The organism is Paraglaciecola algarum, from assembly GCF_021532655.1.
In the GTDB taxonomy this organism is placed as follows: Bacteria; Pseudomonadota; Gammaproteobacteria; order Enterobacterales; family Alteromonadaceae; genus Paraglaciecola; species Paraglaciecola algarum.
Map to the genome: position 1 here is coordinate 403,701 of NZ_JAKGAS010000001.1, position 230,686 is coordinate 634,386.

Consider the following 230,686-nt stretch of genomic DNA (forward strand, 5'->3'; position numbering starts at 1 on the left):
GTAAATATATTTTTCAAAAGCACCTTAAAATAGTGACAAAAGGACTGTGTGAGGGATGAAAATAGTTAATGGCTATAAAATTGTATATGACTTGCTGTTTTTATTGATGAGCTCCTGGGCTAAAATGGATAAATGGGTTGGTGCAAATACCCCGAAAATTGACTTTCTCTTTACCGCATATAATTAGAATACAAATGGTGCTGATATGATGCTTGCAGACAAATTTTTATCTAAAGATTTCTTTTTTCTTGAGTTGAACGCGTGGCACAAAACCTACTTCACTCGGTTAATATCCTGTTGGCTTATTTTTCTGGGCTTTATGACATTTTATTGTTACAGCTATATTTTGCTGACCAATAACAATCATTACCAGTCTTTGTGGCAAGCCTTTCAATGTGTTTTGAAAGATTGGTTAGTATGGATTGCGGTTTCGCCCTTGTTGCTAAGTGCTGCCAAGCAAAATGTGTCTTGCCGAAACGGACAAGTATCTGCGCTAAGTTTATTGCTTGTGTGTGTTTCGTTAGCTGGGGTTTATCGTATTGTCATTGAACTATGGGTGAGCGGCTACAGTGCAATTACTACTTTCTATATTTATTTTCCTCGATACATTATTGCGTCGGTTTTAACTCTAGTCACTTGCTCTTACTATATTTATAAAGTGAATGCCGAACAAAAACTCAAACAGTATCAAATAGAAATAAGTCAATTTAAAAATATAGTAGTTAAACCTAAGCAAACATTTTTGGTCGATAAAGGCACAGCTAAAGTGGTTATTGAAGAAGACGATATTGTGTGTGTTATAGCCAATGGCAATTATTTAGAAATCCAAACTAGCTGTGAAAATTACTTATTTCGTAAAACGATGAAAGAGATGGAGGCGTTATTAACTCCAGATAAGTTTATCCGCATACATAGATCTCATATGGTTAGATTATCTGAAATACATAGTATTTGTCGTACAAAATTAGAAGCTAGGCTGTATAACCACAAAATTCTGAGAGTAGGAAAAAAATATTTGTTGGCACTGCCTCATTTCAAAGGTTGAATTGTTATAAATTAAAAAACGTAAGCTGGTTACCAAAATGCTAGTTGCAAACTTAATGTAAATTATTGTACAAATCGTTAACAAACCATTTGAATTTTGCTAGATTCACACTTGGGTTTAAATATATTTTTTTATATATAAATTTAATTGGCCTGCTACTTTGAATCGATTGGTTGGTGGCTGGTTTTTAAAGGGATCAATCTTTTGTTTGATAAACTACGTCCATATTCAATTTTACTAACCTGCTTTTTTGCGATTGTGGGTATATTGAGTATTTTTATTGTTGCGCAAGTCTACCCTTTGCAAGGAGTTGAAGGTCAAGGACTGAGCCGCTTTTTTGGGCGCTTCCATCCCTTAGCGTTGCATTTCCCAGTTACCTGTTTGGTATTAGTGGGGGTATTTGAATTATTAGCCCTAATCAAACCTATTGCCTATTTAAAACGTTTAGTTGGGCCTTTATTATTTTTCTCGGCTTTAACCTCAGTCGTCACAGTTGTTTTAGGACTGTTATTAGCTGCCAATGAAGGCCATCAGGGAGCTTTAGTTGAACGACACAGAATGTTTGGTATGTCTGTGGCGGTGTTGTCATGTGTGGCATTTGTGTTGTATGTCTTTGCACAAAAACACCTGACTAAAATAGTCGAAAATACTTACCGACTGTGTTTAATTACAGCAATTGGTTTAATGAGTTTTGCTGCTCACGATGGTGGGGCAATGGTGCATGGTCCAAAATATTTAGCTGAGCATTCTCCGCAAATATTGGTGCCTATTTTAACCAACCATTTGCCAAAAAATAATGCGTCTAACAAGACGATATCTGAAAATAATAAATCTGAGAATACCTATATTTCTGAGGCGACTTTAGGCCACTTTGACTCTGATGTGGGGAAATTTATTGAAAGCTATTGTTTGCGCTGTCATGGCGAGGGTAAACAAGAAGCTAATCTTAGATTAGATCAAATCGATCCGGCATTTTTAACGTTTAATAGCCAGCATGTTTGGCAAAGAGTGTTAGGGGCTTTGGGCTCTCACAATATGCCGCCCGAAGATGCTAAACAGCCGTCAGATCGTCAACGTATGTTGGCTATTGACTGGATACATACTGCGTTAGAAGAACATGCTCATGCTAGACGGGCCGATATGGCTAATGCGCCACTTAGGCGTTTGAATAAGCGGGAGTTAAATAATACTTATCAAGATTTGTTTAAAGTCGATGCGGACTTTGTCAGTGTGCTGCCTAGTGATCCTAAATCAGAACATGGTTATGACAATGATGCAGAATTACTTATGGTGTCTATGTCTGATTTAAAGGCTTATCACGGTATTGCTCGCCAAGCGGTACAAAGGTATGTGCAGTTTGGTTTACCTAGCAACAAAACCGACAAATATTTTGTTGAAATGGAAGATGTCTATCACTTTGCTCGCAGTGAAAGTCATACATTATCTTATCAACGAGCGGCACAGCCTTTGTCGGAAGAACAATTACAAGCCATCAAGTTATCACGGCAAACTCAAAGGCCCATTTACCGTGATCGCCCATATGGTCCGTTACCTTATGGCGATGTTCCTCAAGGTGAATCGAGCGCTGGTGAGGGGAGGGGCTTTGCTCGTTTACACGAACAGTTTATGTTATTGCAAACTTACCAAACTGAAGGTGAAGTGGTAGTGAAAGTCCACGCTGCCAGAGAAGCAGGGCAAGAAGGTGATAATAGTATTCCAAGATTAAGACTAGAAGCCGGCTGGCAAAATGCCCAAAGTTTGCGAGTTAAAAATGTAGGTGAATATGATATTACCGCCCCGCTGGATAAGCCTCAGGAAGTTGAATTTCGTTTTAGGTTAGAAGACATAATTGAGCCTAAGATGGCCAGAGGACATTGGGACAAGGATAACCGCTGGATATTATTGGTGCTGTCAAATGTAGCTCGTCATGAAAAGGGCATATTTGCGGCTTCAATTTATGGTCAGTCTGATCTGACATTACCTTCAGCTGACAAATTTAATAAAGTATTAATTGATCAAACTATTCAGGCAGAAAAACAACAAGTCAAAGGTTTAGCTGCTTGGCAGGAAAGTGGCGTGCCTACATTACGATTAGATGCTTTAGAAGCTGAAGTTATCCCTGTTAAAAGTGAACAAGATAGCCCGTTTATTATTCAATACCCAGGCGCCAATGCCAGCCTAGAACTAAAAAAACGCAGGTTGAAAAAAATCTTGTCTGAGTTTTTACCTGAAGTTTTTAGACGTGAACATATAGCTGAGTCTGAATATAAGGTGTATTTGGATCTGTTTGAAAAGCTTAGTCAAAGTGGCCAGTCATTTCCAGATGCGGTGCGTGAAACCATAGCCGCAGCACTTATTTCACCGTCGTTCTTGTATATTGGATATAGCCAGAATGAGCAAATGGCAAATTTAGACCCACAAGCTTATGGTAATCAATATTTAGCCTCAAGATTATCTTATTACCTGTGGTCATCTATGCCGGATAAAACCCTTAGGAAATTAGCTGAAGATAACGAGCTATCCGATCCTGCAATATTAGCGGCGCAGGTTGACCGCATGTTAGTTGATCCTAAAGCTCAACGTTTTACTCAGGTTTTTGCCAAGCAATGGTTACAATTGGCAAAGCTTAAGGACATCAGAATTTCAAAACAACACTATCCGGAATTTGGCTTGGATTTAGCTCAGTTGATGTCTGCAGAGAGTGTGTTGACCTTTCAAGATAATTTCCAGCAAAAACGAGATGCTAGAGAGTTGTATTTTTCCGAATATATGATGATTAATCAACAATTGGCTAGACTATATCAAGTGCCAAATGTGTTCAGTGGCGACATTAAACGGGTGCACACTGGGGCCTCTACTAATCGAATGGGCTTATTAACCCAGGCAAGTGTGTTAGCTATGAATTCAGATGGTGAAGATTCTCATCCGATTAAAAGGGGAGTATGGATGTTGGAACGGTTATTGAATGATCCACCACCTCCGCCACCGCCTTCTGTCCCCGAATTAGATACCAATAATCCAGAGTTGGCAGGTTTGTCATTAAAACAAAAAATCGAACAACATCGTGACTTAAGTGGTTGCTCTGGCTGTCACGAAAAAATCGACCCTTGGGGCTTATTAATGGAAAATTATGATGCAACGGGTATGTGGCGTACAAAAGTGAATGCTTATGAAAAAATTGAATTAGAAAAGAAGCAAAGAAGAGCCAAGAAGAAAAAGTATGAACTGACACTGATTGATACTCAATACGAGCTAAACTTAATTAATACAGTGCCAGTTGATGCCAGTTCTGTGTTGCCTGACGGTAGCCAAGTTAAGTCTTTAGCTGAATTTTCTGAATACTTGAAAACGAATCGTCAAACTCAGCTTATGCAAGCAATCGTGCATCATATGATGGTTTATGCGTTAGGTAGAGAATTGGATATTTTAGACGAACAAGAGTCTGAATTGATTTATTCTGCTTTTAGGTCGTCTGGATACAAGTTATCTGAACTGACTAAGGCAATCGTGCAAAGTGATGGTTTTACCAATAGAGCGCAATACGTTAACAAAGAGGTGCATTAAGATGTCTAACAAAGTGGTTAATTTTAATCGACGTACATTTTTGAAATCTGCGACTTCGTCTCTTTTGTTACCGGCTTTGCCATCGATAGCCACAAGTGCAGTGAATGCCAGTTCTAATGGCATTGGGCTGGCTGAAAAGGGGCAAGTTAAACGATTATGTTGTTTGTTTTTTGGTATGGGCGTGTCTTTACCGCCAAAAGATCATGTTGCACATAAAGATTGGCAATGGTTTCCCCATGAGTACGGAAAAGACTATAGCTTTTCAAAATCGAATATTGCACTGGAGCCGTTTAAACAGCAGCTTAGCTTTTTATCTGGTTTGTCGCATCCCCGTACAAGAGACATATTTGCTCATTCGACAGGGGGCTATTTTTTGAGTGGGGCCGATCCTTTAACACCTGCAGGTAATTCAATATCTGCGGACCAACTGCATGCTATGTATGCAGGCTCGCAAACTCGTTATCCCTATATCACTATGGGCTCTGAAGGTGGATTGGGAGATTTTCGTCGTCCCAATACTATGTCATATGCAGGTAGTGGTCAGCCAATTCCTTCTATCGGTTCGCCAAGAGAGGTGTTTAATGAATTATTTGGTGTACCAAGTGGTGATAAAGAATCGATTAGACAAGCTTTTGGTCGAGACCGTTCTATTTTAGATGCCATTTTGCCTGATCTTAAACGTTTGAATCACGCTATTTCAAATGACGATAAATCAAAATTAGAACAGTATGTATCTGCGGTTCGCTCCTTAGAAACTAGAGTAGAAAAAGCTGAAGAATGGCTGGATGTACCTAAGCCACACGTGGATGAAAAGCAATTTATTTTAGATGTTGATCCAATCCAAGATGGGCCTACCCAATTTATTGATAGCATGTATCAATTGATCCATACCGCCTTTTTAACTGACAGTACTCGCACTGTGGCTTATCAAAAAGTAAAAGAGTCTCCAGGGGGACTGGCCAATCGTTTTCCAGAAGCTATAGGCTTGCCTAATCATCATGATATGTCTCACGGTTTTAATAAAGAGGGGGGGTATGAAAATTGGGGAACCTATGACGCTTATCTTACTGAACGTTTTGCCGGATTTTTAAAACAAATGGCCGAAACAGCTGACCCATACGCCGAAGGCTCTTTGTTAGACAACACAATAGTCTTGTACGGCTCAACTACTAGCACAGTGCACAACCCCAGAAATTATCCTTTGATTGTGGCTGGTGGTCGTAATTTGGGGCTATCCCATGGCGCGCACCATCACTTTGCCGAAAGTATTCCTATGAGTAATTTATTGTTAACCCTATTACAGCAGTTAGGCACGCCCGTAGATTCATTTTCAGATAGTACTGGAACCTTGTCACATATCTTAGCTTAAAGACTAATATTAGCCTTAGAAGAAATATTAGCTTAGTGTAAACAGGCGTATTTAAAATGTTTGACAATAAACAATTGACAAAATTAGTGATTCATAACAGGATCTGTTTACATAAATGCAATGAATTTAACATCTACTATGTCGGTTATTGGTTATTTAGTATCGAGAAACTCAAGGTTTCTAGTTTTATTTCTAACTCTGTGGTTTGGCGTTAGTAGCTTTTCTGTTTGGGCTAAACAGGAAGTCAAACACCTAACTTGGGCTCATGTTTATGAAACGTCGGAACCTTTGCATAAATGGGCCGTGTGGGCCGCAGAAGAAATTAATAAACGAACAGAAGGACGTTACACTATAGATGTGTTTCCAGTCTCAATCATGGGTAAAGAGGCTGAACTTAATCAAAGTTTAAGTTTAGGTACTATCGATATTATTTATACAGGCACTAGTTTTGCCGCACAAAATTACCCTCCAATAGCTTTACCAGATTTACCTTATGTGTTTCGCGACTATCAACATTGGCAAAAATTTAATGACAGTGATTTGTTTATCGAGTTGGCCGAAGGGTACAAGCTAGCCTCAAGAGGTAATCGCATAGTCGGTAACAACTATTATGGGCAAAGGCATGTAACGTCTAACAAGCCAATAAAGTCACCCAAGGACATGCTTGATTTAAAACTGCGTGTGCCAAATGCATCAATTTTTAAAATGTTCCCTTTAGCGGTTGGCGCCAACCCCAGTCCGATAGCATTTTCAGAGGTTTACTTAGCTTTACAACAGGGTGTAGTCGATGCGCAAGAAAATCCATTGCCTACCATCAAAGCTAAGAAGTTTTATGAGGTGCAAGAATACATAAGTTTAACTGGCCATCTGCAAGGAGCAGTCATTTCAGTAGCCAGTGATAGATTATGGAACATGTTATCTGATACTGACAAAGTGATTTTTAGCCAAGTATTTAAACAAGCCGCGGCTAAAGTGTCTGCTGATACCCGTCAATCAGAGAAAGATTTGATTTCATGGTTTGAAGAGCAAGGTGTAACCGTGTTAACCGTTGATAGAAGTGCATTTCGTGAAAAAGTGCTACCGACTCACGTAGAAGCAAAACAAAGATTAGGAGCCGATTTGTATGACCGATTACAAAACATCAGATAATGCAGGTAATACAGATGAGGTAGATGCCTTAAACTTTGATATAGAAGATGATGAGCCTTTTGCTTATGCTGATTTTCGCTTTGAAGATTGGGTGGCTTTTGTGTTGTTCTGGTTATTGGCCATTACTTTGTTTTCACAATTTTTGAGTCGGTATGTGTTTTCTTCTCCTTTAGGTTGGACAGAAGAGCTGGCGCGTTATCAATTAGTCGCTTTAGGTTTTATTGGCGCATGTATGGGCGTACGAAAGAACACACATATTTTTGTTAGCCTGTTTCATCGCTGGATGCCACAAAGCTTGTCGACCAATATTTATCGTTTCATCGCTTTATGTAATTTAGTTTTTTTGTGCACTTTAGCCTATTTTGCATGGCAAATAATTCCTCTATTAGAAATTCACAAAATGGCCTCATTAGATGTGTCTGTGAGTGTTTTATATAGCGTCGTGTTTGGCGGATTATTGTTAATGATATTTCGTGGGGTACAACATTTAATCAGTGTGTTGACTTCCACACCTTTTACTCATTCTGCTAGTGATGATAGCACTCAAAACTCTTTAGATTAGGCTGAATCAATTTATGGTTATTGCAATTTTATTGGTGTCTTTGTTTGTCATGATTATGCTGGGATTCCCAGTGGCTTTTGCTTTGGCTGGATCGGCATTATTGGCAATTTTTTATGATGGACAAGTACCTGAATTAATAGTGTTACATCGCATGATAGGTGGCATGGATAGTTTTCCGTTACTCTCCATCCCATTTTTTGTGTTGGCTGGTGGGTTGATGAATTCAGCGGGTATCACCACCCGTATCTTTAACTTTGCTAACGCCATGGTTGGCTGGATGCGTGGTGGTTTAGGCCATGTAAATATTAGTGCTTCTATTATGTTTGCCGGTATGTCTGGTGCTGCGGTTGCTGATGCTGGTGGCTTAGGTGCTATTGAAGTGAAAGCCATGCGTAACAAAGGATACGACGCGGGTTTTGCAGTGGGTATTACCGCTGCCTCTTCAACTATAGGCCCTATCATTCCACCTAGTTTACCTATGATTATTTACGGTGTGATGGCAGGAGCTTCAATTGGCCAATTGTTTGCGGCTGGGTTTGTGCCAGGTTTATTGATGGCCATTGCTTTGATGGTGATGGTGGCTTATTACTCTAAAAAACGTAATTACCCCAAAGACGCGGGCTTTAGTCCAATACGTTTAGGTAGAACATTTAAATCGGCATTTTTATCTTTAATGACGCCAGTGATCATTATTGGTGGGATTTTATTTGGGGTGTTTACTGCCACTGAAGCCGCGATCGCAGCGGCTGTATATTCGTTATTTTTGGGAACCGTTGTTTATCGTTCACTCAGTCTAAAAAAACTGGTTAAAGTCAGTATGGAAACCATAGAAACTACCAGCATTATTTTGATGATCATTGCCGGTGCAGCAATATTCTCTTGGGTGTTAACCAGTCAACATGTGACTGAAGATTTTACTAGGTGGATGTTAACTATTACTGACAACAAAACCTTATTGTTATTAATGATCACCTTTATTTTATTCGTTGTTGGGTGTTTTATGGAAACCATAGCCGCGATCACAATTCTAACCCCTGTGCTTTTGCCAATTGCTGTGAGTTTAGGCATTGATCCAGTTCATTTTGGTGTCGTCATGGTGCTTAATTTAATGATTGGGTTATTAACCCCGCCAGTAGGTATGGTGTTGTACGTGCTGTCACGTGTCACTAAAGTGCCATTTGAAGAGTGCGCAAAAGCAACTATTCCTTTCGTTATTCCACTGGTAATTGTGTTGTTATTAGTCACCTTTATCCCTCAGTTGTCCATGTGGTTACCCCAGCTTATTTACGGTTAAAGGTGTGTTGTTAGATTAGTTGGTAAATTGGCCTATTTTGCTAAATAGGCCAGATGATTGAATTTGTTACAACTTTAAGATATTGAGACATACGGTAAACCTTTTATCCTAGTTTATATCTGCTATGGTAAGTTTTGTGTTCTTGTTACTTAGTTAATTCAAAGGGCTAACATCCCTTGTATTTAAGAACTTTGCAACAGGCACAAAACTAGTGTTGTAGAAAAATTGTATAAAGGATAAAGGGAAATAAAATGAAAACTAATAAAACACTCCTAGCGAGCGCTATTGCCGTGTTCTTTTCAGGACTCGCGAGCACACACTCTGCATTGGCTCAAGATGCCGCACAAGAAGAATATGTAGAAAAAATTGCCGTTTTAGGCACGCGTGGTACACCACGAACAGTCACCGATTCCCCTGTTGCAGTTGATGTATTCTCAGGTGAAGAATTTACCGCTAATGGTAACACTGCAGACATTACTGATAATTTAAAAGCTTTGGTTCCATCATTTACCGCCACACCCGCAACAGGTGATGGTAGCGCATTTATTCGTCCTACTTCTCTTCGAGGTATGGCACCAGATCAAACTCTGGTTTTAGTGAACGGCAAGCGCCGTCACCGATCAGCACTTGTACAGTTTTTTGCACCCGCAGCTGGCAATGGTGCCCATGGTGTGGATATTGGCATGATCCCAAGTATTGCCTTAAAAAACGTGGAAGTATTGCGTGATGGAGCAGCTGCACAGTATGGTTCCGATGCGATTGCCGGGGTGATGAATTTCCAATTAAAAGATGACAGTGAAGGTGGTAGTGTTGTTGCGCAATTTGGTGAATTTTATGAAGGTGAACAAAGTTGGATAATTGGTGCAAATGCTGGTTTTGAATTGGGTCGTGATGGATTCTTGAATGTCAGCTTTGAAACTAACGATAACGAAGCGTTGTCACGAGGTATTCAGCGTGCCGATGCTCAAGCGTTAGTGGACGCTGGTGTTCCTGGCGTTGGGGCTGATTCACCATTTGGTGATGCGCCATTTGTGCAATCTTGGGGACGTCCTGAAACAAGTGGGACACGTGTGGCTATAAACTCTGGCTATGATTTAGGCAAAGCTGGTGAGTTATATTTGCATGGTGGGTACGCCGATACAGACGGGCGGTATCGCTTTTTCTACCGAGGACCAGATCATAGTACTCTGGCAAATGTTAATAATTTGCCGGCTGGTTATACTCCATATCTAGACGGGGCTCAGAAAGACACCAGTTTGGTGGGCGGTTTTAAAGGTGAAACTGGTAATGAGTTGATGTACAACTTCAGTGTTGGTTTTGGTAAAAACGAATTAGACTACTTTTTATATAACACTGTAAATGCAGACCTTGTATCTAACGGTAGTGCTGGTCAAAGAGATTTTGACATGGGTGGGTATATTCAAGAAGAGCTAAATTTTAATGCTGATTTTGGTATGCCACTGGCTGCCAACATGTATCTTGGTTTTGGAGCTGAATGGCGTGAAGAAAGTTTCACTACTATAGCGGGCGAGCCCAATGCCTATTTTGGTTCTGGTACTAGTGGTTTAGCTGCAGCGACCCCAATACAAGAAGGGGTATTAGATAGAGATAATATCGCTGTATATGCTGATCTTGAGTATGACATGTCTGACGATTTATTTTTGCAAGGTGCACTTCGCTACGAAGACTTTTCAGACTTTGGCGGCACTATTAATGGTAAATTAGCAGCACGTTATAATATTTCAGATGACTTAGTTTTACGAGGCGCTTTATCTACTGGTTTTCATGCACCTACACCGGGTCAGACTAATATCACAACCGTAACGACTACCTTTACTGGCAATACTCAAATTGATGAAGGATTATTACGTGTATCTAATCCTACTGCGATCGAATACGGAGCAAAACCACTTAAAGAAGAAGAGTCAACCAGTGTGAGTCTGGGACTGACTTATAGTGGTTTTGACAAAGGTAATTTGGCGATTGATTATTATCAAACAGCAGTCGACGATAGAATTTATCGTACAGGTAATATTCAAACTGATAGTGGCCAAATTTCTTTTTATACTAATGCTTTAGATGTAGAACATAAAGGTATAGATGTGGTGTATACGACCTCATTTGATTGGAATGTTGCCGAGACCAAATTTACCTTTGCCTATAATTACAATACGATTGAAGTAACAGGCCAGTCTTTGGTAAATGGTGTTAAACCTGTTGGTGACGATATTATTGAAGATATCGAAAATAACTATCCTGAAAATCGTTTTGTAGCCACTACTGTCACTGATATAGCGGATGATTATCAGTTTATGTTACGTGCCAATTTCTATGGTGAGCATTATGATGAGCGGGGTAGGATTGGTGATACTACTTCACCAACAGCTAAAATTAATTCTGTATATTATATAGATATGGAGCTGAATTATTTCGCTACAAATGATTTGACATTGACCTTAGGAGCTTCAAATATATTTGATAAGTATATTGATGAAATTGGTGAACCCAATGCAAACCGTTTAAGTGTTGGCCTACAGTATCCGCGTAGAACACCAGCAAATTATGAAGGTGGTTCGTATTATTTAAGAGCTAAATATCAGTTCTAAATGATAAAACACGCATTTAAAGGGAAGACATGGTCTTCCCTTTTTTTGCTTGATAATACCAATTACAGTAAATAATTAATCACTCAGCGAGAGTTTAAAAGCGCTTAAACAAGGCGCATGATTGACAGCTCTTTATTAAAAGACAGCTAGTGCTCTTTCAAAGTTACGGAATGCTTTGTAAGCGCTTTTAAAACTGGCCTGAAAGGAGTGCCCCAGCGGGTTTTGCTTTTTGTTCTCACTATTTGAAAGGGGACAACCATTACTGCATAGTGACGCCTCAATCAAAATCCGCTGGATTTACTCTGAGTGGTCATTTATTTACTGTAATTGGCATAACCTTTTAAAAATTTAAATCCAACGTCTAACTTTGCTTTTGTAATCTATATATTCTTGCCCAAATAATTGTTCGATCATTCTTTCTTCAGGTTTTATTTGAAATTGGTTGATATAGGCAACAAACAACAGAATACAAGGTAAGCCGTAAATATTTTGAATATATAAAACAACAGCAATCAATAGACAGGCCATGCCTAAATACATGGGATTGCGGGTGACCTTAAATACTCCAGATTGCACCAGATTAGAGGCTTTTTCGGGAGTAGTGGGGTTGACTGTAGTCTGAGCTTTTCTGAATTGCCACACACCTGCTGCGATAATTACTAAGCCTAAAATGAATGATAGGATCCAATAAAGTGGTGAAATTACCAAGTCACTAATTAATTCAGGTAGAAACTGAGTGAGGTACGCCAAAAACATCACTATCAATAAAACCAAAACAGGAGGAATCTTAAGTTCAAGTTTATGCATGCTCCCTTATCCTTCCGTCTGTTTTAGTCTGAATTTAACTTTTAGGTTCTAGTGATATCCACATAGATTTTAAGTTTTTGACCAGGCTGTAAATATTTTTTTAATTTACTTTGATTCCACTTTTGTAAATCTTTTACTTTTACCTTAAATTTTCCAGCGATACGGGCTAAAGAGTCGCCGTTTCTTACTGTGTAAGTCAAGGAGCGCATGATGGCATCTTGATTCGCTGCGCTTGTGCTTAGGGCTTTACTGTTAGTTTGGTTTAACCAAATTACCAGCTCTTTGCCAGGTCTTAGGGTGTCGGTTGGGGCCATACCATTCCATTTAGCTAAACTACGCAAGTTGACCTTATACTCACGACTTATATCCCAAAAGGTATCACCACTTTTAACTTTATGAGTGAGTTTGGATGATCCACTCTTTTGTGACTGTACCTTAGCTAATCGCTGTTCCTGAGAGAGAGAGTAGGCGTCTAACGATTTAAGTGCCACAGGCACAATTAGATAATCATTCACGCGGATCATATTGCCTTTTAATTTATTTACTTGGCTGATGACATCAGTACTTGTATGGTATTTTTTAGCCAGTTTTATTAGGCTGTCACCACTTTTTACTTTATGTCTTACCCAATTCAAACGTTGTTTATCGTCGGTTTTAGCTAGTTCTGTTTCAAACCTATCTACTTTATCGATTGGAATGAGCAGTTTGTGGGGGCCATTAGGGTCCGTTGCCCATCGATTGTAGCCTGGATTGAGTGCATGTAATTCTTTAACCGATAGTTGGGCCATTTGTGCAGCTAAGGCTAAGTCAATTTGTGAGCCAATTTCTACTTCTTGGGTGAAGGGAATATTGTCTATAAGTGGCCAAGCAAAATTATATTTGTCGCTATTTGCCAGAATATCGACTAATGCTAATAACTTAGGTACATAAGCTTCGGTTTCACGTGGCAAATCTAACGACCAGAAGTCTGTTTGTTTACCTGACTTCTTATTTTTTCTAACTGCTCTAAGAACACGACCTTCACCACTATTATACGCAGCTAAGGCGTGATACCAGTTGCCGTCGAACATTTTCAATAAATAATTGAGGTAATTAATCGCGCCTTGGGTTGATGCCATTACGTCTCGGCGGCCGTCATACCACCAAGTTTGTTTCATACCAAAGCGAGTGCCAGTCGATGGAATAAACTGCCACATGCCCGCAGCTCGACCATGAGAGTAGGCAAAGGGATCAAAAGCACTTTCTACTATGGGTAAAAGTGCTAAGTCTAATGGCATATTTTGTTGTTCTAATTGTTCAATTATTAAATATAAAAACGGCTTGGCCCGCTTAGCTACGCGCTGCATATATTCCGGATGTTTTAAATACCAGTTACGCTGAGCTGCAATACGTTTGTTATCGGTAAATTTAAATTGAAGTTGGCTTTGTACTCGAGCCCATAAATCTTTAATCTGCTCTTCTTCTGCAGCTTCAGCTACTTTGTCTGGCACAGTAACCGTCACTTCAATGGGCTCAACAGGGTGAGATATAGGGAAGGTACCTTGGTTAACTGTATCGCAGGTTAACTCTTGCTCTGCATGTAACTCGGACTCTGAGCAGCTCGCGTCAGGAGATTCATCTACAAGTTTATTTGATTCAACAGTTTCAGCTTGTGTCACTGACTGGGTGGTTTCACAGGCTGAAATAAAGCCTGCCAATACTAGGATAGCTAAAGAATGAATACGCAACGTTTTACCCTTGAAATTTTTATTATATTTAATTTGTTATACGGCGCAGTTTACCAAGTAATCCGTGCTCTTATTATTTTGTTGATTACAGCTACATTCTACGGATTAAAAATTATCTTTCCACTTTCTTAGTGCTGTAAATACTTCTTGTTCAGAATTTAACTCTTGATTGGTATTTAGTTCAACACCTTGGATCACTTCTGTTTGATTACAACGTAAAAAAGGATTAACTGCTAATTCATTAGCCAAGCTTGATGGTAAGGTAGCTTGATTTTGTTGCCTTTGGTTTTCTGCCCATTGTTTGTAATTAGCCAAAGCCTGATTATTTGGCTCTACAGCCTGGGCGAAAGCAATATTGGCTAAGGTATATTCATGGGTGCAATATACTTTAGTCTGGGCTGGTAAATGACTTAACTTGCTTAACGAGCGGTACATTTGTTGTGGTGAACCTTCAAACAATCTGCCGCAGCCTGCTGAAAATAAGGTATCTCCACAGAATAAACCAATATCGCCATAGTAGGCTATATGGTCTAGGGTATGGCCAGGTATTTCTAAAACTTTGAGTTGTAAATTTAATGCCTCTATTAAGATACTGTCGTCTTCAGCTAAGGTTTGGGTAACCTGTTCAATGTTATGGCTGTTAGGCCCGTAGATAGGAAGATCTGGTTGCAATCTTAACAAAGAATCAAGGCCATCAGTATGATCCCAATGATGGTGGGTGACTAATACGCCACTTAGTGTTAGCTTCTGTGATTGACAATATTCGAGTACAGGTCCCGCGTCGCCGGGATCCACTACCACGCAAAACGCTTGATTATGTATACACCAAATATAATTGTCGTTGAATGCGGGTATGGCGGTCACGTTTAAAGACATGATAATCTTCCTAATTGTTGTAGCTTGTAGCGTTCACATGAAATTTTAACAATATTAGATTACCATATCATCTATGAAATCAGCCTTAAGCAAAAATTCTTTTACTCCCCCTCAGTCATGGCAGGACTTGCCACTTGGCGAAGACGTGCGAAGATTAATCGAAATCGAATTGTCAGAGGTAAGCCGTAAGTTCTTTGGTTACCACTTAGTCCGTTTAGGCCAATTGAGTAGTCAATTGAAATTAGAAAATTGTCCGATTAATCATAAGATTAACCTTACACCACAGGAGCAAATTGGCAGTGGATTGGTGGCTAAGTCAACGGAATTACCCATAGCAGAAAACAGTGTTGATACCTTTGTATTAGCTCACGAGTTGGACTTTTCTCACGACCCTCACCAAGTGTTAAGAGAAGTGGATCGCACAATTATGCCCAATGGAAACTTAGTATTAACCGGTTTTAATCCTTTTAGTTTATGTGGCATGTTTAAATATTTACCTTTTAATAAAGGTAATGTTTTACATGATGCTAGATTTTTTTCCTGTACGCGGGTCAAAGATTGGCTGCATTTGTTAGGTTTTGAAGTGGTAGAAATTAAACATTTATTATTTAATGAATTATTCAGTCGAAGGCGCATACATGCACCAAATAAATGGAATACTTGGAGTATCAAACATTTAGGCTATTTTTCGAGTGTGTATGTGATCATCGCTAAAAAACGTGAAATCCCCTTGTCTATAATTAAACCCAAATGGAAACAGAGTAAACCTAAGTTTTCAACTGTTAACGCCAGTGCTAGAACGGGCGCGATGCAAAACCGTCAATAAATATAGCTAATAATAAACGCCAATAAAAAAGCTAACCATAAGGTTAGCCTTTGTATTTATCTTAAAGCTGAGATCGTTCGTTTTACTTAACTTTCATACCCGGTTGTGCGCCTTCTTCGGGATTCAGTATCCATAGTTCTTCGCCACCTGGGCCGGCAGCTAACACCATGCCTTCTGACATGCCAAAGCGCATTTTACGTGGTGCTAAATTAGCTACCATTACGGTTAATTTGCCTTCTAGATCTTCAGGTTGATATGCGGATTTAATGCCTGCAAACACTTGGCGAGTTTCGCCGCCTAAATCCAGCTCTAAGCGTAAAAGTTTGTCTGCTTTTTCAACATGTTCAGCTTTGGCTATTTTGGCGATACGTAAATCAATTTTTGCAAAATCTTCATAAGCTATGGTTTCAGCGATTGGATCTTTTGCCAACGGACTGTTTGGATCTAAAGTAACGGTAGGCTCTAAGTTTTCTTTTGAATCTTCTACCATAGCCTTGACTTTATCCATATCTACACGTTGCATTAGTGCTTTAAATTTATTAATTGCATGATCGGTTAAAACAGATTGAGAACTTTCCCATGTTAATTGGTCATTCAAAAATACTTCAGATTGCTCAGTTAGAGTTGGGACCACAGGTTTTAAATAGGTCACCAAAATGCGGAACAAGTTAATACCTAACGAACATACGTCATGGGTAAACTGTTGTTTGGTTTCATCTTTAATGCTCACCCAAGGCGCGTTGGCATCTATAAATTGATTCGCTTTGTCGGCTAGAGCCATGATTTCACGAATAGCTCGACTAAATTGACGTTTTTCATAGGCGTCAGCAATACTCGTTTCAGCATTTTTAAATTCAGCTACTAGTTCAGGTTCAAGTACATTATTCGACAACTTACCGTCAAAACGTTTGGTGATAAAACTGGCACAGCGACTGGCAATATTTACCACTTTACCCACTAAGTCAGAGTTTACCTTTTGGGCAAAATCTTCGAAGTTAAGGTCGATATCGGTTACGGCATCGCTAGACTTAGAGGCAAAGTAATAACGTAAGTATTCTGGGTTCAAGTGGTCTAAATAGGTACGTCCTTTAATAAAGGTGCCCTTAGATTTAGACATCTTAGCGCCATTTACCGTGACAAAACCGTGCACATTCACGCCTGTTGGTTTTCTAAAACCTGCACCTTCTAACATGGCAGGCCAGAATAAACAGTGAAAATAAGTAATGTCTTTGCCAATAAAGTGATAAAGCTCAGCGTCAGAGTCTTTATTCCAAAACTCATCAAAGTTTAAACCTTGGGTTTTATCACATAGGTTTTTGAAGCTAGCCATGTAACCCACTGGCGCATCTACCCACACATAAAAGAATTTTCCTGGCGCGTTAGGGATTTCAAAACCAAAGTATGGCGCATCTCGACTGATGTCCCATTGCTGCATGCCTTCTTCAAACCATTCTTTAAGTTTATTGGCTATTTCTGGCTGAATAGCGCCACTTTGTAGCCATTCTTCTAACATATTTTGAAATTGGGGTAAGTCGAAGAAGTAATGTTCTGAATCACGTAAAACCGGTTCTGCACCTGATACCACTGACTTAGGGTTTTTTAATTCGGTTGGGTCATAAGTGGCACTACACACATCACAACTGTCGCCATTTTGATCTTCTGCACCACATTTAGGGCAAGTGCCTTTCACAAAGCGATCAGGCAAAAACATGTTTTTTTCTGGATCATATAATTGGCTGATAGTGCGCTGACTAATGAAACCAGCATCATTCAAACGATTGTAAACCAGCTCACATAACTCTTTATTTTCGTCAGAATGAGTGATGTGGTAGTTGTCGTACTGTACATTAAAGTCAATCAAGTCTTGGTTATGTTCAGCCCGGGTGTCTTCCACCATTTTTTCTGGTGATATACCTAACTGCTGAGCCTTTAACATCACAGGTGTGCCATGAGCATCGTCGGCGCAAACGCTATAACATTGATGCCCACGCATGCGTTGAAAACGTGTCCAAATATCTGTTTGGATATGCTCTAAAAGGTGGCCTAAATGGATTGAGCCATTGGCATAGGGAAGGGCACTGGTAACAAGAATTTTGCGAGTTTGTTCGGGCATGGCGTCTTATGTTTAGTTGAGTATTAAAAAAGGGCGCAAATAGTAGCGAAAATCGCCCTAGATTGCATTACGAAATTACCCTTAACTGGCCAAAATTAACGGTAATACGAGTAAATAGGGCGAAGTAAGGTAGTTTATCGAGTAACTTGATAAATATCTTGTGTTTGTACTATCGACAATTTGTTCAACAAACTGCAAAATAGCGCAACTTTGAAGGTCTGATGATCTTTACACTACTATAAAACCAATGAGCAAATTTATGCGCCTATGTGACAAAGACATTTACCAATATATCCAAGACGGTAAAATTAAAATATCACCACAACCAGAATATCAAGAAATTAGTGGTGTGACCGTTGATATGCGACTTGGTAATAAGTTTAGAGTATTTGAAAGCCATAGTGCACCTTATATTGATTTAAGTGGGCCCAAAGCAGAAGTGCAAGCAGCACTGAATGATGTAATGGGGGACGAAATAGAAATTGCTGATAATAAATCATTTTTTTTACACCCTGGCGAATTGGCCTTGGCCGTCACCCTAGAATCAGTTACTTTACCCGCTAATATTGTAGGCTGGTTAGATGGCCGTTCTTCGTTGGCTAGATTAGGATTAATGGTGCATGTTACCGCTCATCGAATAGATCCGGGTTGGTCAGGTAATATTGTTTTAGAATTTTTTAATAGCGGTAAGTTGCCTTTAGCACTTAAGCCGGGTATGAAAATTGGTGCGATTAGTTTTGAAGTATTATCGGATTTTGCTGAAAAACCTTACAACTCACGTATTGATGCTAAATATAAAAATCAAGAAGGGGCAATTGCCAGTCGTATTAGTGCGGATGATAAAAGTTAACCCCTCTTAAACTTACTTTTCAAGTTTAACTTGATTAATAGTGCCAGCCAACATGTCTGGTACTAGCAAGCGTTTATTTTCTTCATCTAAATAAAAATCAGCGGCTGATTGTAAACCTTGTAAGAGGACTTTTGGCGCTAAGGTGTCTTTATGTAGCTGCCAGACTTTGCCTTGTGTCCAGCTAGATAAATAATAATGCCCATTATTACCTTGTTCTATTGCATCTGCTCCGCGAAAAGTTTGGCTTAATATAGTTAACCCTGCTTGGTTGTGTGTAAACACTTTACCCAAAAAAAATCCACTAATGAGGATGTCTCCATTATTGGCTAATCCTACTCCGTTTGGATTGAGTAAGTCTTTCGATGCAGCCACTGCCTCTGTGACTTTACCTTTTAAATCAATATGATACACCCGTCCTTTGGTGGGGATTTTTTTCGCCTCATCACTATTTAACGGCCACAAGGAACCTGTATCATCTCGCATATAGCTCACAGCGCCCATTTCAGTTACATACATGCCCGTATTACCAGCATTGGGACTAATGTCGTTTAAATATAAGGTTTGCAGAGGAAACGCTGGTGAGTCGGCAAATATTAAAGCTTTACCATTATTATCAATCTTCCACACCTTAGTTACATCAGTGACATACAAATGGTTATTGATAAAAGCTAAACCTTTAGGTTCGTCAAAACCGCTGGCAAATGTGCTGATCTCGCCATGTTCTCCTAACCTAACAATAACGCCATCTTTAGGCACTTTTTTATTCATGACACTAACAAAATAATCGCCATCAAAACCTTTAGTAATACTTTCTGGACGTTCGCCAATATCAACTGGGAAAGTAATGTGAGCAATCGTATTATTTGCGAAAAATAGAATGACCAAGGTCAATAAATACTGAGCTAATTTTGCAGTAAACATAGGCATATTTCGTTTCGTTATTAAATCAATAAGAAAGAAATAATCTTGTCGTATTTTTATGTTAAATAAAAGTAATTAATTTTTGAATGTTAACCTAAGTTGGCTAGGGGTTAGTCCTGTCCAGCGTTTAACCGAACGTCTAAAGTTTGATATGTCGTTAAAGTGCATTAAATTGGCACTTTGTTCATTACTCAGTTGTTGAATTTGCAATAAAAACAAAGCCTGTTGTTTACCTAATTCATCTTGTAGCTGCTGAAAACTGACACCATGTTGCTTCAACTTACGTTTGAAAGTAGCAGGACTCATATCAAATAAATCAGCTATGTGTTGCAACCCCATATTATGCTGCGCAGTTAAATGTCTGCGTACTGCTTCTAAAAAGCCTTGTTTAGGCATAGGTAGGTGTTTAGCTTGCTTGATGGCGTGCCATTTTAAATTTTCACTAGAATGTTGGTTTGGAGTAGACAAGCATTTTTTATCAAAACTGATACTCAACATAGGTTGTGAAAAGTTTAGTCTGTGGCCTAAATGTACTTCATATTCTTGAATGTATTTGGGCCGTGCAAATGGAAAGTCGAATTGAAAAGGGATCCGTTGGCCGAATATTAATTTAGTGGCAGAAACTAAGGCTGAGAAATATAGCTCACATAAAAATTGCAGCTGATTTTTACAGCCTACTGTGTCTGTGATTAGCAAATAATGACGATGTGCTGTGGTATAGGCGTTTGCGCTAAAAAATGGGCAGATTTGGCTGCGCAATACAGCTAATACATTCAGCATGTCTGACAGATTTCGACTATGCATTAAGGCATTAGATATTGCACCATAGTTACTGGGGAAAAGCCGATTACCTAACAAAAATGCACTATCATTGCCGGGTGTTAAATCTTGAGCATTGTTAAGTAATTTGAGTAATTGTTGACTGCTTAACTTTTTATCTGAAATTAAATCTTGACTAAATATGCCTGTACCACGCAGTAGTTTGTCTTTATTTACTTGTCGGGAGTGTGAAAAATCTAGCACACTGGCAGCCAGTTGATGGGCTGGTATGCTCTTATCATCTATACAAAAATAGCTCGGCTTGTTTGTGAAAGTCCGGATTGCTGTGAAAGTGCTAAGAGTCGAGAGTGTCATGACGTTTGACCTTGTTTAAACAACTCTAGGCGCCGGCTCACTCTTTGTAGAATATTTTCAGTTACATCTCCAAACTTAGCTGACTCAACAGCAAAGGTGAGTTGATGGTAAACAGGATCAGCGCTTAATTCAGGTTTAAAGGCTATATTGGCTATGGCTCGTTTAATTTGCGAGGCAATCTTTTGCGCCACCTCTAAGTCAGTGTCAGGAAACAATAAAATGAATCTGTCACCAGCGTAACGACAAGCTAAATCAGTGGCACGCAGATTCATCAAAATTAAATCGGATATTTCACGCAGTAAATTATCACCTAACTCGTGACCAAAACGACGGTTAAACAGATCGAAATTATTAATATCTAACATCACCACTGAAAAATCGGGTTGCGCTTTATTCTGCAGCTCCGTGTCTATCTGATTACGCATATATTCTGCGTCGTATAAGGTGGTAATAAAGTCTACTTGCTGATGCTGTCGAAAATTAGACTCTCGTTTTTGTAATTGTTTATTCAAAATAAGTTGTTCTTGGTGCCATTGATACAAGGCGTAACTCATGATCAACATGCCCAAGCCAGCGGGTATCGATTCAATCATACTTAACCAACTAACCGCTTCTTGGTAGTAAATAAATTCGTCAACTAAATCCAAATTCGCAGTAAACAAAATACAGCTTAAACCTATGATTAAAGCGCTGGTCACTTTGCCAGGAGGCCGACTAACCAAAATAAAAAAGATCCATAATAACGAGAGTAAAGCAATGCTGCCTTCTCCTATGATATCCAACCAGGATATATCTGCTAAGGGTTTAGCATTGCCTAAACCTATGCCTAAAGTAATAGACAGGGTTAACGAAGCGCAGGCGATTGAAAACAATTTTTGATGCTTAGCTAATAAAGAAATATTCATTTGTTACTCAAAAATTCAGTGCTTGATTCTATGCTGACATAGTAAATAGAAATTGCACGGGTCATATTGGCTCAAGAAAGTGACAGTATGATGAAAATTAGTTAACAAAATTTGGCCTCCAATTATTGGTATGCCGTTAAACCAATACTTTGTAGGGAGGTCAAATTAGCTCAATCAGTCTAATTTTTGCCGCTTAAATGTCCAATTTAAACAGATCGCCCGTCACAAACTTAATGCCTGTCATAAAACTGTCACCGCCACTGTCTAGTTTGTCGAGCCAACACATACCTAGTTTGGAAATAGAGGCTTTACAATGAAAATGATAAAAACCAGTTTAGCGTTAGCATGTCTAGCGGCATTCACAAGTCAGTCGGTATTAGCTGATGAGGGCAGTATTCACGGGGCACTGATTGACAATAGTCAAACTAGCTTTGTAGAAGGGGCCGAAATCACTATTAAAGAATTAGCACAAACTACGGTTTCTCGTCGTGACGGTAGTTTTCGTTTTGTTAACTTACCTGAAGGCAGTTACACCTTAGTGGTTAAGTATTTGGGTGTACCTACAATTGAAGTACCCGTTGCAGTTAAAGATGGCCAAATAGAACAACAAAAAATCACCTTACCTAGCGCAAACAAAGAAATAGATAACGTAGTGGTTTATGGAATGCGCCAAGGGCAAGCCAGCGCCATTAACCAACAAAGAATGGCAGACAGTTTAAAATCAATAGTATCAGCTGATGCAATTGGTCAATTTCCAGATCATAACGCAGCTGAGGCCTTACAAAGATTACCTGGCTTATCTATCGAGCGTGATCAAGGCGAAGGCCGTTTTGTCGGTATTCGTGGTATTGATCCAAACTTAAACAATGTCACTATTAATGGTGTGAATGTGCCTTCGCCTGAAGCGGGCGTGCGTTCAGTGGCTTTAGATGTGATCCCATCAGAGCTAATCCAAGGCTTAGAAGTGTCTAAATCTGTTACTTCAGATATGGATGCTGACGCTATTGGTGGTTCAATTGAAGTGAAAAGCCTAAGTGCTTTTGATCGCGAAGGCACGACAGCTAGTCTTAATGTGCAAGCCAGCCAAAATCAATTGCGTGCTAAAACCAGTCCTAAAGTTTCGGCAAGTGGAACTCACGTATTTAACGACGTATTGGGTGTAGCAGGTGCTTTGTCTTATGCCAAACGAGATTTTGGTTCAGACAATATCGAAGCCAATGGCGATGACGAAATAGAGCAACGTTATTACAGTATTTCTCGTGAAAGAATTGGTGCGGCGGTAAACTTTGACTACCGTCCTGATTTTAACAATCAATATTACTTACGTACCTTGTACAGTAGCTTTGCAGATGATGAATATCGCATGGCCAATACTTTTGTATTCGATGGCGAAGATTCTGAAATAGAGCGTGGCAGTAAAGATCGTGAAGAAACCCAAACTATTTTCTCTGTAACAGCGGGTGCTGAGCATCAAAGAGATGAATGGTTAATTGAATATCAACTAGGTTATTCACAAGCAGACGAAGATGAGCCAGAAGCCCTTTATTACACCTTTGTGGGTGAAGAAATGGCTATCGATTCAGATATGCAAGGCCAAATTCCACACATTACGCAAGACGCTGCTGTGATGGATTTAAGTAACTATGAATTAGATGAGGTAAGTTTTGAGGCTAACCTTGCTAAAGACACTGAAACCATGGCAAAAGTGGATTTCACTCGTGCTTGGGACATGCAAGGCAATACCTTTGAATTTAAGTTTGGTGCCAAATACCGTACTCGCGAAAAATCAGCTACCGCCAATATCTTTATCTATGACGGTGATTTTGATGATATTGATCCGGCAATGTTTGGCACCAGCCAACCTGATTGGGGAATTGCTGATTTTGGCCCTGGCTTAGACAGAGCCGGCATGCGTAATTACTTTAAACAAAACCGTTCGAGTTTAGAGTTAGCTGAATTAGATTCTGAAGTAGAATCTAATGGCGCCTCGTTTGTGAATAACGAAGATATTTTTGCTGCATACGCCATGGGGCGTTTGGTGTGGCAAGACTTAACCCTAGTCGCGGGTTTACGTTTTGAAGATACAGATTTTAGTACCTCTGGCATGCGTGTTGAGTTGATTGAAGATGAGCAGCTTGATCTAGAAGAAGTAGTGAATACACCTTGGGAAGTGGCAAAAAGTTACGACCATATTTTACCTAGTATCAATGTGCGTTATGAATTTAGTGACAAGTTAATCGGTCGTGCGGCATTTACTCAAACTATTTCTCGTCCTAAGTTTGAAGACTCAGCGGCTTTCCAAATTATTGAATCTAAAACAGAAGAAGACGACGGCGAGTTTGTTACCGAGCGTGAAGCTGAAGTGGGTAACCCAGAGCTTAAACCTTTTGAATCAGATAACTACGACCTAACGTTAGAGTACTACCCAGGTAACATAGGTGTGCTTTCAGCGGGTTATTTCCATAAAAACATCGACAACTTTGTGATTTTTGCCGATGTGTCTGATTTACCTCAGTGGGACGGTTTTGAAGAAGTCATGCAACCTATTAACGGTGAGTCAGCCAGTGTGAGTGGTGTTGAATTGTCTTGGGTGAAAGCCTTTGATAATGGCTTGTTGTTATCAACTAACGGTACTTTCTCAAGCTCAGATGCGGTGACCTTATTTGACGGTGAGCGTTACGAAACTTCATTACCTAATCAATCAGATAAAATTGGCAATGTGACACTTGGTTATGAAAGTAACTTATTAAGTTTACGCTTAACTATGACTTACAAAAGTGAAAACTTGGAAGAGATTGATGGTGATTTAATTCGTATGGAAGACGCGCACCAACAAGTTGATTTTACTAGTAAGTACTTCATCAATCAGGATATGCACCTATATTTTAATGCAGTGAATATCACTGATGAAGCTTTCTATCACTACTTTGACCAGCGTAATAATAATGCTCAATACGAAAAGTACGGGCGTACTTTTGAAATTGGCTTTAGCTGGATCTTGTAGAGCCTAAAACTAAAGGCATTAAATGAAAACGAGCATTCAAATCTTGAATGCTCATTTTATTTTTAGGTGTAATAGATAAAAGTAAAACTGGCCTTTGTGATTGGTTTTTTAAGGTCAGTTAGTTGGAGAAGTAATGTTAATTCGTGGTTTTATGTTATTGGTTTTGTCTGTATTTACCCTGCACTTAGGGGCAAAACAGCTACATGATGAGAAGTATTATCAAACACACCAAGTGCAAAATTTAGCTGTTCCAGATGATAGTTTACATTTTTTAGTGTTAGGTGATTGGGGCAGAAATGGCCATTATCAGCAGGTACCAGTGGCTGACATGATGGATGTGGTCATGTACCAAATGGACGGTGAATTTATCACCACTACAGGTGATAACTTTTATTCTAAAGGGGTAGCATCTGTGGATGACCCGTACTGGCAGACCTCGTTCGAGCAGGTTTATCATGGGCCAAATTTATTTAAAGACTGGTATCCCACTTTAGGAAATCATGATTATGCCGGAAATTGGCAAGCCCAAATAGATTATACCCAGCGCAGTCGTCGCTGGGTGTTTCCTGCACCTTATTATGCAAAAACATTTGCAGCTGGGGATAATTCACAAGTATTGATCTTGTTTATCGACAGCAACCCGCTAAATCCAGAATATAAAACTCGGGCTAAATATGCTTCTACCCAAACCCAAGACAGTGAAAAACAATTGCGTTGGATGAAGGAAAAATTAGCTAATTCAACCGCTAAATGGAATATCGTGATTGGCCATCATCCTTTGTATTCCAGTGGTAAACGTTATGGAAAAACAAGCGGTATCCAGCAGGTGTTAGAGCCAATTTTTGAAAAGCATAAAATAGATGCCTACTTTGCCGGCCATGAACATGACTTACAGCATAATCGAGCACAAGGTAAAACAGTCGAACATTTTGTGTCGGGAGCAGGATCTGAATTACGTCCAGTTGGGCAACGAGAATTTACCCAATTTGCTAAAAGTGAAGCGGGTTTTTTAACTGTGTCGGTTAACGACAATAATCTGTTAGTACAGTTTATCAGTGCAGTTGGTCAACGTATTTATCATTACAATATTCACAAGGATTAATCATGAAGTCACTTTATTTAGGTTTGATTGGCCTTGGCTTGTTAGCGGGTTGTCAAACCGTTCCAGCACAATTAGATACAAGTGGTGCGTTAAGTCTTAGCACTCAAGTTGCGTCATTAGACGCTGCTAGCAAGAATAATATAACTGGCAAATCTGCCACCCCAGTTATGTATAACAAGCAAACGTATTGGTTGTTAACTAGTGAGAGCCAAGGTGTGGTATTAACCGATGCTAATGGCAAAGTGCTCAGTTTATTTGCTGGCAATATGGAAGCTCTTGATTGGCGTGACAATATTCAAATTGGTGATAAAAGTTACGGCATGATCACTACACTTGATAATGACTCAGGTCAAATTTTAGTATTAGGCTTAGATTGGCAAAACAAACAACTGTCTTTATTAAAAACCTTAGCCAAAACCGATGCGCAAGTAGAAGCGGTATGTTGGTATAAAATGCCTCAAGGGCACTTGTCTGTATTTATCGCCAATACTTTAGGCTCTATTGAGCAGCGTATTCTTGTTGATGGCAAACGTCATAGTTTAGTTGATCAAAAGGTTCACGACTTTATTGGCGCCCCCGAAACCAAAGCCTGTGCAGTGGATGACACTAGCGCAAGCTTGTATGTGGTTGAAGCCAACATAGGTGTATGGCGTTACTCCGCTGATCCCGAGTCAGAGCTTTATCGTGATTTGGTTTCAGCCACTAAACCTTTTGGGTCTATTGACGGTGAAGTGACAGATGTTGAGGTGTTAACCAATGGCGATCTATTAATCAGTGCCCCTGAGCAACAAGGACTTTGGCTTGTTGATATCAGTCGTTTTAATAAAAATCGCATTAATAAAAGTAGCTTTAATAAAAGTGAGCAGGCTTATGCTACTTATATTCAGTTAAAAGGATCTGAAAAGCCTGAAACAGTCAGTGCGCTACAACAAGGTTCTAGTTTATTGTTAGGTTTATATGACGATGAAACTGAGCAATATTTTACGGCCGAGGTAACATTAGACTTACCCGTAAGACTAGCTAAGCAGGATCCTATTGAAAGTATCACGGCATTTTCCCAGACTGATCCCGTATCTGCTTTTGGTGATGCCGCAGACGACCCAGCCATTTGGGTAAACTCAGCCAATCCACAACAAAGCCGCGTGTTAGGCACCAACAAAAAACAAGGTATGTTGCTATATGATCTGCAAGGTAATTTGTTGCAACAGGTGAATATCGGCCGGGTTAACAATGTTGACTTACGTTATGGATTTTCTTTGGGGAGTAACACCTTTGATATCGCCGCTGCCAGTAATCGCACCACTAAGAGCATTAGTTTGTTTGCAATCCAGCCAGACGGCGGTGAGATTACATTTATATCAGATATTCCCACTGATTTAGGTGATGTGTATGGTTTATGTATGTATCAACAACAAGATAAATATTATGTGTTTATTAATGATACAGACGGACGCTATCAGCAGTACTTGTTAGTACCTGACAATAATCAAATTAACGGTAGGTTAGTTAGAGAGTTTCAAGTGCCAAGTCAACCAGAAGGTTGTGTAGCGGATGATTTGAATCAACAACTTTATTTTGGTGAAGAGTCCACAGGTATTTGGCAAGTAACAGCTGAGCCTGTTGATCAAGAAGCTAATTTAATTGCGATTACCTCAGACACCTTTGTGGCCGATGTAGAAGGCATGGGAATTTATCATATGGACGGTAAGCGTTATTTAGTGGCTTCAAGCCAAGGAAATAACAGTTTTGGGGTGTTTGCCCTTGATCAAGACAACCAATATTTAGGTAGCTTCAGAATTGATATGGATCTACAAAATAGAGTGGATGGGGTATCTGAAACCGACGGCTTAGAGATCACCCAAAGAAGCTTAGGAGCAGTGCTACCAGACGGTTTACTTGTGGTACAAGACGGTCGAAACCGTTTAACCGATGCGCCACAAAACTTTAAATTAGTTGATGGCACTTTGGTTAAACAACTAATAAAAGGCTGGTTAAAAGAATCGTTACAAGAGTAGTTAAAAGAGCAGGTATAAAATAGTTATAAGAAAATAACACTTGGTTGGAAATTAAATGTGATGAATTAGCACTAGGTCCTTAGCTTAAGTGCTAATTCTACGTATTTAGATTTATAGCTTGGCTACTAGAAAACCGCGCTAATTGTACAATCTCTAATCAGTTAGTTAGCTGCAATCATATTATCAATTGCAAAGCCTTAAAAAATAAGTAAACTCCCCAGCTCAAGTCGGTGTGTAGCGCAGCTTGGTAGCGCACTTCGCTGGGGGCGAAGGGGTCGTAGGTTCGAATCCTATCACACCGACCATTTATCTATTATCTCCTGTCTATATTTTCAATCTCATCACTTCAGATTAAGCGCTACTTGGTAGCGGCAGTTTTGGCTGGGGGCAAAGGGGTCATAGGTTCGAATCCTATCACACCGACCATTTATCTATTCTTCCTCGATATTCTTTAAAGTTAAATCCAGCATCATATTCTAATTGAACCGAAGACATGAGCGCGAAGCGGTCACGTCGTATTCACAATATTGTCTGGAACAATATTATTCAATACATCCATGTATTTCACGTGCTTAGCAAGCCCCTATGGGGTTCTGATTTGTTCCAACAAATCTTGGTGAGCGTGCGAAGCGCGGCCCGTAGGGAGGAGTACAGGATGTACGGAATAAATCCTATCACACCGACCATTTAATTATTATCTCCTGTCTATATTTTCAATCTCATCACTTAAGATTAAGCGCTACTTAGTAGCGGTATATTTGGCTGTGGGCGACGGGCCGTAGGCTTGGATCCTATCGCATCGACTAAATTTAAAGGCCTTCAGAGCCGAGTGTTAATTTCTTACTATCCTTTTCATAAATGTGTCCCCACTTATGTGTCCAGTTTTTGTGAAATGATGCTCTCCAATGGTTATCGGTAATTTTGATCGTTTCAAAGTATATCAAGCCTTTATGGTACATCTAATAAGTGTCATTCCTTTGCCTATAGTAAGTATGAAACTAGCAGCTTTTGATTTTGGAAAAGAATAAGTTAGGAAGTCCCACAGTATTCTAACCAACACGTTTAGCTGGTGGGACGTATCATGCCCAATTATGCAGAGTGTAAAGAGCCGCTAAAAATTAATGGGGCTGGTGTGAGGTTTGATGCTCTAGGAGGTGAAACTTCAATTATTAATGCCCATATTCTAAGCCTTACAGCAGAGATGAGAGTTTTGTTGTTTTTGCTTTTATTTACGGGGGGCCCATGCTTTTCTAGGCTTAGACTCTTTTTTTGACAGAGATAAATACTTTCTGCCGAAATAAACAACTGTAGGAAATATTATTGCTCCACATAACCACTGCCAGTTGTTTCCTAAAAAGTTACTGATACGAGCAATAAGCCCTTCGGTTATTTTTATATCGTAAGTATCTTTGTTCAAAACCCTCGGTGTTTCGAATCCGTCAACTTTAAGAAGTGCGTAAATTAAAGCGGTAACCTGTTCGTCGCCTCCTTTTAAAGGGGTCATGTTCCAACTCCAAGTAGTGGTATTGGTTCCTGATACAAATTGAACAGGATCCTCAATTGTTTCAATTTTGAAGTGTAAATCTTTGGCCTTGAGCTCCACTTTCATTCTATTCGAGAGTGTTATTTTTTTGACTAAAGGATTTTCGTTATTACTAAACTTTTCTTCGATTATGCTAGTTTGGTATGGGGTAAGAGTATAAATGGGCGTTATAGGTTTTCTAATTTCAATCTCCAAGGGAATTTTCAGCTGTCCTAGCCCAGAACTAACTGCCGTTAATATTTTATCCACTTCAAGAAGAGCATGTTTGGGGGAGAAAGTAGGTGATTCTATTAGTTTGATAGTTTGTAGCTTTTTATTCTGGTTTTCCTCAATTAATTTAGATAACTCGTTTGCTTTGCTTAATGTTTGTTCTGCTTGTCGCTCAAGTCGGCGAGCTTGTCCTGAAAACGCTTTAGCTTCTTCTCGCAGTACGTAACATTTTCCAGAATTGCATATTGGCTGGATACTACATAACTTTCCTATGGGGCATCGCCCAACCATTAGCCTTGACGCCTCCCTATCCTTTGAACGTGCAATAGCCTTTTTATCAAGTGCTTTTTTTGATAAGTCTGAAACCTTATTTTCTAGCTGTTGATACGTTTTGTGGTCATTTTCTAGACTATCATCCAACAATTTTAATTTTGCTTGAACGTCAGTAAGTTCCTTTTCATAAAGAATATTTAATAGTTCAGGCAAGCTGAAATCAGAATTAGAAGCTGTGTTATTCAGTGAATTGTTATCCGTTTTGGCGGACACTAAGTGCGATGTAAAGGCCAGTACAAGCAAAGCGTAAATAAATGGGCGTAGATATTTACTCCAAAAGCGTAAAAATAACGTAAAAGGCAAGGTCGCGCGCTTTAAAGTTAGTGATTTCATATTGAGCTCAAAATTTCAATCCATGAATGAAAATGAGTATACGACCATTAAATGAGTTGTGCAAAAAACAGACTGTTTTAATCGGGGGAGGTATGAAATCTTATTCACTTGATAGAGTCTGATAACTATTTTAGATCTTAAGTCTTATTACAGCCGATTGTTTTATAACCACTTTACAACCGGTTATTAACCTTAATGCGCATGGCGGGTTATGGTTTTAGTCTTTTTAAGTCATTTACATTTACACTAACAATTGTTACATGTATGATAACCGATAACCTGATTAGGTGGTCTGGCCTTAATAAATAATTGAAGGTCAGGCAATGAGTAAGGACCATTCTTGGCTGACATGAGTGAGAAAAAATTTAGCATCGCAATGTTTGGCGAATACGTGGGTATCGAGCATATTCAACTCCATAAATATGCAATTATCCATCGAAAGATTAATCTAGTAGTAGGAGCGATAGACCAATGAAATTTGCTTTTGCCTTAAAGACTGTTTGTGTCTTGGGGATTTTCACCTGGCTAAGTGCTTGCAGTGATGACGAGAGCCAAGTGACTAATATTCGATTGGCACATACCCTGGATGTTCAACATCCAGTGCATATGGCATTAGAGCATATGAACAGCGAACTTTTACGTATCTCAAATGGTAAAATGGCGTTGCGGATTTTTCCTTCTGGACAACTAGGTTCAGAACGAGAAATTATTGAGTTACTGCAAATTGGTAGCTTAGGTATGACTAAAGTATCAGCTAGTTCACTCGAAGCCTTTGTACCGCAAATGAAAGTGTTTAGCCTGCCTTATTTATTTCAAGATCAAACCCATTTTTGGAACACCCTGCAAGGTGAAATAGGCCAACGTTTGTTAGATGCTGGTAGCCAGTATCGAGTGAAAGGGCTGGGATATTTTGATGCGGGCAGTCGCAGCTTTTACACCACGAAACAAAAAGTAGAAAAACCTCAAGACTTAAACGGATTAAAAATTCGTGTGATGAATAGCCAATCAGCGGTGGAAATGGTTAATACCATAGGTGGTGCTGCGACTCCTGTGAGTTTTGGTGAATTATATACGGCTTTGCAACAGGGCATTGTTGCTGGGGCTGAAAACAATCCGCCTAGTTTCTATTACTCAAAACATTATGAGGTGAGTCAGTACTACATTTTAGACGAACATACCTCTATTCCAGATGTGATTATTATTGGTACGCATATGTGGAATAACCTGTCTGATCAAGAACAAGCCTGGTTAACCCAAGCAATGCATTTAGCCACTGAGTACCAAAAACAGCTTTGGGCTGAATCCACTCAGATGTCTTTAGAAAAAGTAAAAGAGGCTGGTGTGACAGTGTTAAAAGCGGATAAAAGTTTATTTCAAAACAGCGTTCAACCCATTTTTGATGAACTTAAAGGTAGCGATTTAGAACCTTTGATCAACGAAATAAAAGCATTGGGGCAGGCTAATGAATAATTTGGTTTCTAGTATTAATGGTATCGACAAAGTCCTAAGAGTAGCTTTAGCTATCATGATGGCACTCTTGGTGATTGACGTAACTTGGCAAGTATTAACGCGCTTTATTTTACCGCAGCCCAGTTCATTTACTGAAGAAGTCGCCAGGTTTTTACTGATTTGGATAAGCCTGATCGGCGGTGCATACGCCTATAAATTACATAGCCATTTAGGATTTGATCTATTTGTTAGAAATCTAAGCATGCCTAATGCAGTGTTTATGTTTCGGTTGTGTTGTGTCTTAGTTGCCATATTTGCCATTTGGGTGTTAATTATTGGTGGTGGTAATTTGGTCTTTCTTACTTGGTTGTTAGGGCAACATTCCCCAGTTTTAAACGTGCCTATGGCAGGAGTCTATCTAGCCATTCCGCTCAGTGGTTGTTTATTTTTGCTATACAGCACGTTTTTCTTTTTAAATGCTAAGAATGTGGTCACAGCCTCCAAAGAAGACGCATTAGAGTTGGAGAATGACCATGACTAGTTTGATTTTGTTCGGCATATTCGCGCTATTATTGTTGATTAACCTGCCAATCGCATTGGCTATAATATTTGCTACTTTAGTGACTATGTTAGCCACTATAGATACCTTGCCTGCATTAACTACCATAGCGCAACGCTTAGTGGCCGGTATCGATAGTTTTGCACTGCTGGCTATCCCTTATTTCATTTTGTCTGGTTATTTGATGGGGCAGGGCGGTATTGCCGCTAGACTCATTAATTTTGCTAAAGTACTAGTGGGTAGATTACCCGGTGGTTTAGCCTTTGTGAACGTGATTTCTTGTGCCTTGTTTGGCTCAATTTCTGGCTCAGCGGTGGCTGCTACATCTGCCATTGGTGGATTTATGATCCCAGCCATGAAAAAAGAAGGCTACGACAAACCGTTTAGCACTGCAGTGACTGTTACGGCTGCCACTACGGGCATGCTTATCCCACCTAGTAATATTTTGATCATTTACTCTTTAGCTAGCGGTGGTGTATCTATTGCTGCGTTATTTATTGCTGGTTACTTGCCTGGTATTTTAGTCACATTGTTATTGATAATAGCGAGTGCTTTGTATGTAAAACGCAAGGGCATTAAGCCTATTTCAAGTGATCAAATTGATCCTTTTATCCCCGCATTTATTGGGGCTATTCCTAGCTTATTGCTTATTGTATTGATTATTGGCGGCATTATTGGAGGTTTTTTTACGCCAACAGAAGCTGGGGCCATTGCGGTACTTTATTCGTTAGCCTTGTCTGTTGGAATTTATCGTGAAATATCCTTGAAAGACTTGTATCCAATTTTGCTTAAATCGGTGAATACTACCGCAATTGTCATGTTATTAATTGGGGCTTCATCTGCCATGTCTTGGCTGATGTCTTATGAGTCGATTCCTCAAACCATAAGTCAAACCTTACTGACGTTATCAGAAAATCCGTTGATTATCCTGCTAATAATCAACTTAACCTTGTTGGTGATTGGTACCTTTATGGATATGACGCCAGCGGTACTTATTTTTACTCCTATTTTTTTGCCGGTGGCTGAAATGTTAGGCATATCGCCATTACATTTTGGGATCATGATGATTCTAAACTTATCAATTGGCTTATGTACGCCACCAGTAGGTAGTGTGTTATTTGTAGGATGTAGTATTGGCAAGGTCAATATTAGCCAAGTGATTAAACCAATTTTACCTTTGTATGGCGCAATGGTGTTGGCTTTGATTTTAGTCACTGCGTTTCCTGCAATCAGCGAGTTTTTACCTCAACTGTTAGGCTTAATTTAATCCTTTGGTTAACAGGTTGAGTGTATTTTTTTAATTTTTACTAAATGTGGAAAAGAACAATGCAAGATTATTTAACGAAACAATTTGGTTTAGAAAACAAAGTAGCGATAGTCACAGGCGCAAGTCGCGGACTAGGTCAAGCTATGGCTATCGCACTAGGTGAAGCTGGCGCTAAAGTTGTGGCGGTAGGTTCACGAATTGAAAGTGTTACGGCCACCATTGAAATACTCAAGAGCAAAAATGTTGAGTGTTTAGCTTTAGGTTGTGATCAAGGTAAAGGTGATGAAATCAATGCCGTTGTAGAAACGGTTATTAGTACTTACGGCCAAATTGATATTTTAATTAACAATGCAGGCACGATTAAACGTTCACCCGCCCATGAGTTTTCTGATGAAGATTGGAACGAAGTGATTAACGTTAATCTTAATGGTGTATTTAAATTTTGTCGTGAAGCTGGCAAACATATGCTTAAACAGGGCTCAGGAAAAATCATTAATGTTGCCTCATTATTGAGTTTTTCGGGTGGTATTACTGTGCCGGCCTATGCGGCTAGTAAAGGTGGCGTAGCGCAAATTACTAAAGCGTTAGCTAACGAATGGGCTAACTCTAATATTCAAGTGAATGCTATCGCACCAGGCTACTTCGAAACCGATAATACTGAAAACTTACGTAAAGATTCAGCACGCTTCAAAAGTATCAGCGACCGTATTCCCGCTGGCGTTTGGGGTAAACCTGAAGATCTAGCCGGTGCTGCAGTCTTTTTATCAAGCAAAGCATCTAGTTATATGAATGGTCACGTGATGTTAGTCGATGGCGGCTGGATGGCGCGCTAGCGTTTAATTAATTTATTTAGGAGTGATGTATGGATTTCATGTTTTCGGCTGATATCAGAAGTTATAAAAATATGCGTAATGATGAATTACGTGAAGCCTTTGTTACCGCACCATTGTTTAGTGCGGGTGAAATTAATTTAACCTACACTGACGTTGATCGTGGTGTGGTTGGCGGGATTGTACCTACCCAAGCGTCAATCAAGTTACCGACCCATAAAGAGCTAGCTGCAGACTATTTTTGTCAGCGCCGTGAAGCAGGTGTTATCAATATTGGTGGAGCAGGGAAAATTACCGTTGATGGCGAAACCTTTGATATGTCTAAGAAGGACAGTTTATATATAGCCAAAGAAAGCAAAGAAGTGGAGTTTTTCTCAACTGACGCCGCTGATCCTGCAAAGTTTTACCTTGTGTCTTATCCTGCCCATAGAGTAACAAAAACAGTACATGTGCCTAAAAGTGCAGCCCACACTATTGAATTAGGCTCTCAAGCTACGTCTAACGAAAGAACTATCTTTCAGTCAATTCGACCAGGTATTGTGGATAGTTGCCAGCTAGTGATGGGGATTACTGAGCTAAAAGAAGGCAGCGTTTGGAATACTAAACCTCCACATACCCATTTTAGACGTACTGAAATATATATGTATTTTGATTTGCCAGAAGATGAAAAAGTGTTTCATTTAATGGGGGAGCCAGCTGAAGTGCGTACTTTACCGCTAGATAAAGAAGTGGCAATAGCGTCTCCAAGTTGGTCGATTCATAGTGGTGTAGGCACCACAAACTATACGTTTGTATGGGCTATGGGTGGTGAGAACCAAGAGTTTGATGATATGGACCATTTAAAAATATCTGAGTTACGTTAGTCAGATATTGACAGTTATTAAGACAAATTAATTGGCAAAGGCAAGAATGTTTTCATTCACTAATAATAATTCGCCTTTGAATATCCTCTGTCCCTACCAACAAAGGAGAGAGCTCACATACTAATAAGATGAGCATCAATTAACTCAAATCTTGCCATTCGGCATAAATAATTTTGTAGCCAAGTGTTAGTCGTACTTGGCTTTTTTGTTTTCTTTACAAAGTTGAGCAGATATCAGCCGTTACTCGGAACTCATCCAATGATTTTTGATTAAAGGCGTTGATAATGTATGAAGAAATCTACACAGAAATATTCGAGTTAAAATACTATTGGAGCTAGCTTAAATAGTGTTTTAGAAACTTAATTTTATTTAATATTTAACCTGAGTTCTGGATAAGGAGTATCGTTTAAACTTAATTTAACGATATAATTCAATTGCTTAATGCAACCCATCCAACTCTCCGCACTTAAAGGGTCACTCGGTGACGAAATTTTTCGTGTTTTCTCGTCAATACTAACGCGGATTGTCGTACGTAATAACGTGTTATTGCTAGACAATCCAACGCAGCTAGGCACAAAAAGAGCGTTATCGGGAGGTTCGGCTTATCCAGTATTCATATATGGTCTCCTCCCGTATTGCAAGGTTTTCCATTTCGATAACAGGGACAGGATTGCTGTCATATATACGGTCTTTCACTAGCTTTTTGGAGCTATGACCTCGATGTATTTCGCGCATATCGTCCTAATCAGGTTATCGGTATGTGACTACCGCTGAACTCTACAGGTTTTCAATATGCCGGTTTGACCTGTTATGTCATCTTAATGTAAACCAACGCAATTCGTGGTGAGTGTTACTTTTTACTTACTTCTAGCGTTAACTTTTTAGTGGCCGATATTCACTTTCCTTCACTGATATAGCCCAAGCCATTCTTGCCATTTTATTAGCGTAAGCTATACACGCTCGATTATGTCCTCTGGTGTGCACCAAATGGTTTATCCAATTACTGAGGGTATCCTCTTTCTTTTTAGCTCTTGATACGACAGCTTTTGCTCCTTGAACCAGTAAGCATCGTAAATAGCTATTTCCGCGTTTACTAATACCTAATAATACCTGTTTCCCACCACTACTATGTTGTTTGGGGACCAAGCCCAGCGATGCCGAGACATCCCGCCCTTTGCGATAACCGGCACCATTACCCACTTCATTAAAATATGCACTGGCAACCATTGGGCCTATACCAGGAATGGTTTGCAGGCGTTGGCAAACGTCATTCTCTTTCACGCGTGTGGCTATCATTTGGTTAAACGTTTCAATATTCGCGTCCAGCTCATTCAATTGATGTTTTAGATGGGTCAGTAATTGTTTAAATGACTCACTGAGCTGATGGGTTTCATCACTTAACCATATGGGAATACGTTTGCGCAGTGTGTTAACGCCCTGATTAATACACATCCCGTATTCACTCACTAATCCTCTAATTTGGTTACACAGCGATGTGCGCTGCCTGACGGCTAATTCTCTCGCTTTATGTAGCGCTTGATTGTCTTGCTGCTCAATTGTATTCACACTCACATGGCTAACGTGATGTTGACGAACAGCGGTCGCAATCGATAGGGCATCGTTATAGTCATTTTTATTGCCTACTAAAAAGGCCTTTACATGTTGAGGCGCAATGAGCTTAACGGTATGCCCGCACATCTCAATCTCTCTTGCCCAATAATGGGCAGTGACACATGCCTCTAGCGCCACAGTACAACTGGGTATCGTCCGAAAAAAAGCCAACACATCCACTCGTTTAAGCATTTTCTTGCGGACTAATTTACCTTGCTCGCTACAGCACGTTACGTGAAATACTCTTTTTGCTATATCTAGCCCGATTGTCGTAATATTCATATTGGTCTTCTCCCGTTTGATTGTTTGGTTCAATTCAATCATGGCACATAGCTAACGCTTAGATGCCGAATTAGGGAGGAGACCATCACATCAGGTTATTTAGTAAGCTAATTCTACATCACTCAATATATACAAGTGTGCATAGTATTGATTATTGGTATTTGGAAGATAATAAAGTGTATTAACAAGGGGGATCTAATGGTAAAAATTGGTACAACCGAGTGGACTCGAACCACCGACCCCCACCATGTCAAGGTGGTGCTCTAACCAGCTGAGCTACGGTTGTATATTTATATTACTTATACTGACTCTTTCAAACACGGAATCTGAAAGCGGCGCGTATAATAACTACGCCTTTATAGCTCTGCAAGCTCTTTTTGTTAAAAGTGATTTGAGTGTGCATTAAACAATCAAAATGATGACTCAAGAGGCAGAACCTGGCTGTAAGTTACATTTTTTATACAAGTTTTGCCAAAATTTTATATGTTGGGTGAAAGCGAGTTGGTATTGCTCAAACCCTAAGATATTATGTTGATGAACATAATTTTTAAAGCTTTCAGATAGAAAAGGATGTGCTGCTAATGCGTTGAATTGAGTTTGCAGTTTATATTGGGCTTGGTTGATTTGACTGGCAATGGGTTGGATATCTTTAATGAAATAGCCTTGTAATATATTACTTAGATATTCAATTTTTGTTTTATCGTTAGGTTTTGTACAGTTCAAACTTGATGTGATCTGAGTTAACCATTCGGTGGTTTGCTCTAACTCATGGGCCAGCAACTTTTGACTTAGCCAGAGTTTGGCCGGCAGTGCGTAGACTTGCATTTGTTGCAGGCTAAACTCAAGGTTTTTACTTTCAGGATTATTACTGTCGATATTCAATAAATAATCTAACGCAAATATTGTTGCGCTTATGTCAGTTTGATTGGTCGCGCTAATATAATGTTGATTCGAACTAAACGCATATTTTGTTTCTGTACTTTTTTGAATTAAATCGGCCCACACATAGGGTAAGTTTTGGGTTTTGGTATCATGCCAGCTCTGCAGTTTTTGGCGTAAACTTTGATCTTCAGTTATATGTATACATTTGCTTAATTCATCTAATAGCTTTCTTTCATAAACATATCGAGTTGATGGTGTTTGGACTCGACCTAAGCTGGTGTTTCTTTGTGCAATAAGTGTTTGCAGTTGACAATGTTTTAGTTGATATAACTCAAATAATTTTATTTTTGTTTCATTAATGGGCTGAGCCAAGTCAATCAGTGAAGGGTAGGGCGGTAAACTAGTAGGATTAACCTCAGGATGTTCAACCTTTAAAACATTTTGTAAACGTGCTTGATAATTAGCAATTAAGTCAGGTAATGGTTTATGACTATTACACCCAGATAGTGTTATTAGTAAATAAACATAAAGCAGGCGTTTGCAGTCAATCATGGGTATTAGGCTTTTGTTTGTGATGAAATACTACGCCCTCCATCCACAGCTATGATTTGGCCTGATACATAATTAGCAGAAATTAAATACTCAATTGCTTGAGCTATGTCTGCTTGACTCCCCAAACGACCTGCTGGAATATGTTTTAAGATTTCTTGTTTATCTATATCACTCATTTCTTGTTCTGGCCAAAGTATTGCGCCGGGGGCTACGCCATTCACTCTAACTTCCGGTGCCAGTTCTAAGGCTAACGATTGTGTCATAGCGACTAAAGCGGATTTAGCCATGCAATATAAGGTGTGTTGTTGTAAAGGTTTAGCGGCGTGAATGTCGACCATGTTAATAATCGCACCGTTATTTTTTGCTAGTTCAGTAGAGCAAAGTTGAGATAAAAATAATGGCCCTTGCATGTTACTACCCACTAAACTGGACCAATCTTTTTCAGTGATAGTGCCAATAGGGGTAGGATAAAAGGATGAAGCGTTGTTGATTAATATATCTAACTTGCCAAATGAATCTATGGCTTGTTGGCCAATACGTTCTATTGAGGATATGTCTGATAAATCACCTTGTACTAATCGCGCAGATTTTGCTCTTTTTTGGTTGAGTTGCTTACATAAGTTTTCAGCTTCTAAACGGGAGTGATTGCAATGAATTACTACGTTTGAGCCTAAGTTATGTAGATGTTGAGCTGTGTAGGCTCCAATGCGTTTAGCACTGCCAGTAATGAAGGTAACTTTATTTTGCATAATAAAAAATTTGAAAAACTTTGGCTAAGGATATAACCGAAGTAATCGAAAACCCAGTAAATTTAACTTTTTGTGATTAACTATCTAAATTTTTAAGTATAGATTTGGCACTATCCAAATAATACCCTTCAAAAAGTAGTGCATGATTTAACGTATGGTAAAGCTGGTAAATGGGTTTACGGTATTGATAGTTAGACTCTAGAGGCCAAATTTCATTATACCCTTGATAAAATTCGTTGGGGAAACGACCAAACAATTCACTCATAGCAATATCGGTCTCTCTATCACCAAAATAAAATGCGGGGTCAAATATCACAGCCTGGTCTTTGTAAAATCCGGTATTACCCTGCCACAAGTCGCCATGTAACATGGACGCTTGTGGATTATGGCCAACCAATAATGTATGTACTGACTCTACGGCTTTATCTATGTCAGCTAGTTTATGACCATTATCAGCTAATAATTGTAATAAAAACCCAATGCGCTGTTCGGCAAAAAACTGGCTCCAATTTTTTTGCCATTTATTATTCTGTGAGGTTTTTCCGATAAAGTTATCTTCTTGCCAACCATACATATTCTGTTTGTTTTGTTGATGCATTTTAGCCAACAGTTGGCCAAATACCTGCCAGTTTTCACTGTTTCCTGGTTGCATGTGAATATATTCCAATACTAAAAAACTATGATCAGATACGACCCCATCAGTGATGACTTTCGATATTTTAAATAGCTCAGTGTCGTTAAGATGTTTTAATCCTTCAATTTCAGCTTGGAAGTTTGTATGGCGGATCTTTTCATTCACTTTGACAAAGAATCGACGTTTGCCATCTGAAACACGAAATGTTTGATGACTATCACCTTCGGGTATTTCGCGCACATCATCACAGATGAATTCTTGTTGAATGTTTTGGCTAATTTGTTCACTAATAAAATGCCACATAGTAATATCCTATAAAGACAAGACTCATTAATTATGATGTAAATAATCAACTTGTATGGTTGATTTAGTAATGTAGTCATGGTTTTTTATATTAATACGTAATTAACCAGATGGATCAGCGTTGCATACCTAAAGCATATCTCTGTATAATGCGCGCCATCTGATAAATTTTAGTTTTATCTACACATACAGACACCCGTTTTGGGTGTTTTTTAATTTTTACTCTAATGGTTTTTATTTAAATATCTTGTTTTGATTTTATGCAAAGACTAACAGTTAAAAAACATTCGCATGTGGCGCTTGGTAGGTGTCACCACTGCATTAAGGATTATTTATGCCCGTAATTACGCTTCCCGATGGCAGTCAACGCCAATTTACCCACCCCGTATCTGTATTAGATGTCGCTAACGATATAGGCCCTGGTTTAGCCAAAGCCACCATAGCTGGTAAAGTCGATGGTGTTCGCGTTGACGCCTGTGACATGATTGAACAAGATGCCAAGTTACAAATTATTACGGCTAAAGATGAAGATGGCTTAGAAATCATACGTCACTCTTGCGCTCACCTAATTGGTCACGCAATTAAACAATTGTATCCCAATGCTAAAATGGCCATTGGTCCTACAATCGATAACGGTTTTTATTACGACATCGATATGGAAGAGCCGCTACATGAAGATGATTTAGCTAAAATCGAAAAGCGCATGCTTGAGTTAGCTAAAACTAATTATCAGGTAGTCAAAAAAGTAGTGAGTTGGCAAGAAGCCCGCGATGCGTTTGAAGCCCGCGGCGAAACTTACAAAATGCAAATCCTTGATGAAAATATCGAAAAAGATGACAAACCAGGTTTGTATCATCATGAAGAATATGTCGACATGTGTCGTGGCCCTCATGTTCCAAACATGAAATTCTGTCAGCACTTTAAATTAATGAAAGTAGCTGGCGCTTATTGGCGTGGCGATAGTGACAACAAAATGTTGCAACGTGTTTATGGCACAGCATGGCCAGACAAGAAACAATTAAAGGCCTATTTAAACAGATTAGAAGAAGCCGAAAAACGTGACCACCGTAAAATTGGTAAAGCCCTCGATTTATTCCATTGGCAAGAAGAAGCGCCAGGCATGGTGTTTTGGCACAATGATGGTTGGAGTATTTACACTGAATTAGAAAAATTTGTGCGTGGTAAATTGCGCGAATACGATTACCAAGAAGTAAAAGCACCATTGATGATGGACAGAACCCTATGGGAAAAGTCAGGGCATTGGGATAAGTACGCTGAAAACATGTTTACTACTACCTCAGAAAAACGTGAGTATGCAGTTAAACCTATGAACTGCCCAGGTCATGTACAAATCTTTAATCAGGGTCTTAAATCATACCGTGATTTACCATTACGCATGGCTGAGTTTGGATGTTGTCACCGTAACGAACCCTCTGGCGCGCTTCATGGCTTAATGCGTGTACGTGGATTTACTCAAGATGATGCCCATATTTTCTGTACTGAAGAACAAATTCTACAAGAAGTAGGCGGCTGTATTGATTCGGTATACGAGATTTACAAAATCTTTGGTTTTGAAGCTATTTCTGTGAAGTTATCGACTCGCCCTGAAAAACGTGTGGGTAGTGACGAAATGTGGGACAAAGCCGAAAAAGAACTGGCTGAAGCTTTAACCTCTAAAGGTATCGAATTCCAGTACCTTCCAGGCGAAGGCGCATTTTACGGCCCTAAGATTGAATTTACCTTACATGACTGTTTAGACAGAGCTTGGCAGTGCGGAACGGTTCAACTTGATTTCTCAATGCCAGGTCGTTTAGGTTCAACTTATGTTGCTGAAGATGGTGAGCGTAAAGTTCCGGTAATGATCCATAGAGCTATTTTAGGCTCACTTGAGCGTTTTATTGGTATTTTAATTGAAGAGTATTCTGGATTTTTCCCACTTTGGTTGGCACCCACTCAAGCCGTAATCTTGAATATTACTGATAAACAGGCCGATTATTCGCAAAAAGTGCTAGAAAAGTTAAAAGAAAGTGGTATTAGAGCAAAGTTAGACTTGAGAAATGAGAAGATAGGCTTTAAAATCCGCGAGCACACGCTTAGGCGTGTCCCATATTTGCTTGTTGTTGGCGATAAAGAGATGGAAAGTGGTGAAATCGCAGTACGTTCGCGTAAAGGTGATGACCTAGGTAAAATGTCCATTGAGGCGTTTATCGAAAAAGCCATGTTAGAAGTTGACAACAAACATATCTGATTAATTTTGCGGAGGAACAACATATTAAAAGCGCTAACATGAAGGCTAAAGATTCGAATAAAGCTCGGATCAACGAAGAAATTACATTAAATGAAGTACGTTTAGTTGGTAAAGATGGTGAACCGTTAGGCGTAGTGTCTATCACTGAAGCCATGGATGCAGCAGAACAAGCAAATTTAGACTTGGTTGAAATTAGCCCTAATGCTGAGCCGCCAGTATGTAAAGTAATGGATTACGGTAAGTTCTTGTTCGAAAAGAGCAAGACACTTAAAGAGCAAAAGAAAAAACAGAAACAAATTCAGGTCAAGGAGATTAAATTTCGCCCTGGCACTGATGAAGGCGATTACCAGGTAAAACTGCGCAACCTGCGTCGCTTTTTAGAAGCGGGTGACAAGGCTAAAGTAACGATCCGTTTTCGCGGACGTGAAATGGCTCACCAAGAGATTGGCATTGAACAACTAAAACGTGTTCGCACGGATTTAGAAGACATTGCCAACTGCGAATCTTTCCCTAATAGGGTAGAGGGTCGTCAGATGATCATGGTGCTTGCCCCAATCAAGAAGTAGTTAAGGTTTACAAGTAGGTCGGACTCTGCCCCCGTTCTCACCTTGCTGCTAAATATGAAACTTAGACTTAGCGTTTCTGCAAAACAAAAAGTCTTATTAACAATGCGGAGTTTTAGCAATGCCTAAAATGAAATCCCACAGCGGAGCTGCGAAGCGTTTTAAGAAAACTGCTTCTGGTCGCTTTAAAAGTAAACAGTCTCACTTACGTCACATTTTGACTAAGAAGAGTTCTAAACGTAAACGTCACTTACGTGGCAAAAAACTAGCACATGTGGCTGACACTGCGTTGATCCAACGCATGTTACCTTACGTTTAAGACAGGAGACTAAGAAATGGCAAGAGTAAAACGTGGTGTTGTTGCACGTGCCCGTCACAAGAAGGTACTAAAGCAAGCCAAAGGTTATTATGGAGCTCGTAGTCGAGTTTATCGCGTTGCTGTACAAGCAGTAACAAAAGCTGGTCAATATGCATATCGTGACCGTCGTCAACGTAAACGTCAATTCCGTCAATTATGGATTGCGCGTATAAACGCTGCCGCTCGTCAAAATGGCATGTCTTACAGCCGTTTCATCAATGGTTTGAAAAAAGCCTCTGTTGAAATCGATCGTAAGATCTTAGCCGACATAGCGGTACATGACAAAAACGCATTTAGCGCATTAGTAGATGCTGCTAAAGGTGCTTTAGCTTAATTTTTTTTAATAAATAGTTTTAAGTTCTTTCACAGAAACGGCGAGTCAGGATGGCTCGCCGTTTTTTTATGTCTCAATTTTGATTATTTATTGTAATTGGTATAATTGGTACAAAGCGCTAGGGCGCTTCACCTTGGCTCACAGTTAATTTAGAAAAGCTCACTTTGGTATAGTCGCCATTTTTTACATCTGTTGACCAATCACCCGTTCCACCACAGCCTGTTCCCCAAAATGGATGAGTTGTACCTGCATTACATTGGTTGTATGCACCCGCTTTAAAATAGTGCCAATCGCCAGCATAACCTTTGGCAAAATCTTTCGTATCGACTTTTCCATAGGGATCAACATTATCGGCTAAGTTGACACTGTATTTTATGGTTTTGTGCCCATCAGCTGTAAAGGTTAAATGCATGGTATTTTGATACACATTCACTGAATAACTAAATGACTCACCCAAGGCGATACCTTGTTTGACTGGGTCTGCTGAGTTTTCCCAAGTATTTCCCCAAACAGGGTAGGCGATATCCATTCTATTAGGATCGTCTTTAGGTAAGTTTCTTTCATAGTTCCAAAAAACAGATCCTGTTTGATGGCCGGGGAACTTTTTGTAATAAATTTTTAGGGGTTCATTACCATATCCCAACCCATTTGCCGGAGCGCTATCTTTTCCTGCGTGGATTTGACCTACTACTACACTGTAAGAAGGGTATTTTTCAGGGTTTCCAGAAGTTGAAACTTGCTCAACTTTTAAAGTGGCTTCCATCTTGCCGCCAATTAAGCCAAATTCATTGGCTTTTGGGTGTGCACTCACAGCAAAGTTATTTTTTGGTGATTTAGTTTTAATATTTGTATTGGCACCACGCAGCATATGGCGTAATTCACTGCGGGTGTTTTTGGAGTTGGCGGTAGTGATGGCTACATTGGGTGATGCAAATACCATGTGGTTTTGAGCGTCAAGGTAAAAGTAATTAGGATGAGCAAAGGTTTGCATATCTTTTACTTTTATCTCATCAACCTTACCGTCATTATTTTTATCAAGTGGTAACGTTATTTTCCATTGATTTAGGTCAAATACTTGTGCTGGATATTCGGTATGTTTTACCGAGTTCGTAACTTTAGCTGAAGTGTTTGAACAAGCCATTACCGACATAGTTAAGGCCAGTGAAATACATGCTGTCAGGTGGTTGTTTTTAAAATTTTTGTAGGATACTTTCATAATTATTGATTACTTCTTTTTTAGATTTATTGCCTAATCAATTTTAACAAAAGCGTAAATGAATTGGTATATCTTGGTTAGACCAAAGTGTATTACCAATATTTGTTTTTGCTCTAATTTACAACTTAGCTATAAAGCCCGTTAAAATTTTTGAAATTAACTAAAAAACCTTTAGATATCCGTACTTTCCGCTATTTTGACCTAGCTTGTTCGCCTAGCTTTCGTGTAGAATCTCTGGTTCTTAAAAATGCCTAATCATGCACGCTTTTTTATGTCATGGTTAGCAATTCAAAATTTACATGTAATTCGAGGAAACTATGGATCTTGATGCCATAATTAAAGAAGCTGAAACACAAATCAACGTGGCGCAAGATGCCAACACGCTTGATGCTGTTCGTGTTGAGTTTATGGGCAAAAAAGGCCGCATGACTGAACTGCTTAAGGGCTTGGGAAAGCTTTCAAATGAGGAGCGTCCTGCTGCAGGTCAAAAAATCAATTTAGCCAAGCAACAAATTCAAAAGCTGATTCAAGCTAGAGGCGACTTGTTACGTACTCAAGAATTAAACCAAAAGTTAGCTGGCGAAAAAATTGATGTTAGTTTACCTGGCCGAGGGTTAGAGCGCGGTGGGTTACATCCAGTAACGCGCACAATTAATAGAATTGAAAGTTTCTTCAGTGAGTTAGGCTTTACCGCTAAAACCGGTCCTGAAGTAGAAGATGGTTTTCATAACTTTGATGCCTTAAACATCCCTGCTAATCATCCGGCTCGAGCTGATCACGATACCTTTTATTTTAACCCTGATGTAATGTTACGTACTCAAACATCAGGTGTACAAATCAGAACCATGGAAGTGGAACAGCCGCCACTACGTATTATTTCTCCTGGCCGCGTTTATCGTAATGATTATGATCAAACTCATACACCTATGTTTCATCAGGTAGAGGGGTTGATGGTGGACAAAAATGTTAGTTTTTCTGAGCTAAAAGGCATTTTGCATGATTTCTTGAACAACTTTTTTGAGCAGGATTTACAAGTTCGTTTTAGACCTTCTTATTTCCCGTTTACCGAGCCGTCAGCAGAGGTTGATGTAATGGGTAAAAATGGTAAATGGTTAGAAGTATTAGGTTGTGGCATGGTGCACCCTAATGTTCTAAAAGCAGTTAATATCGATCCTGAAGAATACACAGGTTTTGCTTTCGGTATGGGAGTCGAACGTTTGACTATGTTGCGTTACGAAGTGAATGACTTACGTTCGTTCTTCGAGAATGACCTTCGTTTCCTTAAGCAATTTAAATAAGTCGAGCCAATAATATGAAATTTAGTGAAAAGTGGTTAAGAGAGTGGGTTAGTCCTAGCATCTCAACTGATGAATTATCAGAGCAATTAAGTATGGCCGGCCTTGAAGTTGACGGTATAGAGACGGTAGCTGGCGAGTTTAGTGGAGTCGTAGTAGGTGAAGTGGTTGAATGTGGCCAACATCCAGATGCAGACAAATTACAAGTTACCAAAATTAACGTAGGTGACGACGAGTTACTGGATATTGTATGTGGCGCAAAAAATTGCCGTAAAGGTCTCAAAGTTGCGGTAGCTAAAGTAGGTGCAGTATTACCTGGCAATTTTAAAATTAAAAAGGCCAAGTTACGTGGCCAGCCATCTTTTGGCATGTTGTGTAGCTTTTCTGAATTAGGTATAGATGTAGAATCAGATGGTATTTTAGAGTTGCCAGCAGATGCGTCAATTGGCCAAGATATTCGTGAATTCTTGCAACTTGAAGATGTAACAATTGAAGTGGACTTAACCCCCAACCGTGCTGATTGTTTAGGCATAAAAGGTTTAGCCCGTGAAGTAGGTGTATTGAATCAAGCAAATGTTTCTGAGCCAGAAATCACAGCTGTTGAATCTACTATATCTGACAGTCGTAATATTCAATTATTAGATCCTGAGTTATGCCCCCGCTATTTAGGCCGTGTGATAAAAGGCATTAACCTAAATGCTGTTACTCCTATATGGATGGCGGAGAAATTAAGGCGTTCAGGTGTACGTAGTATTGATCCTGTGGTGGATGTTACTAATTTCGTTTTATTAGAGTTAGGGCATCCAATGCACGCTTTTGATAATGACAAATTATCGGGTGATGTCATTGTTAGGCTGGCTAAACAAGATGAAAAATTAACCTTGTTAGACGGCAATGAAGTGACTTTGAAAGACAACACTCTAGTGATTGCTGATAAAGACAAAGCTCTGGCCATGGCAGGGGTTTTTGGTGGTTTAGATTCAGGTGTCACTGAAAACTCTAAAGATATCTTTTTAGAAAGTGCATTTTTTGCTCCAGATGCCATCAAAGGCAAAGCCCGCCAATACGGTTTACACACAGACGCTTCACATAGGTATGAGCGTGGTGTTGATCCTCAGTTACAACGCACAGCAATGGAGCGTGCTACAAACTTGTTACTTGAAATTGTAGGTGGTGAAGCAGGCCCAGTGGTTGAGGCAGTAGAAGAGTCTCACTTGCCTAAAGTGCAAGAGGTGACATTGCGTCATAGCCGTTTAACTAAAGTGTTAGGTGTAGAAATATTCGAAGATACAATCTCAGATATTATTCAACGATTAGGCTTTGATATGAGTCTGAATGATGGCGTATGGCAGGTGTCTGTGCCCGCTTACCGTTTTGATATTAGTATTGAAGAAGACTTAATTGAAGAAGTTGCTCGGGTGTATGGTTATAACCAAATTCCTAATGTGGCCCCGGTCTCTTCACTTAAAATGTCTAAAGGTCAAGAACAAGAAGTTGATTTAAAACAGCTAAAAAATGTGTTGGTTGAAGCTGAATATCAAGAAGCTATTACCTATTCATTTGTTGATCCAAAAATTCAGAGCTTATTATATCCTGAAATAAACGGCTTGGTATTGCCTCATCCCATTTCCTCAGAAATGTCAGTGATGCGTGTGAGTTTGTGGACGGGCTTATTACAAGCGGTTTCTTATAACCAAAAACGTCAACAATCCCGTGTACGCTTGTTTGAATCTGGTTTACGTTTTATGCCTGATGCCAATGAAAAAACAGGAGTGAGACAAGAATTAGTATTAAGTGGGGTGGTATCGGGAAATTTAGCTGACGAAAGTTGGAATACTGAAACCAGAGCCATTGACTTTTTTGACGTCAAAAGTGATGTTGAGAATATTTTAGACAGCGCTGGCGTGACTGGGTATCAATTTGTCGCTGAGCAACATTCTGCATTACATCCAGGTCAAAGTGCAGCGATTTATCAAAATGATAAGCTGTTAGGTTTCTTAGGTGCTATTCATCCCCAGTTTGAAAAAGCCTTAGGCTTAAATGGCCGAGCATTTGCCTTTGAGCTAGATTTTACTGCCTTAGGAGTGAAAAAGTTACCTAAACTAGAAGAAATTTCAAAATTTCCTGCAAATCGACGTGACATTGCTATCGTTGTAGACGATGATAAAGTGGTTGGCGAAATTTTGACTTGTATAGAAAAATTTGGCGCAAATCAATTAGTTGGCCTAAACTTGTTCGACGTATATAAAGGTAAGGGAATTGCTGAAGGTAAGAAAAGCTTAGCAATATCACTTATTTTGCAGGATAAGACCAAAACGTTGGAAGAAAGTGACATACAAGCAACTGTTGATGGAATTGTAGCTGAGTTATCAGAAAAATTTGAAGCATCTTTGAGGGATTGACTAAATGGCATTAACCAAAGCCGAAATGGCGGAACACTTATTTGAGAAACTGGGTCTTAACAAGCGAGATGCGAAAGATCTTGTAGAGACTTTTTTTGAAGAGATACGTGAAGCTTTAGAATCAGGAGAGCAAGTAAAGCTGTCTGGTTTTGGTAATTTTGACCTAAGACAAAAAAGTGAACGTCCAGGAAGAAACCCTAAAACAGGTGAAGATATCCCTATTAAGGCTCGTAAAGTAGTGACCTTTAGACCAGGTCAAAAACTAAAGAGTAGGGTAGAAAACTCTAAACCATCGGAATAAATCTATTTTCTTGTTTCGCAAAATTTAGATACAAAAAACCGGCAATGTAAATTAGCCGGTTTTTTTATGCTTGTCGTTTTTCTTATATAACAGCTAGCTTATAAAACAAATAGACTATAAAACAGACACCAGAGCTTTAGCTAAAGTATCAACATTAGCTTTACTGATACCCGCTATGTTCACACGACTAGAGCCAACAAAATAAACACTGTGTTGGTCACGCACTGCTTGTACTTGTTCTGGCGTGATACATAAGAACGAAAACATACCTTTTTGCTTCTTAACAAACTCAAAGTCTTTGCTTGAGCCATATTCATTCATTTTAGCTACCAATAAACCGCGTAAGTCTTGCATGCGTACACGCATGTCTTCAACTTCTGTTTTCCACTCGGCACATAGGGTTTCATCATTAAGAATAATGTCAACTAATGCTCCACCGTATGAAGGAGGCATTGAATAGATACCACGAGCGATAGATTGAATTTGAGACTGAATTGCTTTACGAGTTTCTGAGTTCGGTGTCACCATAACAGCAATACCGACTCTTTCACGATATAAGCCAAAGTTCTTAGAGCACGACGCGGCAATCACAACCTCTGGTAGGTTGTTCACTAAAAGCCTCATACCATAAGCATCTTCTTCTAAACCATCACCAAAGCCTTGGTAAGCCACGTCCACGAAAGGAATGAACCCCGTTTGTTGTGCGGTTTCTAGTACCACTTGCCATTGCTCATTAGTTAAGTCTGCGCCAGTAGGGTTATGGCAGCATCCGTGTAGTAATACTACATCACCTTTTTTAACTTGTTTTAGGCTGTCGATCATGGCGTCAAATTTGATGCTGGCGCTGTCTTTATCAAAATACGGATAGGTTTCAATGTTTAAGCCGGCATTACCAATCAATGGAATATGATTTGCCCAAGTAGGATCACTTACCCAAACTGTTAATGTATCGTCACAACGCTTAATCAGCTCAGCTAAAATTCTCAAAGCTCCACAACCACCTGGCGCTTGCACGGCTGCAATTCTATCGGCTAGTAATACTGGGTTAGCTTTGCCCAACATCAATTGCAACATGCCATCGATATACCCTTGTACACCTTGAGGTGTGATATAGGTTTTTGAGTCTTCTTTACCTAACAGAATGGTTTGTGCCTTAGCAACTGAATTTAAGATCGGAGTGCGACCTTGTTCATCTTTATAGACACCTACACCTAAATCTATTTTGTTAGGGTTTGTATCCGCTTTAAAAGCGGTAGATAAACCTAAAATAGGGTCGGCAGGAAGTTGCGGAAGTACTTCAAACATGATGTTCCTTAGTGGTAATTAATAATAGAAGAAGTTTGGCGGTATTATGTCACTAACTGCAAAATATTCGAGTTAATTTCGCACTAATTTATATTGAAATGAAAGTTTTGTTTGGAGGTGCAAACAGCCTGACTATTGTAGGTTCGTTCTTGCCAGTTAACCTTATGATTTTTATCGATAGTTAACACAGTTGACGAGCGAGTTCCGTAGTCGTCACCTTGAATAAAGATTGAAGACAAGTGTCTTTCTAATTCTATGGGCACACCGGTTTTAGGTAGGTGGGGATCGTCAGCTTTGGTGTTGTCGAGTAATAGCTCAAATAGCGTATTTGCATCAATGGGGAAGTCTGAACGGCAATATTCTTCTAGTTGAGATACGCCTTTTTGAATTTTGGGCCAGGGACTATTTAAATTGGCATTGGATAACCCATACACACCTGTATCTAACGCTTGAAGTGTATCAAGGTGATTATTGTAAACAGAAAGTTTATTCCACTGGCCAAACAATAAGTTGTAACCATTATACTGATGTTTAGTTTGAGCTAATGTTTGGGCGTAATCTACATTAGGGGTTTCAAGGTATTGACTAACCAATGTGCCTCGAGTAATGGCTTGATTATTCACTTTTTCAGGGTTGCGAATGTTAGTTAAAGCTGCGATAAACCCGTCTTGATTAATCCCCATCCAAGAGCCCCCAGCGACTAAATCTTTGCCAGCTAACACTTGTTCTGTTTTAGGCCAAAAATGCGACTCTGCCGTTTGGCGATTAAAAAACTCATCACGATTAGCCGCAATAATTAATGGATAATCTTTATGTTGATTGACGGCAACAAATAAAATACACATTTTCTAAAGCTTAAGTTAGTTGTTTTTCAAGTTATCTACTCGATCAAATAACTTTTGAGATTTATCGACAAAATCTTCAGAGCCTATTGTGCCAGTAATGTTATAAATAGGCGCCAACAGTATGGGGTTGTACTTAGGGCGACTATTGAATTCGTCATCTTTTAAGAATCCTAAGGTCAAAATAGGTGCCAGCACTAAGATGGATATGGCCGCAGTAATGTAATTTCTGCGTTTATCTGGCTGGTGAAAGGCAATAAACAGACTTAACCAAATAAAACTAATCACGATTACTGCAAACACCAATAACTCTAACCAGCTAAACCAACCATCGGGTTGAATATTAAAAATAATGACCTTTTGTAATAAGTTTAAGGCGAATATCAGTAAACTGGTCAATAGAGTCAGGTTTATTTGATTAATCAAATGACTTTCTTTTTTGACCACTTTAGCCAAAGTGGCAATCCCTAAAGGCCAAATTAACATCATGCCCAATTGACCTAATTCTGAAGGCAAGGCATTGATTAACTTAAACTCTTCAACACTATTAAGGTATTGTGAAAATAGTAAATAGGCTAAACAAGCAAAAACTAATGAAAATGCCAAAGAAAGCTTATTTAACCAACTTAGGTTTTCTTCCAATTCACTAAGAGGCATAGCAATAGGCAAAGGCACTTTAGTGTCAATTATTCTAATCCGAGTGCGACCAATTTTAATGATGTCGTTTGATACTAGGTTAGCTTGTTTAACGTATTTCCCGTTAACTTTGATACCATTAGTTGATTGACAGTCATTCACCATCAATTGTCCTGATTCAGGATCAATGGCCACTAACATATGGCTAGGACATATGTATGGATCATCTAGTCTCAAATCATTATTAAAATCTCGACCTACACATACATAATCCTGCTCAAATTTAAAATGTTTAAGGGGAATGTTTTTACGGGATAAAAGTTCTAAAACTATTGCCATTCAATTGAATCCATAAATTTTTGCGTAAATGCTGAAGCTGATTCTCTGCCGACACCGGCTAAGGTAAAGTGACTGATTAAGCCTTTGTCTTGGTGATCTAAGGTAGCTGCTACAAAAAGCACATCATAAAGTTGTTGATAGTCTTTATAAGCTCTTAAGCAAAATACGGTTTTACTAGTTACGCCATGAATATTGGTGACTTTATCTTCTTGGCAACGATAGTTCGTGACATCTATTTTACCAGCTTTGTTGCCAGCTCCTGCACCTGTAATGCTATCGGTATAAAAAGAATAAAATCTATGTTGGCTCAAATCTTTGCCTTCTAACCACTCAAATTCAAGCTCAACACCTCCAGTGGTTAAACCTGAATGTAAGAAAATTTGTTCGTCTAAGCGACAACGATTTTCAACTGACAAATATAACACGTCTGTGTCGTTTGCATTTGAGTCGCCCCAGCATGAAACAAACTCTGTGATTTGAGCCGGAACGGAAGCTTGTCCTAAATTAGCTGTTTTCCAAGGCTGGCTTTTAAGACGTGAAAACAACCTCTGTTGATTGACCATAAGTTGGGTATGTATTCTGACTTTCAGTTGGTCATTGGCTAGAGGAGCAGCGTCTTTGTTTTCTATTAGCTCATTAACCTTAGCTAGCGGGATCAAAAAGCCTATTTGATTACCGGCAGTGGCTACATTCACTCCCATGACTTGGCCTAACTCATTAACCACAGGGCCGCCACTCATGCCTGGGTTGATTGAACCGGTGAAGTGAATACGTTGATAAAAACTGTTCTTTTTAAGCCCATTGAATGTACCCGGTACGACTATCATACCTAAGTCGTGGGGGTTTCCTAAGGAGTATATATTGCTTCCTTGGCTGGGAAGTTCGGGGGCAATGGGAAAGGCTTCTTCTGCGTCAGATAAATTGACTTTTCTCACTAAAGCTAAATCATTAATAACATCTAAATCTACTAACTTTAGAGGACCTTCTTCGCCTAAATGATCCATATAAACAATTTTAAATTTCTCAGGATAATAAATGTATTCAGATACCACGTGATAATTGGTCACTATATTGCCAGCTTTATCAACTTGAAAGCCTGAACCAATAGAGGACTTATTACCGGATTCAAGATCAATAATTTTAATTTGATACAGTGCGGTTTGATATTGACCAAACAAACTTTGGGCAGTTTGTTGACTATGGGAAAAAGTGCAAATAATAGACAACAGAAATATGAAAATTCTCAATATGTATATTCCATTCAATTAACCAAAAAATAATGATAAAAGTATAAAGCTTAATGTCGCTTAACTAACATTTGCTTTAACTTTTCACCTAACGATTATTTGCCTAGTGTAAATTGGCTTGCGGCATAATGAAATGCTTGAAAGGACAATAAAGCTTATTCTTTACAAGTAAATTTTAAAATAAACCCCATTTGTAATTAAACGGTTATTAACTTGTTTTAAATTGGTAAAAGTCACAAGGGCTTAAAAATAAAACCAGCAATCGAGTAGTTTAATTATATGAAAAAACAGATTGAGTTTGGCCTAGGTTTTAATTTAAGGAATAATACAGCCCCTAAATAGACGTATCATTAAATAAGTGCTTTAGGTCTTTTTTTGTTATAAATACACGATAAATAAAAGAAGTTCCCCTTGCGGAGTTAAAGATTGAAAAATAAAGGTTTTACCACACAACTAGTACATGCTGATCGCTTACTCAATTTACCTGAAAACGGTGCTGTGCACCAAGCCACGAATAACTCTGTGTTGTTTGAATTTAAAGACGCGCAAGGCATAGTTGATGTTTTCCAAGGTAAAAAAGCTGGCCATGTGTATGGGCGCTCTTCAACCGGATCTGCAGCAGCATTGCAAAATATTTTAAATCACCTAGAAGGTGGAGTAGGGGCGATTACCTTTGCCACAGGTATGGCTGCTATTACTTCGACCATGCTTAGTTTATTCAAAGCAGGTGATCATATTATTGTGAGTCACTTTTTGTTTGGTAACACCCGAAGTTTTGCCGAAACCATGCAAACTCTTGGTATTGAACTTAGCTTTGTAGACGTCACTGATGTCAGGAATATAGAACAGGCCTATCAAAAGAATACCAAAGCTGTATACCTAGAAACAATAGCTAACCCTGTTACGCAAGTGGCTGATTTACCCTGTATTGGTCGTTATTGTCAGGAAAAAGGCTTGCTGTTTATCGTTGACAGTACTATGACGCCACCCAATATGTTTGATGCTAAATCAGTCTTGGCCTCAATTACTATCAGCTCTTTAACCAAATACGTATCTGGACACGGCAATGTGTTAGGTGGGGCAGTGGTGGATACTGGATTATTTGATTGGTCCAAGTTTGACAATATTCTAGATATTTATCGCGGAGCGGACACCACATTGTGGGGATTAACCCAAATGCGTAAACGGGGTTTACGTGACATGGGGGCTACACTTTCACCTCAGTCTTGTCATGAAATTTCAATTGGGTTAGAAACCTTAGTACTGCGTACAGACAAAACTTGTGATAACGCATTACGTATAGCCTCATATTTACATAATCATCCAAAAGTGACGGCCGTATATTACCCTGGATTGGCTGATCACCCTCAACATTTTCTAGCTAGAGAATATTTCAAAGGGTATGGCGGCATTTTAAGTTTTGATTTGATAGATGAGATTGATCCCATCGCATTTTTAAATGCACTCGAGCTAGTGATTTGCGCCACTCATCTTGGTGACACACGAACGCTTGCCTTGCCAGTGGCTTCCACTATCTATTTTGAATCCAGTCAACAAGAGCGTGATGAAATGGGTATTAACGACAATATGATCAGAATGTCTGTGGGTATTGAAGATAGTGATGATTTAGTAGCTGATTTTGAACAAGCGTTTGGGAAGTTTTGATTTTTTAAAAGCATTCACTTCGTTCACCGCAATCCATTGCGGGTTTTCACCCAGCGTCCCTTCTGGGCGATGCACTTCTTTTCAACAGCTAAAAGAAGTGCACAAGAAAAGCCGCCCACCAACAAAGCTTCTATTCCAAATAACTTATATTCATTAGGCCGAATTGAGATGTTCCCGACATCGTAATTCTCAATTGGCTATCCATGCCAATTGTCCAAATGAATATTGGCGTTATTCGGGAAGCTTTGGATGTGGAAGTAAAATCAAAAGCACGGCTTCGCCAATATGGAATAAAAAATCACTTTCTTTTAGGTTAAACTATCTGTAGGTTATTGTTTAAATTAAAATTTATTAAAAAAGTGTTATGAATTTCGGTATTAGATTAAAATGTGATGCGAGGAATTCGCGGTAATACACTGTTATGTTCATAGAGGAAGCAATGAACCAGAGTCAAATCAATCAAGTTAAGGGACATTTAGAAGAGTTCACATCAATTGACCTAGCCGATTTAATTGCGAATAGTTTAGGTGAGAGTCCTGATCTCATGAGCATTAATATTGGGGAATATACAGCCAAGGAATACTTTTCTGTTGTAAATAAAGTTTTTAGGCAACTCTCAGAAGAAATAGATAGTTCATACGCAAAAACACTCCCTTTTCAATATAACTTTCATAATGAATATGGTTCAGGAAATTTACATCAAGATCTAGCTAATCTTCTTAACCAAATAAAAACAAATAATTTTAGAGCAAGTATCCCTCAACTTAATAAGCTTGCGCATTATCAAGCTGTAAACGGTTTTTGGGAAAAATCCAAAAGAAAATACTTTAGGTCTAGCGAATCTAATGTAAAGGATGATCAGGAGAGAATTAATTTAGTTACAAAACACATGCTTAAGGTTTCGGAGAGATTAACGAGGCTTATAGAAGAAATAAATGAAGAAAAAGAAGGTGTTAATTTATTTTTGAAATCCAAAAATAGTGAGCTAAGTGAAATAGAAGCTTTATTAAATGCCTCTAGACAACACTCAAATGAAATTAACGATTTATATACTAAGTCTTCAACTGTTGAAGAAAGAATAACTTCAACTCTTGAAAACTCTGAAGACAAGAAAAATGATATTGAAACTATAGAGAGTGAATCAAGGAAGCTTCTAATGGAGCTAAAGTCATTACTTAAAGACAATAATGAAAATACTAAATCTAACAATGAAACCTATTCAAAATTAGTCCGAGCCTTTGAAGAAAAACTTAGTTATGTAGAAGAAAAAAAGGAATATTTTGAAGAAAGAAATTCCTATCTAGATGACTTAATAGAAAGAGAAGTAGGGGCTTCATTATTTGAAACTTTTAAACAACGGAAGAAAGAGTTAATTACATCTATTGGATTTTGGAAGTGGACCGTACCAATAACCGCTGTTGCAACTATAGCTTGGATATTTTTTCTTTTTGGAAATGGAGATTTAAGTGATTTGGCTTGGCAAGTAATTGTTGTTAATTCATTAAAGGCTTTACCTGCTATTGGTATATTGTTGTTTGCTATTTCACAATACGTGAAAGAGAGGAATTTTCAAGAAGAGTACGCTTTTAAATCAGCAGTAGCCTTAACAATAAACTCATATGCGGACCAGTTAAATGAAACCACAAATAAAGATAAAATGATAATGGATTCGGTCACTCAGATATACAAGAGTCCTATTCATCAGAAGACCGCAATCAAAGATCAAAATGCTATTACGGCATCAGCAAAAGAGCTAGTTGAAACAGCAAAATCAATAGTGCCGCAAAAATGAACCTAACATTCAATTCAGAAGGATATAAAAACAGTTGGTTTTGGTGATGCGTCGCTAATTTTAACCAACTAATTTTTGTCTCTTATTGAGGCGTTGAATTACCTCCTATAATATTCATCTCACTTAGTGGAACCGCGATGCTTTTGATTTTGTCCCACATCCAAAACTTCCCGAATGACGCCAATATTAATTGGGGCAATTGGCAGGATGCCAATTGAGCTTTGCCTTGTCGGGAACAAATCAAAGCGACCTAATTAATATCAGTCATTCGGAGAAGAAGTTTTGTTGGTGGGCGGCATTTTTCTGGTTACTCTTTTTATGCTGTTGTAAAAAGAGTTACTAGCTCGAAGGGATTCGAGTTAAAAACGTCATGGATGACGGTGAGCTTTGCGAATGCCCTGTGCGCGCAGCGCATATCTTAGTTCGCGTAGCGAATGCTATTAAGCTATTTCATAGCTTGTTTCTATTTCCACTTTCCCGGATAACATCAACATCACTGAGCAGTATTTTTCTGCAGATAATTGCACTGCTCTTGCTAGGTGTTTTTCGCTTATGTTGTTGCCGGTTACTTTGTAATGGGCATGGATTTTGGTAAATACTCGCGGGGCATCTTCTGCTCTTTGGGCGTTAAGTTCACATACACAATCGGTAACGTCTTGACGGGATTTCTTGAGAATTTCCACTACGTCAATAGATGAACAGGCGCCAGCAGATAATAAAACTGATTCCATTGGGCTAATTTGACTGCCATTGCCATCCATTACCATTGATTGGCCTGTGTCGGTTTCGCAGTTAAATATCATGTCTTGTTGCCAAGTAACTGTTGCTTGCATGTTTACCTCTTTGTTGTAACTTTTTTAACCGTAAAAGCCATAACCTTTGGCCATAAATACGGCTAATAAAGGAATGAGTACTAAACAAGCCAGTTCAGCCCGAATAATATTGATGACGCGTTTAGGTATGGTTATCAATGATTCTTCAGGGCGACTCGCCTTATTGATGGACTTGTTTATAAAAACCGTTGGGTAAATAGACAATAACCCCATCACTACAAACAAGGTAACCTTAGTATGAAACACGCCGTTCTTTGTATAAAACTCAGTAGGTTTTCCTACCCAAAACCAAAGTGTTAACCCAGCCGCTAAAACAACCAAGGCACTTACACCATAGACCATGTCTATGCGTGCAATTTTTTTCATTTGCTCAATACTCACTTGCCCCACTAGTAACATGTGTTCGGCTACTAGTGTGCCAGCTAATACAATTATGCCGATAAAATGCAGGTATCTAACCAAAATATCTTCCATGATTTATGTACTCCTAATCTGATTTTTTAACAAGCGTCACTTTAGTTTTATCTAACAATATACGTTTTTGTCGGTATAACGAACCCAGTGCTTTTTTATATGCATTTTTACTGACGTTAAAACGTTTGGATATTTCATCGGCTGAACTTTTGTCGGTTAGCGTTGATAAGCCATCGTGGGCAATTAAGTCTTCGATAATCTGCTCTTCTAGCGTGTTACGGGCGGTTGGATCATGAAACTGAAAACATAAATTAATTTTACCATCTTCACGAATAGACTTTATAAAGCCCTTCATTGAATGGCCTATTTTAATCGGTTTGAACACTTCGTCTCTAAATAGTAAACCTAAGTGTGAACCATTAATAATGGCTTTATAACCCATATCTGTTTTAGCGCAAATCAGTAGCTCTACTTCTTGCCTTGGCTCAAAGGTGCCACCTTCGTCACTGGATTCTTCGTATAAGAAGTCACTTAAACGAGTGGACGCGGCTAACCTACCCGTTTCTTCGTCACAAAATACATAAACGACATATGAAAGTCCTTCGGACATTGGATAGGTTTGTTCACTAAAAGGTACAAGCAAATCTTTTTCTAATCCCCAGTCCATAAATACGCCTACTTTAGACACACTGACTACTTTTAGGTAGGCACAATGATCAACTAATACTTTAGGACGTTTGGTGGTGGCGATAATACGGTCATCGCTGTCGTGGTATATAAAAGCGTTAACTTGGTCGCCTAATTTGCAGCCCAAAGGGGCTGATTTGGTAGGCAGTAATATTTCACCTTTGTCTTTGCCGTCTAGATAAAAACCAAAAGGCACTTCATTAACCACTTCTAAAGAGTGGAACATTCCAACTTGTAACATAGTTCGGTCGATAATCTTTTATTGGATAATTATTTCTATTGTAACTGATAACGTTAAATAGCAATAAGCCAATAAACATATTTTACTAAGATAGTTTTCATTTCCATGGTTTTTTCATGGCATAATTAGTTTATTAAAATTTCTATGTAATTGTATGTTTTATGAGTGTTTATAGATGAGAGCCAACTCCGATATTGTATTTTTAAACGGCGACTATTTACCAATGAACGAGGCAAAAATCTCGCCTATGGATCGCGGCTTTTTGTTTGGTGATGGTATTTATGAAATGGTGCCGTCTTACGGTGGTCAGTTAGTCGGGCTAGGATTACATATTAAGCGTATGCAAAATGGTCTAAAAGCGATTGGTATTCAACTTGATATGGGGTTAAGTGAGTGGAGAGATATTGCTCTAAATTTGACTAAAAAAAATGGCAGCGGTAATTTAGGCGTGTATTTACACGTAAGCAGAGGTGCTGATGTAAAAAGGTTTCATGCTTTTCCGGAAAATATTCAACCAACTGTATTTGCTTTTGCTTTTGAAATTCCGGCCGCGCCCGTTGCCGATAAAACCCTGACTAAACAATTCAAAGTAAACAGTGCACTTGATAAACGCTGGAAACACTGTGATATAAAATCTACCTCTTTGTTAGGCAATGTGATGCATTTCCAACATAGCCAAGATTCAGGCGTGAATGAAACTATATTATTTAATGCGCAAAATGAATTAACTGAAGCCAGTGCCTGTAATGTATTTGTGGTGAAAGGTACACATATTGTTACCCCCCCTTTAGATAAACAATTATTACCAGGTATCACCCGTTTTATGGTGTTAGATATTTTGAGGCAAGAGCCAAGTTTAAGCATTGAAGAGCGCGTGGTGACTATGGCCGAAGTACAAAATGCTGATGAAATTTGGTTAACTAGTTCGAGTAAAGAGATTGTGCCTGTGATTGAATTAGATGGCGAATCTGTAGGTGATGGCAAAGTAGGGGATATCTGGCAACTCGCTCAAACCTTGTACAGTAAGAATAAGTTCAGTTATTAATATTATGTCAAGACCAGCAAAAATAACTGTCGATTTAACGGCTATTCAATATAACTATCAGTTGGCTCAAGCATTAGCGCAATTATCAGCGCCATCATTAGCGAAAAGTCCGAAAACCCTAGCGGTAGTGAAAGCGGATGCTTATGGACATGGTTCAGTAGAGGTGGCTAAAGCACTAACAGCGCAAGTGGAAATGTTTGCTGTGTCTTGTTTAGAAGAAGCTATACACCTTCGAAATGCGGGTGTTCAGAATAAAATTTTACTGTTAGCCGGCTTTTTTGAAGTAGCTGATATTGACCTTGGCATCCAACAAAATTGTGAATTTGTGCTTCATAATCATGTTCAAATTCAAACTTTGTTAGACACTAGTTTAGATAATCCGATAACAGTTTGGTTAAAAATAGATACAGGTATGCATAGATTGGGAGTGTCTATCGATACTGTGCAAGAAGTATTTGCACAGCTTAGCGCCTCAAAAAATATCGAAAATATTCGATTACTTAGTCATTTTTCTAACGCCGATGATTTAACCTCTGATTATACTGCGGCTCAAGTCGCTGATTTTAACGCCTGTGTTTCCAGTCTTATACAACAACAAGCTAAAGCCAAACATTGTGAGTTGAGTTTAGCTAATTCCGCTGGAGTATTAGCTTGGCCGGATAGTCGTTTAGATTGGAACCGTCCAGGTATCATGTTGTATGGTTTAACCCCTTTTATCACTTCGCATCCTGAAGCTGATAAATTGATCCCCGCTATGACTTTTACCTCACAGATCATAGCCTTACGAAATGTACTAATTGGTGAGTCAGTAGGGTATGGCAACACTTGGATAGCGCAGCGAGATTCAGTGATTGCAACTATTGCCGTGGGATACGGTGATGGATACCCTAGAACTGCAAAATCAGGCACACCTGTGCTGGTGAATGGTCAAAGAGTGAGCCTAGTTGGGCGTGTGTCCATGGACTTAATTTGTGTGGATGTAACTGATTTAGCTGAGGTTGAGATTGGTGCTCCGGTAGAGCTATGGGGTAAACACTTGTCAGCTAATGAAGTGGCTAAATGGGCGGATACCATAGGTTACGAGCTAGTCACTCGTATGCCAAATCGAGCGAAAAAAGAATTCATCAAGTGTAAATAAAGCAATTTTTAACACCTAGTGAAACTAAATAGAAATTAAAATCCAATTGTACTTTTCAGTACCTTTAATCTTGTTACTATTAACTACACTTAAAAATTAAATTGGAGAACAGCTATCATGGAAAATAAAGTTACGGGAAGTTGTTTATGCGGAGCTGTCAAAAGTACAGTGACTGGGCCTTTTGCACGTTTTTATCAGTGTTATTGTGATCGTTGTCAGAAAAAGACTGGCTCAGCGTTTGCGTCATTAATTTTTACTGCACCCGATAAAATAGAATGGCAATCAGGTAAGGAGCTAATTCAAAGGTTTGATTTACCTCATGCAGTACGATTTAGTAACTGTTTTTGTACAACTTGTGGCTCTCAGGTGCCTTATGAAAGTAGAGATGGTACAGCTTTGGTCATTCCAGCCGGATATTTAGATGGCGACCCTGAGATCCGCCCACAAGCGAATATTTTTTGTGAAGAAAAACCTTGTTGGTTTGAAGAAGGGCAACAAGCGCAGAAGTTTAATCAGTATCCTGAGTAAACTAATGGCAACTGGCAATTACAAATGCATGTACTTTTAAATAAAAGGTACATGTAAATTTTATGAAATCAGAAGCTCTCCTGATCCAATTTAGGCACTTTCTTAGCAAACTCTTGTTTCCATTTATCTCCAGCCAGTTTTAGTATCTCATCATCAACGGATTGACCATCGGCCATTTCTGCGGCTAGTTTTTGGATGAGTTTATTTCTTTCTAACAACAAATTATCGACTTTAGTAAATAGGTCTGCGGCTTCTGGATATCGTTCTTTGATTGGTGTTATATCTTCTATCTTGTAATAAGCCTGTTGAATTTCTTGGTTAAATAACTTGCGCTTCGCTTGGAAAATTAAAAAGTTTCTGGCTAAGTCTGACTGTATGTATTGAATATCTTGTATTGGTAATTCAGCTGCCTCTGCCACTTCTACAGCTTTGAATATCCATTTATCAATATCATCTTGGTTATTAATCGCTACAGCTTGTTGTATGCCAGCTAAAAAATCTGTGGCCGTTAAAATATCATGCCTAGAAATAACTGGTGCGTGGAGATGTTTCGTAGCGGGTTGCATTGGTTGGTTAGCGTGCTGAGCAAACCAGACAAGACTAATTAATGCAATAACAACGACTAAAGATAATAGTACTTTCATTCTAAATTTCTTAAGATTATTTTTGCCCAGAAGGGTATCTAGGCCAACATCAGTCGTCAATCATCCCCTACAAAAATTTTGTTTAGCTTTCAGTTATTTAATCGTTGAACATTTAATCTGAGAAATATTGGTTTTATATCTTATTTAGCCTTGCATTAATCCCCCATATCCGTACAATACGGCGGCCTTTTATCTGGCTATTTGTGTCAGAATTTAAGGTAAATTAAGTTAACGTTAACGCTACAACGAGTTTGAGGCATTTATGGTTACTATTCGTTTACAGCGTGGTGGCGCTAAAAAGCGTCCATTTTATCAAGTAGTAGTTGCAGACAGTCGTCGTTCACGCGATGGCCGTTTTATTGAAAATATTGGTTTTTTCAATCCAACAGCACAAGGTCAAGAAGAGCGTCTTCGCTTAGATCTAGACCGTGTTGAGCATTGGGTTGGCGTAGGCGCAAGCTTATCTGACCGTGTTTCTACCTTGGTAAAAGATGCACAAAAAGCAGCTGCTTAATTGCAGATGTTTAAAGGGTATGTAAAAGAGGTTAAGAAATGAGTCTTGTGTCTGACACATTAGTGATTGGCAAAATCGGTGCACCTTATGGTGTAAAAGGTTGGGTTAAGATCACCTCGTATACCCATGATTTAGACGGCGTGTTTGCTTACACTCCTTGGCTATTGGGTCAAGTGCAAGAAAGCAAAGAGTATGTCGTAGACCAGTGGCGAACCCACAATAAAGGTTTAGTTGCCAAACTGGTTGGGGTTGAAAATAGAGACGATGCTGAAAGTATCAAAAATCTCGAAATTTCAATTAAAGCAGAGATGTTACCCCAATTAGATGACAACGATGTTTATTGGCGTGAGTTGGTCGGCATGCAAGTGGTAACTGATAAAGGTTATAACTTGGGTGTAATTAAAGAGTTATTCGAAACTGGCGCTAATGACGTTATGTTAGTCAAAGCCAATTTGAATGACGCTTTTGGTCAAAAAGAACGCATGGTTCCTTATTTGTTAGATCAAGTGATCAAACAAATAGACCGGCAGGCGAAAACGGTCACAGTAGATTGGGATCCTGCATTTTAATGCAAGAACCTAGTCAGGAACCGAATCGTTGGTTTGGTGTAGTAAGTTTGTTTCCAGAAATGTTTCAAACTTTTACCCAGCAGGGAGTGACAGGGCGAGCCGTTAAAAACGGGTTGTTACAAGTAGAGTGTTTTAATCCAAGAGACTTTACTCATGACAAACATCGTACTGTAGATGACCGGCCATACGGTGGTGGACCTGGTATGCTGATGATGGTTCAGCCATTAACAGACGCTATTCTGGCTGCAAAAAATGCAGCAGGAAGAAAAACAAAAGTGATTTACCTTTCTCCCCAAGGGAAGAAGCTGGATCAAGCTGGTGTAAAACAACTTTCTGAAAATGAAGGTTTGATTTTAGTTGCTGGTCGATACGAGGGTATCGACGAACGGGTAATACAAACACAAGTTGACGAGGAATGGTCAATTGGTGATTACGTGTTAAGTGGCGGCGAATTACCAGCAATGATCTTAATGGATGCTGTTTCAAGGTTTGTACCCGGCGTATTAGGGCATGAACAATCGGCAGAGCAAGACTCCTTTAGTCATGGTTTGTTAGATTGTCCGCACTATACTCGGCCAGAAAACTTGAACGGTGAGCTTGTTCCTAAGGTGTTGTTAAGTGGTGATCACCAAAAAATCAGGCAGTGGCGTTTACAACAGTCGTTAGGTAGAACCTGGCAACGACGCCCTGAATTATTAAACGATCTAGCTCTGACTGAGGAGCAGCAAGTGTTATTAGATTTATATCTAAAAGACTTGCCGCAGCATGATGACAGTTAATCTAGGATGAGAGGATATGATGAGAAAAGTCAATCAAGATATCATCAAAAAAATTGAAGAAGCGCAGCTAAAAACTGACGTTCCAGCATTCGGTGCTGGTGACACAGTGGTTGTGCAAGTACGCGTTAAAGAAGGCGAAAAAGAACGTCTTCAGGCATACGAAGGCGTAGTTATTGCTAAACGTAACCGTGGCCTACACTCTGCTTTTACAGTTCGTAAGATTTCTAACGGCGAAGGTGTTGAGCGTATATTCCAAACACACAGCCCGGCAATCAGTTCTATTGAAGTGAAACGTCGTGGTGCAGTTCGTCGTGCTAAACTTTATTACTTGCGTGAACGCTCTGGTCGTTCTGCACGTATTAAAGAGAAGCTAGGTTAATTTAAATTTTTGCGTTACCGTTGACTTAATAAGAAAACCCGCCATCTGGCGGGTTTTTGCTATCTAGGGCATTCTTTTTTCAGTAAGAGCTAACCTCAGTACTGGATAAGAAATGTCGTAACAATTAAATATACTTTGTATATTTAATAATTTAACTACAAGTTCAATTGCTTAGGACAACAAAGTAAGGGCAAGAGCAGAAATTTTTGTTCCTATAAAGGCGCTCTGAATGTTGTCTAGTCATTCTAAACCCATTTAGAGCAACGCCTATAGGGACAAAAAAGAGCCATCTTGCAGGCGTTGCTTATCCAGAACTGAGGTTAGTTATATCAATTAATTGTCTTGGCTATTCACTAACGCTTGATGAGCGTCAACCAACTTTTTTGTGTATTGGTCATTTGGCCAATTAAAAATAACGTCAGTTTTACCTGATTCAACCACTTGACCTTGCTTCATGACAATGACTTTATCTGAAATGTGGCGCACGATACCAAGATTATGGGAGATAAATATAAACCCTAATCCTAACTCCCTTTGCAGACGCATTAATAAATTAACTGTTTGTGAACGTACTGATGGATCAAGGGCGGCAAAAGGTTCATCGGCAACAATTATTTTAGGATTTAATATTAATGCCCGAGCTAACGCCACTCTTTGCCTTTGCCCATCGGATAACATGTGGCGATAGAAAAACTTATGATCATTCATTAAACCAACTTGCTTCAAAGTCTCTTCGATTTTAAGGTTTCTTTCTTGTGAGGTTAAACTTGTATTAAGCCGCAAAGGTTCTTCTAAAATTGCGCCTAGAGTTAACCCAGGATTCAGAGATTCATTACTATTTTGAAAGATCATCCGAATATCGTGACATTTTTGACTCAATGATGATTTACTCAGATCATGGCCACTTAATAATATATGGCCTGAGGAGGGTTGCTCTAAACCAATTAATAGTTTAGCTAATAATGATTTTCCTGAACCATTCTCGCCCACTATGGCTAAAGTTTCTCCAGCCTTTAAGTTGAAGTTTACTGGTCCTAAGTTAAAAACAGTGTCGCTTTTTTTTATAAAGTTTTTTACTTTCTCTTGGAAGCACAGGTCTTTAACATTGATTAAATCCACTATTTTCCCTCCCAATGTAATGGAAAGTGGCAACTATAATAATGGTTATGTATTTTGCGCACTGCAGGCGTAGTGACGCACTCTTTCCTTGCTCTTGGACACCTTGGGCCAAATCGACAGCCGATTGGCAGATGATGAAGGGTAGGGATAGTACCTGGTAAAGAACTTAACTTTGATTTAGGTGGCAGGTCTTTACGAAAACTAGGTGCGCTATCAAGTAGTGCTTGGGTATAAGGGTGGAACGCTCTCTTTCTTAACTTTTTGAGTTCGCCAGTTTCAACGGTTTGTCCGCAATAAAGTACTGTCATAAAATGGGCCATACTAGAAATGGCTAGTAGATCATGGCTCACAAACAAAATGCTGGTATTACGTACTTGGTTTACGCGACTAAGTAATTTTAAAATTTGAGTTTTAGCGTTAACTTCCATTCCTCTGGTAGGATCATCGGCAATAATTAACTTTGGCCCAGAGGCTAGTGCCATAGCAATCATAAACTTTTGTAATACATCGTTGGATATCTGGTGGGGAAAGCTAGATAAACATAATTCATGGTTTTTAATGCCCACTCTATGCAGTAAATCTACCGCCATTTTATGTTTCTGTTGTTTCTTTTTCCAAAACCAGGATTTTCTAATTTTTCCAATATCTAGGACTTCTTTGAGTTGCTTTCCTAAAGGCAGAATTGGATCGAGTGAACCGATTGGATTTTGAAAAATAACTGAGATGTCATTACGAATTAACTTTCTTCTGGATAAGGCCGACATAGCTAACATATCTTGTCCTAACCAAGTCATACGGTCTGCGGTGATACGCCAACGTTTGTTTGGTAAGGCGCCCACTATCGCTTTAACGATTAAACTTTTACCTGAGCCAGATTCACCTACCAAGGCGTGGATCTCACCTTCGTGGATAACTAAGTTTATTTTATCTAAGGTTTTGACCCATTCACCAGATAACTCTATTTCTAAAGTAAGGTTTTTTATGTCTAGCAGAACCATTAGTGAAGTAGCCTATTTCTTAGTGCAGAGCGCAACCCATCACCCACTAAGTTAATAGAAATCATCATTAAAAATATGGTGCCTCCAGGTATGGCTATGGTCCAAGGGGCGATATAGGCAACTTCTATACCTTCAGATAACATAGTACCAAGCTCAGGCATGGGGCTTTGTGCCCCTAGGTTTAAGAAACCTAATGCACTGATATCTAACACAGATATAGATAAGGCTAAGGTAGCCTGGACCACTAACGCCTCTCCCATATTAGGAATAATTGAGCGAAAGAATATTTGGATATTGTTAGCGCCATCGAGCTTTGCAGCAAGTACATATTCTTTTTTCATTTCTCGGCTGACAAATTCTCTGGTTTGATGAACAAATTGTGGGATCAATGCCAGCATTATGGCCCACATACTATTGACTAATCCTATGCCTAAGATGGCAATAATAATAATCGCTATAAGCAAAGTAGGTATAGCCTTGATTGAATCTAATACATGGTTTACAAAACTAGAACGAAAACCTTCACTCATACCGGCCACAGCGCCTAACCCCACACCAATTAACATGGCGAGTATGACCAAGATAACGCTGATACCAAAGGTCATTCTGCAGCCATAAATTACCCGCGACAAAATATCTCTGCCCAGAGCATCGGTACCTAAAAGGTGGCTAATACCACCATTGCTATACCAAGCTGGAGGGATCAATAAATCTCCGGCTGATTGTAACGTCGGGTCAAAAGGCGCCAAAATGGGACAAAATACAGTAATCACTACAAAAAATAACAAACAATACAAACCTACTACAGCAATGTGGTTCTGCTTAAACTCAAGCCAAGTAAAGTGAAGTGGTGAAGGATGATATTCCTCTTGATATAAACTAAATCGCTGCACGCTTAAGCCTTCTGCGTTTGGGATCCATTAGACGAATCGTTAGGTCAATTGACATAGTGAAAATGACCACAAGTGCTGATACAGCCAACATGCCCGCTCTAATTGCAGGGTAGTCCTGGTGGTAAATTGCTTGGATTAGCCAATTACCTATGCCCGGCCAGGAAAATATTGTTTCCACTATCATGGCGTTGGTTAATAAGGTAGTGAATTGCATGGCTAATAGTGGAAATATAGGCATAAGTGCATTGCGAATACCATGGCGAAACAAGACTTGTCTTGTAGATAAACCTCGAGCGAAGGCGGCCTGTATAAATTCAGTGTTCATGGTTTCGATAACCGAGCGTCTAGTGATACGTATAATTAAAGTAGTGGTAACTAAAGCTATGGATAGTGTAGGTAAAATTGAATGGCGAATGACATTATTGACAGCAGCTTGTTTATCTTCAATCTCAGATAAAAATATGTCTAACATAATAAAGCCGGTTACTTTGGGGATTTCATAAAACAAACTAATTCTGCCTGATAAAGGAAACCAGCCTAACTGTAATGAAAAAATCAAAATAACTAACAAAGCTAACCAAAATACCGGTATGGAGTACCCTAAAACGCTAACAGATAATAAGGAGTAATCGGTAAATTTGTGATGTTTCATAGCTGCCAAGAATCCCAGTGGAATACCTACTAATACAGATAAAAACAAAGCATATGAACTTAATTCAATACTGGCAGGTAGAACATTGGTTATTTCATCATATAAAGGCAAACCTGAGTTAAAACTTTTACCCCAGTTACCTTCAAATAGTGCGCTCATATAGTGCCAATATTGCACTAACATGCTTTCACCGGAGCGATACTTAAACTCGGAATTTTCTAATTGAGATATGTCAGCTAAGCGCACACCCGTTAGGTTTTCAATAGGGTGACCTGGAAATAAATAAGCTAGAAAAAAAGAAAAAAGGCTTAAAATGACTAAGGTAATCAACATTAAGTTAAAGTATCTAACAAATACATTACTCATTAGTGTTTTTTCACCCCACCAAATTTAATACCGCCGTAGGGGTTTATCACCAATCCTTTAATAGGTTTACGGTATGCTTGATATTGGGATGCATGAGCGATGGGCAGAATGGGCATTTTTTCAGCTAAATATTCGTTGGCTTTACTGTAAAAGTAAATTCGCTCATTAATATCATCAAATTGTAGGGCTTGGTTTATTATTTGATCATATTCCTTAGAGCACCACATGGCTCTATTAGTGCCAGATTTTATTGAATCACAAGACAATAGTGGACGATAAAAATTATCAGGATCGCCATTATCAGCAGACCAACCTATCAATACAGAATCGTGCAAACCTTGAGTGAGAAAATTTCTAAATGTGGACCAATCATAACTGACAATATTCACATTAATACCCACTTGCAGAAGATAGGACTGCATCAACTCAGCCATTTTTAAGGCGTTAGGATTGTAAGGTCGTTCAACAGGCATAGCCCATATTGTCATACTAAAGCCTTCTTCAATACCTTGCTCTCGTAAGAGTTTTTTAGCAGCAATTGGATTATAACTGACCGTTTTAATGTCAGACTGATAAGCCCAAGATGTTGGAGGGACTAAATTCCGCGCCGGTATCGCACTATCAAAATAAATGGCCTCTATTAATGCATTTCTATCAATGGCCATAGACAAAGCTTTGCGCACTTTAGGATTGTTGAACGGAGGCTTTGATGTATTGAAAGCCCAAAAACCCACATTTAAGCCAGGTTTTTCGTTGAGTACTAAAGATTGTTGTTGGCGAATAACTTCTACTTCACTGTGTGCGGGCAGGGCAATTACATCACATTCTGAGGTTAATAATTTAGCCAGTCTTAAAGAACTTGAAGGTGTAATATCAAAAATTAGCTTGTTAGTTAATTCAATTTCTCTCCAGTACTCTTGATGCTTGCTATAACGAATATAACGATCGGGGTAAAAGTCCATCAATTTATATGGACCTGTACCTACTGGTTGATGATCAATTAGTTCCATTTGATTTCTGGCCACTAGTTTTTCAGCGTATTCTGCTGACATTATTATGGCGAAGTCTGTGGCCAAATTAGCTAAAAACGAACTTTCTCTTTTATGTAGGGTGATCTCGACTCGGTAACCATTTAACCGTTTAATGTCTTTGATTAATCTGGCCAGCCCTAAACTATCAGTATAGGGGTATTGTCCCCCAGATATATCGTGATAAGGATGTGTGGGTATACGCCAGCGATTAAAACTAAATAATACATCGTCAGCGTTAAATGTCCGTGTAGGAGTAAAGGTACTTATACTGTGAAAGTTAACTGTTTTTCTGAGTTGAAATGTATAGGTTTTACCATCGTCACTAATTAACCAACTGGTTGCAAGGGCAGGAGCAATATCTCCTGATACCGGATCAAAATCCAACAGACGATCATATATTTGGTGAGAAGAGGCATCGACTGTGGTGCCTGACGTATCTAGTTGAGGGTTAAAGTTACTAGGGCTGCCCTCTGAACAATAGATAATACCATCTTTCTCATTTTCTGAATGAATGAGTTTTTCGCAACTCATAGCTGCGCCACATACAAGGATTAATATGAAAGTTTTGCTTGATCGTATGATTACATTTAGATACTGCCAATAATTTTTCACTGTATACGGCTAATCCACATTTTCATTGGTTTGCTCTAATAGATTGTATTTCTTTAAATACCCCCGTAGCTGATGATATGTCAAACCGAGCTTTTCGGCTGTCTTTTTTTGATTAAATTGACTATCTGCTAAGGCTTGCTTAATTAAATTAACCTCATAGTTCTGCGACAGCTCCTTTAAATCAACTGGAAACTCAATTCCAGGTTTAGACATTGCCTCTATATTAACTGGTGCTACACCATTAACTGGCGCAGGCGCACTTGGCTCTATCCTAGATGCAATATTAGCAGTAACACCCGTAGACACGGGATCTAACGAACTTATTCTATCTTGAGTTTTGATACGGCCGGTAGGACGATAGATTGACTCAAAAGGATCCAAAATTATTTGATGCACAGGGAGATTAGGATTGTTACTGCGATAAACGGCTCTTTCAATCACGTTTTTAAGTTCACGTATGTTACCTGGCCAATGGTATTCCAATAGAGTTCGACGTGCCTTTTCGGTAAAGCCACTAAATAACTCCATTTCCAACTCACGAGCCATGTTAATGGCAAATTGTTCGGCTAACATCATGATGTCTTCTTTACGCTCGCGAAGTGGCGGTAAAGTAATGACGTCAAAAGCTAATCTATCTAACAAATCGGCGCGAAATTCACCTGATTCAGCTAATGAAGGTAAATCTTCATTGGTAGCTGCCACAATTCGCACATCAACTTTTACACTACGAGAGCCTCCCACTCGCTCAAATTCTCCGTATTCAATGACTCTAAGTAGCTTTTCTTGGATCATGCCTGATGTGTTGGCTAATTCATCTAAAAACAGTGTACCGTTATTCGCAGTTTCGAATCGACCTTCTCTGCGTTTAGATGCACCGGTAAAAGCACCTGCTTCATATCCAAATAATTCACTTTCTAACAAGCTTTCATTTAAGGCGGCACAATTGAGTTTTAAATAAGTTTGTTCCCAACGTTTAGAAAGAAAGTGTAAACGTGCCGCCACTAGCTCTTTACCTGTGCCTCGTTCACCAATAATCAAAACAGGTTTATTCAGCGGAGCAATTTGAGAAATTTGCTCTAACACTTCCAAAAAATTATTAGACTGGCCTAATAAATTATCTTGTTGTTGAAAACGGCTCATCAATATCCTTAAAAATTGGTCTAAACGACTAACATCTAGTCTAGTTACTAATTATTGTAGATCTCAGTTTAGTTTGTGTAAATTAATATTTCTTTAAAATCAGTCATTTAGTAAAAATTAATTTTTGGCCTAGTAATTGAATACAATAAAACCAAGTAAGCAATTAGGTTAAGTAATCGTATTTGACCAATATTTTATAAAAGAGGTAAAAACTATGGGTATCTTCTCTCGTTTCACAGACATAGTGAACTCAAACATTAACGCCATTTTAGATAAGGCTGAAGATCCAGAAAAAATGGTTAGGCTAATTATTCAAGAAATGGAGGATACACTGGTTGAAGTGCGCTCTGCATCGGCGAAAACTATTGCCACCAAAAAAGATATTTCTTCACAGATTACAAAAATGCAAAACGAAGCTAATGACTGGAAAGCGAAAGCAGAGTTGGCTATTAGTAAAGATAGAGAAGATTTGGCGCGAGCTGCTTTACAAGAGAAGAAAAAATGTGATGAACATTCAGCTAATTTAAATTCAGAACTTAAAGTAGTGGATGACCAAATTAGTAAATTGCAGAACGAAGTAGGGCAGTTGCAAGATAAATTAGCTGATGCTAAAGCTCGTCAAAAGGCCATTATTTTAAGACAGAAAACAGTTAGTTCTCGACTAGAGGTTAAAAGAACTTTAGACAGCGGTAAAGTGGATGCTGCAATGGGCCGATTTGAGCAGTACGAGCGTAAGATTGATGATCTTGAATCGCAAGTGGATGCTTATGACTTAGGTAAAAAGACCTTAGCAGATGAATTTGCTGAGCTTGAATCTGATGACGAAATTGATGATGAATTGGCTGCACTTAAGAAAAAAATGCAAGCTAAATCAACTAAAAAATAATCTGGCCAGCTAATTGAAGACTGTAATAAGGAGATAAATTGTGGAAGATGTAGTTGGAATAATCGTTGCTCCTATCATTATATTTATGATTTTTGTGGCGCCAATTTGGTTGATTTTGCATTATCGAAGTAAGAAGCAAATGAGTCAGGGATTGACTGAGGATGAATATACCACATTGCAAGATTTGGCTAATAGAGCAGATAAAATGGCAGACCGAATTCATACCTTAGAATCGATATTGGATGCTGAGGCACCACAATGGAGAAATAAGGTATGAATACACGCAAAACATTGTACCGAGACCCCGCTAAAGCAAAAATTGCTGGGGTCTGTGCGGGTATCGCCGAATATTTCGGTATTGAAATTTGGTTAGTGCGAATATTAGTGGTTTCTGGTTTCTTTTTATTAGCCGGGCCATTTATGTTTTTTGGTTATATTGCTGCTTGGTTTATTTTAGAAAAGAAACCCAGAAATATGGGGGCTCAGGCCAATGTTCATGCATCTTCTACTCAGAGCAATCACAATAAACAGGCGGGCAAAGGATGGTATAATGTGGTTGAAGAGGATGACGAAAAAGTAGTCGTTAAATCTAGAGTATGGCAAGCAGGAGAGCCACCTAAACAGGCGTTTGCAGATATTAAACAGCAATTCGAAAAAAATGAAAAACGTTTAAGAAATGTTGAAACCTATGTCACTTCTTCAGAGTTTCAATTACATCAAGAAATAAATCGTTTATAACTGAAATAATTGTCTACAAACTTTCGTAGGGTTAAGTTAATTTTTAACCCTAATTTCATTTGTTAAATATAGTATTGAAAGGCGTTGAAAGGTGTTATGCCAAATTCTTTTTTTAAACATCCGCAATTTTTACGCACCAAACAACACATAAAACAAACGGCTGAACGTTTAATCGATCAGCATGTTAGTTTGGCTGTGACTGGTCTAAGTGGTAGTGGTAAAACTGCCTTTATAACCTCCTTAGTGAACCAATTAATTGAAGCCAATGAACAAGCGCATTTACCGTTTTTTTCAGTTTTATCTGAGTCTCGCTTGATCGGTGTAAAAAGAGACATTCAGCCGGATCTAACTTTTAACCGTTTTGCATATGAAGATGCTATGGCTAATTTGCGCCTAGAAAATGCACTATGGCCTGATTCGACTCGGGGAATTTCTCAAGTTCGATTAAAAATAAAGTTTAAAAGAGCAAAAGGCTTAAGCCAATATATAACTGAAGATACCACCTTAACTCTTGATATTACCGACTACCCAGGTGAATGGTTACTCGATCTGCCTTTGTTAAATATGAATTATTTACAGTGGAATAATCAGTGTGCTCAGGAGTTACTTGATCCAAAGCGTAGGGATTTAGCGGCTGAATTTATGTTAGCGGCATCAGTCATAGACTATGCAGAAAAAGCGGATGAATTAGTGCTCAAGAATGTGGCAAGTTTATACAAAAACTATTTGGTAGCCTGTCAAAATCAAGGTTACCAACTACTCCAGCCAGGTCGATTTATTTTACCTGGAGAGCTAGCCGATGCACCAGTATTACAATTTTTTCCTATTCCAAGTGCGATCATCAATCAGCAAAATTTAGATATTCAACAGCCTGTTGCGGAGAGTTATGCAGATGTATTAGCTTCTAGGTTTAACCATTACACCACAGATGTTATAAAACCTTTTTATCAAAATCATTTTAAACGTTTTGACCGCCAAGTAATTTTGGTTGATTGTTTATCTGCATTAAACCGTGGATACGACAGCTTTCATGATCTACAAAAAGCCCTAGATTGGTTAATGGGCAGTTTTGAGTACGGCTCATCCAATATATTGAGCAGATTGTTTAAACCTAAAATAGATAAATTGGTATTTGCTGCTAGTAAGGCGGATCACATTACGCCAGACCAGCAAGTTAATTTGGTAAAATTATTAGACTCCATGTTACATCAGGCCAGAAAGCAACTTCAGTTTGATGGCGTAACCACAGAGTCGACGGCTATTGCCGCTATTCGCGCATCGCAGTCGGGTTTAAGCCAGATTGATGGTGAAGAAATCCCTGTTTTAAAAGGAAGTGATAACCTTGGTCAAACAATTACCTTATATCCAGGAGAAGTGCCGACCTCTTGTCCTCCTAGGGATTTTTGGAGCAAACAAGGTTTTGAATACCCTAAATTTTCGCCACCCAAATTGCAGGGCGCGCACAGTCTCCCTCACATAAGAATGGATCAACTATTGGACTTTCTAATAGGGGATAAAATGTCATGACTAAGCCAGTAATTAATTCAGCAGAAGATGACGATAAGAACAACGAAGAATTACAATTAAAATCTGCAAAATTTCTATCGCAGAACCTAGAAGAAGATACTGAAACCTATATAAAACCTAGGATCCAGAATATGGAATTTACTTCTGCTGATACTGAGCATACTCCTGAAATTAGTCAGAATATCGAGCTAGCGGAGCCTGAGTTAGATTTGCCTAAAAAATCTAATCGAAAGTGGTTTTTGATTTTGGCGATTGTAGTCTTGTTAGCTAGTACAGTGGAGTTGGCTTTATTTGTTGTCACTATGGTGCAACAAAGTGATTGGTTGGCAGGTATTTGGTTAACTATTTTTATTGGGTTTAGCTTATTTATTATTCGGCTTGTATGGCAAGAATTTCGTGGTTTAAAACGCCTAAAACAACAAATGCATAGCAGAGACGCATCGCAGCAAATTTATAACTCAACAGCGATAGGTTTAGCTGAAGAACATTGCTTGAATATGGCAAAAGGTTTGCCTCAACGTTATCAAAAATTAGTCACAAACTGGCATGTAAAATTAGAAGCTAACTATACGGATAATGAAGTTTTGTGTTTGTACGAACAACAAGTCTTGGTGCCAATCGACAAGTTAGCCATAAAAACCGTCACCCAAAATGCATCAGCCGCTGGCGTTATGATTGCAGCCAGCCCATTTGCTTTGCTGGATATGCTAATAGTGTTTTGGCGTAATATTCGGATGATAAATCAAGTCAGTCAAATATATGGGGTTAATTTAGGATATTGGGGGCGTATTCAACTGATTAAAAATATCTTTAGTAACATGATTTATGCGGGGGCTGCTGAAATTTTGTCAGAGGCTGGGAATTATGCCCTAGGGGCAGGGATTACCGGGAAATTATCTTCCAGTCTCGCTCAAGGCCTAGGTGCAAGTGTGCTTACTACTAGAGTGGGTTTAAAAGCTATTGCAGAAAATCGCCCTATGCCATGCCTTTCGGTAGCGAAACCTAGTTTAAACGTCATTACTAAACAGTTATTTACTGATCTAAAAAATAAAATATCTTAATCTCTCTTAATACCATATATGGACCTTCTCCGATTGCAAGACACCACTTTGATTAATTAACAAGATTCATTGCTGCCATATATTCGGCTTTTTATAAGCGTATCAATACGCTATAGCCTTGATGGTTGTTCGCATCTTACTATCTCATCAATCCGGCGGCCTCGAAGGACCTTGGTATTATCTGACTGGAGTAAGACGGTTATGAACCGTTAATCATCAGGTTGTTGTCTTTTGCAATTTGTCGATAGGTTTTCCTCTTGTGTAAACTCTTCTTAACTGACTGCTTTATTCACATTACCTGGCATGTAGTCTTGTTGATAATGCAACATGGCCCATGCCATTCTGACCATTTTATTAGCTAATGCCACACAGGCTTTATTGAAGCTCATACGGGTTAAGCATTCCCGACACCAACAACTCAGACTGTCATCTTTATCACCAATATGTCTCAATGCGGCCCGAGCGCCATTAATGAACTGGGTGCGTAAATAGGTATTTCCTCGTTTGCTAATACCCAATAATCTCGGGTTATCGCCTGTTGTATGTTGTTTGGGAACTAAACCATACCATGCAGCTAAATGCCAGCCACTACGAAATTCCTGTCATTGTCCTATGCCTGCATATAACGCACTGGCAATGAGTGGCCCGATACCTGTCATGCTCATTAAACGTTTGCACGTAGGCTCATTTCGACTTATTTGTTGAAGCTGTTTATCTAGGGCGGCAAGTCGACTTTGTTGCTCCTTAAACTCTTCAAGTAATAAACGAAATTGACTACGAGCCATGGCACTTAACCCATTATTTTCATTGTCTACTATTTCGGGAAGTTCACTCACCGCCTTACTGATACCTTTTGGGATGATTATCCCGTATTCAGCCAACAAGCCGCGAATTTGATTGCTCACTGCTGTTCGCTGACCGATTAATCTTTCTTTCACTCGGTGTATCATTTGAATGTCTTATTGGCTTTGCGACTTCAAAGACACAAAGCGCATTTCTTCTCGTTGAGCGGCTTCTGCTATCGCTTGTGTATCGTTGTAGTCATGTTTATTACCTTTTCTATACATCACCACATATTGCGGTGCTATCGCTTTACATGTATGCCCAAAAGCCGAAATAGCTCGTCGGCAATAATGCGTGGCACCACAGGATTCCATAACAACTGTCGCAGGTGGCAATTTAGATAGGTGTTCCACCACTTGGGCACGCTTTAATTTTTTCTTTTTTAACACGCGCCCTTTATCATTCATGAATACTAAATGAAAAACAGACTTGGCAGTATCTAATCCAATTGTTATTTTACTCATGTGACCCTCTCTTACTTTGATAGTTAATTACAATTCTATCTTGGCACATTACGATGCCGTTGTGGGTGGAGAGGGTCCATACCATTAATTACAGTAAATAATTATTCAAACAGCGAGAGTTTAAAAGAGCTTAAACAAGGCGCATGACTGAAGGAATAGTGGTGTTCTTTCAAAGTCATGGAACGCAGTTAAGCTCTTTTAAAACTCGCCTGAAAGGAGTTCCCCAGCGGGTTTTGCGCCTATTTTTTTAAAAAGAGCTGGTTCTCGCTATTTGAAAGGAAACAATCATTACCGCACAGCGACGCTTTAATCAAAATCCGCTGGATGCATTCTGAGTGACTACATATCAAAATGGACTGGTATAAGCCTTGTTTTCATGGTTTCAACTGTAATAAAATCTTTACAGATTCGGGGACAAGGTTAACTAATGAGATTGGAAGTCAGTTGTAAAGATAGATTGGGTATTACCCAAGATGTGTTAGACATCTTGCTCGAGTATGAAATTGATTTAAGGGGTATTGAAATCGATGAAGCAGGAAAAATATTTTTAAACTTTCCAAATATAGAGTTCGAAGAGTTCCAACATTTAATGCCTAAACTGCGTTTACTGAATGGCATTGAAGACGTTAAAACCACGCCATTTATGCCTACTGAAAGAGAGCAGTATCAGTTGCAGGCTTTATTAAAAACGCTACCTGAACCGGTTTTCTCAGTGGATGCAAAAGGTAAAATAATTTTGGTCAATGACCAAGTGCTATCTAACTTATCCGTAGTTAAAGAAGATTTAATTGGCTCAGACATAACTGAAGTACTAAAAGGTTTTAATATTCTCAAATGGTTAGAAACAAAACCTTCTGAATCCAATGCGCAACGTGTTCGATTTTTAGAGCAAGATTATTTATTAGATATGTTACCAGTTAAGGTACCCAACTCAGACGGAACAGATGTTTTTGCAGGTGCGGTATTTTTACTCAAATCAGAATTTCGATTAGGTCAACAGTTGTCTGTGTTTCAGCAAACTATTGCTGACAGTTTTGTGTCTATACAAACTAATAGTAAAGCTATGAAACAGCTAGTCAAGGACGCTAAACGTATGGCTGAATTGGATAATCCAATATTAATATTTGGCGAAACGGGCAGTGGTAAAAGAGCAATAGCCAATGCTTGCCAGAAAGCCAGTAGACGACAGGGCAAAGTGTATTTATCACTGAACTGTATTGGATTAAGTGAGGAACAAGCACAAACGGCATTATTCGGCTCGTCCAATGTGTCTGACAATACGGGACTTTTACAAGGGGCGAGAAATGGCACCATATTGCTTGAAGAAGTAGGGGAGTTGCCAATAAGGACGCAAGCTAAACTCTTGAGGATTATTACAAGTGAGCAGAGCTTTAACATACGAATACTGGCCACCACACAAAAAGACTTAGGATTATTGATGGAACAAGGTTTGTTTAGACAGGACCTTTTTTATTATCTATCTGAATTAAGTTTAGTACTCCCACCATTAAGAGAACGAAAGGCAGATATTCCACCGTTAATGGATAAGTTTATCCAGCAATATTGTTTTCAATTGGGTCGTAAACCACCACAGATGACGAAAAGTTGTATTGAATACCTACAGACTTATCCCTGGCCAGGAAACGTAAAGCAGTGTAAGCATGCTTTATATAAAGCATTAACTTTATTGGAAGGCGATGAGTTAACCAAAGTTGATTTCAAATTACCCACATCAGTACAAACCAATAGTGTTATTGCTGATGAGTTTGAGGGAAGTTTAGATGAAGAAGTTAAACGTTTTGAAAAAGATATCTTGATGCGTTTATACCCGATTTACCCAAGTTCTAGACAATTAGCTAAAAAGTTAGGCCTTAGTCATACTGCTATTGCCAATAAACTCAGGGATTATGGAATTAATAAAAAATCACCGTAAGCTAACTCAATAGATAATTTGATTATGCCAAGTATTATCAGCTAAATGTTTTTAATCGGTAATTCAGTGGTGTTTTTCACCTGTTTTAATGCAAAAGTTGAGCTTAAGTGATCAACTAAGGGTAAGTTGGTTAATTTTGTTTTTAGAATAAATTCATATTCTTCTATGCTTTCTACGATGACTTTGAGTAAATAATCTTTGTCGCCACTTGTTGTATGGCACTCAACAATTTCATCTATGTTTTGTACGGCCTTTTCAAAGTCGTTCAATGATTCACCATCATGGTTTTTTAATGAAACATAAATAAAAACGGATACACCTAAGTTCAGTTTTTTATTATCGAGTAGGGTGACTTTTTGTAAAATTACTTTTTCTGCTTCTAGGCGTTTTACTCTGCGCCAGCATGGGGTATGGGAAAGTCCTATTTTTTGACTGAGTTCAGCCATAGAGACAGTGGCATCTTTTTGCATTACTCGTAATATTTCACGATCAAATTTGTCGAGCTTCATAAGCTGTTACTAAAAACTAAAATTTATTAATAGGCTAAGCATGCTGATTTTTGTTACTTATTACAATAATTTTAGTGGTTTTATCCTAAAGAAAAGATTTTTTGTCACTTTTTTGTCACTATAGTGTTGCTAGGCGTTATATTTCTTACTTGTTAGTGAACAAGATAAACAGTTTATGTTGTGCTGGCTTTTCATTATTGATAATTATTTATCGTTTAAATTTTAAACATTGTTTAATTGATATGAATAGAATGAAAATACTTCATTTGGTTCAAAAACAAAAATGACCTAATTAATTTTTAAATTCAGTTGCATAAATTCGCTGGTTTATTCATAATGCCGGCGCTTCAAAAAGACTCGTAATGAGGATTTATGGAGATTTTCTATGGTGGCCTTTCGGTCCCCTCGCAATGATACTTTGTGAACCCGGTCAGGCCTGGAAGGGAGCAGCCGCAGCAAAAGACTCATGTGCCGAGGTGCGGCTGGAGGGACACCACCAATACTATTTTAATCCGTTTTCGATTTTTCTTCTTTTGAATTATTTTCTAGAAAACTTATTCCTTGGTTTACCGCATTTATAGCGTTCATTTGCATTTGTTGACGCTCACTGGCGGGTAAGTAAAATGACATATCCACTTCAAACCTTATGTATCTAGGTGGTATTTGGTTTAGAGCCAAACAACATAAGTCAGCTAAATAATCTTCGCTTTTAGTTTTGTTTAAACCTAAGCTTTCGATACGCTCCAAGACTAAATGTTCATAATAGTTATGAATATCGTCATCTAACTTCATGATGTTTCTCCTAAAAATATTTAGTGTGTAAAGTGACTTGTTTAAATTAATTATTAAACCACATTAAAGGTTATTTCTTTATTTAAAACAAACAAATTATTTAATTGAAATTCAAAGCTACTTACCTTCTATTTGTTATATCTCATAATTTTTTCGTTTAAATATTTAACCAAAGTATCTCAACTGGTTGACCTAATGGTCTTGTTACGTATATTATCTGGTCGGAGGTTCACTACCTCATACATTAAAAATCGTTCAAACGATTAATAAATACACATTATTGTGGTCCAGGGAGACATACATGTTTACATTTAAAAAGAGCGTTGCGGCGATTGCTATTGCTGCTTCTCTAGGTCTTGCTATGCCAGCTATTGCTGGTAACAACGACGGTGCATTATCTGGTCAGGTATTAGTTGGTAATACTACGCCTGTAGCAAATGCTACTATTACTATTGTTGATAAAAACACTGGCTTTACTCGTACAATCACATCTGATGCTAGCGGTAGTTACCGTTTCAGCAAGTTACCAGTTGGACAATATCAAGTTACTGTTACTGGTGATGGATATGAAACAAGCTCGGTGAGTAATATTTCTATTCGCATCGGTTCTAATAATGCTGACATTCCAATGGTTACTTCTGGCATGGAGCGTATTGAAGTAACTGGGTCTAATTTAGTGGTTATGGATGTCACGTCTTCTGAGTCTTCATTAAATATTGGTGAAGTCGAATTAGATCGGATTCCTGTTCCTAGAAGTGTGACCTCAGTTGCACTATTAGCACCAGGCACAACTCAAGGTGACTCTAGATTTGGTCCTGAAGGCTCTAACGGTAACTTTGCATCATTTGGTGGCGCTTCAATTGCTGAAAATGCTATGTATATTAACGGTTTAAACGTAACTAACTTCCGTAATGGTGTTGGTTTTTCAAGTGTACCATTTGAGTTTTATAAAGAGTTTCAAGTTAAAACAGGTGGTTATTCTGCAGAATTTGGCCGTTCAACTGGTGGTGTAATTAATGCTGTTACCAAAAGTGGTTCAAACGAATTTAAATTTGGTGGTAACTTGTATTATTCGCCAGACTCATTAAGAAAAGATTCGCCTGACTCTCTTGAAGCGACTGGCGACCCGTTTGTTATCAATAATCAAGACAAGAGAGATAACATAGATGGGAATATCTATGCATCGGGTGCTATTTTAGAAGACACTTTGTTTTTCTACGCTATTTACAACCCTAAATCATACAAAGGTGAAGATGTTGTAAGTCGTGGTGATGGTTTCAGAGACCGTACACAAGAAGATTCGTTTTGGGGCGCTAAAATCGATTGGCACATTAATGATGATCACCTGCTTGAATATTTAACGTTTTCTGATTCTAATGATGTAGTTGATAAAAACTATTCGTATAATAATGCTACGAATACAAAAGGTAATTTAATCTCAACGGCAACTACCAGTTCTGGTGGTGATAACTTCTCGTTAAAATATACTGGCTATATTACTGATGATCTAACTGTTTCTGCCCTTTACGGTGAAAACAAATACGATATTATAAGTTTGGCAGATAACCAAGCCGATTGTAATATGGTATTAGATTTGCGCGACGAAAATAGCTTAGGATATGACATCGGTTGTGGGTCTTTGAACGACTATTTAGTTGAAGTTGGCGAAGATACTCGTGAAGCTATGCGTGTTGATATTGAATACGTTTGGGGTGACCATGTCATTAGAGCTGGTTTTGATTCAGAAACTAATACATCGTTCGGTCAAGAAAAGTATTCTGGTACGGGTGACGGTGCATATTGGCTTCTTTATGATGGCGCTCCTGGTACATCTTTGGCTCCTGGTGTAACCGTTCCTGAGGGGGTAACTGAATGGACTCGAGATCGTGTTAGAACAGTTGGCGGTGAATTTGAAACAGAAGCGTCAGCGATATATATTGAAGATGTTTGGACAGTTAACGACAAATTAACCTTACAACTAGGTTTACGTAATGAAACATTTGACAACAGAAACTCTGAAGGCAAAACGTTCGTTAAAATTGATAATATGATTGCACCGCGCATTGGTTTTAGTTATGACATTAATGGTGATGGAGAATCTAAGATCTTTGCTAATATAGGTCGTTACTTCTTACCTGTTGCAAACAACACAAACGTACGTTTATCTGGAAATGAAAGTGATGTTCGTAATTACTATGTGTTAGAGGGGATGGAGCAACTGGACTATAAAGGGAGCAGTTATTACTACCCAATTCTTGGTCAAAACTTCGGTCAAACAATTAATGCAGCCGGTGTTGTTCCCGATACTACTGTAATAGTAGATCAAGATTTAGATCCTATGTATCAAGATGAGTTCATGGTTGGTTATCAGGCAGTATTTAACGATAACTGGACTTGGGGTGTTAGAGCTATTCGTAGAGAGTTGGCTGGTGCGATTGATGATATGTTGATTGACCATTACACACAAGAAAAGTACGGATGTGACCATATCGACCATAACTATGTGTTAGGTAACCCTGGTGCAGACATGACAGTTAATATTGATACTGATTGTGATGGTGTTGGAAATGGTGTTATTACTATTCCTGGTGCTGATTTGGGATACCCAGAAGCACAACGTTTCTATAACTCTGTTGTTTTAACTTTAGACAGAAGTTGGGATGACGTTTGGATGATGTCTGCTTCTTATACTTGGTCACATTCTTACGGTAATACTGAAGGTCTTGTTAAGTCTGACAATGGACAAGACGACGCTGGTATCACAACGGACTTCGACTTTGTCGAATTGACTGACGGCGCATATGGCAACTTAGCCAACGATAGACGCCATATGGTCAAAGTATTTGGTGCTTATTCAGTTACAGAAAACTTATCACTAAGTGCTAGTTTAAGAATTGAATCAGGTCGTCCTCGAAATGCATTTGGTATAGGTTATCCTGGCCAAGGTCAATTAGACTATGGACAATCATATTATGTATGTAGTGCAAACTGTGACCAAGGGACAGACGCTGAATTTACCTTTATGCCACGTGGTTCGTTTGGCTCAACAGATTGGTCTAATACATTAGATCTTGGTGCAGCGTACAATATGGAAGTTGCAGGAATGGATGTTCAATTGAGAGCAGATATTTTTAACGTTCTTGAAGGTGCTAGTGTTCGCTATTACGAAGAAGACGTTGAAACTAGCTTAGGCGATCAAGATCCGACATTTGGACTTGCTAGTAGCTGGCAGACTCCTAGGTATGTTCAATTAAGTTTATCTTTTGACTACTAAGTTGTAATAATTAAGTAAATTAAAAGCCTCCTTTTGGAGGCTTTTTTGTTATTTTCAGAATAAATCTCCTGTTATTTGTGCCACAATTAATTGTTTGAAGATAAAGACTTGTTTGCTGTTTGTTCATAAACAAATCAAATTTGAATAAACTTTATATCTTTCTTAAAAAGCAACAAATAAATTAACTAATTCTTAACTTTGAAGACTAGTTCTACCTTGACAATTTACGTTAATCCATGTGAATATTCTTCAGTCTTAGTGTTAAATTTTATTACTAAGCTCCTTAAACAAAACAGAGTTTAAAGTCCCTTGCATACTTATTAATCAGTAGTGCGAGGATTCATAATAAAAAATTGGTTGGGAATTATGTCCAAAATGAGCAAGAGAAACCTTATTGCTTCTGCCGTCCTTAGTGCCGTAGCGCTTGGTAGCAGCACCGTTGTCTCTGCAGATCCGTTAAATGAGCTTCATAAAGAAGAAGCTAAAATTCACACGGCTGCAGCGAAATCCCAAGAAAAGATAAACAAACTTTATGAGCAGTCTCAAGAGTTGTTTGTTGAGTACCGTGGTGTTGTCGACGAAACAGAAACATTGAAAGTGTATAACGATTACGTAGCAACCTTAGTTGCAGATCAACAACGTGGTATTGATTCACTTCAACGTCAAATAGATGGAATTGAAGGCGTTAAGCGCGGTATTGTTCCTTTGATGTTCAGAATGATTGATAGTTTAGAGAAGTTTATCGATCTTGATATTCCTATCAACCTTGAAGAACGTAAAGAGCGTGTAGAACGTCTTAGAGATGTGATGGGTAACTCAAATGTTACTACTTCTGAACAATTCCGTCAGGTTATTGAAGCCTATCAAGTAGAAAACCAATATGGTCGTTCTATTAGATCGTATCAAGGTAAGTTAGATTATCAAGGTACTGAAGTAACTGTTGATTTCTTCAACTTAGGTCGTACTGCGTTATTAGCCTTATCTCTAGACCAAAAGAATGCTTGGGCTTGGGATAATGAGGCGAGAACTTGGGCTCCACTAGGTGATGAGTACTTAAGTTCAGTTATTATTGCTGTACGTATGGCAAGTGGAACACTTACGCCAAATCTTCTTAAATTACCAATTACAGCTGCGGAGTAATATTGATGAAAACTGTATTTAAATCTATATTCGCAGCTGCATCTATTGCTTTAGTTGCATCGTCTGCTCAAGCTGCAAATTCATTAGAAGATCTACTTAATGAAGTGAAGAAAAACCGTGTTTCAGAAGCACGTATTAACCAACAACGTGAAGCAGAGTTTCAATCAGCTCGTGCTGACAAACAAGCTTTGTTACGTAAAGCGCAAGCTGCTCTGAAAGCTGAAAAAGCGCGTGGTGACAGGCTACAGAAGCAATTCGCAGATAATGAAGTAACCCTAGCTGAGAAAGAAGTTGAATTAACTCAAGCAACCGGTACGTTAGGTGAAATGTTTGGTGTTGTTCGTCAAGCATCTGCTGAAGCTTATGGTCAAATCTCTACTTCAATTGTAAGTGCTCAGTATCCAGGACGAGGCGCTTTCTTAAAGCGTATGTCTGAAGAAGCGAAAGGCCTTCCAAACATCAAAGAACTTGAAGACTTGTGGTTTGCTTTACAAACTGAAATGACTGAATCAGGTCAAGTTGCTCGCTTCACTACTGAGGTGGTTAATTTAGACGGCGGTTCACAACAGCAAGAAGTAGTACGTGTTGGTACGTTCAACTTAGTTGGTGAGCAAGGTTATTTGGTATATGACGATCAAAATGAAATGGTTCAGCCTTTAGGCCGCCAACCAGATAGTCACTTGTTGTCTTCAGCTCAAGCGATGCATGGAGCTACGTCTGGGTTAGTTGCATTTTATGCTGACCCGTCAAGTGGTGCTATTCTTGGATTGTTGAAAGAAAAAGCAACTATGTCTGAGCGTTATCATGCCGGTGGTATTGTTGGTTATGTGATAACTGTAATGTTGGGCATAGGTTTATTAATTGGTTTGTATAAAATCATTACTTTGACCATTGTAAGTGGCAAAATCAGTTCACAAGTTAAAAATATCGATAATCCTTCAAGTGCTAACCCACTAGGACGTATTCTTAACGTTTATAAAGAAAACAAATCAGCTGATGTTGAAACTTTAGAACTGAAACTTGATGAAGCAATTTTGCGTGAGTTACCGAGAATCGATAGTGGTATTAACATTATCAAGATATTCGCAGCAATCGCTCCGTTACTAGGTCTACTAGGTACGGTATTAGGTATGATTTTGACTTTCCAACAAATTACTTTGTTCGGTACAGGTGACCCTAAATTAATGGCGGGTAGTATCTCAATGGCCTTGGTAACAACGGCTCAAGGTATTATTGCTGCGCTACCATTATTATTGACGCATAGTATTGTGTCTGGTCGTAGTAAGTCTATTGTGCACATTCTTGATGAGCAAACTGCAGGCATTGTAGCTACTCACGCAGAGTCGGAGAAAGCTTAAGATGTTATACCTGATAGAACTATGGGAGTCTGTCAGGGACTTTATCGCTGCCGGTGGCGACGTATTATACGTTGTCGCCTTAGCGCTCTTCCTTATGTGGGTTTGCATGATTGAGCGTTATTGGTATTTAGCTTCGGTTTTCCCAAAGTTGAGAGATGAAATTATCTCAAATTGGGATGCTCGTAGTGATACTACTTCATGGTATGCGCATAGAATCCGTGACACATGGATTTCGCAAGCTTCAGATGGCCTTAGTGCAAGAATGTTATTAATTAAAACTCTTGTTGCTATGTGTCCTCTAATTGGTCTTTTAGGCACAGTTACCGGTATGATCGGTGTGTTCGAGACTATGGCGACTCAGGGTACAAGTAACCCTCGTCTAATGGCCGCAGGCATTTCTATGGCAACTATCCCCACTATGGCTGGAATGGTTGCTGCTTTATCTGGTGTTTTCTTTAGTTCTCGTTTGGAATCTAAAGTTAAGATGGCTAGAGAAAAGCTCATAGATAGTCTGCCCCATCATTAAAGAGAGGATCTTATGGGTCGAAAAGTTAGAGTAGAGGAAGATGCAGAAATTGATATGACACCTATGCTAGACATAGTGTTTATCATGCTTATCTTCTTCATCGTAACGACTGTTTTTGTAAAGGAAGCGGGCGTTAATGTAAATAAACCTAATGGTACGTTGGCTGTTATGCCCAAAAATGCCAATATTTTCATCGCTGTTACAGAAGATGGAGATGTTTGGATGGATAAAAGGGTAATAGATGTTGATAGTGTTCGAGCTAACCTTGAGCGCTTGATGGCAGAGCAACCGTCTGATGTTATAATTATTCAAGCTGACAAAGAAGCCGAACACGGTATCGTTGTTGAAGTGATGGATCAAATTAAAGCAGCGGGTATAGATCGTATCTCAATTGCAACGGCAGGTAGTTAATATGGGTCGATTAATTGTTTCTATATTACTAGGTGCTGTAATTGCGTTTGGCTTGTTTGTCATTATGGCTAAGCTAATTGAAAACTCAGGTAGACCAGCTGAAAAAGTGGCTCCAACTCCTGTGATTGATATTGTGATGAATACTCCAGACGATGCTACTCAAGTTCGTCAACGTGTACCACCACCGCCGCCACCGCCGCCCAAGCAGCCTCCTAAGGTTCAACCTGTTGAGCCGGATGTAGCTGATGCAAATACTGATGGTTTAAGTTTCAATATGCCAACAGTCTCTGTAGGTGGTGCGTCAATAGATATAGGTAGTGTAGGTGCGATGCGTGATGGTGAAGCGACACCTATCGTACGTATCGAACCTAAATATCCAGTCCAAGCTGCACGTGATGGTAAAGAGGGATGGGTAAAACTGTCTTTTACTATCAATGAAGTAGGTGGCGTTGAAGATGTTGAGGTAATTGAAGCTGATCCTAAGCGTGTGTTCGACCGAGAGGCAAGACGTGCGTTAAGTAAGTGGAAATACAAGCCAAAAATCGAAGACGGTAAACCAATGAAACAGTTTGGTCTTACAGTACAACTAGACTTTAAGTTGGATCAATCATGATGAATAAATATATTAAACATTTATGTGCGGTTTCAGCCTTTACTGTAGCGTTTACAGTCCCAAGTCAAGCTTCTGCACAAGCTCAATCTAAAAAAGCCGCGCCCAATGCGCCTATTGCTTGTCCTGGTTATGTTCGTGGTAAAACCAATATACCAGGCCAAAAAACAGGTAAAAAGGTAGGGGCCGCTTTAGATGCTTATAACAATGAAACTTTGACTGAAGATGCTCGTTCTGAAGAAGCACTTAGGATACTGAAGGAAATTGACACTGACGAGCCATTTGACCGAGCATTTACTGATAACTTTATTGGTAAATTGCTTGCGGGTTCTGGTAAAGGAAAAGAGTCACTTGAGTATTTTGAAAAAGCGGTTAATTCAAAACAGTTAAATGATTCAGAGCAAGTTGTTGGTATCAAGTTAATTGCCGATTTAAACCTTCAAGAAGGTGAATATAAAGAAGCACTTAAGTGGTATAAAGAGTGGTTAACGGTAACGTGTAAAGAAAGTTATGATGTTTATTTCAGAATGGCTAATGCATATTATCAAACGCAACAATATGCCGAGATTATTGATCCAATCAACAAGGCAATTGCTTCTGCCGAAAAACCTAATAAGACTGCGTACGCCTTAAAAATGACTTCTTATTACAATCGTAAGATGTATAAAGAAACCATTGCTGTTCAAGAGGAAGCAGTTAGGATTTTTCCAGACGACAAAAATTTGTGGACACAGTTAGGCATGTTTTACATGTTAGTTGAAAACCATCAAAAAGCCTTGTCTACGTTTGAATTAGCTTACAACCAAGGTTTTATTACTAAACCTGCTGAAATTAAAGCCCTCAGCCAGCTTTACACTATGAATGATGTTCCGATTAAAGCGGCAACAGTTCTTGAAAAGCATGTAAAGTCTGGGTTTGTTAAGAAAGATGAAAGAATACTGACAGCTATTGCTTCATCATATCAGCAAGCTAAAGAGTTCAAAGAATCTGCTGACTATTATGGGCAAGCAGCTGATTTGGCTTCTGATCCTGGGTTGTATTTTAAGCAAGGTAATATGTTGTATATAGCTGAGCGTCCAAATGAAGCGCTTAAAGCTTTGCAAAAAGCACTTGATGAAGGCGCTGATAATAAAGGAAGGATCCATATGGTTATGATGGAAGCTAACTTTTATCAAGGTCGTTACAAACAAGCTTATGAACATATTCAAGAAGCTAAGAAAGATAAATCAACTAGGCGTAACGCCAGAAGTTGGGAATCTTTTATTAAAGAAAAAGCCAAAAACAATGGCGTTACACTTTAATATATAAAGTTAAACTAAAAAGCTCCCACTGGGAGCTTTTTTTATTATGGTTACCATCAAATTAATTTAACCCTCATATTAAAACTCTTTCGTTAATTAACAATGAAGTAAAACCTTAATGCAATTCTTTTTAACAGTGTTTGTCAGTGCCTTTTTGATATTTCAAATACAGCCAATAGTTTCAAAAACTATATTACCCCTGTTTGGCGGGGGAGCGGGAGTGTGGACTACTTGTTTGTTTTTTTTCCAGTTATTTTTATTAGTGGGCTATTTCTATGCTTACTTGTTAGCAAAGTTAATAAAAATAAAGTGGCAAGCGTTGGTCCATTTAGTGCTGTGTATTTTCAGTCTTGCTGTTTTGCCTTTTGATTTAACATCTCTAAATTTGTTGGATGCTAGGCCTGAGTTAAAAATTCTATCTTTATTGGTAGTGGGGGTCGGTTTGCCTTTTGCTGTATTGTCGGCAAGCAGTCCATTGTTACAATCCTGGTTTACTTTTACTAAAAATACAGCAAATCCTTATTTATTATATGCAATTTCTAATTTGGGGTCGTTTTTAGCTTTGATCTTGTACCCAAGTTTTATAGAACCTTTTATTTCCCTTCGCTTACAAACTGTTCTTTGGTCAATAGGTTTTTGTATTTTTGTATTTTTAATTATTTATATTGGTTTTACATTAATAAACAAAGAGATAAAAAATCAGATTATTAAAGAATGTCCTGAGGCAGCAGTTAATACCGGTTTTTCAGTAAAAGTATTGTGGCTGTTGTTTTCTGGATTAGGCGTAATATTTTTAGTTTCTACAACGAGCGCTATGTCGCAAAATATACCGCCAGTACCATTTTTGTGGTTAGTTCCATTAGCCATTTATTTATTAACTTATGTTTTGGCCTTTAGTAGTAATAAATTTTATAAAAGAAATGTCTGGTTAATTGTATATGGCTTCGCTGCATTTATTGGTTTGTTCGTTTATTTTATTGGTGGCCAATTTGATATCGCCACTCAAATACTCATTTATTTATTCATCTTGTTTACTGCTAGCATGGTATGTCACGGTGAATTAAGTCAATTAAAACCCAATACTAAAGACGCTACTTTGTTTTACTTACTTATTTCTTTAGGTGGGGTCTTTGGTAGTTTTTTGGTGTCTTTTATTGCGCCACAGATTTTTGACGAATTCTTAGAGTTCCCAATTGCCATCCTTAGTATATTCATACTGGTAGGGGCGTCAGTTTTGATGAAAATAGAAACCCGAAAAACGGTTAGTGCACAGACCAGTAGTAAAGGGATATCGCAAACAAGCCTAGTTGCCGGGTGTTGTGGGTTTTTGGCCCTCATTTGGTTAATTGTATTTTTCAGTATGAATACTATGTATCAGCAGTTTGACCTTGATAAAACACGCAACTTTTATGGCATTTTAAGTGTAAAAGATATTAAACAAGGGCAGGTGAATGAAAGGCGTTTGGTAGATGGGTCAACAGCACACGGAGCCCAGTCCCTTGATCCCAGCAATAACAGTTTACCTTTAAGTTATTATCGACCTAATACCGGAGTTGAACGTGTATTGAGTCATTTGTCTCAGCAAACACCAATAAACGTGGGGATTATAGGATTAGGTGTAGGAGCATTGGCGGGTTATGGTAGAGAACAAGATGAGTATACATTTTACGAACTTAATCCAGCTGTTATTGATTTTGCTGATAAGTACTTTAGTTTTCTTAGTCAGTCCAAAGCGAATGTCCAAATAAAAGTGGGAGACGCTAGAATAAGTTTGCAACAAGAAGCTGATGCACATACATTAAATCAGTTTGATGCCTTGGTTGTTGATGCGTTTTCAGGGGATGTTATCCCCACTCACTTATTAACTCGGGAGGCATTTCAGTTATATAACCAACATATCGCAGTGGACGGCTCGATTATTCTGCATATATCTAACCGGCATTTATCCTTATTACCAGTGATCCTAAGTCATGCCAAACATTTATCGATGGATGTTTTGTTTTTTTCTACCTCAGGCGGGCTAACGGAGCATGATACTGAATGGGTTGTATTGACTAATAAGGCGTCGATTTTAGAAGATAGTACAATGCAATACGCCAAGCTTAACCCTGATTTATTTGATACTGATTTGGTTGACTGGACAGACGATTATTCGAGTTTATTGCCGATACTAAAAATATTCGAGTAATAGTTTTAAGTCAGTTTTAAGTTTTTGTTCGATTTGTTTTTTCCCTGACAGGTTAGACTGCTTGGCTAAGTATTGGTAATCGCGATTTTGTAGAATGAGCTCTGTTAGAAAAGACTGAGTTTGCTCAGGTAAAGATTGCACCTTTTTCAAGTTGTTGATTAGCAAATCTTTAATGTTTCGCATGCAGCTTGATAAGGGGCGATTGCCGAAACAAAATTGGTGAATGATTTCAAGGTTTGATGGGTTTATGTTTTTATCTACTGTCTGCATATCCTTTTGGGTGCTGATTGACCCTAATAGTTGAATTAAAACTAAAGGATCGAGTGCCTGTAAATTTTTATCCATTTGAAACAGTAAATCTTCACAAAATTGGTTTTGGATAGCCTTTTGTAATTCATTTGCATTGTGATTTAAGGGGAGGGCATAAATGCAGTTATGTTCACCGCTCGACACCTCTATTTTACTACTTAATTTCAACGAGCTAAATCCAGATTTTTGCCAAAAATTTAACAGTGGCATGTTTAAGCCAAATGCAGTCGATACAAAATCAACATGCTGTTTTTTTGCTTGTTGTTTGATAAATTCAATTAATTGGCTGCCCAATCCTTCACTTTGAAACCTTGGGTTTATCGCTATACGGGTTATACGCCACTGTTTTGACGCTGCAAAGGAGGGGATGTTGTAACTTGAAGAAATGTTTTGAGCAACAAGGTGGCCTTTTACTCTGCGCTTACAAGAAGAAATATCTGCCCCTAGGAGCTCTAACGATTCTCCACCTTCTATAATAATTTGTGCTGTGCCTAAAATCTCACCATTTTGTTCGATCACAAAACATTCTACCTCTGGGCAGTCTAATATTCTTTGTAAGTCGTCGGGGCTGGTCTGATAATGAGCATTTAATAACAGCGAAAAAATATGCGCTAACGTTTCAGTAGAGCTAATAAGCTGCTGTTTAGATATTCGTTTGCAATTTATATCAGCATGCTGAATCAATGAGTTGCTTAGTTTTAATTCATTATCTTGGATCTTATATAGTAATGCATTAAACCAAAATTGTTCCAAAGGGTCGTCTTGGTACCAACGGATTGGCTCTGACAAAAGTAGTTCAGAGTATGCAGGTTTTATTTGTGTAAGTATCTTCTTAAAGCGTAAATCAAAGCCTCGACCACTACCTTCATACCCGTGGATTGTGGTGCTAAATACAATTCTAGAAAAACGCTGAGTGATCTCAGTTAAGTTCTTGACCGGAATGGCTGCAGCTTCATCAATAAAAATAACGTCAGCTGGCGGCTCATCGATAATCAATATATCTATTGGTACAAATTTAATACAACTATCTTGATATTTAAGCTGGTTTTTAATTTTTATGCATGTAGGTAACAGGCGTTTTATGTGTTTAAACACCTGACTCACTGTGTCTATGTGAGGTGCAGAAATGATTATTTGTCTTGTACCCTGTTGCATAAGCTCAGCCGCTGCTATTCCCAGTGCAGATGATTTTCCTCGGCCTCTATCAGCGGTTATTATTAAAGGTCTATTTCTGTGTCCTAGAGTAACTTTTTGTATGGCTACTACCGCTTTTTGTTGTTGAACAAAATGTTTTTGTATTTGTTCATCAGAAACATTTTTGATGCAGTGAATAAATTTGTCTTTTGTAAGTAAACAAAGGTTTTCGTCTTCGATAAAGGCATTGCCTAAATACTGTAAAAAAAAGCTAGTTAAGTTTGTTGGATCGATGCCAAAGGATAAGCGGTTAGTAATTTCGGGATCTGGGTAGTTAGGCCAATGTGTTAAATTAGGGCAGAGCATTATCATCAATCCCCCAGACTTAACCGTTCCACTTAAAGCAATGGCCGCGTTAGCCCTGAAACCATCAAAACAATCTAATACTACATTTGAATATTCGTGGCCGAGTTTAGATTTGTATTCTTTAATAGGGATTTGTGGGTAATCATTAGTTGATTGGCCTATCCATAAAATATCTTCAGAATTTAAGCTTTGTAAAATAGCAAGAGTGTTTGTTCTAGCCCAAGTTTGGTCGCCACTAATGACTAATAATTGTCGATGAGAGTTTATCGAAGCGCGTTTTTGTAACCAGTTCTGTAATTGACTATGCAAGTTGACTCAATTCACTTATTAACAGGGTATAATCCAATTTGGCTATTTTAAGCAAAGTTTACAAGGAATACGAATGCGCTTTTTATCTAGGCGGTTAGTTATGCCATATGACCTAAATTATGCAGGTTCATTATTTGGCGGCAGGGTGTTGCAATGGATAGATGAAGAGTCTGCCATTTACGCTATTTGTAAATTAGACACCAACGTCCTAGTGACTAAACATATTGGTGCTGTTACGTTTGAATCTCCCGCCATGCAGGGCGATATTGTAGAGTTTGGCTTAGTCACAAAAAGTGTTGGCCGTACCTCAATTACAGTCACATGTTTAGTCAGAAATAAAGTCACTAAAAAGACTATTTGTTTGGCTGATGACATAGTTTTTGTAAAGTTAGATCCAGACACTAGAGAGCCCACACCACATGGTAAAACTTTAGAAATGTTTGCTGAAGCAACTTTTTAAAGGATTAGTTATGTTTTTTAAAACAAAAAGGTACTGATTTTGAAACTAAGTGTTTTATTTAGAAGTTTGTTAATATTTGCAATTTTCTTGATGATGTCAAACTGTAGCATCAATCATAGTCAGCCACTTGATTACCACATTATTGATGAGTATCAGTTAAACAATGAGCTCACCGAAACTTCTGGATTAGCCTGTCTTGCAGGTGAAAACGCTTTAACAATCAATGATTCTGGCAACAAGCCAATTATTTACACTGTCAATGGGAATGGACAAGTGGTAAACCAACAGCAATTGCCGTTAACAAATTATGATTGGGAAGCGATTAGTGTAAATAAAAAGCAGTTGTTTATAGGTGATATAGGGAATAACAGTGGTAAACGACCATTTGTACAAATTCATGTGTTTTCTATAGACGAAAAGGTAGAGTTTATTAACACCATTGATGTGAGTTATGGGCAAAATGAACTTAATAATAATCAATATATGGCTCATGATTTTGATGCTGAGTCCTTAGTAAGTGCAAATGAAAATTTGTATTTGTTTTCTAAAAGCTGGAAATCTAAACAACTATTTATTTATCAAGTCCCCTTAGATGGAAGCAAACATCATCTAAATCCTTCCTGGACAGTCAAAGGCCTGCCAGGGGTAATCACTGGCGGTGATTATGATAAGTTAAACCGCAGATTTATCTTGGTAGGCTATGAATTAGCAGCCTTAGGTTGGTTTAAGCCCTTCATAACAATATTGGACGATAATTTTAATTTAGTAAAATCATTCCAGTTAAATCAATATTCACAGGTTGAAGGTTTGTGTATCAATCCAAATGGAGAAGTGTGGATAACTCAAGAAAGTTCATATTTTTCAGGACAAAAATTGATCAAACTTCAAATTAGATAATAGATATTCTTTTTATGTCGTAAAAGTGCCTTGCAGCAATTGAATGGGTTGTTAGAATGCTCTTCATTGAATGAGTGTCATCACAAATTCAGTCACCAAGGGGAGCCACTAAGGCTGAGATTAGGAATTACATCCTAGAACCCTTTTACCTGATCCGGATAATGCCGGCGTAGGAATGGTAAGGCTCTTATATACAAACTAAAAGTATTAATCCCCATTTATACCAGCCGTAAAACCGGATCTTTTCAATTAAAAATGAAGAGATCCTAGAATGATTTTTAGTAAAAAACCTTTAGCAAACTTAATTGGTTTGTTAATTGCCAGTACATCAGTAATTTCCCAACAAGCTACAGCCCAACAAAATTCTGAAACGACAGAAGTAGAGCGTATTACAGTGCACGGTGCACTAACTTCAACACCTTTATCAGAAATGGCCACTAGCATTTCAGTATTGACTGAAGAAGTTATCCAGCAGCGCCAAGCACAACATTTAGAAGACTTGTTAAATCGAGCAGCTAATGTGAATTTTGCCACAGGCGCCAGCCGTGGTCGGTTTGTGCAAATTCGTGGTATTGGTGAGCGTAGTCAGTTTACCGATCCTATAAATCCTTCTGTTGGCTTTTTGGTTGATGGCATTAACTACTCTGGGCTTATGGCCGGCGCCAGTACCTTTGACGTACAGCAAGTAGAGATATTTAAGGGCCCTAATAGTGCCCGCTTTGGTGCCGATGGTTTGGCCGGAATGATTAATGTTATTACCGCTGAAGCATCTAGTGATACTAGTTTAGATGCACAATTTGGTATGGCCAACTATGGTAGCTGGAACGCAGGTGCTGCAGTAGGTGGAGCAATTTCTGATACTGTTGATTATCGAGTATCACTACATAAAAACCAAAGCGACGCCTTTGTGGAAAACACTTTTTTAGGCCGTGATGATACAAATGGTATTGACGAGTTAACCGCCAGAGCCAAATTAAATATAAAGGTTACTGAAGACCTTAAACTCAAAACAGTGTTGCATTTAATTGACGTGGATAATGGTTACGATGCGTTTTCTTTGAACAGAGACAGAACTACTTTGTCGGACGAGCCAGGGTTTGATAGACAAGAAAGTGAAGCCTTAGCAGTTAAAGCTGATTATCAAGGTTTAGATTGGGCAAATTTAACAATTCAAGCCAGCGCTATGCAAGCTGATCTAGCTTATGGTTATGACGAAGATTGGAGTTTTGTGGGGATTGCCCCTGGTTGGGAATATTCATCAACCGATTATTACTATAGAGATCGCGACGATAATTCTGTTGAAATTAAGTTATCTAGTAAATATGAAGCTGATAATGATTGGGTCATCGGATTTTATTATTCAAATGAAGAAGAGGCGCTAGAGCGCGAATATACTTGGTTAAGTAGCCCATTTGAAAGTACAGTAACTCGTAAAGATTACGCCTTATTTGGTCAATATAAACATGTGTTATCTGACACTCAATGGTTAACCAGTAGTTTACGATTAGCTTCGCAAGAATTAACTTATTTAGATTCAAACTTATTAGACAGGACGGTAAACCACAGTGATTGGGGAGGTGAATTAAGTTATCACCAAAATGTGGGTGACACGAGTATGTTGTACCTTAGTTTTGTACGAAGTTACAAAATGGGTGGTGTTAATGGTCAAGCTATGAGTAAGGTCGACGACATTGATGATGCCACCTTAAGACAAGCAGTGTTAGATAATGTTGAGTTTGATGCTGAGTCATTATTGGGTTTAGAGTTTGGTATTAAAGGCAGTAATCAAGATGGTAGCTTGACCCTAGACTTTAGCACTTTTTATCAAAAGCGTGATGACGTGCAATACAAAAACTCGATTGTGAAAGATCAATCTTTTGTGGATTTTGTCGAAAACTCGGTAAATGGCACTAACTACGGTCTTGAAGTTAGTATTAATTATAGTCTGAATGAATCTATTGATGTGTTCGTCAACCTTGGTTATCTAAAAACAGAAATTAAAGACATTACTCGTCAAGATGGCACCAATATAGATAAGCGTGACCAAGCTCATGCCCCTAAATACCATGTTAATGGCGGGGTCAACATTCAATTAGCAGATAACTTATCTTGGTTAATTGAAGTGGATGCTAAGGATGAGTTTTATTATTCATTCAGCCACGATAACAAAGCAGACAGCATGGCTATTGCTCACACTAGTTTAGAATATGTGATGCAAGATTGGAGTATCAGTTTGTATGCTCGTAATTTATTCGACAAGGACTATGCAAACCGCGGCTTTTATTTTCCAAACGATCCAAGAGACGAGTATTTACCTCATGTTTGGGAACAATTTGGTGAACCTAGACGTGTTGGTATAAACGTTAAGTTTCAATATTAATTGTATGTTTAAATTGAATGGGTGCTAATAGGTATTAGCGCCCATTTTTGTATTATTTTGAAAGTCAGGAAATTAGGAAAGTTATGAAATTAGTTGCTGAAATATCTATGTACCCGTTAAACGAACAATATATTCCTCCTATCCAAGAGTTTATAGACCGTCTTAACTCCTATGAAAATTTAAAAGTGGTGACTACTGCCACCAGTACCACAGTATGTGGTGAATACTTGCCTACTATGCAATTATTAGCTGAAGAAATGCAGCGTAGCCACGAGAAAGTGGGCCAAGCTATTTTTGTTTGTAAGTTTTTAAATGGCGACAAAATGGTAAACGAAATTTAATGGGCCAGATTTTTGACAACATCTTAGAGCAATTTATTAGCCAGTTTCAACAACAGTCTGGGTTAGAGGCTATAGCCGTGATATTAGCCTTGGCTTATGTGTGGTTAGCTGCTAGGCAAAGCATCTGGTGTTGGCCTTGCGCTTTTATTGGTACGTCTATTTACACTTACATATTCTGGGAAGTGTCTTTGCCATTTCATATGTTGCTCAATGCCTATTATATTTTTATGGCTGTGTATGGTTGGTGGCAATGGAATCAGCCTAAGTCTAAACATTTAAAGGTAATCAGCTGGACCCAATCTAGGCATGTAATTGCAATTGTAGGGTTAACCGTTTTAAGTTTTGTTTTAGCTTATTCGGCTAAATCAATTCTAGATGCAGAACATTTGTATTTAGATGCATTTATCACGGTTTTCAGTGTATTTACTACTGTTTTAGTTGCCCATAAAGTGAGAGAAAACTGGGTTTACTGGGCGGTGATAAATGCTTCTGGGGTGTATTTATATATTGCTAAAGATCTATATCTGACTGCAGTGTTAACTACCTTGTATTTAGGTTTCTCGGTATACGGCTATATTAATTGGGGTAAAGAGCAACAAGCAAAGCCTTTAACTAGCGAATAGGTTGAATAAAGTGGACACATCACCTGAATCTATTTGCCAAACCATTTTAGCCGAGTTAGCGTTAAGTGGGTTGTTTTCAGGGGACTGTCAGATAAATAAAATTGTTGGCGGAGCGGTAAACCTAAGTTATCAACTCGTGAATAACAAACAAAATTATTTTGTTAAAGTGTTTATTTCAGATGATATGGTTAATATCGATAGACGCCGACAATTTATCCAGCAACAAAAACTTGCTAGTTTGGGAATTGCGACAAAACCTATTTATTTATCCTCAGAGCAAACCTTTCAGGTAGATGAGTGGGCATATGGCACTTCATTACTAGATGTAGAAATGCCTGAACAACAAAAATATCAAGCCTTGGGTAAGGCCCTCGCTAAGATCCATGGCATTGAAAATAACCCTGAGTTAAATTTGCCATTATTAGATTTACCAACTAGATGGCAAGACTACTTAACTAAAGCTAACTTAGCTCTAAGTCAATCAGAAGCAGTTGAAATCGAAGGCTGGACTAACTCTTGGTATACAGCGCAGGCGACTGATAATTGTGTTTGTCATAATGACCTTTCTCTGCAACATGTGTTATTCAATAGTAGTGGGATTATATTTGATTGGGAGTATGCGGCGTTTTCTAATCGCTACTTTGACATCGCTTCGTGTTTACAGATTAATCAAGCTTCATCATCAGATGAACAAACGCTTATCACTGAATACGCTGTGTTGAGTAATATCCCCGAGTTAGAAGTAAAAAGTAAAGTCAATGCTATGAAACCCTTAGTCAAGTTTACCAACAAAATTTGGTTTGCAGCGGCAGATTCTAAAATTAAATAATGTTCTATTTGCTGGTTAACTGCACAGTTAGTTCAAAAACCGCGCACTTAAGCTATTTTAGCCCTGAGTCTAAACAAAATTACTTTACCTTTAGCACTGCATAAGTATAATTCAGCAGCTCAGCAGGGGTGTAGTTCCAATTGGTAGAACAGCGGTCTCCAAAACCGATGGCTGGGGGTTCGAATCCCTCCACCCCTGCCAATATTTTCAAACAGTCCTCATACATATTTAAACTCTAAATTAATTTTACAAAGTACAGATAATTGAGGGAAGAGAAGCCCCATAGGGTTCGACTATTTGTCTGGAACAAATAGATCCGCTGAAAGCGCCCGAAGGGGCGAAGACAGGTATGTATTCAGGCTAATCCCTCCACCCCTGCCAATTTTCATGATATTGTTCATATATGATCGAAACTCCAAAATTTAACTTATCTAACTATCAAAGAGCCATGTTAACCGAAATGGGGATTTCGTGCTGGCAGCTGTTTGAACACAAAGAGGCTGTTGAGTTGACAGCAGACTTAAGTGAAACAAAACAAGCAATCAAACTACAAGAAATCAAACAAAGAGTTTCACAAGACTCTGCTTTGGCTAAACTAGCGGCGTTAAAATCTTCTAACACCAGAACCACTGGACCAAACTCAAATACACAGGTTGATGTGCCATTAGTGACTAAGAAGCAAGCCACTGATCAGATCTTGTTAGCAATGAAGCATGGTTCATCAGTTTGGCTACAGGATGTTTTGTTGGCAATGGGGTTATATGGCGCAGAACAAACTTCAATTGAGGCTACACAGATAGTTGAGTATTTTGACTTTGCATTGGCTTGGAAACAAGGTGAAAAAATTAAACTTGAAGGAAGAGTATTAACTACTCCAGCTCTGTCTGAGATGCAAAGTGCTAAAAATAAAAAGCAGCTCTGGCAAGTCATACAAGGTTTTATAAAACAAAAATGAGTCTAGAGTTTATTCCCCTTACGTCTGAGAATAGTGCTATTGGATTCGAACTTCATAATTTAGGTCAACCTAATCCTTGGTCTAGGAAGATTTTTGACGATTGTTTAAGCCAGCCTTATTTTGCATTTTATTTAGGATCTACTTCTCAGTATCTAGGGTATTTTATTGCCATGCAGGTAGTGGACGAATTAACAATTATGGATATCGGGGTTAGAAAAGTTGAACGGGGCAGGGGTTATGGGCGACTTTTGATTAATTATATTGTGGATTATTGTGAAAAGAATAATATTCAGCAAGTATGGTTAGAAGTTAGACAATCAAATACAGCGGCGATTAATCTATATGAGTCTGTTGGTTTTAATGTCATTGAAACTCGTCACGATTATTATGTAGGTGCCAATGGCAAAGAAGATGCATTGATTATGTGCCTACAGGTTTGTTTTAATTAACAAAGCTTTTTTGGTTGGGGAGCTATAAACTCCCCAGATTTTATCATGCTTATTTACGTGCAGCGGTAACATTAAGTACTTCAGCGTCATCTTGACGTTCGACAGCCAATTTAACAAATTTTGAAGAGTTATAGTTACAGCCCACACACATAGCAATAAATTGATTCATGCTAGGTGCGCCAATATTTTTTTCCCAGTTTTCGTAAGTTTTACGAGTTTTTACATTAGCAAGTTTAGCCATTTTTACTGTGGTTAAACCCGCATCTAAACGCATTTTTCTTAAGTCTGAACCATTAATATACATATTAGTTTCCTCTATTAATTATTGAACTACAGCAGGACCGAATGGTTATAGTTATTTGCTTCCAATCCTAATTTCTTTGTTGGGAAGTATTCTATGCAATAAAATGTGGATTCGGTTCCACATGGGAAATTAATATGGCTTTTTTAGGTAAGTTTTTGATTCGTAATGAGAAATATTATTGGCCCCTTATGAAGGAGCCAATATCTTGAGCAAGCATGTTTGGATCTTATATTATTTGTGGGGGAGCAGATTTATGCCATAAAAGCAGTTACCGGCGGTTTACGTTTAGAGCTGGTCATAGCAAGCTGTGCAACAGGTGGTTTACGTTTAGAGCTAGTCATAGCAAGCTGTGTAACAGGTGGTTTACGTTTAGAGCTAGTCATAGCAAGCTGTGAAACAGGTGGTTTACGTTTAGAGCTGGTCATAGCAAGCTGTGCAACAGGTGGTTTACGTTTAGAGCTGGTCATAACAAGCTGTGCAACAGGAGGTTTACGTTTAGAGCTAGTCATAGCAAGCTGTGTAACAGGAGGTTTACGTTTAGAGCTAGTCATAGCAAGCTGTGAAACAGGTGGTTTACGTTTAGAGCTGGTCATAGCAAGTTGAGCAACAGGTGGCTTGCGTTTAGAGCTAGTCATAGCAAGCTGTGCAACAGGTGGTTTACGTTTAGAGCTAGTCATAGCAAGCTGTGAAACAGGTGGTTTACGTTTAGAGCTGGTCATCGCGATTTGGGCTACAGGCGGCTTACGTTTAGAGCTAGTCATAGCAAGCTGTGAAACAGGTGGTTTACGTTTAGAGCTGGTCATAGCAAGTTGAGCAACAGGTGGCTTGCGCTTAGAGCTTGTCATTGCTATTTGGGCGACAGGCGGTTTACGTTTAGAGCTCATCATGGCTTTAGTTGATAGTTCTAATTTTGAAATGTGTAATTCGTTTTTCGCTTGGATAGTCGATGCGTTGGTATTAAAAGTGAGTAGGGCTGTTGCCAATATAGCAATTGTAAACTTAAAAAGTTTCATAATCATTCCTTATATGCGGGTGGGAAAATTCCCAATAATGATTATGTCGGTTTTTTTTACGTATGTGGAGGGCTAAGTATTAAACCTTTAAGAATTTTGGTAACAAAAGTTTGTAACTTTCATGAAATATCACCCAAATGGAAAGTGTAGTTAATCCTTGTATTGCGTATGGATATAGTGTGTATATGAAAATAACTTCAGGTAGGTTGAAAATGTGTCTAACAAAATATTCGAATAACATTAAAATCTGTATAAGTATAAAAAATGCTGTTATTTTAAAAATTGCCCAATCTAAGTGAATCGATTCCCCTTTTTTCGAAAAATATTGATTTAAGAAACTAACTCTAAACATTAATAAGTATCTAACACCTAGAGTAGAAACTATTAACCATATATACCAAAATGTTTCTGGAGATAGATAACCTGATATTAGCCAATAGATTTCAGTTAGGCTTAATATAACTAAAATTGGCGTTACTAATCGGATTATTTTGTCGTGACGGCATAAATAGCAAGTCATAAATGAAAATGTATATAAAATTAATTTTATAATAGTGTTGTCATACAGCACAAACCAAGCTAATTCACTTATAGTAGCTTGTAAAAATAGAATGATGACCACGGATACTACATTAATATTTTCTCGACAGACGATCCCTGTAAAAATTAAAACCCCTAAAAACAGTCGATCAAAAATTTGTGCATTACCAAAAGAAAAAACTCCTAGCGCGATAAAAAGCCCTCCGAAGAGGGCTGTTAAGAATTGGGGGAGATAAGCACGTATCAACATGCTGTAAGATTAAAGTATGTTTAACTTAAATTAAAGCCAAAATAATCCATAACGGTTGAGAAAAATGATTCGCGGGTTTGTTCAGAGGCTTTTTGTCGACAAATTGACCACCACTTACTAATCACTTCAACACCTATACTATTCATGGTTTCAGGTTTTTCATTTTCTATGGCAGAAACGGTTTCTCGACTAATCCCCACTCTTTGCGCTAACTCTTCTTGGGTATAGCCAGACTCTTTGCGTAATGCTTTTAATTGCGCGCCACTAAACATCTTTCTACGTGACATAAAAAACTACCTTATAAACTATAAATGTTAATTAAACGTTAGGAAAAAAATTAACCTTAATACGAATATAATTTAATCTAGCTTTTTAGTAAATAGTTATTTCTATGTAAAAGTAATATTTTTTATATAGCATGCGAACAATCTAAATGAGAAGTATTATTACCTTTACCTATGCAAGAAGTTTAATTTATTGGTTATTACCAAGATTATAGAAACCCTATGCATAATTAATCACTGTTAGGAGGGACATTTGTGCTTGAGTCGTATACAATTCGCGGCCAAATTATTTTGTAACCTGTTCACCAAAGAGTATTTCCATGTCTTTTCAACAAGAAGTTGATAAACGCCGCACTTTTGCGATTATTTCTCACCCAGATGCGGGTAAAACAACCATTACCGAAAAAGTGTTATTGTTTGGAAATGCTTTACAAAAAGCCGGTACAGTTAAAGGTAAAAAGTCTGGTCAACATGCTAAATCTGACTGGATGGAAATGGAAAAAGAACGGGGTATATCCGTCACGACTTCTGTCATGCAGTTCCCTTATAAAGATCACCTTGTTAATTTATTAGATACGCCAGGTCACGAGGATTTCTCTGAAGATACTTACCGTACCTTAACTGCTGTAGATTCTTGTCTAATGGTAATCGACGCAGCTAAGGGTGTAGAAGCACGTACCATTAAATTAATGGATGTGACACGTTTGCGTGACACGCCGATTATCACTTTTATGAATAAACTCGATAGGGACACTCGTGATCCAATTGACTTGTTAGATGAAGTTGAAAATGTACTTAACATAAAATGTGCGCCTATTACTTGGCCAATCGGCATGGGTAAAGAATTCAAAGGTGTTTATCACTTATTGCGTGACGAAACTATTTTGTACAAAACTGGTTTTGGACACACCATCCAAGACGTGAGTATTGTTAAAGGGTTAGATAATCCAGAACTTGATGAAGCAATTGGTAGTTATGCACAAGAGCTACGGGAAATGCTTGAGTTAGTTCAAGGTGCCTCCCACGAATTTAACCATACTGAGTTTTTAGCCGGCGAATTAACGCCCGTGTTTTTTGGTACAGCTATGGGTAATTTTGGTGTAGATCACATGTTAGATGGTCTAACCGATTGGGCGCCATTACCTCAAGGCAGAGAAACCAACGAACGTAAAGTGGAATCTAACGAACAAAAATTTAGCGGTTTTGTATTTAAGATCCAAGCCAATATGGATCCTAAGCACAGAGACAGAATTGCATTTTGCCGGATTGTGTCTGGTAAATATGAAAAGGGCATGAAAATGCATCATACGCGCATAGGTAAAGATGTGCGGATTTCAGATGCGTTAACCTTTTTAGCGGGCGATAGAGCCTTGTTAGAAGAAGCTTATGCTGGCGATATAATTGGTTTACATAACCATGGCTCAATCCAAATCGGTGATACCTTTACCGCGGGTGAGAAGTTCCGCTTTGCCGGTATTCCAAACTTTGCGCCAGAGTTATTTAAACGTATTCGCTTAAAAGATCCGCTGAAACAAAAACAATTACAAAAAGGTTTGATCCAACTTTCTGAAGAGGGTGCGGTACAGGTCTTTAGGCCTCTACAAAATAATGATCTAATTGTTGGTGCTGTGGGTGTACTGCAGTTTGATGTGGTGGTGGCGAGATTAAAAGGTGAGTACAACGTAGACGCTATGTACGAACATATCAACGTTTATACTGCTCAATGGGTGAGTGCAGAAACGCCAGCTAAATTAGACGACTTTAGGCGTAAGGCTGAGGCGAATTTAGCCTTAGATGGTGGCGATAATTTAACCTATATTGCCCCAACTCGGGTAAATTTAAGTTTGGCTCAAGAGCGTCATCCCGACATTACATTCCACAATACTAGAGAACACTAGGCCTCATTCGGGTCAGTTGGATAAATAAATCAAATGAACTTACAAACATATTTATTAGCAAAATTTAAAGCTGCCTTAGTGGCAATTGGTGCGCCAGAAGATAGCCCAGCACCTTTGAGCCGCAGTACTCGAGCTGGTTTTGGGCATTATCAATTTAATGGCGCTATGGCCTTGTCTAAGGTTTTAAAACAAAAACCAAGAGACATAGCAGATAAAATTGTTGCAGCTGTTGAATTCACCGATGAGGTTGAAAAACTTGAAGTGGCAGGCCCAGGCTTTATTAATATTCATCTAAGTCCAGCCTGGTTGGCGAAACAGCTGAAACAGGCTAATGCTGATGAGCGATTATTGATTGAAGCTGAGTCTGCTCAGACAGTTGTGGTGGATTATTCGTCACCAAACCTTGCTAAAGAAATGCATGTAGGTCACCTACGTACCACTATTATTGGTGATGCCGTAGTGAAAACCTTAGAGTTTTTAGGGCACAAGGTCTTACGCCAAAATCATATGGGCGATTGGGGCACGCAATTTGGCATGTTAATCACTCATTTGAATGACAAGTTAGCCGCCGACAGCGCAGCAGAAACTGCGTTGTCTGATTTAGAAGATTTCTATCGTGCGGCTAAAGTACGTTTTGACGATGAAGACGGTTTTGCTGATCGCGCTCGTGAAAATGTAGTGAAATTACAAAGTGGCGACCCTGAGTGCATTGTATTGTGGAAAACCTTTGTAGACGTATCCATTAAACACAGTGAGGAAGTATACAAGAAGTTAAACGTCAGCTTAAAACGCGAACATATAATGGGTGAAAGTGCCTATAACGATGATTTAGCTCCTACAGTTGCAGAGTTAAAACAAAAAGGCATAGTGGTTGAAGATCAAGGCGCACAAGTGGCATTTCTTCAAGAGTTAGCTGATAAAGAAGGCAACCCAGCGGTATACATAGTGCAAAAATCCGGTGGCGGGTATTTGTATGCAACTACAGACTTGGCTGCCATAAGATATCGTAATAATGTATTAAAGGCTGATAGGACTTTAATTCTAACCGATGCTCGCCAGGCTCTACATTTCAAACAAACCGAAATTGTTGCTCGTAAGGCTGGTTTTATTAAACCTGAGCAAAGTTACGAACATTGCCCATTTGGCATGATGTTAGGTAACGATGGTAAACCATTTAAAACCCGTACCGGTGGTACAGTTAAACTAGCAGAGTTGTTAGATGAAGCGGTTGAACGGGCTGCAGTCTTAATAAACAAACGTGAGTCAGACCTAACTGCTGATGAGCGTGAAGTGATTGCCAATAAAGTGGGTATAGGCGCTGTTAAATATGCTGACTTAAGTAAAAATCGTACCACGGATTATATTTTTAACTGGGATACTATGCTCAGTTTTGAAGGCAATACAGCGCCTTACTTACAATACGCCTATACGCGAATCCAGAGTATATTCCGTAAAGCAGGAGTCAATGCTGAGGCTTTACAAGCTGATATGCAATTACAAGCTGAACAAGAATTAGTGTTAGCGGTGAAATTATTGCAATACGTTGAAGCTATTAAACAAGTGAGCTCAGATGGAACACCTCACGTGTTATGTACTTATATTTATGAACTAGCTAGTTTTTTTATGAGTTTTTACGAAGCTTGCCCAATCCTAAAAGACGGTATAGACGAACCAACTAAAAATAGTCGCTTAATGTTAGCGCAATTAACGGCTAAAACCCTTAAATCCGGTTTAGAGCTGCTGGGTATTGAAACTATGGAAAAAATGTAGGGTTAACTTTGTAATGTTAATCATTAGGGGTTGTTGACCTTTGGCGTATAAATTTCGTTCAAACTAAACGCTTTTTAATTGAGGCTCTGACTTGAAGGCACTATTTATTTAAAAACGGTGGATTAAGTCAAAAGTCAGTAACTTAAAAATATATGGACTATTTTTGATCAGCTTTATCAGGCCTGCCTGCAGGTGAGTTACATCAATTTCGCGAATAAAGGGTAAAAAGTATGCAAGCAGGGCTTGATTGTTCTATTTAGCAATACTTGAACTACTGGTTAGTACAATGGCTTCTTTTGCGGCGGTTTGATGGTATCTTGCTTTGCAAAATCTCAAATTGCTTGTTCAAATCGCTTAGGGTCGGGGACTTTAGCTAAGATACTAAAACAGTCGATCTAGATAAATTAATTTTATTGAGATTCATTGCTAATCCATGGTTTGTCATTTCTGGATAAAAAAAGACCTACTAAAGAAGTAGGTCTGATTTATTACATTACTTAATTTTTATTAAACATCTGAAATAATACTACAACTCGCAGGTTAAACAGAGTGCGTAAACTCCTTTGGGGTCATTTAACTTTGTCATCGCTTCTATATCAGCTGTTAACTCTTTTACGACATTTAATAAGGTTTGGCTTTTCTCTGTTTTTAACGCGCCGTCTAAACTCACAGCGGCTTTTTGGAATAACTCTTTCCAGAACAGCTCACTTTTTGACAAGCTGTGGTGAATATATTGAGTATCGTATTCCGTTAGATTGGCCAACTCGGCTGCTGCTGCGATGCCATCTTGTAAGTAACCTAGTTGGTCTACTAAACCAATTTCTTTAGCTGTAGTTCCAATCCAGACTCGTCCTTGGGCAATATTATCAACTTGTTCTTTACTCATATCACGGTTATTAGCAACTAAAGTGATAAAGTTATCATAGCCGTGTTCAATACCGCGCTGCATGATTTGACCCATTTTAGGGTTAAGATCTTTACTAATGCCCATGCCCGCAAATTCAGTTGTGCCTACACCGTCGGTATGGATCCCTAAGTAGTCCAGCGTGTTTTCGAATGTGAGGAACATTCCAAATATGCCGATTGACCCAGTTATGGTACTAGGCGCTGCGATAATTTTGTCAGCACCTGCAGATATCCAATAACCGCCAGACGCTGCATAGGTACTCATTACTGCAACTACAGGTTTGCCTGAGTTTTGTAAGTTTTCAACTTCTTGACGTATGATTTCAGAGGCGAAAGCACTGCCCCCTGGAGAATCCACATATAACACCACTGATTTAACTGAATTATTTAAGCGAGCTTTACGCAGCAAATCTGCCGTACTATCACCACCAATTTCACCTGGCTTTTTAGTGCCGTTTAAAATTGTGCCTTTAGCGACCACTATGGCCACTTTTTTCACGTCCTTATTTTCAAAAGTAACGCCTTGAGTAATAATTTTTAAATAATTTTTATAACTGATGGCGTTAAAGTCATTACCGCTTGAATCTTTACCGACTATGTCGATAAGCTCTTGACGAATTTCTTCTCGAGTTTTTAATGCGTCCACCCAACCAAATTGCAAAGCGTATTGGGCAAAATCCCCGTCTACAGTTTCAAACTTTTGAATGAAGTCATCTAACTTTTCGTCAAAGTTAGCTATATCTAATCCACGAGCCGCAGCTACGCTGGTTTTGTATTGTTCCCACATAGCAGACAACCAAGCCTTGTTTGCCTCTTTCGCTTCGTCTGACATATCGTCTCGAATATAAGGTTCCACTGCAGATTTATAGGTTCCTACTTTAAACACATGTGTTTTAGCTTTTAATTTTTCGATAGCAGATTTGAAGTAGGTACCAAAGCGCCCGTATCCTTCAAACAACATAAAACCCATAGGGTTTAGATAGAGGTGATCAGCATGACTAGCTAAATAATATTGATTCTGGCTGTAATAATCACCAATTGCATAGATAGGTTTTTCACTTTGCTTAAAGTCATCTAAGGCTACGGCTATTTGTTCAAGTTTATCTAAACCGGCACTACCTAAACCATGTAAATCTAAAACTAGCGCTTTAATACGCTTATCTTGCTTGGCGTTATCTATTGTGTGTAGCACATTTTGTAATAACACTTCGGGATTTTCAGGCTCTTGCTCAAAGGCCTCTGCCATAAATTCTTCTAAAGGATCAACAGAACGTTTTTCAATAACTAAGTTGCCCTTTAATTTTAACACTAAGGCTGAATCTTGAGGGACTGTGATTTGATTTTTATCTTGCATGGCGACAGATATGATCGCGATAAAAATGATAATGAAAATAATATTTAAAAATAACTTACGACTGAAATTTAAGGCAGTCCACAAACCGACAAAGAGTGACTTTGTCCAACTTCTTCCTGATGACATAGAGAATTAACACATATAAAATTAACAAGTTCACATCCTATCTAAATTATGTCTAGGATGAAATTTACAAATGTAATTTTTTGTAACTTTTATATTCGATTAAATATAGTTAAACTGGTCTGACTTGATATAAGAGCATTAGTTGAACTATTTATGACGCCCAATCCATATTATCCACATTTGTTTCAGCCTTTAGACTTAGGGTTTACTCAGCTTAAAAACCGAACGTTAATGGGCTCTATGCATATGGGTTTAGAAGAACAAAAAGGGGGCTTTGAAAAGCTAGCCAGTTTTTATGCCGAAAGGGCCGCTGGAGAGGTGGGGTTAATTGTGACTGGCGGGGTAAGTCCAAATAGGCAAGGGTGGTTATTACCGTTTGCTGCACGCATGGTAAATAAAAAGCAAGCAAAACAACATCAAGTGATTACAGAGTCGGTTCATCAACACGGTGGAAAAATCTGTATGCAAATTTTACACGCGGGTCGTTATGCTTATCATCCTTTTAGTGTGGCGCCATCAAAAATTAAATCACCTATTACTCCTTTCACCCCTAGTGCTTTATCAAAAAGGGGCGTATTGGCTACCATAGAAGATTACGCTAATAGCGCTCATATGGCTAAGTTTGCCGGATATGATGGCGTGGAAATTATGGGCTCTGAAGGTTATTTAATTAATCAGTTTATTTGCTCACGTACTAATAAGCGTAATGATGAATGGGGTGGAAGCTTTGAAAATCGTGCTCGTATAGCTGTAGCGATTGTTGATGCAGTGCGTCAGCGAGTGGGGACTAATTTTATTATTATTTTCCGTTTGTCTATGCTGGATTTAGTTGAAGGGGGGAGCAGTTGGGAAGAAGTAGTGGCCTTAGGAAAAATGATTGAACAGGCGGGTGCCACTATTATCAATACTGGAATTGGTTGGCATGAAGCTAGAATACCGACTATAAGTACTATGGTGCCAAGGGCTGCGTTTACTTGGATCACAGGTAAAATGAAAGCAGAAGTTGATTTGCCATTAATTACTACCAATAGGATCAATACGCCAGAAATTGCTGAAAAAGTACTAGCTGAAGGCCATGCAGATATGGTGTCTATGGCGAGACCTTTCTTAGCTGATGAAAAATTTGTGGAAAAGGCCAAGCAAGGAAAAAGTGCATTCATTAATACTTGTATAGCTTGTAATCAAGCCTGCTTAGATCACACTTTTAAACGTAAACGTGCCAGTTGTTTAGTTAACCCAAGAGCTGGGTATGAAACTGAATTAAATTTCCCATTAACCACTCATAAGAAAAAGTTAGCCGTTGTAGGTGCTGGGCCTGCAGGTTTAGCCTTTAGTTGTTATGCCGCACAGCGCGGTCACCAAGTGCATTTATTTGATAAAAATGCAGAGATAGGCGGCCAATTTAATTATGCTAAACGTATTCCAGGCAAGGAAGAGTTTTACGAAACCTTACGTTATTTCGCGCATCAATTAGCTTTAACTGGGGTTCAAGTTCATTTAAATAATCCTCAAACAGTGGAAAGTTTAAGCTCGCAAGGTTTTGATCAAGTGATACTGGCGACAGGCATCTCACCCAGAAAGTTAAGCCTAGATGGCGTCGACCATGAAAAAGTGCTGAACTACCTTGATGTGCTTAGAAACGATCAGCCTGTAGGCAAAAAGGTGGCGATTATTGGCGCAGGTGGAATTGGTTTTGATGTAGCAGAATTTTTAGTGGAAAAAGAGTCGTTGACTGTCAAACCAGATGAGTGGTTGAAATCTTGGGGAGTTGATAAAGACTTTAAACAGCTTGGTGGTTTAACCCCCGCAGAAATAGAACCAGCAGAGCGGGAGGTATTTTTATTACAACGTAAAACCACTAAGGTTGGTAAAGGTTTAGGAAAAACAACTGGCTGGATCCACCGTAGTGCACTACAACGTAAACAAGTAAAAATGCTTGGTGGTGTGAAATACATTAAGGTTGATGATCTAGGATTGCATATTGAAATAGATGATAAAGTGCAATGCTTAGAAGTAGACAATGTGATCTTGTGTGCAGGTCAAGAGCCATTACGTGAGTTACACTCTGGCCTACTAGCAAATAATATTGTTACCCATTTAATTGGTGGGGCTGATGTGGCATCAGAGCTCGATGCTAAAAGAGCCATTCGCCAAGGGGCTGAGTTGGCAGCTAACATTTAGTTATCTATTTTGTTATTTATATAGTCCTGAAAACACTGAACTTAGCGCTATTTGATAGAGTAAGTTCAGTGTTTTTCTTTCAGCGAGGTTAATTAAATTTAAACCGTGGCTTCCTTGTGTTTTACCGCGTTAAAACTGGCTTTGTTACCTTTTAACCGCTCAACCAATAAATAATTAATCGGCACTAAAATCAAGGTGATAAAAGTAGCAAATAAAATCCCGAAACCTAATGATACCGCCATAGGGATCAAAAACTGCGCCTGAGTAGACTTTTCAAACAATAAAGGCATTAGGCCAATAAAGGTGGTTAAGCTAGTTAACATGATTGGTCTGAATCTAGCGGCACCAGCTGTTAACACGGCATCCATCAATTCTCGTCCTTCACTGCGTTTTTTGTTAATAAAATCAACTAGAACTAACGAATCATTGACGACAACACCGACTAAAGCCAGCATGCCTAAAATACTCATGATAGTTAATGGCATAGCCATTAACCAATGGCCAATCACTGCGCCTATCATGCTAAAGGGGATAACGCTCATGACTATTATCGGTTGAATATAAGACTTAAACGGAATAGCCAGTAAGCCATAAATCGCAAAAAACACCATAAGTAAACCAACACTTAATGACGAGAAAGACTCTCTTTGTTCTCTGGCTTCGCCTTCAAGTTTATAACTCACGCCAGGGTACTGGGCCACCAGCTCTTGTACAAATTGATCAAGATCGGCCTGTAACACTGTCATGTTAGTGTTATTTTTATCTACATCAGCAGTCACACTGACCGTTCGAAAGCGGTCTACCCGTCGTATTTGAGAGGGACTTTTACCCGGGGTTAAGGTGGCAACATGTGCCAGAGGTACGGTTCCTCCAGCAGGGGTTTTAATTAAAATATTGGTGAGGTCATTAATAGAGCGCCTTTCTTCAATAGGCAGTCTAACCATGACTCTTACATCATCTCGTCCACGTTGAATTCTTTGTACTTGGCTGCCAAAAAATGCACTTCTCACTTGGTTTGAGATACTGACTCTAGATAAACCTAAGGCCTTACCTTGTTGCGTGAGTTCTATTTGTAACTCTTCTTTTCCGTCTGACATACTATCTGTTATGTCAAATACAGTAGGGTAGGTAGTGAGGCGTTGTTTGATCTTTGCAGCCACTTCTTGCAACATTTTTTGGGAGTTGCCAATTAACTGTACATCAATAGGATCAGATGAACGGCCTATTTCTGCTCTAAAGGTAACACTTTCAGCACCAGGTATTTCACCAATTAAGTCTCGCCATTCACGCACTAATTCTGCTGAAGTAACCGATATTTCGCGACTTTCAGGCGGTGTTATTTCAAACCTAACGGAACCTGTATTTGAAGACCCACCACGCCCGCCGGTAGAGGCCAAGATATTTAGTACAATACTTTCACCGGTTTCTTGGTCGGTATACTTCTCTTTTAACTCATTGGCCTTTTCTGCCATTTTTACTATGTATTTATTGGTGACTTCAAAGGTAGTGCCAGTGGTCATAGTTAGGCTTGATCTTACGGTTTCACTTGGGACACGCGGGAAAAAGATAAACTTAGTCCAACCGCTCATTAATAAACTAGCAATGATCACAAAGGTGCCAATAAACACAGCTAATGTGGCAAGTTTATGTTTTAAACAAAAACCAAGTAGTGGTTGATAATAATGCAGAATGGCGCGCTCAAACCCATCAGCGAATTTTTGTTGCCATTTTTCTAACCTATTTTGTTTACTTGTATCTTTTTGATCACGCAACTTAATGTGTTTTAAATGAGCAGGCAATACAAATTTAGACTCAATTAATGAGAATAATAATACAGGTATTACAATAACTGGGATTTGTGAAAACAAACCACTTCTACCACCTTCAATAAATGCAAAAGGCAAGAAGGCTACTATTGTGGTTAAAATGCCAAAGGTAACAGGGGTCGCGACTTCTTGTGTGCCTTTGATTGCTGCTTCTTCCCCAGACTCTGCATTACGCAAATGGGTGTATATATTCTCACCAGTGACTATTGCATCATCCACCACTATGCCGAGCACTAAAATAAAACCAAATAAGCTGACAATATTGAGTGTCACGCCAAATATGGGCATAGCTAAAAAAGCTCCCATAAAAGAAACGGGTATACCAATAAATACCCAAAATGCTATGGCTGGGCGTAAAAATAGGGTTAATAACAATAAGACTAATATTCCGCCTTGTAAGGCACTGCCCGATAGGGTCGCAATACGGTTTTTTACAATTTGAGAATCATCATCCCAAAAGCTTAATTCGTAACCGATAGGTAATTGAGACTGTTTGTCATCTATGTATTGTCGAACTTTTGCTGCGACATCAATTGCACTTTGTTGACCAATTCGATAGACATCTATAAAGGCCGCTTGTTTACCATTAAATCGAGTACGTATAGGGGTTTCTTCAAAGCCGTCTTTAATATCTGCAATATCTTTTAAGCGTAAAATTGAGCCGTCGCTATTTGTTTTAATAGGAATATTGGCAAATTCATCTTTACGGTATGCTTGGCCTTTTGAGCGAATTAATACATCTCCACCGTCAGTCTTTATGTTACCAGCGGAAATATCACTACTAGAACTTGCCACTGCTGCGGACACTTCATTTAAGGTTAATCCGTATTGACGTAGCATTTGTTGAGGTATCTCTAGTGCTATTTCGTAGTTTCGTACACCAGCTAATTCAACTTGAGTAATGCCGTCTATTCTTAACAGGTCATCTCTGATTTGTTCGGCAAATTCATTGATTTCTTTTTCGCCGTATTCACCAGAAATACTGACCGCAATCACTTCGCGTTTACGTTGGGCTAGAGCCACAACGGGTTTTTCTGCTTCAGCAGGGAAGGTGTTTATTGCATCTACGCGAGCTTTTATGTCATTTAATAATTCTCTAGGATCGTAGTCAGAATCGACTTCAATTGTAACCCGAGCTGAGCCTTCTGAAGAAACACTGGTAATTCTCTCAATACCTTCCAAATCTTGCACGGCTTCTTCAATTAATATGGTTACGCCTAACTCTGTATCCTCTGGTGTAGCTCCTCTTAAGGTGACGCCAACACTTATGGTATCCGACTCAAAAGACGGAAAAACTTCTAATGGAATACGACTAGTTAAGCTATACATACCTGCAAACAATATAGTGATCATAAGTAGGTTAGCGGCAACGTGATTTCGTGCGAACCAGGCAATCATGATTTTTCTCCGATAAATGTAAGCGTGATATTAATTAGCAAGTTATTCATAACTAACAGGCTCCGCAGACGCTTTTGCATCTTTAGGTGCTCCATTTGGACGCTTACCCCCTCCGGCTTGGCGTTTGGCTTTTAATTCTTCTACGCTTATCCCCATACGTTTAGCCACGTCGACTAATCTTCCATCACTATTATTTGAGGGTTTGGTTCGTTGCGGACGTTCACCTGAAATTATTACTGGCGTACCTGAACTGACTTGCCCTAATGGCGTAATAACTAGGTTTTCACCGGCTAATAAGCCTTCTTCGATAATAGCTTGAGAGTCATTTTGCCAACGAATTTTAATATCTTTTCTTAACAATAATCCATCTTCTACTATGTATACATAGCTACCTTGGTAAATAGCGCTATTTGCAATAACAATGGCGTTGTTTATGGTTTTACCTTGCACTTCTGCACTGACATATTGGCCAATTTTAATTGAACTACCTGGGTGTAATTGTGGGTTATAGGGATCAGCTATTTGAGCCACAATATAGAGTTGTTGAGAACTACTATCTATTGCCGCTTCGGTACGAACTATACGACCTAACCAGTTTTGATTTTTAGTAAGGCTAGAACTGAATCTTGCTTCAATAACATTTTGTAATTCTTGTGTTGTTTTAAATTCTTCAGGGAAATTAACTAGGTCAATATCACTGTTATTGATGGGTAATCTAATTTCCACTGAATCTGTGGAAAATATTTCCGCTATTTTACTGTTACTTGATATTACCTGACCATAATCAACCAGTTGACTCAAAATTCTGCCATCGTAAGGGGCGGTGATTTGAGTTCGTTCTAGGGCTAATTGAGCGCGAGTTAAGCTAGCTTCAGCCGACAACAAACTGGCTTTAGCAGCTTCTAGTTGTGGTTTACGTAATACTAGATCACTGGCTTGTTTACCATTGCCTAGTCTTTCCCAATCAATAGCGGCTTGTTTAGAATTGGCTTGTTCTTCGAGTAAGGCTTGCTGCGCTGATAACAGCCCAGCTTCTGCAATTTTTACATTGGCTAAATAGTCTCTTTGATCGAGTTTAACTAACACATCGCCTTTATTAAAAAAACCACCATTTCTAAACTGTGGGCTAACGTAAGTAATTTGGCCAGAAACCTGGGCCACTAAGTCGCTTTGGGTGGTGGGTTCAACGGTTCCGTAACTATCAACCACTACTGTGTATTCTTGCGGAGTTAATTTCTGCACATCAACTGTCATTTGTGGCGCGTTAGAGGGACCACCTCGTCTACTTTCTGGAGGGTTGTTCAATATGAAGTTTGCTGCAACAGCCGTGACTATTATGATGATCAGTGGCAATAGCCATTTTTTAGTATTACTCATTGATTGAGTCTTCCTGTTGATTATTGGTGTTGTTAGAAGAAAAATCACCACCTAAAGCAATGTGTAAATTAGCTCGGTTGATTAATAATTGGTTTTTAATTTGAATCAAACTACTTTGGGCACTGAACGCTCTATCTTGCGCGTCAAGCACTGTGGTGTAGGTAACCAAACCTCTTTGATATTGTTCAAACGCAAGTGTTTCTGCAGCTAAGGCATTTTTTTGGGCATCTAACGTCGCTTGGAATTGAGAGTACAAACTTGATTCATTGGTAACCGCATTTTCCACTTCTGAAAATGCATTGTATAAGGTATTTAAATAAGTTTGTTCTTGTTGTTTAAGCCTCAGGCGGGCAATTTCTTCATTGGACTTTAGTAAACCGGCATCGAATATGGGCGCTGTTAATCCACCTAATAAAGACCAAGCTAATGATGAACTTGATAACAAGTCTGAAAGTTCATCTGAAGCTGTGGAAACTGCAGCGGTTAATCGAAAACTTGGGAACCTTTGTTTGTGGGTATAGGCCAAAGTTGCATTTTGACTTAACACTTGGTACCAAGCTGCTTTTAATTCAGGCTTGCGTCTCACTACATCTGAAGGTAAGCCTAGAGGAATCTGCTCTGTTAATAGTGGTAACTGCTGTCCAGATAGTTGGTTCACTACATCACCGCTAGGATAACGACCTAATAATTTTTCTAATATTCTCGCAGTTTCTAATAATTTAGCTTTTTGTTGGGCTAGATTTGATTTTTCACTATTAAGCTCGTTTCTAGATAGGTAAACATCTAATGCTTTATTTACGCCTTGTTGATAGCCAGATTCAATGATGTCTAAACTTTGTTTAGCATTGTCTACTCTATGTTGGAATAATATGGTGAGTTGATTCGCTGATACTAAATTAAACCAACTCGCTACTATTTGACCAACTAGATCTTGTTTAGTTTCTTGGTATTGTGCTTCTGCTACCAATAAAGACAATTGAGAGACTTGCTGATTGTCTGATAATTTTCCCCATAGATCGACTTCATAGCTAGCTCCAAGATTTAGAGTGTTTCTGTTTGAAATATTGTTGGGGTTGGTAGTTTTAGACCTACCGGTAGATACAGTCAGGTCTAAGTCAGGCCATAGTCTAGCCCCTGTTTGAACCAATTGCTGTTTGGCTATTTCAACGTTATAAGCCTGCTGTTTTAATGATTGATTTTTTTCTAGGGCTTCTTCTGTTAAAGCCATCAAGATTGGATTGTTAAATTGACTCAACCAATTATCTTGGGGCGCTAATTGATTGGCGTCAGATTGCCAATTTTCTGGTATTTGATAATCTCTTAGTTCAGTCTTTACTGGGCTAGTACCAGCACAACCAATCAATAATACACAAATTAATAGGGGACAGTATGATTTCACGAATTGCTGTTTCTTTGCACGAAATATTTACCTTAATTTAAATGATAGCCGAGCTGCGATAAAGGACTTTACGTAACTTTTACACTAAATGTTGATTAACTTATTTATTAAACCGTTTGTCTTAGTAGTTACTTCTTGAATTGGTTTTGTGGACCTATTAGCTGTTGGGTTTAGTCACTGTTTTAAAGTCAAAAAGCCAATTCAGAAGTGTTAATGCTAATTGTTATGCATTGATGAGCTAATTATTATCTAATCTTCATGTGTTTTTTCCTCTAAATCTTATAGTGCTTCTTGAACATTCACTCTTTTTATTAACTAAGCAAAGGAAATACATATGCCTACTCCACTTGAGGTTTTACTCGATCCCTTATCCTTGGGGTTATTAACTCTATACGCCATTATTATTGTATTAGAGGCGTTATTCCCAGCTCGTAAACTACCCGCTGTTAAAGGTTGGTATCTTCGCAGCGCAGGGGTTTTTATTGTCTATTTTTATCTGTCTACGTATTTACCCATGATTTGGGATCAATACTTAATCCCTTACCAATTGATTGATTTGAGTCATATAAATCATTATGTGGGGACTTTTGTCGCGCTCGTGTTGTTTGAGTTATTCGTATATGTGTGGCACCGAACTATGCATCAAACCAAATGGTTATGGCTAACCTTTCATCAAATGCACCATAGTGCAGAACGCTTAGATACCTTTGGTACCTTTTATTACAGCCCTCTAGATATGGCAGGTTTTACCTTTTTAGGGAGTTTGACCTTGGCATTGGGAGTAGGGTTAAGCGCAGAGGCGATCACCTTGTTTTTGTATGTGAGTATGTTTTTAGTATTATTTCAACACGCCAATATTAAAACACCGCGCTGGATAGGTTATCTAATTCAACGGCCTGAAAGCCACTCAGTGCATCATCAAAAAGGGGTACATGCCTATAATTACTCAGATTTTCCTATATTCGACATATTGTTTGGCACGTTTAAAAACCCAAAAGAATTTAATGATGATATAGGCTTTTATGATGGAGCATCAGCTAGGATCGGTGAAATGTTGATAGCTAAAGATGTTTATAAACCAGAAGCTAAGAATGCCTCTGAATTAGCCTAATATTCTCGATTTTGATAAGCGAAAAAGCTTAGTGCCCTAAGTTCCATTAACGGAAGGAGCACTAAGCCTTTTAACTCATGGTTTGAGTTATTATTCGCACATTAGTTATTGAGACACTTTTATTCTCTCAATTGATGAAGTCGCAGCAATATGACTTTTTGCGGGAGGGTCCATTCTAAAATCTAACTGCACTTTTAGTCCTGATTGCCTTTGCGCTTGACCACCTTGGACTCTAGGTTTGTATTCCCATTTTTTTAAAGCGTCTACTCCTACCTTGTCAAATACTCCATCAGGAAAAGAATCTATAACTTTTATGTTATCTGTCGTGCCTTGTGCAGTTATATCAAACTCCAAAATGACTGAACCTTCTTGCCTGTTTTTAGCTGCTTGTAGTGGGTATTTAGGCTCTATTCTAATAATAGGTGTAGCCATGTTAATTTCACTTATTGTCGTAGGTTTATCAGCTACACCTGCAATTGCAATTCCACCTAATGCAGTCGCACTTATTACTATAGATAGGGCTACCATGGCTGGTTTAACTTTTGCGGCATGTTTAATATTTTCTATACGTTTTAACATACTTTTTTTCTCCGAGTAGGGTGAGTAAATTGCGAAATTACTCAAGGGTTGAGTTTGTGAACACTGGATCAGTGCCTTGCTGTAGGAAATCTTATCTTCTGTGTTTGTATTGGTTAATACGCTGGCATCGCAAGCAAGCTCTTGACTACGTCTAAAGGATCTATAAGCAAGCCAAAATAAAGGGTTGAACCAAAAAGTAGCAAGTAACAAAAGAGCTAACAAATTGAAGATATTATCGCCACGTTTATAGTGGGTCAGTTCGTGACGTAAAATGAGTGTCTGTTGTTTTTCAGTAAAGGCTTGTTTGAAATGAAGTGGTAAAAGTAATACAGGGCGAAATACACCACTTAATACTGGGCCCGAAATGCCCTTATGACTGTATACCTTGATTGCTTTAGGTAGCTCATAAGTTAAGTCATTTTTTGAATAATGAGCGCCAATATTTTGATTAAACTTCCATTGGGTCATAGCCATTACCGTTAAAAAAGCAAAGGTGCCAATACTCCAAAGCATTAACCATACAGAGGTTTGTTCTACTTGTGGTGTAAAGGTTTTTAAGTTAACTATGTAGTGGTATATCAGTTGGTTTTCTACGGAAATGCTGCTTTGAGGGATATTGTTAACCAGTAAACTTAAAGGTAACAATAACCACAGCATGTACACTATTTTAGCGCCTAGGGCTTTTTGCCCTTTAGCCTCTATAAATATCAAAATCAGTAACATACATGATACAAGTAACAGTTGTGACAATAGCCAATTAATCATTGTTTTTCTCCCACTTTTGAATAAGTGATTTGAGCTCATCAACGTCTTGTTGAGTTAATGAATTATTATTCGCAAAACCAGCCACTAAAGGCGCTACTTTGCCATTAAATAAGCGACTGACTAAACTTTGGCTTTCATTATTGGTATAAGCATTTCTTTCAAGCAATGGATAATAGAGGTAACTACGCTGTTGTTTGTCATAGTCAATGATGTGTTTTTTAACTAAACGGCTAAGTAAAGTTTTGACGGTTTTGTCATGCCATGATTTTTGCTGGTTTAAACGTTCTATAATTTCACTTGCGCTAGCTGGGTGGCCTTGCCACAAAGCGTCAAGTACTTCAAATTCAGTTTTGCTGATGTCGTTTGATTTTTGCATAATAATATTTAGTGATTACAATTGTAGTCGATGGGGTTAGGATTACACTTGTAATCTATTAAGTCAATTTTTATTTATCAGCAATAAGTGCCTTTCAAGCTGCACTGTTCTGTAAATGATATTAGAATGACAAAATATCCAAGTCTTATTTTCATTCGAGATCTTAAATTTAATGAAGCAAAATAAATCATTGTCTCAAGATACCAAAGCCCAGTTAATGCGTTGGGCTACGTATGCTTCTTTTAGTGTGGCTTTGATATTAATTAGTAGCAAAATATGGGCTTGGTTGTTGTCGGATTCGGTGAGTTTGTTGGCAACTTTAGTGGACTCAAGTTTAGATTTAGTGGCATCTTTGATAAATCTGCTTGCTGTGCGTCATGCATTGTCTCCCGCAGATAAAGAGCATAGATTTGGCCATGGCAAAGCTGAGGCATTGGCAGGTATGGCCCAAGCTATGTTTATCGCCGGGTCGGCGGTATTTTTATTACTCGAATCGAGTCGTCGTATGTTAAACCCTGTGGCTGTTGAAGAAGTAGGGGTAGGTATGGCAGTAATGGTTTGGTCCATTATCTTAACCAGCTTTCTGATCGTGTTTCAAAGGTACGTATACAGTCAAACCGGATCTACAGCGATTAAGGCCGACAGTTTACATTACCAAACCGATATTCTTGTTAATGGCACTGTTTTACTCGCCTTATGGTTAGCGTCAACAGGGTGGTCAGGCTTTGATCCATTGTTTGCCATTTTGATTGCAATCTACATTTTGTATTCAGTTTGGGAGATTGTTACCGAGTCTTATGATCATTTGATGGATAAAGAAATGTCTAATAGCGATAGGCAACGAATTACAGCTGTTGTTAACGCCCATCCTGATACAAAAGGTATACATGATCTGCGCACGCGTTCGTCGGGTACCACTATCTTTATTCAGTTTCATCTCGAACTAGCTGATGATTTAACTCTAATAAATGTCCACAAAATTTCTGATCAGATTGAAAAAAGTTTATTAGCAATTTTTCCAAGTAGTGAAATTATTATCCATGAAGACCCTATAAGTGTCGCGATTAGAGAACAACAGCCGGAATTCGATGAATTGGCCCCATCCTCCAAAAATAGAAAAAGCCCCTAATCTTTTGTGTTAATGACATATTTGATTTCTACCGGCTTGTTTTCCCTTGTATAGCGCGTCATCCGCTCTTTTAAATAGCTTATCAAAGCTTTCAGCAGGTTGAATTTGAGCCACACCTATAGTCACTGTGACTGTTATACCTAATGGTTGTCCTATGGGTTTGGCACTGATTTTATCTTTTAGTTTTTGGCCAATAGATAAAGCACCTTCTAGATCTGTACCAGGTAGTAATACAAGAAACTCTTCACCTCCCCACCTAGCCAGTTTGTCTTGCTCACGCATGGTTTGTTTAATTAAATCTGCGCCAGTCATTAACACTAGGTCGCCTACATCGTGGCCATAATTATCGTTAATCTGTTTAAAGTGGTCGTAATCCAAAATTAAGATACTAAAAGGTTCTTGCGTGCGGCGATATCTTTCAAATGCCGCCATAATATATTGTTGTATACCATGACGATTGTAAGCTTTAGTTAAAGGATCATTATTGGCTAAAGCTTTCAGTTCTTTATTAGCTTTTTGAAGTTGTTGAGTTCTTTGTTCAACTTTTGTTTCTAGTAATCCACTGAGTAGCTCTAAATCAGCATTTCGTTCTTTTAGTTTTTCAGTTAGAGCAGCATTTTTATCGATGTAATTGTCAAATCGACCATTGGTCACAAAACTTTGGCAGACAATAAAACCTATTACACCTAAGCTAAAAAATCGTCCTGTACTAATTAGGTTATTCATATTTAAAATATCGTTAAATACAAAACCAAAGGCGATTATAGAGCCAAGTAACATAACCCCAGCGCCTCTTCGGTTGTTCTTCATTGCTAACCAAGTTCTTTGGAATATGTAAAACATAATCACCACAGCTAGCAGCTGAAATATAACCACAGACCCACCGAAATAACGAGTGGGGAAAACCAAAACAAAAATCGAAAATAAAGTACAAATTGAATACATTAAGATACAAAATTTACGGTGAAACTCCTTGGGGTAACACAAATGGAAAAAATATAGTCCAACTGGAAAGCCTGCATAATAGCTAAAGAAGTTTAGCTTAGTGATTAGTACAAACCCGCCAGTAAGTGTTGATAATATAAAACTCATATGTTCTACGGTAAACTCTCGAAGAAACAGCAAGATACATAAACATGCAAATACTAGAGGGATGTTATCCTTAGGTCGTAAAAAATATTGGATTAAAGAGTGAACAACAGTAATTAATAAGGTTCCAAGGATAAACATACTCAGAGCAACTTTATCTCTTTGTAGAGTATGTAAAGCGTGGATGTCACCAAGTACAATTGGTTTCCATAAACCGCCCCAACTTGAATGGTAATTAGACACCTGCAAGGTAATAGAAAAGTGTGTTAAACCATCAGGTATTTTGACAATAGTGGTGTGATAATTAGGCCTTGCACTTGATTCTATATCGCTTACTTGACCACCTGTGGCCATTAAATCCGAGTTAACAAATACTTTATAGGCACTTTCTATTGCAGGGATTTGTAATGCCAAATTATTTGAATTGGTTTGTAAGCTAAGATCTAAATGATAAGTTGCATAACCTATGGCCTGATAGCTTTGTTTGTTACTTTGGGATTGCCAACCACCATTTGCTTGTACAAAGGAAGGAGACACTTTAGTAGATTTTATTTGTTCTGGATCTAAAAGCTGTTGCCAATAAAAAGCCCACTCTCCAGCTAACGCTAAGGTGTTTCTTGATGAAAAATCAGAATGCTTAATTGAGACTAAGCCATTTGAAGCCTGTATTTTACTAGGTTGCAAAGCAATACTAAAGTGATAAATAAGTGGAAAAAATATAAGAGAAGTTATAAAAAATAAGGTCACAGATAAAGATTTAGACCAAACATCTTTATATGATTGAAGCCGCCCTGACACAAAGCCCATAAGTTTTAACACTACCAAATTTTCCTTAAGTTGGTTACTAGTATTCACTACTTGATGATCTATTCTAACAAGATGTTATTTTTTATGTGTGTAAAGATTCATTCTTTTTTTTATTTGGTATCAATATTAATACGCAATGGTTTGCTGAACTTCTGTGTTGTATTTCTACACAATCGACTTAGTATATAACTTGAACTTGTGATATCTAAAAACTTAATAAAAATTGGATTTTAAACATGAATAATAATAAAAATAAGCAAACCAGCAGACGTAAATTTGTAAAAGCTGTCGGAGCAGGGGTGTTATCGATAGGCGCTAGCTCTTTCGCAACCAGCGTTATGGCCACAAAGCCAAAGGCCAAAAAGTTAGGTGTAGCCTTAGTTGGGTTAGGTAATTATTCAACGAATCAACTTGCGCCCGCTCTACTCGAGTCAAAAAACGCCTATTTAGCGGGCATAGTGACAGGCACGCCAAGTAAAGAAAAGTTATGGGCAGATAAATACGATATTGCTAGAGCGCATATATATAACTATCAAAATTTCGATAAAATAATTTCAGACAAAAGCATTGATGTTGTTTATGTTGTATTACCAAATTCCATGCATAAAGAGTTTGTTATTCGTGCAGCCAAGGCCGGAAAACATGTGATTACCGAAAAGCCTATGGGTATGAATGCTGCTGAGTGTAAGGAGATGATCAACGCTTGTGATAAAGCTGGGGTTAAATTGTCAGTTGGTTACCGATTGCAATTTGAGCCCAACACTTTGCTCATAGAACAAGCTGGTCAAAGCTTACCTTTAGGGCCAATAAACCATGTAAGATCGGATTTTTCTTTTACGATTGGTAATCCCAAACAATGGCGACTGAAAAAAGAGTTAGCTGGCGGAGGGCCAATTATGGATATTGGCATTTATTGTATTCAAGCCGCTAGATATGCCACAGGGCTAGAGCCTATTGCAGTGCGAGCGGTTGAATACAAAACTGATCCAATTAAATTTAACAGTGTGGAAGAAACCGTGATGTGGCAAATGGAATTTCCTGGCGGGCTGATCTCGAACCATACAACCTCTTACAATATGAAAGCCAATGAGCTATTTGTATCCTATCAAAAAGGTAAAGCCAGATTAGAGCCGGCTTATAGTTATGCTAATGTGGGAGGTATATTGGGTAAACAAAGATTACTGCCTCATGAGGTCAATCAGCAAGCTTTACAGATCGATGATTTCATAGCATGTATAAGAGATAATAAAATCAGTAAAGTCTCTGGGGCAGAAGGTTTACAAGACATGAAAATTGTTGATGCTATGTATAAATCTATGGCTTTGGACGGAAAACGGGTTGTGGTTTAGAGGGCAAAGATTAAATGCCCCTTGTTGTTTTTGAGTCGATAAGTTTATTGTGAAAAATAATTACCAGTATTAATCAAGTTGGTGTTATGTGTGCCCTTGGATACTACAAGGGCATTGGCAAGGATTATTTTAGAAATTTAGTGCGGTTATTGGTATCTCGGCTGTTTATGACAACTTTATCGTCTTTTGGCATAGTGGTTGTCTTTGCAAGTCTGTCATACAAAAGCACATTCACTGTGGCCGCTAGATTCATGCAGCCTACAGTGGGAACATAAACTACATGATCACACTGATTGACAATTTCTTGGCTTAACGATCCATCTTCTGGGCCAAAAATATATAAGGCATGTTCTGGATGCTCAAACGTTGGTAAAGGGGTGGCCCCTTCAACTAACTCTATGCCTACTTTAACCAGTGTTTGCTCAGAAACAGGTGCAACAATATCGGCTACTTGGGTGAGCGGTATATTTAAATGCGCATTTTTAGTATCAGTAAAAAACGCACTTGCTCTTGCATACCTTTCACCTGAATAACGAATACTTTGTACTTGATAACAACCTGCAGCGCGCAAAATACTCCCCATATTTTGCGGACTCTTGGGATTCACTAAGGCTAAATGAGCTGACAAGATTAACCTTCCAAAATAGTATCTATGCTGTGTAACTCCTGTTCAGTGAAATCAGCACAATTTAAAGCTGCCACACAGTCTTCTATTTGGCTGACTTTGCTTGCCCCAATGATTGCACTGGTCACCGCTTCATTATTTAGCACCCAAGCCACTGCCATTTGAGCCAGAGTTTGACCTCGTTGCTCTGCAAGTTTGTTTAATTTAACAACCTTGGCAATTTTGTCTTTGCTGATCTGATCGGCATTTAAGTAGATTTGTTCACTTCGAGAGGCTCTTGAGCCTTCAGGAATGCCTTTAAGATATTTATTGGTTAAAAAGCCTTGCGCTAAAGGTGAAAACACAATTGAACCTAAACCTTCGTCTTTGAATACATCAGTCAAACCTTGTTCCATTTCGCGTTCAAACATACTGTATCTGTTTTGGTGGATTAACAAGGGGGTGCCTAATTCTTTCAGAATTCGAATTGCTTGTTTAGTGTGGATAGGCGAATAGTTGGAGATCCCAACATACAAAGCCCGGCCAGAACGAACTATATAATCTAGAGCTTGCATAGTTTCTTCAATCGGTGTTTCTGGGTCGTAACAATGTGAATAAAACACATCGAAGTAATCTAGACCGGTACGCTTTAAACTTTGATCACAACTAGAGACTAAATATTTTCTGGATCCTCCTATACCATATGGACCAGCCCACATGTCGTATCCTGCTTTACTAGAAATCAACAATTCGTCGCGGTACGGTTTTAAACTCTTAGCCATTATTTGGCCAAAAGTGCTTTCAGCAGAGCCAAACGGAGGACCATAGTTGTTGGCTAAGTCAAAGTGGTTTATGCCTAGATCAAAGGCTCTGTGTAACATAGCTTGAGCATTCGATAATGAATCGACTGCGCCAAAGTTTTGCCATAACCCCAGCGACAAGGACGGAAGGCGTAATCCGCTATTTCCACATCTAGGATAAGACATATTTTGGTAACGTTCAGGATTGGCAATATATTGTGGATTCGGATCATTTTTTATCATTTAAGACACCAACTGGAAAATTTTCGACTAGCCTAAAGCAAAGCTAAGAAATTCTCAATTTTACTGGCTAAACAAATTAACAAAAATAACAATTACTTTTAAGGATTAGCGCTATGCATTTTGATCACTTGCTACAATCTATTGATATGAATCACTGTCTGGATCAACAACAAAGACAAGCCATGTTTGATTTAGGGTTATTATTAGTTGCGGCAGATGGCGAAGTAAATCAACAAGAAACACAATTTATGCAAAATTGGTTGGCTTCGTTAGATTGGACTGCTGAGATAAGCAAACAAGATTATTATCGCGACACCTTACTAAAATGTTATGCCTCAATTAAAACTAATAATTTTGATGAGTTTATTTTACACCGAGCCAGCTTATTGCTTGATACTGACATTAAACAGTAAGCTTTAAGGCTGGTGAATGAAGTTGCATTAGCTGACGGTGAGTTGGCACTAGTTGAACAAGAAGCAATCAATATATTAGCTGAAGCATTAAGTAAATAGGTTTTTATCCAGTTTTAACATCGACAATTATATTCACATTTTTGATGTGATCGGTTCGAATTCCCACTGATGCCCCTGAAATGCAACTTTTGAGCGGTCATATTCTCTGTCGGCTCGCCATGTACGGTTGTTTAATTTTAATGTAACGCCTGGGTAAATCTTTTTATTTGCGACCATTTGTAAATTAGCTTGGTAGGTTTCTTTAGATTGCTGCATTTCCTTCGCTTTAACATGTAGCCATTGTAATAATTGGCTTTCTCCTTGGAATAATTGATTCGCTTCGTCGACTCGGTGCTGCATTTCTTTAGGCACATATTTGGAGTTAATAATATTCATACGCTCCATATGTCTATAGTTGTTGTCCGATATTTGTTTGACTAAGTCATCAAGGGTGTCTTTTCTCTCTAATAAATTATTAAAACCTTCACTGAAATCAATATTGAGACTACTGCCGGAAACTGCTCCGATAGTACCCGCACTAAATTGCTCATAACATTTTATTGAACAAGCAAAAATATTACCATTGGGTTTGTCTACGGCGCCTACAGTTACTTTACCTTTTGACTCAATGCGGCTATAGGCTAATTGGCGACCAATACTGACATTACCATTACATTTTATGTCTAAACCTTGGCCATGTTGAATGTGAATACTGCCTTGTGACACTAAGGTTGTACTATATTCTGTCAAAGCATCATTTACTTTGCCCATTGCACCTTCGGTGATAATAATATCGCCACCGGCTTGAATATAAGCTGATTCAACAAATCCATTTATGGTGATGTCACCACTAGCAATGATCCGCATGTTTTCAGTGACATCGCCGTTAACTAAAACGGCGCCGTCATATTCCACATTGCCTGTTCCTACGTTCACGCCTTTACAGGTAAAAGTATCATCCACCCACATTTTTTGTTGTTTAAATTTGGGCATACCAGAAATATCTGCAATTAACAGGTTTTCGTCGTGGTCACTAATTACAGTGCCGTCACCAGGTTTAAATTTTAGCCATTCGCCTGGTTTGGGGACTATAGTATCGCCAGTTACCGTATAACCCGCTCGGCCTTCGGTTGGGGGTAAACGGCGTAATAACTCATCCCCTTTTTTAACACAAATAATCGCCCCTAAATTGCGCATGTCTACTCGTTCATTTCCCTTAGTTTGGGGGGCAAGGATCCGTTCTAATGCATTTTGAACTAATGGCTGAAGTTTAGATGGTTTGCCCGCTCTAGGAGGTAGACCTTTGGCAATGGTATCCTCAAACGTTTCGCCTGACTGACCTTCTTGAACTTGTTTAGACAATTGTGCTAAACGTTTTGTACTTATCCCTCGTTTAACGCCTACTTTAGCCAGTTCTGCCTTAATTTCCTGTAAGCTAGGGATTTTGCCAGCGTAACCACAGGTTAAGCTAACTATGGCTGAAAGTTGTCCTTCTACGATTGTGCACTTGATGCTGGTGTCTCGGCGCTCGCCAACTCGTTGCGAAATCGGTGCTCGGTTATTGTCGGCTGTGGCGTTTTTAAAACTACTTATTAATTCGATAACATTTTCATCAAAGATAAAAAACTTTGCATAGTTACTTTCTTTAATTAAATGAAATACAGTTTTGGCATCTATTGGCTTTTGTAATTTTTCTGGCTCAATAGTAATATCCAAATAGGTATTGGTTTTGTCGACTTCTAAGGTTATTCCGAGCATTTAATCGCCTATTTTATTCTTTATAATGAGATATACAGCTTTCGTCATTTAGTCAGTTATGTATCGGCTTATTGACAATATATATTAGTTGAATAAGGTTTTTAATACCTGTTATCTAATTTTAAAGGTTATTTGCATAGTTATAGAGTGCCTTGAGAATATTTAACTTTTCTGGATGATTGGCATATTCATTACTCAAATGTTCGATTTGCTGCAAAAACTCGGGCAAATTCATGCTCGCATTTGATGATTCGTCAGTTAATTTAACCTGCCTATAGCGTTGCCACTTTTCGGTTTCGGCTTGACTTAGGGATTGAGGGAAGTTCCTAGCTCTGTATCTAAACAATAACGTGTGTAGTCGCTCATCTTCGAAAGGTAAAGTTAACTCAGTCAATGCTTGTAAATCTGCATGCACTACTTTATCCATTAAATATTTATCAGCAGAAGAAAAGAATCCACCTGAATATAACGCATGGTCGGCGTCAAGTGGGAGTCTGTCTTCGCTTTCAATATAAACCTGCTGTAATTTGGCAAGTAAGGATGGTTGCTCTTTAATTTTCTGCAGGTTTTCTAAACACTCTGCTCGATTGATGCTTAACCTCTGAGCATTTTCTGCAGTAAGTGTTTTTGCAGGAGCCAATACTGGACACTTATTTACATGTATCAGTTTAATTGGAAGTCTTTGTTCACCATCTTCCAACATGTTTGTTGGAGTGTATAACTTTTCTTTAATCTGCTCTGAACTTAACTTATACAAGGGGGAGGGATCGTTGGCCAAATTTAGTACAATCACCGCGTTTTTATTAGTTGGGTGAAAACCAATAGGAACAATCCAAGTACAACAGCCATGTTCAGCTGATATTTTTGATGATACATGCACCAAAGGCACCAGTTGTTCGCAATCAATCATCTCCAGCACTTTCTTTTTGTTCCTAAGTTGAAACACATAATCATATAACTTAGGCTGGGTTTGCTTGATAAGCTTAGCTATGGCTATGGTGGCGTATACGTCAGACATCGCATCGTGGGCATCTTGATGTTCTATGTCATTGGCTTGGGTTAAATCTTCCAATTTAAAGCTTGGCGTGCCACTTTCTTTTTTGGGCCACTCAATACCATCTGGTCTCAAAGCATAACAGGCTCTAGCTAGATCAATAATGTCCCAACGACTATTGCCGTTTTGCCATTCACGAGCATAAGGGTCATAAAAATTACGGTACAAGGTATAGCGAGTGATTTCGTCATCGAATCGAATATTGTTATAGCCGGCAACACAGGTTTGAGGTTTGGCAAATTCAGCATGAATTTGCGCAATAAACTCTCTTTCAATCAAGCCACTATTTAGGGTTTTCTGAGGGGTAATACCCGTAATTAGGCAAGCCATTGGGTTGGGTAAACAGTCATTGGGTATTTGACAGTAAAGCATTAACGGCTCGCTAATAATATTTAAATCAAGATCCGTTCTGATCCCAGCAAACTGACAAGGGAAATCCTTTTGTGGGTTAGCTCCCCAAGTTTCATAATCGTGCCAGTAGATGCTAGGTGAATGTTGGTTTGTCATGTGGTTTTCTGCTTAACTACTTAGCTGTATTTATAAAAACACAACTCGAAATATATAAATGTTAATTTATATTACATTATCTTAAAATTGAATGGGGGGTAAATAGTTTATCTAATTCAATTAATCACTTTTATGGTTTGTTTGACATTACTAGTGATTGCAGGTGGTTGACACATTTGGTTAACATTTTTTTGTATTCAGGTTATGAAATTTTAGGTAATATTAAGACTTGTAGTAAATTTTGGTAATCTATCAGTTTTATCAGTTACTCCGCGATACCAATTCAAGTTAAACTTTGTAAGGCCTACTCGAAAACGAACTTGGGCGTTAGTTGATATGTGATATATGCCAATTATTTAATTGTAATCATATAATCTAGTGGGAACTGTTTAATACCTAATGGCTGTATTGGTATTAAGTTGATTTGCAGCCGTTATTAAGGTTAGTAGTCATGTATTCACAATCTAGGTCTTCTTAAGTTATGTCTTCACAAAAAAGCGCTTCTAGGCAGGTGATCTGCCAAAAATTCACCATAAATTTTCAATATTCAGTTTTTTTCACCCGTAATTGTTTTGATGTGCAAGACAGTACCTTGATTGATTTAATTGATAACTTGTCTGAATCACCAAAGTTATTAGCCATTATTGATGAGGGCGTCGATCAAACTAATCCTGATTTGGCGGTTCGAATTGAACAGTATTGTGAACACCATAATATTCAAAGTTTGCCAAGTATGATTGTGCCTGCTGGTGAGGATTGTAAAAATGATGGATCAGTTATTGATGATATTTATTCAGCAGTAGAAAAATATGAAATTGACCGTCATTCCTACATTTTGGTAGTGGGCGGGGGAGCTGTGGTTGATGCTGTAGGTTTTGCCGCTGCTACAGCTCACCGTGGTGTGCGTTTAATTCGAATGCCGTCGACTGTATTAGGACAAAATGATGCAGGTGTCGGGGTAAAAAATGCAGTTAATTATCATAAACGTAAAAACTTTGTCGGTACCTTTGCCCCTCCTTTTGCGGTCATTAACGATTTAAATTTATTACAAACTTTATCACCAAGAGATAAACGAGCAGGTATTGCTGAAGCGGTCAAAGTAGCATTAATTAAAGATCCTGCTTTTTTCGATGAATTATATGATTCCAGACACGCTTTAGCTTATTTTGAGGAGGCTTCGACTAAACATATGATTATTAAATGTGCTCAGGCACATTTAGATCATATTGCCACCTCGGGTGACCCATTCGAGTTAGGCTCTGCTCGCCCTCTAGATTTTGGTCATTGGTCTGCCCATAAATTAGAGGAATTAACCAATAATGAATTACGCCATGGTGAAGCCGTGGCAATCGGTATTGCTTTGGATAGTATTTATTCTGGTTTAAAAGGGCATATCACGCAGCAGCAAGTTAATAAAATTATCACACTATTAGAGGATGTTGGGTTTGACTTAGTTCACCCCGTACTAAAAGAATTAAATGTTGTTAAGGCTCTAGCTGAGTTTAAAGAACATTTGGGAGGAAATTTATGTATTACACTTTTAAGTGATATCGGTACTGGCTTTGAAGTCAATCAAATTGATGAAGCTCTGATGGCCCAAGCCTTAGATAATTTAATGAGCCTTAACTAATGGCCTCTTGGTAATGACACAAAATATCATTCACTATCTAAAGCTTGTTCGAGCACCAGCTGGTTTTACTGCCTTGTCTAATATATTGGCCGCCTCAGTACTTATGACGAATGGGCAATTAAACTTAAGTATTATTTATTTGTTGTTTGCCAGTGTGTGTTTTTATTTTGCAGGTATGACATTAAATGATTGTTTCGATTTTAAAGAAGATTTAGCGCAAAGGCCGTCACGCCCTATTCCGAGTGGAAATGTTTCTCTCAATAAGGCTTGGATGATAGGGGCAGGGCTGATGGTAGTTGGTCTTATATTGTCGTTTAGCTTCAGTACACTTTCTGGATATGTGGGCTTAGCCTTATGTGTCGCAATCATTGGGTATAATGGTCTAATTAAAGAAGGCTTGTTCGGCTCTTTTTGTATGGCGGCATGTCGTTATTTAAATTGGTTGCTTGGTGCGAGTTTTGTGGCTTTGTCTACTCAGAGCTTTTTAATCGCAGTCCCCATTTTTGCTTACATCACGGGGTTAACCTATTTAAGTAAACAAGAAACCACAGCTCAAAATAAACATGTTATTTGGTTTACGGCCTTTACTTTGTTGATCACTATGTTTTCTAGTGGATATTTGCTTGAAAACAGTTTTGCAGTGACAGGTATTCAACGCTGGCTCGCTTGGGGTTTGTTACTTGTATGGTCATGTTTAGTGTTAAATAAGTTACGCCTAGTCTTCCAAACCTTTAGTCCGGCCAGTATCCAGCAGATGATTATATTTATGGTGATAGGGGTTATCCCATTAGATGCATTATTAGTGGCTATGGCTGGACACTACTGGTTTGCATTTATTATTATTGCCTTGTTACCACCCACCCGCATGTTAAATAAACGCTTAAATGCCATTACATAATTGAATGAATATGAGTATCAAAAAAATAATAAATAAGCTCAATAGCTGTTTGTCATCTGCTGAAAATCAATGGTTGCAAGAAGCATTACAACAAATACAAAGCAGTGAAGATCCCCAGGAAGAATTACTAAACTTATCTGCAGTGGTTAAACGTAAGCTTGTGTCTTTAAATACGTTAGACGAAAACGATTTTGTCTCAAATCAAGTCAGCGAATTAGTCAGAATATGCCTAATTAGCCAAGTGATTAACAGCCACCCTGAATTGAAAGTATCGGCAATTCTTAAAGCTTATTATCAAGCTGGAGATAGCACTGAAAAAGCCGCAATGTTAAAAGGTTTATGTCTACTTGATACAAATGGTGAAGCGGTAAACGTAGCGGTAAACGCAGCAAGGTGCAACAGTGCAGATGAGTTTTCCGCACTAGCCTTAAATAATGATTATCCGAGTGAGTTTTTTGCAGAGTTAAATTTTAATCAATTGGTTTTAAAAGCCCTGTTTATGGGGTTGCAGATTATTGACCTTAGAGGCTTGCAAAATAGACTTTCGGTCCAATTGTCTAATATGTGTTTTTCTTATGCGGTAGAACAGGCTCTAGCTGAGCGTATTCCTCCCGCATCGCTTTGGTTAGCAGTAAGGTATGTTGATTTAACGACAGAGCATAAAGCTTATTTTGAACAGTATACTCAACACTTTGCGCAGGTTGACCTTCAGCATAAGGACAGAGTTAGCGCGCTAATTGAGGAGCAAAACCTCATTTTTAATTAGTCTATTGATAGATGTTATTTTAAATGATGTGATAGTATCACATTTGCTGGTGTGGCGATGAGCATGGTTAAAGTAATTAGAATCATCTTTAGAGCATAACTAGCTAAAAACATCTGAAATTTATAATAAATGCCATAATTGACATAGCTTTAAAAATAAAATGGCGTAAAGGAAGAATCATGAAATATTTTGACCCACATATCCACATGTTAGCCCGCACCACTGATGATTACCAAAATATGGCAGAAGCAGGCATAGTCGGTGTGATTGAGCCAGCATTTTGGCTAGGACAACCCCGTACTCAAGTAGGGTCATTTATTGACTATTTTGATACCTTGATAGGTTGGGAGCATTTTAGAGCATCGCAATTCGGCATCATGCACTTTTGTACTATGGGTTTAAATCCAAAAGAATCCAATGATATTGAATTGGCAGAAGCGGTAATGAAAATCTTACCTCGTTATTGTCAAAAAGATAATGTAGTGGGAGTAGGGGAAATTGGTTATGACGATATTACCCCTGAAGAAGACAGGTTTTTGGCTGAGCAATTACAGCTTGCCATAGACATGAAATTACCAGTACTTATCCATACTCCTCACAGAGATAAAGTGTCGGGTACCAAAAGGACCTTAGACGTGATTAAAGAGTCAGGGATTGCAGAAGAAATGGTGCTGGTGGATCACCTAACCGAACAAACCTTGCCGTTAGTGTTAGAAACAGACTGTTGGCGTGGACATAGTATTTATCCGAATACTAAAATGTCTGAGCCTCGTATGGTTAAATTATTACAAGAATATGGCACAGATAAAATGATCATTAATAGCGCCGCAGATTGGGGTGTGAGCGATCCACTTAAAGTGCCTAAAACTGCTCAAGCTATGCTTGCTGATGGCTTTACCAAAGAACAAGTAGAGAAAGTGACCTTTAACAATCCTATTAACTTTTTTGCCCAAAGTGGACGCATTTCACTAGATATGGTGAAAAAACCGTTAATTGATCAAACTAAAACCTATCAAGACAATAAGGTTTTACGTGGTCAAGAGCCTATCGTAGAAAAAGGCTAAATAGTTCCAATGGCCTATTCTATAAATAGCCTGGCTTATTGCAGCAATGTGCACCCAGGCGCTGATCTTTCGTCTGTAATAAGCAATATTCAACAACATTTTGTCTCTGTTAAAAATTTACGAAATCTAAATGATATGGCGTCTGGGTTATGGTTTTCAGAGCAAGCAGCGAAACAACTCAGAAATCAAGCTAGCCTAAATGACTTTAAACGTATTTTACAAGAAAGTGGTGTGCGTTTAACTAGCTTAAATGGCTTTCCTTTTGGTGATTTTCATCAGGCCGTGGTGAAACAAAAGGTTTACTTGCCTACTTGGGCTGAGTCAGAAAGGTTAGAATATACTCAATCCTTGGCTAGTATTTTGGCTGAATGTTTGCCCATTGATGAGTGTAAGGGGGCTATTTCCACTTTGCCTTTGGGTTATGCAAAAGGTTGGAATACGGCTCAACAACAACAATCGGTGGCTCAGTTATTGTCGCTTGTGACATTTTTAGCCGACCAAGAAGCCCAAACCGGCAAGCAAATTGTTATTTGTATCGAAATGGAGCCAGATTGTGTACTGCAACATACTCATGAGCTGGTGAGTTTTTTTACTGAGCATCTTCTACCAACAGCTAACCAGCAAGGGATTGATTCTGAAAAAGTTTTACGGTATTTAGGGTGTTGTTACGATACTTGTCACCAAGCGGTAATGGGAGAGAGTATTGTAGACTCTTTACAAGCGATAACCTTAGCCGGTATTCAAATAGGCAAAATTCAAATTTCAAACGCGGTTAAAGCCACTATTCAGACTCGATCTCAAATTGAACAGTTAACCAAGTTGTTTGCTGATAATAAGTTCCTCCATCAAACCAAGGTGTTTAGCCACAATAAGTTAATTGATGAATTGCCTGATCTCGATATGGCCAGCCTTGAAAAAGTGCGACTTAATTGCAGTGATAGTCAAGCTAATAACAATGAGCTGGGGATAGAAGCCACTATTCATTATCATATACCGGTTAATCAAAGTGCTGCTGATTTACCATTAGATTTTTTGAGTGCCACCCAAAGTGCTATTTTACAAACCTTAGACTTTTTGCAAGTAAACCCAAGAATTCGTCCATTTTTGGAAATCGAAACTTACACTTGGTTGAATTTTTTACAGCAGGACAATGCGCAACAACAGACTAAAACTCAACGATTGCACTCAGGTTTTGCAGCTGAATTTAGTTGGCTAGAACAAGCATTGATAGAACGAAACTTGCTCAAGGTTTAAGCCCTTATAGGTTGAATTTTGACTGTCGTTTGATTGAATATACTTTTTTAAAATAGGTGTAATATATAAGATGTCAGCTCCATTAGTTGTATTAAATGTGGTCGGTTTAAGTCCGTATATGTTGGGTGATAACACCCCAAATATTAATAAACTATTGAGCAAGGGTTATAAAAGCCAACCTTTAACAGTGGAATTTCCTGCCGTTACCACCACAGCACAATCAGCCATGCTCACCGGTAAACAAGCCTGTGAACACGGCATAGTAGGTAATGGTTGGTATTTTAAAGATTTAGCTGAAGTGGGGTTTTGGAAACAAGCTAATCAGCTTGTACAGTCAGAAAAAATATGGGACGTGTTAAAACAAAACAATCCCGACTTAAAAATATCTAAGTTATTTTGGTGGTACAACATGTACGCCAATGTTGATAACAGCATGACTCCTAGACCGCATTATTTAGCCGATGGTAATAAAATATTTGATTTGTATTCATCTCCCAATGGATTACATCAACAAATAGAAAGTGAGATTGGAAAATTCCCTTTTTTTAGTTTTTGGGGGCCTAAAGCAGGCATTGCCGCGAGCCAATGGATTGCCGATGCTGCGACCAAAGAATTTGAATTGAATACGCCTGATCTACAATTAGTCTACTTACCCCACTTAGACTACTGTTTGCAGAAATTCGGCCCTAATGGCCAAAGTATTCCAGCAGAAATTCAAGCTATCGATAAAATTATTGGTGAAATGATTAACGCTTATCCTCAAAATGCTGAGTTTATGCTGGTGTCTGAATATGGCATTACGCAAGTGGATAAGCCTATTCACATCAATAAAATATTACGTGAAAAAGGCTATATTCATGTACGTGAAACACTCGTGGACAGCGGAAGTTATAAAAACAAAAGCATAGAAAATATTGATTGTGGTGCATCCACAGCTTTTGCCGTCTCTGATCATCAATGTGCCCATGTGTACGTAAATGATAAAAGTAAATTGGCGGAGATAAAAGCCTTGTTGTTAGCCAAAGAGGCTATTGAGCAAGTGTTAGATAAACAACAACAGAAAAAATACGGCTTAGATCACGAGCGTAGTGGTGACTTAGTCGCAATTAGTCGCTCAAACGCTTGGTTTACCTATTATTTTTGGTTAGACGATAACAAAGCCCCAGAGTTTGCTCGTACTGTAGATATTCATCGTAAAGTGGGTTACGACCCGGTAGAAATGTTTATAGATCCATCATTTAAATTTCCTTTGTTAGCTGTGATTAAACGAGTTTTAAAGAAAAAATTAGGATTCAGATATCTGATGGATGTTATTCCTCTTGATGCTTCATTAGTCAAAGGTAGCCATGGCCGTATTACCGACACACCAGAACAAGGCGCTATCTTAGTTTCTACTTCGAACAAACTGCAAGAAGGTAAAGCATACAGACAAACTGATGTGTTTGATTTGATATTGAAACATTTTCAGTAGATTTAGAGAAAAAAAGGATGTTTGCTAATCAGCGGTAAACATCCCAACACCTGCCTTAACTAAACATTTAAATTAAATGAACCCAGATTAATTTCAATACGTCTTATTATTAACAAACACATTATCCACTAAGGAGTGCAGTTGAAAGATCAGGCCGAAGAAGATTTATTAGTTATGGCTGCCCAGCAGGGTAATCAACAAGCTTTTAGCTTACTTTTTCAGCGTCATCAACAAGCTCTGGTGCGTTTTGCTTTCAAATTATCTAATGATCGGGAAATAGCTAAAGAGGCCACGCAAGAGGCATGGATTAAATCGACTAAAACGATTTTAAAATTAAGGGATCCTCGGGCTTTTAAAAGTTGGTTATATCGTTTAACACGTTGGCAAACCATAGATTTAATTAGACAAAGTATGGGGCGGCATAAGTTGATTGATCCAAATATAGAACAAGATGATATGGATTGTATTCCTGACGACAAGCAATTGAATGAGGATAAGGATCAAGATCAAGCTATGTCCATAATGGAAGCAATAGATAAATTACCGGGCATCGAAAAACATATGATCCATCTATTCTATTTAGATGACATGACGGTTGCTGAGGTAAGTGTGGTGCTTGAAATTCCAGTGGGCACTGTTAAGTCTCGATTAAATCGAGCTCGGCAATTATTAAAACAAAAATGTGGGAGTGTTTGATATGAATATTGATCAAAAAATTAAAAATGAATTGAGTGACCAAGCTGCTGAAATTGACACTATCTTAGCCGAAGAAAAAGGTTTATTTGATTTTATAGTAGGCTCATATAGAGGCAGCCTTAAAGGCTGGTTTGTAGCGGTTAACTTTGTGATCTTATTGGTGTCTGGTGTGTTGTTTTGGACTGGTTATGAGTTTTTTAGTGCGAGAACTGTGGATCAGCAAGTTTTCTGGGGCGTGTGTTTTATTGCAGCCTTAGTGGTGCAGGTTGCAGGAAAGCAATGGATATGGGCGGAGATGAGCCGTTCATCCTTAATGCGTGAAATAAAACGAGTTGAGTTAACCTTAAATCGGCATTTAGATAAATTGTCGTAAACAAACTCGATGAGTAGAAATGCATATAAGTTGTAACTTTAGTTTCTTAATTATGTTCAATTATTAAAGCGGCAGATTAACTAGGCATGGCGCTAATTTAGAGTCTAGAGACAAGGAATATCTACTAGCTAAATCAGTGCTGTATCTCTAGCGATTGCTGAACTTTGCTTAAGGCTACTATTAAGATGGAATGGTATTATCAAGATCCTTGTGGGGATAAAGCTTAAGTTTTACTGTTTTGTTGTTTCCAATACTTATCCTAAATTTTATGAATTTATTATTCTTTGCTATGAAGAGAAATAAAGAGTGGCGGGGCATTGATACTTCTATTTGTTTAATTTTATTAGGGGCTGTTTATCTTTGGTGTATAAATTTTATTCAAACTAAATGCTTTTTAATCGCGGCGCTGGTTTACAGGCCTAGTGGACTAAGTCAAAAACCAGCAACAAAGAGTAAAAGCGTTTAGGCAGAACCCTTCGGGCAGCATTTCTACTGCTTCATCACTCATTCAAGTAGAACAACTACATCACACTCGTGCTTTATTGTATAAATACCGCACAACTCGCTGCAAAAACATACACCAAAGATCAACAGCCCCTAGATATTAGTTAAATAGATAGTTTTTTTGCATTAATATGATTTTTTATGATTCATTTTGCTTGATTATGGTTAATGCAATGTTACTATTATGTATCCATAAATCTTTGAAAGTGTTAACGCATTTTATAGTCCATGCAATTATTTAGTTTATAAAATTTAATTAGATCGCTGGTTGTCTGCTCATCAATTAATAAAGCATAAACAAATATCCCAATCGACATCATTAGAGGTATTTAATAGTAATGTACTTAGGGAGTTATTTGAGACGGATAAAAATAGATTATATTGTTACATCTATGCTTATGTTCATGACACTAGTTGGGTAGATGACATTTTTCAAGAAACTAGCTAACGCTACGGAAAGAATTTGAACAGGTCCTAATCAATGATTAAAAAAATTATTTTTGTGGGTTATCAAATCCTGACTTTAGCGGCTAATCCTAATAAGAGTTTTAAATATTTAAAAAGATTAATTTAATTAACTATAAATAGGTAAAACGTGAAAAAAGTAACAAAGTTATCACTAATATTCTTTTATCTGATTGGGTTTATGTCAATCAATGCTGGCGCGGTTGAATGGCAGGCCAACTGGATTTGGACGAAAGATAGAGCCAGTATTCCAAATACTTGGGTGGCACTGCGTAAAGAGGTTACCCTTGATGAAATAAGTGATCAGGCTACCGCTTATATTAGTGCCGATACTAAATATTGGTTATGGATCAATGGTGAACAGGTGGTTTTTGAAGGCAGTTTTACTGGTGGCCCCAGTCCCGTCAAACCGGCGCCACGAATTGATAACTACGCTATTGCTTCCAATAAGTATTTTGATCAAGTTGATATCAGCAAGTATTTAAAAAAAGGTAAAAACACCATAGCGGCTTTAGCTTGGTACTGGGGTGATGATGGGACCAAAGGTACCCACATTTCTAGTCACACTGGTGGCTTCATTTTTCAGGCCCAAGTGGGCAAACAAACCATAGTGTCAGACAACACATGGAAAGCCATTGAACACAATGCTTACCAACGAGACTTTATTAAAACCAAGCCCATTCGTATCGCTGCTTGGAGCGTAAAATATGATGCTCGTCAAGCAATGGGCGATTGGACAGATCAAGCTTGGTACATGCCAGGTTATGATGACTCCGACTGGAAAACAGTCAGAACCAAACGCTCTCCACCACGGGCACCGTTTTTTGAATTGTTTCCAAGTGACATTCCACTGCTAACTAATTATGGGTTAGCCAACTGTACTAACTATCCTGATACTAAATTTCCATTTATTTCTGATGGTAAAAAAATCCAATGTAAACTCGATTTGAATAAAAATTACACACCTTATTTTGATGTCGAAGCCCAGGCCGGACAGCAAATTCATGTTAAGTCTAATATGAGCCGAAGTGCTATCGATACATTTTACACCACTAAAGCAGGTCGTCAGCAGTTTGAATCCTATTCATGGACCAATGGCCGAATTATTGAATACACCATACCCAAAGGCGTGACTGTTCATGCATTAAAATATCGCTGGACAGGTGTGGGTACTACACCCGGGCACTTTGAGTCTGACGATGACTGGTATACGCGTATTTGGCAAATGTCAGAAAATACCCTTTACGTCTGTGCTCGTGACAACTTTATGGACACGCCCGACCGTGAACGTGGTTTATGGATTGGTGACGTTGCCGACCAAGCCAGTTATTTATTTTACTCAATGGATAAACCCGGTCGCGACTTACTGAAAAAAGCGATTAAAGTCACCATGGCCTTTAGTGACTCTGAATCGGGTGTCTTTGCTGGCTTAGGCCCCGGCCGTTTCCGAGAGTTACCGGCACAAAGTTTACAATTTATCGAACAAGGGATTTGGCACTATTATTTCAATACCGGTGATCTAGATACAGTTAAATACGCATACCCATTTGTACATAGATATTTATCCTTATGGAAAAAACAAGATAACGGTTTGATCGTACTGAGAAATGGTCACTGGCGTTGGACCGATTGGGGCCCACAGGAAACCGTGGATTATGATTCAATTCACAATGCCTTATATTACAGCGCGTTAGTTGCCGCTCGTAAAATGGCGATCGCCATAGGTGACGATACACACATAGGGCTTTATAACCAGCGTATTGACGAACTGAAACAAGCCTACCAAGAAACATTTTGGCAAGATGGGTTTTTCAGCAGTAATCCTAAAAAATTCAAAGACGATCGCGCCAATGCTATCGCGATTTTATTTGGTTTGGCAGAGCCGGAGCAATATCAACAAATCGTCGATAATGTATTAATTCCAAATCATTTTGCCAGCCCCCACTTTGAGTGGATGGTATACAACGCGATGGCTATCGCGGGACGTTATGATGATGCACTAGCCAGAATGAAAACCCGTTATGGCTTGCAAGTGGATAACCCTGCTTTATCTACCTTGGCTGAATATTTACCTAAAGGTGGCACAGAAAACCACGCATGGAATGCCCCGAGTACGTTATTAAGTCAATATATTGCAGGTATTGAACCTACATCGGCAGCTTGGAAAAGCTATCAAATCATGCCCAATATGGCCCACATGAAACGGCTAAAGCAGCGGGTACCTAGCGTGCAAGGAGATATTGATTTTGAAATATCTCGAACAAATGACGAAATCAATATTGGGTTAACGTCACCCAAAGGCGCCACCGCTATCGTTGGTATTCCAAAAGTTTACTTCAAGATTAATTCGGTGAATATCAATGGCAAGCCAGTATTTAAAGCTGGCATCGTATGGTCAACCGACAATAGCGATCAATATCAAGGTATTCGTTATATAGGTGAGGACGAAAAATACTTGAAATTTGAATTGGCCGCTGGTGATTGGAGTCTTCAAGTCACGCCGTAAACCTAGATGGCTACTATCGATAATGCTTCAATTCGACACTGGCTGATATGTCGCCAAATAGGTTAAAGCGCTGAATATCAATGAATTAATACCACTAAAATTATAATGAGACATTTTATGCACACTCATACCCCATCAACAGTCAACAAGCAGCTTTCATTCTTTTGCACGGTATTTGGCCGTTTGTCCATGTGCGCTGTCAGCATGGTATTTTTAACTGCTTGTTTGAACGCTACAAAAGTATCACCACAACATACTGACAATCAGTCATCGATAAATGAGCAGTTTTACCAAGCGTCTGCTGATGTATTAAAAGCCAATTTCAAGAACCCACCCGAACAAGTCAAACCTTGGGTGTATTGGTATTGGGTTAGCGATAATATTTCAAAAAACGGCATAGAAAAGGATTTAGCGGCAATGCAAAAGGCCGGCATAAACACCGCGTTGATTGGTATTATTCACCTGCAAGGTAAAGAAGGGGATGTGAAAGCCTTAACCGAGCCTTGGTGGGACCATGTGCGCTTTGCCATCAAAAAAGCCGCCGAGTACGATGTGGACATAGGTTTATTTAACTCCCCCGGTTGGAGCCAATCGGGTGGCCCTTGGGTAGATTTCGACAAGTCTATGCGTTACCTAGACAATCAGGAGTTTTCGGTCGTTGGCCCTAAGCAGTATTCAATGACCTTGCCAACGCCTGGTACCAAGGGGATGTCTGGTGACTTTTATCAAGATGTAAAAGTGGTCGCTTTTAAAACGCCTACCTACGAAAAAGACCGATTAACCCCGCGTAATAGCAAAATTACTTTGTCCAACCCAACCGCACAAAACACATTAACCCAGCAGGATATTGCGGCTTTATTTGATAACGAAATATCGACAAGTTACCACCTACCCGCTTCTGTATTAAATCACAATGACAAAGGGCCAAGAAACGGCCAGTTACAAGTCGATTTTCAACCAACTGAAGCATTTCAAGCTCGTACTTTAGAGCTTTATCCACACCACAGTTATCGTACCAATGTGACCTTATCGGCAAAAAATGCAGCGGGGCAGTTTGAACAAATCAAAACCTTTGAAATGCAGCGCCCGCGAGATATGGCCGCTATTGGACCAGATCATGACGCGCCAATTGTCGTCACATTCCCTGCAGTCGAGTCTGATCATTTTCGTTTAACTTTTAACGGGTTTCATTTAGGTCGCAAGAAGCAAACAGATGAAGCCATAGGGTTTAAAGAAATCGTTTTATCTAAAGCCTACAAGTTAGAGCGTTTCTCCGAAAAGAAATTGGCAAAAGTATTTCCTAATCCCATGCCAAAGTTTGATACCTATCAATGGCCTTTATCAACACCAACGGATGCCCCACAACTATTAGTCAAAGAAAACGACGTCATAGACATTACTGAGTTCGTTAAAGATGGCCAATTAAACTGGCAAGTACCAGCCGGTGATTGGACGATTATTCGCTATTTTATGCGCCCCACTGGTACCAAAAACAGCCCATCAAGTAAGCCGGCTCAGGGACCAGAAATTGACAAGCAAAACAAAGAAATTGCTCAGTTCCATTTTGACGCTTACATTGGCAAATTCCTATCGTCGATGCCAGCGGAGGATCGCACCGCATTAAAATATGCCGTGGTTGACAGTTACGAAAAAGGCGCTCAAAACTGGACAGACGGGTTTGCAGAAAAATTCCAAGCCCGCTATGGCTATGACCCTATTCCGTACTTACCTGTTTACAGCGGCCGAGCAGTAAATAGTGTAGAAAAAAGCGAACGTTTTTTATGGGATGTCCGCCGATTAGTTGCCGATGGTGTAGCTTATGAGTATACCGCTGGGCTTCGTGAGCGAGCCCGCGAAAATGGTTTAAAACTTTGGTTAGAAAACTATGGTCACTGGGGCTTTCCTGGTGAATTTTTACAATATGGCGGCCAAGCTGATATTGTCAGTGGCGAATTTTGGGCCAGTGGTAACTTAGGCGCAATAGAGCTTAAAGCCGCGTCATCGGCAGCGCATATTTATGGCCAGAAAACCGTCATGTCAGAATCGTTTACGTCCGGTCGAAGTGACAGCTTTAAACACCATCCATGGACGTTTAAAAAGCGAGGTGACTGGTCCTTTGTCGAAGGAGTCAATCACACCTTGTTGCACGTATATATTCACCAAGCTTATGACGACCGATTCCCTGGTGTGAACGCTTGGTTTGGCTCTGAGTTTAACCGCAACAATACCTGGTTTGACTACATGGGAACTTGGTTAGACTACATCAAACGGGCAAATTACATGATGCAACAAGGTAAATACGTTGCAGACATCATGTATTTTATCGGTGAAGACGCACCCAAGATGACAGGCGAGCTTAACCCAGCAGTGCCTGCAGGTTATTCTTATGACTTTATAAATGCAGAAGTGATTTTAGAGCGTTTGAGCTTTAGTGATGGTTACTATCAGTTACCCGATGGCATGCGTTTTAAATTGTTGGTGTTACCTAACCTAGACACAATGCGCCCTCAAGTATTGAACAAAATCGCTCAGCTGGTAGAACAAGGCGGTGCGGTATATGGCCCTCAGCCTATACGTTCACCTAGTTTAGAAAACTACCCGTCCACCGACAAGCAAGTGCAACGCATTGCCAAGCAGCTATGGCAAAATATCGACGGCAAGCAAGTGATTCAAGCTAGTTATGGTAAAGGTCAGGTGTTTTATCGCAAAGCGAGCGAGGAAAAACCAGTCGATTTAGCGCAAGTGCTCACCGATATTGACACGCCAGCTGATTTAACTGGTTTGCCTGAAGAGGTGATTTGGAGCCACCGCAGCAGTGAAGCTCACGATATTTACTTTATTGCCAACCAGGAAGAGCAAGTCGTCAGTATCAACCCAAGCTTCCGGATTAAGGCTAATCACGGGCAGCCGCAATATTTTGATGCTGTTACCGGCAATATTTCTGACATTGCCCAGTTTAAAAAGGTCGATGGTCGCATTGAGATCCCTATGCAACTCAATGATTTGGGATCCCGCTTTATTGTTTTTGAAAAACAGCCATCCGCTCAAGCTCAGGTAACAAGTAACATTCACCAGGTCACCCGCAACGGTCAACCTGTTTTGTTACCTAATCATTTTAATGACCAAGGCAAACCTGTGCTGGCAGTCGGTGAAAACGGGGTTTATCAAGTCAATAATTACGATGGTAGTCAGCAAACAATCAAAGTTGACAATTTACCAGCGGCGATTACTTTAGAGCAACCGTGGCAGCTGACCTTGCAAGAGAATCGTGATGTGCCGACCCGCTTAACATTAGACAAACTGACTTCGTTAACCGAGCTGAAACCTGTGGCTCTAGCGCATTATTCTGGCAGCATTAGATACCAAACAAGCTTCACGGTTAGCCCTGAATGGTTGCGTGCCGATCAACAACTACAACTGGGTTTAGGTGAAGTTGGGGTAATTGCGAGGGTAACCGTTAATGGCCAAAACTTAGGAGAATTATGGAGCCGACCGCTAACGCTTAACATTGAGGACGCAGTAAAACCCGGCACCAATACCCTAACCGTTGAAGTGGCTACGACTTGGTTAAATCGCCTTATTGGAGATTTAAAATATCCCGAGCAATTCCCAGATAGCACAAAAGCCAAAAGCTTTAATACCGATATCACCTTTGAAGGTACAGTCAAGAAAGACCGCGCACTGCAGCCTTCGGGCTTAATTGGGCCGGTAACCATTCAACCTATCCGTAAAGTGGCATTTTAATGCGCTATTTCCACAATGATTATGGAGTTTTAAATGTATAGTGCAATGATTAAAGTCCGCTGTTTAGGTTTGATCGGCTTTATGCTGTTGTTAACAGCCTGTTCGTTCGAACCTAATGATATGGTTAATTCAAATAAAATTGTCAATGCTACTGCCCCCATTGGCTTAAAAGTAGGTGAAGGTTTTGTTGATCCTATTGGTTATTATGAAAAAACACCGCGTTTTTCATGGCTAATTTCCCCTAAGGCAAACTACCAGTTTCAACAAGCCTTTCAAATTCAAGTTGCTTCCGAGGCCGCAACCATTGGGGCTGCAGATCTATGGGATAGTCAAAAACAATTATCGGCAAACAACGCTTGGATAAAGTATCAAGGCAAGCCACTTGCCTCTCGTCAAAAAGTATACTGGCGGGTGCGTATCTGGGATGAACAGGACAAAGTGTCTCCATGGAGCGAATTAGCCACTATCGAACTGGGATTGTTGTCTAATCAAGATTGGCAAGGGCAATGGATTAGGCATCCTGAAACAGGTGAAACCGATAATTTCGATTTCATCAAGAAAGATAGAAAAACAAAAACACAAAAGGTGATCAAAGTCAGTAATAAGGTTTACCGACCAGAGTATTTACGACGCACGTTCACCGCTCAACCTACGATTGAACAAGCACGACTGTACATTACCTCGAAAGGTATTTTTAATGCTTATATCAATGGTAAAAAAGTATCCGAAGATGTAATGACGCCAGGATGGACACCTTATTTAAAGCGTATTGAAACCTTAACCTACGATGTCACCTCACTAGTAAACTCTGGTAACAATGTATTGTCTGCCACTGTCGCCGAAGGTTGGTATACCGGGCGTATATTGAAGCCAAGACCATTAAAAGTAAAACCTTCAGCTTTATTAGCACAACTTGAAATTCGTTATAGCGATGGCTCAACGCAGCTAGTCACAACAGACAAAAACTGGCAAGTCACGCTTGACGGGCCTATTCGAGCAGCGGGTAATTATGATGGCGAAACTTACGATGCTAATTATGAAATGCCTGGCTGGAATAACGTTGATTTTAATGCGCAAAGTTGGAACAAGGTTATTAGCGAGGAAATAGAGCCGCAGGTAGCTTTATCACCAAAACGTCATCAAACTCCAGCGGTAAAATTAGAGTTGCCAGCCATCAGTATTGTTGATGTTGCTAACCCTAAACAAGGTGTGGTGGTATTTGACATGGGCCAGAATATGCTCGGTGTTCCCGAGTTAAATATTCCAGTCATCGCCAATCAAAAAGTAACAGTCCGCTTTGCTGAAGCGTTAAATAAAGAGACTTTTTATACTAAAAATTTACGCAGTGCCAAAGCCACAGACTATTATATTCCTGCGACTAGCGGCGACATTAATTATGTACCCACCTTCACCTTTCACGGTTACCGTTATGTTGAGCTTTCAGGCTTTGACTCATCAAAACCACCAGAATTAAGTTGGGTTAAAGGCCGTGTGTTACATTCTGATTTTGACGTCACTGCTAACTTTGAAAGTTCGCACCAGAAACTGAATAAATTAGCTGAGAATGTGGTCTGGGGTTTACGAGGTAACTTCTTAGATATTCCCACAGATTGCCCACAACGGGATGAACGTCTTGGCTGGACCGGTGATGCGCAAGTATTTGCCGCTCCTTCAATGTACATGGCAGATGTTTATGGTTTTTGGGCAGCATGGATGGAATCGGTGCGAGAGGCACAAGCCAAAGATGGCGGCGTACCTAACTTTGTGCCAAATAAAGGCCATGGTTTTGGTAAATTAGCCTCTGCTGGATGGGGGGATGTGGCCGTGATCATTCCTTGGGAGCTTTATTTATTAAACGGTGATAAACAATTTTTGCAAGACAACTATGCAATGATCAAACGTTGGATTGATTTTCACCAATCTAAGTCAGAGCAATATACTTCTAGTCTTCGTGGTTTCAAAGATTGGTTGCAACCTTACGCCGATAAAGGTCAAACTCCACAGCATCTCATATCAACTGCTTACTATGCTCGCTCATTGGATTATGCTGCAAAAATAGCAAATGTATTAGGCCATGAAAGAGATGCAGTAACCTATATCGAAACATTAAGTAAAGTAAAACAAGCTTTTAGAGATACGTATTACGATGAAAATACCAAGGTGAAAAGTGCGTCAACCCAAACCAGTTACCTTTTACCTATCGCGTTTGATTTGTTTGAAGGTCAAGACCTTAAAAAAGCGCAGCAACATTTAGTGGATACCATTGAAGCCACCGGTAAACATTTAGGTACTGGGTTTCTTGGTACACCTTTATTGGCACAGGTATTACAAAACATAGGCCGTAGCGATTTAATGTTTGATGTGTTGTTTACAGAAACCTATCCCTCATGGTTTTACTCCATTAATAACGGCGCGACCACCACATGGGAGCGTTGGGATTCCTATTCACTTAAAGATGGTTTTAGTAAAGCGTCAATGAATTCGCTTAATCACTACGCCTATGGCGCGGTTGCGAAGTGGTTTTATGAAGGTATTTTAGGTATCAATGCCGCAAGCCCTGGTTTTAAAGAAATTAATATCGCCCCGCAATTTAATCAGCGTTTAACTCAAGCCTCGGGCAGTTATAAAACACCACAAGGTGAAGTTAAAGTGAGCTGGCAGATTGTTCAAGGTAAGCTCGATATGCAGGTGACTATTCCGAAAAATAGCCATGCAAATGTTGTATTTCCACAAGTTGAATCATTAACGATAAATGGTGTTTCCATAGCTGAGGATGAGTTATTGAAAAAGCCGATGCTCAGCAACCTAAGCCCTGGAGTTTATCGTCTCAAAGGGATAGTACAAGGAGTGTAAGCAATTGGTTTAGTGTTTAGCACGTTTACCTTACACATATTAATCTAAAGCACGTTATTCAATAACAATGGCGTGTTTAATGCCTAAACAAAGTACAAAATAATAAAGAGCCCTCATGAAAATTAATACCCGAATAACAAGGTTTGTTTGTTTCGCTGTCGTGTTTATTATTACCTTATCGCTGCAAGCCTGTGGTTCATGGCCAGATGATTCGTCTAGCAAGCGTATTGCAAAGCCGCAACAGTTAGCATCTCAGAATTTGAGACCTCAGAAATTAAGAATTAGTGAAGGTTTTGTTAATCCACTTGGATTTTATGACGCAACGCCCAGTTTTTCATGGCAACTGCCCGCTATTATCAATGTTAATGAAAGCGTAAAAACTCAAAGCCAATATCAAATTGTGGTCGCGAGCAATCCAGACTTACTGCCTCATGCGCCGGATTTGTGGGATAGCCAAATCGTTAGTAGTAATCAAAGTTCCTTTGTTGACTATCAGGGTAAAACCTTGGTCTCTAGACAAAAAGTATATTGGCAAGTGCGGTATTGGGACGGGCAAGGTCTCGTGTCAGATTGGAGTGATATTGCACACTTCGAACTTGGTTTGTTAGAAAATAATGACTGGCAAGCCCAGTGGATCGAGATTGATTCAAATAAGCCGATTAAACTAAATAATTTTGAAACCCCCATTCATGTGCCACAACATTTACGTACCGAGTTTTTAACTCATAAACCAGTTAAACAAGCCCGCTTATACATCACCGCCAAAGGTGTTTTTGAAGCTTTTATTAATGGTCAGCGAGTGGGGGATGACATTTTAACCCCAGGTTACACGCCTTATAAAAAACGTATTGAAACCTTAACTTATGATGTCACCGCGCAACTCGAGCAGGGTAACAATGCTTTTGGTATTCAATTGGCAGAAGGTTGGTATGCAGGCCGTTTTGGACCAAAACGCCATTGGCATAAAAAATTAGCTCTCACTCCAAAAGTATTGGCCCAGCTTGAAATTGAATATACTGATGGCAGCAAACAAACCGTGCTAACCAAGGATAATTGGCAAGCAACACAAAACGGGCCGATACGCACGGCCGGTTTATATGACGGAGAGCGTTATGATGCTAATTTTGAATTAACTGATAAAAATGGCAGTTGGCACCAAGTTGGTTACAACAGTTCTAACTGGTCTGGGGTGAAAACAACAGCCTTAAATACTGATGTTTTATTGCAACCCAAACGTCACTTTACTTCTAAAAACAAACAATTATTACCAGCCTTATCGGTAAACCAAGTTGACGGTAAAACCATCTTTGATTTAGGTCAAAACATGGTTGGCGTACCTAAAATCAAAATACCTATGTTAAAAGGTCAAACCTTAAATTTACGTTTTGGCGAGGGCATTAATCAAGATGGTTCGTTATTTACTAAAAATTTAGGTAGTGCCAAACAATTAGATTTTTATACTGCGAAGCAAGACGGTGTGATTGAGTGGCAACCACAGTTTACTTTTCATGGTTTCCGTTATGTTGAAATAAGTGGTTTTGACTCAGCATATGAGCCAAAACTAGACTGGGTTAACGGAGTGGTACAACATACAGACTTAGAGATGAACGGTACCTTTACCAGCTCAAATCAAGAGTTAAACCAGCTACAATCGAATATTGAATGGGGGCTAAAAGGCAACTTTTTTGATGTGCCCCTTGATTGCCCTCAGCGCAGTGAACGTTTGGGTTGGACTGGCGATGCTTTAGCCTTTGCCCCTACCTCTTTATATATTGCTGATGTACATGCCTTTTGGTCAGCATGGCTACAAAGTATCCGTGAAGAACAATTTGAAAATCATGCAATACCTGTGGTTGTGCCTAATGAAGTGGGTGATATTGCGCAAGCAGGTTGGTCAGACGCTGCGGTTACCATTCCGTGGGATGTGTATTGGCGCACAGGCGACAAGAATATTCTGGCTGAAAATTATGAAATGATGACCCGTTGGATTAAATATCATCAAACTCAACTGAAAGACGGTGTTAGCGTGATGTGGACCGTGGGTGACTGGCTACAACCTTATTCTACCCGTGAAGACTCACGCCGCGGTGAAACAGACAACAGTTTAATATCCACCGCTTTTTATGCTCGTTCGGTGGAGTTCACCTTAAATAGCGCCAAAGTCTTAGGTAAAGAAGCAGATGTTGCAAAATACAGTCAGTTATTGGCAGAAATCAAAGCTAACTTTCAGCAGCACTTCTTTGCTGACAATGGCCGTTTAAAAGTAGGCAAACAAGCACAAACCGCTTATTTACTAGCTATTGGTTTTGATTTATTAGATGAGAAAATGACCAAAAAAGCCGTACCACATTTGTTAGCCACCATTGATGCCGCCAATGGCCATTTACGCACTGGCTTTTTAGGCACACCATTAATTGCACCGGTATTAGACAAAATAGGCCGCGCTGATATCGCACTTGACTTAGTGTTTAAACAAACTTATCCATCTTGGTTATATTCAGTGTCGCAAGGCGCAACCACTATGTGGGAGCGCTGGGATGGTTTTACCTTTGATAACGGTTATGCCGACAAAGCAGGGTCGCTTAATCATTATGCTTATGGTGCTATTGGACAATGGCTATATGATCGTTTAGCAGGGATCAGCCCATTAACAGCGGGTTATAGAACCATACGTATTGCGCCCATGATCACAGAGCACTTATCATTTGTTGAAGGGACTTTCGAGTCTGAATATGGCTTGATTCGCTCAAAATGGCAACGAACTGACAGCGGCTTAGTTTTGGATATTCTTGTGCCAGCCAATACTCAAGCACAGGTTGAAATACCCACCGAGTTCTTTAAAACCCATGCTCATTCACAGGGAGAAGCGACACAGTCGATAGGCGACATTATTTACCTTAATGGTAAACAACTTCCTAAACAGGCAGGTCCTGTCACTATAGTGACCTTAGCATCTGGTAAACATGTGATTGAAGTAAATCAAAGTTAATTAATCTAACAATTTTTACAATTTATTCAAAAATTGTGACCATGTAAATATAAAAATGACCTATAATGATTTAAAGTGACTTATAGGGTGTAGCCTTAAGAAAAAAGTGGCTGCATTTGTTTTAAATTAGGGGCAAGCGTTTGTTTTAACAGGCGCTTTCCTTTAGATAATTAAATGGTTATTACAAATATATGAAAATGAATAAAATCGTTACTGGTGCGGCAATAAGTATAAGCCTGTTAGTTAGTATCTTATCTGTGGGGTGCACAAGTAGCACGGTTAAAAGTGAAAATACTGCTGTTGAAAATACTTTTTTTGAGAAAGTGGATTATTTTGCTGACGATGCTTTGGGCAATGCTTTGGCAGTTGTGCAACATCCAGCTGGGGTTCATGTAAACGGCATTACCTACGTTTCATATCAAGGGCCCTTAGAAGACCCGTATGTGGCCTCGTATAATCACACTACTGATGTATGGCAAGGGCCATTTAAGGCTGGCGTAAGCGATATGGGTAAAGATCCAAGTCGCGGCAAGGTCGATAATCATGGTAAGCCCACTATGTTGGTAGATGATTTAGGTTATATCCACGTGTTTTTTGGTGGACATGGCGGTATGCCCAAACATGGTAAAAACCCTTTAGGTAATACCCATTATGGCCGTAATATTCATGTTGTATCCAAAAAACCTTACGATATTACTAGTTGGGAAGAGCTTGATACGATCCCTGTATTTGGCACGTATAACCAAGCTGTAAAAATGGATAACGGGGATATCTACTTATTTTACCGCCATGGTGCCCATCGCAGCGATTGGGTGTATCAAAAATCTACTGATCATGGTCGTACATTCGATGCACCAGTATCATTTTTAAAACACAAAAAACGTACCGATATAAAAGCAGATGACAGCTGGTATGCATGGGTGGGTAAAGGCCATGGTGACGATATTATTGTGTCTTACGATTATCACGTTTGTTGGAATGGTGGGGCAGGGGTTAATGGCCGAGGTCATACAACTGAGCGCCATGATGCTTATTACATGGTATTTGATACTAAAAAAGATACCTGGCGTAATATCGAAGACGAGTCCCTGCAATTACCAGTGACCCGTGAACTGGCAGACGATAAAACCCTAGTCGCCAGAACGGGCAAAGACTGGACGTTTAATGGCTCTGCACACTTAGACGAGAAGGGTTATCCACATATAGCGACCAATATTGGTCGGGACTTAGGGGCTAAAACGGGCGGACCTAAACAAACGAGTTATTTTAAGTGGACTGGCAGTGAATGGGTAGGTGGTAACCCAGTAAATCCTCAATCGCGTGCTGATAATACTGACTCACGAGGTGATTTTATTATTCATTCGTCAAAGGACATTACCTTTGTTTTAGGTTACGCAGAGCAAGATGACGGAGTAATTGCCAATTGGCAAAGTAAAGATGGCGGAGAAACCTTTACTAAAGGCAAAGAGTTACTGCGCCGCAAAAATGCCAATTGGGCATTAACCTCAATTATTCAGAATGCTCATCCCGATGCGCGCATGATTGTAGCTGAAAAACAAAAAGGCACAGATTGGAGAAAGGTTTACCTTGTTGGGGAGAATGGCCCAATAAAACGTATTAAATCTGAAGCCCAAGTTCTCAGATAAATCAGTGTTTAGGTCATTATAAAGCAGCGAAAGCTGCTTTTTTTGTGCCCCCTTTTATTACTCTAAATGCTCGTAACATCATTTAGGGTTAATACCTTGGCTGTTTAGTAATATGTTATTCTTGTTCATAAATTGTTTCTTTCTTGTTAAGTTTGGTCATGATGGGTAGTATTAGGTCAAGCTCAGTCACGTGGGTTCATTTGGTTTGAAACGATTTTAGGAAAGTTACCCAGTGAAAAAAAATGTTAATCAACATAAGCTCGTATTAGTTCGGGCATTATATCTGTCTATATTAATGTCTCTGTCTGTACAATCGGTAAATGCTGAAGTTACCTTAGAAGTAGAAATTAAAATTGCCGATAATGGCTTACATTTTGACGGTGTAAAAGTTGCCGCAGAAGCCCCTGATAACGGTACTGATAAATTTGATTATCACTTTGGCAAAAACATTTCAGCTCATGGTGATGCGGTTAAAACCTACAAAAATTTTGTTTTTATGACCTGGTATCGCGGCGGTAAATTTGATCGTCACATGATGTTGTCTCGTTATAATAAATCAACGGGTGTGGTGAAAACCATTGAGTTTCCACATAGGCATACTGGGTATAGAGGCGTGCCAACCATAGGTGAATCACATAATACGATTGGTTTATCTGTAAGCCCAATAAACGGCACTATCCACATGGTGTTTGATATGCATGCTTACGATGACAACAATTACTTTGGTCGCTTTAAAGATGATTTTTTTCGTTACACCTATTCTGTTGCTGGCGCTGCAGGGGTGAGTGATGACGAGTTTACCCTTGAGCTGTTTGTTAAAGACACCAGCAGCATTAGCCAAGGTAATGATGATTATAAACACTTAACCATGACAGGTGATCTTGCCGACAAAAGTAACTTTGCCCGTTTAACTTATCCAAAATTTTTCGTTAATACTGACGGTACTTTGCTTTTGTATATGCGCTTAGGCGGTAATAATAATGGTGCGTATGTGTTTAATAGATACGACGCTGGTAATCAAAAGTGGTCAACCTTTACCCAATTTAATGAAAAGGACCAAAAATCAAAAGGCAACGCTTACAACTGGGGTTTATACGGTAACATGAAATATGTTAACGGTAAGCTTAGAGTAGGGTTTCAGCAGCGTAGTGGTGATAATACCGATAAATTCATTTATCAAAACGGTATTTATTACGCTTATTCAGATCACCCAGAAGGTGTTGGACAGTGGAAAAATCACCAAGGCACAGACATGACTTGGCCACTAGTTAACTCGGATGAAATTAAAATTTTTGAGCCTGGTGACCTAGTCGAAGCGACAGATACCTCTGATAACTCCGGATCTCCTCCAGGCAGTGTGTACATTGTGGGTGGCTTTGATTGGACAGTTACAGCCAAAGGTGACGTGCATTTTATTCATAAAGTGCAAGACAGAGAAAATGACAAAACCGTGTATGGTCATACCTACAAACCTGTTGGCGCAACTGAGTTTGTTACTTCAACAGACTTTTCCGGTGCTTCAAATATCTATACCGCAGGCGATGATATCTACATTGTTGGTTTAAGCGGTGGTTACCCGTATGTTGAAAAAGCAATAGGGGGAACTAATAATTTTACTCGAGTTTATGAACAGAAAACTGGGACTAAGTTCGATCACGGGACGGTTTATATTGAAAACGGTAAAATTTATTATTACTTAATGGAGCAAGTAACCGGTACTGAAAATCCACTTCATTTACAAATTATTGACCTTGGCATAGCTAAAGCCTCAGTTACTTTTGACCAAGCTGAATTGACGGTTGTTGAAGGTTATCAAAATTTAACCATATCAGCTCAGCCAGCCATTACTGATCTTAATCGAACTATTGCAAGTGTTGCTTTATACCTTGGTGATGAACTTGTTTCTACACTCAATGCCGAACCTTTTCAGTGGTCACAAGCTGAAACCAAACTGCAAAACTTGGCAATAGGTTCTTATGCGATAAAAGCTGTAGTTACCGATAATTTTGGACAAACAGTAGAAACCATTATGAGTTTAAAGGTGGTCGATCCCACTCCCGTGATTGCCTTTGAACAAGGCGATATTAGCGTATTTGAAGGTTATGATAATTTGTCGTTAGGGGTTGCTGCTTCATCACCGATTACATCTCGTACAATAGCAGTAGAGCTATTTGTTAATGATACGAGTGTTAGAGTAGATGATACTGCGCCATTCGAATGGGGTCATAGTGAGGCGCTAAAAGCCGAACTGCTAGATTACCCTGTGGGTAAGCACACGGTTAAAGCGGTGGTTTCTGACAGTGAAGGGTTAACCGCCGAAGCGACTATCCAGCTTGTTGTTGCCGAAACCGTTGTCGCGCCTACGTTAAGTTTTACCAAAGGTGAACAAACCCTAACCGCAGGATATAGTGATATTAGCTTAGCTGTTGATGCATCAACATCAATGACAACCAGAACGGTTAAACATGTAAGTTTGTATCTTGATGATGTGCTAGTTTCAGAAGATCTCAGCTCACCCTATGAGTGGACTCAATCAAGTGCTGCATTAGTGGGATTAGCTGTAGGCAGTTACACTGTAAAAGCTATTGTCACAGATAGTGGTGACTCAACCGTTGAAGCTACCGCTACACTAACAGTTGTTGCTGCGCCACCAGAGCCAACTCCAACTCCGCCGCCAGCACCGGTTACACCGCCAGCATCAAATCAAGGTGGATCGTCAGGTGGTGGTAGTTTGAATTTATTTTTGCTATTGAGCCTATTGGCTGTTTGTTTTATTCGCCGTAATTCAGGCAAATAAATAATAATTATCACGTTATACAGTTCGTCTTGATAACCCGCTTGGAAGGAATGCTTAAGCGGGTTTTAGGAAAATAATTGCAATAGAGAGCAATAAAAGGCGATGAATGAGGGTTTAGAAGAGTCCTAATTCTAAATTTATGTTAGTTGCAGTCCACGTGTGAAATTGAACGGGAATTTTATGAAACGTTTATTAAAAAAATAACGACGTATGCCCCCTTAGCGGACGGCCCCGATCGTTTTAAACGCGGCACTGACGGTATAAAACGTACTGATTGCATTAGTAACGGTTCAAAAAATTTCTAACGACTTTTCAATTAGCGATAAAACACAGCTACCCAATAATTTTAAACGTCTAAAATTTGACAGGTAAAACCAACAACAAAAGAGTAACCTTAATGAAATTAAACACTTTATTAGTAACCTGCACTTTAACTTTAACGGCAGCTTGTGGCGGTAAGCCAACGCCAGTGAATACAGCCGTGATAGCAGATACTACCAAACCCAATATTATTATGATTGTTATCGACGATTTAGGTTGGTCTGATGTCGGTTACAACCAAACAACCGACTATTTTGAAACGCCTAATATTGATGCACTGGCACAACAAGGTTTAGTTTTTGATCAAGCCTACGCAGGCGCAGCTAACTGTGCACCAAGCCGTGCGGTACTAATGTCGGGCCAGTATGGACCACGACATGGCGTTTATACCGTATCACCATCTGACCGCGGAAAAGCTGAAACGCGTAAACTCATCCCGATAAAAAATAAACGCGGTCTTACTACTGACGTGATCACCATAGCTGAATCATTGAAAACAGCAGGATATACCACCGGCCATTTCGGAAAATGGCATTTAGGCGCAGATCCAGATAAACAAGGTTTTGATGTCAATGTTGCCGGTAGTCACCAAGGTATGACCTTTCATTACTTTAGCCCTTACCAATTACCGAACATTGAAGACGGCCCGAAAGGTGAATATTTAACCGAGCGTTTAACCACAGAGGTGATCGACTGGGTGAAATCAAGCAAAGACCAACCGTTTTTTGCGTATGTACCTTACTACACTGTACATACCCCTTATCAAGCCGTGGTTGATAAAGTAAACAAGTACCATGAAAAAGGCATTAAAAGTAAATCAGAAGCCACCTATGCGGCCATGGTTGAACATATGGATGACAATGTCGGTCGAATTTTTGATATGTTAGATTCAGAAGGTTTAGCCGAGAATACTGTGGTTATTTTCACCTCTGACAACGGTGGTTACCGCATGTCGTCATTCCCAACACCACTTCGTGGCGGTAAAGGCTCTTATTATGACGGTGGTTTACGTGTGCCATTAATTGTTCGTTGGCCAGAAAAAGTTAAACCAGGCCTTGACCATACTCCAGTTATAAATGCTGATTTCTACCCAACCTTAGTTAACTTGGCGAACGCAGACCAGCCAAACCAAGTATTAGATGGTGTTGATTTAACTGCGCACTTATTAGGTCAGCAAGACATTGCCGAGCGTGATTTATTCTGGCATTTCCCAGTATATTTACAGGCACATCATGCACCAACCGACCAAGGGCAAGACCCGTTATTTAGAACCCGCCCTGGTAGTGCTATGAGAAGTGGCGACTGGAAATTGATCCAATACTTTGAAAACAACGAGTTTGAATTGTATGACCTAGCCAATGACTTAGCTGAAAAGAATAACCTTGCCAGTGTGCATCCAAGCAGGGTCACAGAATTAAAAACGAAACTGCAAGCATGGCAACAACAAATTGGCGCAGATATTCCAACTAAGCTTAACCCTGAATATGATGCCAAGGTGAATCAACAACTTATTCGCAAGCAACTTTTAAAAGCGAAACCTCACTAACATTTGTCTTTCAAACAAACAGTTACAAGCATAAATAAAGGAGCTCTCGTGAACAAACTATTGAAGTGCGCTAAAGCAGGTATTGTTAGCCTATTAGTGGCAACAACTATTAGCGCCTGTACTTCCGCGGTAAATAGTGACCCGCAAACTCAAATCGCCAAAAAACAAGCTCCACAGCAATCGAAAAAACAAAACATAGTGATGATCATCGTTGATGATTTACGGCCGGTATTAGGCGTATACGGCGACAAAAACGCCTATACCCCTAATATTGATGCTTTGGCGTCACAAGGGATCACCCTTAATCAAGCCTATGCCAATGTCCCTGTTTGTGGTGCCTCACGCGCCAGTATGTTAACCGGCATTCGCCCGAACAAAACCCGCTTTATTGACTATAAAGCCAAAGCCGAAAAAGACGCTCCTGGCGCCAAATCATTACCGCAAGTGCTTCGCGAGTCAGGCTATCACACCATGGGAATTGGCAAAATCTTTCACAACAGCAAAGATTTAGCCAAGGTCAGTTGGAGTGAAAAACTGCAAAATGCCGGCATGGGCCATGCCACTCGCTTAAACCCTGATTCAGAAAATCACCTTAAAACGACTAAATTTAATAAACGTGGTAATGGTCCTTGGTACGAAACCATGGATGTCGCTGATGAAGCCTACCCTGATGGCAAAGTAAAAGAAAAAGCACTGAAAGCGTTAACTCGGCTTGCCAAGCAAGAGCAACCTTTCTTCTTAAGTGTTGGCTTTATTCGTCCGCATTTACCGTTTTATGCACCGAAAAAGTACTACGACTTGCATCCAAGAGAAAAATTCAGCCCATTTTTTGACCGTAACAAGCCACGTAACGCACCTAAATCACTAAATGGCTCTGGCGAAATTCACACTTACCATTTTAAAGACTACACCTACAACAGTGATGCTTTCCATGTGTCGTCATTACAAGGATATTATGCATCCGTCAGTTATATTGATGCCTTGGTAGGTGATGTCATCGCGCAAATAGATAGCCTTGGCCTACGTGACAACACCACTATTATGTTAATCAGCGATCATGGTTTTAATTTAGGTGAGCATAATTTCTGGACGAAACATACTATGTTAGAAACCTCACTGCGCATTCCGATGATTATCGCAGGCCCTAATATTGCTCAAAATGAAAAGACCGATGCTTTAGTCGAATTAGTTGATGTGTTCCCAACGATCACCGAAATCACCAAGGTTAGCCCGCCAGCAACGGTTCAAGGGCAAAGTTTTGTAAAATCGTTACAAAACGCATCGGTTAACCATAAAAAACAAATTTATAGCCGCTTTAAAAAAGGTGACTCGGTAGTGAACGATGACTTTATCTTTACCTCGTATACCACTGCCGATAACACCATTGAAGAGATGCTATATGATCATAAAGTTGACCCGCATGAAACCAATAACGTGGTTAATGAGGCAAGTTACCAAGCGGTTGCCACTAAAATGCGCGCTCAGTTAACCGCTTGTATCACACAGCAACAATGCCAAACGCATTAATCCTGTTGTTAACAAAATAAGGACTTAACATGAAAAACCAGTCTATTGTCACCCTGTTGTTCAGCTTGCTGGCTTTGCAGTTTGCAGGTTGCTCAAATGAGCCACTGACAACACCAGCAGCAAGTAGCAAAAAGCTCGAAAAACCTATAGATACTAGTGCTAGTCGCCCTAACATTATTTTTTACCTAGCTGATGATCAAGACATTACCGATTACGGTGTATACGGTAATGAAAAAGTGCATACGCCATCAGTTGATCGACTTGCCCATGAAGGTATTATGTTTAAGCACGCTTTTACTGCGCAAGCGATTTGCGCACCAAGCCGCACACAACTTTTTACCGGTAAATATCCCTTAAAAAATGGCGCTTTTGCCAATCACACACCAACGCGTCCAAACATTAAATCAGTAACCAAACAAATGCGCGCCTTAGGTTACGAGGTGGTACTTGCTGGTAAAAGCCATGTAAAACCGGCCAGTGTTTATGACTGGGATCAGGAATGGCAACCCGTGCCAAAAAAAGGTGTTCCGCGAGACTACATTCCGTTAGCTGATATTGAAAAATATTTTCAGACAACCACCAAACCTTTTGTGATGTTTATCGCCTCAAAATACCCTCATGGTAAGTATTTTGACGTTAAAAACCCTGATGCCGATAAACTTAAATTTCACCCCTTTGATCAGCACCTAAAAAGCAATAAAAAGTACATTAAAAAAAGAGCCGGTTACTATCGCAGTATTGAAGAAGACAATACCCAACTAGCGCATGTATTGCGTATGGTTGATACACATTTAACCGATAACACCTTATTTATTTACAGCGCCGACCATGGTGTATCGGGTAAGTTTTCAGTGAAAGATATTGGTTTAAATGTGCCTTTTGTGGTGCGCTGGCCAAGTGTTATCAAAGCAGGCTCGCGCTCTGAGCAACTTGTGCATTATACCGACGTATTACCAACGTTTATTGATGCCGCAGGCGGTCAGCCTGAGCCAAGTATGGACGGCAAAAGCTTTTTGAATATTTTAAAAGGTGAAGATAAAGCGATCCATCAATATGTTTATGGTGTCCGTACCAATCAAAACATTATTAATGCCCGCGTTTTCCCGTCACGGATGATCCGCGATATTCGTTACAAATACATTCGTAATTTCAACGCACTTGAAGTGCTGGACCAAAACTTAACCGACAAGGCCAATATTAATGCGTTTCTTGAACTCGGCGCTCAACGCCACAAGAACGAACCTTTTGAAGAGTTATATGATTTAACCAATGATCCGTTTGAACAAAATAACCTAATTTCCGAGCCAAGCTTAATCACGGTAAAAGCACGGTTACAAACACAATTATTTGCGTGGATGAAAACGCAAGGCGATTTCCTCAATGAAGGCTTTGGCAATGTGCCTATCATTACCGCGCCTACGTTTAAGCTCGATCAGAACAAACCACCAATAAGAACCGATGTGCCGAAAGCGCTGCAAAACACTTTAAACCCTGAAGACTACTTTATTATTGATCATTGGCGTAAGTGACCATTGGCAAAAAAGCAATTAACAACGCCTTAATATTGAGCGTAACACCTGAATAAAGATGAGGTCTGAGCTACTACAGTTTTAAAAACCTCCCTTACTCCCACAAGAAACTGTAAGGGCTAAGGGAGGTAATTACTGTATATTTGGCTCTGTTCCAGAATATTGTTGTCGATGCCATAAGTTATTGATGCAACAAAAGAGTTGTTGCTGCGCCACCAGAGCCAACTCCAACTCCGCCACCAGCACCGGTTACACCGCCAGCATCAAATCAAGGTGGATCGTCAGGTGGTGATAGTTTGAATTTATTTTTGCTATTGAGCCTATTGGCTGTTTGTTTTATTCGCCGTAATTCAGGCAAATAAATAATAATTATCACGTTATACAGTTCGTCTTGATAACCCGCTTGGAAGGAATGCTTAAGCGGGTTTTAGGAAAATAATTGCAATAGAGAGCAATAAAAGGCGATGAATGAGGGTTTAGAAGAGTCCTAATTCTAAATTTATGTTAGTTGGCTTTTGCCCATAACTCTTTTCTGTTTACTGGAATAGTAGTTGGGATGTATGGATTGTCTAAGTTAAATACTTTACGAGCTTGTAGTTTGAATGAAGCCATTTCACTACCAAAAGCCTGATTGAACAATTTTTCGAAGCTACCATCAGCTAAGGCTTTTTCTAAGCCTATTTTGATATCGTTTGCTAGTTCGATATTGTTCTTACTTACATAAAAGTAATAGGCACTTGGGTACTTTATTAAAATATAGGGGTCGATCATTAAATTTAACTCGGGATATAAGGTTAAATCTCGTTTAACTTCCAAAAACGACCGAGGTAAATAATCAATTCTTTTTTTATGTAGCATTTGAAAAAGCCCTTTGAAATTAGTGCCTTTAGCCACTTTAATCTTATTATGTTCAAATATTTTGGTTGCTGTCCAAGTATGGAATTGTACGGGAATTTTATTTTTAAACTCTTGTTCAGTTTTTATATTTTTAAATAGATCGGGGTTGTTCTGATTGATTATGGCTAGGCGCCAACCTTTTAAGCCTCTTAATATTGGAAAGTAAATCGCTTGATAGGTTTTTTCACGACTAGTGGTTGACGAGCCATTCATGACGTCAATGTCACTTCCTTGTGCTAAAAGGTTAAAAGCGCGCTGTTTAGGTAATGCTAGGCCATATCGTTTAACCCGATAATTTTTCTCAGGAGTATAGGATAATGCATGGCTAAGTAACTTTGTGTAATACACATTCTGTTCTTTTGCTGCGTATATGACGTCTTTGGCAAATAAATGTTTAGATGAAAAAGAGACCATAACGAAAATGATAGTACAAATACACTTTCTCATTTTATTTCTCCAGCAAGCTTGCGAATAAAGTGTGATGTAATTTAATAGTTTTATTCCCAACGCCTCAAAGATTAACATTTCAGTAACCTAATGTTAACCTTTTAACCATCATTAAAACACTATGGCCAGTGAGTTACCATGATTGATTTGGGTGTTTTTTGATTATTTTTGTTGGATCGTTGATTGATTTGCAGGCATCATAGAAACACTTGTACTTGTTAAATTGTGGTTAAAAACAGAATGTTAAGAGAAATAAAGTATATTGGCGGCATGAAACTGAAAACATTATGGTTTTTTATTGGTGGGATATTTGTTAGCTGTCAGCAGATCCCTTTAAACAAAGATATCGAGTATTTTCAACCTAATGCCTTGCGTGTCGAATTACTAAAAGGGCGCGAGGTTAAAAATGTGAAAGATAACCAGCCCGAATTTAGCTGGGCTATTCGAGGTGACCACACCTATGCACAACAAAACGCTTATCGCATTCAACTCTGGGACATCACGACTAATATGAATAGTCAGCCTATTTGGGACTCTGGCAAACAAAATTCAGCGCAGTCTAATGCTGTGTCCTATCAAGGTAATCAGTTACAAGTTAACCACAATTATAAATGGCGAGTAAAAGTTTGGTTAAACACAGAAACTAACAAAATGGTTGAAAGCGGTTGGTCTCAGGCGCAACTATTTACTACAGACAAAGTATTTTCCAATACAGCCAGTCAGCATGATTTAGTTAGCACAGCTGTCGCTCCGCAATTTATTAAAAAAATACCTAACGGCCGTTATTTAATGGATTTTGGCAAGGTCGCCTTTGGGTATTTGGAGTTAGGATTAAACAGTGATAGAGATGGAACGATCAATGTGCACTTGGCTGAGAGAGGAAACGAGCAGGGGGCTTTGTCAGAGTTTGGTGAAAAGTCTAGCGTGCGTTTCTACTCTGTACCTGTGAAGGTTTATGAAAAATTTGATGTGTATGCAGTACATCCACCACGAGATAAACGTAATACTAAATCGGGTAAAGCCATTGCCATTCCTGGCCGTTTTGGTCGTATCACACCTTTTAGATTTGTGGAGATTGATACAGGAGAGGTAAATATTTCGAATATCCAGGCTAAGCAAATTGCTCTGCATTATCCGTTTAATCCTTATGCGTCTTCGTTTAATTCTAGCAATGACACCTTAAATGCCATTTGGGATTTATCTAAATACAGTATGAAAGCCACTAGTTTTGCTGGCATTTACCTTGATGGCGATCGTGAACGAATTCCATACGAAGCCGATGCTTACATCAATCAGTTGTCGCACTATTTAGTAGATGACGAGTATTCTCTGGCTCGTTATTCCCATGAGTATTTAATCGAACATCCCACATGGCCAACGGAATGGAAACAGCATTCGGTGATGATGGCTTGGACGGACTGGATGTACACAGGCGATGTAGAATCTTTAAAAGCTAGTTTTAAGACTTTAAAAGAACAGAAATTATTAAGTCGTTTTGCGAATCAAGATGGATTGTTATCTACTTTTCCAAATGGTACTCATAAAACCATCAAAGACATAGTGGATTGGCCTCCGGTAGAGCGAGACGGTTACGAGCTTAAAAAAATCAATACAGTGATCAACGCCTTTCATTACCTAAACCTTAAACAAATGGCGCAAATTGCAACTGCAATTGGTGAAAGCCAAGACGCTGATGATTTTACTCAGCAGGCCAACACCTTGTATAAAGCCTTTAATCGTACTTTATTTGATAGTAAAACTGGTTTGTACATAGACGGAGTGGGCTCAAGTCATAGTGCTGCCCATGCTAATATTTTGCCCTTGGCGGTGGGTTTAGTACCTGATGATCGCAAAGCAAAAGTGATTGAATTTATTAAATCTAAAAAGATGGCAGTGAGCGTGTATTTTGCTCAGTACTTAATGGAAGCTTTATACCAAAATGGTGAGGCAGATTATGCATTGTCATTGCTGAGCTCAAAACAAAAGCGTAGTTGGTACAACATGATCCGTGTGGGTTCTACTATTAGTTTAGAAGCATGGGACGATGAGTTTAAACCCAATCAAGATTGGAATCACGCATGGGGTTCAGTGCCAGGTAATATTGTTGGGCGTTACATTCTAGGCGTTAAACCTTTAACCGCGGGCTTTGAACAAATGGAAATAGCCCCGCAGTTTGCTGATTTGGAGTTTATCGAAGGTAAAGTCCCTACTATCAAAGGGCCCGTTACCTTAAGTGCAAAACAAGTATTAGGTAAGTCTGTTACCTTAACTATCACTATTCCAAATAATGTAAACGCCATATTGAGTTTACCTTTTGCTAAAGGTAAACAGGTCAAGTTAGTGACGATTAATAATAAACAGGTGAAGTTTAATGCTAATACCGGTTTGTTAGACGACGATGCACTGCTAGCAGGCAAATATCTTGTGGAAGTCTTTTATAAGTAGCTTTTACAAGTTAATAGTAATTTGTGATTGGGTTTGATTGGATATGCTTGTTAGTCGGGGTGTTAACTGTTAAAATCTTGTAAAATCCGCTTTATCATTTTAAAAGGTTTAATTGTGGTTAATAAAATAAACAAAATACTCTTAGGCATGTCTACTGCATTACTGGTTTCAGCTTGCAGTGCTAGTGATTCATCTTCTGCCAATCAATCAGCGGCTAGTGCGCTTGGCGCTTGGCCAACAGACAATGTGGCTTTTTGTAGTGCCGCTTTAGACAAGGCAACTGAGCAGCTTGACGGTTTTAGAAAACATTATACCAACCCAAATAAAATCCCTACCCAATTTGAAAACGGTGAAGCTATCTATACTAACTTTATGGGCTGGACCAGTGGTTTTATAGCCGGTAACTTTTGGTATTTGTATGAACACACTAAGGATGAAAGCTGGTTAAACACAGCAAAAAAATGGACATACGCATTAGAGCGTTCGCAATTTAACCGTAAAACTCATGATATTGGCTTTATCATGAATAACAGTTATGGCAACGGTTTAAGACTAACCGGCAATAAAGCCTATGATCCAATACTATTAAATAGCGCAAAAACCTTAATGGAGCGTTACAACTCTAAATTAGGGCTGACATTTTCGTGGAGTTGGGGCTCTTGGGAATTCCCAGTGATCATCGACAACATGATGAATTTAGAGCTGTTGTTTAATGCATCCTTAGCCACTGGCGATAAAACTTATTATGACGCTGCTGTAAGCCACGCCACCAACACTATGAAGCATCATTTTAGAGATGACTTTAGCTCGTATCATTTAGTTGATTACGATCGCACCACTGGTTTACCTAAACATAAACAAACCTTTCAAGGCATTGCTGATGACTCGTCATGGTCTAGAGGCCAAGCTTGGGGCGCTTATGGTTATACTTTGACCTATCGCTATACCAAAGACGAAAAGTTTTTAAATCATGCTAAAGGTATCGTAAATTACCTATTAACCCATAAAAATATGCCAGAAGATTTAATACCATATTTTGATTACGACGCGCCAGACTACCCTGACATTACTAACTACCGAGATTCATCAGCCGGTTCATTGTTGGCCAGTAGTTTGTTTGAATTAGCCAACTATGTTGATGAAGACGAAGCGAAACGTTACCGCGCTGCCGCAATGAAAATGTTACGTAGCTTAGCGTCACCAGAATATTTGGCTGAAAAGGGAGAAAATGGTCACTTCTTACTTAAACAAGCGACTTACAACTTCCCGAAAGACTTAGGCTTAAATACGGCAATTAACTATGGCGATTATTATTATTTAGAAGCGCTAACACGTTGTAAGTCTTTGTAATTTAGCTCTAGTAAATTACTTTTTTTGCAAAAGGCCAATATTGGCCTTTTTGTTATGTAACCATTACTACATAGTGACGCCTTAATCAAAAACCGCTGGGCGCATGCTGAGTGGCCAATTATTAATACGGATTGGTATGATCTATTGCAGTTAATATCACCAACCAATCAGTCCCTATTTCCGTCGGGGGTAAACCTAAGTCTACTTTGCCAGTTGTAGAGGTTACCAATAACTTACTGCCTGCTTGTAAATCGCCGCCTTTTCGGGTGTTGTACCAACTTATTTTGTAACTGATATTTGGCGTATCTAGTTGCACTTGATTTAACATCACCGGATTAATCAGAAATACCAAATATTGCTCATCAGGCACACCTGCTACGTATAAGGCGTTTACATCATCTGATTGGTGTAATGGACTAAATTCACCCAATGCCATGTGCTGTTTAAAAAAGTGTATGGCGTGGCGATTGTATTGCCAAAAGTTTGCTCTAGAGCGGTAGTCTTGGGCATTCAAGTCATTATTTGGACTTTGATATCCAAAATACCATTCAACACCCCAACCACCAGCTAACAAAGTTGCCCATAACACTCGGACGCGTGCTTCGTCATAGGTAGGGGTTTCTGCATCTGTGAGTAAAGCCCATGCGCCGTGACCTGCTTCATCGACAGCTAGAGCCCATGGTTTTCCCGTTTTGGCCGAAGCGTTACGCCACTTAATTATTCTAGGGTAAACGTCTCTGAAGTCTGGACGCATAAGTTGCAAAGAAGCACCTGTTAGCTCAGATTGATTACCCACTAACTCCGCATAGGCATGATCGTCTGTGGGTTTAGTGTGCATTACAATATGTTGTTTTTTGTAAGGAGTCAGCTGTTTAATGTAGGCTGCTATTGCACGTCTGTGTTGGGTATTGGTGTCTTGCTCTTCGCCTAAATTCCAGTTGATGGCAGGGTGGTGGGCAAAACGGGCAATGAGTTCACGATAATAAACTTTGTATTCATCGCCAAATTTACCGTGATCCATCACATGGTCGGTTTCCATTTCGTGATTTTTAAAATGTAAGAAAAAGCCTTTCTGACTGCCATAACTAAAAACTCGCTCCCACTGAGCTAACTTAGACACATCAAAGCGGGTTTTATGAAACATGGCATGCCATGCTTGAGTATTAGAGCCTTTATTAGCATATGTTTGATACTTTTCTGGCGTCACTTTTAGGAGTTGAGGAAATACGTTGCGATCATCCCCATCTACATTAAAGGTTAAAAATGAAAAAGAATTTAGACCTTGCTGGGCTAAATAATTGATTGCGGCAAAGGTGTTTTTACCTTTGTAATTTTGCCATAAAAAGGCATCGGCATCTTGGTTATAGTCGTTTTTATGAGGTGACCATGACTTTCTACGTTTACCAACATTGGGGGTGGCGTCTATGTCGTCAATGGCTAGAAAATTCTCGGGTGAATCTACCCCCAGTTTTAAAAATGTTTGGCCATTTCCAGAAAATTTTAAATAGTGCTCACCGACATATTCCAACCGGCCTTTTGCATAAGGCCCTGACCGTTTTGGTTGCACATTAACGCTTCCGGTAAAGCCATCCACTCCTTTAATGGGCTGGGCATTTTTAGTTGATGGGGCAATCGCCACATCTTTACCTTGTTTAAAGGATACTTGGTACTGCCATTTTCCTGCTTTTTCTGCAGCAAACTTAACCTGCCATTGGTTGCCTTTATCGGCACTGGTTTCAGCGGCATTGCCATCAGCGGCAAAATAACCAGGCACCACCATTTTTTGCCCATTTAAAGTAAAAGTGACATCTAATCGGTAGTCCATAAATGGGTTGATTTCTGCCAGCTCGCTGGTGTCAGGACCGGTGAAAGACAGAGTAAATGGTTCATATTGGAAATACTCAGGGCTGTTTGCATGACAAAGCGTACTTAAGGTCAGTGAAATTAACATCACTATGCGCATGATTATTTTGCTTATTTTGACTGAAATTAAATGCATATCTATCATCCGTTTATTCTATCAGTTGAATTTCATAGCTTTGCACTGCAAAAGAAGCCAGTTTACTGTCAATATTAATGCTCGATTGAATGGTGTCATTGAGTAACGTTTCGCTGGCAATTGTATTGCCTTTGAGCCAGTCACTCCAAAGTAGTTTGTTGGATTTGCCGTACTTGCCTTTGTTTGCATTGTAAACCTTTTTCCCCTGTTCGTTTAGCGCACTATTTAGCGAGGCTGTTTGATGTACTCCTGCTTTTCTCCAACCGCCTTGGCTTTGTAAAATGTTGGCTTTGGGAAAATCATTAGCAAACATTTGGTCAATATTATTGCTGCTATCAATATTGGCCACACGGTAGCGATATTTTGTACCTGCAGGTTTGTCCAAAACTACCTTTATTTGGGTTTGTTCTGCTTGTTGGTAGTCGAGGTTATCTTTATTAAAATTGAAGGTTAATACTTGGTATAGGTCTTTATCTGGGTGTTTAGTAAAAATACCGTCAATTAGATTGCCTGCTATTTGCGGCTTGCGAATTACCTGATTAGCATACAGTTGATTACCTACCATAGGGTGTAATGCCAATTGGGTCATAGCTTCTGGAATATACGAGCCATTTTTAGCCGTACCCCATTGAAAAACATTTTGGATATTTTTCTCAAGCATTAACTTAGATAACATGGCAAAAAATGCTGAGGCATGTGATGTGGCAACACTTTCGAATCCAGCTCTTTTCATTTTAATAATAAATTTAAACTCATGTATTTCAAAACTTGCGTTTGCATTAAAATCAGGATGTTCGGTAATAGGTGCCATATCATGTTGGTAAACTCGCTGCATATCCAACTCATGTTTTTTAGTAATATGCGGGTAATAGGACACGGCAAAAAAATCGTAGGGCACATTGTACTTTTTGGCCCAACTAACAAAGTGTGTGGCGTAGGAATCTTCAGTGTTACCTGTGTAATCAATGTACTTACTGGTAAAAGACGCTTCCCTAAAATGTACACCGATTTGCGCATCGGGTAACACAGCATGTACAGCCGTTACGGTATTTTGGTAATGATCAAAAAACGCTTGGCGGGTGGCTGCCCAATGTTGCGGGCGGGTATCTATTTCAGAGCCTACTCTGAAGCGCCATTGCAGTACTTTTTCTTCGCCATAAGTAGCCACTAAATGTTGCATAAAAGCGTGGATATATTGCTGCCAAGCATTGGCATCATTGGGTGGCAGTGGATTACCATACACGCCTACTTGGTCTTTCTTTAAATAATTGACGCCATTTGGTGTATCAACAAAAGTGAAACCATGTTGAAACGCCCAAGGCGGGTTATCTAGTACAATTTGAAATATATCCCAGTCTTTGGCGAGCCAACTATCAATACGTTTAGTGGCTTGTTCAAAGTCATAAACATATTTCTCGCCGTCCCATTTATAGGTATCTGCTTCGAGATTTTTATCCGACCAGCCACCTAACATTCTAACTGTATTCACTTTTGCTCGGCGTCCAAATGTAGCTGGGGTAGAGTTGGGCGAACCTTTGTGGGTCCTGACACTCACATCGAAAAAGTCAAAGACAGTGCCTATTTGATTTTCAGTTTGACTAAAATCAGCTTGCAGTATGGTGGAGTCAGAAATAGGTTCTTGCACCATACTCGTTTGAGTCTTATTCGCTCTGCCGACTGTGTTGCAACCCGTTGACATAAGTATTAAGGCGACTGTAGCTAAAAAGTAATTCTTGGATGTGAGTGTTATCTGGTTATGCACTTTATTTTTTCCATTTTGTCATTTCTGAAGCAGCTAACAAGACTGCGCCCACACCATAGAGTTGAGTTTCATGCTCTGCTACAGGCTCAGGTGAACGACCTACTTGTTGTACCCAAGTAACTTTTCCATTAGGTAATACTGCTTGCTCTAGGGCTTTCCAGCCTTTATTTACGGCTTGCACATATTTATCGTCGGTGAGTATGCCGTTGTTCACACCCCAAGCTAATCCAAAGGTGATAAAGCCTGTACCACTGGTTTCTGGAGTTTTGACCTTGTTCGGGTCAAGTAATGAGGCAGCCCAATAACCATCTGGTTTTTGTATTTTAACTAAACCCGCAGCGTTCTTTTTATACAACTCAATGTATTGACTGCGCGAAGGATGATCTTTAGGTAAATCATCAAGGAGCAGGGGCAGGGCGGAAAATACCCAACCATTGCCTCTACTCCAGAATACAGGTTGGCCGTTGTCACTTTTCATAGTGAAATAACGGCTGTCTCGATAAAACAAACCATGCTCTTCAGAAAACAAATAGTCGGATGTGGCCCAAAATTCTTTATCAGCAAAATCGAAGTATTTTTTGTCACCAGTCATATTACTCATTTGTAACCAAGTTCTAGGTGCCATAAATAGTGCATCTGACCAACACCACCTTTCTTGACATGCATCTTTGTAGCCGGGTAATTTAGGTTTGCTTTCATCTATGGCTAAGCTTACGTTCTTATGATTTGCCAAAATTTTATCGAACATCACTTGGGTTTTTTGGTAAGCCGCTGGATTATTTGTTTGTTTTGCCAACCATAAATAAGTTTGACCAATGGCATGGTCATCTGCGTGTTTGTATCTTCGTTGAATTAAGTCATAGTTTTGTTGTTTAGCCATAGTGTCGATATGGGCTAACAAAGTTTTGTCGTCGACTGTTTCCGTCCAGCGAGTTAAGCCAATGTAAAAGGCCGCTTGGATCCAGTTTTTAGGATCTGAACTGCCTTTATGATATCGCGTGGCTAAATAATCGTAATTTCCCTTTTCGATATTATCCACTTGCCACTTAGCTGCGTTATGACCTATTAGTTGAGCTGACTCTTGGATGGATAAATTTTGTGTAGTAACACTTTTGTGATCAGGTTGTGTTGAGCCACACGCCACTATATTAAGGGCAAGAAACACTGATAATCCACATATTGCTAATTTATTTTTCATTGGTACTTCCTTAAATGAAAATATGTCGAGCATAAATTAGCTGATGCCATAAGGCATCGGCTATATTTTAATAAAAAGGTAAAATTGATTTAGTGTGACCACTTAGTCATTTCCGCTGCGGCCAATAACACTGCACCCACACCATAAAACTGGGTTTCATGTTCAGCCACTGGATCAGGCGATTTACCCACTTGTTGTACCCAGTTCACTTTTCCATCGGCTTGAACCGCTTTTTGTATAGCGTTCCAGCCTTTAGTGACCGCTGTTATATATTTTTGTTCGGTTAAAATACCGTTATTCACGCCCCAAGCTAAACCAAAGGTAATGAACCCAGTTCCACTGGTTTCAGGTGTTTTCACTTTATCCGGATCTAGTAAAGAAGGCGCCCAATATCCATCGGTTTTTTGTGCTCGTACTAGGCCATCAGCGAAACGTTTATACAAGCTGATGTATTTAGATCTCGAAGGGTGGTCTTGTGGAAGGTCGTCGATAATTAGAGGAAGGCCAGCGAATACCCAGCCGTTTCCTCGGCTCCAGAATACCGGTTTGCCATTGTCACTTTTTTCAGTGAAATAACGGCTATCGCGGAAATATAGGTGATGCTCTTCAGAGAATAAATAATCAGTGGTTGCCCAGAATTCTTTATCTGCGTAGTCAAAATACTTGTTTTCACCTGTTATATTGGCAAGTTTTAACCATGTTCTTGGGGCCATAAATAATGCGTCTGACCAGCACCATCTGTCTTGGCAGGCACCTTCAAATCCACGACGATTAGGGTGCTCTTCTATCATTTCTAGGCTAACAGTAGGTTTGTTGGCAAGTATGGTGTCGAAGTGTTGTTGGGTAGGTTTAATCGCAGCCATATTATTGGTTTGTTCAGCTAACCATAAATAGGTTTGGCCTATAGCATGGTCATCCGCATGCATAGGACGCTTTGTTAATAACGCGTAATTTTCTGCTTTAGACATCTGGGTTATATGTTGCAGCGCTTGAACGTCATCGACCGTTTCTGTCCAGCGTGTTAATCCTATATAAAATGCAGCTTGGATCCATTTTTTAGGATCTGAGCTACTGTTGTGATAGCGCTCGGCTAAATAGGATAAATCATCAAGGTTGTTCAATTGCCATTGTGAAACACGCTGACCTATATCTTGGGCTGACTGGGAAATCGATAGGTTTTGTGTCGCGGCTGAAGTGGTTTCGTTTTTTGAATAAGTTGAATTACAAGCAGCGGTAGCTAGTGCTATTAGAACGGATAATCCACATATTGCTAATTTATTTTTCATTACTGTGTCCTTTAAATAAAATCTGTAGGCTATAAAAAAGCCGTTGCGGATGAAGGCAGCGGCTTAAATTTGTTATTGAGTAAGAGTTATTTCCATTTAGCCATTTCAGATGCGGCTAATAAAACAGCGCCTACACCATAGAGTTGTGAATCGGTTTCTTTAATAGGGTCGGGTCCTTTACCCACATGTTGCACCCAATTAACTCGGCCATTAGGTGATACAGCTTTTTCAATAGCGGCCCAACCTTTTTGCACAATATCTTTTGATTTTTGATCGGTTAAAATGCCGTTGTTCACACCCCAAGCTAGACCAAAGGTTATAAAACCCGTGCCACTGACTTCAGGGGTTTTGACTTTATTTGGATCCATCAAAGAGGCGGGCCAATAGCCGCTTTCGGTTTGTAACTTAAGTAAACCTGCCGCGTTCTTTTTATATAATTCTATATAGCGAGCACGGGAAGGATGGTCTTTAGGTAATTCATCAATAATTAAAGGAACTGCAGCAAATACCCAACCATTTCCTCGTCCCCAAAATACAGGCTCACCGTTATCACTTTTCATATCAAAGTAACGGCTGTCACGGAAAAATAGCCCGTATTTGTCTGAAAACAAATAATCAGCTGCTGCCCAAAACTCCTTGTCAGCATATTCAAAATACTTAGGATCGCCTGTTACATTGGTCATTTGTAACCATGCACGGGGCGCCATGAATAGCGCATCAGCCCAACACCAGCGTAATTGGCAATTGCCTTCCAAATGCACCTTACCACTACCACTGGCGGTAGAATCTAACATCTCTAAACCAACATTGGGCTTGTTGGCTAATATCATGTCGAACATTTTTTGAGTAGGCTTAATGGCTTCTTGATTGCCTGTTTGTTCAGCTAACCATAAGTAGGTTTGGGCAATGGTGTGATCGTCTGCGTGATAAGGGCGGTCTTGCAACAAATCATAGTTTTCGGTCTTTGCTACGTTTTGCATATAGTCCAAAAACTCTTTGTTTTTGGCGAATTCTGTCCAACGAGTTAACCCTATGTAAAACGCGGCTTGGATCCAAAATTTAGCATTTTCTGATTTAGCACGATGTGATTCAGGAATGTAATCTAAGTTGCCAATCTGGTCTAGCTGCCACTGAGCAGAGCGTGAAGCGATGTCATAAGCTGACGAACGAATGGCCTCGGCACTTTTTGAAGCTTGTTGGGTGGCAACCGTTTCAGTTGATTCAGTCTTAATTTTATTTGATTGTGTATTGTCTTTACCACAGCCAGTTAACACTAAGCTTAAGGCGACTGGTATTATGGCTAATTTTAAATTTTTCATAAGGGGACCTTTTTTACAACTTACCCGATTTAATTTGTTTATCCGCATAATCTACCGCTCTGGCAGATAATGCCATATAGGTGATACTTGGATTTTGCGTGCCAGCACTAGTCATGCAAGCTCCGTCGGTGACAAATACATTAGGTACTTCATGCATTTGGTTCCATTTATTTAATACACTGGTTTTTGGATCGTGACCCATACGGGCGGTACCCATTTCATGGATACAAGCTCCAATAGTGGTAACTGAATTACGGGTACGAATATCGGTGCAGCCAGCGGCTGCTAACATTTCCGCTGCGGCTTTTACCCCATGTTCGCGCATTTTAATTTCGTTCTCTCGTAAACTTGCGTCAAAAGTAATGATAGGCAAACCGTATTGATCTTTCTTATCAAAATTTAAGTACATACGGTTGTCATGATAAGGCAATATTTCACCAAAACACTCCATATTGATGCGCCATTTTCCGGGCTTAAATATGACATCTTTTAAGTCTTTACCAATCACGCCTGTCGGCGCATTAGTGGCTCGAGACGCACCACCTTGATAACTAAAGTTACGTAGGTAGTCAGCTTGTTTGGTCTCTTGACTAATATTAGTAAAAGGTGGAATAAAGAAACCTTTAGGTTTGCGACCTTTGTAATATTCTTCGTCAAAGCCTTCTAAGGTGCCTGATGCGCCCATGCCGTAATGATGATCCATTAAGTTATGACCTAACTCACCGCTACCGTTACCTAAACCATTTGGAAAGGTTTCTGAGCGACTGTTAAGTAAAATAGCGGCAGTACCCACAGTGCTAGCATTACAGAAAATAATACGAGCGTAATAATGAGTAATTTCGCCGCTATTGGCATCTTTTACTTTTACCCCTGTGGCTTTTTTCTGTTTTTCGTCATAGATAATTTCCATGACTATTGCATCAGATTGAAGGGTTAAATTACCGGTTTCTTTGGCAACCGGTAAAGTCGCAGATTGAGTACTAAAGTACGCGCCAAATGGACAACCACGTTTACAGCGGTTACGTGCCATACATTGACCACGAGTACCTTTATGTACTTCTGGGTTGTATTCACTTAAGTTTGCTGTACGACAAGGTGTGACTACTCTTTCAGGATATTTTTCTTTTACCGCTTCTCGCATTTTTTGTTCTACATGATTGAGCGGGAAGGGCGCAATAAATTTGCCGTCTGGAGCTTGTGGCAGTCCTTCAGCTTGGCCTGCAACACCAACAAAGGTTTCAACATAGTCATACCAAGATTCGATATCGGCATAACGAATAGGCCAATCAACCGCAATGTTTTCTTTTTTGTTGGCTGCAAAATCAAGATCACTCCAACGTGGGCAATGTCTGCCCCACATAACAGAACGTCCGCCTACATGATGGCCTCTTATCCAAGCAAAAGGTTGGTCTTCATCGTAGGGATATTCATCATCTTTATTAATGAAATGTTTTACATCTTCTTTTACCCACCAGTTCAGTTTGTTTTGGTGGAAATAGTGTTTTTCTTTTTCTTCTAAGCTGACTTGTCCTTGATTAGGTAAATCCCATTTATCCATATGGGCAGTGGGGTAGTCTCCGTGTTCAACCATGCGGCCACGCTCTAACATTAAGGTTTTATAACCTTTTTTACATAGCTCCATGGCCGAGTAGCCACCTGATATGCCTGAGCCAATTACAATTGCGTCAAATGTGTTTGTCATATTTTCTCCAGACATAATTATTCAGCCCAAGCCTTACCGCCCACTTCAGCGACTTTGATACTAGGTGTATAGCCGCCGGGAATAGGTAAATAATTAAGGTGATGTTCTGCGATTTGTTCGTTACTTAGATAATAAGCAATCGTTTGTTGTTTGATATCGATATAGGCCTTGAAACCTTGACTGGGCTCTTGGGCTAACTCTAATTGGGTTAACAACAGGGCTTGTTCGTTAGCTGAAGCTGTTGGGAATTTTTTACTGGCCAAATAATCATTGAGCTTGGCAAAAGAATTTAAAAAGTTCTTTTTGTATTGGGGAGTAAACACCTTATCAAACATATTGTCCATGATCATATGTACCTTCACATCAGAGGCAGAAGGTGTATCTGTTTTAGGCAAGATCACGTCCATAATTTGAACTAGATGTTGTAAATTATCAGATGTAAAAAATTGCCCATCAGCTAAATTAGGGCCAGTGGCCACTGTTGGAGGTAATATTTCGGCTTGTTTGCTACAGCCACTTAATAGAGCTGTGGTTAACGGAGCACAAATTGCTGTGCCAGTCACGGCTGCTACGTATTTTAAGATATCTCGTCTATGCATAATTATTTCCCGTATTTAGGGGACTGTTGGTGCCGTACATTGATAAATGAGCTTCTTTGCTTCACTTCATCTGAACGCGCGGCTTCGTATTTTTGTATGTATTGATCGGTTTTATCACTCAACTGTTTAATCACTGTTTGGTGAGCCGGTGAGTCAATCAGGTTATATGCTTCTTGTGGATCTTTTTCTAAATCAAACAACTGTTGAAAACCATTTTTATAAAAATCTACGTATTTCCATTTTTCTGTACGTATACCTACTGTGGGGGGGATAAAGGTGCGTTTAGGTTGGTACATGTGTTCAAAGAAGAATTCATCTCGCCATTTGGTATTGGCTTGATTGCTAATTTTTTCATTACCGAGTAGCGGAACTAAACTTTTACCTTGATAGCTAACAGGTGGTTGCAAACCTGCTAGTTCGACAATAGTAGAAGTCACGTCAATATTAAGTGCCATTTTTTGGACTTCTTTACCATGACTGTTTTGATTACGTGGATCATAAATAATTAAAGGTACACGTAAGTCTTCTTCCCAACCGAACCATTTGCCAGCCAATTGACGTTCGTTCAAGTTATAACCGTTGTCACCCATGTAAATGATGACTGTATTGTCGGCTATGCCTGTTTCTTCGAGTTTTTGATAAATCATGCCTACGGCTTTATCTACCGCACTGATAGCCCGGTAATAACGCTTGACCATTTTTTGATACTTCTCAGGGCTGTTATAACGCCATTCCCAGCGCTCTCTACCAATAGACTCTTTTAAGAACTTAGGTAAGGCGTTAAAAGTCACATCATCAGAGAACTTTGCTGATGGGATCGTAATATCGGCATACATACTCTCGAATTCTTCAGGGTAATGGTATTGGTCCACTAAATCTCGGTCGTGAGCATGGGGATTCCAAAAGTTCACCGCCATAGTCCATGGCTGGCCTGTGGTTTGTGATTGCTCGATAAAGTCCTTGGCAAGTTCAGCTATGTGATAGGTTTGCGGTAAAGTTTGTCCTTTATATTCAGCTGTTTTGGCTTGTAATAAAGGTTTAAAATAGTCGAATCTTTCTTCATTGCTACCAGAAATACCAATTTCATATTTACCCACAAAGGCTGTGCTGTAACCGCCTGTTTTTACCACATTGGGGTACATGTTGGCAGACTCAACCGCGCCTGCTTTAGGGCGACTAAAGGTAAAGTCATGGGTGCGCTCGGTTAATCCAGACAAAATACTCACGCGACTAGTGGCGCAAATAGGCGTAGTGACAAAAGCATTTTTAAATACAGTACCTTTACTGGCAAGTGTATCTAAAGTTGGGGTGTTAATTATAGGGTGGTATTTGCCCAACATATCCCAGCGATGGTCGTCAGCCAAAATAAACAATATGTTGGGTTGTTTTGTGTTTTCTTTAGCGGTTTGCGTGACACTACAACCCCCAAAAGCACAGGCAATGACCAGTATTGATATTGGCATCTTAACTTTAACCATTAAATTTGAAGATAGGGTTAAAGTATTTTTAACAATGTTTTTCATTTTGATACTCGGCTATTGGGTTGTTAAGTACTTTGAATCAACCGCTATGAAAGAATTTAAATGATTTAATTAATGTATCTTTATAACGATAGATATCAGATATGTTACACATGGTTAACTAATTATATACAATACCAAACAACTGCACTCATTAAAACTCATAGTTAATCATTTGGGTTGGGTTTTTAGGGAGTAAGGTATTTATAAAATATCTGTCGAGCATTTTAATCTTTTGTCGTTCTGTTAGGTAGGGCCTGTTGGGCCTTAGTGAATTCGCATTAAATCACACTAAATTATCTTCGCTTACAACTACCTTTCGTAGCTTAAAGTCTTACTACTGCCCATATATATTTCACATTATAGTTATGTTTTTAGTTTTTTTTAGTTTTTAATTAGTTGGTTGATTCTACTTATTTGTTTAAATATCAACACTTTAATGTATGTAAAATGTGGGGAATGCTTAATTTGTGACCCTTTATGACTTGTTTTGATTGGTTTGCAATTGTAATCTAATTGTAATTGTTAATTTTTTGTGTGTTTTGTTGGCCTTTTTTGCGGGAAGCAAACAAATAAAAAACAATCAGTTCACACTATAAGAGATATTAAACTATGCAAAATAAAAATATATTGGTAAGCGGTTCCGCTGCATTACTTTTAACGGTGAGTTCATACAGTGTGCTTGCCCAAGAAGTAAAAGCGGCACTAGATTCTAACAAAGCTGAAGATGAAACAGAGATTATCGAAGTGACCGGCGTACGGGGCTCTTTGGAAAGTGCTCTTGCCGTTAAGCGTGACGCTTTATCGATTGTTGATGCTATTTCCGCTGCTGATATGGACGCATTGCCGGCTCTTAACTTAGGTGAAGCGTTACAAGCCATTCCTGGTATTCAATTGAATACTGATGATGCTTCTCGTAACTCAGAAATTAACTTACGTGGTTTACCAGGAGGTTACGCTAAAGTGACTGCTGAAGGCCAGTCATTTTCTACACCGAGTCGTAGTAGAGGTAATGTTGGTAGTTCAAACCCATTTGGTTCCTTTGAAGGTGGTGTTTTTGACGGGGTTACCGTAATTAAAGCGCCTACAGCAGATATCCAAGAAGGTGGAATCGGTGGTGTGGTTGATAAAAAATTACAACGTGCTCTAGGTAAAAAAGACGGAAAATATTCACTCAGTGTTGGTTCGCGTTACGAAGAATTAGCCGATAACTGGGATCAAACTTATAAATTTTCAGCCTCAAAGCATTTGATTAAAGATAAACTAGCTGTTGCTTTTAAAGTGGCTCAATCTGAACAAAATTTCCGTCGTGATACAGCTAACTTTACTCAATATACCTCGTTAAATACGATTGAAAATAATGCAATTAAAGATACTACTTTTATTAGTGCTGAAGATTTAAATGCCTATAAAGCTGAGCACGGTATAACTGACCCTCTTGCGATAGTAAAAGTCATTGGAAAAGCGGGGCAGGTAACTGAAAATTCACGTGGTGACCGTATTTCTGCAACAGGTAATATTGAATACCAAGTCACAGATTCATTAAAATTAGGCGCCAACTTTCTCTACACTAAACGTGATTTAGGTGAAAGTAATATGGAAGATGTGCAATTTTCTATAGGTCGAAATGATTCAAATGGTGCACTTGATACACAAAGAGTGACACCAATCGGTGCTCCTATCCAGTTAAGTAATAATGCCAATCTTAATTATAATCCAGATATACATCACCCTGACTTAGCGACTATTCCTGTTTATGCGGTAACTCATGCTGAAATGACTAATGTGTCATGGACCCCTTCAAACCGTTTGTCATCTAGTAAAGAAGAAGCAAAAGGTATCTTTTTGTACGGTAACTATGTGAATGACGATTGGGTGATTGATGGAACTGTGAGTAAATCTAAAGCTAACAGTGAAGGTATTTTAACTGGTTTAGATTTACGTCATTCCAATAGAAATAATAATCAATACTATACCGACTTAGATTCTGGAGAAAGGTTCTTAAATGCGCCTACTGGTATCAATGGCGTGATTAATACTGGCAATGGGGAGTTAAGTCAGGCGTTTGCAAGCATAGAAGGTTACGATGATTATAATTACTCTGATGTAAATGGTTTTTATAATCAAACTGATCCAGAAACAGGTGAGCCACTTTATGACCTAGGTGAAAATTCCTGGCAAAGATTTCAAAATGGTTGGGGCTATGTGCCGCTTACCTCATTTGGTAGTGATTTAGATGCCAAACTTAATCCTGTAGACTTTAATGATTTTCCTGAGGGCTATTTCTATGACAAAGCAACTAGTGGGCTTAATACTTCAGAAATTGATGCGTTAACCGACGAAGAGTTAGCTGCATTAATTGACGAAGAAAAGGCACTATATGGTGGTAAAAAACTGCAATATTATGTCAATGGCCGTGTTTCTCGTCCAATTCGTGAATTTGAATCAGCTGAACTTAACTTTGAGCACTATGTTGATTGGGGAGTGGATGCCTTCGAATTAACCAGTGTCAAGTTTGGTGGTCGTCATTCTCGGGAAACTCTTGAAGCGGTTGATTACCGTGTTGGCGGCGGGGCGATGAACCTATCGCAGATTACCCAAGAAAAACTTTATAAAGATCAATTATCTTCTGACAGTCAAACCGTATATTTTAATGGTGATTATGATGGGCACTATGGTTCTAATGCAGGCTGGAGCGTACTAGATTCGGAAAACTTAGCCAAACTTGTACAAACCGGTATGGTTGCCTATGACTTCGAAAACCAGGACAGTGGCGATGTACTGTTAGATTGGGATAAAGCCGACCCTACAGGTTTTGCAGTTAAACTCCACAATGTAACCAGCGATTATGAATATGGTCTTAATCAATATTTTCGTAATAACTTTTATGCAGACCAAGCGATTAATGCTGTTTATTTAATGGGTAAATTTGCCGGTGAATTCGGCGATATTAGTTATACCGGTAATGCGGGGGTGCGTTACATTGAAACCACTAATGACGTTATTGGCCAAGGTTTTGATGACGAAGGTAATGGTGTGGCGATATTAGTCGAAACAGATTACGAAAATACCTTACCGTCATTAAACTTAGCATTCGAGTTAAGTGATGATGTGGTGTTACGTACCGCTTATTCGAAAGCCTTGGTACGTCCAAACTTATTAGCACAAACTCCTAGCCCTGTGAATGATAATGGTCGAGCAACTGTACGTTTAGAAAACGCTAAAGCAGAGGTTTTACCTTATACAGCAAACAATTTTGATCTTGCGTTAGCTTGGTATAACCGAGAAGGTTCAGCCATTTCTCTTGGCGTATTTAGAAAAGAAATTGAAGGGCAAATTCAAACTCAAACTGTCTGTCCAGTGGGTGACCATGAAAAATGGAACGTGGGTGAGTTAGAGTTTATTGACGACGGTTCTGCCACAGGCCTGTGTCAAGAAATCGGTGAGTTTGAAAGTGATGATGGCGAAATTATCCCTAATCGTGAAGTGATTATTAAAGAGACCTTTAATAGTGATATTCCAATTACAGTTACAGGTTATGAGTTAGCTATTCAGCAAAAACTAGATTTCTTACCTTACCCCTGGAACGGTTTTGGTGGAGTGTTTAACTTTACTAAAATTGATTTGGATGAAGGTGGTGGTCAGCCAATGACTAGAATTGCACCGTATTCAGGCAACTTAATTGGTTACTACGAAAACGACGGTTTTAGTATTCGATTAGCCTATAACTGGCAAGATGAGAAATTATTAAGTGCTGGCGGCACGGTGTCTTTCTTGGGCAGTGATGCCAGAACCCAAACCGCAGGTGGGCGCTTAGATCTAGCCGCATCTTATCGAGTCACTAAAAAATTAAGAGTCAATTTGAAGGCATTCAATCTGAATAATCGTCAAGAGTACGAATATATTGGTGGCAATGACCAAGCAATTAATCGTATTCGTTATGCGGGTCGAATTTATACAGCGAACTTATCGTATAACTTTTAATTTTACCGATTCATTACAGGATTCTTTGTTATTGCGTAGTGAGGACTTTTCTCTTAGTTAGTCGTATTACGCAATATAAATTGAACAAAAGAACAGTATTACAGGAATAACAAAATGAAAAAACAAATTCTGGCATTGTCTGTTATTGCATCATTATCTGCATGTGATATCGACAATAGCGAAGCCAAAAAAGTGCCGGCTAATTTCAATAATCAATATACCACCCAAGTAGGCTTTGATGGCTCTAGTGGTGACACTATGGATGTTGAGGTGACCTTTGGGCATGGCTCAGCTTCAGGTGTTATTGTGGTAACCGATGTTAACTTCGGTGAAGCAGACCCTGATTACACCAAAGTACCAGAAGCAAAATACGGTACATTTACTATGACCGAAGACGGTGATGGTGCTTGGACTTATGATTTAGATGAAACCCATTCTGAAGTAGCTGCACTGCAAGGTGCTCCTTCTAGCACTTTAACTGACGTCATCACATTAACCTCACTTGATGGCACAACCGAAAACTTAAATATCAATATCAGTGGTACAGATGCCGCAAGCCCAGCGCAATTTAGAGGGGCTTTTGTGGCAAATGTGTCATTAACCGGTACGTCAGCCTTTGGTAAAGCAGAAGTGTACGATCCAAATTTTGCGCAGTCTTCTTTTCAAGAAGTAGGCGAAGCTCAATATGGTGAATTTACTATATTTTCCGATGGGCGCTGGGAATATGAACTTGACAAAAGACACCCAGACTTACAGAGCCTAGTGACACCAGAAGATTCCACAGAAGAAACATTTATGGTTTATTCAGCCGATGGCACGGCAAAAGAGTTTAAAGTTAATATCACTGGTGCGCCATTAAACTTCGCGGCAAATATTCCAAGTGAAACTGACTTAACTAGTGTGTTTGCTATTGATTTTCTACACGGTGGTGTTACCTCTGCTGATGTAGCTAATGGCAAAATTTTGTTCAGAGCTAAAATTACTGAAGATTTAGCTATGGCCGGTAATATCGGTATGACCTGTGCTGCATGGAACGGTAATAATGATGGTGGCGGCGATAACCGAAGAGTGGCGACCTATTATATTCAGCCAGAAGGTGAGTTTGAAATGTGGTCTGCTGAAATAAAGCCAGGGGGGTCTTATCGAAATGGTGCGGCTGACTACGCTAAAAATGAAAACAACCAGTTTATTACAGACAAAGTCGTGTTTGACCAAATGTTCACACCGGGAGAATGGACTGACTTTGAGATGAGCTGGGAATTCAGTTCTGCAACCAACCTGACTTACCTTACATTATTAATTAATGATACCACTGCCAGTTCAAGTCACGATGCCATTCCTGATGATCCAACACAACGTATTGTGGCGCAATCAGTAGCAGGGAGTCGATTATATAAATGCCTAGACGAAGCACGCTTTTGGGTGCGTAAAAGTGCAGATGATGGTGGCACAGGTGCGTTATTGATCGATGATATTAAGTTTTATACAAACATTGATGCTGATGTGAAATTTGACACGCCAGATTTTGAAGAAAGCTTTTCAAATAACAGTGATGGGGATGATATTCAGGCCACTGCTAACCCTCGTTATAAAAACATCACGACAGATAATATTACGGTTGTACGAGACCTATAATTTATTGAATGTTTGAGTTTTTAATTAAAATTTAGGCCGCGTCTCTAGCAGCGGTCTATAAAAAGAATATGTAACAAGGAAAAATGATGAATAAAACATTCCTAGCTTTATCAATGATTGCAGCATTATCTTCGTGTGGTAGTGACGATGAGAAGACTGTTCCGGCAGCCGCGCCTGACATTTCAGGGGACTTTTCTGGTGTGGTGACAAAAGCCGCTAATCCATCCGGAACGCTTAAAGTAAACGATGTAAATCCCGGTGAATCGCTTATGTATCCTGCTGAAATTACGGGGGAATTTGGTACTTTTACTATCAACGCTGCAGGAGAATGGGAATATACTCTGGATAATAGCAATGAGCAGGTAGTTGCTTTGGTTAGCTCAGATATGGCGTCTTTGCTCGAAGAGCCATTTTCAGTGAAAACTGCTGACGGCACTACCACAGCCGTAAATATTACGATTGATGGTATCGACGTGCCGGCTGTATTTAGTGGCGCACTGACGTTTTCTGTATTTTATGATGATGGCAGTAAAAGTGCCATTGTAAGGGTAGGAGATGCAAACCCTGCTGAAGCATTCTTTACACCTGAACAAAACCCAACTGCTATGTATGGTGCAGTGACGTTTGATGCCGATACTGGTGAATGGGCGTACGATCTCGATGAGACTTTAGCTGATGTTAAAGCCTTAAATTATGTTGAGGAAACGGATACACCGCCTACATTAGAAGATAGTTTTTTCATCTCTTCATTAGATGGCACAGAACAAAGTGTGGTTATCACAATTAAAGGCTCACAATTAGTGCCTGCCGATATTGATGGTATCCCTGGCACGGCAGATATCGAGCCTGTGGAAGGTGAGGAGCCGATTTTAAACCCTGACGTTGAGGTCAATATTAATGCGCCCGAAGCACAAGGCATGTTAACTATTACCGATCCTAACTTCGATGAAGAAAGGTTTGAAGTGGTAGAGAATATGACGTCGACTTACGGGACATACTCTATCGATGAAAGTGGTGCTTGGACCTACACGTTAAATGGTGACCTTGATGTCATTAAAGACCACAAAGGTGACGGCGTGATATTGCCAGACGCTTTGATTGATGAATTAGTCGTATCGTCGGTAGATGGTACTGATGCTATTATTCCCATAATGATTAACCCCTTGGTGGGTGGTAATTTAGCTGGGCATTTTGGTGGAGCTGATGGGAAAGATGCCAAGTGGTCTATTGATGTAAAAGAGCTAACCGACATTCAAGGTAAAGCGTCGTTTGTCATGCAATACCCAGATACCTCTACTAAAGATGCTAAATTAGTATTTAGCGGCAGAACGTGGAAAGGTAAAGAGCTGCATAGAGTCTATTTAGCCTTAACGGTTAGAGCTAACGGCGAACTTAGACTCAATAACGAAACAGGTAACGGCAAATATCACTCGCTTAATGAGAAAGTGGTGCAAGGTACGCCGTTTTTAGTTGAGTTTACTTGGGATAGTTCAGGCGGCACACCTGCCCAAGTATCCCTTGCAATTGATGGTACACCTATCTCGTCTGACGCTATGACCTTTAATGCAGACAATACCTTTGCCTCAATGACTGTTGGTGCTGGTCTACAGAATGAAGGGGTTGGATATTTTGATATTCAAACGAAAGGTGGCTCACCGGTGATTATCGATGACTTTACACTTTATTCTGATGTGGCTGGTACCACAGAAGTATATAGCGAAACCTTTGAAAGTGCTGATGATAACGACATTCTTGAAGGAACAGCTTTTGTTCATGAAAGGTTATACAGAGCAGGTTCAAATGGTTCAACGACTAATTCAGAGTCTACAGCCGTACCACTTACCAAACCTGAATAAATTGTTTCATATAATTAATCGACTCGTTTGATTGAAATAGCGCTACTTGGTAGCGCTATTTTTTGTTGGCACCTTTCAGAATTCTTTGACATCTCATTCTTAATCCCGTTGCAATAAAAGGCATAGCACCACTAAGTGATACGAATAAATATGTGGGGCAGATTTAATAATGAACCTTAGGGGTTGTTGATCTTTTGTGTATGTTTTTGCAGCTAGTTGTGCGGTATTTATACAATTAAGTGCGAGTGTAGTTGCTATAAATGAGTGAGTGCTAAAGCATCAGAAATATTGCACAAACGCTGCGTATTATGTTTTAAAGAAAGTAGGTCGTCCTAAACGCTTTTTACTCTTTACTCGCTACATCCATGTAGCTCACCTGCAAGCAGGCCAGCTAAAGCTGTTCAAAAATATTCCATATATTTTGTGTGTTGCTGACTTTTGACTTAATCCCCACTTTTTGTAAAAGAAAGTGCCTTCAAGTAAGCGCCTCAATTAAAAAGCGTTTGGTTTGAACGAAATTTATTTGGTTATTGTGTTTAGAATTGACATTTTTTAAAGCGTTCTTTCTTGCGCTTTGGTTTTTTCTCTCTAGAGCACCAAGCTTTCTATTTAATCCTAGGCGCCATTTAAACCCAAATATTGGGAGCTTCACAGACGGCCCAGTTATTGTCGCATCTATATTAGAATGTGGTGGCCGCTGCTGCATGTAAATGCAGCATCCTGAACGGTCTGAGTGGCTTTGAAACCCTGGTTTTGGATGAATTTAGCCATCTAAACTGTTTATCCCGTAAACGGGTTTTGGACTGGCTAAAGCATTCTTCACACCACTAATTCCACTTGTTAATTTCACAAATATTTTTATCGTTAGAACAAAAATATATCCGTCAAATAAAGATTGTTAATAAATTGTTTTAATATACATTTGCGCTCATATGATTGCATGTGCCTTGTTGTGACTTTAAGTGATCATTATTGTGGTGGGTGCTTAATAATTGTGCGTTTAGCAACTCACTTAACATAATAATCAAAAGTGGATGACCACTTTCTAGAGATAATGAAATGAGAAAAACACAAATAACTCAAATAACCCCAACCATTGGCAACAATAAAAAATTGAAAACACATTTATTAACGGGCAGTGCTGCTAGTTTTATACTTGCAGTTAGCTCGCCAAGTGTAATAGCTCAAGAGGTTAATGCTGCTCTGCAGGCCAGAGATAGCGTTGATAGTGTTGAAGTCATTGAGGTGTCGGGTGTTCGCAGTTCATTAGAAAATGCACTTAATACCAAACGTGAAGCTGCGTCAATTGTTGATGCGATTTCAGCCACTGATATTGATGCATTACCTGCGCTTGACTTAGGTGAAGCCTTACAAGCCCTGCCAGGTGTGCAGTTAAACTCAGAAACAGAAGGTCGTCAATCTACTATTAGTTTACGTGGTTTGAGTAGCGGCTTTGTTAAAACGACCGCTTTTGGTCAATCTTTTGCCACGCCTAGCCCGGCTGGTGGTGATAGTGTCGGTGCGCCTAACCCCTTTTCTGCTTTTGAATCAGGGATATTTGATGGTGTAACCGTGGTTAAATCGCCTACCGCAGATCTGCAAGAAGGTGGGGTAGCTGGTGTTATTGATAAGAAATTACAGCAAGCCTTATCTAAAAAAGATGGCCTTGCCACTATTAGTATTGGTGCTCAGTACGAAGATCTACCAGAGTCATTTAGCCCTAATATTAAGTTTTCTGGGGTTAAACATTTAATTAAAGATAAATTAGCGGTTGCTTTTAAGTTTAGTCAATCGGGTCAAGAATTCAGACGAGATACCTTTGATATTATTGACTATGTATCTGTAGAAGACACAACTAATAGTAGAAATACCAATGGCGGCGTTCGCGCTACTAACGTTGCTGAATATAGGGAAACATGGGGTGTGCCAGCCGATGCTGAAATACGTATACCACATAAAGCAAAAAATGTGACCCAATATAGTGATGGTGACAGACATTCATTTAGCGGTAATATTGAATACCGTGCAACAGATGATTTAAAGCTGGGTGCACACATCTTAGTGTCTGAACGTAACTTAAATGATGGTACTAAAGAGGTCACTAATTTTGAAACGGGCTTACACTTAACTAATCCGGGTAACGATTATTATCAAAGCCAAGTAACTTTAGATATGGACGTGGCACCGTTTGCTTATACTGCCTTATCAGAAGACGGTATAGGCCAAGCATATATCGCCCCTGGCGTGTCTTTTCAAAATGGTAAATTACAAAACGAAAACCGTAAAACCACCTTTCATGAAAAATCAGAAGGTGTGATTCTATATGCGGATTATATTGCAGATGATTGGGTTTATGATGCTAAAGTCTCTCATTCTAAAGGTACCAATGAATTTACTAATATTGGCGTGGGTTATAATCACGTAGGGAATCGTGCAACGAACCAAACTCCGACTGGTTTTAATGGTTACATTAACACGGGTAGAGGGGACGTAAATGCCATCCAAGTTAGTGGTGGTCTAGAGGTTCCCTATGTTTATGATGGATTAGCCTGGCCAGAAAATGTCCCTATTACAGTCAATAGTGTGACCTTACGTTCTCCTGAAAACCAAGGACGAAATCTTAATACTTACCTTAATGGTCGTACTCGTGATTTATTAACAGACATGAGCAGCGCTGAGTTTAATGCTCAGCGTTATACCGACTTTGGTTTGGGTAATGGTTTACGCTTTAACTCAATTAAATTTGGTGGACGTTTTCAAACCGAAGACATGGAGAGTATTGACCGGGTGAATGCTTTAGGTGGTATTAACTTGACTAATCTCAACTCATCGTTGATATCAAATAACCCGTTATCAGCTCAGCAATCAGCTTTCTTTAATGGCCAAATCCCAGGGACTTTTGATGAAAACAGTGGGTGGGCAACTGTGGATAATGAAGGCACAATTGCCGCATTACAAAATGGTATAGTAACCGATCGTAACAACCTAGCATTGCCAAACAATTTGGCTCAATTACACGAATCGGTAATGATGAACCGCGCAGGATTTTGGGATAGAGCAAGAACACCTGGCGGTGAAGCGTGGTTTTTAGATTATAACTTTGATTCAAAACAAGACATTACGGCAATTTACTTAATGACTGATTTCTCAGGCGAGTTGCCATTAGATATTACCTACACAGGTAACTTTGGTGTGCGTTACGTAGAGACTGACAATACGTTTGACGGTGTGCAACTCGGTAGTGACGAAGCAGGAAACTTTACCGGTACACCTCTTACCTTTAACGATAGTTATAGCAATACCCTACCTATGGCAAACATTGCCTTTGAACTAACAGAAGATGTTATTTTACGTGCTGCCTACTCTGAAGGTATTGTCAGACCTAATATTAATGGACAACGCCCTGCGCCTAGTTTGCGTCCAGGTAACAACACAATTAATCTTGACTTACCTAACGCAACATTAAAACCCTATAGCGCAAATAATTATGATTTGTCATTAGAATGGTATAACCGTGAAGGTAGTGCGATATCAATTGGTTATTTCAAAAAAGATATTACTAATTTATTTGGTACTGATGACGACATATATTGCCCGGCTGATGGCTCAAATGCATTGGTAAATGAGTTGATTGGTGCCATTGAGCTTGTGGGCCAAACATGTCAAGAGGTGGCCTTATTTACCCCTGAATTGACTGGGGTGGAAGGGGAAGTGCAACCAGAGCCAAGAAACCGAGAAGTTATCATTCAAAACCCAGTTAATAGTGACGAAACCCTTGCAGTAGAAGGTTTTGAATTAGCTATTCAGCAGAAACTTGACTTTTTACCTTATCCTTGGAATGGCTTAGGTGGCGTATTTAACTTTACAAAAGTTAAACAATCGGGTGCTGAGCAACAATTATCACGGGTGTCACCAAAGTCATTTAACATTATTACTTATTATGAAAATGACGGCTTGAGTCTTCGTTTTGCCTATAACTGGCGAGATGACCAAACCACAGCTGGTGCCAACAGTTTCCTCGGTACAGGTACACGAGTGCTCAAAGCCAAAGGACGCTTAGACTTTTCTGGCTCTTATGCCTTAACTAAAGATCTTAAGGTTTATTTGCAGGGCATTAACTTGACAGATGAAATTGGCGTATCACACTATGGTTACAACGACGATGCGATACACCAGTTAAGTTATTCTGGACGTATTTATAAGGTGAGTGCCAGCTACAAATTCTAATGTTTGTGTCACTTGAAAGGGGCAACCCTTTATCTCTCTAAGCTTAGTAGCACTAGTATGAAATTTCATATTAGGGTTACTAAGCTTTTTTTGTGATATTGCTCATATCGGTTTTTACGGTTTTTCTAAATAGATCAACTCACTTTGATTCAAACTTGGTCAAGTGAGTTTTTTGTTTGTAACGACCCCCAGAGTACTCTACTGATAGATGCTTTGGTGATACTTCTTATCCGTTACTCAGGTTATGTAAAAAGGGTTTGGATTTATTCAACCCTTTTTTGATTGTCGCAAAGTAACATTTGAATAACATCAAAATTGATGTGATAGTCATAAGTTGTCATAATTAATCACTTTAAATCTGCTGTCTGACTAAGCCATATAAATAGAATTATTTAGCTCTGCCTCACACTGCAGCTTGTATATCAGAAAAGTTGGGGTCAAATTACCATGAAGAAAATACTATTATTCACTTGTTTGCTGGGGTTATTCTCCTGTGCTGATGATAAACAAGGGGGATCGTCATCATCTATTGCACTATCACCCACGAGCCATTCACCTACTGCCTTGTTGGTAGAAGGGCTAGATAAACCGCTGAATGTACATAATACCAAGCCAAGATTGTCTTGGCAGGCACCGGTGGCCACTCAATCTCACTATCAAATTCAAGTCGCCAGTCAAAGTAGTAAACTAGATATCAATGCACCCGATCTATGGGATAGCGGTAAAATAGCGGGCAGACAATCCCTAAATATTGCCTATGGTGGTGATACCTTAGACACCAACGACACAGCCTATTGGCGTGTTAGGGTATGGCAAAAAGGCGCTTCAGAGCCTGAAAACTGGAGTGATATTGCTAGCTGGGAAATGGGTTTACTAAATAAATCTGATTGGCAAGCTAAGTGGCTACAAGCTGAAAAACAAATGGCGGCTAAGATCACTCAATCCGTAGAAAACTGGATGTTGTATGCAGCCAACATCCATGAAAATTCTAATGATAATTTGCACAAAGGTAAAAGAGAGACTCAAGAGCGTGTATTGCAACAACTAGCCGCGCAACCAACGGCTAGTTTATTTCGTCATGAATTTAGCGTAACGCCGAATAAAACAGTGGTAAAAGCTAGGTTGCATAGCACAGCTGCCGGTTATTATGAAATTTTTATAAATGGTAAAAAAGTAGATGATCGCTTAGCTGATCCAGGGCAAACCGATTATGACAAGCGGATTTTATACAATACAGACGATGTTTTGTCTTTGCTTGGTAATAGTGAAAATATTTTGGCGGTACATTTAGGCAGTGGTTGGTACGATGAAGCTATTGCCTTTAGTAAATGGAACAATCCAGATGCCGCCCCGACTAGTCAGCCCAGTCGTTCATTGTCTTATGGTCAACCTAAGTTTATCGCGCAGCTAGAGCTAACCTTTGATGATGGTTCAACCCAAGTGGTCGCGACAGACAAAAATTGGCTGAGCCATCCTTCCCCCGTGCTCAAAGAAGGGCTATTTTCTGGCGAAATGTTTGATGCTAGGCAATATCAAACTAACTGGCACACTGAAAAAAGTGCTGAATATTTAGCAAACTGGCAACCAGTTCAGGTGCTTAAAGAGTGGCCGACACTTGTGCTTGAACCTCAATTGTTACCGCCTATTCGAGCCAATGTGGAAATGAAAGTGAAAAAAATCTATCAGCCACGAGAAAAGGTTTGGGTATTAGATTTTGGTCAGAATTTCACGGGTATTCCTACTTTGCATTTAAACAAGCTTGGCTTAAAAGTGGGGCAGGCAATTAATTTACGTTATGCCGAGTGGGCTGATGTTGAAGGCAATATTAGTCAAAAAACCGGTGGTGGTGCGCCTCTATTAAAACAAGTAGATACCTATGTAGCAGCAGATGCGACTGAGGGAAATGCTGCTAACACTTGGACCCCTGTATTTACTTGGCACGGCTTTAGATATATCGAAATTACCGGTTTAGAACAGGCGCCCGATTTAGACGCCATCACAGCTCATTTGGTGCGAAGTGATGTGGCGCGAGTAGGTAAATTTAGCAGCTCTAATGCCTTGGTGAATCTTGTCCATGATATGGCATTGTGGAGTTATGAAAGTAATCTAATGGCGTTACCCATGGATTGTCCAATTCGTGAACGAGCAGGGTGGACAGGCGATGCTCATGCTGCGTTAATTACAGGTAACTACAATTACAATTTGCAGAATTTCTGGGATAAGTATTTGGGTGATTTTAGAACCTCTAGCCATGTTGCCCCTGCAGTAGTGCCAGGTAAACGTAGTCATGGTGGTAAGTTAGATTGGGCTGCGGCTGAAGTGATGATTGCTTGGGAGCATTATCGCCACTATGGTGATTTACAGTTATTAGCTTCTCAATACGACAGTATGTTGGAGTATATGACGGCTGGTGAAGCCGCTCTGGAAGATGCTCTAATACGTAATGATCGTTATAGTTATGGAGACTGGTGTGATCCTGTGCGCGAGCCGGGCATGACTCGCAAACGTTGTAACTCTGAATATACCGCGCCGGTCAAAACAACCTCAGCGTTACTGGCTCATTCAGCTAATTTAATGGCGAAAATGTCTGAGCTATTGAACAAACCTGAAAAAGCTAAACACTTTAGTCAGCTGTTTTCCTTAATCAGCCAGCAATATCACCAAGAATTTTATAATACCGAAACTGGCAGTTATGGCAGCCAAACGGCAGATGCTATGGCATTGCAGCTTGATATAGCACCACAAGTCTTGCGTCAATCAGTGGCCGATGCCTTAAATAAAGATGTGCTTCAGTCATGGAATGGTCACGGCTCAGTAGGGGCAATAGGTCAAACGTATTTATACAAATCGTTAAGTGATTATGGCTACGGTGATACTGCCTTTAATATTTTTACTGCGCAAGGTTATCCAGGTTATCAATGGCAATTCGACATGTTAAACGCCACCACTTTGTGGGAGCGAAAAGGTGTGACTATACCTGCTCTTGATCCAATGCGTAAAAAGCCCCCGGGACGTTCACTAAATCATCCATTCCACAGTGGCTACGACGGTTGGTTTTATGAAGGGCTGGGGGGAATTCGTTTATTAGAAGACTGCGTGGGTTATCAAGATTTTGCACTACGCCCGGTATTCCCTAAAGATTTGGATTCGGCTGACGTGAGTTACACCACTGGATATGGCGAAATTATTAGTAAATGGAAGCGTGAAGGCAATAAAGTTATTTGGCAGTTTAGTATTCCAAATAATTCCACTGCTTTAGTGAGCTTACCTAATCAGCCACAAACACTTTACAAGTCAGGTGAATACACTTTGGTGTATCAAGAGGCAATCAAATGAATTTAACAAGAAAAATTGGAAATAAATTTGTCGCCATTTTCACCCTTTTAAGCATAGTGAGTATGGTTGAGGCTAAACAATCGCCCAACGTGGTAGTGTTTTTGGTTGATGATTTACGCTCTGAGCTAGGCGTGTATGGCAGTAAACAGGTGAAAAGCCCGAATATTGATGCCTTAGCAAAGCAGGGCGTAAGGTTTAATCACGCTTACGCACAACAAGCTATTTGTGGGCCATCTAGAGTCAGTATTATGACTGGCTTGCGTCCTGAAACGTTAGGGATTTATTCGATTGATAGGTCAGGGCGGTTACGTTTAAATCACCCTGACGTGGTATCTATGCCGCAATTGTTTAAAGAGAACGGCTATCAAACAATCAGCATTGGTAAGGTTTATCACAGTACAGTAGACGACCAAGAGAGCTGGACCACCCATATTAAAAAGTTACCCAATTTTTATGCTATTGAAGGGAACGAAGGAGCTAAATTTGCATATGAAGCTGGAGAGGTGGAGGATGAGTTTTACAAAGATGGTCAAGTGGCCCGTGATGCTATCAGTACGTTAAAGAAGGTTAAAGATCAGAAATTTTTAATGCTTGTTGGGTTAAGTAAGCCCCATTTACCTTTTAATGCGCCTAAAAAATATTGGGATTTATACGATAGAAACAGCATAAAAGTGCCTAGTCGAGCCAAACCAGATAACATGCACGGCTTAGCGCTAACCAAGTGGAATGAGTTGCGTATGTATGGAGGAACACCAAAGGAAGGTGACGCTGATGATGAAACCACTAAAACCTTAATTCATGGTTACTATGCCAGCGTGAGTTACATGGATGCACAAGTGGGAAAAGTCATGCAGGCTCTGGATGATATGGATTTACGCAAAAATACTCTAGTTGTTTTAATGAGCGACCATGGTTATAAAATTGGCGAATATGGAGCATGGAATAAACACTCGAATATGGAAATAGACACACGAGTACCCTTAATTATCAGTCGAGAAACCTCACACAAAGGCCGTAAAACCAATGTGACGTCTGAAGCGTTAGTGGAAAATATCGATATTTTCCCAACTATTGCCCAAGTGAGTGGGTTACCTTTACCTAAAATGGATGGACAAAGTTTAGTTAAGTTATTGGATGATCCTGCTATGCCATGGGCCGAAGCAGCTTACAGCTTACACTCCAGAGGAAAAAAATACATGGGGGTAACCGTTACCGATGGGGTGTGGCGCTACACGGAATGGCGTAAAAGCGAAACTCAGGAATTACTGGGTAAAGAGTTGTACTTACACAAAAATGGCGATATTGCGGTGGCCAACTTAGCCGGAGTTACCGTGCATAAAGACACAGAACAACGTATGGCAAAATTACTATATAAGAGGTTTCCAAAAGACGCACAATCTTTTAATGCGAAGCGTGAGTTAGGCAATAACGCGCAGACTCCTCTATAAGTAATACCATTCGGCATTAATAAGTAGCCACTCAGAATGCATCCAGCGGTTTTTGGTTAAGGCGTCACTATTTAGTAATGGTTGTTCCCTTTCAATTAGTGAGAACCCACTCTTTGTAAAAAGTAACGCGCAAAACTCGCTGGGGCATTCCTTTCAGGCGAGTTTTAAAAGGGCTTACACTGCGTTGCATGACTTCGAAAGAGAACTACTATTCATTCAGTCATGCGCCTTGATTAAGCCCTTTTAAACTCTCGCTGAGTGAGCAATTATTATTACCGAATGGTATAATGCTAATATTAGTAGCAGTAGCACTAATCAATAACGCGGTTCACGTGATCTACAAATAACCCCAAGATAATGGTTTTACTGGCAGTTGATTACTAAAAGAGTTTGTAAAGTTCAAACAATATAGGCGCTGAAATTCACAACGAGATTAAATGCAATGTTGTTATGCAATTTACAATATTAAAAGAACAAAAACTCCGACTTAAAGTCGGAGTTTTCGTTTAAAGTCGTGAACTAGGAATACGGCCTAGTTCACTACATAGATTATTGCTTTTAGGCAATAATACTGATTACAGTTTAACTGTTACGCCAAGGGTTACTCTGCGATCTGTTAAGCTTTGTTCACACAATAAAGTACCTTCGTTAAAGCACCATCTTGTACGATCATCACGAGTTAAGTTAACTCCATCGATACCAACAGAGACCATCTCGTTAACATCGTAATTAACACTCATATTAAGCTGGCCACGAGCGCCAACTACTGGTGGGATATTAAATCTCATACGACCCAATGTTTCTGTAAACGCATCTCTCCACGTGTAACGCATACGAACACTAAAGTCATGTTTGTCATAAAACATTGTAATGTTATATGCATTTTCAGATAGTTTATCTAAAGTAATACGCTCGGTAACTACGTCATCAGCCAAACTAGGTGTGCTGTTATCTGTGTCAGTTCTGCCTAATATTTGGTTAATTGCACCTGAAGCATTACGGAACTCGTCTAACGCAGCCCCAGATTCTTGATAGGTGTAGTTGGCAATAATACCAAAACCAGAAGCCCAACCTAATTCGTCTTCATACTCACTTAAGTCATATTGAGCTGCAAACTCAATACCGCTTTGAGTTTCAGTGCCATTAGCATTGATTTGGCTTCGTTTTGCGACACAAATACCTTGTGTATCAGTACGACTAGAAAATACGTTGTAGTTTTCTGGTGGTACGTTAGGGTTAAATATACCGCCATCTTCACATGGTGCTGTTACATCTCGCTCGATCTGACCAGTGGCGCCGATAGGCTCAGCTGGCTCGTCTTGGATCGAAGTGATTAAGTTAGTTCTTTCTTTATGAAAAATACCCGCACTAACAAAACTTGAAGGTGAGAAGTAATACTCTAAAGATAAATCGTAAGACCATATTTCTTCAGGCTCTAGCGCAGGGTTACCAACGTTAACAGTACCAGATGCACTTGCACCAAAGGTAGCAGATGTCGATAATGAATCAAAGTTAGGTCGACGAATATCTTTACCTATACCTAGTCTTAATATCATGTCGTCTGATAATTCAGCATTAACATTGATGCGTGGAAGTACAAAATCATAATCCGAAGACTCAGAGCTTGGGGTAACTACGCCATTAACTTCACTGTTACCAAGTGATTCAAGATCAGTCGTTACGTATCTTACACCCACATTACCTGTTACAAAAACATCACCCAATTCAGCTTCATAATTACCTTGGACATACATTGCTGTAGTCACTTCCTCAATATCAAAAAATGAAGATATAGATGTAGTAGGAGTGGCAAGAAGAGAATTCACTTCACTGCCTTGTAGGGCGTTATTGGTCGCAATCGCATCATTGATGGTATTCAGTACAAGTTGCGGGTTATTGAACGATACATCGTTATCAATAATTAGATAATCGCTAACAAATAGTGTTCGGCTATCTACGTCGCCAAAGTTACTTGCTCCAGGTACAACAATTTCTGAGAACAAATCAGCTCTTGGGCGGTTCCAGTTACCAAAACTATTAGATGAAGACATATTGTCAGTCGTGTTGGTGGTTTTATTCCAACGGATACCAGCATCAACGTCAGTAAAGAATGAATTCAAATCAGATACATCATAAGTAATATCTGCACGCAAAGCCGCTTCAGTACCTTCTCGAGTTCTTAAGCCTTCGCCAATACTACGAAGCGCATAGTTACTAGGGTTAAGTAGCTGTGCCGTTGTTGGAGTCTCTGGTAAACCTTGAGCAATGCCAAATTCAAATGTGTCATTGGCAATATTAAATATTGCTGGCGTACCGTTATCATTGAAAGTACCTGGTCCAGGCTGCACACCATTTGGATTGATAAAATCAAGTGATGAGTTAAGAGATGGGTTATCAGATTCTGAATCTGAATAAGATGCTTCTAAGGTTAACTGATACTTATCTGCACTATATTCGCTACCAAATGCAAATACTCGGCTAGTGGTTTGACGGGCTGAGTTACTGTTACCAGTACGTAAATTAGGATCTATTCTATCTCTGCCTCCAACAACTTCAGAACCTACACCTAAAATACCGCTAGTCACTACTTGTACTTCGCCAAGGTCTAACATGCCGTATTTGCCGTCAACCGTACCTAGGTTAATGGTTTCAAAGGTGTGGCCAGTAGTGTTATCAATAACGGGGTTACCACCTACACCAGAAAAGAACGCACGAGAATTAGTATCCGCGCTTTCTTGATCATTGATAGTTGCATCAAAATAAAACTTTAAGTCGTCAGTTTTTTGTAATTCGATAGACGCAGTCATATTTTTTGTTTCATAATTTCTTGCGTTTAACGGCTGATCTAAAAACTGCGTTCTCAAGAAAGGAAATGATTCAGAGCTTGGGCTAGAGCCTGGTTCGTTTACTCGGTCTCGGTCAAAACGTGGATTAGCCGAAGCTACGTCTTGCTCAGCCAAACTTGCTGTTACTACTACACCCACTTTACCTAAATCGGTTTCCCAGTTGTCGCCGAAGGTTCCAGAGAACTTTGCAGTAGTAGAGTCAGCTAAATCACTGTTTTCAGCTTGTACTCTAAATTGTGTTAAACGCTCTTTTAAGCTGTTACCGCGTAAGGTACGCAAATTAATAGTACCACCTACCGAACCTTCAACGGTTTTAGCCGTTGATGCTTTGGTTACTTCCAAAGAAGAAATAAGTGCTGCTGGTAAATCTTCAAAACTGATACCTGTACGACCAGCACCTGAACTGACAGATGAAACACCGTTTATTTCTACTCGGTTAGCGCTCGTACCACGTATTTGAACACCAGTACCTACGCCATTTGTTCGATCAATTTGCACACCAGTAATATTTTCCAGTACTTCAGCCAAGTTGTTGTCTGGTAATTTACCAATATCCTCTGCCTTGATAACTTCTTTGATATTTGCTGCGGCGCGTTTTTCAGCTAAAGCGCTTGCGAGTGCCGTACGAATACCTGTGACTTCGATTACTTCGGTTGACTCAGCTTGTTCTGTTGCAGATTGTGCAATTGCTGCCCCTGACATTCCATTTAGTCCTACGGCTATAGCCATGGCTAAACTACTTTTTTTAATGAGTGTGTGTTTCATTATGAGTGGTCCTCTGTTGTTTTTTGTATGTAATGTGTTGTCTTACAAGGTCTAATTTAAACAAAAAACCAACTAATTTAAAGGTTTTTTAACATTTATTTGGCTAAGTTGTTTTAGGTTGTTGTTTTATGGTCTAAAACTTTGCTTGTTTTGATTATAAGTGATTGATTTTAAGAGGGTGACATGACGTCACCCTTCAAACTAGCCTGACGGGCTTTAACTGGATATTTTATAGGGTACTTGATTGTGTACTCAACTATTCCAAGTGAAATACTTGTTTAATATCATTAACCACAGGTGAGTTGTCATCATTGGTTTGCATAATATCAGCCATAAAAGCCCACCATTTTTTGACAATTGGCTCGAGAGGTAAATTGTCCATAGTATGGTTTTCGGTTCGTTTTAGTACCGCAAATAACTTGTTGGATTCCTCTTCATAAAAGATTGAATAATCGGATACACCAGCATCTTTTAGGGCGGTGACTAATTCTGGCCAAATTTCATCGTGTCGTTTTTTGTATTCTGCTTCATGACCGGGTAATAAGGTCATGACAAACGCTATTTTTTCCATTTTATATTTCACCTTTTATTTGTAATTAAATTGTGTTGCCTTAAAAGAATAGGCTTTGGGAGTCGTTACTATGAAATTACATTCACTGTACAAGTTAAAATTGAATTAATTTCTTCTGGGAGTTTGGCATCAACTATGATTGCTTCAACACCGGGCACCATATTAAACACTCTTTTTTGTTTGGTTTTGCGTAGGGTTATTGGTGTGTTGGCTGAAACTAACACTGAACATTTTTCTTTAATAATAACGATTTGATGCTCAGATAATTGCTTTACACCTTCGTCGCTTGTGGCCACGAGAGGCAAGGTTAGGCGAGTATCACCTTCTTCGGGTGTTTTAGCTGATAATCGTTGCACCGATATTTTTAATGCATTATCAGAGAATTCATAATTTAGCGAAAAAGGATTTTGCTTGTCGTTAATGGTTTGGCTGTAATCATTTTTTAACTGTGCTGTTACATCTATGTTTGATACGCCGTTTTTCTCATTACTCGAGACCTTAGCTTCTAAATCATATAAATTAGTAAACCATTCACCTTTGGCGTTATAGGTTTCGATACGAGGGGTTAAAGCAATATCTTCTCCATCGGGCTGAGGCTGTTGGTTATTCACTTCAACCATGTAATATTTAGGCATACTAGCCACCATTAGTGGGCCACTGAGTTTATGCCATAGAAGTCCAATTGCGCCGCCGGTTGCCTGTTGGATCTGTTGATTACCTGCTTTATAAAGTGAATCGTAGGAGGATACTGTGGCTTTAAGGCCTGCTTTTGCTACTAGCCATACATCTAATTCAGAAAAATGTTTTATTCCATAGTTTTGCTGACGGGGAATCGGTGTTTTTTTGGTTATTTTAGACAACGCTTGAGGTGTATCTAACATAGTGGCTAAGGGTTTAGCATGGGCAAAAGTATGATGAATACAAGGTAATACATCATGACTGACATAATGAGGACCACCGTGTAGTAGTCCATCGTTAGTGCAATTGGCTAATAACTCAGTATTTAAAAAAGCGGCGGTACCAAACTCTGGTTTTATATCGGCCATCAGGCCAAATGCCGGTTGGCAACCATCTGTGGTGCGGCTTCCCCAGTAAGACCATTTAGCATGTCTAGTGCCCCAGCTATTATCCCAGCAGCCATCCGGTACCATAAACTCTAAGTGAGTAGACATGGAATCTGATAAAAGTGTTAGTAACTCAGTGTCGTTTTCATGGCGAGCATACATAACTAAACCGTTCAATGTTTCTTCAACGTTGTAGCCTAAATCTATCGGTAGTAAACCTTTTTTACTTCTGGATTGACTAGGTTTTCCTTCACCAAATATAAATTTATTAGGCTTAGTGAAAAAACCTTTGATGCCTTTGGCTAAGTGGCGGCTTCTATCAATGTATTTGTCCTCACCTAACTCGCGACCAATTAGGTTTAGCGCATAAATAGCCGTTGCACCGTAATTAATATTAGTAAAGGTTAAATCGAAATTTTTGTAGATGTAATCAGCTGCCTCAGCTAGACGTGTTGTCCACGCTTTTTTGATCTCAGGAGGTAATATTTCACCGTGATAGTGGAGGGTTTCAGCTAGCGCTATGGCTCCAAAAACGGTGATGCCTGCCCAAGATTTAGGATCGGGGATAACTGTCCAACTGCCGTCGTCTTTTGAGACATTGTCAGCCCATTGCATGGATAAAACTGCAGCATCTAGGTATTTTTTATCCTTTGTTTTGTGAGCCATATGCATAAACGGATAAACCGCATCCATACAACGGCCATGGATTTTTTGGCAAGCAGGGCACCACAATGCACCATGGAGTTCTGGTTTGGTTTTGTCTACAACTTGATGCTGCAGCATACCATCGCACCAAGTTTTAAGTAGCGAATTGGCTAGCTGTAGATAATCGGAATGTTGCGACGTTACTAAGTCATTATTTCTAGCAGAAAATGCAAGTGGAAATGGATTCAACAACACCGAACCTGCAAGTGCTGAAGTAGTCAAAAATTCTCTTCTTTTCATAGCATATTCTCTTTTTATAGTTTTATTTATGAGCACATTTTGTTGTATTTAATAATATTTTGACTAAATTTTTAATTGGCATGACAACATGACCTATGCCTAAAACATACCTTGAATAATAGATAGTATCAATCGGCTATTGTAGTCAAAAAGTGTTATTACGTTAATTGGCATCTTTATCTTAAAATTATTTTTTTAGTTTAATTTATTGGGAGAATTGGGGAGTAATGCACACTAGAGTAAAAGCTGCCTGCTGTTATAAAGGGGGGGCTTACAACCCCCGGTATTCTTGATATACCGGGGGCTAATTTTAAAGCGCTAAAAATTAATCTACTTATGACTCTGTATTAAAGTTTAACCCTATTTTTAGATAATTTTTATGTCTAAAGTTAAAATGAATAATTCACACTAACTGAGACAATACGGCCAGTGTAATCAATACGAGCGAGTGCTCTTTCATCATCTCCAAAGTACTCATATACTTGCTCATCTGTTAAATTATAAGCTTTTAAATATAAATTTAATCGCTCATTCACTTTATATGAGCCTGAGAAATCTAAGCGTCCACTAGCTTTCGTTTTCTTATTTTCAATTCCAAAATATGAATTACTACTTTGAATATCGAACGAGTCACGCCAGTTATAAGCTAAACGTAAACTAATGCCGTCATTTTCCCAGTAAGTTATTAAATTGTAAGAACGAGGAGAAACTTTATATAGTTTATTGTCACCTTCAGCACCTTTTTGATCAATGTAAGTGTAGTTAAATACTCCACCTAACCCATTCCAAGGATACGGTAAGAAGTCTAGTTTTTGTTGCAACGCAAATTCAACACCGTTTAATTTAATTTCATTATCGGCATTATAATGACGAGTCACATTTACACTTCGGTTTACTACTTCACCGTCTGGCTTTGTAAACTCAGCTACTTGTAGACAATTACCTTCAAGGTCTGAATTATCACCTTGTAAAGCGCCGAACTCTTCATCAATGTAGGGATATTCACCAAAACTGGGGCATGGATTATCTCTAGCAAATAGATCAGTTATCACTTTCTTAAATAAACCGATAGAAACAGCACTACCTTCACGGTTATACCACTCGAGGGATAAATCATAGTTGTTAGCGGTATACGGATTTAATTCTGCTTTTGGTAAACTAATATTAACATTATTGTCGCCACCATTCACGGAAATGGACGGGTTTTGTGATCTCAAGTTAGGTCTAACTAAGGACTGATAGTGTGCGGTACGTAAAAGTATATCGTCAGTTAACTCCAAAGACAGATTTACTGATGGCAAGAAATTATCGTACTCTGTTTCATATTCAAATTCAGAAATCTGACCATTGTCGACTCGTGGGCCAACAAAGTCGTTTGTCGTATTTTCATAACGAGCGCCAATATTACCAGTGTATTCGATACCCCCTAACACTCCAGTAAGGTTAGCCATAAAATAAGCCGCAGTAATTGATTGGTCTACGGTGAAATTATTAGTATAAAAATTAGGGAAGCCGTTTCCATCGAGGCGCTCATAAAAACCACTTGGATAAACGTTCTCTAATGCAACAGGGTTTGTTTCTGTTACTTTAGATAAATCAGCTAAATTTCTTTGTAACTGTGATGCGGTTGCATCATTGTCAAATGTTTGCCAACCAGTTCCTTGTCCAAAGGTACCAGGAATTTTACCGTTAAAATACGCTGTTTGTTGTACAGACAGTAGGTTGTCGTGAACCAAAGCGCCTTCAATGTTACTGGTATCTAGTCCTGAAATACTGACTCGATTATCATCATTGACCAAAGACTCAACGCTATAGCGTCCACCGAATTGAATGGACGATATATTAATCAAATCTCCAAAACCAAACTCGGTGTAACGCTCAGCATTAAATTCTGCAGCGGCCATATCTCGTTTAGGGTTGTCTACTCGTCCGTTAACACGAAATTGTACACGACGACCATCATTTGATTCATCTATCGAAGTTAATGTAGGACTTGTAGTGCTTGGCGCAGACCAGTTTAAATCGTCATAATTATAGCTATCCCAATTACTTAAAGTAACTATCATATCGGCCATATTACCCTGACCTGTACTAATCTGACCGTTTATCCCAGTCGCAAGTGCTGGATATAAAGAACCTTCGCCACCTTCAGGGGTGAAGTTTACTTCAGCACTGTGGTGCTGGTTATGAATAAAGTCGATACCAATATTCATAAATTGGTTTTCAGACTCTGAGTAACTTACTTTACTATCAATTGCCCAGTCACCTTTGGCATAATCTGCATACAGAAACAAACCTTTTGAGCTTTCTAAAAACGTTGTTTTACGGTTGGTATACTGATAATTACCATCGGTGTAATGTACATTGCTAACAAAGTAGATTGGATTACCATTGTCGTCATGTTTGTAGATGAAAGGCGCCGTGTCCATGTCAGGTTCAACCTGAGAGCTGAATTGGTGATTGTCATTGTTACTATGATGTAATCCAGTACCAACAACAACATCTTCTTTAGTACCATCTCCTAAATCTCTTTCTGTATATAGAACATGAGCGCCTAGCTTTAATTCATCGCTTGGTTTCCATTCTATATTCCCGGTAAATGAAATCCGATCACCATCACTAAACTCTGTTACATTACGCGCATCAGAAACGCCTCTAATAATAGCATCATCACTAAGGCCAAATTTGGTTTTGTATTCATCAAGGGTTTTTGAAACGGGTACACCAGAGCGATTTGTTCCAACTAGGTCAGAATGGGCAGCTGTTTGCATTAAATCGCGACGAAAGGTTTGCTCGGATCCGGAGAATTTAAACGCAACAGCTAACTTATCTTTAATTAGATGTTTAGAAGCAGAAAATTTTAAGGTTTTATCAGTATTTCCTGTTAACTCTTCATAACGACCGCCAAAACTAACGCTATATTTACCATCTACTTTTGACAGAGCTTGTTGTAATTGCTGATCAACCACACCAGCCATACCACCTGCTTGGATATCTGCAGTGGGGGTCTTTACTACAGTAACACCATCAAAAACCCCTGCTTCAAAGGCTGCAAAAGGATTAGTTCCACCTGTTGGACTAAAAGTTCTACTTGGCGTCGCAAAACTTTGACCAAAAGCGGTTGTTTTCACAAAACCACCTGATAATCCACGTAAGCTAATTGTTGATTGACGGCCTTCTCCTGAGCGATCTAACTGAATTCCCGGTATTGCTTGTAATGCCTCACCAAAGTCAAGTGCAGGTAAAGCATCTATGTCGGTTGCTGAAATAGCATCCACAATCGATGATGCTTCACGTTTTGTATTTAATGCATTTTCTAACGATGCACGTACTCCAGATACTTCAATAACCTCTACATTTTCAGTTGCTTTTCTAGCCTCAAGCGCTGAATTTACTTCTTGAGCGATGACACTTGGTGTACTTACAGCAAGTAGTAAGCTCGCTGTGCTGCCAATAACAGCTCCCTTTAAGGATATAATATGATTTAAACTGCCTTTATGTTTATACATTTTTAATTCCTAATAAATGTTGAATTTAATATCAATTTTATTTTTACAATTACCTCTATAAAATTAACGAGTTATTACAGAGTAAATAAACTTGTTAATTTAATGTAACATCAAAATTATTTAAATTAAATCAATATTAGTCATAAAATCTTATTGTATTACATATTGATGTTGGGGTTGATTTTTATTTAATCAAATTTAGTCATAAAACTTAGAGTGTGAAAAATATGGGAGTAATTTTTTCGAGTGTACGCTCTTTTAAATTAACCCGTGGGATCGTTCTAGTAAGGTTTTCACTCCTTTGGCTCAACACTTACTTGAGGGGGAATAAACACCTAGACCAAGGATATATGGTAAGCAGTGAATTTCACTACAATATTCGAACCTCAGTTTTTAGGGCTTTATACTACTTTAGGAATTGTTTAGGCATGGGAGAAATGCTGTGGTGACTACCGAAATACTAAGAACTCTAAGTGATATACAAGTTAAAGCCGAAGTGATGGCAGTTTGAACTGTTAATTTTATTGGGTAGGGTTATTTAAATAAAGCTCTGCAATTATTCTTGTTAGGGATAGGTATATCACTTGTGAAAGAAATAAGCTAAGGCTAAGCATTATGAAGCACAGCCTTAGCTAATTATCGCTGTTACTTTGTTTGATTATCCAAATAAGTCTGCCAAGCTTGGTTAGTTGTGATTTCACCTGCACCTTGCCACGCAAAACCTGATTTGTAAGATAGTTTTCCTTGTTCGTCAGTTTTAGTAAACATCCAAATATGGCTTTCATCTTTCACATTTGTTGGTATATGTTTAATACTTTCTACTAACTCTGGAGCGAGTAGGGCGCCTGTACCTATACCTAAGTCATCGATGACTTCCCAAGCTGAAATACGGCCGGTTTCTTTATTAAAGAAAACTTGAGCTTTTTCATCGTGGGTAGCCACGCCAATCGCTATGGGTAACACACTTGGCTTACCGTCTAAGGTAAAAACAGAGTCAACTTGAAATAAATGTGTGCCTAATGGTAATGAAATAGTTTTCATTTCTTTAACTATGCCAAGCGGTGTATACCATTCGTATTCCAGTTCAACAGCAAAGTTATTTCCACCACTTTCAAGTACTTTATAACTTTTATAACTGTGCGCGGTATAAGGTTTACCATCTAACCATATTGCAGTTCCACCTACACCTCGGCTGATGCCTGTGTGGTATGGGTCATAACCTTCGCCATGATCTTCGTGATAAGAAATGCCATCAACATGAGCTTGATACCATTTATCGATTATCGAATAGTCTACTTTTTTAAGCCACGCATCGACACCACTAGAATGTCCTTTTAAAGGAGCTGCAGGACCGTATACACGAAAAGCTACTTTGTCGTTTTCCCATGCAAAGTCGTCTCGACGCTCAGGTACAAATCGGCCATAAGCCATGACTTTTGGTAAGCCTGTAGACGCAGTCTCGCTTGTTTCTGCAGATGATCCTGAATGATTTGTAGCGCAGCCTAATAATGCAGCACTGGCGGTTAAAGCTAGTAAAAGTGGAGTGAAATGTATACGCATAATTGGTTTCCTACTATTTTGGGATTGGTGTAACTTAACTAATGATCTTCGCCAATTTTACTAACGGCATTCTATATTTAATGTGTTGTGTTTAAAAAAGGTAACCATTAGACATAGCCGTTAACTCTTAAAATTCACTTGTATTGTTTTCATACAAGCTTGAGATGTTGCACCAATGTGAATGAAAATGCAATTTAATTAGTCCCTTCGTCGAATTCATATGTAGCCAATTAACTCATGCCTAATTTGCTCTAAATTGATCACTCAAATTATGGCATGCTGGTCTATGATGAATGTTTTTGCAGCGAATAAGGCGCTATTTATACAATGAAGCACGGATGTGGTGTAGTTGTTCTACATATGTATATGAGTCAGAGCTGAGGGGGCAGAAATGGCGTACAAACGGCACTACTTTTATTTCAATTCAATTTTGGCAGATAGTTAACGCTTAAATGCCCAATTAGTAAGGAGACCATCACATCGGGGGATTTATTCGCTATATGCATGTAGCTCACCTACAAGCATACCAAACTAAAGCGGTTCAAAAAATATATCCTATGTTTTTGTAATTGTTTGGAGGGTTATCAGTTAACAGTTTATTTACAATCATAATTAGCCAAATATGACTTAAATGGATTGTTTATTTACCTTGTATATCGCTATTTTATTTAATTGTGGCTGTTTTTTACATTGTCATTATTTTTTGTGGAATTTATCTAAAGTTTAAACTTCAATTAAAACAATAGTTTAATTTTATGCTTGTCTTATATGTGACAATTATGATTGAAAATGATTTGTTTTAATTTTTTTGAGTGCTACAATTGTTAACGAATTGTTTACATGTGTTGATATTTGTCAACGTAACTAGCGAATAATAATAACAATAAAAATAACAAATTCTTACTTTTAGAGAGAGTCAAAATGCAGAATCAAAAACCTAATGTAAATCATAATAAAATAATTAAAGGTGCTGTTATAAGCAGTGCTGCTAGTTTGCTATTTGCGGTAAGTGCACCAAGCGTAATCGCCCAAGAAGTTAATTCAGCAATCGAAAAGAGAAGACAAGCAGAGTCAGTAGAAGTTATTGAAGTATCTGGCGTTCGAAGTTCATTAGAGAATGCACTAAATGTAAAACGAGAAGCAGCATCAATTGTTGATGCGATTTCTGCAACAGATATCGATGCACTACCTGCACTTGATTTAGGTGAAGCATTGCAAGCTTTGCCAGGCGTGCAATTAAATTCAGAATCTGAAGGCCGTCAATCTACCATTAGTTTACGTGGTTTAAGTAGTGGTTTTGTTAAGACTACTGCTTTTGGTCAGTCTTTTGCCACCCCTACACCAGCGGGCGGTAACCGAGTAGGTGCACCTAACCCATTTTCATCTTTTGAATCAGGTATATTTGATGGTGTGACAGTGGTTAAATCTCCCACTGCTGACTTACAAGAAGGTGGCTTAGCCGGTATTGTCGATAAAAAGCTACAACAGGCGCTATCGAAAAAAGATGGTACAGCGACTATCAGTATTGGTGATCGTTACGAATCATTAGCTGAGTCACATAACCCTAATATTAAATTCTCGGGTGTTAAACATTTAATTGAAGATAAATTAGCGGTGGCCTTTAAGTTCAGCCATTCTGGTCAAGAATTTAGACGAGATACCTTTGATATTATCGACTATGTTTACGCAGACGACGTTGCCGATGTTATGCCTAACCATCTAGGTAGAAACACCAATGATGGCGTACGTGCGACGAATGTTGCTGAATACCGAGAAACATGGGGCGTACCAGCTGATGCCGAATTACGTGTGCCACAAAAAGCAAAAAATGTCACTCAGTACAGTAATGGTGACAGATCATCATTTAGCGGTAACATTGAATACCGTGCAACAGATGACTTAAAACTAGGTGCTCATATTCTAATGTCAGAGCGTAATTTAGATGACGGTACGAAAGAAGTAACCAATTTTGAGACAGGCTTACACAGGACTAATGCAGGTAACGACTTTCATCAAGGTGTAGTGACTTTAGATATGGACGTAGCACCATTTGCCTATACAGCCTTAACGGCAGATGGTAGTGGCGGAGAGGCGTATATTGCCCCTGCTATTTCGTTCCAAAATGGTAAGTTACAAAATGAAAACCGTAAAACAACCTTTCATGAAAAAACAACCGGTATAATTTTATATGCTGACTATATAGCCGATGATTGGGTCTACGATGCTAGGGTAGCGTATTCTGAAGCGGAGAATGAATTTACCAACATAGGTGTGGGTTATAATCACCAAGGCAACAGAAATGCGTCACAAACGCCTAGTGGTTTTAATGGTTACATCAATACTGGTCGCGGAGACATAGACGATATTCGAGTAAGCGGTGGGTTAGAAGTACCTTATGTTTACGATAATATTTGGCCAGATACACCGAGACCTGTTACAGATAATGGTCTTTCGGTACTTGCTGATGCCAACCAAGGTCGACGTCTATCTACCTATGTGAACGGCCGTACTCGTGATTTGTTGTCTGACATGGGTAGTGCTGAGTTCAACGCCCAGCGTTATACTGAGTTTGGATTTGGTGACGGTTTACGTTTTGATTCTATAAAAATGGGCGGACGTTATCAGACAGAATCAATTGAAAGTATTGATAAAGTACATGGTTTAGGTGGGGTAAACCTGAATAATCTAAGTGCTTCGTTGCTTTCAAATAACCCTTTGTCAGCTCAGCAAGCGCCTTTCTTTAATGGCAATATTCCAGGGACTTTTGATGAAAACAGTGGCTGGGTTACCGTAGATAACGATGCCACTATTGCAGCACTACAAAATGGTATTATCACTGATCGTAATGAAGTACCTTTAGGCTCGTTAGATGAATTACATTTCTCAACCACCATGAACCGTGCTGGTTTTTGGGATAGAGCAAGAAAACCTAATGGTCAAGGCTGGTTCTTTGATTATAACTATGATGTACAACAAGAGATTACCGCGTTTTATGTAACCACTGATTTTTCTGGCGAATTACCACTTGATATTACTTACACTGGTAACTTTGGTGTACGTCAGGTTAAAACTGAAAATACTTTTGATGGTTTTCAAACCCAGACAGATGAATCAGGCACTACAACCTATTCACCGGTTAACTTTGTAGATAGTTACAACAATACATTACCCATGGCCAATATTGCCTTTGAGTTAACTGAAGACGTGGTATTACGTGCGGCTTATTATGAAGGCATTGTAAGACCAAATGTTAACTCACAACGCCCAACACCTAGCTATCAAGCGGGTAATAATTCAGTATCCCTTAAAAAACCAAACGCAACGTTAAAACCATATGAAGCAGATATGTATGATGTTTCTTTAGAATGGTATAACCGCGAAGGTAGTGCGATTTCGATTGGTTTCTTTAAGAAAGAAATTAGTAATTTGTTTGGTCAAGATGATATTTATTGTCCTACTGATGGTTCAGATGCCATGGTTAATGACTTCATTGGTCAGATTGAATTAGTGGGTGATACCTGTCAGCAAGTTGAGCTATTTACTCCAGAGTTTTTAGGAGAAGAAGGTGAGATACAACAAGAAGCAAGAAACCGTACTGTTAATATCGATAATCCGGTTAATAGTGATGAAGTACTTGAAGTAGAAGGTTTTGAGCTAGCGATTCAACAGAAACTAGACTTTTTACCATACCCTTGGAATGGTTTCGGTGGTGTATTTAACTACACTAAAATCGACCAGAAGGGTGATGAAGGCCTATTATCACGAGTGTCTCCTGAGTCATTTAACGTGATCACTTATTGGGAAAACGATGGTGTTAGTTTACGTTTTGCTTATAACTGGCGTGATGATCAAAAAACTGCTGGTGCGAATAGCTTCTTAGGTACAGGTACCAGAACGATTAAAGCCAAAGGGCGTTTAGATTTCTCTGGCTCTTATGCAGTTTCTAAAAACCTTAAGTTATATGTACAGGCGATTAACCTAACGGATGAAATTACTACATCACATTATGGTTACACCGACGATGCAATACACCAGTTAAGTTATACAGGTCGTATTTATAAAGTATCAGCTAGCTACAAATTCTAAAGTTTGTGTGTAAATTGAAAGGCTAGGTTCTGCCTTTCTTTAAGCTTAGTAACTGTGATATGAAAGTTCATATTAAGGTTGCTAAGCTTTTTTTGTTTTAAAGGAATGGGTCTTATGTCGAATGGCTTTATGGATCCATTATTCGTTTTATTAGAGGTATATGTGATTAACTTCAAGCAAAAATTGAAATCGTATTTAGTCATTTTGTCGGCGGCAGTGTTCTTTACTCAAGTGAATATTGTAACGGCGGCAAGTGAGATGCAAAAACAACAAATTAAATCTATAGCCATTGATACCGTATGGTCGGGTCATAGAATTAAGCCTTATTTACTCACTCGAGGTGAGCATCAATACCTTGCGTATTTTGATGCTAACCGCCAAATGACAGTAGCTCATCGTAAACTTGGCGCGCCTTGGCGTTATTATAAAGTGGATAGTTGGTTGGGCTGGGATAGCCATAACTACGTGACTTTAGAAGTGGATTCTGAAGGACATATTCATGTTATGGGTAATATCCACGCCGATCCTATGGAATATTTCCGTACCAGTGAACCTCACCAAGTGCGCTCATTGAAGCGAATTGAAGTGATGGTTGATAAAAGTGTTGAACAGCGCATGACTTACCCTATTTTTATGTTGAATAAAGCTGGGGAGTTATTAGTTAAGTACCGTGACGGTGGCAGCGGTAATGGAAACGAAATTTACAATATATATGACACAAAAACTAAAACTTGGTCACGTTTACATGCAAACCAATTTTTAGATGGCCAAGGATTAATGAGCGGTTATTTTGAAGGCCCGACTTTGGGGCCAGATGGTAACTTTCATTTAATATGGGTATGGCGTAATACGCCTAATGCGGCTACTAATCATAGTTTATCCTATGCTCGAAGCCCTGATTTGGTGAGTTGGGAAGACTCTAGTGGCAACCCCTTGGCTTTACCTTTAACGTTGGCAAAAACAGAAGTTGTCGACCCAGTAAAACCCGGTGAAGGCATGATCAATGGCAACGTTAAACTTGGTTTTGATAAACACAACAAACCTATGATCACTTATCACAAATACGATCCAAACGGTGACACTCAAATGTATTTGGCTCGCCGCGAACAGGCTAGTTGGAATAGTGTACAAATAAGTGATTGGAAAGGATTTAGGTGGGAATTTGGAGGAGGTGGATCGTTAGGGCGTTTTCCTGTTAAACCATACAAACCTAGTGTGTTGGCCGATGGTAATATTGGTGTTTTGGTGCGAAAAAACGATGAAGTGATGCGTATAGTTGTAGATCATGACAGTTTGCGGACAACTAAGATTGAACCAGCGGAGCTCTACCCATCTATTATTCAACCAGTTACTAAAAACTCTAATAGTATGATGATGAAATCTACTGAGCTTCCACTTGAACATTCGGTATTTTCGGGTAAAGGGGATCTTGGGCCAGAAGGGCAGAGATACTATTTATCCTGGTATAGCCAGCCTGGTAATCGGGATAGAGCACATGTTGTGATAAGCCAACCGAGTGTTTTGTTATTACATGAGTTCTCAGAAAATTAACTTCAGTTACAAATGTAAGCTTATAGCGGCAGTCTAGTAATATAAATTGTCGCTTTTTAATACTCGGTTATGTATTAAATATAGATAATAAATCATAAATACTCTATTATGGTCATATGTGGTCACTTGTGCTTTATGTGAATTGTAATATTTGATTTACCCAGTAAATATGTATAGCTAGACACTGATTACATAGGTGTTTGTTGATTATTAATCGCTTTGAATGCACAACAAAAATAAAGAAAAAATTAATGACAGTTAGTATGCACGACAAATCTTTAGTTATTGATATTGGTAAGACTCATGTGAAGTTACATGTGTTAGACAATAGGTTTGATTCAGTTTTTTCTCGACAGATGAAGAATCAGGTTGTCAATGGCGGTATATACCCAAGTGCTGATACGGATAAAATATGGCATTGGTTAGTGGGAAATATTAAAGCTGCATCCCTTGAGCATACCAATATCAGTGCATTAACGATAACAACACATGGCGCAACTGCTGCTGTAATAGATAGAAATACGGATAAAAAAGATGGTTTAGTTTTACCGGTTTTAGATTATGAATACAGTGAGTTGGTAGAAAAATCTCTAGATTATAAACAAGTGAGACCTTCTTTTAACGATACCTTTTCTCCGGATTTACCAGTAGGTTTAAATTTAGGGCGCCAGTTGTATTGGTTAAAAAACAATTTTCCTGATGCTTTCTCACAAGCCACCGATATATTAATGTATCCACAGTATTGGGCTTGGCGTTTTACTGGCACTTTATACTCTGAAATTACCTCTTTAGGTTGTCATACCGACCTGTGGTCGGTAAAAAATAATCAATATTCTAGTTTAATTGATGCTCTTGGTTGTGAGGAGTTATTTCCGGAAATTAAACCGGCATGGGCGGATTGTGGAAAACTCAAACCGGCATTGGCTAAAGAGTTAGGTTTGTCACTCGATTGTCATTTTTATAATGGTATTCATGACAGTAATGCTAGCTTTTTACGTTATCGACTTGCACATAAGGACACTCCATTTACCGTAGTGTCGACAGGTACCTGGACAATACTTATGGCATCTCAAGTATCACTTGATAGTTTAGATGAGACTAAAGATATGCTGGCCAATATAGATGCTATGGGTGAGCCCATTGCTTGTGCGCGTTTTATGGGCGGTCGTGAATTTGAAGAAATATGTGAACAAGCAGGCTCTTGGCTTGGTGAGCAGTTTGAAGAAAGTGATATTCAAAAAATAATTGACCAAGAAGTGTTTGCTTTGCCAGATTTTAGTCAAGGAAGCGGACCTTTTGGCGGTCAACCAAGTAAGTTTGTTGGGGAAGTGGATAAAATCAGCGGTATTGCCTTAGCTACAATATATTGCGCCTTAATGATGGACTACCAACTTGATAAACTAAACGCCCAAGGTAAAGTATTTATTGAAGGTGCTTTTTTGAAAAATCCATTGTTATGTGCGGTACTCAATCAATTGAGGAGTGAGCAGCAAGTATTTTTATCAAAGGATTCAACCGGCACAGTGCAAGGTGCTGGGTATTTAACTAGCTGGGGCAAAGTAGACTGTCATATAGATGCGGCTGAAGCTGGCGTTGTTAATCTTGAATGGTTAATTGAGTATAGAGATTTATGGCGAGCACAAGCTGAAAATAATTAAGCGATTTGTGCTTACCAATAAGGTAATAGTTTAAGATCCTAAAGAGAAGTTCTTTAGGATCAATATCTAGTATCTAGTATAAGAGCTTACTCGTCGCCTACTGCCTCAACTACTATTACTTCAATATCATGTTTTTCAAAATATTTAATTAATTCAGGGTCTGCTTTAGAGTCGGTTATTAAAATATCTACTTCAGATAAAGGACAGAAAACAAAATTACTTCTTTTACCCAACTTTGAACTATCGGCTAAAATAACAAGTTTTTCTGTTTGTTTTTTGAGTTTTTGTTCTGAGCGGATCAATAGTGGGTCGGATTCCATTACACCAAATTCACCTATGCCTGGTGTACCCATAAACATCATAGTGCCATGAAAATATTCGCTGCTGTCTCTATCATAGGAGCTTAAAATAATTCCTTGCTCGCGATAAATTTCGCCACCAGGTAAGGTCACCTGAATATCAGAGTGTTCTGATAGGTAGTTAGCTAGTACAAATGAATTAGTTAATATATTTAAACTAAAATTAGCTAAATATTCGCCCATCATGTAAGTTGAACTACCACCATTGATTATAATTGAGCCGCCATTTTCACATAATTCAACCGCACGTTTTGCAATTAACTTTTTTGTATTAACACGTTTGGCTTTATCAACGATAAAAGCTGAGCTGGCAATATGTTTCTTTTTAGGTTCGCCATTTATAGACTCAGCTCCACCACGAATTTTATTAATTTCTCCTCGCTTTGACATTTTAGTAATGTCTCTACGAATAGTTGCTTCAGAGGCATTTAGTTTTTTAGTTAAATCCGGAACGCTAGCAAATTGCTGTTGGTCTAAGATGTCCTTGATAAGTTGTTGTCTGTGTTTTTCTAACATCGGTAGCGCATTTCCTTGTTCAGGCTAATTATTTAACAAATTATTCATATTCTATCTATATAAATTACTTTATACAATTATTGATAGATATTTATGCTTGAATTAGATTGATATTGAGAAATAGATTCTATACTTAAATTTTAATACAACTCCCTGTTTTTAGAGGAAATTTATTATTGTTTGGTAACTTGAAGCCTTTATATGTGTTATGGCTTGACTCTTTTTAAATCATTATGAACCAATTAAGCTTGCTTTTTCTAAAGGAAAGTTTGTGTCTTGGGGTTTATCATCTGGCTATGAGCATACTGAAAGTAAAAAATCTAGCGATTAACATTATCTTGGTTTAAGCAGGCCCTTAGATTCAAAATTCATTACAAGTTACGGTAAAACACATTTATGTTAGAAGGCGTAAGCTACGAACTTACGCATCTCAAATGGTAAAATGAGAAACCTCACGAATCAATTTACTTGCTTATAATGTGCAAAGAAATTAGCAATACCTTCTAAGGCTGGTTTGAGGACGTCTACACTAGGTAAAAATACCAATCTAAAATAGCAGCCTTGGTGCAGGTTAAATGCTGAACCATGGACTAACAGTACCTTTTCTGCACGTAATAAATCTAAGATCATTTTTTCGTCATTGGTGATATTGAATTTTTCAGCATCTACTTTAACGAAACAATACATGGCACCTTGAGGAATAACACACTCTAAACCATCAATGGCATTTAGCATTTCAAAAGCGAGATCTCTTTGAATTTTCAATCGTCCATCGTGACTAATTAATTCATTAATACTTTGATAGCCGCCTAATGCGGTTTGAATAGCGTGTTGACTGGGGACGTTGGCACACATGCGCATTGAAGACAGCATGTTTAGTCCTTCTATGTAACCATTAGCAATACGTTTATTGCCGCTGACCACTAACCAACCAGCTCTAAATCCTGCCACACGGTAATTTTTTGACAACCCACTTAAGGTGATAAAAAACACATCGTTGGCCATAGCTGCGATTGAATAATGTTTTGCATGGTCATATAAAATTTTATCGTAAATTTCATCACTTATGATGGCAATGCCAAACTCTCTGGCTATTTCTATAATCTCTTGTAGCAATTCTCGGCTGTACACCGCGCCAGTTGGGTTGTTTGGATTAATTAATACTATAGCCTTAGTTTTGTCGCTAATTTTGCTACGAATATCTTTTATATCGGGTTGCCAATTGTTGCTGTCGTCACATAAATAATGCACAGGTTTTCCTGAGGCTAAACTGACTGCTGCCGTCCAAAGAGGATAATCAGGGGCAGGAATTAATACCTCATCGTCATTATTCAACAGGCCTTGCATGGCCATAACAATTAGTTCGCTCACACCATTGCCAATAAATACATCGTCTATGCTGACATTCTTGATTTGTAATTGTTGGTAATATTGCATAACCGCCACACGAGCTGAATAAATACCATTCGAATCAGAATAGCCTTGAGAATTAGGTAAGTTGTGGATCACATCTTTCAATATATCGTCAGGTGCTTCAAAACCAAACGGGGCAGGGTTGCCGATATTGAGTTTAAGAATACGATGCCCTTCATCTTCCATTTTTTTTGCTTCGGTTAAAATTGGGCCGCGGATCTCGTAACAGACGTTTTCTAATTTATTAGATTTATTAATTAATTTCATAGACTTTAGTGACTTAACTGCAATTTGCACAGAGTAAACTAACAGCGGCACAGCTGTTAAGTTTTATTTTATTTAATACTGTTCGTTTAGGTTATATTCAGACGCGTTTACTTACATATTCAATATTGCTTTTAACGGTAAATATTATTTATCTTTGGTATCAGTATCAATTAACGGGTAATAATATGCCTGCTCCTTTATTTTGGTTTGGTGCCTCGGCTTTAGCTTTATTAGCAGGGGCTAAATATTCAAGCGATAAACAATTTAAACAAGTAGTGGGGACATTACCAGGAGATTGTGATCGTGCAGTAAAACCAATGGATGGTGCAATTGTATGTTGTGGTGTCTATGAGATGTTTGACCATTCTGGTATTTGGTTGGATGGCAAGATTATTGAGTTGAAAGGTAATGGTTTGATTCGAGGTGTTTCTCCCCAGAGGTTTCTTAAAGACCGAAGCGGTGAACAGATATTTATTGCTTGTAATTCAGTTTATCAGCCTTTCGCTGAGCGCCAAACTTTTGAAAATGCCGTTGCTAGAATATTTGAATACTCACAATATGATGTGGTTAACAATAATTGCCATAATTTTGTGTGGCAGTGTATTTCAGGTGAAAATGAAAAGGTTATGCGCTTTGTTGAATTAAACAGACTATTGTCGGAAAGGTTTAAGCGAATGATCCATTGGCAACCTTGTTTGTTTTAGATGTAAAGTAATGAGATAAACAGCCCTTAAGGCCCCATAAAAAAGGCTGCTAAAATTCGAATTTTAGCAGCCTTTTTTATGGGTTTAAAACTAACGAGGTAGTTTTACGCCAGAATTTTCAGTTTTAATTCTGTCTGCATAAAATGCTTTAACAGAGAAGTCAGATTTTTTAGCTTTTGACTTTGTTTTAGATGCTGCTTTTTTCTTAGCCGTTGTTGGAGTTTTTTCAGCTGATTTTTTCTTTTCAGCTTTTTTGTTAGACTCAACAAGTGCCTTTTCAGTAGGTGTTACTTTTGTAGAATCTAATGTTGAAATTTGCTCGTTTAGTTCAGCTAATCGTATGTTTTTTGCACCATCAACACTGTACCAACCGCCTTTTGCTTCGATGTTAGGAGCTTTACCATTAGCCTTAGTATAAGCTTCTGTGTATGCGGCGATTACTTGGTCTTTATCTAATTTACTCATAGTCAGGTCTTTGCCTTTTATATGTTTAATTACAAAATATGGTCGGGTTTTATACCTTTTTTTAACTATAATGTCTAATTTTGCAACTTTTTGTTAATAAAGTAGGCGATTTCGCGCTTTTTAGGAACTTAAATGTCGGTGACAAGAACTGAATTATTATGCTTTTTTGAGAAACTGCTTAGTCCAAATAAAATAAAAGATTATTGCCCAAATGGCCTTCAGGTTGAAGGCAAACAAACAATAAGCAAAGTGATCACTGGGGTTTCTGCTACACAAGCTCTAATTGATCATGCAGTTTGTGTTAACGCTGATGCGATATTTGTCCATCATGGGTATTTTTGGAAAGGTGAAGATCCCTGTATAACAGGTATGAAAAAGAAGAGGATTGAGACCTTATTAGCTCATAATATAAATTTGTTTGCTTATCACCTGCCTTTAGATATTCACCCTGAGTTAGGAAACAATGCTCAGCTAGCCAAGTTATTAGGTATCAATAACCTAACTGGTTTAGAAGAGGGCAATCCAAATAGCGTGGCCATGCGAGGTGAGTTTTCACCTAGTATTTCAGCAGATGAACTTACTCAAAGGATCACCCTAAATTTAAATCGACAACCTTTACACGAATCGTCAAATAAAAAGCAAATCAGCACAGTTGCTTGGTGTACCGGTGGTGGTCAAGGTTATATACAACAGGCTGCCGATTTAGGCATTGATGCATTTATTACGGGTGAGGTTTCAGAACAAACCATACATGTTGCTCGTGAGATGAATATCCATTTTTACGCAGCTGGGCATCATGCAACAGAACGATACGGGGCAAAAGCGGTAGCTGAATATGTTAATCAACAATTAGGCTTAGAAGCGAGTTTTGTTGATATTGATAATCCAGCGTAAAGCATAATATTGACATGAAAAATTCAAAATTAGATCGCAGTTTTAATGATATTGCGGGTAAATTCCAGACTAATATATATGGCTCAACTAAAGGCCGTTTACGTCACGATATGTTAATGGCCTATTTGCAACAAAATATTGATTTATCCAAAGTAGAAAATATCAAGTCATTAAAGGTGTTAGATGCCGGTGGAGGTACAGGCATGATGACTGAAACCTTACTCAAACTTGGTCACAAGGTTACTTTGACGGATATTTCAGATCAGGCCCTAGAAGTAGCTAGTAATAATTTAAAAGGTTATGACGATCTCAGTATTTTGCATACGGATATTTTGTCTTTAGATGAAAGTGAGCAATATGACTTAGTGATCTGTCATGCGGTTTTAGAATGGGTAGAAAAACCGAAAGAGGTGTTACGAAAATTAGCGAATTTGGTCAAGCCAGAAGGGGTGATGTCGGTTAGCTTCTTTAATCAAGATGCACAGCTTTTCGGAAATATGTGTTATGGCAATTTTGATTATGTAGAGCAGGGCATGCAGGTTAAAAATAGGGTGAGACTAACACCTAATAACCCTTTAAAACCCAAGGAAGTGTTAGCATATTTTACTGAATTGCCTGTGACAATAGTTCATAAAGCAGGTATTCGATGTTTTCACGATTATCTTCGTGATCTAGACAAGCAGCAAACGCTTTATGAAGAGTTGAAATCCCTAGAAATAAAGTATGGCGCACAAGAGCCATACTTATGGTTAGGTAAATATTTTCAGGTGATCGCTAAAAAAAAGTTACAAAGCTAAAAATTAAAGCAGAGCTTGAATATCTGCCGTAATTTTCTCAGGTTTAGTGGTGGAGCCATAGCGTTTTAGCACTTTCCCCTCTTTATTGACTAAAAACTTAGTGAAATTCCATTTGATATTTTTTGTACCTAGTACGCCAGGCGCTTGTTGCTTTAAATATTGGTAGAGGGGCACTGTATTTTCGCCATTAACGTCTATTTTTTTAAATAGAGGAAAATTAATGTTGAAGTTAAGGCTACAAAACTCTTCGATTTCAGTGTCGTTACCAGGCTCTTGATGACCAAACTGATCACAAGGGAATCCAAGTACTATAAATTCTTCAGATTTAAATTGATCATACAAGCTTTGTAATCCTTCATACTGAGGGGTAAATCCACATTTACTTGCGGTATTTACTATCAATAATACCTTGCCTTTATATTGCGCAAAGTTAATGTTTTCACCGTTGTTTAATATCGCATCAAACTGGTATATGGTGTTGGGGTTATTAAGAGCGGCCATTATCAATTTAGTCTTTGATTTTTAATGAGTACATAGTGTCATCTTTAGCCGTATGATCAAGAAATTAAGGAGTTTTTATGTCATTTAGGGTCGCGTTTATTGGTCTTGGTGTGATGGGGTATCCGATGGCAGGTCACTGTGCCAAGGCTGGTCATCAAGTAGTGGTGTTTAATCGCACCACAAGTAAAGCAAAAGCATGGGCCAATGAGTTCTCAGGTGAATTTGTGGTGTCTCCAAAATTAGCCGCTGAATCTGCAGATATTGTTTTAGTTTGTGTCGGAAATGACAATGACCTACGTTCGGTAATCTTGGGTGAAAATGGCGTTTTAGCAGGCGCCAGTGAAGGTAAAGTTATTGTTGATCACACAACAGCATCAGCAGAAGTCGCTCGGGAATTAGGTTTGTTATGTGAACAAAAAGGCGTGGGGTTTTTAGATGCACCGGTTTCAGGAGGGCAAGCAGGCGCAGAAAATGGGCAATTAACCGTAATGTTAGGTGGAAATCCAAAACATTATGATGTTGTTGAACCTGTATTAAATTGTTACGCAAAATTTAGCCGATTGTTAGGCGAGGTTGGCAGTGGCCAGCTAGCAAAAATGATGAATCAGATCTGTATTGCGGGAGCCGTTCAGGGGCTTGCTGAAGCATTAAATTTCGGCAAACAAGCCGGACTAGATTGCAAGGCTGTGATTGAAGTTATATCACAAGGTGCAGCCCAATCTTGGCAAATGGAAAATCGAGCCAATACCATGTTACAAGGTGAATATGAATTTGGCTTTGCCGTGGATTGGATGCGTAAAGATTTAGATATAGCGTTACATGAAGCTAGAAAAAATGGTTCAACTTTACCGCTAACTGCTTTGGTTGATCAATTTTATGCAGACGTACAAAAGTTAGGTGGTGGACGTTGGGACACTTCTAGCCTGTTAGCCAGACTAGAAACTAAATGAGTTAACTTTGCAGGAGGTTATGGATCTGGCCTACTTCTAATAATGGGGATGCGTCAATGTCGTCGGCATCCATCATTTTGGCAATACGTTGCATGGTAGATAACATTTGAGTTTGTTCCCACTCTTCAAGCTTCTCAAAACGATTAATAAAATGTTCTTGCAAAGGAGTAGGAGCATCTTGAATGGTATTGGTACCAGACTCTGTCAAGTGCAAGCCTACTTTGCGCTTGTCGATGGAAGACCTTTCTCTGACGACTAGGTTCCGGCTTTCTAACCTATCTAGAATACTAGTCACAGTAGCTGAACTTAGATTGATGTTTTCAGCTATGTCTTTGACCATCATGCCGTCTTTAGCTGCAATTTCATGCAAAACAATTAATTGTGGGCTGGTTAAACCCGTTTCTTTATTCAACTTTTTTGAATATAGATCAATGGCTCTTATAACTTTTCTCAGTGAAACAAGTAATTCTTCATACTTCTGCATTTTGTTAACCAATGGACCGCAAATTCCAGCTATTTTATCAAACTTTTTAAATTATGTATTGCGGGCTTTAAATCTTTATTGAGTCTTAAATTATTATATACAAGTAAATTAAATATAAATCGATCTATTAAGTATTAGTGAAGTAAATATTAATATTTTCGCTAAATATCTTAGAAGACGAATTGGTTTTTGTAGGCCTTATAAATTTACCATTCTCCCATTTTATACCATGTTATATTTTATGTTGTTGAAAATTTGTTCTGTATTCTGTTATAATTTAATTCGTACACTAATTAATAGTAATCAAATTTAAATAATTTTTTTAATTACCTAGTAATTAAGTACATTAAGTTTTAATAAATAAAAGGTATATATGTTTACTGTGTTTAAGTTTTATTCGATTCTCTTAGAAAATATTGGGCAGCATTGGGTCACAACAATTTTAATGTGGGATGGAAAATAATGGGATTTTTAAATTCAAAACGGATAGTAATTAAAATTGGTAGTGCTTTGATTGCCCCAAACAAAAAAGGCTGTAGTAGCTTTTACCTATTGAGTATTGCGCAGTTCATTATTCGCTGCCGAATGAAAGGTATAGAAGTGGTGCTTGTTTCCTCAGGTTCTGTGGCGGCAGGGGCTAAGTTATTCGCTGATAATGTATCACCTAGTGTAGCAATGAAAAAAGCCATGGCTGCAGCCGGACAGACAGAAATGATGGCCACATGGGATAAGTTATTTGATTTTCCAACAGCGCAAATATTATTAACTCACGGTGATTTGCGAGATCGTGAACGTTACATCAGTATTAAAGAAACCATTTCATGCTTACTGGAAAACGGCATACTTCCCATCTTAAATGAAAATGATACTGTCACCACAGACAATCTGAAAGTGGGTGACAATGATAATATGTCGGCTATGGTTGCGGCGGCGGCTGGGGCTGATTCGTTAATCATTTGTTCAGATGTTGATGGTTTGTATGACAAAAACCCAAATACTCATAAAGATGCCAAACTTATTCCTGAAGTAGCTGAAATTGATGCTTATATTTATTCTATAGCTGGTGACGCGACAAGTTTAGTCGGCACTGGTGGTATGAAAACTAAGATAGAAGCCGCTGAAAAAGCTGTGTCAAACGGTGTGCATACCTATATTGTAAACGGTTTTAGTGAACGTTCGTTTAACCTTTTACTTGAAGGTAACAACCCTGGCACATACTTCAAACCTGATGAAACGCCTATGCACGAACATTTGCATTGGATGACACACACTTCAACTTCGCAGGGTGAAGTGGTGGTCGATAATGACTTTTCTGCTTCGTTAGAAACTGAAAGTGTGCAGTTAACCAGTGATGAAATAGTCAGTGTTAATGGAGACTTTTCACCAGGCGATACTATTTTGGTGCGAACAGACGATGGCACTAAGTTAGCCAAAGCTAAAACTAATTATGGTAGTTGTTTGTTGAATTATATTGCTGAACAATCTGATGAAATGAAGTTAAGTGGCACATTTAATCCTGATGGCCCTATTATTTCAGAGCAAAATATTGCTGTTTTAGAAAACTAGCTTTTAGCCCGTTTACGTCTAACAACATCCCTATAAGAAGGCCGCACTTTGCGGTCTTCTTAGTGTTATAATCTTGAAAATGTCCTAACAGCTCGAAACTTCTACTTTCTAAATCGCTATTTATGAATATCACAGATCCCTTAGTTTCTTTATCTTCCTGTCTAATTAGATTCCAATCGTCATTTGAACTTAACATCACAGAATTAAACATATCAAAGCTACAACATACGGTTGTTTTAGGTCGAAATGGTAGCGGGAAAACCGCCTTAAGTGCTTTTTTAGCTGGTAACGGTACATTGGAAAGTGGGGCTGCTGACATCATAAAACAGCTTAGATGGGTGTCAATTGAACAGCAACAAGCCTTGATTGAAGCCGAAAAACAAAAAGATTGCGCCGATATTTGGGATGTCATCCCCGAGCCAACTAGTGTCGAAGAGGTGTTATATGAAGGTATTGAATCAAGTCAACTAGATCAAAATCTAGTCTTAAAAGTTTTAAAGTGCTTTTCTTTAGAGCCGTTATTAGAACGACCTTTTCGCGCCTTATCGACGGGCGAAACCAAAAAGTTATTAATAGCTAAATCGATTATTAGTGAACCAAGCTTAATGATATTAGATGAACCATGGGACGGGTTAGATAATAAAACCTGTATTGGACTGTCTGAGTTATTACTGTCAATTTCTGACAAGGTGACGTTTTTATTTGTATTAAATCGCGTGACTGAAGTACCTAGTTATTGTCAGCAACTTGTGCTGATGGATAACGCAGAAATTCAGTGGCAGGCCAAGGTTGAAAAAGACTCTGCTGGCGATCTTAATAATGATGTTAATAGCAAGTTAGATGAACTCATTACCCAGGTCAAACAGTTACAACATTTGCAACAAGTTGAACTAAGGTTACCGCAAACCGATAGTGAAATATTCGGCCCTAGACCACTTAATAGTAACGATCCATTAGTTAAGTTAACTAATGCTAAAGTACAATATGGAGACTCTGTTGTATTTAAAGATCTAGATTGGACCATACAAGCCAATCAACATTGGCAAGTCACTGGGCCAAATGGTTCAGGTAAAACCTGTTTGTTAAACCTAATTACTGGGGATCATCCCCAATGTTATGTCAATGATATTTTTGTTTTTGGCTATCAGCGAGGTAGTGGTGAAACAATCTGGCAAATCAAGCAGTATATTGGTTATATGTCGAATGTTTTACATTTGGACTACAGGGTTAATTGTTCAGTATTACATGTTGTATTGTCGGGGTTTTACGACAGCATTGGCTTGTATAAAACCCCAACTACTCGACAAATAAGCTTGGCTCATCAGTGGTTATCGTTAATGGCATTGGAAGATCAAGCTACAACTGGCTTTCAACAGCTATCCTTTGGTGATCAACGATTGGTTTTGATTGCTCGAGCTATGGTTAAACATCCAAGTTTGTTAATTTTGGATGAGCCTTGTAACGGTCTAGATGAAATAAACCGCTTAAAGGTTTTAGCTCTGATTGATTTGCTTGCGCGACAAGGCACAACAAGTTTACTTTACGTTAATCATCATCAAGAAGACGTGATCCCTAGTATTAAAAACCACATTAGCATGTTGGATTACAACGAGTAACTATGCTGGATCACCAAGAGTAAAGTATGCCCGTGGACACAAGTTGTTTTACCCGATTTATCAATCTACCCAAAAATTATTCTTTACCGGAACGATTTACCTTTCCATTTTATTACCAACCCCATGCTTTATGTGTATTGGCAGCAGAGCAACTACAGCAGGTATTGGAAGAGCAGAAAGACTGGCAGCATAATTTTGGTCTAGGTGATGATCCTAATAATATAATTGGTAAGATGTTCGGCGTATTGTTAGTAAAGAATGAACAACAAGAAATAGGCTTTATATCGGCTTTTTCTGGCAAACTTGCAGAGCAAAATCATCTTCAAGGCTTTGTTCCTCCGGTTTTTGATTTGTTGAGCGAAGACAGTTTCTTTTTAACTGAGCAAGTCTCAATCAATCAGTTAAATAGCCAGATCAAAAAATTAGAATCTACTGCTCAACGCCAGTCTTTAATTCATCAATTAGCACAGATAAAAGAGCAGGGGGGTAAGAAAGAATCAAATTTGCGGGCCGAATTAATTGAAAATCGTAAATTACGTAAACAAAAACGAAAAGCCTCACAAGCTGAATTAACTGCGGATCAGTACCAAGTTTTACTAAACACACTTGCTGAACAAAGTGTTTATGATAAATGGAGATTAAACCAGTTAATTGAAAACTGGCAAAGTAAGGCAACTAAGTTACAAGCAGAGTTGGATGTGCTTGAGCACGAACTAAAAGAGATTAAACAAACACGTAAAAATGCTTCATCACAACTTCAAGAATCCATATTTAAACAATATGTTTTTTTAAACAGAGCCTTAGAGCCAAAAAGCCTACTTGATATATTCGCCGAAACGTCAGTAAAAACGCCTCCTGCTGGGGCAGGGGAATGCGCCGCCCCTAAACTTTTGCAATATGCTTTTGTTAACCAATTAACACCTTTAGCCATTGCTGAATTTTGGTGGGGAGCGTCACCTAAGTCAGAAGTGAAAAAGCATAAACAGTTCTACCCAGCCTGTATTGGTAAATGCCAGCCAATATTGCAGCATATGCTGCAGGGCATGAAAATAGAGCCCAATCCATTTTTGCAAAATAAAGGTGCCAAACTAGCGATAGAAATTGTTTATGAAGATGAAGACATTTTGGTCATCAATAAACCCAGTGGTTTATTATCTGTGCCGGGTAAACACGTTTCTGACTCAGTATTACAGCGCATTAAGTTACTCTACCCCAAAGCTAGTGGGCCGCTTATTGTACATAGATTAGATATGGCTACCTCAGGATTAATGGTACTGGGGCTGACGGCACAGGCTAATAAAATCCTACAGAAACAATTTATTAATCGTGAAGTTGAAAAGCAGTATGTGGCTATGCTCGATGGAGTACTAGAACAAGAGCAAGGCGTGATAGAGTTACCTCTTACCGGTGATTTTTATGATAGACCAAAACAATTGGTTTGTTTTAATGAAGGAAAGCCAGCAAAAACCATTTGGCAAGTGATTGATAGAGATCTCACTAATCAACAAACCAAGATCCTGTTAACGCCTCATACTGGTAGAACTCACCAATTAAGAGTGCACTGCGCCCATGCTCAAGGTTTAAATATGCCGATTGTGGGAGATGATTTGTACGGAAAAGTGTCGAGCCGATTATTACTACATGCACAATATCTGAAGATTTGTCATCCAGTTTCTAAGCAATTTATGGCATTTAATGCGGACGCCAGTTTTTAATTGACTACTATTAAAGTTTCTTAAGCTACTATTTAATTAAGTTAAGATCATTTAGAAAATTAATCTCCATTTACGTCTATCAAAAGGAAATAGTATGCGTGATATGAAAACCCCAAGCGTGTATATAACTGAAGTTGCGACTTTAAATGATTTTGTGGTAGAAGTCGCCAGTGACATACCAGCTTTTATTGGATTCACCGAAAAAGCCACTCATATCGATGGAACAAGCCTTACGAATATAGCCATTAAGATTAAGTCTTGGGCTCAATATTATTTATTTTTTGGTGGCCAAGCCATTACTAAATTTACATTTGAAGAACAAAGTACGTCGTCCCTTGGTTTATCATTTATCACATCATCTGTCACGCTAGGCAGCGAAGATTATAAAATTTCACCTTATGCAAAAAATTACATTTTGTACCACGCAATACGTTTATTTTTTGATAATGGTGGTAGTGAATGTTTTCTAATTTCAGTTGGAAGTTACGATGATGAGATCACTCTTAAAGCAATGCAGACTGGGTTAGATGTTTTAACTAAAGAGCAAGAGCCTACAATTCTAGTTGCTCCAGAAGCGGTTAAACTAGCTGCTAGTGAGTGTTACCAACTACAGCAGGCTATGTTAAAGCATTGTGGGCGCACTATGAAAAATAGGGTGGCAATATTAGATGTTTATGATGGCCATTTACCCAAAACAGTTAGTCGAGATCCGATTGCAGAATTTCGTCAGGGTATCGGTGAGGATTGTTTAGATTATGCTGCTGCTTATTATCCATGGTTGAACACCACAGTTGTGCCTAAAGAGAGCATTAGTTATAAGAATCTTGAAGTCACTTGTATAGCCAAATTAATTGAACTACTCAAGACAGAGTTAGTTAGCCCGTTAGACCTACAATTAACCAGATTAAAAAGAAAAGATGATCAAAGAATCATCGACAAAATTAAACACCAAAAAGACCAGTATGAAGCTCTTCTAGAAGAATTAAAAACTTCAAAAAATAAACAAGGACAGCCTTTAAGTTCAGAAGAACAAGATCATTTGAATAAGGTGTTGTTTAACGTAAGTAAAATTTTTGCGCAATTGATAAATGAAATTTATGCCCAAATAAATCTATTGCCACCCTCAGCAATAATGGCAGGTGTTTTATGCCAGGTTGATAACAATGAGGGTGTTTGGAAAGCACCTGCTAATGTAGCATTATATTCTGCTATCGACTTACCCGTTGCCATAAGTGATGCAGAGCAAGAGAACCTAAATTCTGCCGTTAGTGGTAAGTCTATCAATGCCATTCGGAATTTCAGTGGTCAAGGCATTTTGGTGTGGGGGGCGAGAACCTTAGACGCCAACTCAGCAGATTGGCGGTACTTACCAGTTAAGCGCACGGCCATAATGATAGAGCAGTCGATAATAATGGCTTGTAAACCTTTTGTGTTTCAAAGTAACGATGCCAATACTTGGACGAGTTTACGCAACAATATAAAATATTTTTTGACGGAGATATGGAAAAAAGGGGCTTTGTGTGGAGCAAGCCCTAGCGATGCATTTCGAGTTGAAGTGGGGTTAGGTTCAACTATGACCGCTAACGATATCTTAGAAGGTTTATTAAATGTTCGTGTTTGTGTAGCGCTAACCCAACCTGCAGAATTTATCGTGATTAACATTCAACAACAAATGCAAAAGTCTTAAATTACATAACCTGCTATCGAGATTATTTTTGCATCAACTAGAGGAACGATTTATTAGTGAGTACCGTGAGTAACGCAGATACAGTCATAGTTTTAGATTTTGAAACAACGGGGTTGTCACCTGATCATGGAGATAGGGCAATTGAGATAGGGGCTGTGAAAATTGAAGCTGGTGTGGTTACAGATCGGTTTCAAGCATTAATGAACCCAGGTCGAAGAATAAACAGTTTTATTGAAAACTATACTGGGATCACCAACTACATGCTTCAAGGCCAGCCAAGTTGCGAAGAGGTAATGCAGCAATTTGCTGATTTTATTCAAGGTTTCAATCTAGTGGCTCATAATTCCTCATTTGATAAACGATTTTTAGACGCTGAATTAACTCGGATTTCTCGATATTACCAAGGGGATTTTGCTTGTTCGATGTTAATTGCCCGCAGAATTTATCAAAACGCTACTAATCATAAATTATCAACCTTGATCGACTATACAAATATTCATGCAGAAGGAGAGTTTCACCGAGCGTTATTCGACGCAGAAATGACCGCAAAACTTTGGTTAGTCATGTTAGAACAAGTACGTAAAGAATATACTTTAGATGACATTCCTTTTTCATTGGCTCAAAAAATAGCTAAAACCCCAAAAAATAAACTTAACCAATTGTTAGCTAATAGGGTAATTAATGCTGGTTAACTTACTTATTAAATTGAAACCAAAGACTTTTATTATTTAAAGGTGCAGAACTGGGTAAAAGAGAGTTTTTTAGTCTAATCACCTTTCGCTCGTTTAATGCAGCCTTTTCTAAAGCTGTTTTATGAGCTGGATATTGGTATAACAATTTATCAAAGTCTCCACTCGAGATCATTGCTAACAGGGCTGTATAAACTTTTGCTGCTAAGTTTTGATTATCGCGTTTAACAAAAAAATATATTGCAGACGGATAATAAAATAAATAGGAATTGTCAATAGTGAGATTGTCTTGCTTAAAGTGTGAATACTCTGAGTATATTTCGAAGACACCTCTTAACGAATAATCATAAAGATTTTTAGCAATATCTCGATACATTAACTTATACCAACTTGTTTCCACAACATGGTAGCCGTTTTCACGCAGTATACTCACATCTGGCCAATCGTGACCTTGAGCTAGTCTAAGTTGTTTAATTTTGGGGAACATATTGGGGTTGTTAAATAGGTTTTGATGTTGGTTGTTTAAAACCGCTATTCTTGCACCTATTAAGCCTTTCATTAAGGGGATTTTAACCGCTAGATATTCCTTCTCACGCTCTTTAGTTGTCACTGTCCATACAATATCTAGTAGCCCTTTATTTAAACTAGTTAATTGTCTTTGCTGCAGCATGGGTAAAGAAACTGGTTCTAATTCACAAGGACTTCCATGTTGTTTTATTTGTTCACAGACCTTTTTAAGCAGTAATATAAAGTAATCTTTTTGAACGTCATTGGCTTGTAACGGAGCTGTGTGTTTTATTGATGTGGCATAAGCAATGTTTGTGCAAAATGTGACAACTAGGATTAACAGATACCGCAAATTAACTTACCTCACTGTATAAACTCAGCAAAACAACTTGCATGGATATAACTCAAAGATTAATAGCTGCTATGTTACGTAAAAATAATTAGAAACTAAATAGTAAATTAGTTGTATTTTTAAGTAAGGCTTTGAGTTTTATCATTAGTTTAAATATAGCCCAGAAGCTGTAAATTTAGACTGGGATTAGGTGCAACAAAAGTATTTGTAGTAGGTGAGTGTCAGTTTTTTAAAAAACAAATAACACTCACCTAAGTTAAGGCGATTGTTATAGGCAATTAAGCAAAATTAGCTGCTATTCGCATGTTTAAATAATCTTCGGCACTAATTGGCTTATAAGATTTTTCTGAACCTTGAATGATCACATTTTTATTGGCCTGGCAGAAAAAAGCCATACTGTAACGAGCTTGAGTGATTTCTTCTGGTTTAGGCATTCTTACTCTGTGAAAAGTCGATTTTAGCTTATCGTCGCTCCAACGCATTAACATATCGCCAATGTTGCATGTAATCACTCCGTCAATGGCGTCTACTTCGGTCCAAGATTGGTGCTGATCCGCATTTTTACCTGGGCATACCTGTAAGCCACCTTGTCCTTGTTTTTGAAACACCATAGTTAAACAATCAAAATCTGTATGAGCGCCGGCGCGCCATGTATTTTTATCAAATTGAGTGTCTTTGTCTTGAGGTAAATAATGTAATAAGCGTAAAGTGCTCTGATAATCAGCTTTGTCTTTGTTGTGTGCTTGAGTAAAAAAGTCCCGTTGAAAACCTAGTTTGTAAGCAAAACAACTTAATACTTTCATGCCCAATGACCAAGCTTGATGCTCCATAGTTAACACATCTTGTTTAAACTGAGTTAGTTCGGTGTTTGGCCAAAGATCTTGCATATGTGGCAAGGTGATTTGGTAGGACTCTTTTTGGTCTGCACTACCAGTTGAAGGCCTAACTTGCTCCATGTATTCCCAACCTGCATTGAGGCCATTTTTGAGAGGATATTGGCTTTTCTGGGTTTTATTTAATGAAAAGAAAGATTTTGAAGCATCAAAGGCGGTATTAATGGTGTCTAAAGCAATACCGTGACGGGTTAATTGAAAAAATCCTACTTGTGTGGCAGCTTGCCAAAGGTCTTCACTAATTTCTTTGAATCGTTGCTCAAAATTATATAGATCAATAATAGGGACCTTTACTTGGCCAACATCTTCTTTGACGTTTTTTAGGTTTGACTCAAAGTTTAATTCTTGTAAATCATAACTTTGGTTTTGACTGTGTTTAGTTTTCATAATTGCTCGCTTATTTAAAAAGGTTGTCTTCTTAATGAGTGGAGCAATGCTGGAATAGTCCAGCCGCTTATACTCCGGTAAAATATTTTTTGTTAATTTAGAGGTTATCTAGGAAATTACTTTTGTAAACTCCATCTGAAAAACAGGTACTGCACCAGTTGCACAGCTTTAAATAACAACAAACTTAGCACTGATAAAAACAATAAGGCTGCAAACGCTTGGGGTATTTTGAAATAAGAGGTTGAAAATTGGACAAAATATCCTAGGCCTTGCTCTGCCGCTACAAATTCGGCTACCACAGCGCCAATAATGGATAAGGTGATAGCCACTTTCATACCACTAAATATATGAGGTACGGCATAAGGTAGGCGAATATGCCAAATTTCTTTGGCTGGTGATGCACCTAAAGACTTAGACAATTCAATCAATTCTTCAGGCGTTGACATCATGCCTGTGGTAGCTGACACCACCAAAGGGAAAAACGTAATTAAACAGGTAATGGCTAATCTAGGTGACTCGCCAGCACCAAACATCACTATCAATAATGGTGCAATGGCGACCACTGGAGTGGATTGAATAATCACTAAAAGTGGGTATATGGTTTTAGCTAAAAATTTAGATCTCACCATTATCACAGCTAATGGAATACTAATGCACAAGGACATTAAAAAGCCTAATATTGCTACTCTTAATGTTGCCCACAAGTGTGTGGACCAGCGGCTCCATTCTACGTTTAGAAAAGCCTGCATAATTTCACTTGGGGCGGGTAATAAAAAGTTAGGAATTTCAAAAATATACACAGCAGTTTCCCAAATTGGCAATAAAGCTAAAAGGGTTAAACTTGGTAATAGCTGGCTAAAAGATAAATTAAATTTATGCATTAGTGCTTCCCTCTGATTGCTCAGCCAGTGTTGGTGTTAGATCACTCTCTTGGTTCTCAGTTTGGGTTTCTGGACGATAAATCAACTGCCTAATTTGATCTGTGTATTCAGAAAATTCTGACGTTTTTATGCTGTCTATATTCCGTGGTCTAGGCAGATCAATTTTAATTTCACCAATCACACTAGCGGGTCTAGGGCTGAGCACTAAAACTCGGTCGGCTAATAACACGGCTTCTGAAATAGAGTGAGTGATAAACAACACAGTTTTGGGTTTTTGACGCCAAATGTTAAGCAACTCAAAGCCCATTTCTTCGCGAGTAAGGGCATCTAGTGCTGAAAAGGGTTCGTCCATAATTAATATTTCTGGATCCATTAATAATGCTCGCGCTATACCCACTCTTTGTTGCATACCACCAGATAACTGATTAGGCATGTGCTGGGCAAATTCCTCTAAGCCAACAAGTTTAAGCATAGCTTTGGCAGACTCTATGTCTTTAGAAGACACCCGGCCTTGTTTATGTTGAATAGGAAATACCACGTTTTGTAGGATGTTTTTCCAAGGTAACAAGGTTGGCTTTTGAAAAACAATGCCCGTATTAGATTGTGGCTCTGTCACTTTTGTACCAAAAATGGACACTTCACCCATTGTGGCTTCATAAAGGCCTGACAACAAACGTAGTAAGGTGGATTTACCACAGCCGGATGGTCCTAAAACCGCGATAAATTCATTTTTATAAATATTAAAATTAATGCCTTTTAAAGCACATACTGCTTGACCATTTTCAGAAGTGTAAGTGTGGCCAACTTGACTAAATTTCACATGAGGATTCATAAAGCAGCCTCAGCATTAACTAAAGAGCTAGTTGTATTTACTGGTGGTAATAAACTTCGGTTGATAGCGGTTTCTGGGTCCAGTTTTGAATGTTCAAACCCCTGTGATTTAGCTACCCAAGACCAAGATGTAGCTAGCCTTTCTTTATTAATTGCCCCTAATCCATGAGCTTTTGTAACTTCATTAAATACTAGCCCTTTGATTGAGGTTATCGTTTCTAAAGCCACTTTTTTGTCTACTTCAGGCACTATTTTGTTGACTATTTCTGCAGCTTGTTGAGGATGTTGCCAGGTGAATTCTATGGCTTTTTTGTAGGCGATTAAAAATCGCTTGGCTATATCTGGTTTGTTATTTAAAAACTTGTCATTGCCAATTAACACAGTGGCGTAAAACTCTAAACCTGCATCGTACCAAGGTAAAACAGTTAACTTCTTGCCAATATTGTTTGCTTGAGATTGATACTTTACTGAGTCGGTTAACCAAGAAATCACAACATCAGTATTACCGGTCACTAACATGGGGCCAAGTGCGCCAGGATCAGCTTTTATAAAACGGATACTATTTTTAGGAACTTGGTTTAATTCCATCAATAAGGGCAAAAACACATTAGAAGAGGTAAATGCAGAGGTGGCAATACGTTTACCTTTAATATCAGACGCTTTAGTTACACCAGAGTCTTCTAAGGTGAAAAATGCGTGAGGGGCCTTATTAAATACGCTCATCACCGCTGATACTTGAATGTTACTTTGGGCTTTTGCTGTTAATAATGATGATAGGTCGGCATAACCAATATCCGACATACCCATGGCTA

167 protein-coding genes, 3 tRNA genes, 1 other RNA gene, 1 pseudogene and 1 riboswitch (1 of these 173 running past the window's edge) are annotated in these 230,686 nt (G+C 39.0%); of the genes and pseudogenes, 102 read left to right on the plus strand and 70 right to left on the minus strand.

The window, feature by feature from the left end; all coding sequences use genetic code 11:
- The first annotated feature begins 319 nt into the window (after positions 1-319).
- The 7 genes from L0668_RS01750 (at position 320) to L0668_RS01780 (ending at position 11,589) form a co-directional block, all read left to right on the plus strand.
- Positions 320-1,045, plus strand: coding sequence for a LytR/AlgR family response regulator transcription factor (locus L0668_RS01750; RefSeq protein WP_235310335.1), 726 nt, complete (start codon positions 320-322; stop codon positions 1,043-1,045).
- A gap of 204 nt (positions 1,046-1,249) precedes the next feature.
- A complete protein-coding gene (locus tag L0668_RS01755; RefSeq protein ID WP_235310336.1) occupies positions 1,250-4,609 on the plus strand; it encodes a DUF1592 domain-containing protein in 3,360 nt (1,119 codons plus the stop codon).
- Position 4,610: 1 nt separating this feature from the next.
- Positions 4,611-5,978, plus strand: coding sequence for a DUF1552 domain-containing protein (locus L0668_RS01760; RefSeq protein WP_235310337.1), 1,368 nt, complete (start codon positions 4,611-4,613; stop codon positions 5,976-5,978).
- Between the two features lie 120 nt (positions 5,979-6,098).
- Complete coding sequence (locus L0668_RS01765; protein WP_235310338.1) at positions 6,099-7,127, plus strand: sialic acid TRAP transporter substrate-binding protein SiaP; 1,029 nt, start codon at positions 6,099-6,101, stop codon at positions 7,125-7,127.
- A complete protein-coding gene (locus tag L0668_RS01770) occupies positions 7,102-7,689 on the plus strand; it encodes a TRAP transporter small permease (protein ID WP_235310339.1) in 588 nt (195 codons plus the stop codon). The genes L0668_RS01765 and L0668_RS01770 overlap by 26 nt, the downstream gene beginning before the upstream one ends.
- 13 nt (positions 7,690-7,702) lie before the next feature.
- Positions 7,703-8,983, plus strand: coding sequence for a TRAP transporter large permease (locus tag L0668_RS01775; protein ID WP_235310340.1), 1,281 nt, complete (start codon positions 7,703-7,705; stop codon positions 8,981-8,983).
- A gap of 251 nt (positions 8,984-9,234) precedes the next feature.
- On the plus strand, positions 9,235-11,589 hold the full coding sequence (locus L0668_RS01780) for a TonB-dependent receptor plug domain-containing protein (protein WP_235310341.1): 2,355 nt from the start codon (positions 9,235-9,237) through the stop codon (positions 11,587-11,589).
- Between the two features lie 348 nt (positions 11,590-11,937).
- On the opposite strand, the gene L0668_RS01785 is transcribed toward L0668_RS01780, so the two are convergent.
- The 3 genes from L0668_RS01785 to gloB all read right to left on the minus strand — a co-directional run bounded on the left by L0668_RS01785 (position 11,938) and on the right by gloB (position 14,999).
- The gene (locus tag L0668_RS01785; protein WP_235310342.1) at positions 11,938-12,396 is read right to left on the minus strand and encodes a methyltransferase family protein; all 459 of its coding nucleotides are present in this window, start codon (positions 12,394-12,396) and stop codon (positions 11,938-11,940) included.
- A 41-nt stretch (positions 12,397-12,437) separates the two neighbouring features.
- Positions 12,438-14,123 (minus strand): LysM peptidoglycan-binding domain-containing protein, encoded by a 1,686-nt coding sequence (locus L0668_RS01790; RefSeq protein ID WP_235310343.1) that lies wholly within the window; start codon positions 14,121-14,123, stop codon positions 12,438-12,440.
- Positions 14,124-14,228: 105 nt separating this feature from the next.
- A complete protein-coding gene (gene gloB / locus L0668_RS01795) occupies positions 14,229-14,999 on the minus strand; it encodes a hydroxyacylglutathione hydrolase (protein ID WP_235310344.1) in 771 nt (256 codons plus the stop codon).
- Between the two features lie 73 nt (positions 15,000-15,072).
- Between gloB and L0668_RS01800 the strand changes: the two genes are divergently transcribed.
- On the plus strand, positions 15,073-15,825 hold the full coding sequence (locus tag L0668_RS01800) for a methyltransferase domain-containing protein (RefSeq protein ID WP_235310345.1): 753 nt from the start codon (positions 15,073-15,075) through the stop codon (positions 15,823-15,825).
- An 82-nt stretch (positions 15,826-15,907) separates the two neighbouring features.
- Here L0668_RS01800 and metG read toward each other — a convergent pair whose 3' ends face one another.
- Positions 15,908-17,938, minus strand: coding sequence for a methionine--tRNA ligase (gene metG / locus L0668_RS01805; protein WP_235310346.1), 2,031 nt, complete (start codon positions 17,936-17,938; stop codon positions 15,908-15,910).
- 259 nt (positions 17,939-18,197) lie between these two features.
- On the opposite strand from metG, the gene dcd reads away from it, so the two are divergent.
- On the plus strand, positions 18,198-18,788 hold the full coding sequence (gene dcd / locus L0668_RS01810) for a dCTP deaminase (protein ID WP_235310347.1): 591 nt from the start codon (positions 18,198-18,200) through the stop codon (positions 18,786-18,788).
- 12 nt (positions 18,789-18,800) lie between these two features.
- Here dcd and L0668_RS01815 read toward each other — a convergent pair whose 3' ends face one another.
- The 3 genes from L0668_RS01815 to L0668_RS01825 form a co-directional block, all read right to left on the minus strand.
- Positions 18,801-19,715 (minus strand): SMP-30/gluconolactonase/LRE family protein, encoded by a 915-nt coding sequence (locus L0668_RS01815; protein WP_235310348.1) that lies wholly within the window; start codon positions 19,713-19,715, stop codon positions 18,801-18,803.
- A 69-nt stretch (positions 19,716-19,784) separates the two neighbouring features.
- Complete coding sequence (locus tag L0668_RS01820) at positions 19,785-20,843, minus strand: helix-turn-helix domain-containing protein (protein WP_235310349.1); 1,059 nt, start codon at positions 20,841-20,843, stop codon at positions 19,785-19,787.
- Entirely contained in the window at positions 20,840-21,748 is a 909-nt protein-coding gene (locus L0668_RS01825) for a GGDEF domain-containing protein (RefSeq protein WP_235310350.1), read from the minus strand. Before L0668_RS01825 ends, L0668_RS01820 begins: the two co-directional genes overlap by 4 nt.
- A 313-nt stretch (positions 21,749-22,061) precedes the next feature.
- Between L0668_RS01825 and L0668_RS01830 the strand changes: the two genes are divergently transcribed.
- The 4 genes from L0668_RS01830 to L0668_RS01845 all read left to right on the plus strand — a co-directional run bounded on the left by L0668_RS01830 (position 22,062) and on the right by L0668_RS01845 (position 28,174).
- Entirely contained in the window at positions 22,062-24,752 is a 2,691-nt protein-coding gene (locus L0668_RS01830) for a TonB-dependent receptor (RefSeq protein ID WP_235310351.1), read from the plus strand.
- 133 nt (positions 24,753-24,885) lie between these two features.
- On the plus strand, positions 24,886-25,854 hold the full coding sequence (locus L0668_RS01835; RefSeq protein WP_235310352.1) for a metallophosphoesterase: 969 nt from the start codon (positions 24,886-24,888) through the stop codon (positions 25,852-25,854).
- Between the two features lie 2 nt (positions 25,855-25,856).
- Positions 25,857-27,869: a phytase gene (locus L0668_RS01840; protein ID WP_235310353.1), complete on the plus strand. Its 2,013-nt coding sequence runs from the start codon at positions 25,857-25,859 to the stop codon at positions 27,867-27,869.
- A gap of 228 nt (positions 27,870-28,097) precedes the next feature.
- Positions 28,098-28,174 (plus strand) — tRNA-Pro (locus tag L0668_RS01845).
- 920 nt (positions 28,175-29,094) lie between these two features.
- Here L0668_RS01845 and L0668_RS01850 read toward each other — a convergent pair.
- Entirely contained in the window at positions 29,095-30,288 is a 1,194-nt protein-coding gene (locus tag L0668_RS01850) for a hypothetical protein (RefSeq protein ID WP_235310354.1), read from the minus strand.
- A 471-nt stretch (positions 30,289-30,759) separates the two neighbouring features.
- Here L0668_RS01850 and L0668_RS01855 point away from each other — a divergent pair, with 471 nt between their 5' ends.
- Genes L0668_RS01855 through kduI form a run of 5 tightly spaced genes read left to right on the plus strand, consistent with a single transcriptional unit; the run spans position 30,760 to position 35,256 of the window.
- Positions 30,760-31,758 carry a TRAP transporter substrate-binding protein gene (locus L0668_RS01855; protein WP_235310355.1) on the plus strand — a complete coding sequence of 333 codons (999 nt, stop codon included), beginning with the start codon at positions 30,760-30,762 and terminating at the stop codon, positions 31,756-31,758.
- Positions 31,751-32,278 carry a TRAP transporter small permease gene (locus tag L0668_RS01860; protein ID WP_235310356.1) on the plus strand — a complete coding sequence of 176 codons (528 nt, stop codon included), beginning with the start codon at positions 31,751-31,753 and terminating at the stop codon, positions 32,276-32,278. Before L0668_RS01855 ends, L0668_RS01860 begins: the two co-directional genes overlap by 8 nt.
- Positions 32,271-33,563 carry a TRAP transporter large permease gene (locus tag L0668_RS01865; RefSeq protein WP_235310357.1) on the plus strand — a complete coding sequence of 431 codons (1,293 nt, stop codon included), beginning with the start codon at positions 32,271-32,273 and terminating at the stop codon, positions 33,561-33,563. Before L0668_RS01860 ends, L0668_RS01865 begins: the two co-directional genes overlap by 8 nt.
- A gap of 59 nt (positions 33,564-33,622) precedes the next feature.
- Entirely contained in the window at positions 33,623-34,396 is a 774-nt protein-coding gene (locus tag L0668_RS01870; protein ID WP_235310358.1) for an SDR family NAD(P)-dependent oxidoreductase, read from the plus strand.
- Positions 34,397-34,425: 29 nt separating this feature from the next.
- Positions 34,426-35,256, plus strand: a complete 831-nt coding sequence (gene kduI, locus L0668_RS01875; protein ID WP_235310359.1) for a 5-dehydro-4-deoxy-D-glucuronate isomerase — start codon at positions 34,426-34,428, stop codon at positions 35,254-35,256.
- Positions 35,257-36,129: 873 nt separating this feature from the next.
- On the opposite strand, the gene L0668_RS01880 is transcribed toward kduI, so the two are convergent.
- The 5 genes from L0668_RS01880 to L0668_RS01900 form a co-directional block, all read right to left on the minus strand.
- Complete coding sequence (locus L0668_RS01880; RefSeq protein ID WP_235310360.1) at positions 36,130-37,149, minus strand: IS110 family RNA-guided transposase; 1,020 nt, start codon at positions 37,147-37,149, stop codon at positions 36,130-36,132.
- 209 nt (positions 37,150-37,358) lie between these two features.
- Positions 37,359-37,435: transfer RNA gene (locus tag L0668_RS01885), tRNA-Val, on the minus strand.
- Between the two features lie 137 nt (positions 37,436-37,572).
- The gene (locus L0668_RS01890) at positions 37,573-38,583 is read right to left on the minus strand and encodes a DUF3080 family protein (RefSeq protein ID WP_235310361.1); all 1,011 of its coding nucleotides are present in this window, start codon (positions 38,581-38,583) and stop codon (positions 37,573-37,575) included.
- 5 nt (positions 38,584-38,588) lie between these two features.
- Positions 38,589-39,332, minus strand: a complete 744-nt coding sequence (locus L0668_RS01895) for a pteridine reductase (protein ID WP_235310362.1) — start codon at positions 39,330-39,332, stop codon at positions 38,589-38,591.
- A 76-nt stretch (positions 39,333-39,408) separates the two neighbouring features.
- Positions 39,409-40,269, minus strand: a complete 861-nt coding sequence (locus L0668_RS01900; RefSeq protein ID WP_235310363.1) for a fructosamine kinase family protein — start codon at positions 40,267-40,269, stop codon at positions 39,409-39,411.
- A gap of 334 nt (positions 40,270-40,603) precedes the next feature.
- Between L0668_RS01900 and thrS the strand changes: the two genes are divergently transcribed.
- The 4 genes from thrS (at position 40,604) to rplT (ending at position 43,772) form a co-directional block, all read left to right on the plus strand.
- Positions 40,604-42,517, plus strand: coding sequence for a threonine--tRNA ligase (gene thrS / locus L0668_RS01905; protein ID WP_235310364.1), 1,914 nt, complete (start codon positions 40,604-40,606; stop codon positions 42,515-42,517).
- Between the two features lie 38 nt (positions 42,518-42,555).
- Entirely contained in the window at positions 42,556-43,083 is a 528-nt protein-coding gene (gene infC / locus L0668_RS01910) for a translation initiation factor IF-3 (protein ID WP_235310365.1), read from the plus strand.
- A 118-nt stretch (positions 43,084-43,201) separates the two neighbouring features.
- Complete coding sequence (gene rpmI / locus L0668_RS01915) at positions 43,202-43,399, plus strand: 50S ribosomal protein L35 (RefSeq protein WP_235310366.1); 198 nt, start codon at positions 43,202-43,204, stop codon at positions 43,397-43,399.
- Between the two features lie 16 nt (positions 43,400-43,415).
- Positions 43,416-43,772, plus strand: a complete 357-nt coding sequence (gene rplT, locus L0668_RS01920) for a 50S ribosomal protein L20 (RefSeq protein WP_235310367.1) — start codon at positions 43,416-43,418, stop codon at positions 43,770-43,772.
- 118 nt (positions 43,773-43,890) lie between these two features.
- On the opposite strand, the gene L0668_RS01925 is transcribed toward rplT, so the two are convergent.
- Complete coding sequence (locus L0668_RS01925; RefSeq protein ID WP_370659878.1) at positions 43,891-44,988, minus strand: polysaccharide lyase family 7 protein; 1,098 nt, start codon at positions 44,986-44,988, stop codon at positions 43,891-43,893.
- A 317-nt stretch (positions 44,989-45,305) separates the two neighbouring features.
- Between L0668_RS01925 and pheS the strand changes: the two genes are divergently transcribed.
- The 3 genes from pheS to L0668_RS01940 are packed head-to-tail and all read left to right on the plus strand — an operon-like array spanning position 45,306 to position 48,986.
- Positions 45,306-46,286: a phenylalanine--tRNA ligase subunit alpha gene (gene pheS, locus L0668_RS01930; RefSeq protein WP_235310368.1), complete on the plus strand. Its 981-nt coding sequence runs from the start codon at positions 45,306-45,308 to the stop codon at positions 46,284-46,286.
- A gap of 14 nt (positions 46,287-46,300) precedes the next feature.
- Positions 46,301-48,685: a phenylalanine--tRNA ligase subunit beta gene (gene pheT / locus L0668_RS01935; protein WP_235310369.1), complete on the plus strand. Its 2,385-nt coding sequence runs from the start codon at positions 46,301-46,303 to the stop codon at positions 48,683-48,685.
- 4 nt (positions 48,686-48,689) lie between these two features.
- Positions 48,690-48,986, plus strand: a complete 297-nt coding sequence (locus tag L0668_RS01940) for an integration host factor subunit alpha (protein ID WP_235310370.1) — start codon at positions 48,690-48,692, stop codon at positions 48,984-48,986.
- Between the two features lie 114 nt (positions 48,987-49,100).
- Here the strand turns inward: L0668_RS01940 and L0668_RS01945 are convergent, their stop codons facing one another.
- The 4 genes from L0668_RS01945 to L0668_RS01960 form a co-directional block, all read right to left on the minus strand.
- The gene (locus L0668_RS01945; RefSeq protein ID WP_235310371.1) at positions 49,101-50,291 is read right to left on the minus strand and encodes an amino acid aminotransferase; all 1,191 of its coding nucleotides are present in this window, start codon (positions 50,289-50,291) and stop codon (positions 49,101-49,103) included.
- An 83-nt stretch (positions 50,292-50,374) separates the two neighbouring features.
- Positions 50,375-51,136 (minus strand): NRDE family protein, encoded by a 762-nt coding sequence (locus L0668_RS01950; RefSeq protein ID WP_235310372.1) that lies wholly within the window; start codon positions 51,134-51,136, stop codon positions 50,375-50,377.
- A gap of 15 nt (positions 51,137-51,151) precedes the next feature.
- Positions 51,152-52,108 carry an FHA domain-containing protein gene (locus L0668_RS01955; RefSeq protein WP_235310373.1) on the minus strand — a complete coding sequence of 319 codons (957 nt, stop codon included), beginning with the start codon at positions 52,106-52,108 and terminating at the stop codon, positions 51,152-51,154.
- Positions 52,099-53,355, minus strand: a complete 1,257-nt coding sequence (locus tag L0668_RS01960) for a S1 family peptidase (protein WP_235310374.1) — start codon at positions 53,353-53,355, stop codon at positions 52,099-52,101. Before L0668_RS01960 ends, L0668_RS01955 begins: the two co-directional genes overlap by 10 nt.
- Positions 53,356-53,781: 426 nt before the next feature.
- Here L0668_RS01960 and L0668_RS01965 point away from each other — a divergent pair, with 426 nt between their 5' ends.
- Complete coding sequence (locus tag L0668_RS01965) at positions 53,782-55,020, plus strand: cystathionine gamma-synthase family protein (RefSeq protein WP_235310375.1); 1,239 nt, start codon at positions 53,782-53,784, stop codon at positions 55,018-55,020.
- Between the two features lie 439 nt (positions 55,021-55,459).
- Positions 55,460-56,812, plus strand: a complete 1,353-nt coding sequence (locus L0668_RS01970) for a hypothetical protein (RefSeq protein ID WP_235310376.1) — start codon at positions 55,460-55,462, stop codon at positions 56,810-56,812.
- A gap of 440 nt (positions 56,813-57,252) precedes the next feature.
- Here the strand turns inward: L0668_RS01970 and L0668_RS01975 are convergent, their stop codons facing one another.
- The 3 genes from L0668_RS01975 to L0668_RS01985 are packed head-to-tail and all read right to left on the minus strand — an operon-like array spanning position 57,253 to position 58,987.
- Complete coding sequence (locus L0668_RS01975; protein WP_235310377.1) at positions 57,253-57,645, minus strand: OsmC family protein; 393 nt, start codon at positions 57,643-57,645, stop codon at positions 57,253-57,255.
- A 24-nt stretch (positions 57,646-57,669) separates the two neighbouring features.
- A complete protein-coding gene (locus tag L0668_RS01980) occupies positions 57,670-58,119 on the minus strand; it encodes a DUF2214 family protein (protein WP_235310378.1) in 450 nt (149 codons plus the stop codon).
- A 13-nt stretch (positions 58,120-58,132) separates the two neighbouring features.
- Positions 58,133-58,987, minus strand: coding sequence for a CvfB family protein (locus tag L0668_RS01985; RefSeq protein ID WP_235310379.1), 855 nt, complete (start codon positions 58,985-58,987; stop codon positions 58,133-58,135).
- Between the two features lie 175 nt (positions 58,988-59,162).
- Here L0668_RS01985 and L0668_RS01990 point away from each other — a divergent pair, with 175 nt between their 5' ends.
- From L0668_RS01990 to L0668_RS02000, 3 genes are all read left to right on the plus strand, one after another.
- Positions 59,163-60,032 (plus strand): aminotransferase class IV, encoded by an 870-nt coding sequence (locus L0668_RS01990; RefSeq protein WP_235310380.1) that lies wholly within the window; start codon positions 59,163-59,165, stop codon positions 60,030-60,032.
- Positions 60,033-60,036: 4 nt separating this feature from the next.
- Positions 60,037-61,170: an alanine racemase gene (alr, locus tag L0668_RS01995; protein ID WP_235310381.1), complete on the plus strand. Its 1,134-nt coding sequence runs from the start codon at positions 60,037-60,039 to the stop codon at positions 61,168-61,170.
- A gap of 117 nt (positions 61,171-61,287) precedes the next feature.
- Positions 61,288-61,698 (plus strand): GFA family protein, encoded by a 411-nt coding sequence (locus L0668_RS02000; protein WP_235310382.1) that lies wholly within the window; start codon positions 61,288-61,290, stop codon positions 61,696-61,698.
- A 68-nt stretch (positions 61,699-61,766) separates the two neighbouring features.
- On the opposite strand, the gene L0668_RS02005 is transcribed toward L0668_RS02000, so the two are convergent.
- On the minus strand, positions 61,767-62,342 hold the full coding sequence (locus L0668_RS02005) for a hypothetical protein (RefSeq protein WP_235310383.1): 576 nt from the start codon (positions 62,340-62,342) through the stop codon (positions 61,767-61,769).
- A gap of 262 nt (positions 62,343-62,604) precedes the next feature.
- On the opposite strand from L0668_RS02005, the gene rpsP reads away from it, so the two are divergent.
- The 4 genes from rpsP to rplS are packed head-to-tail and all read left to right on the plus strand — an operon-like array spanning position 62,605 to position 64,583.
- The gene (rpsP, locus tag L0668_RS02010) at positions 62,605-62,856 is read left to right on the plus strand and encodes a 30S ribosomal protein S16 (protein WP_235310384.1); all 252 of its coding nucleotides are present in this window, start codon (positions 62,605-62,607) and stop codon (positions 62,854-62,856) included.
- Positions 62,857-62,894: 38 nt separating this feature from the next.
- Positions 62,895-63,425 carry a ribosome maturation factor RimM gene (rimM, locus tag L0668_RS02015; RefSeq protein ID WP_235310385.1) on the plus strand — a complete coding sequence of 177 codons (531 nt, stop codon included), beginning with the start codon at positions 62,895-62,897 and terminating at the stop codon, positions 63,423-63,425.
- Positions 63,425-64,204, plus strand: coding sequence for a tRNA (guanosine(37)-N1)-methyltransferase TrmD (trmD, locus tag L0668_RS02020; RefSeq protein WP_235310386.1), 780 nt, complete (start codon positions 63,425-63,427; stop codon positions 64,202-64,204). The genes rimM and trmD overlap by 1 nt, the downstream gene beginning before the upstream one ends.
- Positions 64,205-64,223: 19 nt before the next feature.
- Positions 64,224-64,583 (plus strand): 50S ribosomal protein L19, encoded by a 360-nt coding sequence (gene rplS, locus L0668_RS02025; protein WP_235310684.1) that lies wholly within the window; start codon positions 64,224-64,226, stop codon positions 64,581-64,583.
- A 333-nt stretch (positions 64,584-64,916) separates the two neighbouring features.
- Here the strand turns inward: rplS and L0668_RS02030 are convergent, their stop codons facing one another.
- From L0668_RS02030 to pspF, 6 genes are all read right to left on the minus strand, one after another.
- Positions 64,917-65,702, minus strand: a complete 786-nt coding sequence (locus L0668_RS02030) for an ATP-binding cassette domain-containing protein (RefSeq protein WP_235310387.1) — start codon at positions 65,700-65,702, stop codon at positions 64,917-64,919.
- Positions 65,702-66,700, minus strand: a complete 999-nt coding sequence (locus L0668_RS02035) for an oligopeptide/dipeptide ABC transporter ATP-binding protein (RefSeq protein WP_235310388.1) — start codon at positions 66,698-66,700, stop codon at positions 65,702-65,704. The genes L0668_RS02030 and L0668_RS02035 overlap by 1 nt, the downstream gene beginning before the upstream one ends.
- Positions 66,700-67,593, minus strand: coding sequence for an ABC transporter permease subunit (locus L0668_RS02040; protein ID WP_235310389.1), 894 nt, complete (start codon positions 67,591-67,593; stop codon positions 66,700-66,702). The genes L0668_RS02035 and L0668_RS02040 overlap by 1 nt, the downstream gene beginning before the upstream one ends.
- Entirely contained in the window at positions 67,580-68,611 is a 1,032-nt protein-coding gene (locus L0668_RS02045; protein WP_235310390.1) for an ABC transporter permease, read from the minus strand. Before L0668_RS02045 ends, L0668_RS02040 begins: the two co-directional genes overlap by 14 nt.
- On the minus strand, positions 68,611-70,173 hold the full coding sequence (locus tag L0668_RS02050) for an ABC transporter substrate-binding protein (protein ID WP_235310391.1): 1,563 nt from the start codon (positions 70,171-70,173) through the stop codon (positions 68,611-68,613). Before L0668_RS02050 ends, L0668_RS02045 begins: the two co-directional genes overlap by 1 nt.
- A 90-nt stretch (positions 70,174-70,263) precedes the next feature.
- Positions 70,264-71,394 carry a phage shock protein operon transcriptional activator gene (gene pspF, locus L0668_RS02055; protein WP_235310392.1) on the minus strand — a complete coding sequence of 377 codons (1,131 nt, stop codon included), beginning with the start codon at positions 71,392-71,394 and terminating at the stop codon, positions 70,264-70,266.
- A gap of 214 nt (positions 71,395-71,608) precedes the next feature.
- Between pspF and pspA the strand changes: the two genes are divergently transcribed.
- The 5 genes from pspA to L0668_RS02080 all read left to right on the plus strand — a co-directional run bounded on the left by pspA (position 71,609) and on the right by L0668_RS02080 (position 75,606).
- Positions 71,609-72,280, plus strand: coding sequence for a phage shock protein PspA (gene pspA, locus L0668_RS02060; protein ID WP_235310393.1), 672 nt, complete (start codon positions 71,609-71,611; stop codon positions 72,278-72,280).
- 40 nt (positions 72,281-72,320) lie between these two features.
- Positions 72,321-72,557, plus strand: a complete 237-nt coding sequence (gene pspB, locus L0668_RS02065; RefSeq protein ID WP_235310394.1) for an envelope stress response membrane protein PspB — start codon at positions 72,321-72,323, stop codon at positions 72,555-72,557.
- The gene (gene pspC, locus L0668_RS02070) at positions 72,554-73,018 is read left to right on the plus strand and encodes an envelope stress response membrane protein PspC (protein ID WP_235310395.1); all 465 of its coding nucleotides are present in this window, start codon (positions 72,554-72,556) and stop codon (positions 73,016-73,018) included. Before pspB ends, pspC begins: the two co-directional genes overlap by 4 nt.
- A 96-nt stretch (positions 73,019-73,114) precedes the next feature.
- On the plus strand, positions 73,115-74,545 hold the full coding sequence (locus L0668_RS02075; protein WP_235310396.1) for a YcjX family GTP-binding protein: 1,431 nt from the start codon (positions 73,115-73,117) through the stop codon (positions 74,543-74,545).
- Positions 74,542-75,606, plus strand: a complete 1,065-nt coding sequence (locus L0668_RS02080; protein WP_235310397.1) for a YcjF family protein — start codon at positions 74,542-74,544, stop codon at positions 75,604-75,606. Before L0668_RS02075 ends, L0668_RS02080 begins: the two co-directional genes overlap by 4 nt.
- A gap of 272 nt (positions 75,607-75,878) precedes the next feature.
- Here L0668_RS02080 and L0668_RS02085 read toward each other — a convergent pair.
- Positions 75,879-76,913: pseudogene (locus L0668_RS02085) on the minus strand (IS110 family RNA-guided transposase).
- A gap of 427 nt (positions 76,914-77,340) precedes the next feature.
- On the opposite strand from L0668_RS02085, the gene L0668_RS02090 reads away from it, so the two are divergent.
- Complete coding sequence (locus L0668_RS02090; protein ID WP_235310398.1) at positions 77,341-78,846, plus strand: sigma-54-dependent transcriptional regulator; 1,506 nt, start codon at positions 77,341-77,343, stop codon at positions 78,844-78,846.
- 41 nt (positions 78,847-78,887) lie between these two features.
- On the opposite strand, the gene L0668_RS02095 is transcribed toward L0668_RS02090, so the two are convergent.
- Complete coding sequence (locus L0668_RS02095; RefSeq protein ID WP_235310399.1) at positions 78,888-79,355, minus strand: Lrp/AsnC family transcriptional regulator; 468 nt, start codon at positions 79,353-79,355, stop codon at positions 78,888-78,890.
- Positions 79,356-79,749: 394 nt separating this feature from the next.
- Between L0668_RS02095 and ffs the strand changes: the two genes are divergently transcribed.
- An RNA gene (ffs, locus tag L0668_RS02100) (signal recognition particle sRNA small type) lies at positions 79,750-79,846 on the plus strand.
- 16 nt (positions 79,847-79,862) lie between these two features.
- Here the strand turns inward: ffs and L0668_RS02105 are convergent.
- The gene (locus L0668_RS02105; RefSeq protein ID WP_235310400.1) at positions 79,863-80,147 is read right to left on the minus strand and encodes a late competence development ComFB family protein; all 285 of its coding nucleotides are present in this window, start codon (positions 80,145-80,147) and stop codon (positions 79,863-79,865) included.
- A gap of 301 nt (positions 80,148-80,448) precedes the next feature.
- Here L0668_RS02105 and L0668_RS02110 point away from each other — a divergent pair, with 301 nt between their 5' ends.
- The 8 genes from L0668_RS02110 to L0668_RS02145 all read left to right on the plus strand — a co-directional run bounded on the left by L0668_RS02110 (position 80,449) and on the right by L0668_RS02145 (position 90,955).
- Entirely contained in the window at positions 80,449-83,421 is a 2,973-nt protein-coding gene (locus L0668_RS02110; protein WP_235310401.1) for a TonB-dependent receptor, read from the plus strand.
- Positions 83,422-83,796: 375 nt separating this feature from the next.
- Complete coding sequence (locus L0668_RS02115; RefSeq protein WP_235310402.1) at positions 83,797-84,561, plus strand: DUF3450 domain-containing protein; 765 nt, start codon at positions 83,797-83,799, stop codon at positions 84,559-84,561.
- Between the two features lie 5 nt (positions 84,562-84,566).
- Positions 84,567-85,919: a MotA/TolQ/ExbB proton channel family protein gene (locus L0668_RS02120; protein ID WP_235310403.1), complete on the plus strand. Its 1,353-nt coding sequence runs from the start codon at positions 84,567-84,569 to the stop codon at positions 85,917-85,919.
- A gap of 1 nt (position 85,920) precedes the next feature.
- Positions 85,921-86,445 (plus strand): MotA/TolQ/ExbB proton channel family protein, encoded by a 525-nt coding sequence (locus L0668_RS02125; RefSeq protein ID WP_235310404.1) that lies wholly within the window; start codon positions 85,921-85,923, stop codon positions 86,443-86,445.
- Positions 86,446-86,457: 12 nt separating this feature from the next.
- Positions 86,458-86,856 (plus strand): ExbD/TolR family protein, encoded by a 399-nt coding sequence (locus tag L0668_RS02130; RefSeq protein WP_235310405.1) that lies wholly within the window; start codon positions 86,458-86,460, stop codon positions 86,854-86,856.
- Position 86,857: 1 nt separating this feature from the next.
- Positions 86,858-87,469, plus strand: coding sequence for an energy transducer TonB (locus tag L0668_RS02135; protein WP_235310406.1), 612 nt, complete (start codon positions 86,858-86,860; stop codon positions 87,467-87,469).
- Positions 87,469-88,767 (plus strand): tetratricopeptide repeat protein, encoded by a 1,299-nt coding sequence (locus L0668_RS02140; protein ID WP_235310685.1) that lies wholly within the window; start codon positions 87,469-87,471, stop codon positions 88,765-88,767. The genes L0668_RS02135 and L0668_RS02140 overlap by 1 nt, the downstream gene beginning before the upstream one ends.
- A 118-nt stretch (positions 88,768-88,885) precedes the next feature.
- A complete protein-coding gene (locus L0668_RS02145; protein WP_235310407.1) occupies positions 88,886-90,955 on the plus strand; it encodes a spermidine synthase in 2,070 nt (689 codons plus the stop codon).
- Here the strand turns inward: L0668_RS02145 and L0668_RS02150 are convergent.
- Complete coding sequence (locus L0668_RS02150; protein WP_235310408.1) at positions 90,938-93,073, minus strand: tRNA(Met) cytidine acetyltransferase TmcA; 2,136 nt, start codon at positions 93,071-93,073, stop codon at positions 90,938-90,940. The genes L0668_RS02145 and L0668_RS02150 overlap by 18 nt on opposite strands.
- 73 nt (positions 93,074-93,146) lie before the next feature.
- On the opposite strand from L0668_RS02150, the gene L0668_RS02155 reads away from it, so the two are divergent.
- The 9 genes from L0668_RS02155 to rimI all read left to right on the plus strand — a co-directional run bounded on the left by L0668_RS02155 (position 93,147) and on the right by rimI (position 100,007).
- Entirely contained in the window at positions 93,147-93,533 is a 387-nt protein-coding gene (locus L0668_RS02155) for an acyl-CoA thioesterase (protein WP_235310409.1), read from the plus strand.
- A gap of 39 nt (positions 93,534-93,572) precedes the next feature.
- Positions 93,573-94,430, plus strand: a complete 858-nt coding sequence (locus L0668_RS02160; protein ID WP_235310410.1) for a hypothetical protein — start codon at positions 93,573-93,575, stop codon at positions 94,428-94,430.
- A gap of 88 nt (positions 94,431-94,518) precedes the next feature.
- A riboswitch (TPP riboswitch) is annotated at positions 94,519-94,623 on the plus strand.
- 78 nt (positions 94,624-94,701) lie between these two features.
- Positions 94,702-96,810: a TonB-dependent receptor gene (locus tag L0668_RS02165; RefSeq protein WP_235310411.1), complete on the plus strand. Its 2,109-nt coding sequence runs from the start codon at positions 94,702-94,704 to the stop codon at positions 96,808-96,810.
- A gap of 83 nt (positions 96,811-96,893) precedes the next feature.
- Positions 96,894-97,151, plus strand: coding sequence for a hypothetical protein (locus L0668_RS02170; RefSeq protein ID WP_235310412.1), 258 nt, complete (start codon positions 96,894-96,896; stop codon positions 97,149-97,151).
- Positions 97,151-97,774 (plus strand): nicotinamide riboside transporter PnuC, encoded by a 624-nt coding sequence (gene pnuC / locus L0668_RS02175; protein WP_235310413.1) that lies wholly within the window; start codon positions 97,151-97,153, stop codon positions 97,772-97,774. Before L0668_RS02170 ends, pnuC begins: the two co-directional genes overlap by 1 nt.
- Before the next feature lie 10 nt (positions 97,775-97,784).
- Positions 97,785-98,603, plus strand: coding sequence for a phosphotransferase (locus L0668_RS02180; RefSeq protein WP_235310414.1), 819 nt, complete (start codon positions 97,785-97,787; stop codon positions 98,601-98,603).
- A gap of 124 nt (positions 98,604-98,727) precedes the next feature.
- Positions 98,728-98,804 (plus strand) — tRNA-Trp (locus L0668_RS02185).
- 202 nt (positions 98,805-99,006) lie between these two features.
- On the plus strand, positions 99,007-99,558 hold the full coding sequence (locus tag L0668_RS02190; protein ID WP_235310415.1) for a DNA polymerase III subunit psi: 552 nt from the start codon (positions 99,007-99,009) through the stop codon (positions 99,556-99,558).
- A complete protein-coding gene (gene rimI / locus L0668_RS02195; protein ID WP_235310416.1) occupies positions 99,555-100,007 on the plus strand; it encodes a ribosomal protein S18-alanine N-acetyltransferase in 453 nt (150 codons plus the stop codon). Before L0668_RS02190 ends, rimI begins: the two co-directional genes overlap by 4 nt.
- Positions 100,008-100,056: 49 nt before the next feature.
- Here rimI and L0668_RS02200 read toward each other — a convergent pair whose 3' ends face one another.
- The 3 genes from L0668_RS02200 to L0668_RS02210 form a co-directional block, all read right to left on the minus strand.
- A complete protein-coding gene (locus L0668_RS02200) occupies positions 100,057-100,311 on the minus strand; it encodes a helix-turn-helix transcriptional regulator (protein ID WP_235310417.1) in 255 nt (84 codons plus the stop codon).
- Positions 100,312-100,562: 251 nt separating this feature from the next.
- Positions 100,563-101,324 carry a hypothetical protein gene (locus L0668_RS02205; RefSeq protein ID WP_235310418.1) on the minus strand — a complete coding sequence of 254 codons (762 nt, stop codon included), beginning with the start codon at positions 101,322-101,324 and terminating at the stop codon, positions 100,563-100,565.
- An 810-nt stretch (positions 101,325-102,134) separates the two neighbouring features.
- Positions 102,135-102,401, minus strand: a complete 267-nt coding sequence (locus L0668_RS02210) for a helix-turn-helix domain-containing protein (RefSeq protein ID WP_235310419.1) — start codon at positions 102,399-102,401, stop codon at positions 102,135-102,137.
- A gap of 317 nt (positions 102,402-102,718) precedes the next feature.
- Between L0668_RS02210 and prfC the strand changes: the two genes are divergently transcribed.
- Both prfC and argS read left to right on the plus strand, forming a co-directional pair.
- Positions 102,719-104,296 (plus strand): peptide chain release factor 3, encoded by a 1,578-nt coding sequence (gene prfC / locus L0668_RS02215; protein WP_235310420.1) that lies wholly within the window; start codon positions 102,719-102,721, stop codon positions 104,294-104,296.
- 33 nt (positions 104,297-104,329) lie between these two features.
- Positions 104,330-106,066, plus strand: coding sequence for an arginine--tRNA ligase (gene argS, locus L0668_RS02220; RefSeq protein WP_235310421.1), 1,737 nt, complete (start codon positions 104,330-104,332; stop codon positions 106,064-106,066).
- A gap of 526 nt (positions 106,067-106,592) precedes the next feature.
- On the opposite strand, the gene sppA is transcribed toward argS, so the two are convergent.
- Complete coding sequence (gene sppA, locus L0668_RS02225) at positions 106,593-108,452, minus strand: signal peptide peptidase SppA (RefSeq protein ID WP_235310422.1); 1,860 nt, start codon at positions 108,450-108,452, stop codon at positions 106,593-106,595.
- 153 nt (positions 108,453-108,605) lie between these two features.
- Here sppA and L0668_RS02230 point away from each other — a divergent pair, with 153 nt between their 5' ends.
- Complete coding sequence (locus L0668_RS02230) at positions 108,606-110,633, plus strand: NADPH-dependent 2,4-dienoyl-CoA reductase (protein WP_235310423.1); 2,028 nt, start codon at positions 108,606-108,608, stop codon at positions 110,631-110,633.
- Positions 110,634-110,731: 98 nt separating this feature from the next.
- Here the strand turns inward: L0668_RS02230 and L0668_RS02235 are convergent, their stop codons facing one another.
- Genes L0668_RS02235 through L0668_RS02245 form a run of 3 tightly spaced genes read right to left on the minus strand, consistent with a single transcriptional unit; the run spans position 110,732 to position 116,633 of the window.
- Complete coding sequence (locus L0668_RS02235) at positions 110,732-113,857, minus strand: efflux RND transporter permease subunit (RefSeq protein ID WP_235310424.1); 3,126 nt, start codon at positions 113,855-113,857, stop codon at positions 110,732-110,734.
- Positions 113,858-113,899: 42 nt separating this feature from the next.
- A complete protein-coding gene (locus tag L0668_RS02240; protein WP_235310425.1) occupies positions 113,900-115,234 on the minus strand; it encodes an efflux RND transporter periplasmic adaptor subunit in 1,335 nt (444 codons plus the stop codon).
- On the minus strand, positions 115,227-116,633 hold the full coding sequence (locus L0668_RS02245) for an efflux transporter outer membrane subunit (protein ID WP_235310426.1): 1,407 nt from the start codon (positions 116,631-116,633) through the stop codon (positions 115,227-115,229). The genes L0668_RS02240 and L0668_RS02245 overlap by 8 nt, the downstream gene beginning before the upstream one ends.
- A gap of 334 nt (positions 116,634-116,967) precedes the next feature.
- Here L0668_RS02245 and L0668_RS02250 point away from each other — a divergent pair, with 334 nt between their 5' ends.
- On the plus strand, positions 116,968-117,744 hold the full coding sequence (locus L0668_RS02250; protein WP_235310427.1) for a sterol desaturase family protein: 777 nt from the start codon (positions 116,968-116,970) through the stop codon (positions 117,742-117,744).
- Between the two features lie 105 nt (positions 117,745-117,849).
- Here the strand turns inward: L0668_RS02250 and L0668_RS02255 are convergent, their stop codons facing one another.
- Together L0668_RS02255 and L0668_RS02260 are read right to left on the minus strand one after the other, a co-directional pair.
- Complete coding sequence (locus tag L0668_RS02255) at positions 117,850-119,088, minus strand: M56 family metallopeptidase (RefSeq protein WP_235310428.1); 1,239 nt, start codon at positions 119,086-119,088, stop codon at positions 117,850-117,852.
- A complete protein-coding gene (locus tag L0668_RS02260) occupies positions 119,081-119,464 on the minus strand; it encodes a BlaI/MecI/CopY family transcriptional regulator (RefSeq protein ID WP_235310429.1) in 384 nt (127 codons plus the stop codon). Before L0668_RS02260 ends, L0668_RS02255 begins: the two co-directional genes overlap by 8 nt.
- 172 nt (positions 119,465-119,636) lie before the next feature.
- Here L0668_RS02260 and L0668_RS02265 point away from each other — a divergent pair, with 172 nt between their 5' ends.
- Entirely contained in the window at positions 119,637-120,593 is a 957-nt protein-coding gene (locus tag L0668_RS02265) for a cation diffusion facilitator family transporter (RefSeq protein ID WP_235310430.1), read from the plus strand.
- Between the two features lie 9 nt (positions 120,594-120,602).
- Here L0668_RS02265 and L0668_RS20825 read toward each other — a convergent pair whose 3' ends face one another.
- Positions 120,603-122,501 (minus strand): sensor domain-containing diguanylate cyclase, encoded by a 1,899-nt coding sequence (locus L0668_RS20825; protein ID WP_235310431.1) that lies wholly within the window; start codon positions 122,499-122,501, stop codon positions 120,603-120,605.
- A 224-nt stretch (positions 122,502-122,725) separates the two neighbouring features.
- Here L0668_RS20825 and L0668_RS02275 point away from each other — a divergent pair, with 224 nt between their 5' ends.
- Positions 122,726-123,838, plus strand: a complete 1,113-nt coding sequence (locus tag L0668_RS02275) for a Gfo/Idh/MocA family protein (protein WP_235310432.1) — start codon at positions 122,726-122,728, stop codon at positions 123,836-123,838.
- A 124-nt stretch (positions 123,839-123,962) separates the two neighbouring features.
- On the opposite strand, the gene L0668_RS02280 is transcribed toward L0668_RS02275, so the two are convergent.
- Both L0668_RS02280 and L0668_RS02285 read right to left on the minus strand, forming a co-directional pair.
- On the minus strand, positions 123,963-124,466 hold the full coding sequence (locus tag L0668_RS02280; RefSeq protein ID WP_235310433.1) for an RNA methyltransferase: 504 nt from the start codon (positions 124,464-124,466) through the stop codon (positions 123,963-123,965).
- A gap of 2 nt (positions 124,467-124,468) precedes the next feature.
- Complete coding sequence (locus tag L0668_RS02285) at positions 124,469-125,485, minus strand: aldo/keto reductase (protein WP_235310434.1); 1,017 nt, start codon at positions 125,483-125,485, stop codon at positions 124,469-124,471.
- Between the two features lie 113 nt (positions 125,486-125,598).
- On the opposite strand from L0668_RS02285, the gene L0668_RS02290 reads away from it, so the two are divergent.
- Positions 125,599-125,898 (plus strand): TerB family tellurite resistance protein, encoded by a 300-nt coding sequence (locus L0668_RS02290; protein ID WP_235310435.1) that lies wholly within the window; start codon positions 125,599-125,601, stop codon positions 125,896-125,898.
- Positions 125,899-126,030: 132 nt separating this feature from the next.
- On the opposite strand, the gene L0668_RS02295 is transcribed toward L0668_RS02290, so the two are convergent.
- Together L0668_RS02295 and sbcB are read right to left on the minus strand one after the other, a co-directional pair.
- The gene (locus tag L0668_RS02295) at positions 126,031-127,695 is read right to left on the minus strand and encodes a flagellar assembly protein A (RefSeq protein WP_235310436.1); all 1,665 of its coding nucleotides are present in this window, start codon (positions 127,693-127,695) and stop codon (positions 126,031-126,033) included.
- A 121-nt stretch (positions 127,696-127,816) separates the two neighbouring features.
- A complete protein-coding gene (gene sbcB, locus L0668_RS02300) occupies positions 127,817-129,256 on the minus strand; it encodes an exodeoxyribonuclease I (protein ID WP_235310437.1) in 1,440 nt (479 codons plus the stop codon).
- Between the two features lie 481 nt (positions 129,257-129,737).
- On the opposite strand from sbcB, the gene L0668_RS02305 reads away from it, so the two are divergent.
- From L0668_RS02305 to L0668_RS02385, 17 genes are all read left to right on the plus strand, one after another.
- Positions 129,738-130,886 carry a 3-dehydroquinate synthase gene (locus tag L0668_RS02305; protein WP_235310438.1) on the plus strand — a complete coding sequence of 383 codons (1,149 nt, stop codon included), beginning with the start codon at positions 129,738-129,740 and terminating at the stop codon, positions 130,884-130,886.
- Between the two features lie 13 nt (positions 130,887-130,899).
- Positions 130,900-131,784: a UbiA family prenyltransferase gene (locus L0668_RS02310; RefSeq protein ID WP_235310439.1), complete on the plus strand. Its 885-nt coding sequence runs from the start codon at positions 130,900-130,902 to the stop codon at positions 131,782-131,784.
- Between the two features lie 10 nt (positions 131,785-131,794).
- Positions 131,795-132,550 carry an EboA domain-containing protein gene (locus tag L0668_RS02315; protein WP_235310440.1) on the plus strand — a complete coding sequence of 252 codons (756 nt, stop codon included), beginning with the start codon at positions 131,795-131,797 and terminating at the stop codon, positions 132,548-132,550.
- A gap of 179 nt (positions 132,551-132,729) precedes the next feature.
- Positions 132,730-133,614, plus strand: a complete 885-nt coding sequence (locus L0668_RS02320) for a TatD family hydrolase (RefSeq protein WP_235310441.1) — start codon at positions 132,730-132,732, stop codon at positions 133,612-133,614.
- Between the two features lie 9 nt (positions 133,615-133,623).
- Positions 133,624-134,868 (plus strand): metabolite traffic protein EboE, encoded by a 1,245-nt coding sequence (gene eboE, locus L0668_RS02325; RefSeq protein WP_235310442.1) that lies wholly within the window; start codon positions 133,624-133,626, stop codon positions 134,866-134,868.
- A gap of 70 nt (positions 134,869-134,938) precedes the next feature.
- Entirely contained in the window at positions 134,939-136,339 is a 1,401-nt protein-coding gene (locus tag L0668_RS02330) for an alkaline phosphatase family protein (protein WP_235310443.1), read from the plus strand.
- Positions 136,340-136,480: 141 nt separating this feature from the next.
- Positions 136,481-137,035, plus strand: coding sequence for an RNA polymerase sigma factor (locus tag L0668_RS02335; RefSeq protein WP_235310444.1), 555 nt, complete (start codon positions 136,481-136,483; stop codon positions 137,033-137,035).
- A gap of 1 nt (position 137,036) precedes the next feature.
- Positions 137,037-137,408 (plus strand): DUF6768 family protein, encoded by a 372-nt coding sequence (locus tag L0668_RS02340; protein ID WP_235310445.1) that lies wholly within the window; start codon positions 137,037-137,039, stop codon positions 137,406-137,408.
- A gap of 1,099 nt (positions 137,409-138,507) precedes the next feature.
- Complete coding sequence (locus L0668_RS02345; protein ID WP_235310446.1) at positions 138,508-140,883, plus strand: alpha-L-rhamnosidase-related protein; 2,376 nt, start codon at positions 138,508-138,510, stop codon at positions 140,881-140,883.
- 117 nt (positions 140,884-141,000) lie between these two features.
- On the plus strand, positions 141,001-144,627 hold the full coding sequence (locus L0668_RS02350; RefSeq protein WP_235310447.1) for a glycosyl hydrolase: 3,627 nt from the start codon (positions 141,001-141,003) through the stop codon (positions 144,625-144,627).
- A 33-nt stretch (positions 144,628-144,660) separates the two neighbouring features.
- On the plus strand, positions 144,661-147,480 hold the full coding sequence (locus L0668_RS02355) for a family 78 glycoside hydrolase catalytic domain (RefSeq protein WP_235310448.1): 2,820 nt from the start codon (positions 144,661-144,663) through the stop codon (positions 147,478-147,480).
- A 115-nt stretch (positions 147,481-147,595) separates the two neighbouring features.
- On the plus strand, positions 147,596-150,469 hold the full coding sequence (locus tag L0668_RS02360; protein WP_235310449.1) for an alpha-L-rhamnosidase: 2,874 nt from the start codon (positions 147,596-147,598) through the stop codon (positions 150,467-150,469).
- A gap of 197 nt (positions 150,470-150,666) precedes the next feature.
- Positions 150,667-152,115 (plus strand): BNR-4 repeat-containing protein, encoded by a 1,449-nt coding sequence (locus tag L0668_RS02365; RefSeq protein WP_235310450.1) that lies wholly within the window; start codon positions 150,667-150,669, stop codon positions 152,113-152,115.
- Positions 152,116-152,410: 295 nt separating this feature from the next.
- Positions 152,411-154,912, plus strand: a complete 2,502-nt coding sequence (locus tag L0668_RS02370; RefSeq protein ID WP_268820168.1) for a BNR-4 repeat-containing protein — start codon at positions 152,411-152,413, stop codon at positions 154,910-154,912.
- A gap of 397 nt (positions 154,913-155,309) precedes the next feature.
- The gene (locus L0668_RS02375) at positions 155,310-156,779 is read left to right on the plus strand and encodes a sulfatase (protein ID WP_235310452.1); all 1,470 of its coding nucleotides are present in this window, start codon (positions 155,310-155,312) and stop codon (positions 156,777-156,779) included.
- A 48-nt stretch (positions 156,780-156,827) separates the two neighbouring features.
- Entirely contained in the window at positions 156,828-158,306 is a 1,479-nt protein-coding gene (locus tag L0668_RS02380; RefSeq protein WP_235310453.1) for a sulfatase, read from the plus strand.
- Positions 158,307-158,335: 29 nt separating this feature from the next.
- Entirely contained in the window at positions 158,336-159,835 is a 1,500-nt protein-coding gene (locus L0668_RS02385; protein WP_235310454.1) for a sulfatase family protein, read from the plus strand.
- Positions 159,836-160,339: 504 nt separating this feature from the next.
- Here L0668_RS02385 and L0668_RS02390 read toward each other — a convergent pair.
- Positions 160,340-161,179 (minus strand): substrate-binding periplasmic protein, encoded by an 840-nt coding sequence (locus L0668_RS02390; RefSeq protein ID WP_235310455.1) that lies wholly within the window; start codon positions 161,177-161,179, stop codon positions 160,340-160,342.
- A 240-nt stretch (positions 161,180-161,419) separates the two neighbouring features.
- Here L0668_RS02390 and L0668_RS02395 point away from each other — a divergent pair, with 240 nt between their 5' ends.
- Positions 161,420-163,624, plus strand: a complete 2,205-nt coding sequence (locus tag L0668_RS02395; RefSeq protein ID WP_235310456.1) for an alpha-L-rhamnosidase-related protein — start codon at positions 161,420-161,422, stop codon at positions 163,622-163,624.
- Between the two features lie 114 nt (positions 163,625-163,738).
- Positions 163,739-164,974, plus strand: a complete 1,236-nt coding sequence (locus L0668_RS02400; protein ID WP_235310457.1) for a glycoside hydrolase family 88 protein — start codon at positions 163,739-163,741, stop codon at positions 164,972-164,974.
- 121 nt (positions 164,975-165,095) lie between these two features.
- On the opposite strand, the gene L0668_RS02405 is transcribed toward L0668_RS02400, so the two are convergent.
- From L0668_RS02405 to L0668_RS02440, 8 genes are all read right to left on the minus strand, one after another.
- Positions 165,096-166,973: a DUF5060 domain-containing protein gene (locus tag L0668_RS02405; protein ID WP_235310458.1), complete on the minus strand. Its 1,878-nt coding sequence runs from the start codon at positions 166,971-166,973 to the stop codon at positions 165,096-165,098.
- Between the two features lie 13 nt (positions 166,974-166,986).
- A complete protein-coding gene (locus L0668_RS02410) occupies positions 166,987-168,735 on the minus strand; it encodes a GH39 family glycosyl hydrolase (protein ID WP_235310459.1) in 1,749 nt (582 codons plus the stop codon).
- A 1-nt stretch (position 168,736) separates the two neighbouring features.
- Entirely contained in the window at positions 168,737-169,933 is a 1,197-nt protein-coding gene (locus L0668_RS02415) for a glycoside hydrolase family 88/105 protein (RefSeq protein ID WP_235310460.1), read from the minus strand.
- Between the two features lie 89 nt (positions 169,934-170,022).
- The gene (locus L0668_RS02420; protein WP_235310461.1) at positions 170,023-171,219 is read right to left on the minus strand and encodes a glycoside hydrolase family 88/105 protein; all 1,197 of its coding nucleotides are present in this window, start codon (positions 171,217-171,219) and stop codon (positions 170,023-170,025) included.
- Between the two features lie 86 nt (positions 171,220-171,305).
- Positions 171,306-172,538, minus strand: coding sequence for a glycoside hydrolase family 88/105 protein (locus tag L0668_RS02425; RefSeq protein WP_235310462.1), 1,233 nt, complete (start codon positions 172,536-172,538; stop codon positions 171,306-171,308).
- Between the two features lie 13 nt (positions 172,539-172,551).
- On the minus strand, positions 172,552-174,240 hold the full coding sequence (locus tag L0668_RS02430) for a GMC oxidoreductase (protein WP_235310463.1): 1,689 nt from the start codon (positions 174,238-174,240) through the stop codon (positions 172,552-172,554).
- A gap of 17 nt (positions 174,241-174,257) precedes the next feature.
- Positions 174,258-174,839 (minus strand): gluconate 2-dehydrogenase subunit 3 family protein, encoded by a 582-nt coding sequence (locus L0668_RS02435; RefSeq protein WP_235310464.1) that lies wholly within the window; start codon positions 174,837-174,839, stop codon positions 174,258-174,260.
- A 2-nt stretch (positions 174,840-174,841) separates the two neighbouring features.
- Positions 174,842-176,362 carry a sulfatase family protein gene (locus tag L0668_RS02440; protein WP_235310465.1) on the minus strand — a complete coding sequence of 507 codons (1,521 nt, stop codon included), beginning with the start codon at positions 176,360-176,362 and terminating at the stop codon, positions 174,842-174,844.
- A gap of 609 nt (positions 176,363-176,971) precedes the next feature.
- Between L0668_RS02440 and L0668_RS02445 the strand changes: the two genes are divergently transcribed.
- The 6 genes from L0668_RS02445 (at position 176,972) to L0668_RS02470 (ending at position 192,845) form a co-directional block, all read left to right on the plus strand.
- On the plus strand, positions 176,972-180,343 hold the full coding sequence (locus tag L0668_RS02445; protein ID WP_235310466.1) for a TonB-dependent receptor domain-containing protein: 3,372 nt from the start codon (positions 176,972-176,974) through the stop codon (positions 180,341-180,343).
- 114 nt (positions 180,344-180,457) lie between these two features.
- The gene (locus tag L0668_RS02450) at positions 180,458-181,978 is read left to right on the plus strand and encodes a VCBS domain-containing protein (protein ID WP_235310467.1); all 1,521 of its coding nucleotides are present in this window, start codon (positions 180,458-180,460) and stop codon (positions 181,976-181,978) included.
- A gap of 86 nt (positions 181,979-182,064) precedes the next feature.
- Positions 182,065-183,834: a VCBS domain-containing protein gene (locus L0668_RS02455; protein WP_235310468.1), complete on the plus strand. Its 1,770-nt coding sequence runs from the start codon at positions 182,065-182,067 to the stop codon at positions 183,832-183,834.
- A 1,059-nt stretch (positions 183,835-184,893) separates the two neighbouring features.
- Complete coding sequence (locus L0668_RS02460) at positions 184,894-188,061, plus strand: TonB-dependent receptor (RefSeq protein WP_235310469.1); 3,168 nt, start codon at positions 184,894-184,896, stop codon at positions 188,059-188,061.
- Between the two features lie 447 nt (positions 188,062-188,508).
- Entirely contained in the window at positions 188,509-191,397 is a 2,889-nt protein-coding gene (locus tag L0668_RS02465; RefSeq protein ID WP_235310470.1) for an alpha-L-rhamnosidase, read from the plus strand.
- Complete coding sequence (locus L0668_RS02470) at positions 191,394-192,845, plus strand: sulfatase (protein WP_235310471.1); 1,452 nt, start codon at positions 191,394-191,396, stop codon at positions 192,843-192,845. The genes L0668_RS02465 and L0668_RS02470 overlap by 4 nt, the downstream gene beginning before the upstream one ends.
- Before the next feature lie 575 nt (positions 192,846-193,420).
- Here L0668_RS02470 and L0668_RS02475 read toward each other — a convergent pair.
- From L0668_RS02475 to L0668_RS02495, 5 genes are all read right to left on the minus strand, one after another.
- A complete protein-coding gene (locus tag L0668_RS02475) occupies positions 193,421-196,456 on the minus strand; it encodes a TonB-dependent receptor (RefSeq protein WP_235310472.1) in 3,036 nt (1,011 codons plus the stop codon).
- A gap of 256 nt (positions 196,457-196,712) precedes the next feature.
- Positions 196,713-197,027: an L-rhamnose mutarotase gene (gene rhaM, locus L0668_RS02480; RefSeq protein WP_235310473.1), complete on the minus strand. Its 315-nt coding sequence runs from the start codon at positions 197,025-197,027 to the stop codon at positions 196,713-196,715.
- 68 nt (positions 197,028-197,095) lie between these two features.
- A complete protein-coding gene (locus L0668_RS02485; protein WP_235310474.1) occupies positions 197,096-199,036 on the minus strand; it encodes an ulvan lysase-like protein in 1,941 nt (646 codons plus the stop codon).
- Between the two features lie 389 nt (positions 199,037-199,425).
- On the minus strand, positions 199,426-202,545 hold the full coding sequence (locus L0668_RS02490; protein ID WP_235310475.1) for a TonB-dependent receptor: 3,120 nt from the start codon (positions 202,543-202,545) through the stop codon (positions 199,426-199,428).
- 645 nt (positions 202,546-203,190) lie between these two features.
- A complete protein-coding gene (locus tag L0668_RS02495; RefSeq protein WP_235310476.1) occupies positions 203,191-204,105 on the minus strand; it encodes a DUF4861 family protein in 915 nt (304 codons plus the stop codon).
- 921 nt (positions 204,106-205,026) lie between these two features.
- On the opposite strand from L0668_RS02495, the gene L0668_RS02500 reads away from it, so the two are divergent.
- The 3 genes from L0668_RS02500 (at position 205,027) to L0668_RS02510 (ending at position 211,400) form a co-directional block, all read left to right on the plus strand.
- Positions 205,027-208,191 (plus strand): TonB-dependent receptor, encoded by a 3,165-nt coding sequence (locus L0668_RS02500; protein ID WP_235310477.1) that lies wholly within the window; start codon positions 205,027-205,029, stop codon positions 208,189-208,191.
- Positions 208,192-208,305: 114 nt separating this feature from the next.
- Complete coding sequence (locus tag L0668_RS02505) at positions 208,306-209,742, plus strand: BNR repeat-containing protein (RefSeq protein ID WP_235310478.1); 1,437 nt, start codon at positions 208,306-208,308, stop codon at positions 209,740-209,742.
- A 251-nt stretch (positions 209,743-209,993) separates the two neighbouring features.
- The gene (locus tag L0668_RS02510; protein ID WP_235310479.1) at positions 209,994-211,400 is read left to right on the plus strand and encodes an FGGY-family carbohydrate kinase; all 1,407 of its coding nucleotides are present in this window, start codon (positions 209,994-209,996) and stop codon (positions 211,398-211,400) included.
- An 86-nt stretch (positions 211,401-211,486) separates the two neighbouring features.
- Here L0668_RS02510 and L0668_RS02515 read toward each other — a convergent pair whose 3' ends face one another.
- Positions 211,487-212,275 (minus strand): DeoR/GlpR family DNA-binding transcription regulator, encoded by a 789-nt coding sequence (locus L0668_RS02515; RefSeq protein WP_235310480.1) that lies wholly within the window; start codon positions 212,273-212,275, stop codon positions 211,487-211,489.
- Positions 212,276-212,734: 459 nt separating this feature from the next.
- Positions 212,735-213,955 (minus strand): pyridoxal phosphate-dependent aminotransferase, encoded by a 1,221-nt coding sequence (locus L0668_RS02520; protein WP_235310481.1) that lies wholly within the window; start codon positions 213,953-213,955, stop codon positions 212,735-212,737.
- 185 nt (positions 213,956-214,140) lie between these two features.
- On the opposite strand from L0668_RS02520, the gene L0668_RS02525 reads away from it, so the two are divergent.
- On the plus strand, positions 214,141-214,659 hold the full coding sequence (locus L0668_RS02525) for a hypothetical protein (RefSeq protein ID WP_235310482.1): 519 nt from the start codon (positions 214,141-214,143) through the stop codon (positions 214,657-214,659).
- A 90-nt stretch (positions 214,660-214,749) separates the two neighbouring features.
- Here the strand turns inward: L0668_RS02525 and L0668_RS02530 are convergent, their stop codons facing one another.
- Entirely contained in the window at positions 214,750-215,124 is a 375-nt protein-coding gene (locus tag L0668_RS02530) for a hypothetical protein (protein ID WP_235310483.1), read from the minus strand.
- A 132-nt stretch (positions 215,125-215,256) separates the two neighbouring features.
- Here L0668_RS02530 and L0668_RS02535 point away from each other — a divergent pair, with 132 nt between their 5' ends.
- Positions 215,257-216,018 (plus strand): Nif3-like dinuclear metal center hexameric protein, encoded by a 762-nt coding sequence (locus tag L0668_RS02535; RefSeq protein ID WP_235310484.1) that lies wholly within the window; start codon positions 215,257-215,259, stop codon positions 216,016-216,018.
- Positions 216,019-216,032: 14 nt separating this feature from the next.
- Positions 216,033-216,815 (plus strand): methyltransferase, encoded by a 783-nt coding sequence (locus tag L0668_RS02540; protein ID WP_235310485.1) that lies wholly within the window; start codon positions 216,033-216,035, stop codon positions 216,813-216,815.
- A gap of 3 nt (positions 216,816-216,818) precedes the next feature.
- Here L0668_RS02540 and L0668_RS02545 read toward each other — a convergent pair whose 3' ends face one another.
- Positions 216,819-217,316, minus strand: coding sequence for a glutathione peroxidase (locus tag L0668_RS02545; protein ID WP_235310486.1), 498 nt, complete (start codon positions 217,314-217,316; stop codon positions 216,819-216,821).
- A gap of 77 nt (positions 217,317-217,393) precedes the next feature.
- Between L0668_RS02545 and L0668_RS02550 the strand changes: the two genes are divergently transcribed.
- On the plus strand, positions 217,394-218,266 hold the full coding sequence (locus tag L0668_RS02550; protein ID WP_235310487.1) for an NAD(P)-dependent oxidoreductase: 873 nt from the start codon (positions 217,394-217,396) through the stop codon (positions 218,264-218,266).
- A gap of 1 nt (position 218,267) precedes the next feature.
- Here the strand turns inward: L0668_RS02550 and L0668_RS02555 are convergent, their stop codons facing one another.
- A complete protein-coding gene (locus tag L0668_RS02555) occupies positions 218,268-218,750 on the minus strand; it encodes a MarR family winged helix-turn-helix transcriptional regulator (protein ID WP_235310488.1) in 483 nt (160 codons plus the stop codon).
- 462 nt (positions 218,751-219,212) lie between these two features.
- Here L0668_RS02555 and proB point away from each other — a divergent pair, with 462 nt between their 5' ends.
- From proB to L0668_RS02580, 5 genes are all read left to right on the plus strand, one after another.
- A complete protein-coding gene (gene proB / locus L0668_RS02560) occupies positions 219,213-220,316 on the plus strand; it encodes a glutamate 5-kinase (RefSeq protein WP_235310489.1) in 1,104 nt (367 codons plus the stop codon).
- Positions 220,317-220,438: 122 nt separating this feature from the next.
- The gene (locus L0668_RS02565) at positions 220,439-221,932 is read left to right on the plus strand and encodes an ATP-binding cassette domain-containing protein (protein ID WP_235310490.1); all 1,494 of its coding nucleotides are present in this window, start codon (positions 220,439-220,441) and stop codon (positions 221,930-221,932) included.
- Between the two features lie 26 nt (positions 221,933-221,958).
- A complete protein-coding gene (locus L0668_RS02570; RefSeq protein WP_235310491.1) occupies positions 221,959-223,647 on the plus strand; it encodes an RluA family pseudouridine synthase in 1,689 nt (562 codons plus the stop codon).
- Positions 223,648-223,741: 94 nt separating this feature from the next.
- Positions 223,742-225,334, plus strand: coding sequence for a phage tail sheath family protein (locus L0668_RS02575; protein ID WP_235310492.1), 1,593 nt, complete (start codon positions 223,742-223,744; stop codon positions 225,332-225,334).
- Positions 225,335-225,399: 65 nt separating this feature from the next.
- Entirely contained in the window at positions 225,400-226,026 is a 627-nt protein-coding gene (locus tag L0668_RS02580; protein ID WP_235310686.1) for a 3'-5' exonuclease, read from the plus strand.
- A 1-nt stretch (position 226,027) separates the two neighbouring features.
- On the opposite strand, the gene L0668_RS02585 is transcribed toward L0668_RS02580, so the two are convergent.
- The 5 genes from L0668_RS02585 to L0668_RS02605 form a co-directional block, all read right to left on the minus strand.
- Positions 226,028-226,882, minus strand: coding sequence for a transporter substrate-binding domain-containing protein (locus tag L0668_RS02585; protein ID WP_235310493.1), 855 nt, complete (start codon positions 226,880-226,882; stop codon positions 226,028-226,030).
- Between the two features lie 278 nt (positions 226,883-227,160).
- On the minus strand, positions 227,161-228,162 hold the full coding sequence (locus L0668_RS02590; protein ID WP_235310494.1) for an isopenicillin N synthase family dioxygenase: 1,002 nt from the start codon (positions 228,160-228,162) through the stop codon (positions 227,161-227,163).
- A gap of 116 nt (positions 228,163-228,278) precedes the next feature.
- Entirely contained in the window at positions 228,279-229,043 is a 765-nt protein-coding gene (locus tag L0668_RS02595; protein ID WP_235310495.1) for an ABC transporter permease, read from the minus strand.
- Positions 229,036-229,875 (minus strand): ABC transporter ATP-binding protein, encoded by an 840-nt coding sequence (locus L0668_RS02600; RefSeq protein WP_235310496.1) that lies wholly within the window; start codon positions 229,873-229,875, stop codon positions 229,036-229,038. Before L0668_RS02600 ends, L0668_RS02595 begins: the two co-directional genes overlap by 8 nt.
- A protein-coding gene (locus tag L0668_RS02605) for an ABC transporter substrate-binding protein (protein ID WP_235310497.1) crosses the window boundary here: on the minus strand, positions 229,872-230,686 show its 3' portion. The gene runs 220 nt beyond the window's last position; only the last 815 of its 1,035 coding nucleotides appear in the window; its start codon lies off the right edge, out of view; it ends in the stop codon at positions 229,872-229,874. Before L0668_RS02605 ends, L0668_RS02600 begins: the two co-directional genes overlap by 4 nt.

What these genes read in the sequence shown, in the direction of transcription:
- L0668_RS01750 (WP_235310335.1), top strand. Translation starts at nt 320, where the DNA reads ATGACATTTTATTGTTACAGCTATATTTTGCTGACCAATAACAATCAT.
- L0668_RS01760 (WP_235310337.1), top strand. Translation starts at nt 4,611, where the DNA reads ATGTCTAACAAAGTGGTTAATTTTAATCGACGTACATTTTTGAAATCT.
- L0668_RS01765 (WP_235310338.1), top strand. Translation starts at nt 6,099, where the DNA reads ATGAATTTAACATCTACTATGTCGGTTATTGGTTATTTAGTATCGAGA.
- L0668_RS01770 (WP_235310339.1), top strand. Translation starts at nt 7,102, where the DNA reads ATGACCGATTACAAAACATCAGATAATGCAGGTAATACAGATGAGGTA.
- L0668_RS01775 (WP_235310340.1), top strand. Translation starts at nt 7,703, where the DNA reads ATGGTTATTGCAATTTTATTGGTGTCTTTGTTTGTCATGATTATGCTG.
- L0668_RS01780 (WP_235310341.1), top strand. Translation starts at nt 9,235, where the DNA reads ATGAAAACTAATAAAACACTCCTAGCGAGCGCTATTGCCGTGTTCTTT.
- L0668_RS01785 (WP_235310342.1), bottom strand. Translation starts at nt 12,396, where the DNA reads ATGCATAAACTTGAACTTAAGATTCCTCCTGTTTTGGTTTTATTGATA.
- gloB (WP_235310344.1), bottom strand. Translation starts at nt 14,999, where the DNA reads ATGTCTTTAAACGTGACCGCCATACCCGCATTCAACGACAATTATATT.
- L0668_RS01800 (WP_235310345.1), top strand. Translation starts at nt 15,073, where the DNA reads ATGAAATCAGCCTTAAGCAAAAATTCTTTTACTCCCCCTCAGTCATGG.
- metG (WP_235310346.1), bottom strand. Translation starts at nt 17,938, where the DNA reads ATGCCCGAACAAACTCGCAAAATTCTTGTTACCAGTGCCCTTCCCTAT.
- dcd (WP_235310347.1), top strand. Translation starts at nt 18,198, where the DNA reads ATGCGCCTATGTGACAAAGACATTTACCAATATATCCAAGACGGTAAA.
- L0668_RS01815 (WP_235310348.1), bottom strand. Translation starts at nt 19,715, where the DNA reads ATGCCTATGTTTACTGCAAAATTAGCTCAGTATTTATTGACCTTGGTC.
- L0668_RS01820 (WP_235310349.1), bottom strand. Translation starts at nt 20,843, where the DNA reads ATGACACTCTCGACTCTTAGCACTTTCACAGCAATCCGGACTTTCACA.
- L0668_RS01825 (WP_235310350.1), bottom strand. Translation starts at nt 21,748, where the DNA reads ATGAATATTTCTTTATTAGCTAAGCATCAAAAATTGTTTTCAATCGCC.
- L0668_RS01830 (WP_235310351.1), top strand. Translation starts at nt 22,062, where the DNA reads ATGAAAATGATAAAAACCAGTTTAGCGTTAGCATGTCTAGCGGCATTC.
- L0668_RS01835 (WP_235310352.1), top strand. Translation starts at nt 24,886, where the DNA reads ATGTTAATTCGTGGTTTTATGTTATTGGTTTTGTCTGTATTTACCCTG.
- L0668_RS01840 (WP_235310353.1), top strand. Translation starts at nt 25,857, where the DNA reads ATGAAGTCACTTTATTTAGGTTTGATTGGCCTTGGCTTGTTAGCGGGT.
- L0668_RS01850 (WP_235310354.1), bottom strand. Translation starts at nt 30,288, where the DNA reads ATGAAATCACTAACTTTAAAGCGCGCGACCTTGCCTTTTACGTTATTT.
- L0668_RS01855 (WP_235310355.1), top strand. Translation starts at nt 30,760, where the DNA reads ATGAAATTTGCTTTTGCCTTAAAGACTGTTTGTGTCTTGGGGATTTTC.
- L0668_RS01860 (WP_235310356.1), top strand. Translation starts at nt 31,751, where the DNA reads ATGAATAATTTGGTTTCTAGTATTAATGGTATCGACAAAGTCCTAAGA.
- L0668_RS01865 (WP_235310357.1), top strand. Translation starts at nt 32,271, where the DNA reads ATGACTAGTTTGATTTTGTTCGGCATATTCGCGCTATTATTGTTGATT.
- L0668_RS01870 (WP_235310358.1), top strand. Translation starts at nt 33,623, where the DNA reads ATGCAAGATTATTTAACGAAACAATTTGGTTTAGAAAACAAAGTAGCG.
- kduI (WP_235310359.1), top strand. Translation starts at nt 34,426, where the DNA reads ATGGATTTCATGTTTTCGGCTGATATCAGAAGTTATAAAAATATGCGT.
- L0668_RS01880 (WP_235310360.1), bottom strand. Translation starts at nt 37,149, where the DNA reads ATGAATATTACGACAATCGGGCTAGATATAGCAAAAAGAGTATTTCAC.
- L0668_RS01890 (WP_235310361.1), bottom strand. Translation starts at nt 38,583, where the DNA reads ATGATTGACTGCAAACGCCTGCTTTATGTTTATTTACTAATAACACTA.
- L0668_RS01895 (WP_235310362.1), bottom strand. Translation starts at nt 39,332, where the DNA reads ATGCAAAATAAAGTTACCTTCATTACTGGCAGTGCTAAACGCATTGGA.
- L0668_RS01900 (WP_235310363.1), bottom strand. Translation starts at nt 40,269, where the DNA reads ATGTGGCATTTTATTAGTGAACAAATTAGCCAAAACATTCAACAAGAA.
- thrS (WP_235310364.1), top strand. Translation starts at nt 40,604, where the DNA reads ATGCCCGTAATTACGCTTCCCGATGGCAGTCAACGCCAATTTACCCAC.
- infC (WP_235310365.1), top strand. Translation starts at nt 42,556, where the DNA reads ATGAAGGCTAAAGATTCGAATAAAGCTCGGATCAACGAAGAAATTACA.
- rpmI (WP_235310366.1), top strand. Translation starts at nt 43,202, where the DNA reads ATGCCTAAAATGAAATCCCACAGCGGAGCTGCGAAGCGTTTTAAGAAA.
- rplT (WP_235310367.1), top strand. Translation starts at nt 43,416, where the DNA reads ATGGCAAGAGTAAAACGTGGTGTTGTTGCACGTGCCCGTCACAAGAAG.
- L0668_RS01925 (WP_370659878.1), bottom strand. Translation starts at nt 44,988, where the DNA reads ATGAAAGTATCCTACAAAAATTTTAAAAACAACCACCTGACAGCATGT.
- pheS (WP_235310368.1), top strand. Translation starts at nt 45,306, where the DNA reads ATGGATCTTGATGCCATAATTAAAGAAGCTGAAACACAAATCAACGTG.
- pheT (WP_235310369.1), top strand. Translation starts at nt 46,301, where the DNA reads ATGAAATTTAGTGAAAAGTGGTTAAGAGAGTGGGTTAGTCCTAGCATC.
- L0668_RS01940 (WP_235310370.1), top strand. Translation starts at nt 48,690, where the DNA reads ATGGCATTAACCAAAGCCGAAATGGCGGAACACTTATTTGAGAAACTG.
- L0668_RS01945 (WP_235310371.1), bottom strand. Translation starts at nt 50,291, where the DNA reads ATGTTTGAAGTACTTCCGCAACTTCCTGCCGACCCTATTTTAGGTTTA.
- L0668_RS01950 (WP_235310372.1), bottom strand. Translation starts at nt 51,136, where the DNA reads ATGTGTATTTTATTTGTTGCCGTCAATCAACATAAAGATTATCCATTA.
- L0668_RS01955 (WP_235310373.1), bottom strand. Translation starts at nt 52,108, where the DNA reads ATGGCAATAGTTTTAGAACTTTTATCCCGTAAAAACATTCCCCTTAAA.
- L0668_RS01970 (WP_235310376.1), top strand. Translation starts at nt 55,460, where the DNA reads ATGAACCAGAGTCAAATCAATCAAGTTAAGGGACATTTAGAAGAGTTC.
- L0668_RS01975 (WP_235310377.1), bottom strand. Translation starts at nt 57,645, where the DNA reads ATGCAAGCAACAGTTACTTGGCAACAAGACATGATATTTAACTGCGAA.
- L0668_RS01980 (WP_235310378.1), bottom strand. Translation starts at nt 58,119, where the DNA reads ATGGAAGATATTTTGGTTAGATACCTGCATTTTATCGGCATAATTGTA.
- L0668_RS01985 (WP_235310379.1), bottom strand. Translation starts at nt 58,987, where the DNA reads ATGTTACAAGTTGGAATGTTCCACTCTTTAGAAGTGGTTAATGAAGTG.
- L0668_RS01990 (WP_235310380.1), top strand. Translation starts at nt 59,163, where the DNA reads ATGAGAGCCAACTCCGATATTGTATTTTTAAACGGCGACTATTTACCA.
- alr (WP_235310381.1), top strand. Translation starts at nt 60,037, where the DNA reads ATGTCAAGACCAGCAAAAATAACTGTCGATTTAACGGCTATTCAATAT.
- L0668_RS02000 (WP_235310382.1), top strand. Translation starts at nt 61,288, where the DNA reads ATGGAAAATAAAGTTACGGGAAGTTGTTTATGCGGAGCTGTCAAAAGT.
- L0668_RS02005 (WP_235310383.1), bottom strand. Translation starts at nt 62,342, where the DNA reads ATGAAAGTACTATTATCTTTAGTCGTTGTTATTGCATTAATTAGTCTT.
- rpsP (WP_235310384.1), top strand. Translation starts at nt 62,605, where the DNA reads ATGGTTACTATTCGTTTACAGCGTGGTGGCGCTAAAAAGCGTCCATTT.
- rimM (WP_235310385.1), top strand. Translation starts at nt 62,895, where the DNA reads ATGAGTCTTGTGTCTGACACATTAGTGATTGGCAAAATCGGTGCACCT.
- trmD (WP_235310386.1), top strand. Translation starts at nt 63,425, where the DNA reads ATGCAAGAACCTAGTCAGGAACCGAATCGTTGGTTTGGTGTAGTAAGT.
- rplS (WP_235310684.1), top strand. Translation starts at nt 64,224, where the DNA reads ATGAGAAAAGTCAATCAAGATATCATCAAAAAAATTGAAGAAGCGCAG.
- L0668_RS02035 (WP_235310388.1), bottom strand. Translation starts at nt 66,700, where the DNA reads ATGGTTCTGCTAGACATAAAAAACCTTACTTTAGAAATAGAGTTATCT.
- L0668_RS02045 (WP_235310390.1), bottom strand. Translation starts at nt 68,611, where the DNA reads ATGAGTAATGTATTTGTTAGATACTTTAACTTAATGTTGATTACCTTA.
- L0668_RS02050 (WP_235310391.1), bottom strand. Translation starts at nt 70,173, where the DNA reads ATGAGTTGCGAAAAACTCATTCATTCAGAAAATGAGAAAGATGGTATT.
- pspF (WP_235310392.1), bottom strand. Translation starts at nt 71,394, where the DNA reads ATGAGCCGTTTTCAACAACAAGATAATTTATTAGGCCAGTCTAATAAT.
- pspA (WP_235310393.1), top strand. Translation starts at nt 71,609, where the DNA reads ATGGGTATCTTCTCTCGTTTCACAGACATAGTGAACTCAAACATTAAC.
- pspC (WP_235310395.1), top strand. Translation starts at nt 72,554, where the DNA reads ATGAATACACGCAAAACATTGTACCGAGACCCCGCTAAAGCAAAAATT.
- L0668_RS02075 (WP_235310396.1), top strand. Translation starts at nt 73,115, where the DNA reads ATGCCAAATTCTTTTTTTAAACATCCGCAATTTTTACGCACCAAACAA.
- L0668_RS02080 (WP_235310397.1), top strand. Translation starts at nt 74,542, where the DNA reads ATGACTAAGCCAGTAATTAATTCAGCAGAAGATGACGATAAGAACAAC.
- L0668_RS02090 (WP_235310398.1), top strand. Translation starts at nt 77,341, where the DNA reads ATGAGATTGGAAGTCAGTTGTAAAGATAGATTGGGTATTACCCAAGAT.
- L0668_RS02095 (WP_235310399.1), bottom strand. Translation starts at nt 79,355, where the DNA reads ATGAAGCTCGACAAATTTGATCGTGAAATATTACGAGTAATGCAAAAA.
- L0668_RS02105 (WP_235310400.1), bottom strand. Translation starts at nt 80,147, where the DNA reads ATGAAGTTAGATGACGATATTCATAACTATTATGAACATTTAGTCTTG.
- L0668_RS02110 (WP_235310401.1), top strand. Translation starts at nt 80,449, where the DNA reads ATGTTTACATTTAAAAAGAGCGTTGCGGCGATTGCTATTGCTGCTTCT.
- L0668_RS02115 (WP_235310402.1), top strand. Translation starts at nt 83,797, where the DNA reads ATGAGCAAGAGAAACCTTATTGCTTCTGCCGTCCTTAGTGCCGTAGCG.
- L0668_RS02120 (WP_235310403.1), top strand. Translation starts at nt 84,567, where the DNA reads ATGAAAACTGTATTTAAATCTATATTCGCAGCTGCATCTATTGCTTTA.
- L0668_RS02125 (WP_235310404.1), top strand. Translation starts at nt 85,921, where the DNA reads ATGTTATACCTGATAGAACTATGGGAGTCTGTCAGGGACTTTATCGCT.
- L0668_RS02130 (WP_235310405.1), top strand. Translation starts at nt 86,458, where the DNA reads ATGGGTCGAAAAGTTAGAGTAGAGGAAGATGCAGAAATTGATATGACA.
- L0668_RS02135 (WP_235310406.1), top strand. Translation starts at nt 86,858, where the DNA reads ATGGGTCGATTAATTGTTTCTATATTACTAGGTGCTGTAATTGCGTTT.
- L0668_RS02140 (WP_235310685.1), top strand. Translation starts at nt 87,469, where the DNA reads ATGAATAAATATATTAAACATTTATGTGCGGTTTCAGCCTTTACTGTA.
- L0668_RS02145 (WP_235310407.1), top strand. Translation starts at nt 88,886, where the DNA reads ATGCAATTCTTTTTAACAGTGTTTGTCAGTGCCTTTTTGATATTTCAA.
- L0668_RS02155 (WP_235310409.1), top strand. Translation starts at nt 93,147, where the DNA reads ATGCGCTTTTTATCTAGGCGGTTAGTTATGCCATATGACCTAAATTAT.
- L0668_RS02165 (WP_235310411.1), top strand. Translation starts at nt 94,702, where the DNA reads ATGATTTTTAGTAAAAAACCTTTAGCAAACTTAATTGGTTTGTTAATT.
- L0668_RS02170 (WP_235310412.1), top strand. Translation starts at nt 96,894, where the DNA reads ATGAAATTAGTTGCTGAAATATCTATGTACCCGTTAAACGAACAATAT.
- pnuC (WP_235310413.1), top strand. Translation starts at nt 97,151, where the DNA reads ATGGGCCAGATTTTTGACAACATCTTAGAGCAATTTATTAGCCAGTTT.
- L0668_RS02190 (WP_235310415.1), top strand. Translation starts at nt 99,007, where the DNA reads ATGATCGAAACTCCAAAATTTAACTTATCTAACTATCAAAGAGCCATG.
- rimI (WP_235310416.1), top strand. Translation starts at nt 99,555, where the DNA reads ATGAGTCTAGAGTTTATTCCCCTTACGTCTGAGAATAGTGCTATTGGA.
- L0668_RS02200 (WP_235310417.1), bottom strand. Translation starts at nt 100,311, where the DNA reads ATGTATATTAATGGTTCAGACTTAAGAAAAATGCGTTTAGATGCGGGT.
- L0668_RS02205 (WP_235310418.1), bottom strand. Translation starts at nt 101,324, where the DNA reads ATGAAACTTTTTAAGTTTACAATTGCTATATTGGCAACAGCCCTACTC.
- L0668_RS02210 (WP_235310419.1), bottom strand. Translation starts at nt 102,401, where the DNA reads ATGTCACGTAGAAAGATGTTTAGTGGCGCGCAATTAAAAGCATTACGC.
- prfC (WP_235310420.1), top strand. Translation starts at nt 102,719, where the DNA reads ATGTCTTTTCAACAAGAAGTTGATAAACGCCGCACTTTTGCGATTATT.
- argS (WP_235310421.1), top strand. Translation starts at nt 104,330, where the DNA reads ATGAACTTACAAACATATTTATTAGCAAAATTTAAAGCTGCCTTAGTG.
- sppA (WP_235310422.1), bottom strand. Translation starts at nt 108,452, where the DNA reads ATGTCATCAGGAAGAAGTTGGACAAAGTCACTCTTTGTCGGTTTGTGG.
- L0668_RS02230 (WP_235310423.1), top strand. Translation starts at nt 108,606, where the DNA reads ATGACGCCCAATCCATATTATCCACATTTGTTTCAGCCTTTAGACTTA.
- L0668_RS02235 (WP_235310424.1), bottom strand. Translation starts at nt 113,857, where the DNA reads ATGATTGCCTGGTTCGCACGAAATCACGTTGCCGCTAACCTACTTATG.
- L0668_RS02240 (WP_235310425.1), bottom strand. Translation starts at nt 115,234, where the DNA reads ATGAGTAATACTAAAAAATGGCTATTGCCACTGATCATCATAATAGTC.
- L0668_RS02250 (WP_235310427.1), top strand. Translation starts at nt 116,968, where the DNA reads ATGCCTACTCCACTTGAGGTTTTACTCGATCCCTTATCCTTGGGGTTA.
- L0668_RS02255 (WP_235310428.1), bottom strand. Translation starts at nt 119,088, where the DNA reads ATGATTAATTGGCTATTGTCACAACTGTTACTTGTATCATGTATGTTA.
- L0668_RS02260 (WP_235310429.1), bottom strand. Translation starts at nt 119,464, where the DNA reads ATGCAAAAATCAAACGACATCAGCAAAACTGAATTTGAAGTACTTGAC.
- L0668_RS02265 (WP_235310430.1), top strand. Translation starts at nt 119,637, where the DNA reads ATGAAGCAAAATAAATCATTGTCTCAAGATACCAAAGCCCAGTTAATG.
- L0668_RS02275 (WP_235310432.1), top strand. Translation starts at nt 122,726, where the DNA reads ATGAATAATAATAAAAATAAGCAAACCAGCAGACGTAAATTTGTAAAA.
- L0668_RS02285 (WP_235310434.1), bottom strand. Translation starts at nt 125,485, where the DNA reads ATGATAAAAAATGATCCGAATCCACAATATATTGCCAATCCTGAACGT.
- L0668_RS02290 (WP_235310435.1), top strand. Translation starts at nt 125,599, where the DNA reads ATGCATTTTGATCACTTGCTACAATCTATTGATATGAATCACTGTCTG.
- L0668_RS02295 (WP_235310436.1), bottom strand. Translation starts at nt 127,695, where the DNA reads ATGCTCGGAATAACCTTAGAAGTCGACAAAACCAATACCTATTTGGAT.
- sbcB (WP_235310437.1), bottom strand. Translation starts at nt 129,256, where the DNA reads ATGACAAACCAACATTCACCTAGCATCTACTGGCACGATTATGAAACT.
- L0668_RS02305 (WP_235310438.1), top strand. Translation starts at nt 129,738, where the DNA reads ATGTCTTCACAAAAAAGCGCTTCTAGGCAGGTGATCTGCCAAAAATTC.
- L0668_RS02310 (WP_235310439.1), top strand. Translation starts at nt 130,900, where the DNA reads ATGACACAAAATATCATTCACTATCTAAAGCTTGTTCGAGCACCAGCT.
- L0668_RS02315 (WP_235310440.1), top strand. Translation starts at nt 131,795, where the DNA reads ATGAGTATCAAAAAAATAATAAATAAGCTCAATAGCTGTTTGTCATCT.
- L0668_RS02320 (WP_235310441.1), top strand. Translation starts at nt 132,730, where the DNA reads ATGAAATATTTTGACCCACATATCCACATGTTAGCCCGCACCACTGAT.
- eboE (WP_235310442.1), top strand. Translation starts at nt 133,624, where the DNA reads ATGGCCTATTCTATAAATAGCCTGGCTTATTGCAGCAATGTGCACCCA.
- L0668_RS02330 (WP_235310443.1), top strand. Translation starts at nt 134,939, where the DNA reads ATGTCAGCTCCATTAGTTGTATTAAATGTGGTCGGTTTAAGTCCGTAT.
- L0668_RS02340 (WP_235310445.1), top strand. Translation starts at nt 137,037, where the DNA reads ATGAATATTGATCAAAAAATTAAAAATGAATTGAGTGACCAAGCTGCT.
- L0668_RS02350 (WP_235310447.1), top strand. Translation starts at nt 141,001, where the DNA reads ATGCACACTCATACCCCATCAACAGTCAACAAGCAGCTTTCATTCTTT.
- L0668_RS02355 (WP_235310448.1), top strand. Translation starts at nt 144,661, where the DNA reads ATGTATAGTGCAATGATTAAAGTCCGCTGTTTAGGTTTGATCGGCTTT.
- L0668_RS02360 (WP_235310449.1), top strand. Translation starts at nt 147,596, where the DNA reads ATGAAAATTAATACCCGAATAACAAGGTTTGTTTGTTTCGCTGTCGTG.
- L0668_RS02365 (WP_235310450.1), top strand. Translation starts at nt 150,667, where the DNA reads ATGAATAAAATCGTTACTGGTGCGGCAATAAGTATAAGCCTGTTAGTT.
- L0668_RS02370 (WP_268820168.1), top strand. Translation starts at nt 152,411, where the DNA reads ATGTCTCTGTCTGTACAATCGGTAAATGCTGAAGTTACCTTAGAAGTA.
- L0668_RS02375 (WP_235310452.1), top strand. Translation starts at nt 155,310, where the DNA reads ATGAAATTAAACACTTTATTAGTAACCTGCACTTTAACTTTAACGGCA.
- L0668_RS02385 (WP_235310454.1), top strand. Translation starts at nt 158,336, where the DNA reads ATGAAAAACCAGTCTATTGTCACCCTGTTGTTCAGCTTGCTGGCTTTG.
- L0668_RS02390 (WP_235310455.1), bottom strand. Translation starts at nt 161,179, where the DNA reads ATGAGAAAGTGTATTTGTACTATCATTTTCGTTATGGTCTCTTTTTCA.
- L0668_RS02395 (WP_235310456.1), top strand. Translation starts at nt 161,420, where the DNA reads ATGTTAAGAGAAATAAAGTATATTGGCGGCATGAAACTGAAAACATTA.
- L0668_RS02405 (WP_235310458.1), bottom strand. Translation starts at nt 166,973, where the DNA reads ATGCATTTAATTTCAGTCAAAATAAGCAAAATAATCATGCGCATAGTG.
- L0668_RS02415 (WP_235310460.1), bottom strand. Translation starts at nt 169,933, where the DNA reads ATGAAAAATAAATTAGCAATATGTGGATTATCAGTGTTTCTTGCCCTT.
- L0668_RS02420 (WP_235310461.1), bottom strand. Translation starts at nt 171,219, where the DNA reads ATGAAAAATAAATTAGCAATATGTGGATTATCCGTTCTAATAGCACTA.
- L0668_RS02425 (WP_235310462.1), bottom strand. Translation starts at nt 172,538, where the DNA reads ATGAAAAATTTAAAATTAGCCATAATACCAGTCGCCTTAAGCTTAGTG.
- L0668_RS02430 (WP_235310463.1), bottom strand. Translation starts at nt 174,240, where the DNA reads ATGACAAACACATTTGACGCAATTGTAATTGGCTCAGGCATATCAGGT.
- L0668_RS02435 (WP_235310464.1), bottom strand. Translation starts at nt 174,839, where the DNA reads ATGCATAGACGAGATATCTTAAAATACGTAGCAGCCGTGACTGGCACA.
- L0668_RS02440 (WP_235310465.1), bottom strand. Translation starts at nt 176,362, where the DNA reads ATGAAAAACATTGTTAAAAATACTTTAACCCTATCTTCAAATTTAATG.
- L0668_RS02445 (WP_235310466.1), top strand. Translation starts at nt 176,972, where the DNA reads ATGCAAAATAAAAATATATTGGTAAGCGGTTCCGCTGCATTACTTTTA.
- L0668_RS02450 (WP_235310467.1), top strand. Translation starts at nt 180,458, where the DNA reads ATGAAAAAACAAATTCTGGCATTGTCTGTTATTGCATCATTATCTGCA.
- L0668_RS02455 (WP_235310468.1), top strand. Translation starts at nt 182,065, where the DNA reads ATGAATAAAACATTCCTAGCTTTATCAATGATTGCAGCATTATCTTCG.
- L0668_RS02460 (WP_235310469.1), top strand. Translation starts at nt 184,894, where the DNA reads ATGAGAAAAACACAAATAACTCAAATAACCCCAACCATTGGCAACAAT.
- L0668_RS02465 (WP_235310470.1), top strand. Translation starts at nt 188,509, where the DNA reads ATGAAGAAAATACTATTATTCACTTGTTTGCTGGGGTTATTCTCCTGT.
- L0668_RS02470 (WP_235310471.1), top strand. Translation starts at nt 191,394, where the DNA reads ATGAATTTAACAAGAAAAATTGGAAATAAATTTGTCGCCATTTTCACC.
- L0668_RS02475 (WP_235310472.1), bottom strand. Translation starts at nt 196,456, where the DNA reads ATGAAACACACACTCATTAAAAAAAGTAGTTTAGCCATGGCTATAGCC.
- rhaM (WP_235310473.1), bottom strand. Translation starts at nt 197,027, where the DNA reads ATGGAAAAAATAGCGTTTGTCATGACCTTATTACCCGGTCATGAAGCA.
- L0668_RS02485 (WP_235310474.1), bottom strand. Translation starts at nt 199,036, where the DNA reads ATGAAAAGAAGAGAATTTTTGACTACTTCAGCACTTGCAGGTTCGGTG.
- L0668_RS02490 (WP_235310475.1), bottom strand. Translation starts at nt 202,545, where the DNA reads ATGTATAAACATAAAGGCAGTTTAAATCATATTATATCCTTAAAGGGA.
- L0668_RS02495 (WP_235310476.1), bottom strand. Translation starts at nt 204,105, where the DNA reads ATGCGTATACATTTCACTCCACTTTTACTAGCTTTAACCGCCAGTGCT.
- L0668_RS02500 (WP_235310477.1), top strand. Translation starts at nt 205,027, where the DNA reads ATGCAGAATCAAAAACCTAATGTAAATCATAATAAAATAATTAAAGGT.
- L0668_RS02505 (WP_235310478.1), top strand. Translation starts at nt 208,306, where the DNA reads ATGTCGAATGGCTTTATGGATCCATTATTCGTTTTATTAGAGGTATAT.
- L0668_RS02510 (WP_235310479.1), top strand. Translation starts at nt 209,994, where the DNA reads ATGACAGTTAGTATGCACGACAAATCTTTAGTTATTGATATTGGTAAG.
- L0668_RS02515 (WP_235310480.1), bottom strand. Translation starts at nt 212,275, where the DNA reads ATGTTAGAAAAACACAGACAACAACTTATCAAGGACATCTTAGACCAA.
- L0668_RS02520 (WP_235310481.1), bottom strand. Translation starts at nt 213,955, where the DNA reads ATGAAATTAATTAATAAATCTAATAAATTAGAAAACGTCTGTTACGAG.
- L0668_RS02525 (WP_235310482.1), top strand. Translation starts at nt 214,141, where the DNA reads ATGCCTGCTCCTTTATTTTGGTTTGGTGCCTCGGCTTTAGCTTTATTA.
- L0668_RS02530 (WP_235310483.1), bottom strand. Translation starts at nt 215,124, where the DNA reads ATGAGTAAATTAGATAAAGACCAAGTAATCGCCGCATACACAGAAGCT.
- L0668_RS02535 (WP_235310484.1), top strand. Translation starts at nt 215,257, where the DNA reads ATGTCGGTGACAAGAACTGAATTATTATGCTTTTTTGAGAAACTGCTT.
- L0668_RS02540 (WP_235310485.1), top strand. Translation starts at nt 216,033, where the DNA reads ATGAAAAATTCAAAATTAGATCGCAGTTTTAATGATATTGCGGGTAAA.
- L0668_RS02545 (WP_235310486.1), bottom strand. Translation starts at nt 217,316, where the DNA reads ATGGCCGCTCTTAATAACCCCAACACCATATACCAGTTTGATGCGATA.
- L0668_RS02550 (WP_235310487.1), top strand. Translation starts at nt 217,394, where the DNA reads ATGTCATTTAGGGTCGCGTTTATTGGTCTTGGTGTGATGGGGTATCCG.
- L0668_RS02555 (WP_235310488.1), bottom strand. Translation starts at nt 218,750, where the DNA reads ATGCAGAAGTATGAAGAATTACTTGTTTCACTGAGAAAAGTTATAAGA.
- proB (WP_235310489.1), top strand. Translation starts at nt 219,213, where the DNA reads ATGGGATTTTTAAATTCAAAACGGATAGTAATTAAAATTGGTAGTGCT.
- L0668_RS02565 (WP_235310490.1), top strand. Translation starts at nt 220,439, where the DNA reads ATGAATATCACAGATCCCTTAGTTTCTTTATCTTCCTGTCTAATTAGA.
- L0668_RS02570 (WP_235310491.1), top strand. Translation starts at nt 221,959, where the DNA reads ATGCCCGTGGACACAAGTTGTTTTACCCGATTTATCAATCTACCCAAA.
- L0668_RS02575 (WP_235310492.1), top strand. Translation starts at nt 223,742, where the DNA reads ATGCGTGATATGAAAACCCCAAGCGTGTATATAACTGAAGTTGCGACT.
- L0668_RS02590 (WP_235310494.1), bottom strand. Translation starts at nt 228,162, where the DNA reads ATGAAAACTAAACACAGTCAAAACCAAAGTTATGATTTACAAGAATTA.
- L0668_RS02595 (WP_235310495.1), bottom strand. Translation starts at nt 229,043, where the DNA reads ATGCATAAATTTAATTTATCTTTTAGCCAGCTATTACCAAGTTTAACC.
- L0668_RS02600 (WP_235310496.1), bottom strand. Translation starts at nt 229,875, where the DNA reads ATGAATCCTCATGTGAAATTTAGTCAAGTTGGCCACACTTACACTTCT.